The sequence below is a fragment of the Lujinxingia sediminis genome, from assembly GCF_004005565.1.
Taxonomy (GTDB): Bacteria; Myxococcota_A; Bradymonadia; order Bradymonadales; family Bradymonadaceae; genus Lujinxingia; species Lujinxingia sediminis.
This window is the reverse complement of sequence record NZ_SADD01000013.1, coordinates 1-174,457: the sequence shown is the minus strand read 5'-3', so window position 1 is coordinate 174,457 and position 174,457 is coordinate 1. Positions and strand designations below refer to the sequence as shown.

Sequence of the window (174,457 nt, the reverse complement as noted above, 5' to 3'; positions counted from 1 at the left end):
CCACGGTCAGTCACCGGAGTGACCCACGGTCATATTTTTACGATCATATTTTCAAGTTCTTAAAGTTGCCGGTGTGACGCGCCGTCGTTCTTGTCGCAAGCAATTTCACCGCGACCGCTTCGTTCAGGCGCGACTGCCACATAGGCGCCTCGGATCCGACTGTGACTTCATGCAGGACCTCTCATGGTGCACCGTCTGGCGACCCACGGTCATTTTTGAGGCGACCGACGGTCGCCCAATGACGGGCGCACGATGTGCATACGCGTAGGTTTTTAGCGCCTGTCTTGCCGCGCAGTCAGAGATCTGATCTTCACGTCGCTTCAAGCTCAGCCTGCGCCTCCGTTCTCGTCCAGAACGAACGTCACTGGAGTTCTCCAGGCCCCCCGTCAGTCACACTCCCGCCTACGGTCAACGTGATCCCCCCATCCCCTCCGTGGTTCATTCACTAGCGCCAGGAGCCCCCCGGCTCCCCAGCCAGCCTCGAGGCAATGTATAGCCAGGCTATGCATGCGTATGGCGAACGAGCCGCGGTCGCGGACGAGCGCTATTGAACACTGCGCAATCGCCCACACGCTCAGCGACACCGCGGTGAGGTTGCCAGTCCCCCCCCTGCTCATTATAGTGCGCGCCATCGACGCCCCCCCCAAATCCCGGGTGTCTCCCACCTTACGCCCTCCCTCCTCCTCTCCCCTCGAAGTGAGTCGTAATTATGACCAGGCAGCGCACCACGAAGTTTGTCTTTATCACCGGCGGCGTGCTCTCCAGCCTCGGCAAAGGAATCACCGCCGCAGGCCTGGGCGCGCTGATGGAGAACCGCGGCCTGCGGGTAAGTTTCATTAAGCTCGACCCCTACATCAACGTCGACCCCGGGACGATGAACCCCTTCCAACACGGAGAGGTCTTTGTCACCGACGATGGCGCGGAGACCGACCTGGATCTGGGGCATTACGAGCGTTTTACATCCACGCGCATGACCCGGCGTAACAACTTCACCACCGGACAGGTCTACGATTCGGTCATCGCCAAAGAGCGACGCGGCGAGTATCTGGGGGCGACTGTACAGGTGATCCCGCACATCACCGATGAGATCAAAGCCCGGGTACTCGACGCCTCCGAAGACTGCGATCTGATGTTTGTGGAGGTTGGCGGGACTGTCGGCGATATTGAATCGCTTCCCTTTTTGGAGGCGATTCGCCAGCTGGGCATTGAGCTCGGGCGAGAAAATGCGGTGTTTTTGCACGTGACGCTGGTCCCCTACATGCCGGCGGCCGACGAGGTCAAAACCAAACCGACCCAGCACTCGGTCAAACAGCTGCGCGAGATCGGCATCCAACCCGACTTTCTGGTCTGCCGCTCTGACCGCGATCTGCCGCGCGATATCAAGCGCAAGATCGCGCTCTTCTGCAATGTGCCGACCGAGCGCGTGGTCACCGCCCGCGACGCCAAGTCCATCTACGAGGTCCCGGTGCTCCTGGCCGAAGAAGGCATCGACCACGAGCTTGCCACCGCGCTCAACATTTGGTCGCGCGGCACCGACCTGACCGAATGGCGCAAAATCGTCGACCGTATCCACAACCCTCGCCAGGAAGTCACCGTGGGCATTGTGGGCAAGTATGTCGACCTGACCGACAGCTATAAGTCGCTCAACGAGGCGCTCTTTCACGCGGGCATCGCCAACGAAGTGCGCGTGAAACTCAAGTTCATCGACTCCGAAGATCTCGAGCAGCTCGAAGCCGAGCATTTGCTCGGCGAATGCGATGGTATCCTGGTGCCTGGCGGCTTTGGAAAGCGCGGCACCGAGGGCAAAATCCGCGCGGTGCGTTACGCACGTGAAAATGACATCCCGTTCTTCGGCATCTGCCTGGGCATGCAGCTGGCGGTAGTGGAGTTCGCACGCAACGTCGCCGGACTCAAAGATGCCAACAGCACCGAGTTCAACCCTCAGACGTCCGCCCCGGTGATCGCCCTGATGGCCGAGCAGGAACACGTCAAAGACAAGGGTGCCTCTATGCGCCTGGGTGCCTATGACTGCGTGCTTCAAGACGAAAGCCACTCGGCGCGGATCTACGGCAACACACTCATCAGCGAGCGTCACCGTCACCGCTACGAGGTCAACAACGCGCTTCGTCCCGCCCTTGAAGAAGCCGGACTGGTCTTCAGCGGCACCTCTCCCGACGGCGTGCTCGTGGAGATGATCGAACTTCCCGAGCAGCGCTGGTTCATTGGCTGTCAGGCCCACCCTGAATTTAAGAGCCGTCCGGGTCAGGCCCACCCGCTCTTCGCAAGCTACATCTCGGCCTGCCTCGCCAGCCAGCAGCAACATAGCGACGCGTCGAGCGAGAGTTGAGCTGATGGCTTAATCTTCGCGCTCGTCATCTGCATCGCCGGCTTCGATCCACACGAAGTCGGCGATGTTGTTTTCTTGAAGGAAGTTCAGGCGGCGGTACTCACCCATGCGCTCGCCATACTCGTCGACAGTGCTGACCGGCACGACGACGATCACCCCGCCGTCAGCAACCGCCTCGGCTTCTCCTCGCGCGACCAACCGACGCACGATGCGCGGAGAAATCCCGAAACCGCGCTCGGCGTGTCCGCGGCCGACCAGAAGCACCATCGCTTCGATGGCCGGATTCTCGACCAAGGCGAGAACAGCATTGTGCGCCATCGTCTCGTCCCAGAGCACCTGTGCTGCGAAGAAGCGATCAAGCGCTTCCTCGTCGTCACCCATACCGTGGGAGGCGAAGATCGAGCCCAGCCATGCTCGGTAGTTTGCGTCACTCAGATCCAATTCGGGGAGCTCGGCACGCTCTTCCTCCGCAAGCCCCTCAAGTCCTCCTCGCCCCATACGACGCACCTGCTCACGCGGGGCGTTGAGAGCGATAATGGGCTGCGCAAACTCCCGGGCCACTCGCCACATCGGGGCGTACATCGCCCAGTCCATGCCCCAGCGCGCCTCCCACTCCACACGTTGAAGCATCTGCGCCTCATCGATCTCCGCGGCGACGTAGGCATCGAGCGCCCGCTGAAAACGCGCCTCGACCATCTCCACCCCCAGCGCTACCGGGCCCTCGGCTCGCTGGCTTATTCCGCGATAAATCCGGCTCTGCACAACATGATGCCAGGGATCATCGTGAGACTCCGCCGCGATCACGTAGCGCGCGTCCATGAGCCGCGCCAGCAACTCCGCCTCTTCCAGGCGCTTGCCGGAGGCAACCTCCCAGATGCCCGGCGCAAGCTCGGCATAAGCGAGGTCAGCCGACGTCTGCGCCTGCAGATCCCCGGACGAAGATGCGCTCGGAGCGCCGGCGCACCCCATCGCCATCAATAGCCCGATCGTTACCCCAACCCTAACTCCCCGCACATCCAACTCCATACCGACCTCCCGGCACACTTCCGTCAACTCTCTACATGCTCAGCGCACCGACTTGCTCGAAGTACGCCCCCCGAACTATCGCTCAGGCTTTCTGCGCACGTTCTACGACCCGGGGTCATCTCGCCAACGACCCGGGGTCATTCCAAAATCGACCCGGGGTCATTCCACAATCGACCCGGGGTCATCACATTTGCCCGGGTACACTGCTATTTTTATCACGCTCTCTCGACCGCCCACGGTCATCTCGCCAACGACCCGGGGTCATTCCAAAAACGACCCGGGGTCATATCTGAAACGCCGATCACGGCGAAAGCTCAGGCGGATCATCGCCTGACCGAACAAAACTCTGCGCGTCAATCACTACCATGGGATTGCCGCGAAACATCTCCACTTTCCCCTCCACATAGACGAACTCCCGCGGCTCAAAATCCGACTTCGTCATATCAGCAAAACGCACCGGCCCCGGCGCCTGAACCATCAACTCCTCGCGATAGCGATGACGAAGGTAGAGCTTAGGCGGCCGCCCCCGAGGGGAATAACGATCGACCGACCCGAACACCACGACCCGTCCACCCACTTTCAGCCGAAGACGCGCCATCGCCGTATCCGTGCCCAGCTCAATGACCTCCGGATGATCGCCCAGGCGCTCTCGAAAAAGCCCAATCTGACGCGCACGCGGGGCCCATTCCTCAAAACGCTTCGGGTAGTCATCGTAACCACGTACTCCGTCACGCCAGATGCCGCGCGTGGCCTTCTGCGCCTCGCGCTGCGCCTGCTCAAAATGCCCGCGATAAGGCTCGCAATGGCCGTACTCAGTGGCGTACGGCGACCAGCCCGCGCGCACCGCCTCCACACCGAAGTTCAGCCACTCTCCGGACGCTTCTCTCACCCAGATATGTGCCAGATGCCTCCCGAAGAAGTCACGGGTATGGCGCTCCGAGGCGTATTCGACAAACACCTCCCTCCGCCCCCCAAAGAACTCGCGCGCCCAGGCCGTTGCTTCATTCCCCACAAAGGTGCCGTAGCTTCGAGTAAAGCGACCCTTACCTTTTCGCTCCTTTTGATACCCCTCCCAGTCCGCCTCGGCCCGCTCAAGCTCTTCGCCGCGAAGCGCCTCCTCACTGTCCAGACATAAAACCCGCACGCTCTTATCGAAGCCCACCAGACGAAGAGTGTCACCGTCGACCACCCCGCTCTTCCGCAACTCAGCTGGCTGAAGTTCGCCGAGCGGCTCGAGAGCCTCTGCCTGCTCTGAGACTTTCGCAGTCAACGAGTGCTGCCACGTCTCCACAGACTGGCGCGCCACCTCCACGGCGTCGCAGCCTCCCCCCACACAGAGAAGCCCCGCGAGTAACAAAACCATTGTTAACAACGCGGGGCGCTCTCGCATCATTACCTCGTGCGGATCTCCAAACCGTACGCTCCTGCTGCCAGGCGCAATCGGTCGGATGCCGATATCACTCGATCTCAGGCTGCGTCAGCTTCCCGAAGCGCCCGCCGATGGCCAGATAAAATCCACCATCACTGAGCCAGAAAGAGTCGAGCTCACCGCCATCAGCTGCCTCCAGATTGAGCGTATCGGAGGTCGGGTTGTAGATATGCCACTGGTTGAAGCCCGCGCGCAGATACACAGCACTGGAGGCGTCAGGGAAATGCCGGCTGACCTCAAAGAAGGGACGCAGCACGGTAAGCGAGGTGTTCATCTCATCCTCACCGACGGCAAGCTGCAACGAGCCGACCATTGCGCTCAAACCGACCGCCATCTCCCAGGTGTTGTCGCCCACCGCATAGGCCGGCTCCAGACCAATGTACCAGGCCCCCACCGAGGGCTCGCCACCCCAGTTGAAACTCGCCCCACCGGTCACCGAGAGTCGCAACCCGCGGATGAACATCGCCTCCACCGCAAGATCGATGTGGGTGGCGCCCCCGTCATCAAACGCCGCGCGGCCATTAGGCTCAAGCACATACTCGTTAAAGCGACCGAAGTCCGTAAAGAACCAGCCCGCCTCCACCCGGCCGCCCCACGTCATCTCAAAAGGCTCATCGAAGGGATCGTCATCTTCCTCCCCCTCGGAGCCCAACAGACGATCGGCCTCCGCGAAGGGATCTTCCCCTTCATCCTCACCGCTCTCGTCCTCTTCGCCCTCGTCGGTGGTCTCTTTCGAATCGGCGTCTTCGCCAACTTCCTCTTCGGAACCTTCCTCTTCAGCATCCTCTTGCGAAGCGTCCTCTTCGGAAGACGCCTCCTCGGAGCCTTCCTCCCCGCTCTGACTTTCGTCATCTTCGGTCGTCGTGCCTTCGCCCTCGGCATCGTCTTCCTCCGACGCCCCCTCCTCTTCGGACGCTTCGCCCTCGTCGCTTGACTCACCCTCGGCCTGAGCGACCTCCCCCTCTTCGCTCGCGTCTGACGACTCGGCGCTCTCCGAGGATGCCTCCGCCCCCGGTGTCTCCTCAGCCGCCGCGCTCTCCTGCGCCAAGGCCGGAGCCGCGCTCGCGACGAGCGCCGCCATCATTACCACCATCAGACCCGTTCGTTTTGAGTGTCGCGTCATCGTCGCTCTCCGATAATAATTCTGCCATACACCTTTCAAAGCCACTCACAACTACAGCGAAATTGCCCTGTTTCAAAACAGTTTCTCGATTCTCGCAGCCCCGCCCGGCGCGCATCCCCGCATTTGTGTGGAACTCAACCGGTTTCGGCCCCCTCCGACAACGTCCCAACCGACACACCTAGCCCGAAGTGCACTGCCGTGCCCCCCCGGCCCCGGCGCATCGCCCCCGGATTGCCAGACTCCGTTGAAAACGCCTCGGCCGAGGTCCTACTCCACAATCCTCGGCATCGGAACGTGCGCGGTATCTGAGACATCTCGTACATTTTCTGGCCTCGGGTCTCGGCGTGACTTCCTTTCCCCCTCTGGCAGATAGAGCCGCGCAACACGCCCGAGGCGCAGCCAGGTTCGCCTGCTTGTGAGGCTGCCGTCGATCCGCCATAATTTAGAAGAAATCCTCTGCCCCTCCGTTCAGCGTCCCAGAATCGAGTCCGTCTTGAGCCCTGTCCCAGCGCAACTCCCCGAAATCGGGGACCTTATCGCCGGTCGTTATCGTATCGTCAAGGAACTCGGGCGCGGTGGCTACGGCGTCGTCTACCAGGCGCGCCAGGAGGCCATCGCCCGCGACGTGGCGCTGAAGTTTCTCCATCCGGAGGTTGCCCATAACGAGCGTGAGGTGGAGCGCTTTCGCCGCGAGGTCTTTCACGCGAGCGGCCTGCACCATCGCCACACCATCACGCTCTTTGACTACGGTCAGACTCCGCGCGGCTTGCTCTACGTCGCCATGGAGTTGCTCATCGGGGAGAACCTGCGCGAGCGCGTGCTGCGCCGCGGGCCACTGAACCTTGAGCAGGGAAGCCAACTTCTCGAACAACTCCTGGGAAGCCTTGAAGAGGCCCACGAGCGCCAGCTGGTGCACCGCGATCTCAAACCCGAAAACATCTTCATGTGCGAGACCCCGCCCGAAGCTCCTCTGCACATCAAGGTGCTGGACTTCGGGTTGAGCAAATTCATCGGTGACCCGAGCGCAACCCTCTACCAGGGCCCCTCGCTGACCGCGGAGGGCGAGGTCTGTGGAACACCACAGTACATGTCTCCGGAGCATGCTTACGGCGAGCCTGTGGGCCCACCGGGTGATGTCTATGCGGTGGGCCTGGTGCTCTACGAGGCGCTTATCGGAAAGCCGGCCTTCGACGGCCCAAACCCGATGGACATCCTGCTCAAACAGGTGAAAGCCCCCCTGCCCGACCTCCCGGAGTCACTCGCTGCAACGACCCTGGGACGCTTCATTGTAAGGGCAACCCGCAAAGAGGTGCGCGGGCGTTTTGCCGACGCGCGCTCGGCGCTGAGCTGGTTTCTCGCCCGACAGAGCCCGGAAGATCGAGCCCCGGGCTCACAGCCTGCACTCGCTCGCCTGGCACGCAGCATCCCTACGACGGGACTTCAAAACTCCGACTCGATCCCCGGCACCGAGCCTACCAACCCCAGCCCGCCGGAGCTGCCACTCAACCCCTTCGCTCCCACCGAGCGGGATCTTGCAACCAGCGCGCGTGAAACCTTCTCCCCGGAGAGCGCTTCGGCCACATGTGTGGACGCGCCGAAACCTCCCTCCGCCCTCGCCGAGTTCGATCTTCGCGCCGCTCAACTCCCACTGCTGAGCCGTCACGCCGCGCTCGATGCGCTGGAGCGCTGGTATAAATCCGCAGCGATCAATGGCGGACTCTTCCTGATCAGCGGAGAGTCTGGCCAGGGAAAAAGCACCCTGGTGGAGACCTGGCAACTGCGCCAGCAGGCCACCCAACACGCGCACACCCTTTTCGGTCAGTGCCGTCGTCGCGGCGCCCCGCTGGAGGCCCTCCGCCGGGCACTCGAGCCCCTCACCGACGCACAGCGCAGCGCTGACCCCGCCCTGGGCCTGCGCCTGAAGGAGGCCCTCAACGCGCTCGCTGCTACCCCGCAAAACATCTCGTCGCACGCGGCCACAGCAGTCGTTCATCCGCTTCACCAGGTGATTCACGCCCTCTTTCGCTTCAGCGAGCGCAGCGCACTGCTGCTGATCCTGGAGGACATTCACTACGCCGATCCGCTCAGTCAACGTCTGATCGATCAGCTTTTGGAGAACCTCTCGCAAAAGCCCCGACCGCTCGCTCTTGTGTTCACCGCTCGATCGCAGCGCCATTTCGATCGCTGGCTTCATAGCGGCTCGGTCCCCATGGCGCACCATCATCTCGAACCGCTCTCCAAGAGCACAATGGGCGAGATCCTTCACCGCCTCACGCCGCTGGCCCGGGGCCTGGAACGCGAGCTGCTCGATCTGGCCGGAGGCAACCCCGCGCTGCTCATCCACATAGTGCGTCATCTTCTCGAAACCGAGCAGTTGCAGGCCTCGGAGCGCTCCGGGACCTTCGATCTACAAGACCCCTCGGTTGCACTCTCCTCTCTGGTGCCACCGGATCTTCAGCAACTGGTGATCACGCGTGCTGAGCGCTTGCTGCGCAATCATCCCCAGGAGCCCTGGCTTCGCGCGCTACTGCATCGCGTTGTGCTCATTGGCGATCGTTTTAAAGCGGCTACGCTCGCGCGCGCCATTCACGCCGACGGCCAGCCCAGGCTCGCACAACAGATCGGAGCGTTGCTCGAGCTCTTCCACGAGGTGGGACTGCTCCGACGCGAGGGTGATGAGGATGACTCCCGACATTACGCCTTTGTTCATCCCCTCCACCGAGCCTCGCTGCTTCGCATGGTGGAGAGCATCGACGACTGGCGCGCATTTCACAGCCACGCGGCCCGCGCGCTGATCGAGGAAGAGGACTCGCCCGACGCCGCTCAATGCGAGGCGATCGCCGATCACCTGGAACGAAGCGCGCAGCGCGAACGCGCCCTGCCCTGGTGGCTACGCGCCGCCGCCGAGGCCGAGCGCGAACATCGAGTGCACGAGGCGCTTCGCCTGCTGCGCCGGGCTGAGCCGCAGATCCTCGGCGCACGACACATCGATCATGCCTCCCTCAGCGCGCTACGCCTGCAGCAGGGACGTCTCTACCACCACGCCGGCGAATTTGGCCCGGCCGAAGATGCCCTGCGCGAGGCGATCGCACACGCCGAAAGCGCCCATCACGTCGCCAACGAGGCTCAGGCCCGTGAGCACCTCGCCGACATCGTTCGTCTCCAGGGCCATCTCGACGAGGCCGAGGCGCTCCTCAAACGAACCTCCGAGCTCTGCGTCGTCCTCGACGATCGCGCCGGGCTGCGCCGAGTGCTTCTGGGTCAGGCCGACCTCGCCCGCTTTCGCGGGCGCTACAGCCGCGCTCGGCACGACCTGGAAATGGTGCGCCAGGCCGCGCACCGGGAGGGCGATCCGCGCGCCGAGGTCGACGCCACGCTCGCGCTCTCGCGCTGCGCCTACGCCAGCGGTGAGCTGCGCCAGGCCTGGAGCCTGGTCGGAGAGGCGCTCGATCATGCCCGACACATCGGTGACCACCGCGCTCATGCGCTGGCCCTGATCGAAGCCTCCCAGATCTGCATGATCGTCGACGGCCTGGAGCGCAGCGAAGCGCTGGCACGCCAGGCCATGAACGCCGCGCGACACTACGGCGACGTGCTCGCCATGGCCAACGCCAACCTGGCGCTAGCCCTGTGTTTCCGGCGCTCCACCCACCTCGACCGAAGCGCAGATCACCTGCGCCGCGCCCGTGAGTTGCACGAACGCCTGGGACATCTCTACGGCGTGGCCAAAGATCTTCTCTTGGAGGCTGAACTCCACTGGCTTCGCGGCGACATCACGGGCGCGCGCAAGCTGGCAGACGATGCCGTCAGACTCCACGAAGACCTTGACGACCGCCACGGCTGGGCACTCTCCACGATCTTCCGCGCGCTCTTTCGCATCGAGGGCGGCCAACCCGAACGCGCCATTGAATTCCTCAACGACGTCATCTCCCTTCAGGAGCACCTGGGGCTGGGACTCTATGCCCCTCAGCTCGACTTCTATATGGGCATGGCGCTGGAGGCTCAGACCAACATCGACGCCGCATTAACCCATTATCTCCGAGCCCAGCAGCAGGCCCGAGTGATGGGACATCGCGAGATGATCAGCCTGAGCACCATCAGCATCGTCAAACTCAATCTTATCCTGGGCGACTTTGACACCGCGCGCGAAGAACTCCTCGAAGCCACCCGCCACGCTCAGCGTACCGGGCACGCCTACGCCAATATGTTCGCCCTACTGGGCACAGCGCTGCTCGCCCACATCGATCAGGATAGCCCGCGGCTTCGCGATACCCTCGTGCTCCTTCGCCCTTATATCCACGTCCCTCACGCGCCCAACCTACGCCTGGACCAACGACTCGGCGGTATGCAGCGCCTGCTCGACACGCTCCCGGATGCTCCCCAGCGTCAGCAACTGCGCCGCGCGCTCAGCGACGTCATCGCCTCATTCAACTCGCGCTGATCCCGTCCCTCCCCTCACCACAACGACCCTCGGTCAGATTTCATACCCGCAAAAATCGACCCTCGGTCAGATTTTCACACCCGCAAAAATCGACCCTCGGTCAGATTTCACACCCGCAAAAATCGACCCTCGGTCAGATTTCACACCCGCAAAAATCGACCCTCGGTCAGATTTTCATACCCGCAAAAATCGACCCTCGGTCAGATTTCACACCCGCAAAAATCGACCCTCGGTCAGATTTCACACCCGCAAAAATCGACCCTCGGTCAGGGTTTCACCGGTCAGGGTTTCAGCCCATACCGTAGACGCCATCGTCATAAAGACGTCCCCGTACTTCCCACAAGATGGGATAGGCGCGCTTCTTCAGCGTCGAGCTCAAATACTCCACCCCGCTTGAACCTCCGGTACCCGGCTTCGTCCCGATCAGCCGCTCCACAACCCGCACGTGATGAAAGCGCCAGAGCAATATATTCTGGTCATGCTCCACCAGTGACTCGGCCAGGGTATACAGATGAAACCGTTCCTTAGGCTCTCGGTAGAGCGGCTCCAGCGCCGCCATCGTCTGCTCGCGGCGAGCCCCTTCCAACACCTCGCCCTCCTCGGGCACCACCACGTCAAAACCTTCCCGTTGCAGCAGCTTGTAGAAACGCGTGCGCAGCGAGGGTTCGGACAGTCGCGCGGTCAACCGACGATGATCGTGATCGGTCTGATCAATATGTTGCATCACCGAGGTGTCCCGGATCCCGGTCAAAAACTCAACTTCCCGAAACTGAATCGACTGAAACCCGCTGGCCGGATTTAGCGCCTGACGAAATTTCAGAAAATCGCTCGGCGTCATCGTCTCCAGCACATGGATCTGCTGCACGAGCAACGTCTCGATCTTCAGAACCCGCTGCAGCAGCCGCCAGGCCTCATGGACAGCGCCCTTCTCCATCTCCTCGGCGACCTGATCGAGCTCAAAAAGAATGAGCTTAAACCACAGCTCGTAGGCCTGGTGGATGATGATAAAGAGCAGCTCATCATGCGCCGGCGGGCTTGATTCAAAGTTCTGCAGCTCCAGAAGCTGCGGCACCTTAAGATAAGAATTATACGTCAGTCGTTCCCCGGCCGGGGCCAGATCTTCTCCGCCCAGGTCCCCCTGAGTAAAGGGGCAGCCGCTGCGGGTTTTCTCGTCGCTCATGGGGCCAGTCCGTCGCTGGGGGGTAACTCGCGCAGAGAGCGCAGGTGGGAGATGGAGTCCCCGGACTGACCGTCACGATCAGCCAACGGACTCCATGATGTCGCCGATCGGAGCAAGGAAGATCTGTGCCATACCTTCCAGAAGTCGACGAAGATCGGGATACGCCGAAAAAGCCGGACTGGCAAGCGCTTGTCCCCGAAGCTGATCGATCTCGGCCAGGCACGCGGAGAGTGCCCCCTGCTCCCGGAACGCCTCAATCGCCCAGCGCACATCTTCATCGCTGCTGGCATGTCGGTCGGCGCGCAAAAGCTGCATCAAACGACGACGATCCGCGTCATTTGCGCGCTGCCAGAACGCCACGACCAGCGCCGAGATCTTCCCTTCACGAAGATCGCTGCCCTCCTGAGCGCGCCCCTTCTCTCCGTAGAGGTCCAGGATGTCATCCTGGATCTGAAAAAGCACACCCAGATGCCCCGCGGCTTCCTCCAACGCCTCAACCACCTCAGCCGGTGCCTCGCAGAGCTCGGCGGCACCGGCCATCGGAAGCGCGAAAAGACCGCTGGTCTTGCCCCGCACCATAAGGCGGTAGGCCTCCTGATCGATGTGCTCGGTGGAACGCTGCTGGAGCGCAAACTCGCGCTCCTGCCCGTCGATCACTTTGAGCACATCCCGAAACACCCGGGCCTGCACGCGCTGACGGACGCCCGGCGATGCCTTGACCGACTCCAGACAAATCGGTGCCAGATAGAGCATCGCATCGCCCAGGTTAATCGCCTGCGCCTGACCGAACTTCTTCCAAACCGTGGGCTGGCCACGACGCACCTCATCACCATCCTGAAGGTCGTCATGCACCAACGTGGCGTTGTGGATCAATTCACACGCAGCCCCAAACCCCACCAGCGCGTTGGGCTCCCTGCCCAGCGCCCCGGCCACCGCCAGCGGTAGCATCGCGCGCAACCGTTTGCCACCGGTCTGCATGTGGTAATCGAGCATCTGCCCCAATGTTGACCCGGTCAACCCGGCCATCTCGACCGCGCCGGCGATGCAGCTCAACACCTGCCCCATATGAGCCTTCGTCAGCTCTCGAAATGCCTGCTCCGTCGTCGTCACGTGTCCTGCTCCTGTTGAGACCGCCAATAAGGGTAATAGCGCGAGCGGGTGGTCAGGCCGACCTGCTCTGAGAGCCAGTCGGTGACCTCACACAGTCCGTCCAGGGAGGTCTCAACCCGCGCGCCCATCGAGAGCATCAAGTTGACCAGATCCTCACTGGCCAGATTTCCCGCCGCACCCGGGGCGTAAGGGCAGCCGCCCATGCCGCCCACCGCGCCGTCAAAAAGTCGCACACCGGCCTGATACGCAAGCAGCGCGCTGGCAACCGCCAGCCCCTGGGTGTCATGCAGGTGCAACGCGACCCGGTCCACACCAAATCGCTCCACTGCCTGCCCACACCCGTCTGCAACCTGCAGCGGGGTGCCCGCACCGATCGTATCGCCCAGCGAGAGATGCTCGGCACCATTGGCCAGAAGTTCCTCGCCAATCTCGAGCACCCGCTCAAAGTCGACATCCCCTTCAAAAGGGCAACCAAAAACCGTCGAAATATACGCCCGCACGACCATCCCCTGCGCCACAGCTGCCTCGGTGGTGCGTTTAAGCGCGGCCAGGCTCTCGTCGAGCGAGCGGTTGAGGTTCGACTGGTTATGCGCCTCCGTCGCCGACATGAACACCGCCACGTGGCGGACATCAGCCGCCGCCGCCCGCTCCAGCCCCTTCAGGTTGGGAACCAGCGCCCAGTAACGCACCCCCTCCTCTCGCCGGATCTGTCGGGCAACCTCATCGGTCTGCGCCATCTGCGGCACCCAGCGCGGATGCACAAAGCTGCCGATCTCCACATCGCGCACCCCGGCTTTGACCAGTCCCTCGATCATGGCCACGCGCTCATCACACGAGAGCACCCGCGACTCATTCTGCAGCCCGTCGCGCGGGCCCACTTCAAAAAATCGAATATCTGCGTCCATCAAGGTCCTCAAGCCCGCGTCAATTCGGGCACTCTGGGGCTTACTTTGCGGTCAGGGCCAACTTATCCCTCGCCACAAAAGAGTGTCAACGTAGCCCGCCCAGCCACGTTGACACGCCTTCGGCCCTGCTCCTATTCTTGGACGAATGGTCCACGGAGCCCCGCACCGTCGCGAGCGCTCCGCCCCCGACCCCAGCCTGAGGTATGCGAAGTTGGCTCAAGACCTGCTTGTTGTGAATCATGGTCTCGCGCTCATGCTCTGCGAGGATGCAGCGATCCTCGAGGAGACTCTGCGGGCGATTGAGCCCCTGGATCTGCATATTCGCCGCATCGGCGATCTGGCGCTGCTTGTGCCCGCCGATGAGATCGAAGGTGTGCTTGAGACCCTCCACGCCCAGGGGACCTTCCCCCGCGTGCTCGGCCCGCAGCTTATCCCCGACACGCAGGAGGCTCTGTGAGCATGCGACCTGACCGGCCATCAACCTCCGGCCCGCTGGCCGCCGATGAGTTTCGGAGCCTGCTGGAGCGAGGCTACGCCGATGCCAGCGTGCGTTTTCTGGCCCGCGCCTGGCGTTGCGAACCCCGCGTCGAGACGCTGATCGCTGCGATCGACGACGCCGACCAACGACCTCTCGATCCCGCTTCGCTCACCGAGCTTGAACGCGCAGTCTTCTTGCTGCTCCAGGAGCGCGGCGGCCGCGGCCGCGGCGAAAACCTCCGCCGCGACCTGCTCCTGAGGGGGTTTGGGGAATCCGAGCCCACCCTGGCCTCGCTTATCGCCGCCGGCCTGCTTATCCCTATTCCGGCCGCCGCCGACCACGACTGCGACATCGAGGTGCTGCTCGAGCGCGGATCCTTTTTGCAACACGACCTGGCGCTGACCCCGGCCACCCTGGCCAACCTCGAAGCCGCGCCGGACGCGCTCAACATCGACGTCCCCACCTTCAACGATGTGACCATCGAGCCCACGATCAGCTCCGTCGACGATCTGGAGCTCAACCTCCTGCACCTCGCCTCGCTGATCCGCCGCGACCCGCTCAAACTTAATAAAGACGGCACGCCCAACCGTCGATCTCTGGCGCGCGCCGCCCGCGGCATCAGCATGCCCGGCCAACTCGGCGAGGTCGCAGGCGATCTCGACCTTCACGATCCTCACCAGCTCGACTACCTGACCTTTTTGGCTGCCCTGGGGCGTGAGCTCGGCATTCTGGGGCCCGACGGCGATCGTTACCGCACCGGCGACGCTGCCCTCGCGGAGTATTTTCATGCGCCCGGCCCCGAGCGCGATCGCCGCCTGGGCGAGGCGCTTCAGCGCCTGCGCTACTGGAACGAAGTGGAGAGCGTGCGCCTGGCCGAGATGACCTTGCGTGGCGCCGACGATCAGCATTTCTCCCAGCGAGAGTCCACCGGAGAACCCCTGATCGGCGCGCGCGGCTTTGTCCTCTCCGTGCTGCGCCGCGCCTCGGTTCGCGAGTGGGCCTCGGTGGCTGCGATCACCGAACTCTGCACCCAGATCGACCGCCAGTACCTCGATCGCACCCTCTCGAAGATGGCCGGCCAGTGCGAACCCACGCAGTTTATCGACGCGATGCTCGAGCGCACCTTGAGCTGGTCGGGCCTCTTGCAATTTGGACGCACCGACGACAACCAGCGGGTGGCCCGCCTCTCGCCACGCGGTGCCCGCGCGCTCGGACTGGAAGGCTCGGAGCTCCCCAACCCGCAAGGCGGCTGCCTGATTGTGCAGCCTAACTTCGAGGTGATGGTCTTTCTCGACAACGCCCCGGTCTCGGTTCTGCACGAACTCTACCGCGTCGGAGAACGCCGCAAACTCTCCGATCGCGTCGCCACCTTCCAGCTCGCAGCAGAGTCCGTGCAGCGCGGATATTCGCTGGGCGCGAGTGCAAAAGCACTCGTCGAGTTGCTCAACACCTTCGGACACACGCCGGTGCCTGAGGCGGTCGCCTTCCAACTCAACGACTGGGAGCGCGTCCACCAGCGCCTGACGATCCATCGCCAGGGCGTGCTCCTTCGCCACCCCGATCCCGAACGCTTCGATATGATCATCGGGCAGCTCGAACATGATCTTCGAGAGAGCTCCCACCGCGCCATTCGTCTCGGCGCACGGGACGCCTTTGTCACCACCGCCGAGCACGACGCCATCCGCCGCGCCGCCGAGGCTCACCCCTCGCTCACACTGAGTTCGACAGGCGCACCGGCCCGCACCCTCTACTTTGTCGACCCTCTGGTGGTCATGGCCGACCCGTATGAGCTCGACGTCGTCACCCAGGTCGAGCTCGGATACCTGACCGACGTCGTAGAAGACGAATCATCGCCGCGCTCACGCTTCTTCGCACTCAACATGGAAAAGATCCGCGCGCGCTTCTCCCAAGACCCTTTAGCTCAGATCGTCGCCTTCCTCGACGCGCGCTGCCCCGGCGGACTGCCCACCGGCCAGGCGATGCGCCTGCAAGCCGAGCTCGACCGCCCCGCCAGAGCTCACCTTGCCGAAGAACTCATCGTCTTGAGTTTCGAGGATCGCCTCAGTGCGGACCGCTTCGCAGGCCTTGAAGAAGCCCCCGACCTCATCGAGCGCCGCCTGGGGCACCTGCATTTCGTCATCGCTGCTGACGCCCGCGATCTCCTCGATGAGATCCTCGAAGAAACCGGTCTGACCCTCCACAAGAGCCCGTTTGACCGCGACGAATAAGGCCGACCGGCCTCTTTCGCACCGCGCACCTTTGCTTGCCACGACCGGGGTCGCGCGATACATTGAGGCCAGACTCTCCGGTCGCCAACATAGTCTGCGCAGCGACTTCGCGCCGCGGGCCTTTATCGGCCTGCCGCCGCTACTACTCTCCTCAGACGCCCCGAGCTGTGCGCCCATCCAGCCGGCGATCCCACATGGACGCCTCCCCCGCGAGGCCGCATCCCCGACACGCGATGGAACGCTACTACGTCAAACGCCCCACCGGTAAGGTCTTCGGCCCCTTTGACCAGAACGCCATCCGGCTGATGCTCAAGGGCAACAAGCTCGGCACCGATGCGCAGGTTTCGACCGACAAAGAGAGTTGGACGCCGATCTCGGAGGTCGCCGCCTTCGCCGATGACGCCGGCAACACCACCCGTGCTGGCCTCGGCGTCCAAGATCTTCCGACCTCTGCCGGCGGACCCGCGCTCCCCACCCCTCGCAGCGTGCCTGATCTTCCTAGGCCCAAACTCAGCGATCTACCCCGCCCCAAACTCGGCGACCTTCCCAAACCCAAGAGCGACGCCGCCGATCTCCCCCGGCCCAAACTCAGCGACCTGCCCCGCGTGGCGGCCGCCAACCTGCCGAGGCCCGCTGGCTCGAACCTCCCCGCACCGGCCGGAGCCAACCTTCCGAGCCCCGCGGGCAGCAACCTGCCCACCTCCGCCCACGCAAACCTTCCGACACCGGCCGACGACGACCTCTTCGCCGCTCCGATCACCGACGACGATCTCTTCGCCGCTCCGATCACCGACGACGATGACCTCTTCGCCGCTCCGATGGGTGCGGACGCCGACGATGATGACGATCTCTTCGCCGCTCCGATGGGTGCGGACGCCGACGATGACGACGATCTCTTCGCCGCTCCGAACAACTCCAAACCCAGGGCCAGCGACGACCTCTTCGCCGCTCCCGTGAGTCCGGACACCTATCAGGACGACAGCGACGACCTCTTCGCTGCCCCGATGGGTGCCGAGCCCAGCGATGATCTCTTCGGCCCCGTTCCGGGCATGGACGAAGATAGCGACGACCTCTTCGCCGCTCCGGCTGCCCGAGACGAAGACCCCTTCGCCGCTCCGGCCAACCACGATCCCTTCGCCGCCCCCGTCAGCGCAAACGCCCCCGATCCCTTCGACCAGGGCGACGACCTTTTTGAAGCCCCCAGGCTCGACGACGACGCCCTCTTCTCCGACGCTCCCGCCGACGAAGACGACTTCCTGGGCGGCGATCAGGGCTTCTCCTTCCTCGACGAAGAACCCGAGGGCGACGACTGGGACAGCCAACTTGTAGGGAACGACTCCTTCGACGCCGAGGACCTCGGTGTCAACGAGGCCGACTGGGGCGACGATATGATGGGCGGCCCGGCTCCGGCTGCTTCGGCCCCACCGCCCCGCCAACCCGCAGCTCCCAGCTCCCGACCGCAGCCCCAGGCCGCGGCAGGTCACGACCCCTTTCGCCCGGCTTCCACCGGCATCAAAGACGACCGCCCGGCCAGCGCCGGCGCCCCGGCCGGTGCCAACGTCGCCAAAACCGTCGACGCCGATAAAAAACGCGGCGCAATGGCTGCCATCGGTGTCCCCGTCCTCGCGGTCCTCGTGCTCGGCGCGGCTGGCTTTGGCATCTACACCTCCTTCTTCGCTCAGGAGGACGTGGTTCAACAGGCTCCGGCGCCGGTTGCTCCCACGATCACCTCGCTCAATCCGGAACTTGTCCTCCAGGATAACTACGCCGCCTACCAGGAGCTCTTCGCCGACGCTCAAAAAGGCGAGCTCGCCCCGCCGAGCTCCGCCCTGCTCTTGCTGGGACGCTCGCTCTATCTGACCCGTTACGAGGACGACGCGGTTGCCGCCGCCGCCGAAACCCTGGCCGAATCGCTCGCCGCAGAAAGCGCCGACCCGATGGTTGCCGCAGCCCTGGCCGCCAACGAGGCTCGCCTGGCCCAGGCTGACGCTGCCGCGGCCCTCGCCGAACCCGCATTTTCCAACCCCGAGTCCGCCTACTGGGCTCACCTGAGCGCCGGCGTCGCCTACGCGCTCGCCAGCCTGGACGGCCAGTACGAGGCCGCTCCTACCGACGCCAGCGCAGAAGAAGGCGAAGCCTCCCCTGCCCGAGATGACGCTGCACCCGCCGCGGTAGAGGCTGGCGACGCCATCGTCGCCGAGGCCCAAGAAGAAGGTGCCGAAACCTCCGACACGACCGCCAACACCTCGCTCTTCGAGCACGCGGAACGTCATCTCAACGAGGCCAGCAAAGCCAATGAAGCCGCCGCCACGCCTCATTACTGGCATGCGCGGGTTCTGGCAGCAAAAGACGATAACGCAGCGGCCCTCGAAGCGCTTGAGCGCGCCAGCAACGCCGATCCCAATCACGTAGCCACCCGGCTGCTCGCCGGCAAACTCTACTACGAGGGCGGCGACCTCAACGATGCCACCGAACACCTCGACAAGATCATCAGCGAACTCAGCGCATCGGCTTCACCGGCGGAGCGCGGCGAGTCCTACCACGTTATGGGTATGGTCCACATGGCGCGCCAGCAGAGCGAGGAGTCGATCGCCATGTTTACCGAAGCCCTCAACATCGACAGCTCCCGCGTCGACAGCCTGCGTGCGCTCGCCGAGCAGTACGAGCGCGCGGAGATGTACCAGGAAGCGCTCAACTTCTTTACGACCAACAAGAATCTTGGCCAGCAAGACCCCGAGGTGATGCTCGGCATCGTGCGCTCACACATGGGCCTGGAGCAGTACAACGAGGCCATCCTCAAACTCGAAGACGGCGAAAAAGAGTTCCCCGAAGACGCCCGCTTCCCCTTCTACCTGGGCCGCCTCAACATGCAGCGCGGCACCTTCTACGAAGCCCGCCGCGCCTTTGAGCGCGCCGTCGAGATCGACCCCAGCCTGCTGACGGCCCACGCTGCTCTGGCCCAGCTGGCCTGGCGCATCGACAACGACGTAGCCCGAGGCGAAGGGCATGTCCGCGCCATCACCGAGCGCCCCGAAGGCATCGACGCGGCCATCGCCTCCCAGGTTGCCGACTACTACCGCCTCTCCGAGCGCCGAGCGCTCGCCCGCCAGTGGAATGAAGAGGCCCTTCGCCTTGACCCGAACTTCTGGAATGCACGCCTCAACCTCTCGCGACTGCTTCTCGAAGACGCACAGAGCGAGCGCGCCCTGGAACTGCTGGAGCGCGCCCGCGCGGAGGGCATCGAAGACATTCGTCTCTCAGCCTATCTGGCGGATGCCTACCGTCAGGCCGGCCAATTCGATCGCGCGATCGACGAGATCAACAAAGTCATCGAATCCGAGCCTTCCAATGAGGAGTACATCTTCATCCGCGGGCGCATCTACTTCGACCGCGGCAACTACGAGACGGCACGCGAAGACTTCAACAAAGCCTACGAACTCAACCCGCGCTATCATGAAGCCTACTTCTATGTGGGCCGCACCGCGCTGGCCGAGAAAGACTTCAACACCGCCAAACGCATCTTCGGTCACGTGCTCGACTACCAGCCCAACAATGGCGAGTTCCACTACTTCATGGGACGCACCTTCGAGGATGAAGAGAGCGAAGCGCAGGCCCTGACCCAGTACCAGCGTGCGACCACCGTCGATCCGACCTACGGCGTGAAAAACCCCGAGATCTACGTGCGGCGCGGACTTCTTCTGGCCCGCACCGGTGCCACCCGTGCGGGCAAAGTCGACATCATGCGCGCCCTGGAGCTCAAGCCCGATATGGTCGAGGCGCAGTTTGCCCTGGGCGAAGCCAACTTCCGTGAACAGAATTACCCGGGCGCCATCGAGCACTACAGCGCCGCGCTCGAAAAGGCTCCAGAGCGTCCCCTGGCCCAGTACCAGTACGGCATGGCCCTGATTTACGAAGGGAAACGCGAGCAAGGCGCCCGCCACCTTCAGCAGGCCATCCGTTTTGGCTACAATAACCCCGAGATCTACCGCCGCCTGGGCTATCTCTACCGTGAGCTCAACCAGCGCGCGCAGGCTATCGAGTCCTTCAAGACCTACCTGCGTGAAACCGCTAGCCTGACCGTGCCCGACGCCACCCGCCGTGAAATGCTTCAGCAGATCGAAGAGCTCGGCGGCTGATTCCACCCTCTGCATGTACTTACGCATCCCCCCGGCGCTGACGCAGCGCAGGTCTCTCTGGCGCAGTTGAACACCCCTATGGAGAACCTCCTCATCATTAGCGCTGAGGCCTCGGTGGTCTCGAGGCTCACGCAGGCGCTCTCGCCACAGGCCCGTATCAGCCAGGCCAGAGGCTGGGATGACGCCCGCCGCCAGCTGATACAAGAGCCGGCTCAGGTCGTTGTTATCGGCCCCGATCTGGCCGATCCCGCCCAGAGCGCCCATTTCGTGGCGCTGGACAGCGTCTTAAGTCAGGACGGCACCCCTGCTTTCGTGCTCGCTGAGCGCCTCACGCCGGCCCTCTCGCAGATGGGCGCAGCCTTCGTAAGTGTGGCCGGGGTCGTACCGCTGCCTCGCAACCCCGGTGACTGGGACGAACTTTTTGACGCGCTCCAAAAAGCGCTCAACGCTCGTCAGCGCACGCTGCAAAAGCAGGCGCGCGAGAGCGGAGGGTCCGCCACCGAACTCTCGGTGCGCCTTCCCAGGGTCTCCGAAGGACGGCTCAGCTCCATCCCTTTTGCGCGCCTTCTGTACAGCATCTCCATGCATCAGGACTCCGGACGGCTCACGCTGCGCTCGGGAAAAATAACGCGCGAGTTCGGCTTTAAGGGAGGTCATTTTCTGGAGCCGGCCCATCACGCGTTGGCCGATAGTACCGCGCTGACCAGCGTCTTTGCCTGGCCCGATGGCGACTTCACCTTCACACCAGACACCAACCTCGAAGGCAGCCGCACCTCCCTGGTCCCCCTGATGATTCAGGGTGTCACCACGCATCTTCCCCAACGTCAGGTCATGGAGAGCCTGATGCCGATGATGGCATCCTACCCGGTGCTCACGCAGTTCTGGGAGAAACGTCGCGCCTCGTTACGCTGGAAAGTCCTGGCGAAGTTGATGGGAGGCTGCGACGGCCAGAAGTCGCTTGAGAAGCTGCTCAGCCTGATGGGCAGCGATGTGACCGAGGGCTTCCGAGCAGCTCTCTTTGCGCGCGACATCGACCTCTGGGTCTTTCGAAGCGAGCCCACGCCACGCCCGGTGCGCATCCAGTATGCGCATCTCAACGCCTCACCCGGCGCGTCATCGGCCGGCTCGTCACGCCCGGTGTCCTCACGTCCGAAGCGAACCTCCTCCTCGCCATCCGCGCACGCACCGGACTTAAGAGGCATTCGTCCGGCGACCGGCCGCACGCAGAGCCTGGATGTGCAGTTGCGCGAGAAGCTCACGACCATGGAGCGCATGAGCCCTCATGAGGTCTTCGGCCTGTGGAAGGGCTGTGGACGCGAGGCGGTCAAAGAGCGCTTCTACGTGCTGGTTAAGGAGCATCATCCCGACGTCTACGGTGGCAACCTCTCCACCGAGATCAAAGAGACCGCCCAGCGCATCTTCATCGGCGTGCGCAATGCCTACACCGAATTGATGAAGCTCGAGCACAAGCAGACGGTGCCCCCCCCGAGCCAGTCCGTCGTCACTGCTCCAGCCCCGGGCAGCGAGGCCTCGGCCCAAAACGCCCAGTCCCTTCGAGCGGGTCGAAAGCGCCTGAGCACCCTGCATCCCGGACAACTCAACCCCGGTGGCGAAGGTTTGGCCGAAGACTCCCAGGCCCGCTTCACCCCCCGCACGCAGACCCCCGGTCGCTTGCGACGCCACTCCACGCCCATCGGCATGGGACGCAGGCCAACCACGCAACACCCCGATCTGAAGTCTCAGCTGGGCGATGCTGCGACAACGCCCTCCCAACCCACGCCCCCTGCGCGCACCACTCCAGGGGCGGGCACCCCACAGCGCGATCGCACCGCGTCGCTCTCCGGGGCGCGCCGCAAGCGAACTTCCTCGCTCTCCGGCGCCGGCCTGGATCATGAATCCTCCGATGTCGACTGGCGACGCGAACAACTGGAGCGCCTGGGCCGAAGCCCCACCCGCAGCAGGCGCCCCACGCCGGCGCCGCTTAACAACGCCGGTATCCCCACCGCGGCCGATCCAGCCCGCGACGCCTTCAACGCCGGCTACCCCCTCGTTAAGCAGCTCGCCTACAACGAGGCGCTTCCCTACCTCCAGCGTGCGCTGAAGGGTGAGCCCGACAACGGCCTCTACATGACCTTTGAGGCCTACGCTCGCTTCCAGCTCGACGCCTCCCAGGCCGACAGCGCTCTGGAACAGCTCCAGAAAGCCATCGCCACCGGCCACCGCCAGGCCATGCCTGATGCCTACCTCTTCGCCGGCATCATCCTCAAAGCCCGTGGCAAAGAGCGTCGCGCCTACGAGCACTTCAAGCAGGCCTACAAGCTCAACCCGGCAAGCCTGGAAGCCGAGCGCGAGATCCGCCTCTATGAGCGACGTCACCCCCAGAGTGAGAGCGAAGCAGGCGGCTTCTTCAAAAACCTGTTTAAAAAATAGCGCGCCACGCCTACGATGCTATCGTCTCATCCACGTATGCGAGCGGGGGCTTTAAGGCTCCTGCCCACCGCGCTCGCCAGCTCATCACGGCGCAGCTCGGCTCCCCATCGCTCTCATTGCCTTGCCAACACGTCTAGCCGGGATTGTCGTTCATGGGAAAAATCATTGGCATCGACCTGGGAACCACCAACTCCTGCGTAGCGGTCATCGACGGTGGAGAGCCGCTGGTGCTGCCCAACAGTGAGGGCTCGCGCACGACCCCCTCCATGGTCGGGTTTACCGAAGACAACGAACAATTCGTCGGTCAGCAGGCCAAGCGCCAGGCCATCATCAACCCTGAGCGCACCATCTACGACATCAAGCGCCTCCTCGGTCACAAAAACAACTCACCGATGGTCAAGCGCTACGCCAGGACGCTGCCTTACTCCATCGTCGAGAACACCAACGGCGACGCCTGGGTCGAGGTCAACGGTCAGGCGTACAGCCCGCAGGAGATCTCCTCGATGATCCTGCGCAAGATGAAGCAGACCGCCGAGGACTACTTTGGCGAAGAGATCACCGAGGCGGTGATCACGGTGCCGGCCTACTTCAACGACGCCCAGCGCAGCGCCACCAAAGACGCCGGTAAGATCGCCGGGCTGACCGTGCGGCGCATCATCAACGAGCCCACAGCTGCCGCGCTGGCCTACGGATTTGCGCGCAGCGACGACGCCAACATCGTCGTCTTCGACCTGGGCGGAGGCACCTTCGATGTGTCCGTCGTACAGCTTCGCGGAGGTGTCTTCGAGGTCGTCTCCACCAGCGGCGACAACCACCTGGGCGGTGAGGACTTCGATCGCGCCGTGCTCGAGTTCTTGATGCAGCGCTTCGAGGACGAGACGGGCATCGATGTCAGCGAAGACAATATGGCCTTGCAGCGCCTTAAAGAGGCCGCCGAAAACGCCAAGTGCGAGCTCTCCACGCTGAGTGAAACCAACATCAACCTGCCCTTTTTGGCGGTCGACGAATCCGGCCCGCGACACCTCTCCCTGAGCCTGTCGCGCTCCCAGCTCAACGACCTCTGCTACGACCTGGTCGAGCGCCTGGAGTCCCCGTGTATGACCGCGCTCAAAGACGGTGGCGTCGATCGCAATGAGATCGACGACATCCTGCTCGTCGGCGGCATGACGCGCATGCCCCTTGTCCAGGAGAAGGTCGAAGAGATCTTTGGCAAAAAGCCCAATAAAGGCGTGAACCCGGATGAGGTCGTCGCCACCGGCGCGGCCATCCAATCGGGCATCCTCGGCGGCGAGGTCCGCGAGGTGATCCTGCTCGACATCACCCCCTTCAGCCTGGGGATTCGGGTCACCGGCGACCGCTTCAGCCCCATCATCCAGAAAAACACGCCGATCCCCACCATGGAGACCAAGGTCTTCACCACCACCGAGGCCAACCAGGACATGGTCACCGTCACCGTGCTCCAGGGCGAGCACCAGGTGGCCAGCCGCAATAAGCTTCTGGGCATGTTCAACCTCACGGGCATCAACCCCGCCGCCGCCGGAAGCCCGCGCATCGAGGTGACCTTCGAGATCGACACCGACGGCATCGTCAACGTCTCGGCCCGCGATCTACGCACCAACGTCAGCCAATCCATCACCGTTGAGGGCCACTCCGGCCTCTCCGATGAGGAGCTTCAGCGCGCGATCCAGCGAAGCAAGAAGCGCTAACCCCCTGACATCATTTAAGAATCACACATGACGCCAGTTCAGGCCCCCATGCGGGCCGGACTGGCGTCAGCGTTTTCCTGGTAGAGGTGCATGCGCCAATCCACCCCGAAGATCTGACCGGGCTCCATCGCCTTCCACACATTATCGCCCTGAAGAGGCTCACTGGAGACGATGAAGTGGTTCACAAAGCCCGAGCGCGAGCGCGCCTCACAGCAGGGCGCAAAGCTCGGACAGTCATCGCGATCGGGGCATAAGGTCTTGTGCGTGCTGTAGAAGAGCTCCTTGCCCCCCTGGTGGGCAACCATCACCTGACCGTTGGTGAGAAGGATGCTCAAGTAGAACTCGTCGTCTGCGGCGCGGGTGTAGCAGTCGTAGCCTGTGGCCTCGTGAATCGCGGCGACGGTCTCTCGGAGCGCGGCGCTGAGCTCACCAATCGGGGCGCCCCTGCGATGGATGTCGAAGCGCTGCGCCATCTTCGAGAGCAGCAGATAAAAGATCACCTCGCTATCGGTATCCCCCAGCACAAAACGACGAAAGATCGGCGAGATCCGGGCGACCACCGCCTCGCGATGTTCGCCAAAGTTGGGAATCTGACCGTTATGCGCAAAGACCCAGCTGCCGTACTGAAAGGGGTGTGAGTTAAGGATGGAGAGCTGACCCACGGTCGCCTTGCGAAGGTGCGCCACAACCGTCTCGGAGGCCACCACACCGCTGACGCGTTGAAAGAGGCTATCGGAGACGGCCGAGGAGACGCTCTTGACCACGTGCGGCACGCCCTCCACGTAATACGCCACCCCCCAACCATCGGGGTGGCGCTCACTCTGGCGCATCAGGGCGTTATCGGCGCTGATCAGGCTGCGGTGAACCTGGCTTGTGATCACCGAACGAAAGCCAAAGAGCCGGCACATAACTTACTCGTCGAAGTTGGCGATCGCCTGAGCGATCTGGTCCTGGTGCGGGCGATAGATCCAGGCGCGTCGCGGCGGGTCATTGATGAGGATCGAAAACGCCAGCTGCCGTCCCGACCTGCTCTGCACGTAACCACTGAGCGCTGTCACATTATTAAGCGTACCGGTCTTTGCCCTCAGGTTTCCAGCCACGTGCGGCTCACGCAGCCGGTTGCGCAGCGAGCCGTCCACTCCGGCAATCGGCAAGGATGCGATGAACTCCGGCCCAAACGCATGCCCGCGCATATAACGCAGCAGTGCCACAAACTGGCGCGCACTCACCGCGTTGCCCTCGTAGAGCCCGCTGCCGTTGTGCAGACTGAACGCCTCGGCGTCAAAACCGGCGCGCACCATAAATTCGCGCGCCTTGCCGATGGCCTGCGGCCAGGTTGCCGGCTGCCCCTGCCCGCGGGCAGTTGCCAGCAGCACCTGCTCCGCCATGAAGTTATTGCTCCACTTGTTCATCGCCGCGATCGTATCGATCAAGGGCGAGGAGCTATGCACATGCAAACGCTCGCGCCCCTCCGGTGCGGGAGCCTCCCCGGGGCGAACCTCTCCGTCAAACGTAATGCCCACCATTTCGATGGCGCGGGCTACCACCGCACCGGCAAACTCAGCCGGATTATCCACCCGCTTTCGCACCGCAACCGGCTGTGCTCCCTGCCCGATGGTGCCTCCCACCTCAATGCGTGTGCCCTCCGCCGTCGGCACCGCGCTGACCTGCACACGGGCCAGGGAGCCGCCCACGGTGCGCGTGCGGTTGACCACCTCGATATGCTCCTGAGGCGGATCCAGCCGCACCACTCCAGGCTCACCCATTGCCCCCGGAGTCACGGTGGTCGTGACCGTGTTAAAGTTCACGGACAACGCCCCGATCGACGATCGGTACGAGGCGTCGGTGTCGCGTGTCTCATAGCCGGGTGGCAGATAGCCCTCCGCAAAAGCGGACTCGTCGATGATGATGTCGCCGGTGATCGTATCGATCCCCTGCAGCCGCAGCTCACCGGCCCAGGCCAACACATCCTTGAAGAGCAAAAAGGCCTCCCCCGAACCGATCACGAAGAGATCGTCGATGGAGCGCTCGCTGCGCCTGTTGGTGGCCAGCTCAGTACTGAAGGTATAATGCGGTCCCAGCACATCAAGCGCTGTGGCTGCGGTGATCAGCTTGATGTTGCTCGCCGGATTCAATGCTTCGTCGGCCAGATGCGAGTAGAGCACCTCCCCGGTGCGGGCATCTTCGACATGCACTCCCACCTTCGCCCGTTGCAGTTCAGGATCGGAGAGCACGCGATCGATGGCCTGCTCCAGCTCCGGGTAGTCGCGGCGCTCGACCTCTTCGAGCGCCGGCACCTCCGGTACCTCCTGGATCTCCAGCGCGGAGCTCTCCTGCCCCTCCTGGGCGACAACGCCATTGGCGCTCAGCCCGATCCCGAGGAGCACAAGAAGATAGCTCGCCGGACGTAACGCGCGGCGGTACATCCGATGCGACAAGTGGTGCAGTTGACGATCCCTCATATCCCTGTAAACTCCCGCTATTGTTAAACTTTTCCACCGCGACTAAAACGCGACGCACAGGTAGCGCTTGAAGTTCGGGGTGTTATTCCTGGTCGTCGCTCGGCGAGTCCGACGCTACCTCCAAGACTTCGCCTGAGGAGGCTTTCAACTCGCGCGCGGCGTCGTCGAGCCAGCGCGTGCTCTGACCGCGCAAAAGCTTTCGCTCCCGCCAGATGTTGACGGCAAGCCCTGCCCCCAGTGCCACGCCGATCACCAACGAAACAATCCCCCATCCCAACGATTGCGCCACGATCATCAGCTCGCCCGAATCGACCACTCGACCTTCACACGAGCCGTTTCCACGCCATCGGCGCGCCGGCCGACGACCTCCAGCACGCGGTTCACCCGTTCGCCGGTGCGCGCGGCCTGCTCAAACGCCGCGGCCACGTCTTCGCCCTGCACGCACTCAAATCGCACCGCGCTTTTTGCCGGTTTGACAAAGTCCGCGCTGATATGGCGCACGATGTACGAAAACTTTTCGGGCCGCAGCGCGTTATGAAAAAGAACCAATCCCCCGGTGGTCATCTCTGCGGCCATCATGGTGGCGGCAAAATACATCGTCCCGAAGATGTTTCGATTTCGCCATCCGAAGGGAATCGCCACCTCGCAACGCGACGCATCGAGCACGTCGACCGAAGGTGAAACCACCGCCAGAAGCGGCATCCGCGCCCAGAGCAACGCCTGAGATACGGGACGAGTGGTCAGCGCGCCCGCCACCAGGCGGGCGGTCCAGGGAGCGCGCTCTTTTTGATTCATGGTATCTTGAAACAGCATCCTGTCCTCGTTGATGTTCTGATCCCGCCCCGGTTGAAAGCACGTCGACCTTCGACGCTGCATCGACTATACACGAAGCAACGCTTCGGGAGCAGTCCCCCGACCTGACATGGTCGTCTTTTGCTATGAGCGCAACGCTTCGAAAACTCGGTCGCTACGAGCTTACCCGCCGCCTGGCCAAAGGCGGCATGGGTGAGATCTATCTGGCGCGCGCCCGCGGCGCCGGCGGCTTTGAGAAGCGCGTCATCATCAAGACCATCCTCCCCCATCTTGCCGAAGAAGAGGAATTTGTCACCAAATTCCTCGATGAAGGTCGCATCGTCGTCCAGCTGACCCACGGCAATATCGTCCCCGTCTTCGATATGGGCGAGCAGGACGGCGAATATTTTATTGCTATGGAGTACGTCGAGGGCCTCGATCTGCGCGAGGTTCTAAAGCGGCTGGAGGCCCGTGGGGAACACCTTCCGGTGGAGCACGCGCTGCACATCGCCGCCGAGATCTGCAAGGGGCTGGGCTACGCCCACCGCAAGACCGACGAGCAGGGCCGCCCGCTCGCGATCGTGCACCGCGACGTGAGCCCCTCCAACGTGCTCATCTCGCGCGAGGGCGAGATCAAGATCATTGACTTTGGCATCGCGCGGGCTGCCGGACGGCTCTCTCAGACGGCCAACGGACGCATCCAGGGCAAATGCTGCTATATGAGTCCGGAGCAGACCCGGGGTCAGTCCCTCGACCACCGCAGCGACATCTTCGCCTGCGGGGTGGTGCTCTACGAGATGCTCACCGGGCGACGTCCCTTTGAGGGCCGCACCGATCTGGAGAGCCTGGAACTTGTGCGGCGCTGCGAGTTTGATCCGCCCGGAGTGCTGCGCCCCGAGGTGCCCGGGGAGGTCGATCAGATCATTGAGCGCGCGCTGGCAGTCGACCCGCAGGCGCGTTACCAGAACATCGAAGATCTTTATGTGGATCTTCAGCATGCGATCTATGCCGTGGGCCAGGCCGTCACCAGCCAGGGGCTGGCTCAGGCGCTTCAGACGATCTTCGCCGAGGAGGCCGCCCCGCCGGTGCGCAAAGCGCGCAACCTGGATGAAGCCCTGGAGCTGGAGCTCGGCCTGCTGGGCTCGGATGCGTCCGATGCTGCGCTACGCACCGGCACCGGCACTCCGGCTGCCGATCTTCTGCCGGTGCCACATCAAGGCGGCTCACCCACCTCCGAGCCCGCCGCTGAGCGTGACGACGTCTCAAAGCGGGGGCTCACCGAGCTCTCGGAGCAGGAAGCCGCCGAGATTGCCCACGCCCCCACCGCCTCGCGGCTGCTTACGCCCGAACCGGTCGCATCTTCGGCGACACGTGCGCCCTTCGCCACGCCCACGACCTTACCTGAGCCTCACGTCCTCAGCGGTGAGGGCCCCGCCGACGCTCTGCCCCAACCAGCCCCGCGGCGGCGGGTTGGCGTGTGGGTGGGACTGGCGCTCGCGGCGCTGACTGCCCTGGTGGCCGCCTTTATCCTTCCGGCTCTAAGTGAGGCCGAACTTACCCTGGAGAGCGACCCACCCGGCGCGACCATTCAACTCGATGGTGAGGAACTCGCCGGACGCCGCACCCCCCAGACGCTCAAGCTCGCGCCGGGCGACTACCGCGTTGAGCTCTCGCTCGACGGCCACCTGTCTCGAAACCTGCGCGTGGAACTCGCCCCTGGCGAGCATATCGTCCTGGGCGCCCGCGACCTGCGCCTGGAACCCGACGCCGCACCACCCCGCACCTTCCGCGTGGAAACCTCCCCTGAGGCCGCCAGGGTCAGCGCTAATGGCGAAGATCTCGGCGAAGCCCCGGTGACCCTCACCCTGGGCGAAGGCGAAGTGGCGGCCCTCTCAGCGGCCTACGAAGGCTGCTCGACCGCCTATTACACCTTGAGTTACGGCCACCAGCGCGAGATCGTCTCGCTCAACCTCTCCTGCCTGCAGAATCGCGCCCTGGCGGAGCTCGCCGCCCGCCCTGGCACCCAGACGAAGAACGTGGCCGACGACCGCAACCGCCCCGCCCTCATCAACGCCGCGCTGCGCAAAGGCGTCCGCGTGCGCCTGGTCCCCTCACCACCGCAGGCCGACCTCGTACTCAACGGGCGCGCGCTGGGCCCGGGCCCCCGTCAGGTGCAGCTGCCCCACGGCCGTACCGCCATCATCGAGGCTCGCGCGCCGGGCTACACTCCTCTTCGCCTGGAGCTCAATCCCGCCTCCATCCAGGGCGATGAGCTCGCGCTGAACCTCGAAGAGAGCCCCCGCGGATGCCTCAACTTCCGGGCGATCTATCCGGCTCATAACGAGATCGCCATCGACGGCGCCTGGCTCTCCGGGCGTCATATGACCCTTCGCAACCATCCTTTGAGCGCCGGCCCGCACACCATCACCGTGCGCAACCCGGAGGCCGGTCGTGAAGAGCGCTTTGAGGTCACCATCGCCCCCGGCGAGGACTGCGCCCACCTGGTCGTCTGGGATGAAGAACGCTGAGTTCCCCACGCCCGAAAGAAGAGCCGACGCTGGCTTGTGACGCGACGCCCCCCTCGCTATGGTAGCGGCCCTCTGGAACCGATTTTCGATACCACGTCTCCCGGATCTATTGCTATGAGCGACGCAACACGCACCATCTTTCTGGACGACGGCGCCGAGCAGCTTGAGCTGCAGCGCTTCCGCGTTGAAGTGATCGAAGGCCCCGACAAGGGCCTCTCTCGTGCCTTTGAACGCGCCGAACTTTTGCTCGGAAGCTCGCCGGACTGCGATATCTCGCTCAACGACCCGGCTGTGAGCCGCGTGCATGCAGCGATCGTCGTCGATGAGAACGGCTACCGCCTGGTCGACCGCGGCTCCAAAAACGGCACCTTTGTCGAGGGGTTACGCACCGTCGACATCTTTCTGGCCGACCGGGTGCGTTTTCAACTCGGCGACACGACCCTGCAGTTCTATCTGACCGACGAAAAGGTAGAGGTGCGCTTCTCCGGCAGCGACCGCTTCGGAAATATGCTGGGCAAGAGCCGCGCGATGCGCGAGATCTTCTCGATCCTTGAGCGCGTCTCCCCCACCGACGCCACCGTGCTCATCGAAGGGGAGTCGGGCACCGGCAAGGAGCTCGTCGCTGAGGCGATTCATCTGAACAGCCCGCGCAAAGACGGCCCCTTTATCGTGCTCGACTGCTCGGCAATCGCCCGAGAACTGATTGAGTCGGAGCTTTTCGGCCACGTTAAAGGCGCGTTCACCGGTGCCACCGGCTCGCGCAAAGGCGCCTTTGAGGCCGCCCGCGGTGGCACCCTCTTCCTCGATGAGCTCGGGGAGCTCGCCGTCGACCTGCAACCCAAACTTTTGCGCGCGCTGGAAAAACGCGAGATCAAACCGGTCGGCAGCAACCAGAGCGTCAAAACCGACGTGCGCATCGTCGCCGCCACCAATCGCAACCTCTTAAGCGAGGTCAAAGAGGGCAACTTCCGCGAAGACCTCTACTACCGCTTCGCGGTGATTCGGGTGAACCTGCCGCCTCTGCGCGATCGCCCCGATGATATCCCCCTGCTGGTGGAGCATTTTTTGCGTCAGGCCAACGAGATGACCGGCCGCGACGACGTCGACATCGCCTACAAGACGATGGAAAAACTCAAGCGCCACCGCTGGCCGGGCAACGTCCGCGAGCTCAAAAACTTCATTGAGCGCGCCGTACTCCTGACCCAGGGCGATGCCATCGAGACCCGCTACCTCAACGCCGGCGAACCTTCGGCCACCGACGTCCCGGAGGCCATCGAAGAGTCCAGCCTGCCCATGGTGGAAACCGCGCTCCAGGAGAACCTTCCTTTTAAAGACGCCAAAAACCGGCTGATCGAACATTTTGAGAAGGAGTACTGGGGCCGACTTCTCGAGCGCACCGGTGGCAACGTCTCCAAGGCGGCGCGCATCGCCGGGGTGCACCGCAAGAGCGTCGAGTACATCCTCAAGAAGTTGGATCTGACCCGCGAAGATCTCGGCATCTCCTGAGCATCGCCCCCTGTGCCTGGCCCCGCTTTCTCCCTTATGCTTTGAGCTGGTTGATGTCTGAAGCCTCACCGACGCCCGCGCGCGACACCCTGATCTGCATCCCCACTTACAACGAGGCCGGCAATATCGGGCCTATCACCGAGGCCATCTTAAGCCGCTGCCCCGAGGTGCACATCCTGGTCATCGATGATGGCTCCCCGGATGGCACCGGGGAGCTGGCCGAGGAGCTGGCGGCGGCCGATGGACGCATTCATGTGATGCACCGCACCGCCAAGGAGGGGCTGGGACGCGCCTATATCGCCGGCTTTAAGTGGGCGCTGGACGAGGGCTTTGAGAAGATCGTCGAGATGGACGCCGACTTCAGCCACCGCCCCGAAGATCTGCCGGAGCTGCTCAAACAGCTCGACCTTTTTGATGTTGCCATCGGCTCGCGCTATGTCGCCGGTGGTGCCACACAGGACTGGGGCCTCTTTCGGCGGCTGCTCTCACGCGGCGGCGGCTTCTATGCTCGCCTGGTGCTCGGTGTGGACATCCGCGACCTGACCGCCGGCTTTGTGGGCTGGCGGCGCAAGGTGCTCGAAACCATCGATCTCGACCGCATTGAGGCCTCGGGCTACGTCTTCCAGATCGAACTCAAATACCGCGCGCACCAGAAGGGCTTTCGCATCGTCGAGGTCCCCATCATCTTCCCCGATCGCCAGGTGGGCGACTCCAAGATGACGCCGGATATCGCGGCCGAGGCGCTCACCCGGGTGTGGAAGATCCGTCTCAAGCGCTGAGCATGGCATAAAAAAAAGACCTGCCCCCGGCAGGTCTTTTTTGCGTTTACCACCGTCGCTGCTCTAGCCGCGGCGTTTGGTGATTTTATGCATGTCATAGAAGTAGGTCAGCGCGCCCACCATCTTGCCCCCCATCAGGTTGCGGAAGGTGCCCAGCATCGCCTCGTATTTAGGCGCGTAGGGGTACCAGAAGGGCTCCACATCGAGCAGGCCGCGGTCGACCATAATCGCCTTCTGGTTCATGAAGGCATAGAGGCCTTCGGGACCGTGATAACGCCCAAAACCGCTGCGCTTGACCCCACCGAAGGGGAGCGCCGGGTTGCCCACCGACTGCACAAGATCATTGACCGAGCATTGCCCCGACTCCATGCGGCTGGCGAGCTCCAGCCCGCGCGACACGTCGCGCGTCCACACGCTGCCGGTCAGGCCGTACTGGTGGTCGTTGGCCATGCGCAGGGCTTCTTCTTCGTCCGCCACGCGAATCACCGGGAGCACCGGGCCGAAGGTCTCCTCGCGATAGATCTCCATCTCTTCGGTGACGTCGAGCACAAGCGTAGGCTCAAAGAACTGCCCGGGGCCCTCCATAGGGCGCCCACCCATGGCGATGGTGGCACCGCGCTCCCGGGCATCGTTGAGGTGGCGCACAACCGTCCCCATCTGCGCGCTGAAGGTCAGCGGCCCCATATCCGAGCCCTCATCGGGGCCGCCCACGCGCATCCGCTCAATCTCGGCGCGCACAAGCTCCAGGAACGCATCATAGACCGCGTCGACCACAAAGAGTCGCTCCACCGAGATGCACATCTGGCCGCAGTTCAAAAAACCGCCCCAGACCGCCGCGCGCGCCGCGCGCTCTAAGTTGGCGTCGTGGCAGACGATCATGGCGTCTTTGCCGCCGAGCTCAAGCTCCACCGGGATCGGCTTTTCGGCGGCCGCGGCCATGACCTTTCGGCCGGTGGCCACCGAGCCCGTAAAGAAGATCTTATCGATATCCGCTTTGCATAACGCCGCCCCGGTCGAGCCGTCGCCCTGCACCACCGAGACCACCCCTTTGGGAAAGCCCGCGCGCTCAAAGATCTCACGCATCAGCTCTCCCGTCAGCGGGGTGACCTCCGAGGGTTTGAGCACCACCGTGTTTCCGGCAATCAGCGCAGAGAGCACCGGGATCATCGAGAGCTGAAAGGGAAAGTTCCACGGAGCGATCACTCCGATGACGCCCATCGGAGCGTGTTCGACGTAGCTGGTTTTGGTGGGGAAGAAGAGCTGGCGAGAGAGCTTCCGACGCTTGAGCGCCCTGGGTGCTTCTTTTTTGTAATAATCAATGAAAAGCGGGATCGCCATCAGCTCGGTGAGCAACGAGTCGAGCAGGGGCTTGCCCGTATCATCGCTGATCACCTTCGCAAACGTCTCGCCATCCGCGCTGACGATATCACGCAGGCGCTCGAGGTAGCCAAAGCGCTGGTCGAGCGAGAGATCACGCCAGGCAGCAAACGCCTCGCGCGCGGCCTTCACCGCTTGATTCACTTCGGCCGGCGAGCTGATGGGAAAGGTGCCCAGGTGCGCGCCGTCGACCGGGCTGAACTTCTCGATCATATCGGCGGAGATTTCGGCGCTGGAGGCTTGAGCAGACATAGGCGGATCCTGAGGGCGACATCGAAAACGAAGGAAGTGGAGGCGAACTCCCCCCTCGCAGGGGGAAGCGACCGCGCAGAGTTCTTAAGCACCAAGGCCACGTCGTCCAGCACGTTGGGGTGGCCTCTGCGCTCAGGGCAAGAGCATCGCCGGCCGGCTGTCGGCGCTCACGCGCGACTGCAACGCCGGGCGAAGGCGATCGCCAAGATGTGCCGGCCCCACACGAGCTGAGAACGACCCGCTGAGGCGACCAAAGCCCGGCCCCTGCAGCGCGTCGAGTTCGGGGAGGGTTCCCTCCACCGACCAGGTCGACTGCAAGGCCGGCGCAAGCACGTTCCAGGCTGCCACCATATCGTCGACGTCGGCGGCATACACATAATGGCCGCCGCTGGCGCAGGTCAGCTCCGCGTACTCCTGCACCGGTCCCACCCGGCCCTCGGCGTCGCGCGCGGGCAAACAATAGGATTCGGCCGTCTGTTCCACCGTCCCGCCGGCTTCTTCGGCATAGATCGTGGCCGGGCGGCAGCGCTCATGCGGCTGACAGCTCGCGTCATCCTCACAGGTGGGTGCAGCGCAGCTCGCATCCTCGCGACAGGCCTGGTTGCCGCCCCACTGGCTGGGAAGATCGCGCAGCAAAGAGGCGTCGAGCTCCGGGTCCAGGTGCACGATCATCAGACGCACGCCGGTGGCCTCCAGGCGCGCGCGCACCGCCTCGGCGTCGGCCTGGGCATCGTAAACCTGGTTGGGGCTGTCGGTGAAGACGACGAGCACCTTCTCGGCCTCCTCATAGGCTTCAAGCCCCAGATCGCGGTCGAGCACCCGCAGAATCGCCTGATAGACATTGGCCTCCCGCGGAATCAACGTGGGCAGCTCAGCCAGGCGCTCCGTGAGGCTGTCGAGATCGCGGGTCAAATAGTTGGTGAGTTCGCCCCCCTCACTCGGTGTCAGCGGACGGGTCTGCGCGCCGACATCGCCGCCGTAGAACCACAGGCTTACCGCGGCAGTTTCACCGGTGAAACGCCCGCCCAGCGAGATCAGGAAATCCTGAATCATCTGGCGGTGACGGAGTTCCGCGTCGGTGGCTCGCTCCGGGTTTGAACTGATCGCCTGCGCGCCGCTCTCGTCGTAGAGTGAGCCCACCGCCACGGGCAGGCGCCCATCGAGGCTGGCGGTGTTCTGGATAAGCACGCTCAGCGCAAGTTCTCTGGACCCCTCCCGTCCCAGGCTCCACTCCTGCCGCACGCTCCCGGGAGCAAAGCTCACGGTGGCGGGAAGTGCGCAGTAGCGCTTGCCCTCACCCACCTCGACCGCGGTGCAGCGGAGCCCCTCCGGGCACTCCTGCGAGGTCTCACAGACCGGGCCGGACCTGGCCATATACGCGGCATCCAGGCCCAGCTGCCCGGCGCGCAGCGTCTCATTGGGCCAGATCATCTGACCGTCGAGCACATCGCCGGCGGCGACCGCGGGTCCCTCCTGGCTGAAGATCACAAAGGGAAAGCGCGCCTGCCTGCTCCCCTCACACGCCAGCGGCCGCGGGGGCAGAAGACGCAGCGAGCCGGGGCGCAGCTCCAGCCCGGGCTCACGCGCCACATCGGCCCCATCGCCGCTGACATCGCTGACGCCCACGTCGTCCTGCGGTGCCGGGTCTCCGTCATGATCGCCGCAGCCGGCGATCATCCAGGCCGCGCCCATCACAAGGGCGCTGCGTATCCATCGGTCGAAACGTCGAGTCATGGCCGCACCTTAAGGTTTTGACGAACTTCCCCGGAGGCGACGCACGATGACGCCTCACAACCTGAGGAAGATGATGACAATCAGAAGAATCGTGGCGAAGAGGGCCACAAAGATCCACATCGAGAGGCGCGACTGCGGTGCCGCCTCCAGGCTCTCCAGGAGCGCCATATTGCGCTGAAAACGCCGGCGAGAGTAGTCCAGCCGCGGAAAGGTATAATAGAGCGCGTCAGCGTCTTCATCGACGGTGACCTCGATATAACCTTCGGCCCCGAAGTCATTGAGCAAGCTCTGAACTTTGGCCGAGGGCAGATCGGTGCGACTGGTCAGATACCCCAGCTCGACGCGCGGCTCGCGCGCGGCCGACGCGATGCGCAAAAGCTCATGCTGCTCGCGGACCTTTTTGACCCAGTCGGCATCCTGCTTCAGGCTTGCGACTGCGCGCATAAACGCCGGCGCTTTCTCAAGGTGGGCCTGCTCCTCGATATCCAGCGGCCCGGGCAGAAAACGCTCCGGTCGGGCGATCTCGTAGGCCGCAAGTTTGTCGAGTTGGATGCGCTCGACCCCGTCGAGCTCTTCGAGACCTTCGAGCACCCGGGCGATGCTGTCGACGTCCATCGGGAAATAGGTCGTCACGCCCAGCACGGTCACCGGGGCCTCGTCGCGCCTGGCGAGCTCGGCGGCCACCTCCGAGATCAGCTGAATGCCTTCGGGCACCGAGCGCAAGCGTTGACTGTCAGCCATAAACGAGATCCATCGGGGGAAATCCATTGCCCGCGCCCACGGGGGGCGGGGGCCAGAGGCGGCGCAATCTAACGATCTCTTATCGAGTCGACAACCACCGTTGTCCTCCGGCACACCGAGGCCCGAAGAAGCCCGAATGATACGCCAGCACCCCGGCCCTGTCATCCAACCCGAAGGGGTGGCCCCGCAACGCGCCCGAACCCCTGCAACACGCCAGCCCCCGCCCCACCCTTCGATGGATCGGTGAGGCCGACACCTGCCCCGGCTTAGTGATTCACGTGGGCGGAATGAGCGGGTATAGTTACACGTCTTTTAGCGCGGCGTTGCGCCCGCGCATCGCACCACGCGCTTTGCCGCCTCATCCAATCCCCCAAGAGTTTTCATGAGCTTACGCATCGTCATCGCAGAAGACAGCGCGATCTTCGCCGAGGTCCTGGTCGACGCGCTCCGGGCCGAGCCGGGCATCGAGATCGTGGCCATGACCGATAACGGCGTCGATGTGGTCAACCTCTGCGAGGAGCATCGTCCCGATCTTGTGCTGATGGACATCCACATGCCGCGCCAGGACGGGCTGGCGGCCACCGAGGCGATCATGGCGCGCTGCCCGACGCCGATCCTCGTGGTCACCGCCGATCCTCACCGCGGCGGGGTCGACCTCTCCTTTAAAGCGCTCTCAGCCGGGGCGCTCGACCTGATGCCCAAGCCGCAGCGCCTGCCCTTTCCGGAAGAGGAGCGCGAGGCCCTTCTGCGCAAGATTCGGCTGCTCTCCCAGATTCCGGTGGTCCGCCATGTGCGCGGTCGAAAGCGCCAGCGTGTCGAGGGGCCTCGGCGCGTGACAAAAGGCCCCGATACTGCCGCTGCCAACCGACCGGTGGCGGTGGTCGGGGTGGTGGCCTCCACCGGGGGGCCCAAGGCGCTGGCCCGCATCGTGGGCCAACTTCCCGCCGATTTTCCGGCTGCCGTTGTGGTCGTTCAGCACATCACCCACGGCTTCTCCACCCACCTGGCGCACTGGCTCGACAACCACAGCCCGCTCAAGGTGATGGAAGCCTTCGATGGCACGGAACTTAAACGCGGCCATCTCTACATCGCGCCGACCGAGCGCCATTTGATGCTGGAGCCCGACCTCAAGCTCAGCGTTACAGAAGGGCCCCCCGTCGGTGGCCACTGCCCCAGTGGCGATCGCCTGCTCACAAGCCTGGCGCGTCATGCCGCCCCCCGGGCCATCGGCGTGATTTTAAGCGGCATGGGTGACGACGGCACCGTCGGTCTCACCGCCCTGCACCACACCGGCTGCACCACGCTGGCCCAGGACGAGGCCAGCTCGGTGGTCTACGGAATGCCCCGCTCCGCCATCGCCCACGGGGTTGTCGACAAAGTCGTGGAGCTCGATCAGATCGCCGACGCGCTCATCCGCGAAGTCGACGCCATCGAACATCGGGAGTCACGATGAACCAGGGTCGCTACCAACGGCGCCAGGTCATCACGCAGGCCTGCGTGCTCTTTGAGCGCTGGACCGGCTTTGCCCTGCGCGGAGCTGCGCCCACGCGCATCGCCGACACCTTTGCGCGGCGCGCCGAGGCGCTCGGCTACGACGATCCACTCACCTACGTCGAGGCCCTCCAGGACCTCTCCTCAACGGCGGCCGAACCCCAGCGCCTGGTCAATCTGATCACCAACGGGCTGACGGCCTTCTGGCGCGATGAGCCCCAGCTCCTCGCCCTGCGCTCGATCCTGCGCAACCTCGGCGCATCGGCCACCCTGGAGCGCCCCCTTCAGATCTGGTGTGCCGGCGTCTCCACCGGCGAGGAGGCCTACACCGTGGCCATGATCGCCAGCGAAGAGAACATCCCGGCCGACGTCCTCGGTACCGACGTCAACACCGAGTTCTTGAGCGTGGCGCGCCGTGGCCACTATGGCACCTGGAGTCTGCGCCGGCTCGATGAGGCGCGCCGCGACACCTTCCTGCGGCCGATCGATGAGCATACCTACGCCATCAATCATCCCGAGCTTGAACGCGTCCGCTTCGATCACCACAACCTCCTGCACACCGCGCCGCGCTCGCGTCGCGCGGACATGCGCTGGGATGTGATCTTATGCCGCAACGTCCTGATCTATTTCACCCCCAGGGCCTCCGCCACCGTGGTGGGACATCTGGCCGACGCGCTGGCCTGTGACGGCTACCTGATGCTCGGCTCCTCCGAGCAGATCCACGTGGAGCAGCTCAACACCGAGGGGCCGCGCCTGCGCGCGACCCGCCACGGCGAAGGCTTTTTGTATCGCCGCTACGAGACCAAACCGGGCCAGACCATTGAGCCGGGGGCATGGACGTTCAGCGAGAGCACGCTCGACGAGCTCCTCGATCCTCCCGCCCCCGAATACAGCGGGCTTGATGAGACGACCAGCGACGTCGGGCTCAACGACACCGTCGTCAGGCTTCTCGAGACCGCCGGCGACCACATACGCCAGCGGGAGCTTCGCCTGGCGATGGCCTGCCTGGAGGCCGCCACCAGCTACGATCCCTTTGTGGTCGAGGGTCACTGCCTGCTCGGTCAGGTGCTCGCTCAGCTCGACGCCGGACACTCCGCGCTTAAAGCCTACCAGAAGGCCCTCTTTCTAGAGCCCTTTCACTGGGTGGCCGCCTGGGGCGCGGCCCGCATCTACGAAAACTTTGGCGAACACGACGCCGCACGCCGCGCCTGGCGCCAGACGCTCGAAGGCCTGGCCGCAAGCCCTGACCCCCTTCGCTACTCTCGCGTTATCCCCCGGCTGGCCGGCCCCCTGGAAGACACCCGCCAGCAAGCCCACCAGGAGGCCCACCGTGCCCTCTCGGTGGTCAGCGAGTTGTAACTTTTCTCACCTATGTTGGAATGACTTCGTCACCTGAGCAGTTACTTAATTACCTCGGCAACGAGGTCGGAGCTGGCACAGCCTGTCCGCGATCTCAGGCGATGCGGCTCTAACGCATGGCACCTCCTTTCGGTCAAAGCGCCCTGTCGGGATGACAGGGCGCTTTGGCTTTTCTTGACGCGTGTCACCTGCTCCCGCCCTCCTGACTGCCGCCGCCCTTTGACAAGCCTCGGCGCGAAAGGCAGAGAAAGCGCGTGGCGAGCGCGGCGCTCGCCACTTACCTCTCCTTATTTTATGACCTGCGGAGGCTCCATGTCGGACGCCCTTTCCCCGATCTTCTCCCGGCTAATCCAGGGCCACACGCCACAACTCTCCTCCGAGGAGCTCACCGCGCTCCTTGAGAGCCCGCAGGACGGCCCGGTGCTCGCCGCGCTGCTTCTGACCCACACGCCACTGCGCGACGCCTGCGGCAAAGCCCTGACGGCCCTCAAGGCCCATTCCTCCGACACCCCGGCCTGGATCTGGGCGGTCGTTGCCTCCATCGAAGATCCTGCCCACGAAGACGCCATCGACGCCGCGCTGGCCGATGAATCCCTGGCCCCCGGAGTCGCCCGCGCTCTCTTTCTGGCCGGTGCGGACTGGTACCACGATTCACTCGTCGAGCTCATCGACGAGAGTGATACCGGCCTGGCCGCGGCCTCCCTGCTCGCGGCCGTCGACCCCGAAGAGCTCATGGAAGCCCTCGAAGAGATCGCCTCCGCCGAGGAGCTCATCACCGTGGCCCGAGCCTGCGCGCTCGCCCACGCCCCGGAGCTCTTCGACGCCATCGCCGAATGGCGCCAGGAGCTCCATGACGAGCTCAGCCTGGAGCAGCGCGCCGCCATCGACGGCGCGCTCGCTTCGCTCGCCCCTCATCGCTTCGCTCGCCAGCTGATGCTCGGCGAGCTGGAGCGCACCTGGCTGGGCGACGACCGCGCCGTGGCAGACTTCTTAAGCTGCTACGGCCTGACCTCCTGGGTTCACACCCTGGCGGTGATGCGCACGGTGCGTGATCGCGATGGCTTCGATATGGCCGCGGCCCTGGCCACCAGCGCTGCGCTGCTGGCCTGGGAGAGCGAAGAGCTCGAAGACGACGAACTTCTCCTCGACTCCGCCACGCTCATCGATCGCTACCCCGCCGAGCTCGCCTTCCAGCTCGCCCTGGGCGAAGACGACAACCTCCCCGACCTCCTCGTCGAAGTCGGCCAGCATGAATCGCTCCTCGATCGCGGCCTGGCCTCCCCCGGCATCAGCGGACTTCCGCTGAGCGCCGCGGTCGAAGACCGCTTAAGCCCCGAGCATATCGCCCGCGGTCTGGAGCGTTTCGCCCCGGACCACGCCGCCTCCATCGAAGAGCGCGTGGCCCTTGTGCACACGCTCATTGAGATTCGCCAGGCCACCGAACTCGGCGAGCTTGAGCCACGAACAGCCCGCGAGCTCATCGCCCCCTTCGCCTCTCATCCCGACGATGCGGTGCGCCAGCTCATCGCCAGCTTCGACGACCCCGCGGCCTTCGCCTCCGCCGACGACTGGGGCTGTCGTGGACTCGCACACCTGCTCCAGCAATTCGCCCCCGGCGATGACGAAGCCCATCTCCGAGCGCTGGCGCAGGCCTGGTTCACCGGCCCCATCGCCCGAGCCACCATCGCACGCGATGCCTTCGCCAGCGCCCTCTTTAACGCCGCGGACATCATCCCCCCGGATGCCGAGATCTGAGGCGAACGCGCAACGCATGTCCCACCAAAAAAGCGGCCCCGAAATCGGGGCCGCTTTTTTGGTGCTTCAACTGAAGTTCAACGCATCACTGCGCGCCGGCGCTCCCGGGCTTGGTGTTCACCTGGAAGTGACGGTAGGAGACCGACACGTAGTTGATCGGCGCATCCTCCGGATCATCATCGCTGGGACGGAAGTCGCCAAAGAAGGCGATGGAGTTGGTCGCTGCGAAATAATCAAACCCGTTAATACGGCTGCGCGGCACCCACTGCCCGTCCTTAAAGACGCGCAACGAGCTTGAGAGCGGCACATCCGAGAGCACGTAGTTCGCTGCCTGCCCCGTCGCGGCGATGATGATGTCGTTGATCGACTCCTCGATATTCGGTGACTCCAGCGAATAGTAGTTGCCACCGGTAGCGGTCGCCACCTGGCGGTAGGCCTCGCCAGCATTGGTCACAATCGAGAAGATCGTGGTGCGCCCGGTGAAGTAACCAATGAAGTCACTCAAAAGCGCCTGGCCCTGCGGCGAGCCCAGGCTGGTACGCTGGAAGGTCTCCGCCTCCTCATCGCTCATCAATACGGTGACCACCTCGGCATTGGGGCGAATGCGTTCCTCCGCCGGCGCCAGGTTGCTGCTCATATACTCCAGCGCGCCGCGCGCGTTCTGAATGCCGTACTCCGAGCCGCCGAAACTCCCGGAGCAGCCCTGACAGTCCACAACCCACTCCTCGATCTCATTGAGGAAACTGGCCTGGTCGCGGTGCCATGCCGGAGGGCTGCGCAACTTGCCTTCGCCACCATCCCACATGTTGGTCACACCCAGGCGGTAATCGAGCGGCGTGTTGCGAAGCTCCGCAAAGAAGCCCTCGGCCACGTCCCGCACGCGATCGAAGTCATCACTCATCGAGCCCGACTGGTCGAGCACCCACAGAAACTCCACCTGCGGGATTTCGTCAGCTGGCGGAAAACGCGTGCAACGCAGCACATCGGCCGCCGTCGCCGTGGCCAACGCGGTGGTATTGGTCAAGTCATCCATGCGGAACTTCGTCTTATCCTGCGTCTCGTATTTCTCGGCCGGCGCCAGCGCCACCAGCGTGATGAGCTGGCCATCGCGAAGCACCGTCGTCAGATAGACGCGGTAGTCGGTGTAGGTATTACCGCTGGTCGCCGGAAGGCCGCTGATGTCCGCGCTGCCAAAGGGCGCTGCCGCCACCAGGAGCGCGTCGCGCATCGCCCGCGCCGAGCGCAGTTGAGGCGAACGGATCAGATAACGGCTCACCGCTGCGCGGTGATAATCATGGGTATCAAACTCCCCGCCGATCACCTCCTGAACGAGGTTCCCCACCCCGCTCAAGAGCTGACGCTTGGACTGTACCGCCTGCACCGCCGAGCTGATGCCATCGGGGGCCTGCGCCAGCACAAAGCCGGCAATCTCATTGGCCGGGTCATCGTACACCGCAGCGGCATGGCGGTTTTCCACGCTGGCACCGGCGATCGTCAGATTGGTGTAGTTCGAGTAGGCCGGCGGAAGCCCAAGCCCCCAGTTCCCCACCCCGTTGACAAAGAACTCAGTCGGCTCGCTGGCCGGCTCATCGCAGGCACTGACCACCCAGAGATCACCGTCGGAGCACGCTGTCGGCTCGGGATAATACTGCGGCAGGAAGGTGCACGCGTTAAGAGGATCGAGCTCCAGCAACTCCTCCTCATCATCGCTGACCCCATCGCCGTCACTGTCGCCCGAGCAGGGATCGGTTCCCAGCTGCAGCTCCTCCAGGTCGCTGAGCGTGTCGCCGTCGCTGTCGTGATCGAACTCATCGGTGCACAGCTCCCGCTCCTCACAGTCGGAAAGCCCGTCCTGGTCGGAATCGCGCTCCCAGCCCTCTCCCTGCGGGTCGCAATAACCAACCTCACCGGTATCCGGCTCCACATCGGGCTCTACGTCTGAATCGTCCACGTCCGGCTCTTCGACATCGGGCTCATCCGCATCGACATCGCCCGCATCACCTGCGTCGGGAAGCTCCACATCGCTATCGGGAAGCAGGCCTTCGCCATCGGGATCGGAGCAGGCCGGTGAGAGCGCCACAAGCGCCAGCGCAATCGTCAGGTACGTCAATCGCTTCGAGATCGTGATCATAGAACTTCCGCGTGCAGGGGGGCTGCGAAGAGGAGTGCAGCAGGAGGGAGAATGCAGGAGGGAGCCCGTTACAGGCCAGAAGAGTGCTATCAGAAACCCTCAATCTTTTCAAAAGGATCGAGCGCACTGAAAGCGCCGCATCGGCTGCGGCGTACCGGCGGAGAAAGCCAGTGAGAAGAGTTAGAGCGGAAAATTAACCGAAGGCTCCGGCGTAAACGCTGCACGCGCCGGCGCTTCGATCGGGCTAAGCCGTACCACCACGTCTGAGGGATAACGACCAAAAAAGACCAGCGGCCACATCATCCCCAGGGTGCATACACACGTCACCCAGCTCTTGGCGTTGGCCGTCGCCTTCAACTCCACCACCCGCGGGTGATACCCCTCCATCGAGAGCTGATGGGTTCGTGAGCTGAATACCCAGGGCAGATCGCGAATCTGTACCGGCGTCTGACCGGCGTAGCGCTCTTCATCAAGGATCAGCGTGGCCCCGGCCGGCTGCGACTCCACCAGCGTCGTCGACGCGCAGGCGCCGCTCATCATCACCAACGCAACCAGTCCTATCTGTAGCACACGCATCGGCATGCCAGCCCTCATCGAAATCAGGTTCATCGCGGGACAACCGAGCAGACGGCAGCCCTCAAACGCGGGCATCGTGGCATGATTCGACGCCGGCTTCAACTTCCTCCCTCGGCCACACCCGTCGCTGGGCTCCGAAGCATCTTTGCAGTACGCTCGCAAGGTCTGCTGCCTATATTCGGCCTGAGCTGGACGGCCGTCACACATCGCGCCGCCCCAACGACGTAACGACGAGGTCACCATGAGCCAGAACGACGACTACTCCGACGAGTTCCTCGAAGAGATGCGCCTTGCGCTCCAGGCCCAACGCCAGGACCTGGTACGCAGCAACAACCTCACCCGCAACGAGCTGCGCGACAACGACCGCGAGCCTCGCGACTCCATCGACGAGTCTACCGACGAGCAGGGAAACGCCACCGAGCTCCGCCTCCAGGACCGCGAGCGCATCCTCCTCACCAAGGTCAACGACGCCATCTTCCGCCTGGACACCGGCGAGTATGGCTACTGCGATGAATGTGGCGACCCCATCGGCAAGCCTCGCCTGCGGGCGCGTCCGATGGCCGAGCTCTGCATCGAATGCAAAGAAGATCAGGAGCGCGAAGAGCGACGCCAGCATGCCTCACGCCCCGGCATGTTTTCGGCCCTCGAATAGACCGCCGGCTCGAAAGCGCGTTGTTCACAAAAAAAGCCACCTCTCACATTACGAGAGGTGGCTTTTTACATGAACCAGACCGCGGTGTTCCGGACGCCTCTTACGCGCCGGCTCGCTCCGCCGCTTTCGACCACCGCCCCTCATAGAAGCGGTTATTGGCCCGAAACCCGAAGTTCTCATACATGCGAATCGCCGGGGCGTTCTCCACCTGCACGTTGAGCGCCACCAGGGAGACCCGTTCAAAGAGTTCCTCCAGCAATCGCGCGGTGCACGCCGTCGCCAACCCCTGACCGCGCCGTCCGGAGTGCGTCACCAGGTTACCGATCACCGCGATATCATGCGCCTCACTGACCACATGCACCCCGGCAATACTCACCAGATCCCCCTCTTCATCGCGAATCCCGAAATAAAGCCCTGTCTCCAGCTGGTAGGGCTCAAAAAAGTTGTCCGGATAGTGCTCATAAAGCGCCATGATCTGGGCAGTATCGCGATGCCCGAGCCGCTCCACACGCTCATCGCGGACCCCCGGCTCAAAATGCCGACGCTCAAGCCCCATGCGAATCATCGCCTCGGCCTGTCCCACCTCGAAGGTCGAATTCAGATCGGCCATCTGCGTCTCAAGCACATGAAAATGAAAGCGCTCCGGCACCACCTCATAGCAGGCTTTGAGAAAGTCCGGCAGATCCTCGCCACGCCCGCTGGTAAAGACCACCGGAAGACTCAAGCCCCGGTAGACCAGCATGAGATTGGCGATCTCGCCACGCTCATCGCGCGAGCCGTACCAGCGGCAGAACTGAAAATAAGAAGGATCGAGGTTTCCCAGAAGGTAGGCATTCGCCAGTCGATCCTGGACCAGAAACTCTCGCAGCTCGTCGCGCTCAGTCAGCTCTTCGACAGCCATGGGGGGCACCTCGGTTGCACGCCCGCCCCGCCGCACTCCATCGGGGAGCGGGCCGGGGTTGCGGGCGAAAAAAATCGCGGCACGTGTCGCCTCAAAGGCGCTCGCCGCGTCCGTGGTCGTGAGCACACCGCCCGCCACGAAGGCAGGTGATTGTCGACGACCAGACTCAAGTTTACGTGGGGCGTCCGCCGACGACAACTCGCCGCGAGCGCTGCAGTGGGGAGCTTTCCCCCGGGTAAACATAAGCGCCGCGGCGTTGCATTCCCGCGCGCCTTGCCAATCCTCAGACCAGAGGTCATAACACCAACGGAACAAATTTGCAGCTCCGAAGTTCTTTTGCATGTGATGACAATGACTCAGGACTGGCTCCAACACCTCAATTCCGATCAGCGCCAGGCCGTCACCCACCCGGCCGGGCCCCTCCTGGTGCTCGCCGGCGCCGGCAGCGGCAAGACCCGCGTGCTCACCCACCGCATCGCCTTTTTGATCGCTGAGCAGGGCGTCGCCCCTCATCAGATCGTGGCGATGACCTTTACCAACAAGGCCGCCCAGGAGATGCGCGAGCGCGTCGACCAGCTCCTCGACGGCCACGGTCAGGCAGGCCAGGTCACCATCAGCACCTTCCACAGCCTGGGCGCACGCATCCTGCGTCGCCATGCGCCGGCCGCAGGCCTGGAGTGGAACTTCTCGATCTACGACGACGCCGACCAGCGCCGGCTGATCACCCGCATCCTCGATGAGGCCGGCGATGAGCGAGCCCGCGCCGATGTGCGCCGCCTCCAGAGCTACATCGACGCCTGCAAAAACCGCGGCTGGACGCCCTCCCAGGCTCACGAGAACGCCCACGACGCCCGCGCCGAGGCCGACGCCGAGCTCTATGCCAACTACCAGCGCGCCCTCACACAGGCCGGCGCCGTTGATTTTGGAGATCTTATCCTGGGTGTGCTCGTGCTCTTTCGCGAACATCCCGATCTCGCAAAGCAGTACAGCCAACGCTGGCAACACGTGCTCGTCGACGAATTCCAGGATACCAACCCCGCTCAGTACGAGCTGCTCGATCACCTGACCCTGGCCCACAACAACCTCACGGTGGTCGGCGACGACGATCAGGCCATCTACCGCTGGCGCGGTGCCACCGTGGCCAACATCTTAGGCTTTGAAGACGCCAACGAGGCCGCTGCCCGCGTCAAACTTGAGCAGAACTACCGCTCCACATCTGTGATCCTGGAGGCCGCCAACGACGTCATCGCCCGCAACGATCGCCGTCACGCCAAAAAGCTCTGGACGGAGCGCCAGGGCGGCGAACCCATCGTGGCATTTACCGGCGCCGACGATCGTGAGGAGGCCGCCTATGTGGCCGAGACGATCTTCGATATGGCCCGCCAGGGCGGCAACTTCGACGACGTCGCAATCTTCTATCGCACCAACGCCCAGGGGCGCCTCTTTGAAGAACAGCTCCGCCAGTGGGGCGTGCCCTACCGCATCATCGGGGGCTTAAGTTTTTACGCCCGCGAGGAGATCAAAGATCTGCTGGCGTATTTGCGCTGCGCGCTCAACCCGCGTGACGATGTGGCCACCGCGCGTGTGATCAACACCCCCCGCCGCGGCATCGGAAAGACCACGCTGGAGAAGTTGACCGCGGCCACATCGGTGCCCGGCGTCGAGAGCCTGCAGGGCGCACTTCTCCTCACGCTCGAAGATCGCCCTGCCCAGAACGACCTCTTCGCCGCGCGCCGCCCTCGCCCCTCCAACCCCACCGAGCGCCTGCTCATTGAGACCGTCGAGGAGCTCAGCGGCGTCTCGCGCCGGGGCATCGACGAGTTCTGGAAGATCCTGGAGGCCACCCGCGACGATCTTCTGCACTACGAGGAGCTCACCCCGGTACTCGAGCGCCTCATTGAGCGCATCTCCTACTTCGAGCACCTCGAGCGCACCGACTCCGAGAGCGCCGAAGATCGCACCCGAAACGTCGGCGAGCTCCTGAGCGCGATTGAGGAGTTCGAGCAGGACCCGAACAGCGAGGCGCTCATCGCCTCGGTGCAGGAAGCGATGCCCGACGATCTCGATGATCTGCTGACCACCGCCCCGGCCTCCCTGCGCCTGCGCGCCTTCTTAGACCGCTCCGCGCTGGTCCAATCCACCGATGGCGACAACGGCCCCGGTCAGGCGGTCACCATGATGACCATCCACGGCTCCAAGGGCCTGGAGTTCCCCACGGTCTTTGTCGCCGGCCTCGAAGAAGAGACCTTCCCCAGCCTGCGCGATCCCGGCGACTCCGAAGAGCTCGCCGAAGAACGGCGCCTGGCCTACGTCGCCATCACCCGCGCCGAAGATCGCCTGTATATGACCAACGCGCGCCGACGACGGGTCTACGGGCAGTTCAAAGACACCGAACCCAGCCGCTTTTTGCTCGATATCGATCCGAGTCGGCTGATCATCGATCCGCGCAGCGCGGCAAAAGAACTCGACTACGCCCGCGATCGCCGAAAGCGCCTGGGAGCCCCTCACGGCGAGTTCCCCGAGCCTCAGATGCCCTCCCAGGGTGGGGCGCTCTACGACTTCAACCAGGCCCCGAGCTCCGACGAGCATTTGGCCCAGGATACTCCGGACTGGGAGTCGAACTTCTCGCAGAGCCCGCAGGAGTGGGACGTCACTCACACTCCGGCTGGCGACGACCAGCTCATCGGCGTCACCGTCAGCCACTCCCGCTTTGGCATTGGCGAGGTCGTGAGCGTCTCAGGCTCCGGCGATAAGGCGCGCCTGACCGTCGACTTCCCTGCTGTAGGCCAGCAGACTGTGATCCGCAAGTTCTTGAAAGTGTTGGGATAAGATTGACCCACGGTCACCTCTGCGACTGACCCACGGTCACTTTCTAAATGACCCACGGTCACCTCTGCGACCGACCCACGGTCATCTTTTCGACCGACCTACGGTCACCTCTGCAACCGACCCACGGTCACTTTCTAAATGACCCACGGTCACTTTTTCGACCGACCCACGGTCACCTCTGCTACCGACCCACGGTCACCTCTGCTACCGACCCACGGTCACCTCTGCTACCGACCCACGGTCATCTTTTCGACCGACCCACGGTCATCTTTTCGACCGACCCACGGTCACCTCTGCGACTGACCCACGGTCACCTCTGCGACTGACCCACGGTCACTTTTTCGACCGACCTACGGTCACCTCTGCTACCGACCCACGGTCACTTTCTAAATGACCCACGGTCACCGTACGATGAGAATTGGCGCCATAAAAAACGCCCACCCGGAGCTCCGGGTGGGCGTTTTTTACAACCTTCAAAAGCCGCGTCACAGATGCGACCTTCATACTCAGCGCCGCATCACTGACGCGACCTTAACGGGCGGCATCGCATCATCGACGCCGTCCGGCGAAAGGCCTTAGCCTTCCTGAATCGCCGAGATCAGCGCCTGGGTGTAGGTCTTGGTGTTCGCCGTTCCGCCCAGGTCGCCGGTGCGCGTGGAGGGGCTGGCCAGGGCCTTGGTGATCGCTTTCTCAAGCAACTTCCCTTCCGAGACGTAGCCCAGGTGGCCGAGCATCATGCCCGCCGAACGCATCAGCGCGGTCGGGTTGGCAATCCCCTTGCCCGCGATATCGGGCGCGGTACCGTGAACCGCTTCAAACATCGCGGCGCCTTCGCCAATATTGGCCCCCGGCGTCAGACCCAGACCGCCGATAAGCCCGGCTGCCAGATCCGAGAGGATGTCGCCGAAAAGGTTCTCGGTGACGATCACATCGAACTGCTCCGGCCGCACCACCATCTGCATGCAGCAGTTATCGACGATCATGTCTTCAAACTGAATGTCGTCGTACTCACGCGCGATGGTCTGACCGACCTCCAGCAAAAGCCCGTTGGACTCCTTGAGGATGTTGGCCTTGTGCACCAGCGTGACCTTGGAGCGACCTTCGCGACGCGCGTACTCAAACGCGTAGCGCACGATCCGCTCACAGGCCCAGCGCGTGATCAGAATGATCGTCTCGGCCGCGGCACGGTTCGGCGGGATCACGTGCTCGATGCCCGCATAGGCACCCTCGGTGTTCTCACGCACGATCACCATGTCGACCTTGGTGTCCGAGAAGCGCGTGGTCATCGCCGGCGAGATCTTCGCCGGGCGCACGTTGGCGTACATGTCGAAATGCTTGCGGATCGCCACGTTGATGCTTCGAAAACCGGTGCCGATCGGCGTCTCCAGCGGCCCCTTAAGAACGCACTGGTTGCGGGCGATGCTCAAAAGCGTCTCTTCGGGAAGAGGAGTGCCCAGATCCTTATAGGCCCCGGAGCCGGCGCGCACCTCTTCCCACTCCAGATTGACCCCCAGGGCCTCGATCACCGAAACCGTCGCGTCGACGATCTCCGGTCCAATCCCGTCACCGCGAATCAGGGACACTTTACGGCTCATGACAACTCCCTTGACGTGATCGCCGCGCTCATTACGCGGCGTCATTGACCTTATTCGATAGCTTCACCGCATGCGCCTGATGCGCGGATAGCGCCTTTTGCAGGGCGCGCGGCGGCGACACCATAGAAGAGCCCTACCATCGGGGTCAATAGCCCCGAAAAATCGGGCCCTGCGGGAGCTTACCCCGGACTCCCGCCCCCCTCAGAAACAGGGTCCGAACGGCCAGAGACTGGGAGAGTTTTTGGTGTCAGGCACCTCGGAATTACATTTATAGTGTGAATAATGATCTCGGCTCAACTCGGGGGGACCGGTTCGCGGTACGCCCCGTGCGCCGACTTCTCACGCAGCAAAGGAGGTCCACCATGGCATGGTCCTGGGCACCCCGATGGCTGGTGATGCTGAGCCTGGTAGCGCTGGCCATCACCGCGTTCTCCGCACATGCACGCGCCGCCGAGCCGGCCAAAACCGATACAACCTCTGAAGCACAGATCCAGCCGGTCGAAGATCGCGTCATCGAAGAACGCGAAAGCCAGACCACGCCTGACGAGGGAACTCAGCAGAGCACACAAAAGACCATCATTACCGAGCCGGAATCGCCCAACTACATGGGCGTGCTCGCCAGAAACGCCTTCCTGGGCGGCGTCACCGGGGGGCTGGTCGGCACCGGCGTCTACCTGCTCTCAGGCCGGGAGTATTCGCCCTGGACCATCGCGTACTTTGCAGGAGGCGGCATCCTGGTCGGTACGGCGGCAGGCGCCGTGGAGTTGATCGTACGTGAAGAGCGCAATTCCGACGCTCTGGCTGCACGCCGCTACATGCTGGAGCGAGAACTTCCCCGAACGGTGCGCGTGCCCCTCTTGCGCATCCACTTCTAAGAGCCATCTGGACGACGCCTCATGCCACTCTACTCGCCGGGCCTCGCCACACCCTGTCCCCATCGTGGTGAAACCCGCCCGGCGCGTCGCCCCTGTTGACGTTGGAGGTCCCCATGGCAACAACTTCTCTGGTTCGCCTGCTCATCTCGCTGGTCTTGCTGCTGACCCTCGCCCTGACCTCGATCTGGACCTGGGCGCTGCCCTCTTGAAAGGCCATCGTCTGCCTCACCACTGCAGCGATGGTTGTTTTGAGCCTCACATCGGGTTAGATCCGCGCAAAGATACGCCGACGCGCCCCTTCAGGGGCACTTACCGCGCCTGATTCCCGAGCTCTGTGATGACCACGCTTCCCATTGACGCCATCGCCCACCTTATTGAGACCGCCCAGCAAGAGCACGCGCTCAGCGATCGCGCCCTGGTCGCCGCCATCCAGCTCTTCTCGCGCACCGGCGACCTTCCTGCCGCAGCCCGCGAAAACGACGACGTTGCCCGCGCTGTCCTCGCAGCCTCCTGGTTGCTCTTTGTCGCCGCGCCTCGCCGCGCACCACGCGCCTTTGTGACCGCTTCGATGCACCTGGAGCTGGTCAGCGCCGATGAACGCGACTTCGACGCGATCTTCCCCGAGCTGCAGGCGCTGATCGCCGAAGACACCCCGCAGCTTGATGAAGCATCCGATGCGGCCTGGCTGAACTCCTTCCTTGAGGCGGCTGACACCGAGCTCGACCTCCAGGCCGATCTCGACACGCTGCAGTCCCGGGTCGATGCGCCGCTGGCCGTACTCCGAGAGCACCACGAGGCATTTACCGCCTTTGTCAGCACCCAGATGGACGCCATCGTCGCCGGCTTCGATGAGGGCGTGCGCCGCGGCGAGCTCAGCGCGCTTGACGCCATTGACCTCCCCGAAGACTTCGATCGCAACGACCCTGCTGCGCTGCGAGCCCTGGCCGACGAGCGCATGCAACTCGGTGATGTGCAGTCCGCCGAAGCTCTGCTCGCCCGCTTCGTCGAGCTCAACCCCGATGACATCGACGCGCTCGTCGAGCGCGGCATCGCCCGCGGTGCCCTCGAAGATCTTCGCGGCGCTCAGGACGACTTCGATCGCGCCCTGAAACGCGATCCCTCATCCATTGCCGCGCGCATCAACCGCGCGCTCACCCACCACGCCCTGGGCCAGATCGAAGCCGCCATCGCTGACTACGACGCCGCGCTCGAGCAGGTCGACGAAGATGCCGACCTCTGGACCAACCGCGCCGTCGCCCGCTTCGCCATCAACAACTTCTCGGGTGCCATGGCCGACCTCAACCGCGCGCTCGAGCTCAACGACCGCCACCTCATCGCCCTCTTCCAGCGCGGCAACGTGCGCCGGGTGCTCGGCGAACTGGGCTACGCGCTCCAGGACTACGAGAAAGCCATTCAGATCAAACCCGACTTCGTCGACGTCTACGCTGCGCGAGGCTACCTCTACCTCCAACTCGAAGAGCCGAAGAAAGCCGCCGCCGACTTCGGCCTGGCCATCGGCTTTGAGCCTTCCGAGCCGATGCACTACTACAACCGCGCCCACGCCCGCCTGCTCGACCAGGACTTCAAAGGCGCCATCGCCGACTACGACGCCGCGCTGGAGCTCGCCCCCGACGATGTGGAGGCCCTGGCCAACCGCGGCGGTGCCCGCATGATCGACGGCGACCTGGAAGGTGCCGTGGAAGATTGGGAACGCGCTATCGAAGTCGATCCCTACTACCCCACGCCCTACCTCAAGCGCGCGGCGATGTGGATCGCCGCCGAGGAAAACGAGCAGGCCGCAAGCGATCTGGCCGCCGCGCTGGAGTGCGCCCCCGAAGACTGGGAGCACCGAAAGGACGTCCAGGAAACCCTCGATGAGATCCTCAACGAGCTGGGCTTCAACGCCCCGAACTGACGCGACGCAGGTCCTGACGCACACCCTGCCCCCCACCAAAAAAGCCGCCCTTTCGGGCGGCTTTTTTGTGGCCGTCTTCAGCCCTCTCAGCCATGCAGCATCAGAACTTCGGCTTCATCGCCTGGAAGGCCTCTCGCCCATCCCGGGTCGGCGTCTGCGGGAGCTGATCGATGAGCGCCTCGATGCGCTCAATACGATCTTCAGCGTGCGGGTGCGTCAGCAAAAACTCGGGGAGCTGCGGACCGTCGCCGGCAAGTTTATGAAAGAAGCTCACAAAACCGTGCGGATCGTAGTCCATACGCACCATGTAGCGCAGGCCCCACTCATCAGCATCGCGCTCATGATCGCGGCTGTATTTGAGCATGAACCCCTGAGCGGCCACGCTCCCCACCAACTGCCCGAGCAGCCCGGGGTTCTGCCCCAGCGCCAGCTGAGCGATCGCGTCGATGCCATACGCCGTCACCAGACGCTGGGCGATATGGCGACGCGTCACGTGAGCCACCTCGTGGGAGAGCACAGCCACGAGCTCCGACTCGGTCTCCATCGCCCTCAACAGACCGGAGTAAACGTAGATGCCCCCGCCCGGAATCGCGAAGGCGTTGATCTGAGAGGGATCGTCGACCACCTGGAACCGGAACGCCAGCCCCTTGGGTCGGTTGGGCACTGAACGCACCACCTGCTCACCGAGCTGTTGCACATAGCGTTGAACCTCGGCGTCCGGGTGCATGGTGAGCTCTTTCTCAAGCTCTTCGGCCATCTGACGCCCCATGGCCACCTCATCGCTGATCGGCACCAGCGCATCGGCCGCCGCCCGACCCGGGGTGGTCGCACATCCCATCGCGTTCACGCCCGCCCCCAGCGTCAGCACCATCAACACCATCATCGTCCATCGTCGCATAACTTCCTCTTCAGCTTTATCGAGGCCACATGTGCCTCGCCATCATTTAAGACGCACGGATCGCGTCTAGATTTAATCAAGGTGCGCGCACCGACAACTCCTTATGGCGCCTGGTCGTGGAATGCGTCCGCCGCTACGATGCGTTTTTCAATCGCACGGAGAGGCGCATCATCCCTGAAGCCTCAACGCCCAACCTCGGAGAGAGCTATGTGCCTGATCTGCGTAGAGTTCGCCAGAGATCGCATGACCCCTTTTGAAGCCCGCCGCGCCCTTGGCGAGATGATCGAGGGCATGGAGCCCGAGCACGTCGCCGAGGTCGAGGCGATGCTCACCGAGGCCGAAGAGGCTCAAGAGGATGAGGACTGACGCGGTCTTCTTCTGGATGCGACGCTGAAAAAACATGCTGTAAAAACACACAAAAGGCACCGTTTTCGCGGTGCCTTTTGTGCTGCACGTGGATCCCGAACCTACATCAGTCGCGCTTGAGCCGCTTGTACTTGATACGGCTCGGACGAAGCGCTTCCGCTCCCAAACGCTTGCGACGGTCGGCCTCGTACTCGGAGTAGTTGCCGTTGAACCACACCACTTCGCTGTCACCCTCAAAGGCCAGAATATGAGTGGCGATGCGGTCGAGGAACCAGCGATCGTGGCTGATCACCACCGCGCACCCGGCGAAGTCCAGCAGCGCCTCCTCCAGCGCACGCAGCGTGTTCACATCGAGGTCGTTGGAAGGCTCATCGAGCAGCAGCACGTTGGAGCCCTCTTTAAGCACCTTGGCCAGGTACACGCGGTTGCGCTCCCCACCGCTGAGCACGCCGGTCTTCTTCTGCTGATCGCTGCCCCCGAAGTTAAACCAGGAGACGTACTGGCGAGAGTTCACCGTGCGGTTGCCCAGCTCAATGACATCCTGACCATCGCTGACCTCCTCCCACACCGACTTCTCCGGATCCAGCGGGCGGTTCTGGTCGATATAACCCAGCTTGACCGTCTCACCGATGGCGATCGTGCCCTCATCGGGCGTCTCCTGACCGGTGATCATCCGAAAGAGCGTCGACTTACCGGCGCCGTTGGGCCCGATGATGCCCACGATGCCCCCCGGCGGCAGGTTGAAGCTCAACTCTTCGTAGAGCAACCGGTCGCCAAAGCCCTTCATGATTCCCTCGGCTCGAATCACCGTATCGCCCAGGCGAGGACCGGGCGGAATGGAGATCTCCAGCTCCCGCTCTTTGGTCTGCTGCTGTTCGGCAACCATCTTCTCGTAGGCGCTGATACGCGCTTTTGACTTCGCCTGGCGAGCCTTCGGTGAGGAACGAATCCACTCGAGTTCGGCGGCCAGCGCCTTCTGACGCTTCGACTCGCTCTTCTCTTCCTGAGCCAGACGCTTCTGCTTCTGCTCCAACCACGAGGAGTAGTTGCCCTCAAAGGGAATGCCCTGGCCGCGATCCAGCTCAAGGATCCAGCCGGCGACGTTGTCCAGGAAGTAACGATCGTGGGTTACGGCAATGACCGTGCCCTCATACTGCGCCAGGTGCTGCTCCAGCCAGCCCACCGACTCGGCGTCGAGGTGGTTGGTCGGCTCGTCGAGCAGCAGCACGTCAGGCTCCTGCAAAAGCAGGCGGCAGAGCGCCACGCGGCGGCGTTCCCCTCCTGAGAGCACCTCGATCTTGGTGTCGCCCGGCGGGCAGCGCAGCGCGTCCATCGCCATCTGCAGCTTGCTGTCGAGATCCCAGGCGTTGAGATGCTCGATCTTATCTTGAAGTTTGGCCTGCTGCGCCATCAACGCATCGAAGTCCGCGTCCGGATCGGCGAACTGCGTGCTGATGGCCTCATAGGCTTTGAGCAGGTCGACCGTCTCCTGGACGCCCTCCTCCACAACCTGGCGTACCGTGAGGTTCGGATCGAGCTCCGGCTCCTGATGCAAATACCCAAAGCTCACGCCCTTATCGCGGTGAATCTCACCGACGTAATTGGGATCTTCGCCGGCGATGATCTTCAAAAGCGTACTTTTACCGGAACCGTTGAGGCCCAGCACACCGATCTTCGCCCCGTAGAAAAACGAGAGGTAAATATCTTTGAGAACCTGATGATTCGGCGGATGAATCTTGCCAACACCGACCATCGAAAAAATGATCTTATTATCACTCACCGGTCCAACCCTGGGTTGAAGAGATATGACGTAAACATTCGACTCGCCTGCTCGCAGCGAGCCCTCGAAGTTGGGCGGATTATGGGCTCGCTTCTCCGGGGTAGCAAGCCCCCAACGTCGTGTGCCTGACGGCCCCTTACTTTTTGAGCCGCGCGGCGATCTCGGCGGCGCTCATCACCCCCTCACTCTTGACCACCCGCACCCGATTGAGCTCCGAGGGGGAGATGTCCCAGTTCTGCAACGTGGTCTGCAGATAGGCCGCCGCGATGGCCTCCACATCGTCGGCCTCCTCAAGGGTCTCGGCGACCTCTTTGCGCACGATGCGCCGGGCAATATCAGGGATCTCTCGCCTGGTCTCGCGCCCATCCAGATAGCCGACCAGAGCGTTGGCCATCCGAAGTTGCTGAATGCCGGCGATGGTCACGATCTCCTGAAACGCGATCGCCAGCGGGCTCTGCGCAGCCAGCAGCGCGTCAAAACGATCGCGCGCAAGCCCCAGAACCACCACATCATCGACCGCCCTCAAGCTCGCTGAGCGCCTCGTATCACGCAAAAGCGCGAGCTGCCCCAGAAGGCTTCCCGCCTCCACCCGCGCCAGCTGATAGATCTTCTGATTCACCGCCCGCAACACATCCACCCGTCCCGACACCACCACAAACGCCGCGCGCGCCGGCTCTCCCTGCAAACAGATGCTCTCCCCCGGCGCAAACGCCCGCGCCACACTCACCGTTTTGAGCACTTCCAGATCCCGCGCGGAGAAGGGCTTAAGCGCACCCACCGCCTGTAACGTCACCTCGCCCGGGTGCGGTCGCCCCCGGCTCATGTCGCTCTGCAACTGCGCGAGGCTGGGCTGGCGGGGCTGAGTCGGTGATCGCTTTGTCACCAGAAGTCCCTCAATGCTCGCATTGGTTTGCTCCAGCCGCTCCGCCACCCGCTCCGCCACCCCACGCACCACCCCGGAGAAGAGCGCCGGTGCGTTAGTGTGCAGTGCGTTGAGCATCGTTCGCGAAAGCACTCGCACCTGGGAGTCGACCCGCGCCACCACACTCGCCGAACGCGGTGCCGGATCCAGACAACTCATCTCCCCGAACACCTCATACAACCCCAGCACCCTGACCTCGGTCTCGTGACCGCCACGGACCACGCGTACGCTGAGTTCACCGGCGCTCACCACCGCCAGATAGTCGCCGGCGTCCCCCTGCTTGCAGACCACATCGCCAGCCTTCACATCGCGGGTGCGGAAGACCGGGGCCAGCATCGCGCGTTGCTCCTCGGTGAGCCGGGAGAAGACATCCACCCGAGCCAACCACGATGTCTCTTGCGCCGTACCTGCCATGACTTCTCCTGCGCGTGCCGGTCTGTGTTACGCTTCACTGCCATCGTAGAGCGTGCACGCCCCAACATAAACAAGTGTAACCCAGTGAGCCCGAACCATGTCCGACTCTCCGATTTTGCTCCTCGATGTGATGAGCACGCTTGTCTACGACCCCATCGCCCGCGAGATTCCGAACTTCTTCGACCTACCCCTTCCCAAACTCTTCGAGGTCAAGCACCCCTCCGCCTGGGTGGACTTCGAGCATGGTACACTCGCTGAAGACGACTTCTACGGCATCTTTTTACCGCCCCCTTACGGCCCGGTCGATGGCGAGCGCCTTAAAGCCGTGCTGCACGACGCCTACCGCTGGCTCGATGGCATTGAAGCGCTGCTCACCGACCTGCACGCGGCCGGGATTCCCATGCACACCCTTTCGAACTATCCGGTCTGGTACGAGATCATTGAGTCCAGCCTCAACCTCTCGCGCTTTCTGCCCTGGACCTTCGTGTCCTGCCATACCGGTGTTCGAAAACCCAACCCCGAAGCCTACCTGGGCGCAGCGTCCACCCTGGGAGTCGACCCGGCACGCTGCATCTTCGTCGATGATCGCCTCAAAAACTGCGAGGCTGCACGCCACACCGGCATGCGCGCCATCGTCTTTGAGAGCGCTGCGCAGTTGCGCGAGGAACTCGTCTTCCACGGGGTGCTTCAGCGCTGATCGCCGACGTGCAACACCTGCTCATTGAGCTCCTCATCATCGCGGGCCATCAATACCGCTGACTCCATAAAACTCTGCAGCTGGCGCACGTTCCCCGGCCACCGGTACGTCTCCATCCAACGCGCCAGGCTCGACCCGATGCTGCGGCAGGCCGCACTGTGGCGGTGCGTAAACTTCGCGAGGAAGATGCGCGCCAGGGGCAGAATATCCTCACGACGCTCGCGCAGCGGCGGCACCTCCAGCACCCCGGGCTTTAGCAGCTGATAAAGATCTTCGCGCAGCACACCGCGATCACGCAGTTTTTCAAGGTCATGGTGGGTGCTGGCGATCACGCGTGTCTCAATGCGTCGCCCCACGCCCTCGCCAATGCGTCGAACCTCTCGCTCCTGAATCACCCGCACGATCTTGCCCTGCATCATCGGCGAGAGACGGTCGATCTCGTCGAGGAAGACGGTACCGTCGCGGGCCAGCTCGAAGATGCCCTCGCGCGGGGCCACCGCTCCGATAAGTTCGCTGGCCACACAGCCAAAAAGTTCAATATCCACAAGCTCACGCGGCACCTCTGCGCAGTTCATACGGATGAGCATCCCGCCCTGCCGACCACCCAGATGATGCAACGCCCTCGCCAGCAGCTCTTTGCCCGTGCCGGCCTCCCCGGTCATGAGAACCGGCTCACAGTCATCGCCGCGCGCGTTCACCTGCTCGTAGACCTCACGCATCGCGGCGCTCTCACACACCAGATCTTTGAAGAGATAGTGGCGCCGCTCCCGCTCTCGAAAGTAGCGGTTTTCCTCGATGGCCTCGGCCAGCTCCTGACGTAGTCGGCGCCGCTCCGCCAGCACAAGTGCAGGCGCTCCAAAGCGAGCCGCGTGCGGGTTCAACGATTCCCGAAGTTTCTCAATCGACGCCCCGACCTGCCCGGAAGCAAAGAGCACGCCGCAGCTCTGCTGACCGTGCCCGAAGGGCAAAAAGAGCTCCGCGCCCTCATCGTGATGATGGCGCCAGACCGCATCACCGCGCGCAATGAGATGCTCGCGTAGCTGCGGATCCCGTGCCAGCAGGCTGGATAGCGGCGCAGCTTGAGGCCCGCCCGGTGCGCTTGCCTCAACGTCTTCGGCACCGTCGCACCAGATCACCTCGTGGAAAAACGTGTCCTCACCGGCCCATAATATCGCAGCGGACGCATCCACTCGCACAAAGGTATTCTGCTGGACCAGCGCCTCCTCAAACGCACGCAGCACAATGGCCCAGCCCGCGCCTTCGGCGATCTGGCGATGAAGCGCCAGCGACGCACGCGCGTCTGACTCCCCCAGGGGCTCCCCGCGACTCAAACTGACAACCTCAAGCTCACTCTGCCCCCCAAAGGAGGTCGCAACGATCTCCAGGGTGACCCCTGCGCTCTGAAACACCAGGCGATCGCCGGCCTGCACCTCCCACGGCACGACCTCGTCTTCAGGCATCTCCGGGGTCACCTGCTGCTCATCGCGGTACAGCGCGACCGCATCGGGAGCGTGCCGCCAGAGCAGCCGTGGTCCCCCGGTTCCATCATCGACCAACGCCCCCCACTCCCAGCCCTCGGGACCGCGCTCCATCGACACCCCACCGGAGGCGTCGGTCCACAGCGATACCCGCTCGCCCATCATCGCGTAGCGCTCCTCCTGCCCTTCGCCTACCCATCGCAGTCGCCAGGCCATCGCATCCACCTCATGCCGGGTTCACCGGGCGTGCGCCCGGTCTTCATCATAAATCGTCAGGGTGCCGGGGACCGGGACCGGCGCTCAACTCGAACTCTTCCAGGGTCGGCACCGGCGCGACCTCAGGCATCGGTGCCTCCGGATCGTTGCGCCGCGCCTGCACGCTGGCCCAGGCCTGCAACCGAAACGCGTCTCGGCTCTCGGCGCGCAACGTAGTCACCCGTCGCATCGTCGCCTCACAGGCCTCATAATCGCGCTGCTCACAGCTCTGGTAGCCGATGATATAGAGGCGCTGCGCGCGCTCTTCCTGGCTCATCGTAAACGCGGCTTGCTTCTCGGCGAGCTCCTCGTGAGCGCGCGTGGCGGCCAGAAGGGCCGGCTCAATCGCCTCGTCGACCTCCACGGCCGCGACATCGATCATCGCCGCAACAAGCTCGCGCTCGGCGTGCTGTCGAGTCTGCTCGCGCTGCGCTTCGATCAGGCCATAGGTGTACACCGAGAGCGAGGCGACCAACCCCACGGCCAACCACCACCTCAGCGCAAACAACGCGGCGCGACGCGTCTCTCCAGGCTCGGGACGCGGCGCGTAATAGCGGCGCACCTGCTCACCATAACTCCAGGCATCGCGCACCGCGCGGTACCACGGGACGAACAGAAAGAAGGTCAGCGCGAAGCGCTGGGCCTTCTCCGGCTGACCGTTGAAGATCTGGCCAGCCCCGGGGGCCAGCGCGCTGAAAAGCGCCGCCAGGAGCGGCACATGATCCGGGCGCGGGTCATAACCGCGGGGAGCATAAGGCGGCCGCTCCTCATAAAACTGCATCGCCTCGGCCAGACGTGCCCGGTCGGGCCTGGCGGCACGCGCTTCGCGCTCAGCCTCCCCGGGCGACTCGACCTGACGCCCCGGCGACGAGGCCCCCTCCGCAGGCGCTGAGGCGCGCTCACCGATGACCACACGCGCCGACGGCACCTCTGCTACCACGCGCGGCGATGGATCGCGCCCTGCGCCCTGGCCGGCGTGCAGATCCGGGAAAAACTCCGCCCAGGGGTTCTCTTCGCCCGAGCCATACGAGACAGGTATCTCGGTGCTATCGGAGCTCGGTGGCTTTATGCTCCCCCCCTCGCTCACCTGCGTTCCCTCCGACATCTCATTCTCGGCCTCTCTCTCCCGCGAGGGGGACGCATCGCTCCTGCCGCGCTGCAAGAGCGCCGCCCCCTTGCCCCCGCCGCTCTCCGAGACCACCTTCGAGGGTATCTTCAATCGCATAAGCTCCCGCTGCAGCTCCAACGACTCGCTGTAGCTGAGCGCCTCGGCAATCGCCACATCCCCCGACTTCAACATGCCCTCGATCTCAGCCGCACCTCGGCCCGAAAGACGAGCCACCCGTGCAGCCAAATCACCCACCTCCACCGAGGCCTCCCCGGCGGATACTTTGACGCAGTACTGTGCTGCCATCGCGCTCGTCGCTCCCAAGAATGTTCCGCAGGGTCTCTCGCTCCCAGCTTAACCCAGCTGCCCGGCTGTGGCCAACCCTACCCACCCGCGCTTGGACCGCCCCCCCAAAGCGTGATACGACTTCCGGGCCTCGTTCTGACCACCTGATACTCGCCAGACCACTGTGTTGAGGCACCTGCGCTGGAGACGACTATGCTGCGATCTGTGCTTACCCGAGCTTCTGCTCTGCTTCTCGTGCTTACCCTTGTGACACTCTCAGGCTGTCTGCTCGATCCAACCGAGCCGGGCATCGTCTCGATGACCATCACCCCCGACGCCATCTCGACGTCGGACACTGGTATGACCGACGAGTTCTTCACCGTCGAGATCACCGTCACTAACTTCACCGATGAAATCGACCAGGTCACCGTTTTCACTCAGGATCCACGCGTCGAAGCCGAGCCACAAAACGTCGTCGTCGAAGGTAACGTTGTCGTGCTCAGCGGTATCGCCAAGAGCTGGTTCAGGGACTTCGAACCGGGCGTGCACAACATCGGAGCGACCGTCGAATCTGCGACCGCCTCGATCACCGAAAACAACCTGGCAACCGTTACCATCGAATAAGCATCACGCGCAGCGGGACGACCACTCGCTTCGCCCCGCCCTCGCGCGCACATCTGCTCGCCAGACACCGCCATCTTTGGGGGGAGCGGGTAGACCTGACGCGCTTCGCGCTTAGAGTTTGCCACACAAACCCGCCTGTCAGAGACGCTCGAAACCCAGAGCGCTCCGGCGCTGTCTTTCCCACCGGAGGTTCCGTGCAACGCCAACCCGACTCCCCATCGGTGGCCGGATTCAACGCGGCGATCCAGGGCCTCTCCGAGGGGGTCTCCAACCTGGTTCGACAACACGTGGAACTCGCCCGCCACGAGGCTAAAGACGAGCTCAAACAGGCCGCCACCCAGGTGATCGGTCTGGTCATCTTCGGTGCAATCGCCCTGGTGGGCTACCTCCTTCTTCTGGCCACCATTGTGCTGCTCGCGCTCTGGCTGGGCGGTGTCGGGCCGATGTTCATCGCCTGTGCCATCCTGGCTGGCCTACATCTGGCCGTCTCGGGAGTGGCCATCGCACGACTCTCCAGCCAGCTCAATGACAGCGGCGTGAGTCTGCCCCAGATTTCGGAAGAGCTTGAGAGGAACAAGCAATGGATAAAGCAACTTCGCAAGAGCTCATCCCCGCAACTACCGGCGGAGCCCTCGTAAGCGCTCGCCGTCCGGCGAGCACCCCCGAAGAGATCCGGCAAGAGATCGAGGCCTCTCGGCGCCAGATCGCCTCCAGCCTGGACATGCTTCAACATGAGGTCCGCTCCACCATGGACCGCGCGCTTGACTGGCGTCAGTGGGTCCACGATCATCCCCAAAAAGCCGTTGGGATCGCCTTCGGGGTAGGCCTCTACTTTGCACTCCGCTGAGCTACGTTGAAATTGGGGCATACGTGCGCACGTTGGTGCTCACTTCTATTTCTACGAACCGATGTCGCGCCAGCCGGCGCATTGATCGCGATGAGGACTTTCTGTCATGACTGAGGCAAAAACCACCACCTCTACCTCGCCACAACAGCCCCAGACCGAGCCCGGTGTCAGCGAGCGCGCTGCTGAGGCCCGCGCCCGCATCGAAGCGCAGTATCACGACATGGAGCAGAGCTACGATCAGACCCGCCAGCGCCTCCAGGAGTTCAACGATCAGGCCGTCGACTTCATCCGTACCAACCCCGGTCTTGCAATCGCCGGCGCGGTTGCCGCCGGCTATCTGATCGGCCGACTCGCCAGCCGCCGCTGGCTGGCATAATGCCCTGCATTCCCCACTGAACTTGCGCTGACCTCGCTGCTGAGAGCTTTGTTATGTCGGAATTCAAGCAAGACCTGGAACAAACCCGAGACTACCTCGATGAGTCGCGCCGCATCGTCAACGATGCCCGACACCTCTACGATGACTTTCGTCGCGACAATCCCCTGGGCCACATCTATGAGCGCAACCCCTACGCCGTGCTGGCCGCTGCGGCCGGCGTCGGCTACGTGCTCGGCGGAGGGCTACTTACCCCCTTTACTCGCCGCCTGATGCGGGTCGGAATCAAAGCGATGGTCTTGCCTGTCGCAGCCTCACACTTACGTTCACTCACCAACACCGAGAGCGATCCCTCAACGCACTGAGCCTATGACGCTCGGTCTTCCGGCGCTCTCGCGCCCGAACTCTACGCCCTAAGGAGAGCCATATGGACTGGAAAAAGGTACTTAACGACGTCAATCGCAATGTCAGCACCACCTACGACGCTTCCATCGAGAATGTGCTCGACCGCCTTGGCCTCGAACATCGCAAGAGCACGATGGATGTCGTCCTGCCGATGCTGGGCGTGTTTGGTGCCGGAATCGCCGTAGGCGCCTCTCTGGGACTGCTCTTTGCGCCCAAGCGAGGCAACGAACTACGCAACGAGCTCCGCCACTCCATCGAAGATCTGCGCGAACGCAGCACCGAAAAATTCAACGAAGTCAGCCGTAAGACGCGCGAGGGCAACGAGACCGCGCTGGCTCAAGAAACGGACTCCTCGGCCGCTCGTAGCTGATCCGAACACCTCACAGCCCCGCACCAGAGAAAAGCGCCTTCGTCATGATGACGAAGGCGCTTCTTTCATTCCTACCTGTGAGCGTGTCCTGCTAGTCAGCCTTCCACCGCCAGTCGCCGATGGGAGTTCTCCTGGCGCTTCGACCACGTCGAGGGCACCGCGTACATCACATGCTCCTCGGGTTTCTCTGGCAGATAGATCACCCCGAGAGGATCTCCTGGCTTAAGATCGAGAAAGGCCCGATCGTCCGTGGCCAGGCTGCCGTACACATAGCTCCCCGGAGCCGGATAGCGGTAAGTAAGATGCACACCGGCGCCACGTTCTCCGCCAATATCCGAAAGGCAAGCGGTCACCTCACCCAGCGTATAAGTCCCGGCCCGATACACCGAGATGTCGTGAAAGGCCCGAGCACACGCTGCCAACGCCATTCCCAGCGTACACACGAACACGAAGCTCCCCAGCACAGCAAAGCCCACCATTCCCGCCATCCAGACCGCGATCGGAAAACTCAACGTCGCCAGGCATGCGATGATGTTCACCATCACAACACCCAGGTGACTGCGCCCCAGATAGGCGTCCCGCAAAAAAAAGCCCGGGAAAGGGCGAGGGGCCGGCAATATCTCATGCGGCACCGGAAGACGTCCGACGACCGTCTGCCGCGGGATCATCAAGAACTCATCCTTCAACGCCTCAAGCGCCTCCGCGGCGCTTTGCATCCGACGGTCCACTTCTGGCTCCGTCATCGCCAGGAGGACCCGCTCCAACCCGATTGTGACCGGCAGATCCTCGGGCAGCCGAAACGTATGCAGCCCATCGAAGAGCTCCCCGGGCGGAGTGCCACTCAAAAGCTGAACAGCGCTGGCCCCAAGGGCAAAGACATCCGTCGCCGCACGCGCAGCGCCGGCGTACTGCTCGGGAGGCATATAACCGAAGGTCCCCACAATCGTTGAGCCCAGCCCCTCGGCGGTTACCGACTCACGAACCGCGCCAAAGTCGATCACTACCAATGAGCCATCCTCGCGCATCATCAAGTTCGCCGGCTTGATGTCACGGTGAATGACCGGCGGATTGAGCTGGTGCAGATAATCCAGCACCTCGAGCGTCTGGCTCAGAATATCGCGAACTTCCTGCTCAACGAAGCGATACCCCTTATCAAGCATATCCTGAAGATTTCTTCCCTCGATGTAGCTCTGGACGAGAAAGAGGCGATCAGGCGCGTCACCGTCCTCGTCCTCGATCGTAAAATGCTCGTAGTAGCGCGGAATCCCGGGATGATCGAGGCTGCGTAGCATCTCGCACTCACGATGAAAGAGCTCGTAGTCCTTCCAGCGCTTCATACGGCTTGGCAAGAGTTCCTTAACCGCAACACGCCGCTCTCCGGCATCCAGATCCCGGGCCAGGTAGGTTCGCCCCAGAGCCCCTTCACCCAGCGCTCGAATCAGCGCGTATCGCCCGCGAATCACTTCGAGAAAACTTTCCTCAACGGTGATCCCACGCTGCGAGACGTCCTCTAGCTCTTCACCCATGGCTCGACTCTCAAGACCGACACCCTACGCTCGAAATCGTTCGGCCCAGACTAGTGCAGCCGACGAAGCGCAGCAACGCCAACCCGGCATCACCACGAAGAACGCTCACACTCAAAGCCCTCGCGGTCCCACAGGTAAGCTCCCACGGAGTCTTAGCGATACTACCGATGCGTTGCCGGGCAACGGGACGCACAGAACGCACGCCTATCCCCCCCTTCCGACCGGCTCATACTCTGCCCAACAAGGACGGTCCCCCCCCCCGCGCCGGGCACAAGCTCCCCGATTTGTGCCACACACATGAGCAACCGTCAGGATGCCGGTGAAACTCAGGCACCAAACCCTTACGCTACGCCCCGCCCCTCAATATGCGGACTCAGGCACGAAGATGATGTCCCCGGGAAGAAGCCTGAGGTTTCGCTGGCGCCCCTCAACAATCTCCTGGAGAGGCACACGGACCTGAATCTCAACACCATCGACCACACGCGTCAGTTTGGTGTTGTTGGTGCTCGCGCGCTCGTTAAATCCCCCTGCGAGAGCAAAGGCTTCAATGATGCTGATGTTGTTTTTATAAGGAAACGTCCCGGGCTCCCGCACTTCACCGAAAATGAAAATACGTTTGGAGTTGTACTCGACGATGGTGCACTGCACGTTCGGTTCTTTCAGAAACTTCTGGCCGAGCCCCAGGGTTAGCTCGACTTCAACGTCGGTGCACGTCAACCCATCAGCCCTGAACCGCCCCACATGCGGATAATTGATGGTCCCATCCGCGCCAACTGTAAACTCGCCGCTCAGGGCCTCCTCACCATAGACGCGCAGCAAAAATCGATCGCCAGGACCGAGCTCGCCGGTCGGAGGAAGTTCGGCCTGCTGTTCCACGAGGGCCAGATAAGCCGGGTCCACCCGCTCGTGAGCACATCCACTCAGAAGCCCGACCAGCAGGAGACACACCGCCAGAAAGGGCAGACACCCCTTTACCTTTCTCACAGGACACTCTCCCGGGTTTCGAGACTCAGGGGCAAGGCTTCACACACCAGAACGCCCCGATCAATACGTCAGCGTCGTCGTCAACACCACATGATGGCGCTGATAATCCCTTACCGAGCTCTCTCCAGGCCCCTCCACCTGCACCACATCCTTTGTGAAGTTGGAGACAAAGCGATAGGACAGCCCCAGATCCCAACCCCGACGAAGCTCCACAGAAGCCTCTCCCTCCACACCAACCAGCAGGTCGGAGAGGTTCTCGGGAATGATGATAACATTGTCCTGGGTCTGTACCCGGCTCACGCCGAGATCGGCGTAATCGCGCATCTGGGCGTCGGCTTCCACACCCAACTTCAATCGACCACCCACCAGCCCCTGCTGAAAACCGACGAGTGCACGGTGGTACGTGTAGAAGTTACCGATCGTCGAGTCGGCAAAGTCGCGTTGGTAGCCGGCCCTGATACGGCTATCCAGATCAACCGGTCCAAACTGATAACTGGCCTCCGCCTTCACCAGAAGCCCTCGGAAATCAGGCCCGTTCGGGTCTTGATAGAAACCCCAGCCATAACCCGCCTGCAGTCCCAGAGTGACGCGCTGAGTAATCAAGCCACGAAGCCCACCCAGAAGTCGCAACGGATTACTATTGGTGTTCAGCAGTCGCCCATCCGCACTGATAACCTCCCCGGAAGGCCCGCCCTGTACCGGACTTTCGTAACCAATCCGCCGATAATCCGCCGAGGCCACAAATGCAGTCTTGGGAAGGAACGACCAATGCCCATTCCACCCGATATGATGGGTATGACGGTCGAGCTCCTTGTAAATATTATGACGGTAGAGCGAAAAATCGTAGCTCAGATAGGTCTCAAGTACCCGCCCACCTGGATGAAACCCCAGCATCGCGCCAGCGCGGTTAAAGATACGATTAACCGACTCGGCCGACTCGTAGCTCGGAGCTTCATTGGTTCGCACGAAGGTCTCGGAGAGCCGAAAACTGACCGCGCCTCGAGGATTCCAGGTGAGATTGGCCCCAAGATTGGCTGACAGACCGCTCTGGGCGGCCACCGTCTCCTCTGAACTCAAATACTGACGCCAGCCCACCGAGGCATCGCCATTGAGATCCCACATGCCCGGGTCAGGCGTCTCCAGCCTCAACCCGGGCTGAACGAAACCCTCAGGCGCCTGGCGAATGCTTGAGCTCTCTCGACTCGACGAATAGTAGAGGTTGGAGTCAAACCCTGCTCCCAGCGTCACCCCCGGGTGAAGACGCAGGTTTCCTCCCCCGACACCATCGCCCCACTCCGCCGAGGCGGAGGCCGAAGTCAAAAGAACTGCACTAGCCACTGCGCAGAGCGCGGCCGTTTTCATCCATCGTCCCGTCATGGGCACACTCATCTATCGGGAAGTGGGGCGTCACTCGCGATGCGCCCCCACTGGCTTATTGATAGGGCGTCAGCTCCGGCAGGCGATCGAGCACATCACGCTCATCACCGAGGAACTCCTCGTCGGGAGAACCAATGCCAGGGTCAACCGAGACCTCCAGCACCGCGTCATCCGCATACCGAAGCTCCTGACCTGCACACACCCGCGCCTCCTCCCCAAGGCCGGAGACACGCTGACCGGCAATACTGATCAGCGTGTAATGGTGCTTGGACGCCTCCAGGTCGTTGGCCGCTACGCTATCCGAAAGGCTGACGTAGCTCTGCTCACTGACCTTCACAAAGCCCCTGATCGAAGCCAACTTCTCATTCACACAGTTAATCTTCAAAATATCGCGCTCTTCATCGCGAGCGCTCTCAAGGAGCTGGTTGGTGCTTTCCAGGGTGACCCGCATCGCATCAATTTTGTTGGCAGCGCGGTCGCCCATCTGGCCGGGTGAAAGCGAATCGAGATCCTCGTCAATCACCCCCCCGCCGTTGCGATCGTTGAAATCGGTCAACAGACGCTCACCGTTGCCGTTTTGCTGAGCCAGCGCACTCGGCCCGGCCAGCAGCAACGTGAGCCCTACCATCGTCGCCCATCGCATCGTGGTGTTCATGCCAAATCCTGGGATCAAGGGTCGGGAGACACATCACTGCACACCAACGTTGCGCTGCCCGACCGGTTGCGACGGCTCCCAACTCTCTGCTTGAGCAAAGCGGGTTTCCCCCGTCGTCGTGATCGTCTCCACTTAATTATAAGATCGCCGGTGCCCCCATCAAGAATGAGCGCTCCCCCCCCAACCCGGGCCGGCGATCAGCCTCCGGGCGAAAATACGAAGGGCAACGTAAACATCGAATCGCCACCTTCAGGAGCCGGCACACGAAGGCGGCGCTGAATCTCCTGGGCCACGCACTGGCCCACGCCGCCGCCAACACCGTCAGCCGCTACTTTAGTGTCGCTGACCCGTCCGCGAGAACCTGCAGCCGAGACCGTGACCAGAATACGCACGGTCCCCTGCGCGCTGTTGTTGCGCCGAAGCTCTCGCTCGTAGCAATCCTGAATATTGCGTTGAATCTGGCGCAGAGCCCGGGAAACTGCCGCCTGGTCAAGGGTGCCGCCGATCGCATCATCGGGATTTTGGATCTGCACCGGGCGTGCACGCACGGTCGTTTCTTCGCGCTTGCCGGTGTCCACACCGCCTTTGGCCTTGGATGCGCCCTTCGTCGAGCCGATCTCGCCGATATCGGCACGCGTCCCAACGCCGTCAGCCGCGCTGTCTCCCCGACCCAGCGCGAGACGATCTCCGCCCCCGGCCTGGTATTCCACTCGAGAAGACCCGGCGAACGCCTCATCCGCGCCCAGATTTCGCAGGCTGTCCGTTACGCGGGCAATCGCCGACTCCCCACCTTCACCATCGGCTTGAAGCACGCGCAGTACGGTAGCATCACGGACGTCTTCGGTCAGACGTAGACGCTCCTCCTGACGCGCGTCTGCGACCTCTTCAGGCGTGCGGCTCGGAGCAGGTTCAGCCGGCTGAGGAGCCGCTTCACCTTCCTCCTTCCCTTCGCCTTCCTCCGTCTCGTTCAGTTCGATCTCTTCGGGCTCCGGCTCGTCTTGCTTCTCCTCGACCATGATTCGAGCAATGCGATCCGGAATACGGAACTCCGTCTCTTCGGGAACCGGCCAATCCTGGTTTTCCACGAAGACGACGAAGCCGACCTGAATCAGCGCCGAGAGAAGAAGTAGCATCGCCAGGGGGCGATCGATGCTGGACATAAATCCGCCACGCATCGATGCCGGCAGGACGGGTGCCGGACGTACCGGCGGAGGCGTTACAAACTGGAAGAGAACCGTCGCCTCTCCGATCACCACGCGTCCACGCATCGTGACGTCGAGCTTGACCTGGTAGACGTCGCCCTTCTTCTTGGCCACACCGCTGGCGCGCAGTTCCTCAAACGACTGAACCGATCCGCCGCGGGAGACCCGCCCCTCCATCTTGTCGGTGAATTGAAGCGTGTAGCTGCCACCGCTCGGCTCAAAAAGCGCAAACGTCTTTGGCAGATTTGAAGCCGGAAGCACCAGCAAGTTGCGTTTGTAGTCGGATCCGATCGAAACCGTCTCTTCCTTTCGGAGGAGACGTTCTTCCAGAACTTTCTCGTTCTGGATCAATCCAACCCGCAATATTTTTCGACCGGATGCTTTTGCCATGGTGCGTTTCCTCGGAGCCTGACACTTCGGTGGGCTTTCAGAGCCCCCCGTCAAAGCCACCAATTTTCATACGCCAAGTCTCGCGAACCTGAACAACGAGGTCCATCCGATCTATCTCCTGCCCCCCGGAATACTCGCGGCGATGCCCCGATAGAGAGGGGCAGGAGATTAAATCTGGCCTCATTCGGCGGGTTGACCACCCAGCGACGAGAAAGTCGACTTGATGACCGCGAAGCGGAACTGGTTGAGCTGGGCCTGCGATGCGGTAAAGAGCACCTCCAGCATAAGTCGATGCGGCGTAGTCTGGTCGGCGATGATAGTCGCCTCCGGGACATAATCCTCTTGAAGGAGACGCTGCTCGTTCTTCTTCTGCTCGACCGCCCTGTTCAGCTCATCGAGCAGCGGTGTGATGCTCATACCCGACTCGCCCCCGCCACTCTTCTGGCTGGGATCGACCGCACCGTCTTTGACGTCAACGGCAAGGCTGTCATTCACCAGGATCGCAGTGCGCGTTACGGTAACGGTCGTGGCATCTTCCGGCGCGAGCTGAGAGGCACTCTGCGGAACCTTGAGGTCCTCGTCGATCGCCTTAAGCGGCTCTTCGCCGTAACTCTTGAGCAGGAAGACGAGCATGATAACCAGGATGTCCATCAACGAGTTGATGTTCAGTCCGGGTCCATCGTCATCCCCACGACGAGCCGCGCTCTTGGCGCGTTTAGCTTCGCGGGCACGTTGCGCCTTGATCCACTCTTCGTCGTCGTGACCGAAGCCACCTTGTTGATTTTCTGCCATGGATCACACTCGTAAGATGAGTTCTTCTTTTGCGAGTTTTCGAGTCAACGCTCTTTTAGAGGACACCGAAAGCGGGGTCACCAAAGAGAATCGAATAGGTATCGCCTTCCGTACGCGGCTTGGCGGCCCAGAAGTCCTCGTTGTTATCATACGAGTCTTCTTCCAGGCGGAAGCGCACCACGTCCATCACACGAGTCGTCAGCGCGAAGGGAAGCTCCGCGTCGGCGGTCAGTGTGACGGTCGTCTCCTCCGGAAATTCATTCTTAATGGTGGAGAGACGGTTGTAGAGTTCGCGGTAGTTGTAGGCGCCGAGCCCTTCCAGCAGCACTTCTTCACCACGAATCTTGTCGCTCGACGCGTAGAGTCGACGTGACTCCTCAAATCGTGCGCCGGGATCGACGGAGTCGTCTTCGAGACAAATCGAAGGTCCTCCCGTCGGACAGCCAGGCATCGGCTGCATCTTCGTGCCAGCGGCAGTGATGTAGAAGCCCTGAGCCGTCATACTGATCGCCAGATTGAGCGGCTGTTTGTCGTCTTCGGGCTCCGTGCGATGCGAAGTGGTCGCACCGCCCAGAGGCATCGTCACGTTAATGACGCTGACCTCCATAAAGACGACGGAGAGCAAGAGCATGGGAATCAAGATGATGACCAGGTTCATCATCGGCGCCAGGTCGATATCTTGAGGTAGCTTGACTTCCTCACGCTTTCGACGAGCCATCTGGCCTCCTTAACGAAATCGTAGACGTGCTTACTGATGCGAGCTATCTGCCGCAGACCGGGAAAGCACGGGGCGCCAGCTGCGGGCGCCCCGTCACTCTACCGAACACGGAGGTTACTCACTCGACCGGACCGCCTTTACCGCGGGTCACAAGGAGGTTCTCAAGCTTGACGCTGTACATATCGACGTCGTCGAGAATCTTCTTGGTCACCCCGGAGAGAAGCAGGTGCGAGATCATCGTGGGAATCGCGACGATAAGACCGAAGGCGGTGGTGTTCATCGCCATAGCAATACCGCGCGAGAGCATGCGCTGGCGGTTCTCGGGGGTGGCGGTCTCAAGAGCTTCGAACGCCCCGATAAGACCGACAATCGTACCGAGAAGCCCCAGAAGCGTGGCGACGTTGGCGATGGTCAGCAGCGCGTTGGTACGCTTCTGAACCTTGGGCACGATCTCAAGGGCGGCCTCTTCCATCGCGTTCTGAATCTCGACCTCGCCCTTGTTGGCACGGGTAAGACCAGCCTTGATGACGTAGGGGACCACGCGAGAGGGCGCGGCGTTGCACAACTTGATCGCGCGGTCGACGTTATCGGCCATCACCAGCTTCTGGATCTGAGCCATAAACGCCTGCGCATTCATGTTGTATTTGAAGAAAAGGAAGAAAAAACGCTCCAGAGTCACGCCCAGCGCGACGACACTGACAGCAAGGATGGAGTACATCCAGATCCCACCGTCGCGAAAGGCTTCAGCGATCCCAGCCATGTCCGATTACCTCCGTACGTGTTGTGATTGTAGCTTGCTCGGCAATACTTTTAACGAGTGACCTACGTGCGAACTTTGGTCTCGGAAACCCTGTTGGCTTGCCGAGCCTTGACGCCCCATGGCGCCGGTGGACCTGCCTAAAAGCGCCCACTGAGGGAAGAAGGTATAACACAAAGAATTTGGGCCAGCAAAGCGCTTTTTTGCGCCTCGACAACGCCAGAATTCCGCGAGAACTCGCCACTTAACGGGATGTTACGATCCCTTAAAATGGCTCCTCCTCTACCGATTCCAGAAGCTCCGGAAGGAAACTTGGTTTGGGATCGACTGGCTCATAGCTGAGGTTGGCTGCCTGGATGATGTAGAAGGCCTCAGGCTTCTGGATGCGGCCTTCCACCACGATCTCATCAAACTCAAAGATCGCCTGTTGCGCAGAGGCTTTTCCGGGCGTCGCGATCGTCACTATGACACCGGCCAACACCATGCTGCCTATCAGAATGAGCCTGTTACGCATCATCGCCTCCTTCCTCACTGGTATCGGTACCGTCCTGCGGCTCTGACTGTTGTTGTTGGAGCATCTGCTGGCGGCGCAACATCTCCTCGCGTGCCCGCGCCTGCTCGATCGCGCCGTTGGCTTCGTTAATATAGGCGTTGACGGGATCGCTCTCACTTAACCGATCTCGAGATGCAGTCCGGTAGGCGTTAAATGACTCGATGGCCTTCGTATAACGTTCGATCTCTTCATAACCTGGCACTTCGCTCTCCAGGTAAAGGATCCCCAGGTTAAAATGCGCGTCGGCGAATCCGCCATCGATTGCGATAGCCCTGTTAAACGCGGCTTCAGCCTCGCCATACTTCGCTGCACCTTTCAGCGCGTTGCCGAGATTGACGTAGGCCTCTTTGAACTCAGGGAAGTCTTCAACTGCTTTCTGCAAATGGGAGATCGCTCCCGGAAAATCGCCGGCTTCGTGCAGCAAAACCGCCAGGTTGTTGCGGGCCTCCGGAAAGAAGGGCTGCAAGTCGACGGCCTTCTCAAAGTTTGCAATCGCCCCATCGGTGTTCTCGAGTTCCCATTCAATGACACCAAAAAGATAGAATAGGTCGGCGCGTTCCGGCGCGAGTTTCAGCGCACTTGTGAGGATCGATCGTCCGAGTTCGTAGCGCTCCAGGCGGAAATTGGCACGGGCCATCTGAAACATCGCCTCCACGTGCCGTTCATCTTTACGCAGAATATCCCGGGCGCCACGCACTGCATCTTCGAAGCGTCCCTGCGCGATCGTGACCTCAAGCTGTGCCGCACGGTGGTCAAGGTTGTCGGGGCGAGCGTCTATCATGCGCCGCGCAACGGCATCGGCCTCCGAGATCTGCCCGGCCCGTATGTAGAGGCGGCTCAAATTGACCAATGCGGGGGAGAAGTCCGGCTCCAGCTGTAGGGCCTGGACGTAGCGACGTACGGCGTTCTCTCCGTCACCCTGGCGATCGTAGAGAACACCGAGGTTGAAAGCGGCGAGGTATCCCCCCTCGGGCTCCTCGACGAGTCCGCTGAGGATATCGATCGCTGTAGCATGATCCCCCTCTTCGACGCGTGAGATCGCCGCGTCGATGCGGGCCTGCACGTGTCCGGCGACTGCTGCCGGCTCAGGCTGCCGTCGGCGAGTCTGCGATGCCTGCTCGGAGCGTGATGGCGTATCGGGCTGAGCCCCGGAGGGTCCGGGAAGCTCATGTTCTACAGGCGCCGCATCGGGTTGAGACGTGCTCGTCGAGCAGCCGCTCATGGCGATCAGACAGATCCCGGCGACGCTGAGAGCACGGCGAGTGGTGCGAGGCAGGTTGATCATGGTGCGTCCTCCTCAGCGGCAGGTTGCTCATTGGCGGGACTCGCCTCTTCGCTACCGGGCTCTTCGCGCTTCTGGCGTGCCTGATACGAGTCTTCGTTAAGATAAGGGATTCCCTGTTGGGCGATCCCTTCGCGCAGGCGACGTTCTTCCTTAAAGAGCGGGTAGTCCGCCGGGCGATATCGGTTGAGCTGCTCGAGTGTGCGCTTGGTCCACTCATTGACCACCCGGGCACTTCGCGCCTCGGCGATGGTTCGTTCGTAGCGCTCAATCGCCTGCTCCTCCAGCGGATACGCCACGTTCTCCAACTCGCCCTGATAGATGTAGTACTCGTCGGAGTCTTCATCAAAGGGGATCGGGACCTCATAGAGGGATTCGGCGAGGCTCTGCGCCAGGTAGCCGATGCGGTAGTTGGCGGCCAGGGTCCACTCAAAACTTCGGTAGCCAAAGACCTTGCCGTACTCGGCAGCCAACTCCTGGAGCTCTTCGATCTTACGGGTAAGGATGCGCCCCTGCTGGGCCACGGATCCCTCAATTTTGACTTGTTCCCACTCTCGGAATTCATGCTCGACAAGCATAAATTGGGCCTGAGCCGCAAAGTAATTGGGGGCCTCCAGCCCGAGGCGCTCGAAGGTCTGAAGCGCATCATTATACCAGCGCGCGGAGCGGCGAGTATCGCCACGGTCTTCATAGACCTGGGCGATGCGAAGGCGAGCCTCCATGGCGCGGTCTTCCTGGCCATCGGCGCCACCGTAGGTCTGAATGTAGCGCTCCAGGGTGCTGACCATGCGGTCGAGCTGGTTGTGTTTCTCCCAGACCTCGGCCGCTTTCCAGAGTGCGTCGGCGGCGTTCTCATCGTTTGAGTAGACGCGAGCATATTCTGAGTAGGTCTGAGCTGCCGCTTCGTAATTCTGAAGGCTTTCGTTGAGCACCGCGATGCTCATCAGCGAGGTCTTGCGACGATCCTCAATATCGAACCCCATGCCGGCGAGCTCCGGCGGGCTCTCGCCGCGGTAGCGATCGTAGAAGAGTTGGTAGTGCTGGATGGCCTTTTCATATTCGAAGAACTGTTCGGAGTTCACCGCGACACGATAGATGGCGTAGCCGGCCAGGTTGTCCTCGGGATACTCACGGTACACACGCTCATAGAGCCGCAGCGCAGAGTCGAACTTGCGGATCACCTCGTAGGCGACCGCCGCGTTATTAAGAGCCTTTGGAGCGTACTGGTGATCGGGGGCATCGTTGACCAGGCGAAGGTACTCCTCGGCAGCCTCTTCGTACTTTTCCGCTGCATAAAGATCTTCGGCTGACTTAAAGAGCGCGCCCAGACGGAATTCGCGCACCTCGGCGCGCACCGCCTCGGCCTGATCGCCACGAATGACCTCCGCCAGGCGATCGGCCCACTCGGCCATCGCCGCGTAGTTGTTCTCATCGCGGAAGCTCTCAAGAATCAGGCTTCCGGCGAGGTAAGCCACCTCGTGCTCCGGGTAGCTCTCCACGACCCAGGCGAAGCGCCGGCGTGCCTCCTCATAATTCCTGAAGTCGTAATAGACCTTGGCCGCCTGGAACGCGAACTTCGCCCCCAGGAAGGCATCCTCGCTGTTCTCCAGGCGCAGCACCACGTAGCGATCCATCGCCGTGACAAAACGCTCGACCAGCGGCGGCACGGGCTCACCCTCAACGGTGATCGCCTGTTCGCCCCGCGACTCATCATACTGCCGCTGTTCTTCGAGGTCCTGCGCAGCCTGGCGGGCCTGATCGATGTTGGCACCGGCCATCGCAGTAGGCGTCAGCTCACCGCGCTCGACCTGATCGCGGATCATAAACTCCAGGGACTTGATCGCGTTGAACGCGCTGACCTCCTGGTACTCATTGTCTGCAATGTCGAGCTCGCGAACCACCTGATACTGCTGGAATGCCTCTTCGTACTGGGCCGAGTAGTAAAGACACTCGGCGTAGAAGAAGTTCCACTGGAAGACTTCGCGATCATTAGGATAGCGGCGAAGAAACTGCTCGTAGGCGTCGGCCGCCATCGCGTAGCGCTCTTCAGTGAGTGCGAGCAGAGCCGGATCGCGGCGCACCAACGCCTCGTTACGTAGATTCTGAGCCTGCTCGTGGTACCAGGTTGCCGCAGTGAGCAGGTTGTCGCGCACCAGGGCGTCGGCTCCTCGCAGCGCCTCCTCGTTGCCCAGGCGCTCGTGGTAGGCAAACCAGGCGCTCTCCGGACCGTAATAGTCCAACATCTGTCGACGCACCGCGAAGGCCGCCTCCGGCTGACCATCGCGGTGCAGGGCGACGATGATGCGTTCGTGGATCTTGGGATTGTCGCGATGCTGCGGGTACTGCTCGAGCATGTATTCGTAGAGTTCAACGACCTGGGCGAAGTTCGAGCGCTCGAAGACATAGTCGGCAAGCTGCTCCATGACCTCGCGCTCATAGGGCTGCCCGCTGGCGATGTACTGGCGCACGCGATCCATCATCGGATCGGCGTCCGGATCGAACTCCTGGGTGTCATCCTCTTCCCCGAGATCCCAATCCTCTTCGGCCAGGCTGATGGCGATGTACTGCACGGCCTCCTCGCGTAGCGCAGCGCCGGAGCGCCCGGTACGACGCTGGACCTCATCGCTATACTCGACAAGCTCTTTGAAGTTGGTGATCGCCTGGTGGTAGTCGCCCAGTCGGTAATAGGTCCAGGCCAGCTTGTAGAGCGCCTCGGAGTAGAAGGCACTACCCTCCGTGTCCATGGCGTTTTCATAGGCCTGGCGAGCCAGGTTGAGGTTCTCCAGGATCTGGTCGGGACCTTCCGCCTCGGCGTACTCAAAGTGGTACTCACCGATACGCAGCCAGGACTCATTGACAAAGCGACTCTCCGGGTACTGCACGATAAGCTCCGCCCAGAGATCGCGCGCCACATCCGGTCGGCCCATCTGAAGCTCAACATAGGCCAGCAGGTAGTACGCCCCGTCGGCCGACCGGTAGCCGGGCCAGTCGGAGATCAAACGGCGAAAGAGCGCGGCGCTGGTCTGAAAGTCCCTCTGCGGCGGGGCGGGCTCATCGGCGATCTCACCGCGATCGTAGCGCTCCAGCTCCGCCTGATAGGCCTCATCCGCCATCAGATAGTCGTCGTTGGCCTTTTCAAATTGGAGCTCGGCCAGCCGAAAGAGCGCGTCAGGAGTGTACTCCGGATCGTTGGGGACATCGGCCAAGAACTGCTCAAAGGACGCGATCGCCTCGATGCGTCGCTCCCGCTCAATAACCTCGCCGGCACGGATTTTGGAGTCGTAGGCACGGTTGATCTCGGCCAGCCGACGATTGAACTCCGCCTCCACGATACCGTTGATGGTGTCCTGATAGTCCTGGATGGCGGTGGCGTAGCGCTCGTATGCTTCGCTGTAGTCACTCAGCGCCTGACGGAACGCCGGGTCTGAGGAACGCGGGGCCTCAAGCTCACTCAAGACCTCCCGAGCTTCGGTGTCGTCCACCGAGTTCTCCGGGGGACTTTCCGCGGGAGCAGCCTCCGCCTGGCCATCGGTCAAGCCGACGGGAGCCTCAGCCGACTCCTGATCCGCACCGCTCTCAGGCGCCTCAACCTCGACGTCGGCCTCGCGCGGCTCCTCGTCGATCGCCTCCTGGGCGCGCGCCTCCCCGGCGGAAATCAGCGCAACGCAGAGCAGCGCCAATACGCTTGAGGTGCGCCCCCGGCGTCTCTGGTGTGACGATTCAGCCATCTTTTGCCTCACTGCTCTCAGGCCCATAGTCACCGGACCTCGCGAAATGCTTCGCGCAACACATTGATCTCGGTGGAGCGATCCTCGAAGAGCTGGTTGATGTCACGCGTGGCGTCTTCCTTTCGCTGCCAGCCCACATCGAGCAGCCCCACATGACCGCGTCGAATCAGCGCGTCGAACTCGTCATCAACACGAGTGAAGTTCCACAGCGCGATCGACGAAACGGCGCGCTCGGTTTCCGAGCGCCACGCGTCGAGTTCCTGCTGGTAGGAGGCCAGCTCCTGACGCTCCACTGCAACCGTGGCGCGGATATCGACGACGCGCTCCTCGATGACCTGATCGATGCCCTGAAAGTACGTATTAAGTCGCTCTTTAAGCTCGGGAAGCCGTCGACGCTGCTCGGCGAGGGCAAGCGCCTCGCCGCGACCGGAGCTGCCAGACCGGGCGCGCTGCTCATCGATCAATTCACCGATCTCCATCAGACGGAGGTGGTAGGTCTCACGCGCCTCACGTTGTTGCACCAGCGTCGCATCGCGTGCACCAAACTGGCGCTGAACCGCGGCGATCTCCTGGCCAAGTCGAGTGTACTCCTCTTCCAGGCTACGCACCTCGTCACGCAGGTCCTGACGAATTTGACGTACCTTCTCGCGATCTTCGGCGCTGAAACCTTCTACCGGGTTCTGACGCAGGTAGGTATCGATCCCGTCGAGGTTGATTTCCAGGCTCTCAATGTCGAAGGCAACGCGTTCAAGTTCACGGTTGAGCCGACCAAAATCTTCACGGATGGCGGTGTTGCGACTCTGCAATTCATCCAGCGTCTGCGGACCGCTGCGGTGCTGGGTGCGCAGGTTATCTACTTCGGACTCCAGCATCGCCAGACGCTGGCGCTCCGAGGGGCTCATGGCCTCCCGGGCTCCCTTAAGTTCGGCAGCGACCAGACGCTCCTCCAGCGAGATCAGCTCGGCCTCAAGCGCGATGCCCCGCTTCCAGCCTTCGGAGAGCACCGGAAATGCCTCGATATTCGAACCATACGAGAGCATCTGCTCGACTTCGGCCAGCGCCTTTTGCGCCTCGTCAATGTCGGCCTGCGTCAACGATCCGTCGGAGACCAACTGGCGGGCGTCCGCCATCAGGGGTTCTCCATCGACCCATTCCGAGACCATCGCCGGCATATAATCAGGGCGAAGCCCCTCAAGATCCTGGCGGACCAACTCCACGAAGAAGCTCTGCAGATCGGGCTGCGATTCGATGAAACTCACCAACTCGGTACGCACCGGGGTAAAGGTAGCGATGATATCGTTAAACCACAGCCGGGCCTGATCATACTGACGCAGGCGCATCGAGAGATCGGCCATAAGCAACTTTGCCTCAGGCACAAAGCGCGGGTCAGGATCGGAGATCAGCAGGATATCCAGATTACGAAGCGCCGCCTGATAGCTCTCTTTGGACACCAGAGACCAGGTCAGCTCATAGAGCGACCGCTCGAAATAGGGACTCGTTCGAGGGAGCTGCAGGTAGTGATCAATGGCCAGATCGAACTGCTGCTCTTCGTAGGCCAGACGCCCCAGTGCCAGATGCCCCAGGTCGACCACACGGCTATCTTCCGGGGTCGAAGGGCTTTGAGAGACGAGCGTCGTGAAGACCCCTCGAGCTTCTGCGATATCGCCATCGGCAGCCAGAGTGACCCCCTCAAAGTAACGCGCGACCAGCGCGTACTCAGCATTTCGAGCGGCCCGCTGAAACCAGGGCCGGGCCGCACGATAACGCCCCTCCTGATAGAGCGTCTTGCCGCGGGTATAGTGCAGCGCCGGGGTCACATCCTCAAGGTTATCGAGCCGAGCGTAGAGCGCGTCGACTCCGCTGTAGTCATCGATTTCTCCGGCGATTTCCAGCAGGCGAACAATCGCCGGTTGGTAGAAGCCTCCCGGCCCCAGCTCGACAACGCGGCGAAAAAAGGTGCGCGCGGCACGAAAACTGCGCATCTGGTAAAGGCTGTCTCCAAGCAGGTAGAGCGCCTCGCCATAGCTATCGAACTGACGAACCTGCCTGTTATCCACCACAGCCACAAAGAGGATACTGGCGCGGGGATAGTCACCCAGGAGGTAGGCAACCTTGGCATCATTAAATCGAGACTCCAGCCGGAACCGACTCTCGACGACCGCGGGTACGAGGTAGCGCTCTTCCAACTCGCCTACCTGCGCGGCGAGCTGCTCGACGCGCGATCGGGCCGTCGAGGCACCGATCCCCTCCTGAGCATGCGCCTGCGCAGCGCTAAACCAGAGCGCCCCCAGCAGCATCATCGCCACCATCCCCCGGGCTTTCATGACAGGATGAACCATCGCTTGCCAACACCTTAATCGCATCGCGCGACCTCGAATCGAGCACCACTGCATTGGAGTGCGAGCAGCGCTCGCGCTCCCACTTCCCCGGCTTATTCGCCGGCCGCCTCGGCCTGGTCTTCTTCCAGGTCTTCGAGGTTCAGCTCGACCATCGTCACCTGACAGACCCCGTCGGGACGATCTTCGTGGGCGGTAAACGCGTTTCCACCCTTGTAGGCGCGCACAGTGACGATGGTGGTGCGGCCTTCCTCGGCGGTGAAGTTACACGAGAAGCGAAGATCGAACTCATAGCCACGTGCGTAAGAGAAGACGCCGTAGCCGCTGCCCTGAAGCTCGAGATTCACCGAGACAGTACGGGTTCCGGGGTTAACCGGTCCGCTGAAGACTTCCAATTCGTTGGCGCGGCTGAGGTTACCGTCGCGGTCCAACTCATTGAAGACCCGCGCGCCGTCGACGCTAAAGAGGGCGCGACGAATGTTGTAGGCCGAGCCCAGATCGTTCTCGAAGCGAATGACCGCACGGCTGCCGGCGAGGTTCCCGCTGAGGATGGTCTCTTTCAGCAGGACAATGCGGCTCTTGGAGCGAAAGACGCGCTCTTTCAGGTCATCGATCTTGGTCTCCAGATCGCGCACGCGCAGGTCATAGACCTCTTCGGGACTCTCGCCGTCGGGGATCTCGATGCCTTCGATGCGATCGGTGGCCATGCGCGCCTGCAGTGACTCTTCGGTGCCGGGATAGTCGGTGCGAAGTTCGCGCCCACCGGGTCCGATAACCGGCTCCGCCGCCTCCTCGCTCTCAACGGCAGCTTGCTCATCGGACTCGCCAGCTGCGCCCTGCTCCTCGCCCTGCACGTCCCCCGACTCCTCATCGGCCGGCTCACTCGTCTGAGCGCCTGCATCTGCTGGAGCCGCATCTTGCGGCGTAGACTCCGTCGGCTGCGTCTCTTCCACCGGCGCCTGCTCACTATCCTGCTGCGCCATCGCGCTGAGCGGTGCCATGCACCAGAGCAACGCAAAAAGGATCGCGCCAGGCCACATTCGTCGTTGCATAAACGGCTTCCTCACGTCGAATTTATCTCGGTCACGCATGCACGTCCCCGCCACGCGTCCACGCAAGCGTGGTTTCTCACCATCAAATCGGCAGCAGACTACTTGACCTACCGGGCGATCTCAAGAGCCCCGCCCCCACCTTTGACGCCCGAATTGCAGGCGACATTCACAGCAGTCTTCGGCCCCCTGTCCTTCTCGAGCCTGTTGCGTCGCACAGGCCGCGTCAAGAAAAGAGCCGGCCCGGAGTGCTACGCACACCGGGCCGAACAACCTACGCCTGCATCCCCCTCGCTTCAACCGCGAAGCTGGTCGCGCAAATACTTCGGCAATGCAAACGCCGCTCGGTGCAGGTCTTCGTGGTAGTATGAGAGCTGCGCATCAAGCGAAGATATCCGTTCTGAATCAAGCCCTTCCACCGGGTGCGGGCCCTTTGACGCGAAGGCAAACGCCCAGAGCGAGCCGGGGTAGGTTGGCACGATCGAGGTATAGAAATCCACCCGCTCAAACTGCTCACGCAACATCTTCCCAACCCCGGCCACACGCGCGGGCTGGTAGACGATCGAGTCGCTCTGCGGCACGAGAATTCCGTCGGCGCGAAGAACTCGATGGCACGCCGCATAAAACTCAGGCGTAAAAAGAACCACGCCTGCATCCACCGGGTCGGTGGAGTCGACCAGGATCACGTCAAACGAGGCGTCGGGCGCGTCATTCACATACGCCAGGCCGTCGCCAATAATGAGCTCCGCTTTGGGATGGTCAAACGCGCTGGCCACCTGCGGCAGATGTTTCTTGCACTGCTCAACGACGACCTCATCGATCTCCACCATCACCGCTTCTTCAACCTGCGGATGCTTGACCACCTCGCGAAGCGTTCCACCATCACCGCCGCCGATAATAAGCACGCGCCGAGGGTTGGGGTGGGCGAAAAGCGGCACGTGCGCGAGCATCTCATGATAACCGATCTCATCGCGCTCCGAGACGTTGATCACGCCTCCGAGCGCCAGCACCGTGCCAAACTCCGGGGTGCGGAACACGTCAACCTGCTGATAGGGCGTTTCCTGGCTAAAAAGCCACTCGCTGACCGTGTGCTCGGTGACGGTGTTGCGATTAAGGGGATCGCGAAAAACGATCTTGGCCATGGTCTTCTCCTTCGAGGGGCTGGAGCTGAGCATAAATTCGCCCACACCCCGGGTGCACCCGGGGCATGAGCGCTTGCTGGCACTGCCCGAACCTCAAGCGCCCTGCGAATCGCTCCCTGATTCAGGTGGCGACGCCGCCAGAAGCGCTGCTGATTGTGATGACTTAAGTGTCGAGATCTTCGCGGGTCACGCCGTAAGCCGAGGGCAACGTGCCCGGAGCCACATCGAAGCAACCGCGACGAAACTCCACGGTGCTCTCACGGGTCGCCCCGAAACGCTCTTTGAGGAAGGCGTGCGCTTCCCACGGATCGATAACCGTTCCGCAGGTAAACACATCGACCGCGGCGTAACCGTATTCAGGCCAGGTGTGAATGGTCAGATGACTTTCACTGATCACAACCGCCCCGCTGACACCGTGGGGGTTGAACTGGTGAAAGTTCACACAGACGATATGGGCACCCATACTTTCAGCCGCAGCCACCATGACCTCCTCCACAAAGGAGGCGTCATTAAGTCGTTCTGCAGGGCACCCGTAGTACTCGAGGATCAGTTGACGTCCGAGAGCTTCCAATTCGTGTTACCTCGTGGAAGGTCGCTCAGAATCCACGTTCCGTGTTGGTCCCTTCTCGGCATCTTTGGAGTGGATGAGCTAGCCATCCCACTCGCCTCGAAGCGACCTCGCCAACGGAGCCTGGTCCAGAGCGAAGTTCGCTACCATCGTGCGCATAAATCACCGTGGTGTGAGTTCACTCGCGTCTCCAGCCGTAGCCTGGCGAGGGCATACCCTGAAGACTGGCTTCGCCCCCTGATCAGCTTGTCGTACGTCTCCCGACGTCGAGCATCTGCCACGCCCGCTTTCGTGAGGCGTGCGGCTCCGGGACTGGCTGACAGAGTTTGGGTGTCGCTACCGAAAAATTCACCGCCCGAAAGCGGGCCGCAATAACTAACATCTTTGCTTGGAAAATCAAGCCCGAAGCATCTATCTTGCCCGAAATTTTGCTCGCCCGGCGGCCCCCCCACGCCCCGGCGCAATCCATGACTGTATGGAGTTCCCCGATGAACAACCGTGATTACGCCCGCGTCCTTCAGGAGATCGCCCAGCTGATGGAAATCAGCGGCGAAAACCGCTTTAAGGTTCGTGCCTTCGAGAACGCCACTCGTACCGTTGAGACCCTGAGCGAAGACCTCGATCAGATCATCGATCGCGGTGATCTCCAGGGGCTCAAAGGCATCGGCGCAAGCATCGCCAACGATCTTCGCCAGATCCGCGAGCGAGGCACCTGCGACATCCACCAGATGCTTTTGGAGCGCCTGGATCCGGGACTTCTCGACATGCTCAAAGTTCAGGGATTGGGGCCCAAACGCATCAAACTCGTCTACAACGAGCTGGGCGTCTCGAACCTCAACGCCCTCAAAGAGGCCGCCGAAGCCGGACGCCTCCGAGAGCTTAAGGGCCTGGGTGCAAAAACCGAGGAAAAAGTGCTCGCCGAAATCGCTCGCCTGGCCCAGGGAGCCGATCGCGCTCCCTTGCCGCAAGCCCGACGTGTGGCCGAGTCCCTTCGCGATCAACTCGACGCCCTGCCCCAGTCCATTCGCGTGGCGATCGCCGGATCATTGCGTCGGGGACGAGAGACCATCGGGGATATCGATCTGCTGGTGGCCACGGACGAGCCGGGGCCCATTCATCAGGCTTTTGTCGCGTTGCCCGAGGTCAAAGAGACCCTGGCCAGCGGCGATACCAAAACGTCGGTGCGCCTCCATAACGGCATCCAGGTCGATCTTCGCACGGTTAAAAACGAGGTCTTCGGAAGCGCCCTGCACTACTTCACGGGAAGTAAAGAGCATCATATTGAGCTTCGCACCCGCGCCAAACGTCAGGGCCTTCGGGTCAGCGAGTACGGCGTTTTTAAAGAGAACGAAGACACGCCCATCGCCTCGCGCACCGAAGAAGAGCTCTACGAAGCCCTCGGCCTGTCTTTTATAGCTCCCGAGCTCCGAGAGGGCCGCGGCGAAATCTCCGCCGCCGAGAAGAGCGACCTCCCCACGCTGGTGGAGCCCGAGCAGATTCGCGGCGATGTGCACATGCACACCACCGAGACCGACGGTCGCCACTCCATCGAAGAGATGGCCGACGCCGCAAAAGCACTGGGCTACGACTACATTGTCATCACCGACCACTCCCAGGCGGTGCGCGTGGCCAATGGCATGACGCCGGAGCGATTTGGCGACCATATCGCGCGCATCCGCGAGGCCGATGGCCGCATCCAGGGGATCCGCATCCTGGCTGGCATTGAGGTCGACATCCTCAAAGACGGCAGCCTGGACATGGATCACGATCTTCTGGCGGAGGCCGACTGGGTGGTGGGCAGCGTGCACAGCCACTTCAACCTCGATCCCGACACGATGACCGAACGCCTGCTCACGGGCATGCGCACCGGCCTGCTCTCGTGCCTGGGTCACCCCACGGGACGTATTCTGGGCGGCCGAAACGGTTACCGCTACGACTTCGACGCGGTGGTAGAGGCCTGCGTGGAGCTCGGTGTCGCTCTGGAGCTCAACGGCAGCAGCGGGCGGCTCGATCTCAACGCCGAACTTGCTGAAAAGGCCCATCGTAAGGGCGCGATGCTCGTCCTCGGCTCCGATGCTCACTCCACCACCGGGCTTAAGGATCTTCGATTCGCCGTACAGCAGGCCCGCCGCGCCTGGCTTGGCCCCGATGCGATCTTGAATACGCTGACCGTCGACGAGCTGCTCAAGGCCACACGCCCAGCACTTCGCTGACCCAGGGCATGTGACAACCCGGTTGTCAGACGCCACTTCGTGCACACGTTGGCCGCGCGTCTCGCAGCTCCGCTGGACGATCTCCCTAACCCCCTCATGACTGAATGGAGTGTCAGATGACGAAAATCACCTTTAAAGGAAGCCCGGTCACCCTCAGCGGCACCCCGCCCTCCGTGGGCGAAAACGCGCCAGAGTTTCATGTTCATAAAAACCCGGGTGAGGCTATGGCGCTGAGCAGCGCCGCGGGCAAACGCATCCTGCTGACGACTGCCCCCTCGGTCGATACCGGCGTGTGCGCCGCCCAGCTTCGCACCTTTGAAGCCCGTCTGGCCGAGGCCGGAAATGACGCTGACTTCGAGCTGTGGTTCGTCACCCGCGATCTTCCCTTCGCGCTGGACCGCTTCGCCGAGCAGGCAGGCATCAGCCACGTCAAAACCCTCTCCGATTACAAAGATCGTTCGCTTGGCGACGCTTTCGGGCTGGTCATCGACGAACTCGGATTGCTCGCCCGCACCGTCTTCGTCATCGACAAGGATGGCACGGTGCTCTACCGCGAGCTGGTCCCCGAAATCGCCACCGAGCCCGATTACGACGACGCCTGGGCGATCGTCACCGGCGATTGAGTGTTTTCGCCACATTGACACTCCCGAGAGGCCGCGCTAGCACCAGCGCGGCCTCTCGGCGTCATTGCCCCCCGAGTCTGCGCAGGACCTCCTTATGCCTTATCGCCACGCCGACCCCGTGCTCGCCACTCTGATGTTTGCCGCACTCGTTTTCCTGACGGGCTGTGAAGGTGCGTCCGACAAGAGCGCAGACCAGACCATTCGCGAGCTTGAAGCTCGGGCCCGTCAACGCGCGCCGCAGGTCGAAGTCTCCATGGGCTATCTGCACCATCACGGCGATGACTGGCCCGAGGGAGACGTTCTCATCGAGGGGCCCGAGGGTCAGCAAGCCCTTCTCACTCGCCTGCTGGTGGTGACCTCCGCTGTTGAACTGCACCTCTGCGCTCCGACCAATACTCTGGGAGCATCCCTCTACGATCTTCTTTTACCCACCGCCCACGCCCACGTTCCCAGCTCGGCGACGCGTCAGGGCACCCCCTACGTCGAAGATCTTCTGGGACCGCCCCGCGCCACCCGCATGGTCGGCGGCATCGCTCCGCCTCCCGGTGACTACTGTGAGATGCACGTCCTGCTGACCCCGGCCGATGATGACATCATCAACCTCACCGGCGTTCCGACCTCCGAACTCGAAGGCCTCACCGCGCTGGTCGACGGCCGCTGGCGCCCAACCGAAGATGCTCCCTGGCAGGATTTCCGCTGGAAGCACCAGGACGTGCATCTGGCACGCACACCGCTTCTCAACCCCAAAGATGGCAGCACACCGCTGGCGCTCAATACTCCCGACGACACCGCGCTGCTGCTCCTCGACAAGACTCTCTCCCTGGCCGACCTCCAACGCACCCGCTGGAGCGCCAACGGCCCCGACTTTACTCCCGTACTGCGCGACCTCCCCGACCGGATCGAACTCTATCGCTTCGATCGCCCCCCTTCCCCCTGAAGATACCTATGAGTTCACAAGCCCACCGCGCTGACGCCGCCGATATGCACTCCCTTGTCGCTCTTCTCCCGGTCCCCTGGGGTGAGGACGGCCTGGAGCTTTTGCGAGAAGTTCATCAGGAGACCTGGGTCGAAGATCTCGACGTCGCCTGGGACACCCCCGGCGTGCGTGGCACGCTCACTCTGCGCAACGGTCACACCGTTACGCTCATGGTCGACGAGCCCATCCCGGAGCTGGCCGATCTGGCCCCGACCTCCAAACATCCCTTCGCCGCCGCCGAAATCCATCAGATCGACAACCAGCAGGCCATCTGGCGTCTGGTGCTCGAGGGTGTCGACAAAGATCCGCGTCGCCTGGCGGCATCCTTCGCTCGCCTGCTTACCACGGCCGTCGAAGCCGGTGCGCCGGCCGTCTTCTTGCCCGCATGCGTTCAGCTTCACCCCCCGGCGCTCCTGCGCCACCTCTCCATGGACTTCAATCAGCCCGATGCTGTGATCAATCTCTTCGTCAGCGCATGGAACGACGACGAATGGATGATCACCCGCGGGCTGACCCTCTTCGGCCTTCCCGAACTGGAGACGCGGCATAACAACGGCCTCAACGCCGCCTACTTTCGCCTGATGGACATCGCCTCAACCATGTTCCTTCAGCAGTCTCCCTTCCCCGAAGGCGCTCAGCTGCAGATCGGCCCACAACTCTTCGAGGCACGCACCGGCCCCTCCGGCCCCTCCGATCCTCAGGTGCCTTTCTGCGGCCATCACGGCACGTTAACCATTGGCCCGGTGCGCTTTGACGCCTGAGCCTCATCGTGCTGGATTGACACCGCCAGCGCCCACGGGGTACTCTCCCGCCTCATCGGGTTTGTATGCGGCAGTTAGAGCAACACATTGCCACTCTTGGAATGACTTGCATGCTTTTGAGGGCTGTAATGACGCCAATGTCTCGCGTAGCCAGACGCCTCGCCACGTTCATGTTGACGATCTTCGCTCTGCAGCTTGGCTGCGGCGATGGAGAGGTGGGCGACGACGTTGTCTATTTCCATATCTACAACGGCTACGCGGGCAGCGCCCAGATGAGCCTCTATGGCCCCACCGGCGCGCTGGTCAACTCGCTGCCCTTCGGTCAGTCGACCCTCGATGTGGGCAACGGCGAGCCTGTCGCCTTTGACCGAAGCATCCCGGGGAACTTCACCCTGCTGCTCGATGGCTCTCCCAAGCCGATCAGCCTGCCGTCCGAAGCCTGGTCGCTCTACCCCCATGAGACCGCCACGCTCTTTCTGATCCGCCGCCAGGGAGAGAATGCGCTGTTGCAGATGTACCGCCACGTGCGCTCAATCTCCGAGGGCTGCCGCATCGTCTTCGGTAACGCGCTCTCCACCCCCTCGGCCAACCTGGGTGAGTATAACTTCATGGCGGGCTTTACCTTCGATGACATCGCGACCGCGGGCTACCTCGCCAGCGATCCCCGTGGCGGTACTTTTCTGACTGAAGTTCGCGACAACCCTTACTTCTTCCTCGTTCAATCTGAAGAAGAAGAAACCGAAGGCGTGCTTATCCCTGTCTGGGTAGGCCCTAAAGGCGCTGTCGACTTCCCTCGCGTTGACTTCAAGTCGGGCACGGTCACCACTGCCCCGCCCACCAGCGACGTGGTCACATGCATCGCCGATGCCGCTGGCGACCCGACTGCCGAAGCCGAGTGCGAGCTTCCCAAGTCCTACCAGGGCATCGTGTTTACGCCGGAGGTAGAACATACCTTCATTCACTACTTCCCCGAAAACTTCGGAAACTCTGGCGGAGACTGTTCCGCCCGCTTCCGAATCTTTTCCGACTTCAGCAACATCTTCACCGGCGAGCACGCCAACGGCAGCTTCATCGACGGTGAAGTCAGTGGCAACGCCGGCGACCACCTCTTCTGGGTTCTCTACGGCTTCCCGGCCGGCAATCCTGGCCCGCGGATCGCCCAGTGGTCGACAAGTGACGATGTCAGCGCAGGCGGCTTCCAGCCCCTCCCCGACTACCCCTCGACCCCCTGATCACCGCTAATGTAGGACACAAGCCCCCTGACCTTGCGGTCAGGGGGCTTTTTTGTTTATATCTGCCCATCATCGTTTCTGAGAGTTTCCCCCCTCCAAACCTGGCACCAGGGGAGTGAGGGATGAACGCCTCACATGTGTCACTGTGGCACACCTTGATACCTTGCTGATGCCCCTTCCTAACCGATCAGTCTAATTGGCATGCTGATTGCAGTTCATGGTAATGTAACGAAACACAAATCACTCCGGGATCATGCCATGTCTACTAGTTTAACACCTGCGGCTTCGGGCCAGGCGCGTCTGCTTCTCAACGCTACGCGCATATTGGTTCATCTTGGCGGCGTGGTTGGAGTGGCGCTGCTTATGGCCCTGCCCTTTGTCAGCCAACGCACTCTCTCACTGGCCAGCCAGGCCAATGCATCCGGGCTGCACGAGGCAGTCTTCAGCATTGAGGCACTCATTCACGTGGGCCTTGCTGCCTGTTTCTGGGCGATACTCGCTCTGAGCTTTGCATGGCTTCGTGAGACGCATCGGCAACGTTCCGAGCAACGCCCAACGCTTACCCGAAAGGTCGTGCGCGCCCGCGGGAGCGTGATTCTCGAAACCCTGATCGTCTTCCCGGTCTTTTTGCTTCTGATCTTTGGACTGGCGCAGTTTGCGGTGCTCAACATCGCCAGCATGCTCACTACAGTTGCCGCGTTTCAGGCCACGCGCACCGTCTGGATCTGGGAGCGCGAGCCCATTGGTACGGACGATGTTGAGCGCAAAGCCACGATTCAGGCCGCCACCGTCGTGGCGCCGGTCGTGCCGGGCGAATACGCCGCGCAGCCCTCCACTTCTTCCAGCGAGTACAGCCAGAACCGGGGAATCTTCGTTGCCTCGCAGTTCCCCTGGCCCGTGGCCGACTCCGGCTATCAAGGGCGAAACATCGGCGATCGACTCGCGGATGAGATGGCCGGGCTCAACCCGCCAATCGACTTTGTCTCGGCGGTCGACTCGTCGTCCTTTTCGCACCGTACCGTGCGAAAACTGACAAGCGCATATGGCTCGATCGATGTGAGCTTTGAGCCCGACGCTGCCTCCAGTTCCCTGCTCAAAGTCACGACCACCTACCACCACCTCAACGCGTTTCCACTGGTGGCGGGCCTTTTTGGTGAGAACTACGAACGCGCAGGACGTGAGGGCTACCACGTCCCCATTAAGCGCGTGCTCTCGATCGAGCGTCAGCGGCCCTCACCAAACCGCGCACAGTTTCCCCGGATCGTCCCGGGCAATAACCCGGGGCCCTACATCTTCTAAGCCCCCCTGGGACCTCCCGAACCGTGTCGCCAATGACCTTTTGCTTCACCTGTATGAGCTGATCATGATCAAACTCCCCTCCAGACCTCCCCACCTGCTCACTGGCGCCCGACGCCTGCATGAGCACCAACGGGGCGCGATCGCCATTCTCGCTATGGCCGGAGCTCTGATCCTTCTTCTGGCAAGCTGGATCGTTTACGACGCCGGGGCTTCCGCTCAGAAAAAGATGGATGCGCAGATCGCCGCAGATACAGCCGCGCTCAGCCAGGCCACGGTCAAAGCACGTTCGATGAACCTGCTGGCTTACGCCAACGTCACCAAACGCTCGGTCTGGGGGATTCACAGCCTCTACCCCTCCTACATGTATGCTGTCGCCCAGTGGATTCACGGCAACTACACCATCGCTGGCGTCAGTCTCAGTGGAATCTCTTCCATGAATGCGGTGTGCGAGGATTGTTATGAAGACTCCGACAACGAAGACTGCAACCTCTGCAACTTCATGAACAACAACCGTCAGACGTGGAAAGCCGCTGCTTGCAAGTACTCTGAATCCGACACTGCCTGCGACGCTGACGATCCCGACACCTGGGGTGACTTCTACCGATTTACGGGGCACGACCACAATATCTACCCTCACGAGCTCATGAAGACCGACGCGGGGGCGGACTACCCTAAACTCGCCGAAGACGACCTCGCCTTCAAAATGATCATCGGCGACACCCTCGGCAGCCCGCAAAGATACACCTTTCGTGTCGGAGAAGATCCCTCATGGTCGACCCGTTTCTTCGGCAAAGACCTGATGGCGATGGATAATTACCAGCGCTACATCTTCGCCATCACGCCCTGGTGGGGTTGGACGGAGCAGGCCATGCGGGCGATGCGAAATGGCGCCACGTTATCCGGAAGTTTCCCGGCACCGCCCGGCGTGATCCCCGAATCCAGCCGATCGATCACCAATCTGATCATCAACCACTACCTCGACGCCTCCCCGGTCACCACCGATTCGTCCATCCACAACCATAGCAGCTACATGGACTCACTCCCGGTACGTCCGGGGAATATTGGCTCAATGCGCACTCACCTCGAGTCTGCACTCAGCGCCAGCAATCTGATCAATCTCCTCAAGAACTGCATCACAGGTTCGACCTGTGCCTCCGAGAACCCCTTCTTGTTGGAGCACCTGATCAACATCGCGACCGTGATCTTTGCGTCTCCCGAGACGGTCGTCGGGTTCGGGGGGGATGGCCTCAGGGAGCACTTGTCCAGCATCGCTGTAAACCTGCTGGCGGCCACCTCGTCCTTCAAGGAGCAGGGTGTGACCTTTACGGAAAACGCAGCTACACGTGCCCTGCCGGGCAATCGAATCTCCGCTGAGCCCTGGGAGCTGCGCCCCTTTGCCACCGCCGGCGAATGGCAGGTCAACACCTCAAACATCGTGCTGACGCTGCTCGCTGACTTCACAGCTTTCAACATCGCCCAGGGTCGCAAGAAGTATCAGATCCTCCAGGAGAGCGACTACTACCGGCGTGACGCCCGTTCGGTCACTTACCAGAACCATTTCTATGGCGAGAGCTTCGCCGATCGCCCCGCCCCAATCTCCGCGGACTCGATCGCTGAGAAGAACACCTACCGAGCCGGCTCAACCTGGGGCATGGCCCGCGCCGAGATTTTTCACACCGGCGAATTCGGCCCGGATCTCTGGACCCCCTCCTGGACTTCACGCATGCGCCCGATCGCTCTGGGCAACGAATGGAATGAAGCCCACTACAACATGAATGAAGTCTTTCACGATACGCTCCCCTACATGGTCCTCTCACGAACCATGGGATCGACCGGCTACTGGCCCCTTGATCGCATCGGAGTTGACTTCGCACGCATGGAAGCCGCCAGCCACGCTATGGGCAATTCCACGATCGGAGGCATCGTCAAATGAGTGCAAACATTCCACACATGACCAACAAAAGACTGCGCCATGCCGCGCGCAGGCTGCACTCAAACCAGCGTGCTACGAGCATGACGGAGTTTGTCATGTTCCTGCCTGTCTTTGTTCTCATCTTTGTAGGTATCTTCGAGCTGGGTCGACTCTACGACTCATCTCTACGCGCCCGCGGAATGGCGTTCACCGACACCATCAGCCGCTTTAGGCAGGTCCAGGACACCTCATTTCGAGACGCGCTTACCTCTAACGGGGTGGCGAGAAAAGCTATCTCGCCTGTGCTAGCCTCAGCGGACGCGACATCTCAGCTCTTTCGCTCCCCTCCCAACCAGCGCGCCGGGGTGCGCGAAGTTCTGGCCCAACGTGAGCTCAACGCATTCTCGCAGACCTCTGGCCTGGGGCAGCACGGAAGCCTGGGTGAAGCGCTCGGTCGTATCAACCTGGCGCGTCAGACCGGCGTGGAGCTCACCGCTGTCGATCACATAATCACGCACGACTTAACGCGCTTCGTAGGGCCGTCTGCCCTGGCCGACGAGCTCTTCGATGACCGTCCCCACAACGCGTTCAGCACGTCCATGAGCGGCCAGGGCAATTCGCTACTTCAGACACTCGCGAACAAATTAAACGAAACCATTACCTCGGCCGGAGCCCGAAGCGCGCTGGCAGCGAATATTCGATACGGAACGCTTACCGGAAGTTTTGAGAACGAAGTCCATATTGCCTCGCTCGGAGATGTCGAAGTGAGCGCCTGGTACAGCGTGCTGGCTCCCACTTACACGCATAGCGACGATCGTAAGAATGGACAATTGGCCACCTTCGCAAGCCGACTGACGTTCGAGGCCAATAACCAGGAGCCCTACCGCGACATTCTTGCCTTTGGCAGGACACCAGGCCTTCCCATTCTTCCCGACGAGTACGAAGTACCCAACCCGGCCGATGAAGATTTGCAAGGCTTCTTTGAACTTCCGTTGAACTACGGTGACAGCTTCTACAACCCTTAATGAGGGTTTCTATGAACTTAAGCTCTCATTCCATCAACCTTTACACGCTCTTTGTCACGGGTTGAAAACTGCACCCTCACGGCACCAACGGGACGTACCGCATCCCGTCAAAAAAGGCAGCGCTGCCATGAACGCGACCCCTCTAACATCCATACTCATCAACCTCTTGAAAACCGGACTTGCCGGTGGACTTATCGCGATCATCGCATGGAGCGTCGGGGTCTTTGATCTCGACGGCGATGTCCAGGAGAGCCACGCTGACATCTTCGATCTGCGCTTTTCAGCCCGTGCCAACCCGGTTGAAGAGTTCGCCAACACCCTGAAACAGCTGGGTCACCCGGAGCCGAGAACGTACGCGATCAACAACAATCGCATCTACTTCTCTGTCCGGCACACCGACGACTCCCCCCGACAGGTCCTCAACGCCTACCAGCAACGCTTTGCGGCCAACGGCCTTAACGACCGTGTCTATTCAACGATCGACGCCGAGGAGGGAGAGGCCCGAATGATCACAGGGCTGACCGGCGGCATCGTCCCGCACAGCGTCGACGCAGAACACGTCACCATGGGAGGCATCATTACGCGGAGCCAAGCTCGAAACGCTGAAGAGCTGCGTCGCGACTATCTCGAATCGCCCAGCCCCTCCTCGCTCTTTCGTGGACATCGGTGGATCGAAGCGTTCCGCTCTCCTGAACATAACCAGACGACGGTTATCGCAAGCTGGAGTGATGAGAGCTTTGTTTACAGTCGTATGCTTCCTGAAAAGCTCCGTGTGGGTTACGGCGCCGGTGCCGACCATATGATCCCCTCATGCCCCGGCTGCGTGCGCATCAACCGCCTCGAAGACCTCACCGATGAGAGCTCTTTCATCTTTGAGAGCAACATCTACGTGACCAACCACAGCCCGGCGCAAATCGTCGATTTCTACGACAAAGCGATGACTTCTCGCGGTTGGGAAGCACTCCCTCAAAACAAGGCGTTCTATGAACTCCAGACCAACGTTGATTTCGAGGGCAGGCATGTAGACATCCATGCATTCACCCGCGAAGACCGGCTGACAAAACTTGTCATCTACAGCGACGAGGGAAGCACTTATGTGCATACATCCATGCAACCCAACACCAGCTTAAACTAGCCCCAAGCACCATCCTGATCGCCACGACACGCCTCTTTTTAATGAGGATCAATTAAAATGAAAATGAATAACGGAGATCCTATGTGCCGGCCCCCTTTAATCGAGTTACCTGTCCGCTCGTGGACCACATCGCTGGCGAGGCTGGGCTTTATGCTGATGCTGCTCGTGGCGAGTGCCTGTGGCCAGGCTGCCGCTCCTCTCGAGGCTTCCGAAGATCCAGACACGATCCACCGGGGCTTTGAAGCTCTTAACCACGGCCCCCGCTACTTTGAGGCACCTGAAGATCAGTTCTTTGACGACCCGGGCCTGATTGTCGTCAATCCGGACCTCATCGAGCGTGAACCCCTGATTCTCTCGGCTGAGAGCTACTGGCTGGCCGATGAAGATGTGGCCGCCTCCACTGTTGATGAGACGACCGTACGCTTCCCCCGAAACGGCTACGAGCATATGAGGGGATACCGTGCTGGCCACGTGGTGCTCTCGCGCACCGCGGTTCTGCGCCGCCACATCACCCGCGTGGAGATGACCGAGAAAGAAATCATCTGGCACACCCGCGAAGCGGAGCTGGAGGAAGTCGTCATCCACGGTGAGTTCCACATGGACGTGTTGCCGGGAAGTACGATCCCGGAGGACTTCGATGTCGTGGATACCTACCTCTACCCGACGATCGAGGCGCAGCGACACGATCTCTACGAGCGTCGTCTGGTGATGTACGACATCAACCGCCGAGTGCTCAAGCAGCAGAGCGGAGAGAGCGAAGAGCGCGATTCCTGCGAAATCGACACCTGCGACATTCCCTGCTCAGAATGGGAAGAGGGTGCCGCCCAGGAGGCGGAGTTCGACCCAGACACGGGTGAGGTCATCGAAGAAGGCCCCGTCGACCCGGCCACCGCATGCATGGACTGGGTTCGGGAAAACCGCCCTGTTTACGCCGACGACCTCTCCGGTCCTCTGCTCTGCCCCGAGGGACTCTCCGATGAACAGTGCGCGGACATCATCTGCTCAGACATCTGCGAGCTCGACGACGGGTTTGACGAACCCTTTGACCCTGAGAACGAACCCGAAGCAGGTCCTACCGGCGGCGTCGGCGTGGGCTTCACCTTCTGCCTCAACCCTTTCACCGACGAGGATCGCGAAGATATCTCCGTGGATTTCGAACAGAGTTGTGACCTCTCCGTCGGAAACCTCGCCCTGACCTTTACTGCAGAAGTAGGTGGTGAGTTCGGCGAGGGCAACGGCAGCTACTCGGCCAGCTTCGAATTCAAACTGATCCCCCGCGTCCAGGTCGCTCTGGGCTTTAAAGCGGGCATGAAAATCAAGATCTGGAAGCCACAGGTCCGCGCTTATGCCGGGGTCTATGCCGGCTTTGGCTTTGGCGCGACTCTTAGTCTTCACGCTGAAGCGGCCCTGCAATACAACTGGAGCAAGCACTACGAATTCCTGATCTTCAGCTTCAACATCTTCTTCGTAAACCTCTCCGCCTACGTCTATGCTGGCCTCAACGTGAACTTCCGGCTCAGCATCGAAGGAACGATTGAATACGACTACTGGCGTAGCACCATTAACTACCTCTGCCTCAAGATCTGCGTCGGTGGCTGTCCCTTTATCAAACTCTACCGCTCCCGTTGGGGCACCAATAAGGAGACGAACGAGGGCGAGTGGAAGACCGATGACCGGGCCAAAGGCCAGACAGAGTGCGGCTTACCCGGTCCCGGTGAGCTCGGTGTTCCCGGCAACTTCGACGGCTTCCGCGATATCGAGTTTAGTGCGGAGGCCTCCGCCAGCGTCGGGCTTGATATCGGCGTCGGCGCGCGCATCGGCGTGGGCGCCCCCGGCGCGGCGCTCCAGCTGGCGGGCCCCGGAGAGTACAATCTCTACGTCGAGCCTTTGCAGCTCTCCCTTCAGGCCGGCATTCGCATCGCCCCGCCGCTCTGTAACTACCACTACGGCCTCTATCTCTCGGGCGCCGCCGGAATCGGCATCGGCCTTCCTATTGTCGGCCATGTCAAGAAGGAGTGGCGCCTCTATGGTCCGATCAAACTCTTTGGTGATGACGGTACCCTCAGCGGATTCCTGGGCTGTGGCGACTTCGAGCCCTCGGAGCCCTACATCGTTGAGCGCCACGGCTGCAGCAACGATCAGCAGTGTATGGCGGATGCCGAGCCCGGCACCATGGCCCGATGCTTCCAGCGCCAGTGCGTCAAGCACGACAACGTGCGTGTAAGCCTGGGCTGGGTCGCCAACCAGGACCTCGACCTTTACATCAACCAGCCCTCCGAAGGGTCGGTCTACAACCGCGCCACTCAACCTGCCCTCTTCAGCCGCCAGGACTGCGGTGGAACCTGTACCTCCGAGGAGGTCGGTCCCTTCATCGAGAACTTCACCTTCCCCTACAACGACGAAGGGGAATGGCTTGCATGGGTCGTGCTCAACCAGGCCGCCGACAACGACACCACCGAGACCGACATCGTCTACACCCTCGAGGTTGAGTTCGGTAATGGCGAGATGAGGCAGACCGTTGAAGGCCGAATTGATTCGCAAACCAGCAATCAATCCGTGGTTCGATTCGCGATCTGTAGCCCCAATGCAACAAGCCCCAGCTGCCAGACACAGGCCGGGATCATCGCCGATCACGGTCTGCCCAGCGACGATGACGACGTGTTTGAGTCTCCGGACGAGTTCTAGGTCTTTGACCTCCGGCTTCTCCCCGAGCGTTGAAACGCACCACGCAACGCTCGGGGAGCACCGGAAGTGACACTTCGAGTGCTCAAAAACCAGACCCGATTTGGAGATTTTATAATGGATTTCATGATGACTACGACATCCCCACCCCGCCGCTTAAATCCCCCTTCGCTTGTCAGCGCGCTTGCTCTCAGCCTGACACTCGCCGGATCTTTCATGGCCGGCTGTGGCCAGGAGGGTCAGCCCTCGACGCCAGCTGAAGGCACGAGCGTCATGGCAGTCTCCCCCAACGGCTCCTACCTCATCCTGCGCTCCCACGTGCGGCTGATGCCCGCGGAGATCGCTCAAGCTGCCAGCTTCACGTCCGACACCATCGCCCTGCCCGATGAACTCGCCAGCCAGGCCTCCGCATGGACCGCCGGCACCATCCTTGTTGCGCAAATTGACAAGGGATACTGGCGCCACGTGGAACGAATTGAGCGCCGCGACGGTCAGCTGATCATCCACACCCGCGACGCCGAGTTTCTCGAGCTGATTGAAGAGGGCGACCTCCTCATCGAGATGGGAGCTTCCGACGACATCGGCCAGCACCGTGCCGCTCTGGAGCAGAACCTCCTAGAGGACTCCGAGGGAGGCAGTGGCCATGTCTACACGCCAGGCCCCACCCCGCCTCCCCTGCTCACGGGCGCTACGATCATCGACCTAGACAACCTCAGCGGCACCCGGGGGCCGCGCTACTCCTACGACCTGGAGAGCACCCACGCCGGGGAGGTTTCCACCCCCGGTTACACCCTGGAGGTAACCCAGGGCCAGCTTGATATTGATGTAACCTTCATCTCGCGAATGAGGATCGCCGCCGGTCAGATCGTGGAGGAAGAGACCTCGGCGTTGGCCCACCTTGACACCGATCCGCAGTGGCTGATCACATCGACGGGCGCTCACGCCGACCGCCACGTCTTCAGGCTTCACAGCGAACACAACGCCCAGCCGCTCTTCTCTTTTCTTCAGCGCAGCTTCTACTTCACCGGCGATCTGACGGTGGCCTACGATGTGCGCACCGATGGCGACGCCGAGTTGACCGCCGGATTTGTCGCCGAGGGTCATGCCTTCGCCGGAGTTCAGTGCACGCAGCAGGCCGGCGGCGCCCAGGATTGCCGCGCCATGCAACGAGAGCCCCGTTTTCAGGGCGTGTACGCCGAGGAACGGGGGTATCAAACCCGGGGAGAGGGATCGATCGCATTTGACGCGCTCTTCGGGGTACGCGCAGCGCTGGTGGATACTCCCAACGCCGCCACCGCCTCGCCAATCACCTCGCTTGAGCCCCTGCGCGTGAACTACAAGAGCTCGATGACCCTGCGCGCTCCCTACTGCCCGCGCTACGGTCGCCTGACTGTCAACGCCGGCGCGTCCAAGCCCGCGGTCTCCTCCCCGATTCGCTACACCAGCGAATCGAGACTGCTCTTTGAGCATAACGAGATCGTCTCGGATGCCCCGGGGTGCAGCCTCGAAGAAGGAGACGAGCCGCTCTACTGCGAGCGCAACAGCGACTGCAACGGCGACGATATGGTCTGCTTCCGCGGGATCTGCGATGTTGCCGCCCCCATGCGCATTGTTGCCGACTGGAGCGCCACCGCCGACCTCAATCTCTTCGTCGAGCTTCCCAGCCAGGAAATCCTCTCGGTAGCGAACCGACGAGGGGCCGGAGGCAGCGTTACGCTGGTCTCCAACGGGGGCGGAGAATGCGAGAACTGCGGTATGTGTATCGGTGATATGCGCGTGGACTGCGCTGCCGAGCAACCCACCAACGGCCAGTGCCCGCAGGGCTGCTCACTGTCGGCCAGTGGCCAGAGCTGCACCGGCGGGGTCGTCCGCTGCGGCGTCTTTAGCAAAGATGCCTGCACCGAGGCTGACGCCTGCCAGTGGAGCCCCCTTGGTGGCAGTCTTGCTCCCTACCTTGAAATCGCCACGGTCGATCACCCGGTCATCGACGGCGTCTACCGCATCTGGGTGGAGAACACCTCCGGCCGTTACAACGGCAGCTCGGAGCCGGTGCAGTACGAGATCTCGATCTACGGGCGAAGCAACCAATCCGCCGCCCTCACCGGCCACGTCTCCGGTGTGGCTGGCTCGCGCTCACTGACCACCCTCTATCGCTACGGCGTCATCGAGCAGAACGAGGAGTGCATCCCCGTCTACGACAGCCAGCTCTGCGAAGAGGCCGGAAACGCCTGCGGCGAATTCTCCGCGGTGGATAACTGTGGTGTCACCCGCGAGTCGGTCCACTGCGGCTCATGCGACGTCGACATCCCCTGCCAGAACAACCAGTGTGTGTGCACCGAGCAGACCGATGCGCAAATCTGCGCCTCCAGGGGCTACCAGTGCGGCACCCGGGAGGTGGTCGACAGCTGCAACACCACCCGTACGATCGACTGCGGAGGATGCGAGGGCGGTCTGGACTGCTCCGATCAGAATGTCTGCTGCGGCGGTGACTCCATCAACACTCAGCGGATCTGTAACGAGCCAGAAGGCTTTGAGCGCACCGGCTGCACCTCCAGCTCCTGCGAAGAGCCCCCGGTCGACCTGGGCTGCGGTACGATTCGTCGTCGCGACAGCTGCGGCGTGATGCAAGACATCGAGTGTGGAGGCTGCTCCATGTTCAATGGCTGGTACTTCGCAGGTGCCGATGAGAACGACGTTCTTCAGGACTGCGGCAACCGCAGCGTCTGCAGCTACCATCTCTACGAGTACCGCGAATACTCTTGCGGCAGCGAGAAGTGCCGCTACCGCGTCACCAACCACGAAACCCGTCTGGTGGGATGTGAAGCCTGTCCCGATCCTTTTATCGGCCCCTGGGCAGCCTGTAGTGGCTTTGGCGACACCTGTGATCAGACCGGCTCACGCGATCGCAATCACTACGACTTTCAGTGCACGCTTCCGCCCAACACAAGCATGGCAGCCTACGTAAGCTCGCTGACGGCCAACGCGCTCGACCCTGACGTCGATCTGGCTAACTATCCGGTAGCCGTCTGCGAAGGCTTTGTCACCCAGACCGAGGAAGGCGTCTGCTCGCGAAACACCCAGGGAGCCACGTGTACAGCGGGAGGCGTGTGCAACTTCGGGGAGTGCCTGACAAACTCCTGTAGCACGGTCAACGCGAGTTGCCCGGGCAGCAGTGCGCGGTGCCGACTGCTCGAAGTAGGCTCCGTCTCTCGAAGGGTGTGTGTTGAGGTAAACTCCTGCTACATCGACAGTGACTGCAACGTGGGCCGCCAAGACCCGGATCCGGTGCGCGTATGTAGTGTCTCGGGCAACTCCAACCCGCAGCGCGTCTGCGTGGAGCCGAACAGTGGCGGCGCTGCTGTCGGTCAGAGCTGCTCAGCGCACTCACACTGCGCGCAGAACCATTGCCGAAACGGGGTCTGCACCATGCCCTGTCGCTCCCAGTACGACTGCTCCGCTTACGGGATGAACTGTGAGGCGGAGGTCTACGGCAATAGTGCTTTCAACATCTGCGTGCCTAACGGCTAATCCCACTCGGGGTAGACCGGGGGCATCCGTCTCCGCCCCATATCGCAGCGTCGCCCCGCTTTCGGGGCGGCGCTGCTCGGACTCAATCCCCCCTCCAGCCCCCCAGGGTTATGTGTAAGGATCGAACCCCATGATTCAGAAGATGTTTCAAAATCAACTCGTAATGAGCCTTGTGGTACTCACCGTTGCGCTGAGTTGGGCGTGTGGCGGCTCTACCGTCGAGATCGACAACCGCCCGGAAGACGAAACACAGGACTACGACGAGATCGACCCCCAACTTCGGGCCTTTGCCGAAGAGGTACGCCGCGCCGAGTGTCAGGTGCTCTTTGGTTGCTGTGACGCTCAGGAGCGCATCGAGCGGCTGGGCATTTCCTACAGTGAGGACGAGTGCCTTACCAACGCCGGTTTGCTGCCTTCCGGACTCGGACTGGCGATGCTCAACGAGGCCATCGTCTCGGAGCGCATCGTCGTCGACTGGGATGCTGCCGATATGTGTATCAACGCATTCACCACCCAGTCCTGTGGGGAGTTCACCGAGCGGGAGGCCATCCGCACGACGCTTCCGGGTTGTCGCCAGATGCTGATTCCTCAGAGTGAGAACGGAGAGGAGTGCATTCTTGATGAAGAGTGCATCAGCGGCTACTGCCACCGCAATGTCTTCGACGAGGATGCCGTCGACCTCTGCGCTGATATGAGCGGTGTGGGTGACGACTGCTCGGCAAGCACGTGTCCCTCGGGCACCTTCTGCGACAGCATCGATTACACCTGCCGACAGACGCTTCGCGCCGGTTCCAGCTGCTACCGTGCCCAGGATTGTCGCTCCAACCGATGTGAACCCAACGACCAGGGCGAGCTTCGCTGCACCGAAATCGCCCCGATCTGCGTGAACGGCTAAAGGCTAGAGCGACGACACGCTCAACTCAGAACAACCTCGGCGCGTGCCATCTCGCCCGACGAAAACGCCCCCGACGCGCTGCGCGCGTCGGGGGCGTTTTCGCTCCGGCCACCCTTCGAATTGACCGGTTTCCCGGTCGCCTTACGTTCTAGGCGTGAGAAGTCAACTTCGCCGCAGGCAAGGCAGCGAACGCCGAGCTGCCGACCCCTGCCTCCGCCCCCCTTAGCCCGGAGGTACGCATGTTGTGGTGGGCACTCGCGTTCTTTGTCGTCGCGATCATCGCCGCTGTCCTCGGATTCGGCACGCTTGCAACGGCCGCGGCCACCATCGCCCAGATCGTCTTTTACGTGGCGCTGGCGATGCTGGTCATCTCCCTCTTCGTCTATCTCTTTCGCGGCGCGCAGGGCAACGCCCTCACGTAGCGCTGCACCTCTACGCACACCCGATACGAAACCAATAGATAAGGCGACGCCCCCGGGGGGACGTCGCCTTAATCATCTGCCGACTACGCACGCCTGAAGACACGGCCTGCCCGCGCCGGCCTCACACTCAATGGCCAGATGCCCAACGCGTCAGCCACTGCCCAAGCTGGGGTTGATCGCGAATCCGACCAAGCTCGCCGGCCCGGGGACCGCTGGCAAAGAGGGGCACCATATTCGCGGAATGCGGCCCCCCCATCTGCACGCGTCGGGCGACCTCCTGGACGATCCAGTCGTACTGCAATGTCATGGTCGGCGCCCCGAAATCCCCCTGCAGCTCGCTGGCAGTGAAGCCCTGAGCGTTCACCAGGCCCTCGGCGGCTACCGGCAGCGTGATTCCCTCGAAGGTACCACCGCAAGCCTTCATCACGCCGCAATGGCCACTGTGATAGCCATAGTGGTTATCCAGCACCGAGAGCGTGTGATCATGGTCGGAGGTCGCGATCACAAGCGTATCGCCTGATTCGCTTGCGAAGGTCAGCGCAAGGGCAACGGCCGCATCGAAATCGGCGATCTCTGCCAGCAGCCCCTCCCCGCGGTCCAGACCATGCAAGGCCCAGTCAATCTGCCCCCCCTCCACAACGAGGAAAAAGCCCCGCTCGTCTTCGCGGAGATAATTAAGCGCACGGTCGGTCATCGCGGCCAGCGTTGGTGCGCCGGGCGCCTCAGCCGAGCGCTTCGCTGCCGGAGGAAGTCCCTCATCACCCAGCAAAACCAGATGAGGTTGCCCCGACGCCAACACCTCGGGAAGCTCTGTGCTGACGGCGTACTCCTGCGCGCGAAGCGCGTCGAGATGCGAGGTGCGGAAGTAGCGCGCCCCGCCCCCGATGGCCACATCGACGCCGTGGCTTCGCCCCAGGCGCTGGCCAAAGGTGAGGAAGTCTCCGGCGATCGCCGCCTCCTGGGAGCGGGAGGCCCTGTGCGCAAAGAACGCCGCCGGCGTCGCATGCGTCAGAGAGGTCGTGGTGACGATGCCGGTGCGCTTTCCCTTGAGGGCGGCTTCAGCCAGAGCGGAGCGCACCGGTAAAAGGTCACCGCCCACAGTCGCCGGAGCCATGCCCACAACACCGACTCGACTGCGGCGGCCCGTGGCGATGGCCGTGGCGCTTCCGGCCGAATCATTGACCAACCGATCAAGGGCATGTGTCGCCATTAACGCTCGCGTCTCCATCGAAAGCGTCGCAAGAGCGCCTCGGCTGTAGAGCCCTGCGCTAAGTGATGCCAGCCCCAGCCCGTCGCCCACCATCAGGATAACGTTCTTCGGGCGAGGCTCAGGCCCAGCACTTCCCGGCCGCCGTGCGGCCTCGTCATCCGGCGCCGAAGCCAGGCGCTTCAACGTCTCGCCAAGCTGCGCGTTATCCCTCGCGGCAACGACATCGGCGGCTGCGGGTCCCTCGGCAAAAATCGGGACCATCACCGCGGTATGGGAGGCTGAGTAGCGCCGTGAGCCATCCCAAAACGCCCGGCTCCCCACCGACATAAAACCAAACGAGGTGGTCATCCGCGGGTCTTCCGCCTCCACCGGACCGAAACGGCCGACCTTCGGCAAGGCCTGATGAACGACCGACGGGGGCAGCGGGTCCTCGTGCGCCGCGACATCATAGCCCTCAGGCAACGTCATCCGATAGGCGCGCTCTTCACCCCCCAACAACATCATGTAGCGCGACGCATAGGGCGGATCGAGCACGCTCATCCCGCCCGTCTCATGGTCGGCAGTTACCACGACCAGCGTATCCGTTCGCTCACGCGCGTAGCCGAGCGCATACGCCACAGCGCGGTCCATATCCAGGGTTTCCGAGACGACCCCAGGACCATCCAGGTCATGACCGGCCCAGTCGATCTGAGAGCCTTCCACCATCAGCACATACCCCTGAGGCGACTCCCGCTCGAGCACGTCAACGGCAACCTTCACCATCTCTTCAAGCGACATCGCCCGCTCGCCAGAACTCGCCGAGGGCATATCCGAGCGATGCATCAACCCGATCAGCGGGCCCTCGCCAGGCACTGCCGCGCGAACCTCTTCAGCGCTCGTTGCGACCGTGTAACCCTCCGACTCGAATTCAGCGAAGAGATCGCGCATATCACTGCGTTCGGCAAAAAAGCGCGTTCCGGCACCGAGCATCACCGCTGGCTTGTAGCTCAAATAGTCCAGCGCGATATCTTCGTACTGCCCGCGATTGCTACGGTGGGCCGCGAATGCCGCTGGTGTTGCATGGGTAATGCGACTGGTTGCGACCAGACCGGTAGCGCGGCCTGCGGAGGCGGCCGCACCGAAGAGTGTCGAGAGCTGATGCTCCGGGTCACGCTCCAGCTCTGGCCCGGTACCGGGGCGGACCGATACCCCTTCAAAATGCGTCTTATGCCCGGTGGCGATCGCGGTGGCGCCGGCGGCGGAATCGGTGGTGAGAAACTCATGCTCGTGCGTGGTCATAAACCCCACGTGCGGCATGCTCAACATCGCCAGCGGCTCGCTCTGTGCGTACGACGCGGCCGTCACCGCAGCGTGCCCCATCCCGTCGCCAATAAATACGATCATTCGGGATGGACGCGCCTGATAGTCCACCCGTCCCGACACCGGAAAATCTACGGGACTAATTGGCGCAGGCCCGGCTTCCATGACCCGTTCCGAGACGCGCTCGCCAGCTCTCGACGCCTGTTCGGCCGAACTGTTCGGCGTCGACTGACACGCCACAAGCGCTGCTGACGCCCACACGAGCACCCTGATATCGAACTTCATTGCTGACCTCATTCGCCGCATTGTGTGCTGGCGTCGTCGCGAGTCGACGCGCCCATACCTCTATGGGATCTCCTAGGCCAAATCCCCCTCAGGCACAATTGCACACAGGTGACGAGAGCGTAACAGCTCTATTCGCGCATGCTCACTCTGGGCCCAGGCGACGCCACCAGGCGCGTCAACACCACCTCCGGCGCGGGTATCCCGCTGAGCCGGGCAAGCTCACTCGAAAGGGAGGCGTCTACCCGTTGGGGAGAGAGAAGAATGTACGTCGCGAGCGCTTCTACCCGCTCCACGGCCGAGCCCTGACGACTCGCCCACTGACGACGGTAGCCATCAAACCCTGAAAGCACCTCAGCTCCCACCTCTTCGGCCAGGGATGCCTCAAAGCGATCTCCGAGTACCGACTCCCGCGGCAGCGGATCCCGACGCGCACCAAGATCGAGCTCGCGCTGGGCACGGTGGCGGAAGCTGACGTCGCGCTCAGCGACCTCCACGCTCCCGGTATGCTCAAACGCCACCCCGGGCACATCGACCACCACATCGTACGTTGCCGAAAGCTCGGCCCATTGCGCAATCACCTCATAACTATGCATCGAATACACCGGCTCAAGCAGCGTCGGCGGGATACGTTGCAACTCCAGATACTCCCGTTCGACCCGATAACGCGCATCGATCATATCCTCCCGAAGCTCGCTTAGACGTTCCTCCTCACGCTCGATCCTCGTCGAAGACAACGACGTGGGCAGCCCTTTGCGCTCATCCTCCCGGTACTCACGACGATGCTCATGCAGCGCATGTTCTGACTTCGCGATATCCCGCTCAAGGCGCACCACCGACTCCTCGGCCCGGAGGAGTTCATCGCGTTGATCCACATACGCAGGGTTAGAAACCTCACGGGTCCCCGACTGATACTCTTCGCTGCGCTGCTCGGCCTCCTCCCACCGTTCCAGACGCGGCTCACTCCCGTCCAGGTTCAGGTCCGCCTCATACTGAAACTCGCGAACATCCACACCGAATCCGATTGCGGCGAAGGGCGCCCGGGCACGAACTGCCGCCTCAATCCCCTTCACTCTTGACGGGTTCACATACTCCGCAACGATCGACCAGCCATGACGCTGACGCACTTCACGGGCGAACCTATCCGCTACCCCGACCGACAACACAGTCGCATCGAGCGACTGAGCCATCGCGCCGTAAAGCGCAGCGCTGGCAGGCCTTCCCCCCTCCATGGCTGCGTGCGCACGGCCGACAAGCTCCTCCGACCAGACCCGTTCCAACTCCGAGACGCGATGCGAAAACTCCTGAAATCCATCACCGAAGGCGCTCGGATGGGATTCCACTACGCTCTGCGCCTGATCGAGGACCGAGAGCGCGGTAGCGATCCGTCCCTCACCACGAAAACGATCGGCGAGCGTAAGCACCGCCGAACCAAAGCGCGTCGTCAGCCGCTCACGCAAATCATCGGAGCGGACAATCTCAAGCACCTCATCAGCTCGCCCCAGCGCAACCTCAACGCGCTGCTGACCGTCGACCGCTTTATCCAGCGCAACGAGCGCATCATCCACAAGCAGGCGCTCAGCACGTCTGGCTCTCTGCAGCGCCTCCTGGGAACCCGGACGGGCGATCTGCGCATCGCGATACGAGCGCAGGGCAGCCTCATAGTTCCCCCGCTCGAAATGCTCATCGCCATGCTTCAGCGAGCGCCCATGGGCGCAGCCCACCCCGACGACCAGCATTGAGAGTACTGTGATATGAATTAGACCCCGCAACCACGCCATAACACCCTCATCGCTCAGACCAGGCCGAAACGCGCGACGCGCTCCGGCCACCGTCCCTGTGACGTGCCCCCTCCCCCGAATCTTCAAAAGAGACCGGAAAAACGACCACAAAAAAGCCGGCCCCCGAAATGCGGGGGCCGGCTTTAGGCCGTACGCAAGCAAGAGCTCGAATCAGGCTTCGAGTTCTTCGCCTTCGTCCGTCACGAACTGATTGCGGATATGGGCCGGGTAACGCAGAGCCTCAGTGTTCTCAAGGGTGGAGCCCACCCAGGAGATCCGCGAAATCGGAGCGTTGTCGCCCTGGCGGTTCCCGATCTTAACGATGCGGGTGTAGCCGCCCTGACGGCCCGAGATATCGTCACGCTGGGCAAGGTCGTCGATCAACTTGGAGACGAGCTCCTTATCGCCGAGACGCGCCAGAAGCTGGCGGCGAGCATGAAGATCGCCGCGCTTGCCCAGGGTGATCATCCGGTCGGCGACACGACGAAGCTCTTTGGCCTTCGTATCGGTCGTCTGGATCATCTCGTAGCGGATGAGGCTCTTGGCCAGGTTGTTGAAGAGCGCCTTACGGTGGGAGGTTTCCCGGCCGAAGCGCCGTGCATTTACTTTATGTCGCATCTCATTCCTCTCGCGCTTGCGGCATCTCGCCGCGCTTCGCCCGATTCAGCTCTCAGCTGCCTTCGGCCGTCTTCTTATCCAACTCTTTCGGAGGCCAGTTATCGAGCTTGGTACCAAGCTCCAGGCTCATCCGGTCGAGGATCTCTTTGATCTCTTTGAGCGACTTACGCCCAAAGTTCTTCGTCTTAAGCAGCTCGGCCTCGGTCTTCTGGACCAGGTCGCCGACGAACTTGATACCGGCGGTCTGAAGGCAGTTAAAGCTGCGAACCGAGAGCTCCAGGTCTTCGATGGGCTTGAGGAGGTTCTCGTTAAACTCGGGAGTCTCCTCTTCGACCACCTCCGGCGGCTCGACGGTCTCATCGAAATTGATGAAGATCGCCACTTGCTCTTTGAGGATCTTGGAGGCGTAAGCCACCGCGTCTTCGGGAAGCACGCTCCCGTCAGTCCATACCTCAAGGGTGAGCTTGTCGTAGTCGGTACGCTGACCGACACGCGCGTTGGTGATCTGGTAGTTCACCTTGCGGATCGGGCTGAACAGACTGTCGATAGCGATATCGCCCAGGCTGTCATCTTCCGCCTTGTTCTCGTCGGCGGGAACGTAGCCGCGGCCGGAACCGACGGTAAGCTCCATACGAAGCCTCCCGTTCTCACCCACCGTGGCGATGTGGTGAGCCGGGTTAAGGACCTCAACGTTATGTCCGGTCTGGATGTCAGCGCCGGTCACTTTGGCCGGTCCTTCCACATCGATCGTCACCACCTGCGACTCATCGCCGTGCAACTTCAGGCGAAGCTCTTTGAGGTTGAGGACGATATCGGTGACATCCTCCTTGACCTCGGGCAGGCTGGTAAACTCGTGCAACGCTCCGTCGATCTTGATCTTGGTCACCGCCGCGCCAACGATGCTGCTCAGGAGAATCCTCCGCAGCGCGTTGCCGATGGTGATGCCGTAGCCACGCTCAAAAGGCTCACACACGAACTTGGCGTACGTGTCGGTCTTCGAGCGCTGATCGATCTCAACTTCGCGAGGTTTAATCAGGTCGCGCCAGTTTCGATACATTTCCATTGCCTCCGCACCACAGAATCATCAACCAGCGGGCCCCAACGCCAGGGCGTGGGGCCCGAGTGCATCCACCTTGCTCCGAGTCGTCGATCAGACGCGGCGACGCTTGGGCGGACGGCACCCGTTATGCGGCAAGGGGGTGACATCACGGATCACGGTGACCTTGAGGCCAGCCGACTGCAGCGAGCGCAGTGCGGACTCGCGTCCGGGGCCCGGACCCTTGAGGTAGACGGCGACCGACTTAAGGCCATGCTCCTGCGCTTTACGCGCAGCGTCTTCCGCGGCGATACCGGCGGCGTAGGGCGTCGACTTACGCGAGCCTTTGAAGCTACGCGAACCCGCACTCGACCACGACAGGGCGTTGCCCGAGGTGTCGGTCAGGGTGACGATGGTGTTGTTGAAGGTCGCGTGGATGTGCGCGATGCCGTTCTGGACATTCTTGCGTACGCGACGCTTGGTTCGTTGTTTCGGCTTTGCCATGATCTCATTCTCCTTCGCCCGCCGGTCCGCTCAACGCCACAAAGGGCCGCTCGCGCGGCCATCTTTACGACGCGACGCTCACCTGAATCGGTGCGATCGTCGTTTCTTTTATCGCTCTAAGATTTAGCGCTTCTTGCGAACCATCGCGCGGCGCGGGCCACGGCGAGTACGGGCATTGGTGCGCGTGCGCTGCCCGCGAACCGGAAGGCCGCGGCGGTGACGCAGACCGCGGTAGCAGCCCAGATCTTTGAGGCGCTTGATGTTCATCTGAACTTCACGGCGCAGGTCACCTTCGACCTGGTAGCCACGCTCGAGCACTTCGCGGATACGCCGTACTTCCAGCTCGTCGAGCACGTCGGTGCTCGTAGAGGGATCGACCTCAGCTTTCTCCAGGATCTCTTTGGCCAGCGTGTGGCCGATCCCGTAGATGTAGGTCAGGGCGATATCGACGCGCTTTCGGCGCGGCAGGTCAACACCAGCAATACGTGCCACGTTTTTCTCCTATCGAACTCTTTTAAATCCGCCGCCTCAAAAGCGCCTCACTTCCATTCGAGGGCCAGGCGTCGCGAATGTTGATTAGCCTTGCCGTTGCTTATGGCGAGGGTTCTCGCAGATCACGCGAACCACGCCCTTGCGGCGGATGATTTTGCACTTGTCACACATGGGTTTGACCGAGGGACGTACCTTCATCGTCGACTCCTTTCATGGCCTGCTGTGGGCCTTCAATCCCAGCAACGCGCATTCCCTGGAATGGGAGATGCACGGCTGCGTAATTATTTCTCGCGGTAAACGATCCGGCCGCGGGTAAGATCGTAGGGAGAGAGCTCCACGGTCACCGTGTCGCCGGGCAAAATCTTGATAAAGTGCATACGCATTTTACCGGAGATATGCGCCAGAACCTGGTGGCCGTTTTCCAGCTCAACGCGAAACATCGCGTTGGGGAGTGGCTCGATGACTTTACCCTGTACCTCAATGGCTTCTTCTTTCGCCATAGAATCGCTTCCTCGATGATGAACTTATGATCTCAACATGCCCGCAACGGGCGCACTTCACCCTCGCAACCGGGGCATGGCAAGGGGGCGTTTCATACACAGTGCCCTGTGGAAAGTCAAGCGTCACACAGTGCACGACCATCACCCCGACACTCCTGCGATCCTCACGTCCCGATCTAACGTAATGTGAGGACAGAAATCCGGGTTGATGATCTTTATCCGATCACCTCGGCGATCGCGTCGTGGACATCTTCCGGAGATTGCTCTCCGTCGATCGCCACCAACACGCCGATCTCCTGGTAGAACGCGATCAGAGGAGCTGTCTGAGCGTGGTAACCCTCAAGACGACTCTTAATTGCCTCGGGCTGATCATCATCACGCTTGATCAAGCCCTGATGGCCGCAGGCATCACAGACGTCTGATGACGCCGGCGGATTGAACTTCTCGTGATACACCGCACCACACGAGGGGCAGCTGATACGCCCGCCGAGACGACCGATCACGGTCTCATCATTGACCACGACGTTAAGAACTGCATCGAGCTCAATGCCCATCTGCAGCAGGGCCTCAGCCTGAGCGCGGGTGCGAGGGAAGCCGTCGAGGACAAATCCCCGACTTGCGTCATCCTCGTCGAGGCGATCGCGAACGATGCCGATCACCACTTCATCGGGTACAAGCTGGCCGGCATCCATGTAGCGCACGGCCTCCTTGCCCATTTCCGTTCCCTTTCGCCGTGCCTCTCGCAGCATATCTCCGGTGGAGATATGCGGGATGCTCATCTCGCTAGCAATTCGCTTGGCCTGGGTGCCTTTGCCGGCCCCGGGGGGCCCCAGCATCATAAGTCGTCTCTTCGACATGCGTTCCTCGTAGGGCTCAATATGAGCGCGCTTAAACGGGGCGCAAGCGAACAAACCCACCGCATGCGGTGGGTTTGTTCGTTTAGCGCGAGGCCCCGAAAGGCGCTCAGATATTTTCGGGCTCATCCAGGGTGCGGCCCTTGATGCGGGAGCTCCCCTCGGCCGAACCGGGCCGCGCGCCGAAACCTTCGTAGTGGCGCGTGATGAGATGGTTCTCAATCTGTCCGACCGTATCCAGACCAACGACCACGAGAATCAGCAGGCTGGTTCCACCGAAGTAGAAGTTCACGCCGAGCTCATCGATGAGGAAGTAAGGCAGGACACAAACCGCAGCCACGTAAATGGCACCGGCAGTGGTCAGTCGGGTCAGAAGCTGATCGATATACTCCGCGGTCTTCTTGCCGGGACGGATGCCCGGAACGAAGGCGTTGGACTTCTTCAGGTTATCGGCGATGTCCATCGGGTTCACCTGGACGGCCGTGTAGAAGTAACAGAAGAAGACGATCAGCACGACGTAGATCAGATTATAGCGCCAGTCGCCGGGTACCAGGACGGTCTGAATGAACTGACCGACCGGGTGATCCTGGAAGTAGCTGGCGATCGTCGTCGGGAAGATCAGAAGCGACATGGCGAAAATCGGCGGAATGACGCCAGCCATATTCACTTTTAGCGGCAGGTGATGGGCCTGTCCGCCATAGATCTTACGCCCGACCATACGCTTGGCGTACTGAAGCGGGATACGTCGCTGTGCCGTCTCCATCAACACGATGAAGGCCGTCACACCAATCGCCACCACCAGCAGAATGCCCACCGTGAAGGTGCTCATGGCACCGGTGGTGTACTGCGTGTAGGTCTGAAAGAGCGCGGTGGGGAACGAAGCGATAATCGCGCCGGTGATGATAAGCGAGATCCCGTTGCCGATCCCACGCTCGGTGATCTGCTCACCAAGCCACATCACGAACACCGTACCTGCCGTCAGAGTCAACACAGTCAACAGACGGAAGGGCCAGCCCGGAGAGACCAGAAGGCCCAGCTCCGGGTTGGAGTTGTGCATGTTCTCCAGGTAGAGCGAGATGCCGAAACCCTGGATGATCCCGAGTACAACGGTGCCGTAGCGCGTGTACTGCGTGATCTTCTTACGCCCCGACTCCCCTTCTTTCTTGAGACGCTCGATGGCCGGAACGACCACCTGCATCAGCTGAAAGATAATGGAAGACGAGATGTAGGGCATGATCCCCAGCGCGAAGATGCTCATCATCTCCAGCGCACCGCCGGTAAAGAGGTTTACAAGGCCCAGAAGCCCACCACCGTCGCCCGACATCATCTCGGACATCGACCCTCGGTCGACACCGGGGACGGTGATGAACACGCCGATCCGATAGATCGCCAGGAGCCCCGCCGTAAAGAGCAGTCGCCGACGCAGCTCAGGGATCTTCGGTATATCTCGAAACTTACCTGCCACGTCAGATAACCTCTACGCTGCCCCCGACGCCTTCGATCGCCGCTTTCGCGGACTTGCTGAACTTGGTGGCTTTGACCGAAAGCTTCTTGGTCAGCTCACCGTTGCCCAGGATCTTAACGCCGTCGAGGTTTCGCTTGACCAGGCCCTTGGAACGCAACGAGTCGAGATCGACGGTTTCGCCGTCCTCAAAAACGCGCTCAAGGTCCTGAAGATTGATGATGGTGTAGTGCTTCTCAAAGGGATTGGAGAACCCGACCTTCGGCAGGCGCCGATGGAGCGGAGTCTGACCACCCTCGAAGCGAGCGTGCACCGAACCACCGCTGCGGGCCTTCTGGCCTTTCTGGCCCTTACCGGCGGTTTTGCCGAGGGTGGAGCCATGACCGCGACCGACGCGCTTGCGCTTTCGGTTCGCCCCTTTGGGGGCTTTAAGGTTGGTAAGATCAGTCATGATTATTCCTCAATCGTTTCCACGGTCACCAGGTGCTGGACCTTGGCGATCTGGCCACGGGTGGTGGGATGATCGGTAACGACCACGCTATCGCGGATCTTGCGCAGTCCCAGGCTATGTACGTTGGCGCGCTGACGCTCGGTCTTGCCGGCGAGGCCACGCACCAGGGTGACTTTAAGCTGAGCCATGGTGTGCTCCTATATCGAACGCACAGTGCAAATCAAGCGCACCGGCGATCGGCTCATGGGTGGGGGTGAGCGAGAGTGTGGCCCGATGAGACGCATCGAACCACACGACCCACTCGACCCGAATCAGGCGCTGGCTTCTTCGCTGACGTCCTGACCAAGGCGGCGGCGGTACTCATCCGGATCGCTGAGCTGCTTGAGGGCGTCCATGGTAGCCCGCACAACGTTGTGCGGGTTGTTGGAGCCCAGGCTCTTGGAGAGGATGTTGCCCACGCCGGCCAGTTCCAGGATGTAACGCACCGCCCCACCGGCGATGATGCCGGTACCGGCGCTGGCCGGACGAAGAAGCACGCGACCGGAGTTAAACCGGCCCAGCGCTTCGTGGGGAATGGTGCCATCGCGAAGCGGCACGGTGATCATGGATTTACGGGCCTGCTCGTTCGCCTTGCGGATCGCCTCGGGGACCTCATTGGCCTTACCGTGTCCAACCCCAACGCGTCCGTCGCCGTCACCGACGACCACGATCGCGCCAAAGCTGAATCGACGGCCGCCTTTGACGACTTTCGAGACTCGGCTGATGGCGACGACCTGATCACGGAGATCCGAATCGGCGCTTCTTCTACGTCGTCCTTGTGCCACAGTGCCTCCCTATCAGAACTGGAGGCCCGCTTCGCGGGCCCCCTCGGCCACAGCCGCGACGCGACCATGGTAGATGAATCCGTTGCGATCGAAGACCACCTGATCGATGCCCTTTTCCAGGGCACGCGCGGCGAGAAGTTTACCCACTTCTTTGGCCTGGGCGGTCTTGTCGAGCTCGGCCAACTCCGAGCGCTTCTCTTTATCGTTGCTGCCAGCCGCGGCCAGGGTGCGCCCGTCGATATCATCGACAAGCTGCGCGTAGATGCCGGAGTTGGAGCGGAACACCGTCAAGCGCGGACGCTCGGCGGTACCCGTAATTTTCTTGCGAATGCGACGCTTGCGGCGAAGCCGGTTGCTCGCTTTATCGCTCTTGCTAAGCATGATGAGACCTCTTCAGTGAACCCGTCGCCCGGGGGCGAGGGGGTGCGATTAGGCGCCGGACTTGCCAGCCTTACGACGGATGACTTCGTCGCTGTACTTGATGCCCTTGCCCTTGTAGGGCTCCGGCTTACGCAGGCCACGGATCTTGGCGGCAACCTGACCGAGCAGCTCTTTGTCAACGCTCTCAAGGGTCAGTTGAGTCTGACGCTCGATGGTCGCGCTGACCGAGGCGGGCAGCTCAAACATGATCGGGTGGCTGTAGCCCAGGTCAAAGCGAATGAATTGACCGCGCTGTTCGGCACGGTAACCAACGCCGTTGATCTCCAGCGAGCGCTTGTAGCCCACGGAGACACCTTCAACCATGTTGGCCACCAAGCTACGCACAAGGCCCTGGAAGCTACGGGCGGTGCGGCCGTCATCGGGACGGGCGATGATGATCTCGCCGTCTTCGATCGTCACTTCAACTTCCTGGCTGAGCTCACGGCTCAACTCGCCCTTGGGGCCTTTGACCAGGATGGTGTGACCGTCGAGTTTGACGTCGACTTTTTCCGGGATGGATACCGGCTGTTTACCAATTCGACTCATTTTATTCTCCCGAGGTCAAAGGCTCAGTAAACGGTGCAGAGCAGCTCACCGCCGACCTTAGCCGCGCGGGCGTCGGCATCGGAGAGCACGCCACGCGAGGTGGAGAGCACCGCCAGGCCGAGACCATTGAGCACGCTGGGGATTTCACCGACACCGACGTAGACGCGGCGAGAGGGCTTGCTCACTCGCTTAAGCGAGCGAATCATGCCGACTTCATCCTTGTCGTAGCGAAGCGAGACGACGAGCTTGCCCTGGGGGCCCTCATCGAGGCGCTCCACGCCGCCGACGTAGCCGCGATCGGCCAGAATCTGGATGATCGCGTACTTCAAGTTGCTGGCGGGCATCTCCACCGTGGCGTGACCGGCCTGCTGGCCGTTACGAATACGGGTGAGCATATCCGCTACCGGATCTTGCACCACTCCCATGATCACTCCTTGTTCGGTCCGGTTCCTCTCGCTCACAGGGTTGCAGGCTTAGTGGAAGCCCGCAGACGCGGTGAGGATGAGAGGCCTTTACCGAAGTGTGCGCCGAGGCAGGACCGACCACCTATGGCCGAACCCCTCGTCGCGTGTTCTGGTTAACTTACCAACTGGCCTTCGTCACACCCGGGAGCTCACCGCGCAGGGCAAGTTCACGGAAGCAAATCCGGCACATGTCGAACTTACGAAGGTACGCCCGTGAGCGACCGCAGCGGGGGCAGCGGTTGTACTCGCGAACGGCGAACTTCGCCTTCTTTTTCGATTTTTCTACAAGAGCTTTGCGTGCCACACGTATCTCCGCGTGTCGGGCCGAACCAAACGATTGGGAGCGCGCAGCCTCGGCCGGCCAACGCGCTCACAGTGCTTACTTGCGGAAGGGCATGCCCAGCTTGCGCAGCAGAGCCAGGCCCACTTCATCGTTCTCCGCGCTGGTGACGATGGTGATGTTCATCCCGCGGATCTTGTCGACCTTATCGTAGTCGATTTCCGGGAAGATGATCTGCTCACGCACACCGAGCGAGTAGTTACCGTGGCCGTCGAAGGACTTCGGGCTGATGCCCTTGAAGTCACGAACACGGGGAAGCGCAACGTAGATCAGGCGCTCAAGAAATTCCCACATCCGATCACCGCGCAGGGTGACCTTGACGCCGATCGGCATACCTTCACGAAGTTTGAAGGTGGCGATCGAACGGCGGGCGCGTGCAATCACGGGCTTCTGGCCGGTGATGATGGCCATCTCGGCGGCGGCGCCTTCGATGATCTTGGAGTTCTGGACGGCTTCGCCCAGGCCCATGTTCACGGACACTTTCTTGATGCGCGGAACCCGCATCGGGTTGGAGAAGGCATGCTCCTCCATCAACGCGGGGACGATCTCGTTACGGTACTTCTGTTCCAAAAACGCCATTTTGGGTTCTCCATCGCTGGCAGGTTTCTGTACCACCAGCCTAAATCGGTTTTCTCACCCGGGAAAAAGCGCACAGGCGCTCATTAACGCCCCGGAAGTTGGCGCCTCACACAAAAAAGACGATGAAGACGATCTTCATCGCCGTACAGAGGGCGCCCTACTTAACGAACGCGCCCGTATGTGTCAAGCGCAACGAGCGCCCCCGGATCCCGGGGGCGCTCGCTGTGAACGATCTTAGTCGAAGACTTCTTCGGTCTTGGTGCTGTAGCGCACCTTTTTGACCTGGGCGCCTTCATCACCACCGAAGCTGGCGACGGCGTCGCGCTTGCTGGTGAAAAGCTCGCCGTCCTTGCCACGCCAGCGAGCGCTGGTGCGAACCGCACCGCCCTTCTTCTCGCTGTAGAGCGCGACGTTGGAGGCGTCGATCCAGTTCTCGATGTCAATGCGCGCGCCGGCTTCCCCGGTGATGGGGTTGGGCTTGCGGTGCTTGACCATCATGTTGCGGCGAGCCACCTTCACCTTGCCGTTCTTGCGATCGACAGCGATCACTTCGCCGGTCAGCGAGCGATCCTTTCCGGTGAGGATGATCACCTTATCATTTTTCTTTACCTGCATCTCAATCTCCCTCTTCCCGCGCCGGGACGCCGGCTGGCAACCCTTCAGAGGACTTCGGGCGCCAGGCTGACGATGCGCATGTATTCGCGGGCGCGCAACTCGCGGGCCACCGGCCCAAAGATACGAGTGCCCACCGGCTGATTCTGGTTATCAATGATCACCGCCGCGTTATCGTCGAAGCGGATGTAAGTGCCGTCGGGACGTGCGATCTCTTTCTTGGTACGCACGACGACAGCGCGCTTGACGTCGCCCTTCTTCACTTTGGAGTTGGGCAGCGCTTCTTTAACCGACACGATGATGGTGTCGCCGATCGAAGCGTAGCGGCGCTTGGAGCCGCCCAGCACTTTGATGCACTGGACTTCACGCGCGCCGGAGTTGTCCGCGACGCCGAGTCGGGTTTGCATTTGAATCATGACCTACCTCGTCCGTCGAGGCCGCGCCTGGCCCTCGCACAACGTGTGAGAGGGCCGGGTTGGCGGCGCTCAAAAGAGTACTCCCTGGGGGGATCAGACCGCCGGGGCGCGCTCGATGATTTGCTTAACTCGCCAGCGCTTGTGGCGCGACATGGGACGAGTCTCTTCAATGAGGACCTTGTCGCCGATGCCACAGTCATTGGTCTCATCATGCACTTTGTACTTGAGACGCTCTTTGACGTACTTCTTGTACTTGGGGTGCATGTAGCGACGAATGACGGCGACGACGACCGTCTTCTCCATCTGGTTGCTCACGACGTGACCGACGCGCGTTTTGCGCTGGCCGCGTTCGGTTGCCTGCTGTTCCGCTTCCATATCTTGCTCCTAAACTTGGTACGCGTCGGCGACGCGATCAGCCCTGACGCTCACGCAGGAGAGTCTCAACCCGGGCGATGTCGCGACGCGTCTGGCGCAGCTGGCTGGTCTGCTGGAGCTGACCGGTATAGTGCTTCAGACGCATACGGAAGAGGTCATCGCGAAGCTGACCGGCCAATTCACGCAGTTCCTGTTCGTTCTTTTCACGCAGCTCTGCGGATTTCATAGCACTTCTCCTCGCACGACGAACTTGGTCTTGATCGGGAGCTTGTGACCGGCCAGGCGGAACGCCTCTTTGGCCATGTCAGCAGGCACACCGTCCATCTCGTAGAGGACTCGACCCGCTTTAACGAGCGAGACCCACATCTCTGGCGAGCCTTTACCTTTACCCATTCGGGTCTCGGCGGGCTTGCGGGTGATGGAGCGGTCGGGGAAGACACGGATCCAGATTTTTCCACCACGGCGAATGTGGCGGGTCATGGCGATACGCGCCGCCTCAATCTGACGGGCGGTCAAGCGACCAGGCTCAACTGCGATCATGCCGTACTCACCAAACGAGACGGTGCTGCCGCGGTAGGCCTTGCCTTTGGTACGCCCTTTGTGTGGCTTACGCCACCGGACGCGCTTGGGACTAAGCATTGTAGGACTCCTTGATATCCATCTATGGCGTCGGACCGTCCCTGGTTAAGGACGGTCCCGTGACGCATCAGCGTTCGAGAACTTCGCCTTTGTAGATCCACACTTTGATACCGATGATACCGTAGGTGGTCTTGGCTTCGGCGGTGCCGTAATCGATATCGGCGCGCAGGGTGTGAAGCGGGACCTGACCTTCGAGGTACCACTCACGGCGCCCCATTTCCGCACCGCCCAGGCGACCGGCGGCGTTGACGCGGATGCCCTTGGCACCGAATTTCATCGTCGTCTGCACGGCCTTCTTCATCGCGCGGCGGAAGCTGACACGACGCTCCAGCTGCTGGGCGATGGACTCGGCGACAAGTTTGGAATCGAGCTCGGCCTTACGGACTTCCTGAATGTTGACGAAGACTTCGCCTTCGGTCTTCTTCTGGAGTTCGTTTTTGAGGCCGTCAATACCGGCGCCACGCTTGCCGATAAGGATGCCGGGCTTGGCGGAGTGGATGGTCACCTTGACCTTGTTGGCCAGGCGCTCAATGTCCACCGAGCTGATGCCGGTCGAGCCGAGGTTTTTGTTGATATAATTCTTGATCGCGAGATCTTCGTGGAGCCACTTGGCGTAGTTCTTCTCCTCGTACCACTTGGAGCTCCAGGGGCGGATGATCCCCAACCGAAATCCCGTAGGATGTACTTTTTGACCCAAAATCGACCTCCTAAGACCGTGTGGGACCTGGCGACACGTTAGACGCGAGGCTGCAGGACCACGGTGATTTGACTGGTTCGCTTGTTGATCCGGGTCGCTCGACCCTGGGCGCGCGGCATAAAGCGGCGCAGCGTGGGGCCTTCGTTGACGTAGGCCTGAGCGACGTAGAGATCGTCGGTGTCCCAGTCGAGCTGTTCGCTGTTCATCACGTTGTGAATCGCCGACTCGATGAGGTTGGCGACCAGCGGGGCGGCCTTCTTGGGCGTGAATTGCAAGATCTGCAGCGCCTCTTCGACCGGTCGGTTACGGACCAGGTCGACGACGATGCGCGCCTTGCGCGGCGCGATGCGAATGTTCTGTGCGGACGCCTGGTTCGCACGATGTGTCTTTTGTTTTTCTTTGCTCATGGCAAAAACTCAACTCGATGAGCCGCCGCCCTTGCCCTGGAGAGCGGGCAGCGGTCGACGGGAAACTTTGATCTCGTGACGGGGAAGCGCGTCTTAGAGAGCGGCCGAGGCGGAGAAACTCCGCCGCGGCGACCCGCCTTAGCGACGACCCTTGGCTTTGCGATCGGCGGCGTGCCCGTAGAACGTACGGGTAGGCGCGAACTCACCGAGCTTATGCCCGACCATATTCTCGGTCACGAACACGGGGACAAACTCTTTGCCGTTGTGGACGGCAAAAGTCAAGCCGATGAACTCAGGCACGATCATGGAGCGGCGGCTCCAGGTCTTGATCGCACGGCGATCGCTGGTTTCACGAGCGCGGGTGACTTTACGCTGAAGGCCGCTATCGACGAAGGGCCCTTTTTTGACTGAACGTGGCACGATCTATCTCCTTGGCGCAGTGTATGCCCGACCGGCCGGCGAGAGGCTCGCCGGCGTAGGGGCGAGCGGTTTACTTGCGCGACTTACGACGCTTGACGATGAACTTGTCGGTGCGCTTGTTGCTGCGCGTCTTCTTGCCCTTGGTCTTCTGGCCCCAGGGGGTCACCGGATGGCGACCACCGGAGGTGCGACCTTCACCACCACCGTGGGGGTGGTCGACGGGGTTCATGGCGACACCACGAACCGCCGGGCGGTTGCCCTTCCAACGGGCGCGACCGGCTTTACCAAGCGAGGTGTTCTCGTGCTCGCGGTTCGACACCGCGCCCACGGTCGCCCGGCAGGTCATAAGGACCTGGCGGATCTCGCCGGAGGGAAGACGCAGAAGCGCATACTTGCCTTCTTTGGCCATCAGCTGAGCCCAGGTGCCCGCGGAGCGAGCCATCTGGCCACCCTTGCCCGGGCGCAGTTCCACGTTGTGGATGACCGTACCGGTGGGGATGTAGCGCAGACGCAGGGAGTTGCCGGGCTTGATGTCGGCATGCGCGCTGGAGATGACCGTGTCACCGACCGCAAGCTTCTGCGGGGCGATGATGTAGGCCTTCTCACCGTCAGCGTAGTGGAGCAGCGCCAGGTAGGCGGTGCGGTTGGGATCGTACTCGATCGCGGCGACTTTCGCCGGCACACCAGTCTTGGTGCGCTTGAAGTCAACCTGACGGTAGCGACGCTTGTGGCCGCCGCCGCGGTGACGGACCGTCATATGACCGGACTGATTACGGCCGCCGGAGCGGGTAATCTTTTCGGTGAGCGCCTTCTCAGGCTTGCTCTTGGTGATCACTTCTTTGGAATCCGGAAGACGCAGGAAGCGCCGTCCCGGAGACGTGGGGTTAAACTCTTTCATGGCCATCGTTATACCTGCCTTCTAAAACGCGATTGCGATATCCTGGCAATTGAACACAAAGCAAGGGGTGGGGGTCGATTAGACCTCGCCACCAGCTTCGGTCCCCTCGAGCGCGTACAGGTCGATGGTCTGACCGTCGGCCACCGTCACAATCGCCTTCTTAAAGGCGGCGCGGCGTCCGAGGCTTCGTCCCACACGCTTGGGCTTGCTGGGCATCACCAGAGTGTTGACCTTAACAACGTCGACGCCGAAGATTTTCTCAACGGCCTGGCGAATCTGGTACTTGTTCGCTTTGCGGTCGACGCGGAACACGTACTGGTTGTGCTCAGCCAGCTGGGTGGTCTTCTCGGTGAGCGCCGGGCGAATGATGATGTCGTAGAGGTTGGTCATGACTGCAATGCCTCCTGGAGTTGCTCGACGGCGCTGCGCGAGAGAATCACGTAGTCATAACGCAGGATATCCTCAACGTTGAGGCCCTCAACAGCCAGGTACTTGGCTTCTTTGAGGTTGCGCACCGACAGGCGAAGATTTTCGTTGTGGGTGACCGAGTTATCGCCTTCGTTGCGCGAGGTCACATCGACAACCAGGGCGCGGGGCGCTTCCAGGTTGCTCAACGTATCGATGGCGAGTTTGGTCTTGATCTGGGGAAGTTCCCAGTTGTCCACGACTTTGAGCTGACCCTTACCCAGCTTCATGCTGAGCGCGGAGCAGAGAGCGGCGCGACGCTTCTTCTTGGGCATCGCGTAGCCGTAGTCACGGGGCTGGGGTCCGAAGACGGTGCCACCGCCGACCCAGTGAGGGGCGCGGGTGGTACCCTGGCGGGCGCGGCCGGTGCCTTTCTGGCGCCAGGGCTTGCGACCACCGCCGCGGACCTGGCCGCGGGTCTTGGTCTGGTGGGTGCCGGCGCGACGCTTGGCGCGCTGCCAGTTAACCACTTCCCAGAACAAATGCTCACGAACCGGAACACCGAACACGCTCTCAGCGAGCTCGATTTCTCCGGTCGCCTTGTTCTTCAAATCGACGACTTCAATTTTCATAACGTCTCCTGCGCCGCCCTGACTTAGGCTCGGACGGGCGAAAGAGTGGGTTCATGGCCGCCTGCCCTACCCTGCTCACATTGAGCAAAAGGACGTGCAGGAGACCGGCTTTAGTACAAGATTGCGTTAAGGCGGGCCTGCCGAGGACCACCCAAAGGCGCAATCAGGTCTTGATTTCGACGTCCACGCCCGCGGCGAGATCCAGGCGCATCAGAGCGTCGAGCGTCTGCTGCGTCGGATCGAGGATGTCGAGAAGGCGCTTGTGAGTGCGCATCTCGAACTGCTCGCGAGACTTTTTGTCGATGAAGGGGCTACGCAGGACCGTCCAGCGGTTGATGCGCGTGGGAAGGGGGATCGGCCCCGCAACGCGTGCACCGGTACGCTTAGCCGTCTCTACGATGTCGGCAGCCGACGCGTCGAGCAGCTTGTGGTCGTACGCCTTCAGCTTAATTCGAATCTTCTCATTCGCCATGTCACAAACCTCGTCGACTGACCTGAGTTCTTCAGGTCAGAAAGTGCGAAACCCAGCGGTTAGCGCTAAATTCAAGGATCCCTCACCGGCTGCATGTGCCGTGGGTCAAGCGGGCCTGACCTGAGGGAACCAAAAATCCCGTAACACCGCGTCATTGGCGGCGTTTCGGGCCGTCGTAAGCGGTAGTAATCCCCGGCGCCCAGGCTCAGGGAGTGCGGACCATACAGTAGGGGTGTCAACAGATCAAGGTGGAAATCGCCTTTTGTCCGCTCCCCTTGCGGCCCATCGAAGGGTCAGTCCGGATAGATGCCCATCATGCGATTGATCAACGCTTCACTGATCGCTTTGGGCACAATATCGTAATTCGCGAAGTGCATGGAGTAGCTGGCGCGGCCCTGGCTGCGGCTGCGAAGATCGGTGGAATAGCCGAACATCGCCGAGAGAGGTACCTGGGCGCTGATCACCTGTGAGCCTCCGCGAGGCTCCATACCGCCAACCGAACCACGGCGCGCGTTGATGTCGCCGATCACATCGCCCATGAACTCTTCAGGGGTGACGACCTCGACGCTCATCATCGGCTCGAGAAGCTGCGGATCGGCATCACGGATGGCAGATTTGACGGCCAGTAGCGCACAGATCTTAAAGGCCATCTCGCTGGAGTCGACCTCATGGAAGGATCCGTCGACGAGCTCGACGTGGATGTCGACAACCGGGTAACCGGCGATCGCGCCTGCCTCGGTGGCTTCGCGCACGCCACGCTCGATCGCACCAAAGAACTCTTTGGGGATCGCCCCGCCCTTAATGGACTCTTCGAAGGTGATGCCCTTGCCACGCTCGTTGGGCGAGATCTTGATCTCGACCTCGGCAAACATGCCCTTTCCTCCGGTTTGTCGTTCGAGCTTCTCGCGGTGGATGTGCGAGATTCCGACGGTCTCGCGGTAGGCGACCTGGGGCTTGCCCACGCTTGCGCCGACTTTGAACTCCCGCAACAGGCGATCAACGATGATCTCCAGATGCAGCTCGCCCTGGCCAGCGATGATGGTCTGACCGGTTTCTTCGTCGACCTTGACCTGGAAACTGGGATCTTCGACGGCGAGCTTCTGAAGGCTCTCGGCGAGTTTGCCCTGGTCGGCGACGGTCTTGGGCTCGATGGCGATCTCGATGACCGGCTCAGGGAAGTCGATCGCTTCGAGCACCACCGGGTGGTGCTCATCACTCAAGGTGTCGCCGGTGGTGGTGTTGCGCATACCGACGACCGCGGCGATGTCGCCAGCGCGGACCTCCTCGATCTCTTCGCGGCGATTGGCGTGCATCAGGAGGATGCGACCGATGCGCTCCCGCTTTCCTTTCGTGGCGTTGTAGGTGTAGCTGCCGCTGGAGAGCACGCCGGAGTAGACGCGGAAATAGGTGAGGTGACCGACATAGGGGTCACTCATGATCTTGAACGCCAGGGCGCTGAAGGGCTCATCGTCGGAGGCCTTGCGACGCACGATGTCCGCATCACCCGGCTCTCCCTGCCCTTCTGTCACGCGCTTGTAGGCTTCAGGGGTGACACCATCGATCGCCGGGACATCGACCGGTGCCGGGAGGTATCGGATCACGGCGTCGAGCAGAGGCTGAACACCTTTGTTTTTGTACGCCGATCCGCAGAAAACCGGCACAATCTCCAGCGCGAGGGTGCCCTTTCGCACCGCGCGACGGATCTCATCTTCGGTGAGGGTTTCGCCTTCGAGGTACTTGTCCATGAGGTCTTCGTCGAGTTCCGCGCAGATCTCGAGAAGTTCCTCGCGTGCAAGTTGCGCCTCGTCTTTGAGCTCTTCGGGGATCTCCAGGAGGTCGTACTCCGCTCCGAGCGACTCATCCTGCCAGACGATGGCGCTCATGGTCACCAGATCGATGACGCCGCGGAAGCCGTCTTCGGCGCCGATGGCGAGCTGCATGCGCACAGGGCGAGCTTTGAGGCGATCGACCATCATCTGCACGACACGATCGAGGTCGGCACCGACACGGTCGAGTTTATTCACGAAGGCGATACGGGGGACCTGGTAGCGATCGGCCTGGCGCCAGACCGTTTCGGACTGGGGCTCGACGCCACTTACACCGCAGAAGACGGCGATCGCACCGTCGAGCACACGCAGGGAGCGTTCGACTTCCATGGTGAAGTCGACGTGGCCGGGGGTGTCGATGATGTTGATCCGGTGTTTAACGTCGTTGGTCGTCCAGTAACAGGTGGTGGCTGCGCTGGTGATCGTAATGCCGCGCTCGCGCTCCTGCTCCATCCAGTCCATTTCGGCGGCGCCGTCATGGACCTCGCCCATCTTATGCGACTTCCCTGTGTAAAAGAGGATGCGCTCGGTGGTCGTGGTCTTACCGGCGTCGATATGCGCCATGATGCCGATGTTGCGGGTCATTTCGAGAGATAGACTTCGTGCCACGGTCACCCTGCCTGTGTGAAGGTCGCAGTTGGGATCGCTGTCTCCCCGGTCTGGGGGGTAGCGAGAGCAGATGGGTTGGGTCGGAAAGGTGGGGCATTCCCGCCCGAAGGAAAGCTAAACGCGAAGACCCGGTCAGGCCTTATCGTCTCGGAAGGGAGCGATAAGGACCTCACCGGGTCTTCGGAGGGCACCGTCCGATGCGCCTGATGGAACATGTGCGCGTCGGGGGAGCCCGGCGCGAGTGTTACCAGCGGTAGTGCGCGAACGCGCGGTTGGCCTCGGCCATACGGTGCACGTTCTCTTTGTTGCGCACGGCGGTGCCGCGGTTGTTCGACGCGTCGAGAATCTCGTTGGTGAGCTTGTCGACCATCGTCTTTTCGTTGCGGGCACGCGCGGCCTGGATCAGCCAGCGAATGGCCAGGGCGGTGCGGCGCTCCGGGCGGACTTCGACGGGCACCTGGTAGGTGGAACCACCGACGCGGCGCGAGCGAACTTCGACCATCGGACGCAAGTTGTCGATGCTGCGCTTGAAGACGCGAAGGGGATCTTCGCCGCCGGTCTTCGACTCGATGACGTCGAGGGTATCGTACATAATGCGTTCGGCGGTGGACTTCTTGCCGTCGCGCATCATGACGTTGACAAACTGGGTGATCAGCTTGTCGTTAAACTTGGGATCCGGGAGGATCGGGCGCTTCTGGACCACTCTTCTTCTTGGCATGACTGAGCTCTCAATTCGTAGGTGCGAAGGCCCGACACAGGTCGCCAAAGCGAGCCACCGGGCAAAATCTCGCGAGAAATCCGGGGCGTTTTAGCGCGGCTTCTTGGTGCCGTACTTGCTGCGGCCCTGACGGCGGGACTGGACGCCGACGGCGTCGAGGGTGCCGCGAACGATGTGGTAGCGCACACCGGGCAAGTCTTTGACACGACCGCCGCGGATGAGCACGACGCTGTGCTCCTGGAGGTTGTGTCCCTCACCGGGAATGTAGCTGGTAACTTCCATCCCGTTGGTCAGGCGAACACGAGCGACCTTACGAAGCGCGGAGTTCGGCTTCTTGGGGGTCGTGGTGTAGACGCGGGTGCAAACACCACGCTTCTGCGGGCAGCTCTTCAGAGCCGGCGCCGTCGTCTTGGAGACAATCTTTTTGCGACCTTTGCGAACCAGTTGGTTAATCGTGGGCATACATGTACCTGTTTGTCGCACCTTGGAGAGGCGCGTTGCACCATATCGGAGACATCACCGTCTGTGGGGCTGCTTACCCCATCAGATGATGACGGGCAACTTAGAGCGGCGAATTTCGTTTGCGGAAGCCACCGAGGAGCATGTGGCCGGGCATGACAAAGGCCAGACCGGGGGGCTTCGGACGGCGGATTATAGAAAGGCGGGTTGCGATGTCAAGCGTGGATCGTTCTCAGGTTATGTTCGAGGATCGTGGACATCGGACCTGGCTATGCAGAAGACGGCGTGGGCGCTGGGGATCGGGGCGATACGGCCCTCGTCTGGCAGAGAGCGTCCAGGGGGGTGTAGGCGGAAGGATCGCGGGCAAAGAGGCGCAGTGGGTCAGAAGATGAGCCGATCTCCAACCAGGCGTGGCCTTCGGGGCGAGGCGCAAGGCGCAGCCCCACGACCAGACGCGAGGTGATACCGCGTCTGGCCAGCATATGCCGGGCGGCCAGAGCACGCGGGGCGCAGCGTGCCCCCGGGATAAAGCGACTTATGCGCAGGACGCTTCGTTCGATCTCGCCGGCAAGTCGGCGATGATCGCCCGTTGAGACGTTCCCATCGATGTGTCGGGGGAGGAGGCGATCGCTGATGCGGCGGGCGCGATCCCAGCCGGTGGTTTTAATCAGGAGGTGCGCGGCAGTGATCACGACAAGGGCTTCGCCGTAGCGAACACCCAGCTGAACAAGCGGATGTTGAGGCATCAGGGTGCCTCGGCGTTGGCGGCCAGCGCCCGTTGGATGGCGTCGATCTGGGCCAGCGAGCTTTCGCCCCGGCGAAACTCAATGCGCGTCAGCGGCGTGGTGCGCAACAGGCGCATCGCGCGACGAAAACGCGCCTCGCCATCCTCCGGGGCGCTCTGCGAGAAGGCGAAGCACTGGGAGAGGAGAAGCGCAGCGGCCCGACCCCCCCGGGCCTGGCTTAACTCGAAGTCACGCTCGGACTCAGGCTCGCCGCCCAGGCTGAAGATATGTGTCAGGGGTAGCTCGCGGCCTGAAGCCTGGGCTTCGGGGAGCACAAAGATGCGCTTGGGATCGGGAGACGGTGTCGGGAGGCTGACGCGGGCCTCGGGGATGGCGCTGTGCGGAAGGGCCAGTCGGAGTGAGGAGGCACCGGCAAGAAGAAGGCGGCGCTCCACATCGATGAGAACCAGGTCGTCGGCAAGCAAGGTAGCGCCTCGGCGTACCAGGCCGAGCGCGGTGGTGCTTTTGCCGGCGCCGGAGTCGCCGATGATGGCAATCGTGTCCCCGCCGGGACATCGCAGCGCGCTTCCGTGGAGGGCCACCAGGGGACGATCGGTGGTGAGCAGAGCGATGGGGAGAACGATGCGTTCCAACAAGGTGTCGAGCGCCCAGTCGGAGCTCTCGGGGGGCTCGTAGGCGATATGCCGGTCAGGAAGATCGAAAGAAAAGCGCCAGCCTGCATAGGCGATGGCGCCCTGCCCTTCGCCGCTTTTGAAGACTTCGAGGCGATCGCCGCCGGGGTGATCTTCGAGATCATGGATGCGATCGCCTTGTATCGGTGCGCCCTGGAGATGATCGACTGTCCAGATGCCCGAAACGTCCGCGAGCTCCGAGGGAGGGATCGGCACGAAGTTCAGGGGGCGGTCGCAGGCGATGGCTTGACCGTAGATGCGGTAGACATTCGAGGCGCTCATAAGGTCTGGTTATGCTCCAGCAGAAGGCCGGCACTCTGGAGGGCGCTCAAGAAGGCGAGGAGGTCAGTGCGGGCGCGTTCGGCATCGATGGCGTAGGTTTGTTCGAGCAGTTCAATGAGCTCGGCGACCGAGGGGGCATCCTGGCGGATGCGTTGCCAGAGGAGCACCCCCTGAGCGTTGAGACCAAAGCAACGATCGCCGTGCAGATCGAGGATCACGATCTGGTCATCGATGGCCTCCACGACGAGATCATCGCGGGCGGTGAAACGCTGGGAGTCGGAGAAGGTCATGGGCGCAAGGCTCCGCGAAACTTAAGGTTGGTGACGATCGGGAGGTCCGGGATGCAGGCAGCCGCCTTCCATCCAGAAGACATGTTCGGGGTCGAGACCTGCGGGCACGCGGTGGCCCAGGTAGATCAGAGTGAGCTTTCTGAGACGCAGCGCACTGAAGATGCGCGCATTAAGCGACTCCTCAAGGTCGGTGGCCATCTGATCGATGATGACGAGGTCGGGGTTTCGCAGGAGCGCGCGGGCCAGCGCCACCCTCTTCTTCTGGCCACCGGAGAGGCGTGCGCCGCGTTCGCCCATCGGCGCGTCGAGGCCTTCGGGGTGATCGTGCACGAAGTCATGGAGTCCGGCGAGCTTGAGGATGGCGTCGAGGTCAGGCTCGGCCTGCTGGCGCTCTTCGGGGCTCATGGCGATGAAGAGGTTATCTCGCAGCGAGCCGTCAAACAAAAAGATCTCCTGACCGACATAGCCCACCCGACGGCGGAGCTCGGAGAGGGGCCAGTCCCGAGCATCAAGCCCCTGGAGGATGACCCGGCCCTCTTCCGGATCGAAGAGGTTGAGGAGAAGCCGACCTGTGGTGCTCTTGCCGGCACCGGAGGGGCCCAGGATGGCCACCGCCTCGGAGGGGGCGAGTTCCAGGGTGAGGCCATCGATGACACCGCGCGCGGTGGCAGACGTGAAGGTGTTGGAGGGGGGGTAGGCAAAGGAGAGTGATTCGACGCGCACACGGAGCGGACCCGGCGGCGGGCGGAGCTCAGAGGGCGCGGCCGGCGGGCGGGGCGCAACCGCCAGGAGAGCGTCGATGCGTTCGGCGGCAGCGCGAGCGCCGTGCCAACCGTAGAGAATGCCCGGCACCCCGCGAAGAGGTCCTAAACAACGGCCCACATAGAAGTAGAAGACCACAAGCGTGCCCACGCTCAGACTTCCCTCGATGACGTACTGTCCGCCGATGACCAGCGTGGCCAGGAGCACCAGCGAGAGGGCCAGGTCGACTGCGGGCCCCAGGCGCGCGCGATGGCTGGCCAGGGCGAGCTCGGCAGCTTTGAGAGAGCGGCCGGCGTCCCGAACGCGGCGAGCAAAGATCTGGCGGGCCCCCAGGGCCTGAATGTCGGCGATCCCTGCCAGACCCTCGTGAAGCGAACTGTGCAGGGCGGCCATTGTCTCCAGACGCGCCCGACTCATCGGTCGAACGCGTCGGCGGAAGATGTGCAAAAGAAGCCAGCCTACAGGCAAGGGGATGGCGGCCAGGAGCGCCAGGCGAGGATCGAGCCAGATGAGGATCGCAGCGGTGCCTCCCACCCCGACCAGAAGCGACGTGAGAGCAGGAAGCACCGATGTGGCGAGCTGCTTGATATGAAACGTGTCGCTGTAGATGCGACTGACGAGCTCCCCGGTTCGCTGCGTGGCGAGCGTGGCCAGAGAGAGCTGTTGGACGTGCTGGAAGACTTCATCGCGAGCGCTCTCCCAGATGTCTTCGCCGGCCAGCGTGGCGTACCATTGGCCGCCAAAGCGAGCGATCGCCCCCAGGCTGTAGAGAATGAGGCCGGCAATGCCCAGACCCCAGAGCAGATCTGCGTCGGCGCGGGAGATGCCCTCATCGATCGCCAGCTTGAGCAGATAAGGAGTAGCCAGGCCGATGAGTTGGGAGAAGATCAGCGAAGCAGTCGCAAGGATCAGCCAGCGAGGCCGAACATGTCGGAGCAGTGCTGAGGGCAATACACCCTCCGGTGTGGGGCAAGCGGGTCAACGTCGCAGACCCTGATGAGGCGATCTCAGGGATCACCAAATCCGGTGCCTTCTCCGCCGCCGTCGTTTCCGGGGCCGCTGAACCCACGAATAAGTGAGCGCAGCTGCCCGAGTTCTTGCAACTGCGGCGGCTGATACGTCGCACGAGGAGCATCGGAGGGCGGACGTGTGTCGGACACCTGGTCAGAAGGCCTGGCTTCGGAGCAGGACGTCGATGTATTGCGGGACATAAGCGTTTTCTCTCAACGGCTACCGGCACCGGGCTACACTGCGCCAGCCGAGTGCCGGCAAAGTGAGTGGGCAAGATAAACGTACACATTTGCATCGGGGAGGATGGCCCAAACACAAAGTCGTGTCAAACCGTCAGCGCTTTACTGCACGGTCAGAAGCCAGGATTCGAACGAGGTGAGGTAGCGTGTGACCGCCGCCTCATAGCGTTTTTCGGGGGGCGCTCCCTGGCGAAGCCAGTCCAGAGCGACACGTCGTTGCTCGGCGGTGAATGGCGAGTGCGAGGGTGGCTGTTGAGACAGTGAGCAGGCCGAGCTCGGTGCAAAGAGGCGATGGAGTCCGCAGGCGACGACCTCGTCGAAGAGTCCACCTTTGGGGGCAAAGGTCAGCGCGTCGGGAGCGCGGTGGTGAAGGATCTTACGCAAATGCGCTTTGGGAAGCCCTCCGTGGCGCAGCTCGCCGGGGGAACTTGCGAGCATCGTCTCCCAGAGCTCACGCTGCAGGAAAGGAAAGGCCAGACGCACCCCCTGATCCCGGCGGTAGCGCTCGAAGGCGCGCATCGACGCCTCCCACTTCCACCCCTCCAGCAGACCCTGGCGTGGGTCGCTGTCGGGACGAAAGCGAGCCCGCCAACGCGTGAGAAGTCCCGTTCTTGCGGCGAGTACGCGAGCGGCCCGACGCCATCGCCGGCGCGTTGCGGCCTGGAGGAGAAGGGAGCGGAGAAGTTCCGGAGTGGCGTGAGCTGCGATCTGCTCCAGGTAATGAAGTTCGTTGGCGAAGAGGAGTTGATCGGCCCCGAACCCGAAGACGAGGGTGCAGGTGTCGGGGGCCATCCCCTTGCGCAGGGTAGCGAAAAAGTAGCGCATATAGGGAGCTTCCCAGACGACCACCGGTCCCCAGTCTTCAACGCCCGGGTTAGCGCGTTGCGGCGACCAGAGTTCGGGAGCTCCGATATCGACGAAGCGATGCGACGTGCGCCACCGATGAACCAAGGTCTCAATGGTAGGGCGTTCATCAAAGCCGGGATGGCGTGATGACACCATCGAGGCCGTGGCGAGGTTGCGATGGCCCTTCTGCTCACGAGCCAGCGCGACCAGTGAGGTGGAGTCGAGGCCACCGCTCAGCGTAAAGACAGGCCCCGGCTCCCGGATTGCGGCGCGGGTGGCGTGTGCGAGCAGCTGGGCGAAGCGCTCATCCGCGTGGTCGTCGTGCGGGCGCCCCGACCTCGGGTGCCGATTGCGGCTCCACAGCCTGTGCGTCGTCTCCCAGGTTCCCGCGACAAAGCGTCGCTCCTCGCCGGGGAAAAAACGTTGAACTCCGGGCCAGAAGTCGTCTCGGAGAGGCGCGTCTTGAGCGCGGGAGAAGTAGTGCCAGGCGTCTGGTGGCCGAAGAGGTGCTGAGAAGGGAGCCAGTAAGACCGGGCGAGTACTGACAAGGCCCCCCTCAGCCACCTGCTCCGGGTGCTTCGAGTGCACCAGGGGAACGCGCCCGAAGGCATCTCTGCGCACGCTGAGTTCGCGACGCCGTGCGTCCCATCGCAGGGCCACTGCCACTCCCAGGTCGGGAAGTTGAGCCAGCCCCCGGGCATGATGGCTACGCGACGTCAGATGGTGCAGTCGGGCGATGCGCTCATGCATCGGTAACGTCGGGTCCAGCAGGGGGTCACCCGCAGATGGAGGCCCCAGAATGCAGAGCCAGCCGGAGTTGTCCTGCGCGATCAGCGCGAGCTGATAGACGGCCGGCCCGCTGACGAGGATCTCCGGGGTGCCACAATGCCCCTGAATGAGGAGATCGCCGACGGGCAGGATAGCGCCTGGAAGCGTCGCCTTCAGCGGAACTTTCTCTTGCGCACTCATGCGTTTGGCCTACTCTACCCGCAAATGGTGGCGAACTGCGCTTATTTGAAGCGCGGATCAAGTCTACGTAGTCTCGGCGAAGCTCGGCAAGTGCGCACGTGCAGGATGTGTACTCAGCTCATGCCAGCCGGAGCCCCATAGAGCGTTCTCAAGGTACTGTCGACACGCGATGATCTGAAGCAGGCCCACAAACATATGGAAAACACAATGACGGAATCTGTACATGCATGTCGGAGACTCGCCCCCAGGCGAGCTCCTATGATTGCGATGGCGTTGCTTATGGCCGTGAGCGCCTGCAGCGGTGATGAAGGAGATGCAATCACCACGCGCGTTCAAGCGCAGAATGAGTATGGGACGCCGGGGGAGACATACCGCCCCGAGATGAGCAGCCATTTCAAAGCGATGGCCCCGCCCGAGGAGCTGGCAGCGGCCTGGCCTCAGGGTTTCGATGCGACTGCCGAAGGCCTGGAGGCGACGGTACTGGCCCTTGGCGATGTCACCATCGGGTCAGACGGCGAGATCACGATCGAGCCGACGCCGGGGCTCTATGCCAGCGGGAAGCCGATGGTCCAGAACTGGGACTATCATTTCGCACTGGCGGGGGTGGGCCGAGGTGACACGACCGTTGATGTGGGCAAGGTGGAGGGACGCCTTCAAGATAGCTCCGAGGCCCATCTGGAGTACGCCGGGGGCGTGCGCGTGAGCCTGGAGCATCGCGCCACCGGGCTCAAACTTTTTACCACACTCTCGGAGCCTCCCCGCGGCAAGGGGCCGGTGCGCGTGGATTTCGCTCACCATGGGCGGATGAAGACCTACCAGAGCGATAAGGGCGACCTGGAAGTTCTGCATGACGGGGAGGTGGTCTTTCGTTGGTCGGGAGTCATCGCCTACGATGCACGCCATAACGAGGTGCCGGTCCGTCTTGCGAGCGATGATTCCCGCTTCTGGTTTGAGGTCGATGATCGCGACGCGGTTTACCCGCTGACGATCGACCCTCTGGCGAGCCAGCCGATCTGGGAGGGCTCCTCCACACAGCCCGGCTCCAAGTTTGCCGACAGCATCAGCCACCCCGGTGATGTCAACGGCGACGGCGTGGCCGACATTGCCATCAGCCAGCACGACTACTCGGTGAGTCACAACCTGCAGGGGCGTGCGCTGGTCTATCTGGGCAACGCCAACGGCTTTGGAAACACCGCCGGGTTTGTGGTCGTCGGAGACGAGCCCAACGAGCAGCTCAGCATCGGACTCTCGATCAGCGGCGATGCCAACGAGGACGGCTGCGACGAACTCGTGGTCGGCTCGCCGGGTTACAACGGCGGCTTCGGACGCGTGCTGATGTTCCGGCCCTTTGAGTGCGCCTCGGGTGCGCTTAACCCCTCGCCACTGGTCTGGTCTCGAGAGTCGCCGACTCTGGCAGGCCTTGGGCGTTCGATCAGCGTAGGCGACTACGACTGCAACGGTCAGGATGATTTGCTGGTGGGCGCTCCCAGCCAGGCCGCTACCGTTGGCGGGACCACGCACCAGGTGGCCGGCGAGGTTCAGATCTACCACCACGATGCCGCCAGCGGCACCTACGAGTCGGCACCGGGCTTTCGCTACCAGGAAAACACTCAGGGGCTCGCGCTGGGGTGGACCGTTCAGACCCTTCCCGACACCCGCGGCTCCTCCTCGACCTGCGACAGCTTCGCGGTGGGTACGCCCTACCCCTCGGGCTTCACCGGCGCCGTGTTCATCTTTGACCATGACGCCAGCAACGCGATCGCCCTGCCCCCCACTCGCATCAACGGCCCTAACAGCGGCAGCAGCTTCGGGGTCAGCCTGGATACCATGCCCAGCCCCACCGGTACCCGAATCAACGGACGTCGCATCGACGCCCTGGTCGTCGGTGCCGGTGGAGGCGGAGGCGGCTTCGGCTCGGTCTCGATCTATGAGTGGGACACCGCAAGCAGCGCCTACCAGCAGGTCTGGACGGTCGACGCTCCGCACGCCGGCGCACGTTTTGGTCAGCGCATCGCTGCCAACGGTGACTTCAATAACGATGGCCACCGCGACCTGGCCGTGGGCGCCTACAACCTGCGAAACGAAGCCGGGGTCGCCGAGGGCGGCGTGCTGGTCTATCTGGGCTCGCCATCCGGCCTGATGAACACGCCCGACTGGACGCTCCTCTCGGGCCAGGCGGGCTCCGAATTTGGCATCTCGGTGCGCGCGATCCCCGACCTTACTGGCGATGGCAGCGACGAGCTCCTGGTGGGTGCCCGCTCCTACGACGGTCTGATCACCAACGGTGGACAGATCTTTTTGTACCCCGGCCGCGTCAACTGCTTCATCGGCGGAACCTATTACACCGCCGGTGACTTCAACCCGAATAATACCTGTGAGGTCTGCGCCCCCGGCCAGTCCACCACGGACTGGTCCCCGGCCCCCGACGGGATGGTGTGTGGCGATGACTCCGACTCCTGCACCATCGCCACCTGCCAGGCCGGTCAGTGCACCGGCTCGCAGGTCGACTGCAACGACGGCAACCCCTGCACCCAGGACAGCTGCGATCCGACCAACGGCTGCGTCAACGAGACCTCGCCCATGGACGGAACGACCTGTGAAGACGACGGCCTGAGCTGCACCGGCGACGTCTGCGAGGATGGTGCCTGTACCCATCCGGTGACCCGGGGCTGCCTGATTCAGGAAAGCTGCTACCCGGCCGGCACCACCAACCCCTCGGCGGAGTGCTTTGTCTGCGACCCTGCCCAGTCGACCACCGACTGGAGCCCGAAGGCCGCCGGCACCGCCTGCGACAACGATCTCTTCTGCACGATCAACGACACCTGCAACGCCGTCGGTCAGTGCCAGGCTGGTGAGGCGCGGGTGTGCGAAACCTCGCAGTGCTACGGTGGTGTGGTCTGCTCCAACGCGGCGCGCGCCTGTGTGCCGACCCAGCCGCAGACCGGGACGTCCTGCGACGACAATAACCTCTGCACCACCGGCGACATCTGCCAGGCGGGCAGCTGTGTGCCGGGCGCGGTGGTGGACTGCAGCGCCGAAGGCAGCGCCTGCGCGACGGGCGTATGCAACCCGCAAACGGGAGCCTGTGAGACCGCGCCCCTGGCCGATGGAAGCAGCTGTGACACCGGTACCGTGTGCACCAGCGGCGTCTGTGAGAGCGGTGTCTGCCAGGCCAGCGCCCCGGTGACCTGTGATGACAGTAACCCCTGCACGGTAGGAAGTTGCGACGCGGAGGATGGCTGTACCTATGCCGACGTGCCCGACGGGCTGAACTGCCAGGCCCCCTTCTGCCAGAGCGAAACGGAGCTGGTGGGTGCGGGGCAGTGTGTGAGCGGCGCGTGTGCGGCCGGTACCGTTATCGACTGCGCGCCCTTCCGCTGCGACACCGGCTCCTGCCAGACCAGCTGTGATAGCGATGAAGCGTGCGCAGACGGCGCCTACTGCAATGAGATTGGCGAGTGCTCCACCGAAAACCGCGCCCCGGAGGCTGACGCCGGAAGCGACCAGATGGTGGGCAGTGAGGCTGATGTCACCCTCGACGGCACCGCCAGTAGCGACCCGGACGAGGATGAGCTGAGCTTTGCCTGGACCCAGATCGAGGGTCCGACGGTGGAGCTTGACGACGCCAGCTCGGCCGCCCCGATGTTTGTGGCACCGGTGCTGGAGGCTGGCGAAGAGCTGGTCCTGATCTTTGAGCTGGTGGTCAGCGATGGCGAGTTCGATAGCGAGCCGGACACCACCGAGGTGCGCGTGACCAACGATGAGAACCGCCCGCCGGTGGCGCTGATTGAAGGCCCTGGCGAAGCGAACGCCGGAGCGACGATCCTGCTCGACGGGGTTGGCTCCAGCGATCCGGACGGCGATGCGATCGCCTCGTACCAGTGGAGCCTGGTCGATGGTCAGCCCTTCCCGACCATCTCGCAGACCGATCGGGAGAGCGCGGTCAACGTGACCTTCCCCGAGACGCTCACGGAGACGACGATCTACCGCTTCGGGCTGATTGTCAGCGACGGCATGGCCAACAGCCCCCGCGAGGTGCATGAGGTGGTTGTGGAGCCTGTGGACATTCCGGTGGAGCCTGGGCCTGACGCCGGCGACGACGCCGGTGATGATGTGGGCGTGGACGCCGGTGACGACGCCGGTCTTGATGATGCCGGCGATGCCGATGACCTCTCGGCACTTCGCGGCAGCCTCGCCGGGTCGGGCTGCGCATGCAGCTCCAGCTCACAGCAGGGCGATGCGGGCTTCTTCCTCTTCGCTGCGGCGATGGGGCTGATGTGGTGGCGTCGACGTGAGGCCGGGCTGTGAGCGCCCCTCAGACTCAAAAGCAACTCGTGGCGGCGCTGATCTGGGGGGGCGCGCTGCTGACGTCTGGATGTGGACAGGAGCCCCGAGGCGTTGAGGGGCTCGGTGAGCCGGAGGAGACTCAGGTCTCCGTTTACAACCGCACGCACGATGTTGTGCCGCTCCATGTTCAGCCGCTGCGCAGTGAGCTTGTCGTGGACTGCGAGCTTGTCTCGGGTCGCATCTCCGAGTTTCTGCGCAACGAACACCTGATGAGCAGCATCTCGATTGAGCGGCTCTATTCCGGCCAGGAGACCCGTCTCTATAGCTGGAGTTCCTCGCAGGGCTCGGCCGGGTGCCGTCTCAGCGTGGTACGGACTTCCGATGGTCGCGTCGCCGATGTGGCGGTGTCCTGGCCCTTCGGGCTTGCCACCAAGTCGTTCTATCGGGATGTGGACGCCCCCGCCGATATTCCAACCGGAGAGAACACGGTGGTACTCACCGCGGACTACTCCGAGACGCCGCTCTCCGAGCGGCGCACCTGGCGCAGCCGCCCGTGCAGCGGAGAGTTGAGCACGTGCACTGAGGCCGAGCAGGCCGAGGCGCTCTCGGCTCCTGCCGGGGCGGTCTATGCCTGGGAGGTGGTTGGAGACGAGGTCGAATTAAGCTCCTGGGAGGGCACGTCGATCCTTGAGACCCCCCTGAGCGAAGCGGTTGATCAGGGGAGTTGTTCCACGGGGATCGCCGGCTCGTCGCTGCGTTGGAGTTACCCCCCGAGTGAGCGTGAATGGCAGGTGCTCTCGGTCCATCCCTCGGACGAGGCTGGCTGTTATGATGTGGCGCTCCAGAGTCCCGCCGAAGATCGCAACTGGCAGATCTGCGGCAGCGAGCGTCTGGCCAGCCGGCTGGCACCCAACAGTGACTTGAACCCGCTCTTTGTGCAGTTTTTTGTCGACATCGCCGCGCCCAACGGCGATGGCGAAGTCACGTATGCGAATATCTCCATCGATCTGCGTCGCGAGAATCAGAACGGGGACATTTTGGAGGTGGAGACGATCGATGTGGTGCGCGGCTACAGCTTACCCTCCCATCTGGCGCTGGACTACAGCACACGACTGAGCGAGGGCTGCGAGGTGACGCGTGAGAGCAGCGCATGCCTTCAGATCAGCGCGCCCTTGACCCTGGCCCTGGCGACCTCAACCGGGACACTGGATGTGGTCGCCGGGGAGACGGTCGCGCTGGGCAGCGAGTCGAGTCGAAGGCTGGAGCTTGTGCGCGGGATGCATCGGGCGGTGGTCGACCAGGGTTGCAGCGACGATCTCACCGGGCTCCCGGGCATCGATCGGGTCGGTCCCTACCTTGAGATCGTATACTACTCGGGCGTAAGCACCTTCGACGAATAGGGAAAAACGCCAAAACAAACACCACCTTAGACGGCACCACACCTCAGTGGTGCCGTCTTTTTTTATCCCCACATCAGCGTGGTGCCCCAGGTCAGACCGCTGCCAAAGGCGGCCATGATCACGGGGTCGCCCGAAGCCATCCGCCCCTCGCGACGCGCCAGGTCCAGGGCCATCGGGATGCTGCCAGCGGTGGTGTTTCCCCACTGCTCGATGGTGTGCAGGACGCGATCCTCGGGGATGCCGGTGCGCTCGGCAACGAGCTCATTGATCCGACGGTTGGACTGGTGGGCCACCAGCACGGCGCGTTGCGGGTCGAGGCGGTGCCGGGCGATGAGCGCGCCGATCTCCTGGCTGAGCAGTTCTACGGCACGGCGAAAGACCTGACGGCCTTCCATCTGCGCGTAGTGGCGGCCGGCCTCAAGATCTTCGCTGGTGATACTGGGGTGGTGAGCGGCACCGGGGCGATCGCAGAAAAGCAATCGAGCCCCGCTGCCATCGGCGCCCAGGCGCACTGCCTCAAGCGCCCCGCCCTCTTGAACCCGGGTGTCAGCGGCCTCAACCACCACCGCGCCCGCTCCGTCGCCAAAGAGAATCGACACCGCGCGCCCCTGCGGACTCAAGTCGAGACCGGTGGAATGAACCTCGCTGCCCACGACGAGCACCCGGCGATACATGCCACTTCGAATCCAGGCGCCGGCCACCGAGAGCGCGTAGAGAAAGCCCGAACACTGATTGCGGACATCGAGCGCGGGAATGGGGGCGACGCCCAGGGCCTCCTGCAAAAGCACGCCGTTCCCCGGGAAGACCATGTCTGGCGAGAGGGTGGCAAAGACGATCGCGTCGAGCTCCGATGCGTTGAGCGCCGCGTTATCGAGGGCGGCGCGGGAGGCTTCGAGTGCCAGTGAGGTGTTGGACTGGCCGGGCTCAATAAAGTAGCGGGTGCGGATGCCCGTGCGCTGGACGATCCAGTCGTCGGAGGACTCCAGTACGGCGGCCAACTCGGCGTTGGTGATGCAGCGCGCGCCCAGGGCGCGGCCACTGCCACTGATCCGTGCGCCTGAAGGTTGCGTACTCATCGCGTCGATCATCGTTGAGAAGGTCAAGAGGCTTGCCCCGTGAGGCGCGCGGTGCAAGGTTCATCTGCGCGCGATCCGGCGAGTTGGACTCGCCGCGAGGTCGGGCATCACAGTGTGAGAATAACCGCGTTGACGACGGGCTTCCACCTCCCGTTGAAGGGATCGACGCAACGCTTTGGCCGGCCAGCCTCTCATCGAGCTGCCGGCACGACCGAGAGTTTCTATGAGCAACGAGCCCGTCAATCTTGTGTACCACGTGGCCGTGGAGCGCCCGCGCGAAGGGGTGATCGGCAGCGTGCTGGCCTTTGCCGGACGCCACCCGGTGATCGCCGGGTTGTCCTGCGGGGTCATGGTGGTGCTGATCGCCGCGCTGCGCGCATATCGCGGGGTCGCCAACGAGCCAGTAGCTGCGATGTGGCTCTCGCTCAGCGTGATCGCGACCTGGACGGTGCTCTTTGTCGTGATGCGCAACTTCTTTACGACGCAGTCCATGCGGGTGGTCAACGTAGCCCGCCGCATTCAATGGGATGATGAGGCGCTGATCTGGAGCGAGCAGGGCCACGAACGTCTGCGCCTGACTCGCCCCACCGCCCGGATTGTGACCACGGAGCTTCCCCCCCAGAGCGACGCCCGGCAGACGATTCCCTGGCCGGTGTGGCTGGTGTTACGCGACGCCGAGGATTCGGAGCGCCGTCTGGTCCTGCAGTCGAAGATCGATGCTTCGCAGCTTCGGGGGGCGCCGAAGGCCACCGCCGAGCTGCTCGCGCAGACCGATGAGACGTTGCCCACGCTGGTGATCTCCCCCCTTCTAGAGCGGGCCCGCGCACAGGCTGAGGCCTCCTGAGGCTTGTGTTACCCTTGAGGCGCTCTCAACCCTCAGCTCTTGGAGACATGCTCCAGCGCCTCTTCCAGCACCTCGAAGAGCCCGTCCCACTGCGCATCGGTGACCACAAAGGGCGGAGAAAGGGCGAGCACATGACCGTGCTGGCCGGAGGGAAGCACCAGGTAGCCGCGATCGCGGCAATAACCCATGATTTCTAGCCCCAGCGCGCCGTCGGGGGTGCGCGTGGTGGGATCTTTGATGAGCTCCAGGCCCAGCATCAGCCCGCGGCCGCGCACAAGCCCGATGCGCTCGGGAAAACGCTCCTGCAACGCTTCGAGGCGCGCGCGCACCTCCCTGCCCTTCTGCGCCACACGCCGGGGCCAGTCTTCGTCGAGGAGCACATCAAGGACGGCCTCAGCCATTGCGCAGCCCAGCGGGTTCCCCAGAAAGGTCGACGTGTGCACCGACTCGCCGGAGGAGTTTCCCCAGGAGTCCATGACCTCACGACGGCCGATCGCCGCCGAGAGAGGAAAGCCCCCGCCGAGCGCTTTGCCCACACACAGGATATCGGGAGTGACCCCCTCATGTTCGCACGCGAACATCGTGCCGGTGCGACCAAAACCGGTGTAGATCTCATCGAAGATGAGCACGAGCCCGAACTCCTCACAGACCTCCTTCAGCGCTCCCAGAAACCCCGGGGGGGGCTCGATCTCACCGCCGCGTCCCTGAATCGGCTCGATGAGCACCGCGCCGATCATCTCGGCGCCGCTGGCCGGGCCGCGGAGCATCGCGCGCAGATGTGCGATCGTCGCCTCGCTGATCGTCTGCGGATCGGTGCCGGGGGCCAGCCCGAAGGGCGGGCGGTAAGTGTCGGGGTAAGGAAGATGCGTCACCCAGGGGTTGAGCTGTGACATAAAGGGGCGGCGGAAGTTATCGCGATAGGCCGTGGCCCCGAGCGCCCCATAGCTCAAGCCGTGGTAGCCGCCCCAGAACGCGATGACGCCGGGGCGGCCGCTGTGCACCGCGGCCGTTTTGAGCGCGGCTTCCACCGCGCTGGCCCCGGAAAGCCCCAGAATGGCGTGGGTGAGCTCGGCCGGAGCGACCTCGGCGAGCCGACGCGTAAAGCGGATCTTGGCCTCACTGGGGTAGACATCGCCCATGGCATGGATGAGCTCTTCGGACTGGCGCCGGGCGGCCTCCACCACCCGCGGGTGAGTGTGACCGATGCCGGCGACAGCAAAGGCGCCGGTGAAGTCAACGTAGATATTACCGTCGACATCTTCGATGTTGGCACCCTTTGCGCGCTTCCAGACGATGGGATCCTGCCCCACACCGGTTTCGGCGGCGCGGCGAGCGCGGCGGGCGGTGATGGCCGGGCACTCCGAGCGCGCGAGCTCATCGACCATCGCGATCGACTGCGGCCCGGGGATGGCACTTACGATCTTCGGAAGACTCTCTCCGCTTAGCATTATTGGCCTCCCAGGTAGGCGATGGCGAGGAAGGGGACGAGTTGGGTACGCCCCATAAAACGGGTGAACATCAAGGAGGTCTGGGTGGCGAAGTCCCCAAAGATCCAGGTCGTTCCCACTCCCAAGGTCAACGGTCCGAGGATCTCCAGCCCCGCGCGTAGCTCGCCCTCGCTAAAACCACCGAGCTCGTCGGTGTAGGTGGGGCCCCGCTCAAAAAAGTCGTTGAGTTCCATGAAACTTCCGGACCCTGCGCCGGTGAAGACCTCCAGATTAAAGACCAGGTAGTCGGTGGCGTGGGTGTTGGTCCCCACGAAGAGCGAGCCCCAGTGCCCTCCGGAGGGAAACTCCCAGGTGTAGTCGGTGTTTTCGAAGTAGCACTCGCCACGACCGAAGTCGTAGCGCGTCTCGCAGGTGCTGGCATCGAAGGGACGGTAGCCGAAGGCCGCAACCACATTGAGCACGCCGCCCACGCTCAAGACGCTGCGATCGCTTAAGGGGACATCGGCCACAAGCTCCAGGCCCAGGCTCAGGTCCTGAGTTCCCGGATCAAAGCCGCTACGGCGGTAGCGCGCAGACGGCCCCCAGGTCAGCGCAGCACGCGCGGTGTTGAGGAGGTTAAAGCGCGCGCCCACTCCCAGATAATACTGGCTCATACCGGGCCAGGTGGAGCTTACGCGCAGTTCTGTGCCCTGACTCGGGCTGTAGCTGAGGCGGTGCTCGACAAACGCGACAGTACGGTACGACCAGTCCCCCTCGTTGAGGATTGTGGCCGTGGGCCACACGATGAGGCGACCGGCCAGCGGGTTGCTCTGAGCGCGGGCATCGACCGGACCGACGTGCTGCTTCAGCGGCTGAAAGTGCGCATCGGCCGGCACCGGTTGCTCGCCATAGCCCAGATCTTCGGGGTACGTCTTCAGACGCGGGGCTTCCTCAGCCTGCGCAGCGGCCTGCGCAGGTACCAGCGCGATCAGCACGAGGCTGACCAGCAGGAGCGACGTCAACGTGGGGTTAAGGCAAGGCCTGAAGGAGATCATCATCAGCAGGTCGGCGGTGGACCGGAACAAGCGGTCGGTTCGGAAGGGCTTGGGGAGGGGAGCCAGCTGGCCTATACTTGCGCCAATTGCCACTGGAGGCAACGCCCCGAACCCCGTGCGGAGTAGAAGCGATGTATCAGATCGTCATCATGGATAAAAATGCCGAGATTAGCGTCGAGCGGGCGCGCTCCAACCACACGCTGCGCGTGCCATGCAAAGGGGAACATGTGCTGGTGAAGTGGTCTGGCGAGACGCGCATCTGCGAGGTGGAGGATGTGTGGACGCACCTGAACCTCGATCAGGACTCGCCCTACCAGGGGGCGGTGCAGGTTCTCGTACGCTGGGCCCGGGGTATGGAGCCGGGGCTCTACGTGCAGAGCATGGCGCGACGCTGAAGGTGGCCGGGGAGCGATCCACGTGAAGTCCGCTCAGGGTTGCAAGGACTCAGACGCTCCAAAGGCATGGCGGTGGCGACGCAGAAGATCGCTGCGGAAATGGTCCACGAGCTCATCGGAGGCCACCTTTGCCCGCACCCTGATACGAAGGGGCTCTCCTGGCTCAGCCTGGGCTACCAGGAAGGCCTCCGGGCGATGGCGAGGCGCGATGTAAGGGATACGTGAAGCAAGCCTGCGTACGCGCTCCAGAGCGACGTCTACGGGGAGCGAGGTGTAGACGTGGAGGTCCAGCTCACAATGGGCCTCCCCGCCATGAGGCACATAGGTCAGGGGGTGATCGACCAGCTCGGTGTAGGGGATCTCGTGGCGCTCGCCACGGGCGTCACGCAGGCGCAGGGTGCGGGCTCCCAGGTGCTCAATGACACCCCGGTGGGGGCCGACCTCCAGGGTGTCGCCGACCTGGTGGCGAGCCTCCCCCAGGAGCACCAGGCCGGCAACGACGCTGCGCAGCAGAGGTGCGGCGGCAACGATGAGCGCAGCCAGGCCGGCCAACGCCAGGAGCAGGCCGGCGGTGATGCCCTGGCGGGCGATGCTGCCTAAGATCACGATCAGGGCCAGCGCCCAGACGCCCACCTGAGCCAGGGGCAGCCAGCGAAGAAGGCGTCGATCGGCCCCGGAGGTCGAGAGCCGACGCAGCCCCACGCTGACCAGGATCGCCGCCAGGACGACCAGCACCAGGGCAAACCAGGATGGCGAGGTCGCAGCGAGCTCGGCGGCAGGAAGTTCGGTGGGTTCCATCAGGGGCTCCTCAGATCAGGTTTTGGTGGCGAAGTGCCCGCGCGATCGCGGCGTCGGCGCCGGGGCGAAGAGCGAGCTCGTCGGCGGTATCGCCCGGCGCCTCCAGCAGGCCACGACGACGGAGTGCGGCGAGTTCCGCGCGGGTCTGCTCCAGGCTCAACCCGACGATGGCATGGGCCTGAAGAGGGCTGAGGCTTCCGTGCACCACCAGCGCAGCCAGGAGCAGGCGTTGCTCCAGGCTCAGACCATCGAGCACAGGATGGGGAGCGCCGCGAAGCGGCGCGACCAGGATGCGGGAGTCATCCGCGGGGTCGGGGTGCACCGCGCGCAGCCACCACAGCAGTGCGGCCCGCGGGTTATGACGACTGTGCGCTGCCAGAGCGTCAAAGAACTCCCGCTGCACCACCTCCGGGGCGGGCGCGCGAAGTTGCAGGCGTGCCAGGCGCTCAAGCCGACCGCGAGGCTGCGGCTCAAAGCTCAACCCGAATCCGCTGACCCGGTGGCGCGCCAGGATCATGGCTTCGAGCCAGGCTCCATCGCCATCGGGCACGCTCAACGTGGTGGTGACCACGCGTTTCAGGTTGAGGTGGGTGAGAGCAAAGTCGGCACCAGCCTCGTCCATGAGCAGGACCCAGAAGATCGACGGGGCGCTCTCAGCGACCAGCTCAAAGAAGCGCTCGGAAAGCGCCATGCCCTCCTCGGTGCGCAAAAGCACGCGATGCGCCTCCTCGATCACGACGATGCGGCGGGCCTCCTCGCGATGCTGCAGGTGGTGAACAAGCTCCTCAAAGCGCTTCGGGGCGTCACCTCGCCCGCCAAGAGCCTCGTAGAGCGCACGGGTCAGCGCGGACTCCTCGCGGGCGACCGGAGCGAGGCTCAGGATGCTCAAGCTGTCATCTCGAAGCCCGGGGATAACGCCAAAGACGCGGGCCGGAAAAAGATGGCGGGCCAGCGTGCGTTTACCGCTGCCGCGTGGACCGCGAATCAAGGCGACCTCTTCGGCACCGGCGGCCCAGCGACGCGCGCTCTCCAGAAGAGGCTCCTCGACCCCGCGCTCGCGATAGAAGTCCGGGATATCAAGGGGGTTGGGCACGAAGAGACGCCTGTAAACCGACGGCGCTCGCGAGAAGGCCACCGGCTCATCAGCGAGGATGGCGCGGCGTCGTGCGCTCTCATCGGCGGGCAGGGGCGCGGCGCCGAGCAGCGTGCGAAGCTCCTCACCCAGCTCCCGGGACCAGCGGCCGGCGCGGGCGCGGCCCGCTCGAAGATGACGCGCCACCGGCTCCAAAAGCTCCCCGGCCCAGGACTCGCCGCGCGCCACAAAGGACACGGCTCCCTGGCGGGCAAGCTCGCGCTGAAGCTCGCCCAGGCGTCGCTCCTCGATCGGCTCGAAGGCTCGGGCTATGAGGCGGTCCCACTCGGTGAGCAGCCAGGCGACGAGCTCTTCTTCGTCGCTGCTGACGCGCTCGCGCAGGCTGGACAGCGCGCGCAGCGCGCGCTCAATGCCCTGGGCACCCACACTTTCATCCGGGCTTCGTGCCGGGCCGGCACCGACCGCCGCGTCTTGAGCCCCCGGATCATACGCGCCCGACTCCCGGGCGCGTTCGCTTCGAGAGGTGAGCAAATGAAACTCCAGGAGCTGCTCAATGGCCGCCAGAAGAGCGTGGCGCTCCTCCTGGCGGGTGGCGGCGCGCTCGTTGAAGTCGACCACGCGCAGAGCGAGTTCCCGGCTGACCTGGGAGCTGACCCAGCGGCGCAGCGGCAACTCGTAATGCTGCGTGGTGGAGACGATGGCGCGCTGGGGATCGGCGCTGAGCACGGCGATGGTGGCAGGCAGCCGCTCGACGCGGGCCTCCACAAGTTCGAGAAGTTGGCGTGTGTAGCGGCCCTGACGCACTCGGGCCAGCCGGAGTTCCTGGGCTCGGCGCGCACGTAGAAGGAGCGGTCGGAGCTCGGAGGTGTAAATCAGCTCCCAGTCAGGCGCCCCGGTACGGGCGCGATCGTGGAGCTCTTCGAGCGCATGCTCCAGGTCCTCCAGAGGTTCGATGCTGGCCTCAAGCGCCTGGCGGGCGGCGCGATCGGCGGCGTGGCGCGTGCCCTGCGACCACTGCACAAACTCCGAGACCTGATGATCGAGGCGCAACCACCCGCGGTACCCCTCAATGACCTGCTGCTGACGGACCAGGCGATCTCCGAGTCGGCTCGAAGCGCGGCGCGCCGATGCAAAACGCGATGAGGGGCGGTAAGCGAACGCCGGGAGCTGACTTGTGCCCGCCAGCGCCACGCCCCGCACAAAGGCCTGGTAGCAGCGCTCCAGACTCTGGCCGTAGCCCTTCAGGCCAACCTCGGCGCTGCGCCGGGTGTCGCCAACACGTTCAGCGTGACGCTCGACAAATTCCACATGAAACGCGGCGATCTGCGCCTTGATGGAAGCCCCGGCCGTCGCATTCTCCTCCTTCTGCGCACCGCCCTCCCCTGCCCTATCGGGAGGGACATGTGGCGAGGCGGCCGCCAGCGACTCCAGAAAGCGATCCACGCCACGAAGATGCTGCCAGAGCCTGCGCCAGAGCTCTTCGTAGTGCGAGGCCACCGGCGGGGTGACTCGAAGCAGCTGCACCGGCAGGGAGAGTGCAAGGTGGTAGCGCCAGAGCCTGCCCACCGGCACGTTGCGATAGCCTTTACCCAGCACCCGACGACGCAGGCGGCGGCCCCACTTCAACGCTCTGAGCCAGGGGGCATCGTCGGCCTCGGGCTGCTCAAGCGACGGCTCGCGCTCAATGCGGTAGAGGGTCTGCTTGTCTTCCATGGCGCCGAGCGCGCTCAAAAACGCCTCCACCGATGCCGGCGTCAGCGGAGCCCCCTCAAGGCGGAGCAGGCCCTCGTAGACCGGCCCGATATGCGTCATGTAGACGCGCTGCAGCTGGCGCAGCGCCTGAAGATGATCGTCGTTGGCAGGGTCTCCTGCGCGCTGCGGCGCGCGCGCGTCCCACTCGCGCAGTCCCTCGACGAGATCGTCAACGACGGCTTCCAACTCGATGAGCGCGTCCATGATCCCATCTCGGCGCTCGCGGATGGGCTGCTGAAAGGTCTCTTCGGCCTGATCGATGAGCGCACAGCGAAGATCATCGATATGGCCGCGCAACCAGGCGTCTTCGAAGTGCGGAGCTTCAAGGCGCTGCCCGGGGTCGATAGGTTCGAAACGCTCAAACTCCTCCAGCCCCAGGACGCGCTCATCGCTGCGCTCATGCGAGGCGCGGCGGGCCTCACCGGAGCGCTCCAGGCCGCTCTTGAACACGATCGGTCCCAGGCTCAGATAGACAATCACCGTGGCCATCACCACGCTCTGAAACGCCGGACCCCACACCGGGAAGTTCACCGCGACGACCCCGGCCAACACCAACACGACGGCGTCCTGAGCGATGAACGCGCCCGGCAGGTACTGAAGGCTCTGGCGCGTGTCGACTGCCCGCGCGCAGGCTCGTCGGGTGGCGAGGTAGAGCGCGCCCAGACGCACGACAACCAACACCAGGCTCAGAGGCAGGTAGCCCGGTGCCGCCCGAAGATCGAGGCCGGCGGCCACCGTGGCGAAGTAGATCACAAAAACTGGCAGCGCCACCTGCTCCAGAGCCCGCACCAACTCGCGTCCTCGTGCCGTGGCGTTTTGCACAAAAAAGCCGGCGACCAGAAAGACCAACGTCGGCTCCGCGAGCACCCGCAGCGAAGCGAGGTAGGCGAGCACCCCGCCGCCCAGCACCATCAGGAGCAGATAGGAACGCACCCACCGGGCGTAGGCCGCGATCGCCACCCCCAGCCCCAGACCAAGGGCCAGCGAGAGCGCCAGTTCGGTGAGCAGCGCTGGCACCATCCCGGCCAGAGACCCGCCGGTGAGAGGCGCGGGGCCAAGCACCCAGGTAGCCCCGGCCATCAAGGCTGCAAAGAAGCCGAAGATCAAAAACTCGCCGGCGATCACCACACTCAATGCCGCACTGGCCAGCGGACCTCGAGCCCGCAGTTCCTGAATCAACGCTACGGTGATCGTGGGGCTCAACCCGAAGGCCAGCACGCCAAAAAAGAGGGCGATGGTGAGCTGCTCAACGATCGCTTCGGACGCGAAGATCGCCAGCTGCTGCGGGAAGAGCTGCGTGACCAACACCACCGCCATCACCGTGGCCGGAATCACAGCCAGCGCGATCGCCAGGGTGACGCGGGCCACAAGTCTGCCCTGCTCTCGAAGCTCGGCCAGACGCAACTTCGCGCCAGCCAACATGCCAATCAGAGCGACGACCAGCAGCTGCACCACCGCCAGGTCATCAATGAGACGCGATGAGATGATGGCAAAGGGATAAGCCTCGGGCATCACACTGGCAAAGCTCGGCCCCAGGACGACGCCGGTACCGATGTAGCCCAGAAGGGAAGGAAGCCCTACCCGGCGAAACGCTTCGCCGGCAGCAAAGGCCAGGAGCACCATCAGCCCTACGGCGACGAGCTCGGCGCCAAAGAGGGCATCGGCCACCGCCGGCATGGTCAGGTGGGTCAGGGTCACCAGCGCGATGACGATGAAAAGGGTCAGAAACTCCCGCATCAGCGCTCCTCCTGCCAGCTGCCCCAGGGCGAGTGGGTGCGGCGCTCGGCGTCGACCTCGGAGATGTCGATGAGCCAGCCCCGCAAGAGCACCCAGGCCAGCAGATCGGCCAGAAAGAGCGCGAGGATCAACGCCGAAACCATCGGGGCGGCATGGGGCTCGGACTGCAACGCGTGGACCAGGTCAATGACGATGGCCGCGCCCAATGCGCCGGGAGCCCAGAGCGCGCGGTGGGTGCCCGGCTCCAGGCGAAGCCCCCGCAACCTGGGACGGTAGGCCGCAACCCCCAACACCCGGCCCGCATAACGCGCAAGCACAAAGAGCAGCGCGGCGCCCCATAGGATCGCGGCGCTTCCGCCGGCCCACATGGTCCCGGCGAAGAAGAGGGCGAGCACGTAGAGGGGGGCGCTGAGCGCATCGAACACCTTTGCCAGGCGGATGGACTCCGAGCTCATGGATGCCATGATGAGGCCGGCCACCGCATTGACCGCGACCACCGAGAGGTTGGCCTCCCAGGCCACCGCGCTGAGGGTGACCCCGACGCCGAGCACGATCGTGAGCATGCGATCATCGTCGGGACGGCCCTGCAAAAGCGCGCCGGCCAGCCCCCCTGCCAGCGCTCCCAGGCCCAGGTGAAGGCCCAGGCCCGCCAGGGGTGAAAGGCTCTCGACAACTCCCGGGATGGCGGCATGACGCCAGGAAAAAAACGCCAGCACTCCGAGCAGAGCTGCCAGCGCACACCCCCGGCTCACCCGGGCGGCGCGCCTCGCCGCCGCGGTGCTCACGCCCAGGGTTGCGCTAAGGCGCTGGAGTTGATCATCGTCAGCACAGAGCGCCAGCACGCCCAGAGCAGCCAACGCCGGCCACCAGCCCTCCCATACCTCGCCGGGGCCTCCCCAATGAAGCAGGGCCAGCGGAAGCGCCACCATAACCAGCGCGCCGACCACCGAGATGATCACGCCCGGCTTGAGGTCCACCGCGCCGATCTCGCGTAGCTCTGCCGGGCTCAAGCGCAACCCGGCCGCCAGCGCGATGGCTCCCACGGTAAGCGCCATCATCGGTTCCAGCACCGGGCCTAACGCGACGCTGAGCGGCCCCCCTGCGGGCACCACGAGCACACCAAGCGCCACGTAATGGGCTCCGGTTACAACTCCGGTACGTCGTCCCAGCACTCCTGGTGAGAGGTAGGCAAAGAGCGTCGCGCAGGCCACAAGCCCCAGGCCCACCAGCACCTGAAGCGTGGACCCCCGGGCCAGCAGCATGGCCTGGCCGGCGTCGGCGGCGTGCGCCGCCCTGACCCACATCAGCATCCCGAACGCACTCACCACGGCGGCCGGGCGTATCCATCGCTTCGACATAGCATCCTTTAGAGGCGGGCTCGGTGCCGCAGAGCCATACGATCCACGCCAGCCCCCTTCATCATCGTCGCCGGGTGGGCCTGCGGAACTAAAAGACTCGCCAGTGCAGCTTATCTTCCTGATCGCCAGAATCTCCCGGCGATGACCTTCGTGACCCCGTCGTGGCGGCTACGTTCAACCTCCTATGCCTGTCTGTTGCCCGGAGGCCTCGCGCCCGGACGCCGGGAGCAACGATGACCCGGGATGCCCCTTAAGGATGCGTTTATGGAAGCGCTGCTCCACCACTTTGAGACCCCTTTTACCGACCCGGTCCTGATCTTTGCGGTGGTCATGCTGATGTTGCTGGTGGCGCCGCTGGCCGTACGCAAGATGCGTCTTCCCGAGATCATCGGGCTCTTGCTCGCCGGGGTGATCGCCGGGCCCAACGCCCTGGGGCTTTTAGAGCGCGACGCGACCTTCCAGCTGCTGGGCACGGTGGGGCTTCTCTACATTATGTTCACCGCCGGGCTGGAGATCGATCTTAATCGCTTCGCGAAGTATCGAAACCACAGCCTGGTCTTCGGGGTGTTGACTTTCATCGTACCGCAGACCATCGGGACGCTGGCCGGGATGTACATTCTGGGGCTGGACTTCATGGTGGCGATCTTGCTGGCGAGCATGTTCGCCTCGCACACGCTTCTGGCCTACCCGGTGACAAGCCGGCTGGGGGTGAGCAAATCCAATGCGGTCACCGCCACGGTGGGAGGCACTGTGATCACCGACACCGCCGCGCTTTTGGTGCTGGCGGTGGTGATGGGCTCAACCCGCGGCTCGCTGGATATGAACTTCTGGCTGACTCTGGTGATCGGGCTGAGCATCTACGTGGCGCTGGTCTTCTGGAGCATTCCGCGGGTGGGGCGCTGGTTCTTACGCAAGGTGGGGAGCGAGGGGGTGGTCGAGTACGTCTTTGTGCTGGCGGTCGTCTTTCTGGCCGCATTTATGGCCGAGCTTGCCGGGGTGGAGGCGATCATCGGTGCGTTTATGGCCGGACTTGCGCTCAACCGCCTCATCCCCGAATCCAGCACGCTGATGAACCGCATTGAGTTTGTGGGAAACGCCCTCTTCATTCCCTTCTTTTTGATCTCGGTGGGGATGCTGGTGGACGTGCGGGTGCTCTTCAGCGGGGCCGCCGCGCTGATTGTGGCGGCCACGATGGTCGCCGCCGCTCTCTTCTCCAAATGGCTCGCAGCGCTGCTCACCCAGAAGGTGCTCGGCTACAGCCGCGATGAGCAGATGGTGATCTTCGGGCTCTCCGCCGCCCAGGCCGCGGCCACACTTGCGGTGGTGCTGGTGGCCTTCGATGTGGGGCTCTTTGATGAGACGGTGCTCAACGGCACGATCGTGATGATCGCGGTGACCTGCTTTGTCTCCCCGATCGTTACCGAACGTTTCGGGCGCAGGATGGCGCTGGCTCAGGAGGCGCAAGGCGGCAGCACTGAGGATGAGGCGCCGCAACGCTTTCTGGTGCCTCTGGCCAACGCCGCCCACGCTCGGGCCCTTCTCGACTTTACCTTTCTGGTGCGCGAGCACGGCTCGGAGGAGCCGGTCTTCCCGCTCTCGGTGGTGCCCGAGGAGGGGGACACCGCCCAGGCGGTGGCCAGCGCCGAACGCATGCTCTCGGCGGCGGTGGTCCACGGTGCGTCGGCAGAGGTGCCGGTGGTGCCGGTGACGCGCATGGCCCATAACCTGGCCTCGGGGATGGCGCGGGCGGTGCTGGAGCGACGCGTCTCCGACCTGGTCGTGGGCTGGAGCGGCCCGGCACCGCCCTCTCCCTCGGCCCGGCGTGCGAACTTCGGTGTGATCACCGACCAACTTCTTCAGCAGACCGAACAGCAGGTCTTCATCAACCACCTCACCCAGCCGATCAACACCGTCCGGCGGGTCATTGTGGTATTTCCTCCGCTGATCGAATACCACCCCGGCTACACCCGTGCGCTGCGCGACGTTAAGCGGTTGACCAACGCGATGGGCGCGCTCCTGACCGGGCTCTGTCTCAAAGATGAGATCCGCCGGATTCGGGGCCGCTTTGATACCATCAAACCCGAGATCGCCTCGTCCTTTGTAGGCTTTAACACCATGGAAGATCTGGTGGTGACGCTACAGCGACGGGTCGAAGAGCATGATTTGCTGATCTTCTTAAGCGCGCGTCAGGGCACGCTTCCCTGGTCCCCGGAGCTCGACGCCCTGCCCACTCGCCTTCAGGCGCTTGCGGCCTATTCGATGAGCTTTCTCTTTCTCTCGGACATCGACGAAGCAAAACTTCCCGCTGCCGATGAGGAGCAGGGATTGGCCGAGGCGTTCAAACCGCGACGCGTCCGCGTGGCGATGGAGGAGACGGACGAGCGAGAGGCCCTGTACACCCTGCTATCGAGCTACTTCGAGGAGGACGCCTCCCAGACCCATCTTCAGGAGGTGGTCGAGGCGCTGCTTCGCGATGATCCGGGCTTCTCGCGGGAGCTTGTCGACGGGGTGACGCTGGTGAACGCCCGCAGCGAATATGTGCACCACCCGCTGGTCTTTGCAGCGACACGCCCCGAGGGCTTCCAGACCGAGGCCAGGACCGAATCACCGGTTTTTTTGATGCTCGTGGCGCTCAGCCCCCTGGAGAGCCCCCTGCAGGAGCATCTGGAGCTCTTCTCCGAGCTGGGAGCGCTGGCGACCCGGGTGCTTGATGCCCGATCTCTGGCACAGCTGGAGACCCCCACCGAACTTGTGGAAGAGTTGAAGCGACTGGCCCGCGACACTCAGGCGCTCTTTCCCGATGCCCGCGACGAGGCGCTGGATATGAGCCTGACGCGCACCGACCTCCCCGGGTAACCCGCCACGCTCTACGCATCGCCTGCCGCTCTGGCGGGGGGGGATTTGCCTCTCAGTACTCAATGCGCTCCCGGGAACGCCGCGCCCCTTGTAAAACCCGACACGCTCTCAAGCATCGCGCTGAGTTCGGGCACCTCTCAAAAACGCCCTCGCAGCGCGATCGAGCCCGGCCCGACGCCCAGGGCCAGCTCGGGCGCATCGTCGCCGCGCGCCGAGGAGACCACAAGCCAGCCCACACCCAGCGCACTGGCCCCTACCCCCACCCCCAGCAGCACCCACTGCGCCATTTCATAGCTTTCGCCGCGCCCCACAAGTTCCTCGTAGCGCGAGGGCGTCATGGTGCCGGCGGCGTTCTCAGTGGCGATGTCATCTTCGATCCCACGCATCAAAACCGCCATCGCCGCCGCGCCCCCCAGAGCCACAACGCCCACACCCAGCGAGGAGTACGCCCCCAGGCGAGAGCGCTTACGAGGAGCGATCGGCGGAGCCAGACTCGCCACACCGCGCTCCGAGCGCGCCTCCTCCTGGTGGGGTGGTTCATCGCGCTGCGAGAGGACCAGGGTCGATGACGCTCCCGGCGTCTGCTCCTCCGGCACGATCTGCGGCGAGGGCGCGCTCACCTCGATGACCACCGGCTCGCCCACGCCCAGCACAACCTCTTCGAGATACGGCCGTGCGCCGGACCGCTCCACTTCCACCTGGTAGCGCCCCTCGGGCAGCCCCTGACGGGTGACCTGACCATGGCCCACCACCACCCCGTCGATTCGGATCGCGTCGCCGGAATGCGGCGCGCTCACCTCCAGCCAGGTCGTCATGCGAGTGGCGAGTTCGCCGAAAATACTCTCGACTTCCCGTCGAAACTCCAGCACCGGATCGCTCCCCTGGAGCTCGCGCTGAATCTCAGTGGCCGGAGCGTCACGGAGCCGATCAAAAAGAACCACACTCACCACCAGCACATCATCGCGGCGGCGAACATCGCCCGAGATAAGCACCTGCGCGTTGTTAAGCTCCGCCATCTGCTCCAGGCAAGCGCGCTCGGCCGAATCACACCCCAGAACCACGGCGGTCTCCTCACGCTGCAGCGGGGTGGCGTTTACCACGCGAAACGACCCCACCTGCAACGCTTGATTGCGGAGCACCGCGCTGAGGTTGCTCAAAAGAAGGGGTTCCACCCCGGCGCCTTCAAGCTCGAAGACCACCGCGTCAACCACCTCGTCAGGCTGCGCAGCAGCCTGCCCCATGCCCACCATCATCGCCATCAGGAGCGCGAACGCCCCGAGCGCACCACATCGCATTGAGTCACTCCCCTGCCGCATCCCGCACGGCCACCGAACCTGGCCGCAGCGCTGGTTCTGCCGCAGCCGTCAAGACCATTCACGTGAAGGGAGTATAAAGGGAGCCTGCGCTCAGTGCATGCGCCAATCGCCAAAGGGGCGGCCGAAATTCTCCCGGTTCTGCTCCCCATAAAGTGGCGAGCCCGGCGGCGGGGTGTAGGGCTCACCCCAGACCGCGCCCGGAGCCAGCAACTCGCCATCGGACGTACGAAGCTCCACGGGCTTGCCGCGCATCGCGCTCAGCCAGGGGGCGCGCTCGCCACGGTTGGTGGTGGGATTGTTACGCGCGTGCTCCAGAGCACGCGCCAGATCTCCGTCTTTCTCAGCTATCGCTTCCAGAGACTGCGACCGGGCGAGCTCACGGGCCGCCACATCCGGGGCGGCATGGTAATCAATCACAAGCTGCCCATGACGCCCGGCGAGCGTGTAGAACTCCAGCGATGGCGAGTGCGGGCGAAGTGGTAAGACGCGCACCCGGCCCGACATCTCCACGTACTCGTAGTCGACCAGGCGCGAGCGAAAAAACGCGCTGAGCTCCGCAACGGTCATGCTCGTGTGCACGGTGACAAGCGTCTCGGAGATCTCCAGACGGTCGCTGTAGTCCGGAGGCAACGGAAGCCCGAAAACCTCCCGAGGCTCAGGCTCGGAGTCAGGCGTCCGGGCGCTCTTCTCCTTGCGCTGGCCCTCGTCTCCGGGAGTCTTCGCATCCTCGCCGCGGCAGGCCGCCGCGACGAGGATAAGGAGAAGTGCGATGAGAAGACCTCTCAGGTGCACTCGCATCAGTTCCCCACAATCGTCCAGCTCAAGGGCACCGAGCGCGTCGCCGGCGGCTCAAGCTCAATATTAAATCCGCCAATGCCTCCGGTACCGTTGGCGCCAGCACCCGACGAGGGGTTGCCGTTGCTGTCGTTGCCCACCGAGGTAAAGGTGAGCTGCGGCTTTTTGGCCTGCGACTCACGGACGGTCTGCCCCAGCGCCTGATCGTCGATGACATCGTTGCAGACCGGGCCCAACGTAATGGAAAGACCGCGGATGAGCGTCGGCCTCGCCGGACCAAACCAGCGGGGCACTCCGTCACTATCGCCGCTATCGACCAGGAAGAGCGAGGGGTCGAGCGAGCCCGTACCACCACTGACATACTCATCCCAGGCCCCCTTGGCCTCCACCTCGGTTGACCCGGACTCATAATCGTAGGGCGTCCCCTGCAGGCGGTAGATACGCGATGTGCCCGCGATGCACGCCGATTCCTCCTCAACATAGGTCGTAAAGAAGACGTCCCCATCAAAAACCACCGGTTCGCCTGTGAGGCGCTCACGCGGCTCCAGGAAGTAGCGCCACAACGCCCTGGGCACGATCTGGTCGACGGTCTGTTGCACGCCACCGTTGGTAACCTCCGCGACGTTGAAGTCTTCTTCAACCGCGATGACCGCCTGCACGGTCTGGGTCTCACTGGTCTCACCGGGAGTTCCCAACCCGTAAACGACCACCAGATTACGGTTTTCGTTCATGTAGAGCGCCGGACGGTAGGCCGCCGGTCCGAAGACGTCGGTGCCGTACTGCCCGCTGAGGTCTTCCATCCAGGGAGAGACTTGCTCGGCCGGATCAAAGAAGAGTTGCACTTCCCACTCTCGCGGGTCGGGGCGCGTCATATCGATGCGGAACATTCGCCCTCTGGCATCGCCGATGAAGCCGCGAGTCGCCACATCACCGGGCGAGTCGCTGTAGAGCGCCGGCGAGCCGATCATCTGGCTGGGGAAACGCTGAAGATGACCATCTTCATCGCGGTACTCAACAAAGCGGCGGATGATCATACCCGTCTGCAGATCCACAATGTAAATGGCCCGACCGGTGATATTTTCGATGCAAGAGAGCGGTGCCTCGTTGCGCTCAGGAGCCAGTCCGGCACCGAAGACAGCAATGGGGCGCTGAAGCGCTGCAGTAGCGCTATCCCCCAGACGCATCGCCGCCATGCCCATGGCCGGGTTGCTCACCGAAGTGCCCAGGAATCCAAGCTCCCAGGGGCTGGGCGTGTCAGCAGCATCGTCGCACCCGAAGAGCCCGCAGAGCGCCGAGCCCACAGCTGTATTTTCGAGCGCGGTGCGACAGGTGTCGAGTTCAGTATCGTAGGCCGAGACATCCTCCGGCGCGTAGCGCCAGGTATCGAGTTCGGCGAGCTGATGCTCTTCCCACTCCCGGCTGAACTCCCAGAGCACGATGGGGTCGGGTGTCTCCGTGGCCGTACCGGTGCGGGTAACATCGAGTGCGAAATAACCTTCGCCGACCCCGCCGATGCCCTGCAAGAGCACGGTGCGCCACTGCGCAGCTTTGGGCACCTGCCCGGTCCATGCGCCGCAGGCCTGCCGATTGGAGTTGAGCGCGGGGTTGGCGTGGCAGAGGCGAATATCACCGACGACCGGACTTCCGTCCATAAGTTGAGCGGCGCGCTGGCGGTTAGGCTGCAGCTTGCGGTGCAGGCTAAAGGGCACATAGGCCCAGGCCTCTCGTTGCTCACTGGCCGGTACGTTGTCTCGCTCGATGATCGTGGCGATCAACGAGTCGGGAAGATCGCGGCCTTTGACCTTATCTTCCCCCGTGTAGAGCGCGTGCAGCTGGCCGTCGAGCGTGCTCACGTAGAGCACCGTACGGCGATTGGCGTACTCCTGGCGGAAGGCACGGTACCCGTCATTGGGAAGATCCAGATCGGGGGGGCCCACCGTGACCGGGTTGGAGTTGTAAATCGCTCCGAGGATGCGGTCGGCCTTCGGCCCGATGCGACCGCGGTACTCATCGACCAGACCTCCCATGCTCTCCGCGCGATCCTCACCGGTCTGCGGGTCATCTCGCACACCCCAGTACGTATAGAATGTGTCGTCGCTCAGCGTGGCATCCGCAAACACCTGGCGCATGTTTTCGTGCTCGAAACGCACGCGTGTCCCCAGCACTCGCCCGGTGTTGGAGGCAGCCAGAAGACCGGTTTCCCCGAACTCATCCTGGTTGGTAGGCGCCTGACTCAGCGCGTAGGTCAGCGGGAAGAAGCCCGGCACCGGACCGGTGCCGCCGACCTCCTCATCGCCCGGGTTCAACAGAAAGGATGGGAAGGAGGTAAAGACACGGCGGCGATCGGTATCCACATCGCTGCGGTCGATCGGATCATCGAGAGGATCACCGATGTCATTGCGCAGCCGGTTCACATCCTCGTGCAGACCATCCAGCGTGTCGGCTTCGGTGACCAACGAGTCGCCGCCAGAGCAGGCGTAGAGTTTGCGATTGAGGACGCCCTTCCAGAAGACGTTATCCCCCTGAATCTGCATCCCGGAGAAGAAGCGGTACTGACCCCGCTCGCCCTCGGTGTCCAGGTAGCTGGTGATGGAGGGACGGGTGCGTGCGGCCAGCCCCGAGGAGCCGGCGATCTCGTTGAAGATCAGCTGGAAGGCGCTCACCAGGGAGGCTTTGCTGTTGTTATTCAGGAGCAACGCAGGGTGATCGCAGGTAAAGGGATCGCTGCCGTCGGGGGGCTGGAAGGTAAAACTGACATTCTGAGGCACCAGGCAGGGCTGGCTCAGATCATCCGGGTCGCAGGTCCCCTGGGGGCGGTTGCCGTCGCTATCGCGCACACCACTCTGCGAGCCGAGCGGGATCATCTCCGCGGGCAGGTAATACTGCGCGCAGGTGCCTCCGCGCATGGCCATCGTGGCCAGCTTTGCGATGGCATCGGTACGCCGCTGGCTGTCTTCTTCCAGATTCACCGCGAGCACGTGCACCCTGGGGGCGTAACGCTCATCGATCTGCTGACCGTCGTTGGCCGCCTGCATCTCGCTCTCCGACTGAGAGAGCATATCCAGAATGGCCGTCTCGGTGATGTCATAGCGGTATTTGCCCGGATCGTAGCCAAAGGCCGGGTTGAGGCTCTCGCTGCCGATACCATTCCCCGCACCTCCGGGGGCTTCCGGTTCGGGGAAGCCATCGGTGAAAAAGACCACGTGGCGCGGACGACACGCTGCGTAGCGATCTTCACCGAAAGGATGGACCACATCGGGCTGGGTCGAGCCGTCGTCGGCGCTGTGGCTGTACTGCCCGTAACTATAAAAGTTCTTCAGATCGTGAAAGACCGCGGCAAAAGGGCTGGCCATGCTGATGGGCTGCTTGTTCATCGGGTAGTCAAAGATCGGAATCTCCCAGTCACCCTGTGCCCCGCGCGGACGCTTTCGCTCCTTCTTCTCCTTACGATTGCCGGTGAGATAAGCGTCGCGATCGTTGATATAACCCGCGTTCAGCATCGCCTCCTGGACGTAGGCCGAGACGTTGCCCATATCGTCGGCCCCCAGAGCCAGACGCGTCGGTCCGATGAAGCGAAAGAGCCCCAGATTATAGCAGGGCGGGCTCGAACACCCGCTCCCCTCAATGCCGTCTCCCGCATTACTTCCTTCGTTGGTGACGATGTCGTTCATCCCATAGCCCCAGCCATCCGCATCCGTCCCGTCGAAGCGGTAGCCATCGAACATCGCCACCGAGAAGATGGTGGTGCGCCCCATCGCATCGAGCAGACCGTTGGAATCCTGCTCGTTGTAGACCTCCTGATAATGCGGACGCGGGTCATCATGATCGATCAACCCGTCAAACTTTTTCGCGCTGTCATCGCAGGACCAGCTGTTCTGATCGAAGTTCTCGCAGCAGACCTGCTCCTCGCGGGAGGCTCCTCGGAAGCGCGGCACAAACCAGCAACCCGGCCCCACGCGATCATGCTCGTCCTTGCTCAGGTACATATCGCCGGTGAGAATTTCTTTGAGCTGAATGTGACGGGGCTTGTTGCTATCGATCAGGCGCATATCGGTGTTGGCTACCATGTCTTCGAGCGCCTCTTCCTGCTCATCGGTGGCTTTACCCTCATCAAACCACTGACAGTCGGAGAAGTCGGTACAGGAAGGCGGGCGCACATAATCTTTGCACTTGTGGCCGCTGGTCCCATCAAAGGGGTGCCAGACCATGCACGGCCCCATCGTGGTGACCGGGGTACCGCTGACCGGCGACCCATCCACTCGGGAAGAGCCCGGAAGGTTGAGTGCAGTGCCCGGCACCCAGGTCGAATGGTGCACTCCAAAACCAGCAGGAGGCGAAGACACATCCAAGTCCGGGTAGCGCCCCTCGCCCTCCTCGGTCCACTGCATACTGGCCGAGGTGTCCAACACGATGGTGACCACCGGAGACTGGGCGATGCCAAGCTCCACCGGGCTCTGGCTATGGACCGCTCGCGGCGCGCTGGAGAGCAGCAGGCCCGCGCCGGCGACCATCACCAGCCCCAGCCCGCCGACCAGAAGTTGTCGTTTCGTGTTCATTGTCATCACCTCAGCCTGTGGGGCCTTCAAAGCCCCGAACAGCTTGCATTATCGAATCGACTCGCCAGGTGCTCCCGGGCGCAGGAGCAAAACCCTTCAGCGCGAACCACAATCAATCGGACCAATCATCGCCTCGGCGCTGTGCCTCCCGAGCGCGCGCTGACGCCGGCGGTCGGTGTCCGCCTCGGGCACATCACCCAGGATCGCCTCGGAGGCCACCGTCACCTTCTTGAAGCAAAACTCCCCGGAGTAGCCCGGTGCCGGCGGTCCATCGAGGGGGTCGCGCACGATAAAGCGAAAGCGCACCGGGTTGGTGCTGTCATTCTCCAGAGAGCCCGCCGCGGTGGTGTCGATGAGCTTCCCGTCAGGAAGCACCTGCCGCAGGGTGGCCTGGCCACCGCCGGGATTCTCCTCGGGGCTGAAGATCTGGTAGCCCCCCCGGCGGATTGCACCAACTCGCTCCGATTCAGAGCTCAGGCTGCTCAGGTCGGCCTCGGCACGCGCCTTGAGCATCTCGGAGTACGAGGGCGCGCGGGCGCCGGCGCGATAAAGACCAAACTGCACCACCGCGTCACTGAAAACGGTGGCCTGGGCGCGGCTGCGGTGACTGGCCGAGAGCCAGACCCCTTCGGTGGTCGAATCCAACGCGACCATCCCCAGGCCGGTGAGCACCAGGATCACCAGGAGCACCACCACCAGGGCAGCACCGCGTTGATTGTTGGCTTGAAGTCGCATCAGAGCCCTCGCATACGGAAGTTGGCAAGATCGACGCTGGACTGCACCGTGACCACCGAGGCCGCCCCGGGGTTTCGCGGATCGACATCATAGGTCTGCATGGTGCCCTCCACCCCCTGGAAGCCCAGCCAGTCGGCGTCTCCGCTGACCTCGAAATGGGGGCGGTTGGTGCGCTCATTCTCCGAGCGCATCGAGAGACGAAGATGCGCCACACGCGCCAGATGGGGCTCTGAAGCGGAAGCCGGCGGCGTCAGGCAGGCCCCGGTGGCGGGCTCCCACTGCGTCGCCAGCGGCGAGGGCTGCATCGCACCGAAGGTATCGGCGCAATCAAACCACACCCGAAAGTCGACCACGTGGTTGGCGATCACCAGCGTGTTGGCTTCCTTCGCTTCGGCGTCCACACCCACAATCGCCCCTTCGAGCTGGTTAAGCGTCGGGGAGTTCAGGGCCATCAACGTTTCGAAGTCAAGCCTGTGGCGGACCAGCTGCAGGTTCGTTGGATCGTAGGGATCAACGCGCACCCGGAACCAGAAGGCGTCAAGAAAGGCCGCGTCGTAATCGTTGTCTTGACCGTCGATGCTCTCCAACCCCGACATGCGCCCTTCGCCGCGGAAGGCGATCGCGGCAGTGGTCAGTTCCAGAGCCCCGGCGGCGATGCTGGCCTGGCGCACCGGCACAAACTGCATGTAGCCCTGGCGGTCGCTGATGCGCAGCCCGCGGGCTGCGGCCTGCTCGGTCAACGCCACGGCGCGGGGGTCGGTATCATCGGCGATCACCGCGCTGTCGGCCGAGATATCAAAAGGATCGATGCGGGTCAGCCGCCCCATCCCCCGCTCGACATTCTCCACGCGCGCTCCGTTGGGGCTCACTTCGCTGATCAAAAAGCTCTGAGGAAAGTCATACGCGCCGACCATCACCACCCCGCTAAACGCCGAGCGGGGGTTGCGCGCCCCGATCGCCTGGAGCGTGGCGTTGCCCTGATAGACCTCGCGGCTGTTCTGCCAGCCCTCATAGGGGATCAGGCCAAACATCGGGTTATCTTTGGGTCGCACCCAGGGATCCACCGCAGCGTTGGGTGAGGCCTGGCTGCCGGCCGACTGCAGCTCGTTGCGCACCATCTCCAGGGCAAAGCGCGCCTCATCGGTGGCACCGGCCATCGCATCGACGTCGATCAGCGCGTCGGAAGTGCGGGCAAACATCCCGTAAATCATCGCCACCAAACCGCCCACAAGCGTCATGGCGATCATCAGCTCCACGAGCGTGAAGCCGCGAGCGGCAAGCCGACTTCGGGTCAGGCGATGGGGTTGGGAGTGTCTCATCATCGTATCCTTACATCGCAGTCATCGATGCGACGTTAGCATCGGGTTCAACGCGGGCGGATGGCGCTGGCGAAGTAGCTCGCGCGCAGCCCTTCGCGCTCCAGCCCAAGGTTTACATCGCCCGGAATCAGCAGGCCGACGCCAAACGCATCGCAGCGCCCGTTGAGGTTGCCGCCATCCTGACCCGGGAAGGTGCCGTTGGCCCCCGGATACACCACCGCCAGACGAATCTGCATGTAGGGCTGCGCGATGCCTTCTTCTTGAAGTTGCTCGGCAGAGCCAAAAACACAGAAACGGGCCGCGCCATCATCGGCGCGCATCCGCTGGTTGACCGGTACGTCATACAGAGGCACCCAGGCACCGCCGGCGGTGGCGAGGTCGGCCAGAAACGCCGAGCCTCGTCCGTCGTTGTAGATTTCATCGACGGTCGAGGGAGCCATCACCCCGTTCCATCCCATCGCCTCGGCCCGAAGTCGCGCCTCAACCTGACGGGCCATCTCGGTGGCACCGGTGACATCGCGTGAGACCGTGTAGCCCCCCAGCGAGGTGAACTGCATGGCGATCGTCGCCATCACCCCCACCGACATCAGCATCATCGCGATCAGAAGCTCGATCAGTGAGAAGCCTCGCGGCGATGCGCTCGTTTGATCTGGCTTCATCATTGGATCACCCGCGCCTGACCGTTGAAAGGAATGTGAATCATATAAAAGCTCGACAGCTGCCGCTGCACGCTCAGCTCGAAGAGTTCGTCTTCACCGGCTCCCATCGAAGGACAGTCGCTCACGCCGGCGTCCAGCGGCTGCTCCGGGTTGGCCATCCAGAAGCGGAAGTTGTAGCCCGGGCAGGCGCCGTCGCTGCTCAGCGTGGCACCGTCGCTATTGAGCACGCGCCCCTCCGGAGAGATGCAAAGCGGCCTGGCCAGCGTGCCCTCGGCGGCCGGGTCGGCACCGAGGATGGCGTGCTCCAGACCGGTGGCGTTCATATCGATCTCAATCAGCGCCTCACCCGGACCGGGCGCAACGACCACACCATCGGCGCAGGTCAGCGAGCGATTCTGCGAACGAAAGAACTGCACCGCCCCCGGGTCCCCACCTCCGCGCTGCACGGCCACGAAGACCACCTCGCCACGACCCATGGCATAGGCCCGGGCCTCCTGAAACGCCTGCACGATCTGGCGGTTGAGCCCGCGGGTGCTGTTTTCTTTGATGGTTCGCGAGACCGTCGGTGTCACCAGCCCGGCGAGCAACCCGACGATCACCACCACGATCATGAGCTCCACCAGCGTAAAGCCCTGCGGGGAGCGCGGGCATCTGGTGTGTGTTCGCTTTGGCATGGCCTCTCTCATCGTTGCATCACGTCAATCATCGCGGTGGCAGCTCTAACACAGCCAGCAGTTCCCGCAAGATTCATACCACTCGTCCTTGCCGCCCCCACCTCCGGCGCCCTCATGACGATCGGCGGCTTTCGCAGGCGGTGATCCCGCTCCCCGGCCTCTCACACGACGCCTCCGGCACGCCGACCGCCCTATGAAAAAATTTCATACCCTTGAAGTAATTGCACAGCGCGCCTCGATTCACTACTACGCTGGGAGCAGACGTTGACGTCGATGGCTGCGAAGCCGAGAGCTTCTCGGGCAAGGCGCAAAACGCAGGCGATGCTTTCGCATCGTCGAGGCTTTGCCAGACGGCCCGAGGTGCTCCCAACGCGGCAGACACGGCGTCAACGCTAGCTTACGGCGTCATACATCCGATAGTGATGTTTGCCCTCCCCTGCCCTCGAGAGCCCGCTGTGGTGTCAGGTCGACAACTTCCAGGACGCTGGCCCGGCCTCGCCACACTCCGGGCGCCCCACGCGCTGCTCCGAATCGCGTTGACGCTGGCGACCGTCGGCACACTGCTGCTGTCGATGCCAGCCCACGCCACCACCTACCAGGTGCGCACCCAGTCGCGCGCTCGCGCCACCCAGCACCTTCGCGCCGACCGCCGCTGGGAGGCCTCCCGCACCTGGACCCAGGCCCTGCACTTAAACGCTCACGACCTCCTGGGCGATCGCACAGGCAGACTCAACGCCCGGTTGAGCTTTCGCTATTTTAGCGACGCTGCGCTCTCGCCGGAGCTTCGCGAGGATCCACGCGCGCAGGACCGCTTCAACGATCTGACCCTGGATCTGGCCTACGTCGACTGGCACCCTTTTGAGGCGCTGCATCTTCGCGCGGGTCGCCACTGGGCAAGCTCGGTGCTGGGGGTGGTCGACCTCGATGGGCTGAGCGCCGAGCTGGAGCTCGGGGATGGACCCACACGCCAGCGCGTGCAGGCCTGGGCCGGTCGCCAGGTCGATCATCGCCTGGGCCCCTTCGACCCGGCCACCTGGGATGTGCAGGGGGTGCCGCTCAACGATCCTTACGCCTCGCCAGAGCAGGCCACGCTACTGGGTGCCTCACTGGGCGTGCACCACCGTCGCCTTCACAGCGTGGAGATCGCCGCCTCCCGAGCAACGCGCGGCATCGCGCCGCCCCAGGGGTGGGGAAGCCCCGGGGCTCGCCAGATCGAACATCGCTTCGGGATGAGCGCACGCATCAAACCCGTGCGCGCGCTCCAGCTCAGCACCCTTCTGACCTTTCACGGACCGGCGCAGACCTTCGATCGTGCGCTTGTGCAGGGCGCGATCGCTGCGGGCAAAAACACCGCGGTGTCCGTTGGCCTTGATCATCGCCTCCCCATCTTCGACGCCGCATCGATCTTCAACCTCTTCGGCGCCTCACCGCGCCAGAGCGCGTACATGAGCGTGCAACGCGCGCTCCCGGAGGTACAGACCTCCCTGGAGGCGCGCGCCTGGGCGCGGGCCTACCCCGACACCGGCGCACGTTTCGGGCTCCCCGACCATCTGGCTCCGGGCGCGGCGCTGGGGGCCCACACCCGCCTGCGCCTCTTCGAGCGCGACGCTCGGCTGAGCGCGCAGATCAGCTACCAGACCCACACCGAAGGCGCGCCCACCGGCGATCAGCTCCTCGTCGACGCCTCGTTGCGTGTGGCGGCCACCCCGCGCCGCCTCTGGCTTACCGCTCGCCATCTCACGCTCTACACCACCGGCGCCTCGGGGAGCGCGGTCGGCCATGGCGAGGAGCGCAGGATGGCGTTGAGCACCAGCCTGGGCGCGGAGGTGGGGCTGGGGGCGATCGCGCGCCTCGCGCTGCTGGCTGAACACCGCCAGGGTAGCGCCCTTCCCTCCCACGCCTTGCTCTACGCCAACCTCACCCTGGAGCTCTGGCCATGACCGTCGCTCGCCACCACCGGAGCCTCAATGGCTCAAAAGCCCCCCGGCGCCTCGCCTTGATCCGCGTGGCTCTGGCGTCCTTCGGGCTGGCGAGCATCCTCGCTGCGAGTGCCTGCCAGGGACCGACCTCCCCATCGGGGACGCTGCCCCCCTTGCAAAATCCGCCGAGCTACCGCTCCACGCTTCCCGCCGACCACCCGCCGGGCTTAAGCCTCCGGAGCGGCACCCTGCTCCCCGCGGACCACACCGCCGACTGGCTCGCCCGGCATGGCCCACGGGCGCTGACGCAGAGCGCCGAATGCATGAGCTGCCACCTGGAGGCCGATTGCATCACCTGCCACGTCGACACGCTCGCCGAAAGTTCTCTGATCCATCCGCCCAACTACGTCGCGCTTCATCGTCTGGAGGCGCGTCAGGGCATTGAGGATTGCGCCTCCTGCCACCAGGCCCAGACCTTCTGCACGAGCTGCCACCTGGAGTCACGGGTCAGCCCGGACGCCCCCTTCGAGCTTGCGCCCCCGGCGAATTTCGCCATGCATCCCCCCGGATGGCTCGATGCGGCCACTCCCAATAACCACGGGGTGATGGCCCGGCGAGATATCTTTGAGTGCGCTTCCTGCCACAGCGAGCAGGACTGCGTGAGCTGTCATACGGGAATCTCTCCCCACCCTCCCGAGTTTCGATTCGAGTGCCGCGCCTGGCTTCAAGCCAACCCGACCCCCTGTGCGCGCTGCCATCTGGAGCTTGCCCCATTGCAGGCCGGCTGCCTCTAGGCGAGCCCCCTGTCGGCTGGCGACGCAACCATCCTTTCGAATTGACACCCCGCGGCGATGCTGCGATGGCCTCCTATGGCCCCCGACCCGCCCCCCCTCTTCGGGTCACTCCCTCCTCTGAGCGCTTGATCATGGCCCACCATCCTCCCCACGCGCCACGCGACGCCGAACCCACGCCCCCCTCCACCCCGAATCACTATGCCGACGCCCGCACCGCCTCGGTGGTGCTCGCGCTCTTGAGTTCGGTGGTCTTTTTTGCGGTGGTTAACGGCAACATGGTCAACGTCGCTCTGCCTTTTATCGGCCGAGACTTTGGCGTCTCCGAAGGGGTGTACGGCTGGGTGGTCACCGGGTTCTCGCTGACCTTTGGTATTTTCAGCGCGATCCACGGTCGCCTGGCCGATCTGGTGGGGTTGAGGCGACTCTACTGCGCGGGCATCCTGGCGCTGGGTGCCACCTCCTTGATGCTGGCGGCCTCGCCATCGATCGAAGTCATGATCGTGCTGCGCTTTCTGCAGGGCGCCGGCAGCGCTGCGCTCCCGGCGCTGGGCACCATGATCATCGCCCGGGTCTTTGCCCCCCACCGCCGCGGCGCGGCCATGGGACTTGTGCTCGGCGCGGTGGGCCTGGCCGCCTCGGTCGGCCCCTTTCTGGGAGGCATCCTGGTCGAACTGGGCGGCTGGCGGCTGGTCTACGGTGCCACGGGCCTTGTGACCCTTGCCGCCCCGGTGGCCTTTCGCCTCTTGCCGGAATCGCTCGACGCCCGATTTGGCGACACCTTCGACACCCTCGGAGCCCTCCTTCTGGGCCTTGGTGTGAGCGCCTGGCTCTACGCCTTTACCATCATTGAGCAGCGAGGTTTTGGCCCATTCTTCTTCGGTCTTCTGGGCCTGGGGCTGGTGCTTCTCCTGGTCTTCTGGCGACGCATTCACCGCATTGATGAGCCCTTCGCACAGCCGGAGGTCTTCCGAGATCGGCGCTACCTGACCAACAGCGCGGTGGCCTTTCTGACCAACGCCTCCCGCTTTGGCACGATCGTGCTCGTCCCGATCTTCCTGATCGAGGTGAACCAGGTGGCCCCCCTGGTGGTGGGGCTGGTGCTCTTGCCCGGCGCGCTTCTCATCGCAGTGATCTCGCCATGGACCGGGCGTTATGCCGATCGCGTCGGCGCGCGCCAGCCCATCGTCATCGGCATGGTGCTCATCATCGCCGGTAACCTTATCACCGCCTACTACGCCGGCGGCTCGGAGGTGGGTGTGGGGCTGGGCATGGGGCTTTACGGCCTGGGCTTTGCGCTCTTCCAGAGCCCGGTCGTCAGCGCCACAAGCCAGATTCTGCCACCGAGCCTCACCGGCAGCGGCATGGGCATCTTCATGATGATCTTCTTCCTGGGCGGAGCCTTCGGCGTGGCGCTCAGCGTGACCGCGGTAGAGCTGCAGGCCGAAGGCGCCACAAGCTGGCTGGGACTTGACCTGGGGGCAGGCGCCACCTACTCCAACGCGATCCTCACGCTGACCGTGCTATCCGTGCTCGCGCTCATTCTCACCCGCGGGGTCCCCGGACTACACCCCAAACCGATGGAGCTGACCCCATGAGCTTTACCCCCCTGCAGGCGCGCCTCTACGCCGCCACCCACACCGGCACTCCGGGCGACCTTGCGTACTACGCCACCTGCACCGCCGGCGCCTCATCGGTCCTGGAGCTGGGCTGCGGCCATGGCCGCCTGCTCGACGCCTTAAGCCCCGGCGTCCAGCGTCTGGTCGGCCTCGATCAAGATCCCGAGCTTCTCAAGCTCGCCAGCGCCCGCAACCTCCCCCACACCGAGCTCATCGAGCGCGACCTCCGAGACCTCCCGGCCGATGGCGAGTTTGAGCACGTCATCCTGGCCTACAACGGGCTCTACTGCCTGCCCGACACCCCCGCGCTCCGAGACACCTTTGAAGCTGTGGCCCGCGCCCTGCGCCCCGGCGGCCTCTTTCACCTCGACATCTACCCCACCGAAGGCCTCGACGAAGACGCCGCCGAGATGGATATCCCCGAAAACGTCATCGTCGACGACCCCAGCGCTCCCACCACCGAGCTCGATGTGGACGGCGTGATTTACACGATCTGGGAGGGCTCCTTATGGGACGCCCACGAGCGCACCTTCGAGGTCACCTTCCGCTACGTGCGCGAGGACGAAGATGGCGAGGACCCCGAGGCCGGCGTGCCCATCACCATCGCGCACCGCTACTGGCCCCTCGACACCATCGTCGACGCCGCGCAAAAGGCCGGCCTCGACTTCGTCGGCCAACGCGAGGGCTTCGATGAGGCCCTCGACGACGAGCTCGAAGCCCCGCCCCAGCACGTGCTCACCTTCGCGAAGGTCGGCTGAACACCTTCGATAGTCAGGGGGAATTCCGGTGCCAGCGCTGGTCCATCGGGCCAGGGTCTGGTAGCTCTCTGCCCGCTTTTTACCTCGGTGCTTACCGGCGTCCGCCGGGAATCTTTGAACGTCACTACCCCCTGTGATGCAGGATGTTGCTCATGAACTCCCCCTCCCTCCTTATCCGCCAGACCCTCATCCCACTACTCCTGGCCATCGCGATCAGCCCGGCGCTGCTCGCCTGCAAATCCACCTCCACCGCCGAGCGCGAGGTCGAGGTCGAGGCGCAGCCGCAACCCATCACCGTCACCGGCCCCGAAGATCTTCTGCAGACCGAAGACACCCTCGTCTCGATGCGGGTGCGTTTTGGCGGCGAGTTGCCCGCGCTTCTGCGAAGCCTGAGCGACGATCCGACTCTGGAGACCGTAGCCGCCGGGCTCGAAGATCCCGTCAGCCTCTTCGTCGACCACCCGCACGTTGATGTTGATCTGAGCCTCCTCAACACCGATCGCCCCATCTACTTGAGCTTCTCCAGCCTTGGGAACGAGGACTTTCTGCAGGCCGCGTCGCTCGGGCTCCCCACCCGCGAAGAAGAGTGGCCCACCTTCATGCTCAACCGCCTGCTTCTTCCCACCGACGACCCGGCACAGCTGGCCATCGAGCTTGAAAAGCTCTTCGCCTACTACTCCGCCGAGAATCCCGACGATCCGATGGTGACCCGCTCCTACGAGGGGCCGGGCTTTCTGCGCGTGGAAGTCGCCACGCCAGTCAATCTGGCGCTCAGCCAGGGCGAAAACCTCCATAAACAGGCACATGCCTGGCTCGACAGCCTGGATCTGGAAATCCTCCCGATAGCCTCCGACGCCTACCGCCCCACTGCCGCCTTCAACGCATACGCGAACTCCGAGAGCGAGCTGGCGTTGTGGACCCGCCACGACAGGCTGGCGCGCTTTGGCACACTGCAGCGTGCTATGGATGAGGAGTATCCGCTCTTCCCTCATGGCGACGAGGCCGACGACGCCCGCACCCGCTTTGAAGCCATCAGCACACTGGCCGTGAACTCGATGGTCAACGACCCGATGGCAGCCGAATTTGAAGACCTCTCGCTGCACATAGACGCCACCAAAGCCGGCGGCATGACGCTCGACGCGGTGCTCACCCGCACCGCCCGGGGCGCGCGCATCGCCGAGGCATCGCGCTCTACGGTCATGCTCCCTCAGATCCCCGGCTCGCACGCCCTGAGCCTGGACTGGTCGCTCGATCTGCAGGCACTCGCCAGAGAGGTTGATGTGCCATTCTGGCTCGAAGCGTTCGACACCCCCGCGGCCGGTGGGAGCATGGGCTTCGATGAGAGGTTGGCCCGGCTGGCATCCTCAGAATCAGGCATCGCCATCGTGGTGACGGCCCTGCAGTCCCCCTTTGCGCTTATGAACTCCGAAGCGCTCGATGACACCACGGTGCCCCTGGCGCGTGCAGGAACGGTGCGTGCCTTCACGCTGCCGGCCGGAAGCCCGTTCCCGGTGGGACTGGCCGCGACCCTGCTCTTCGACCCGGCCCCCGGGCGGCAATCCCAGCTTCAGACGCTGCTGAAAGGGATCGAGTCAAACCTTCCCTTCGCCTTTGAGTTTGAGCTCCGCCCGGTAGACGACAGCCGCATTGAGCTTCAGCTTGTGATGGGCGCCTCCCTTTTTGAGGTCTTTCATAACGCGGACACCTTCGAGCTAAGTGAGGCCTCCGCCGAGGCGAACCTCGACAAGCTGGGTCCGCTTCGCGCGTTGATTTCGGCGCAACAGGGGCTGGATCAGCTCGATCACCTCACGCTGCGCTTCCACGACGATGACGCCTACCAGTCGATCCGCCTGGGCATCGACGCCGATGACCAGACCGCCGCGCTCACGCCCGAACATGACGTGCCGCTCATCCCCACCCCCTCCTCGCGCTGCCGCACCGAGCTTGCGGCCGCGGCCTTCACCCACCTCCATGACTTGAGCGTCGACGGAGCGGCAAAGGTCGAGCGCTACCTGGAGACCTTCAACGAGCGCGCCGAGCGCTGCCTGGGCCCCGATCACCCCTACGCCGCCGAAGCCGAGACGCGGCTGAATCGGGTGCGTCAGTGGGCGGTCGAGCTCGGCGAAGATCCTTCGCTCTCGGCATCAGCGCGCTGAGCGCTCCCCGCGCAGCCCCGGGGGGCCTTGCCCCCCCGCCGCTGGCCCTTTTCACCCCGCTATGCTAGCTGTGCGCCTGCTTTTTGACCGCTGAATGCACCGCTGGATCGGCGCCTTCGTGTCGCTAACAGATGCCCCACGGCGCTCTCGCACAGGCTCTCGACCTCTGCCCAAAGGATGATGATGAGACTCTCCACTTCCCACCGCACCACTCGCCAGCTCGGCACAGCGCTCCTCGTCTCCATGACGCTGGGCCTCGGGCTGACAGCCTGCAAATCCTCGCCCGAAGCTCAGGATGAGGCCGCTCAGAACCAGCCCATCACCCTCTCCGGTCCCGAGGATCTCCTGCAGACCGAAGACACGCTGCTGGCAGTGCGCGTGAACTTTGGCGGCGAGCTCCCCGATGCCATCCGCAGCCTCGAAGGAGCCACCGAGACGAAGATCGTTGCGGACCTGCTCGAAAATCCCGTCACGTTTTTTATGAATGAGCCCAACGTGCAGGTCGATCTGAGCGCACTCGACACCGAGCGGCCCGTCTACGTGACCCTCTCGAACATGGGCAACGAGGACTTCCTCGATGCGGCCGCCCTGGGCCTTCCCACCCTGGAGGAGGAGTGGCCGACCTTCGCGCTCTACCGCGCGCTGATTCCCACCGACGATCCGGCGCTGATGACCACCCAGTTCGACGCGCTGGTCGCCAACTACAACGCCGACCAGCCCCGCCAGCCCCTGGCCACCCGCAGCTTTGAGGGACCGGGCTTTTTGCGCGTGGAGATCGCCGCGCTGATGAACGCCTCCCGTCTTCCCGATGGCGATCGCCTGGAGCACGCCCGGACCTGGCTCAACGCCCTGGATCTGGAAACCCTCGCGCTCCCCACCGCCGGTGCCTTCCGCCCCACCACCGCCTACAACGCCTTTCTGAAAGCGGAGAGCGAGCTCGCGGTGTGGACCCGTTTTGAGGCGATGGCCTACCTGGGCATTTTGGAGGCCTCGATGAGCGCGCAGGCCAACACCCATCAGAGCGCCGGCGAGTCGGGACTGGCCCGTTTCCGCCTGGAGAACATCAGCCGCCTGGCCACGGCCTCGGTGGTGGCCGACCCGGTCGCCGCTGAAAATGAAGACATCTCACTGCACCTCGACGCCGACGAGACCCGGGCCATCACCCTCGACGTGGTGATGACCCGCACCTCTCAGGGCTCCCGCGTCCAGCAGAACATCAACCCGGCGGTGAGCCTGCCGGCGATCGAGGCCGTCCATTTCCTGGCGCTGGACTGGTCGCTCAACCTGGCCAATCTGGCCGACACCACCATCGCGCCCTTCTGGGAGCTCGATTATCAGGGCGGCACCTCCAGCGGCTTCGACTCCCTGGACGGAAACGAGCTGCGCAGCCGGCTGAGCTCCTACCAACTCGCCACGCCCGTGCTGATCGCCGCCGGTCAGTACCCGATGGCATGGCTGCAGACCTCCTTGCAGGCCCTCGGCCAGAACATCCCGCTGCCGGTGGCCGGTTCGGTGCGTGCCTACGTCATGCCCAAGGGCGGATCCCTGCCGGTGGGTGGGGCCTCCACCCTGCTCTTCCGCAACGATCCGGGCGTGCGTGACCAGCTCCAGCAGCTGCTCGCCCTCGGGCAGAGCGCCATCCCCACCTCCTTCGACGCCGCGCTGATCGAGCGCGACGACAATCACATCGAGCTGCGCCTGAACCTGGGCGGCGCGATCAACGAGAGCTTCGCCGACGCCGAGATGGTCGACGTCCAGGAGACCCTGGTGGACTTCAACGTCGCGAACCTCGGCCCCCTCGCCGGCTTCCTTCCCGGCGACACCACCCAGAATCTGCGCCGCTTCGCCCTGATCACCCGCAGCAGCGACGAGGCCCAGATCATCCGCGTGGGCATCAACACCACCGGGGAGCTTGAGGCCCCGACCTTTGCCGGCGACGCCCCCCTGCTCACCGCGCCGACCTTCCGCTGCCGCACCGAGCTTGCCTCCGCGGCCTTCGCCCACCTGGAGGACCTCGGCACCAACGCCGGCGAAAAGGCCGACACCTACCTGAGCACCTTTAGCGAGCGCGCCGACCGCTGCATCGAGCCCACCCACCCCTACGCCGCCCAGGCCAAAGCTCGCCTGGACATGGCCCGCCAGTGGGCCGCCCAGCTTGAAGCCAGCTCCCCGTCGGCGGAGAGCGTCGACTAAATCTGCTGTTGATTCTTTCGAAGGGGGGCGCTCACAGCGCCCCCCTTCGCGCTCTGCGCCAACCCTATGATCGAGAGTCCGCCGATGATTGCCCCCCTTCGCTACGCCTTTCTTCCCGCCCTGCTGCTCGGCCTGAGCGCCTGCGCCTCGCCGGCCGCCACCTCCGATGAGGCCCCGAGCGACGCGCCGGTCGATAGCGCCGAACACAGCGCCGACGCCGCCTCCGGGAGCGGCGACCCCACCGACTACGCCGTCACCTTCAACGGCCGCCAGATCGACCTTCGCCCCTACGTCCAGGGGTTTCCCTACTCCCGCATCACCCCGGATCTGGAGCAGGGACACCTCCTCTACTTCGAGACGACCCCCGAGGGCACCTGGATGCGCACGATCGACCGGCTCCCGGAGCAGGGCCAGGTCGACTTAAGCGCCGGTGTGAAGCTCAACGACATCGACTGGTCCACCCGCAACTACTGGGGCGGAGAGTACAACCGCACCCTGGAAGGCCTGATCTTTCGCGGCGATGAGCGCAACGACGAGCGCATCAACCTCTACCACCTCGATCTGGAAACCGGGCAGGTGCGCGCGCTCACCGACGTCGACTACATCTACGCGGTGGGCTTCTCCGAGGACGAGCGCCTGATGGCCTACGTGGTCCGCCAGGGCAGCGAAGAGCCCTTCAACAGCTGCCTGCGCGTCCGCGACTTGAGCACCGACCAGGAGCAGCAGATCTGGTGCGACGAAGGGGGCGACGACCGCCTGACCTGGTCGGCCATTGAGTTCGATCCGGCCAACCGCCACGTCGTGCTCACCATGCAGCACGACGGCGACCGCCGCACCACCAACCTGGCCCTCTTTGAGCTCCCCCGGCCGGCCGAGCACGACGACCAGGCCGTCGTCGCCCCGCGCCTTCTTCTTGAGCGCGGCACCCGCCATATGCGCCTGGGCGCCATCGCCGACACCTTCGACGGGGAGCGCCTCCTCTACATCAGCGCCGAAAGCGGCCAGGACGCCCTCTACACGCTCGACGTGGCCACGGCCGAGTCCACCCTCTTCACCCGGCTCGACCACGAGATCAGCGGGCTCGAAATTGTGCAAACCTCCGAGGCCCCCCTGCTCTTTTTGCTGCTGGAGCACCCCACCGGCTCGATCCTCGAGCTGCGGGACCTGGCGAGCGGCGAGTTGCTGCAGAGCGAGAAATTCGAGGAATCGGTGTACGTTGGTGATGCTTTTGAGGGGCGCCTGGCCCTCTCCAAGAGCTCGGTGCGCACCCCTTTTGAGCTCGATCTCATCACCCTGGAGCGCAGCGGCCCGGTCGGCCGCCCCATCGAGCTCAAGGCCCGGCGGCTGGCCGAGCTCCCCGCCGACCTTTTTGAAAAGCTCGTGCACTGCAAGGTCGAGCAGGTCAGCATCGAGACCTTCGACAACGTCGAGAGCCCCGACGGTCCTCAGCTGCGCACCCTGCACGCCTACTACTTCGAGCCGGTCCATCCCCCGGCCGACGCCGACCGTCTGGTCCGCATGACGGCCTTCTACGGCGGCGGCAACTACTTCAGCAGCGCCAACCAGATCATGTGCGAGGCCGGCGTGGCCACGTTGAGCCCGGCGGTGCGCGGCTCCTCCGGCTTCGGCGCCGACTTCGCCGCGCTCAACGACGGGGATCTGGGCGGCGACGAGATCGTCGACCTCTTCTTTGCCGCCCGCTGGCTGGAGGCCAACAAGGGCTATCAGCCCCATCAGATCGGCGTCTACGGCTCCAGCCACGGCGGCTACGCCACCATGCGCGCCCTGACCTTCCCCCCCGAGACCAACGATCATAACGATCACTACCCCTTCGGCTTCGGCTTAAGCCACGCCGGCTTCAGCGACATCATCACCTTCTTCACCACCAGCAACATCCCCGACTGGGTGATCCTGGAGGCCGGCGACCCCACCACCGACGCCGAAAAACTCCGCGAGCGCTCCCCCCTGACCCACGTCGAACGCCTCAAAGCCCCGCTGCTCCTGACCCACGGCGCCAACGACAGCCGCGTCCCCGTCGCGGAGAGCCGCCAGTTCGCCGAGGCCGCCAGCACCACCGGTGCCCCGCTCACCTACGTCGAGTTCGAAGGCCAGGGCCACGGCATCAGCGGCCTGCAAAACACCCTGCGCTACTACCGCGCTGTGTTTTCATTTCTGGAGGGTGAGGTGTTGGGGGGCGGAGATTCGCGGGGTGGGGAGAAGTGAGGGGTTGGGGGGTTCGCGGGTTGTGGTTAGGTGGTTGCGCGGCTCGGGGGGGACGCTTGAGTTGGTCGATTTGTGGTTAGGTGGTTGCGGGGGTTGGGGGGTTCGCGGGGTTGGGGAGGTTCGTGTGGGCGTTGGGCACGAAAACCTCGGTGTTCAGGCGACCCACGGTCACCTCACGGCCGCATATACGCTGGCGATCAGGCGACCCACGGTCACATGCGCTCAACGACCCTCGGTCACCTCACGGCCGCATAGGCGCTGGCGATCAGGCGACCCACGGTCACCTCGCGTCCCCGAGTTCGAGTTCGTGTTCGTGTTCGAGTTCGTGTTCGTGTTCGTGTTCGAGTTCGTGTTCGTGTTCGCTGGCGATCAGGCGACCTACGGTCACATGCGCTCAACGACCCACGGTCACCTCCCGGCCGCATATACGCTGGCGATCAGGCGACCCACGGCGATCAGGCGACCCTCGGTCACATGCGCTCAACGACCCTCGGTCACCTCCCGGCCGCATAGGCGCTGGCGATCAGGCGACCCACGGTCACCTCCCGGCCGCATAGGCGCTGACGATCAGGCGACCCACAGTCACCTCCCGACCATCGCCATCGCCGAACTCGCACCTCGCCCAACGCACTCACGAACCTCCCCACATCGCGCGCCACCAGAGCCCCGCAACCACCTGACCACAAACCTCCCAACGTCGCGCACCACCAGAGCACCGCAACCACACAACCACAACACGCACCCCACCTAACCCACGCAGCAATTCCCCACATCGCGCACCACCAGAGCCCCCACGCCCTTGCCCCCCACCCCATCCCGAACTAGCATCGCCTCATTCCAAAATTCCGCAGTCGCCCCCGGGGAGGGGGTGGGAATGGTCGGTTCGCCGCCCAACGCACCGTCGTGGCGCGTGGGGTCTGATGGCGAGCCACCTTCAACGTTTCGGGCCTCCCCATGCGCCCGAGGTCCCACAGGAGTGAGCGATGCAGAACACGATCACCGAGTTTTTCAGCCTTCGCCGGATGCCCTCGAGCCGCTGCGCTTACGCGCTGAGCCAGATGCGCGAGGCTGGCGAGCGACACAGCGTGGCGGCCCCGCTTGCCGAGCGCATTGAGGGTGCCTGCCAGGTGGCCAACCACACGCTCGAACTGGAGCTGGACTGGGAGCAGGCCCGCACCCAGACGAGCACCGCCCGCGGCAACGCCGCCCAGATCGACGTGGAGCTCGACCAGGCCATCGCTGCGATCGCCCGCATCCTCGACGGGGAGCTGCTCGGCCCGGCTGAGAGCCCGCATACGCAGGCGGCAAAGCAGATCCACAACGTGATCTTTCCCGGAGGCGTCGTTGCGGTGATTCACGCGCCCTTTGAGCACCAGCACATCATGATCGACACCCTGGTCCGGCGGCTGCGTGGCGAGCTGGCGCAGCAGGTCGCGCTGCTGGGCCTGGAGCGCCACGTGGAGCGCGTGAACACGCTCAACCAGTCCTTCGGCAAGGAGCTGCAGAAAACCGAGCGACCGAAGGTCTCCTACGATCAGGTCACCGCCAGCCGCGACGCCCTGCATGTGGCGCTCTGCCAGGTGATCGCGGCGGCCTTCGAGCACCTGCGCGCCGACGCCGACGTGCCCGGCTTAAGTGCGCTGCTTTCGCCGCTGGTTGAGCAGCAGCAACGCACCCATGACTACCTGAGCCGTCGCCGCGCCGTGCCGGCCGTCGATCCCGGCACCGGCGCGGAGCTTCCCGCCGACCCCATCACGGACACCGAGCCCCAACTCGACGCCGCCGGCGAGTAGTACCAACCGGCCTTTTTTGCCCCCTCGACGCCCCGGGACGCCTCCCGGGGCGTTTTTGGGTCAGCCAGGCCCGCCAAAACATACCCCTTTAGGGGGTTGAACCTCCTCCATCTCCGTCTCCGAACGCAAGAGGCCAGGTCCCACCCCCTGCCCTCCCGTCTGCGAACACGGTCGGTTCATTCTCCTTCGCCAAACGAGACGTCCGCCGACGCCCACCTGCCAGGTCCCACCCCCTGCCCTCCCGTCTGCGAACACGGTCGGTTCATTCTCCTTCGCCAAACGAGACGTCCGCGAACGCCCACCTCCCAGATCCAACCCCCTGCCCTCCCGTCCGCGAACACGGTCGGTTCATCCTCCTTCGCCAAACGAGACGTCCGCCGACGCCCACCTGCCAGGTCCCACCCCCTGCCCTCCCGTCTGCCAACACAGTCGGTTCA

General features: G+C 63.1%; 138 protein-coding genes and 2 pseudogenes. 52 read left to right on the top strand and 88 right to left on the bottom strand.

Annotation, left to right across the window (positions count from 1 at the left end):
- The first annotated feature begins 706 nt into the window (after positions 1-706).
- A complete protein-coding gene (gene pyrG, locus EA187_RS17340; protein ID WP_347343340.1) occupies positions 707-2,347 on the top strand; it encodes a CTP synthase in 1,641 nt (546 codons plus the stop codon).
- 9 nt (positions 2,348-2,356) lie between these two features.
- Here pyrG and EA187_RS17335 read toward each other — a convergent pair whose 3' ends face one another.
- The 3 genes from EA187_RS17335 to EA187_RS17325 all read right to left on the bottom strand — a co-directional run bounded on the left by EA187_RS17335 (position 2,357) and on the right by EA187_RS17325 (position 5,895).
- Positions 2,357-3,373, bottom strand: a complete 1,017-nt coding sequence (locus EA187_RS17335; protein ID WP_127781063.1) for a ChaN family lipoprotein — start codon at positions 3,371-3,373, stop codon at positions 2,357-2,359.
- Positions 3,374-3,674: 301 nt separating this feature from the next.
- On the bottom strand, positions 3,675-4,763 hold the full coding sequence (locus EA187_RS17330) for a thermonuclease family protein (RefSeq protein WP_164856365.1): 1,089 nt from the start codon (positions 4,761-4,763) through the stop codon (positions 3,675-3,677).
- Positions 4,764-4,830: 67 nt separating this feature from the next.
- Positions 4,831-5,895, bottom strand: a complete 1,065-nt coding sequence (locus tag EA187_RS17325) for a hypothetical protein (protein ID WP_115604544.1) — start codon at positions 5,893-5,895, stop codon at positions 4,831-4,833.
- A 523-nt stretch (positions 5,896-6,418) separates the two neighbouring features.
- Between EA187_RS17325 and EA187_RS17320 the strand changes: the two genes are divergently transcribed.
- Positions 6,419-10,366, top strand: a complete 3,948-nt coding sequence (locus EA187_RS17320) for a serine/threonine-protein kinase (protein ID WP_127781061.1) — start codon at positions 6,419-6,421, stop codon at positions 10,364-10,366.
- Between the two features lie 289 nt (positions 10,367-10,655).
- On the opposite strand, the gene EA187_RS17310 is transcribed toward EA187_RS17320, so the two are convergent.
- The 3 genes from EA187_RS17310 to EA187_RS17300 all read right to left on the bottom strand — a co-directional run bounded on the left by EA187_RS17310 (position 10,656) and on the right by EA187_RS17300 (position 13,561).
- A complete protein-coding gene (locus tag EA187_RS17310; RefSeq protein ID WP_115604548.1) occupies positions 10,656-11,546 on the bottom strand; it encodes a tryptophan 2,3-dioxygenase in 891 nt (296 codons plus the stop codon).
- 78 nt (positions 11,547-11,624) lie between these two features.
- Positions 11,625-12,656, bottom strand: coding sequence for a polyprenyl synthetase family protein (locus EA187_RS17305; protein WP_115604549.1), 1,032 nt, complete (start codon positions 12,654-12,656; stop codon positions 11,625-11,627).
- Complete coding sequence (locus EA187_RS17300) at positions 12,653-13,561, bottom strand: hydroxymethylglutaryl-CoA lyase (protein ID WP_115604551.1); 909 nt, start codon at positions 13,559-13,561, stop codon at positions 12,653-12,655. The genes EA187_RS17305 and EA187_RS17300 overlap by 4 nt, the downstream gene beginning before the upstream one ends.
- Before the next feature lie 232 nt (positions 13,562-13,793).
- Between EA187_RS17300 and EA187_RS17295 the strand changes: the two genes are divergently transcribed.
- The 6 genes and pseudogenes from EA187_RS17295 to dnaK form a co-directional block, all read left to right on the top strand.
- Positions 13,794-14,018: a hypothetical protein gene (locus EA187_RS17295; RefSeq protein WP_127781059.1), complete on the top strand. Its 225-nt coding sequence runs from the start codon at positions 13,794-13,796 to the stop codon at positions 14,016-14,018.
- 2 nt (positions 14,019-14,020) lie between these two features.
- Positions 14,021-16,267, top strand: coding sequence for a helicase-associated domain-containing protein (locus EA187_RS17290; RefSeq protein ID WP_115604555.1), 2,247 nt, complete (start codon positions 14,021-14,023; stop codon positions 16,265-16,267).
- Positions 16,268-16,461: 194 nt separating this feature from the next.
- Positions 16,462-20,130 (top strand): annotated as a pseudogene (locus EA187_RS17285) (tetratricopeptide repeat protein); the annotation flags it as partial.
- A gap of 33 nt (positions 20,131-20,163) precedes the next feature.
- Positions 20,164-20,403 (top strand): hypothetical protein, encoded by a 240-nt coding sequence (locus tag EA187_RS21170; RefSeq protein WP_430687900.1) that lies wholly within the window; start codon positions 20,164-20,166, stop codon positions 20,401-20,403.
- Positions 20,404-20,481: 78 nt separating this feature from the next.
- A complete protein-coding gene (locus tag EA187_RS17280) occupies positions 20,482-22,833 on the top strand; it encodes a DUF4388 domain-containing protein (protein WP_127781056.1) in 2,352 nt (783 codons plus the stop codon).
- A 152-nt stretch (positions 22,834-22,985) separates the two neighbouring features.
- A pseudogene (gene dnaK, locus EA187_RS17275) lies at positions 22,986-24,530 on the top strand (molecular chaperone DnaK); the annotation flags it as partial.
- A 47-nt stretch (positions 24,531-24,577) separates the two neighbouring features.
- Here dnaK and EA187_RS17270 read toward each other — a convergent pair.
- From EA187_RS17270 to EA187_RS17255, 4 genes are all read right to left on the bottom strand, one after another.
- The gene (locus EA187_RS17270; RefSeq protein WP_127781055.1) at positions 24,578-25,447 is read right to left on the bottom strand and encodes a class II glutamine amidotransferase; all 870 of its coding nucleotides are present in this window, start codon (positions 25,445-25,447) and stop codon (positions 24,578-24,580) included.
- A 3-nt stretch (positions 25,448-25,450) separates the two neighbouring features.
- On the bottom strand, positions 25,451-27,001 hold the full coding sequence (dacB, locus tag EA187_RS17265) for a D-alanyl-D-alanine carboxypeptidase/D-alanyl-D-alanine endopeptidase (RefSeq protein ID WP_115604565.1): 1,551 nt from the start codon (positions 26,999-27,001) through the stop codon (positions 25,451-25,453).
- An 82-nt stretch (positions 27,002-27,083) separates the two neighbouring features.
- On the bottom strand, positions 27,084-27,296 hold the full coding sequence (locus EA187_RS17260; RefSeq protein WP_127781054.1) for a hypothetical protein: 213 nt from the start codon (positions 27,294-27,296) through the stop codon (positions 27,084-27,086).
- Positions 27,296-27,814, bottom strand: coding sequence for a DUF4442 domain-containing protein (locus EA187_RS17255; protein WP_164856364.1), 519 nt, complete (start codon positions 27,812-27,814; stop codon positions 27,296-27,298). The genes EA187_RS17260 and EA187_RS17255 overlap by 1 nt, the downstream gene beginning before the upstream one ends.
- Before the next feature lie 125 nt (positions 27,815-27,939).
- Between EA187_RS17255 and EA187_RS17250 the strand changes: the two genes are divergently transcribed.
- From EA187_RS17250 to EA187_RS17240, 3 genes are all read left to right on the top strand, one after another.
- Positions 27,940-30,321: a serine/threonine-protein kinase gene (locus EA187_RS17250; protein WP_127781052.1), complete on the top strand. Its 2,382-nt coding sequence runs from the start codon at positions 27,940-27,942 to the stop codon at positions 30,319-30,321.
- A 114-nt stretch (positions 30,322-30,435) separates the two neighbouring features.
- Complete coding sequence (locus EA187_RS17245) at positions 30,436-31,827, top strand: sigma 54-interacting transcriptional regulator (protein ID WP_115604573.1); 1,392 nt, start codon at positions 30,436-30,438, stop codon at positions 31,825-31,827.
- A gap of 53 nt (positions 31,828-31,880) precedes the next feature.
- Positions 31,881-32,606, top strand: a complete 726-nt coding sequence (locus tag EA187_RS17240; protein WP_127781051.1) for a polyprenol monophosphomannose synthase — start codon at positions 31,881-31,883, stop codon at positions 32,604-32,606.
- 63 nt (positions 32,607-32,669) lie between these two features.
- Here EA187_RS17240 and EA187_RS17235 read toward each other — a convergent pair whose 3' ends face one another.
- The 3 genes from EA187_RS17235 to EA187_RS17225 form a co-directional block, all read right to left on the bottom strand.
- Positions 32,670-34,235 carry an aldehyde dehydrogenase family protein gene (locus tag EA187_RS17235; protein WP_127781050.1) on the bottom strand — a complete coding sequence of 522 codons (1,566 nt, stop codon included), beginning with the start codon at positions 34,233-34,235 and terminating at the stop codon, positions 32,670-32,672.
- Between the two features lie 132 nt (positions 34,236-34,367).
- On the bottom strand, positions 34,368-35,969 hold the full coding sequence (locus EA187_RS17230; protein WP_127781049.1) for a vWA domain-containing protein: 1,602 nt from the start codon (positions 35,967-35,969) through the stop codon (positions 34,368-34,370).
- A 54-nt stretch (positions 35,970-36,023) separates the two neighbouring features.
- On the bottom strand, positions 36,024-36,710 hold the full coding sequence (locus EA187_RS17225; RefSeq protein ID WP_115604580.1) for a hypothetical protein: 687 nt from the start codon (positions 36,708-36,710) through the stop codon (positions 36,024-36,026).
- Positions 36,711-37,092: 382 nt separating this feature from the next.
- Between EA187_RS17225 and cheB the strand changes: the two genes are divergently transcribed.
- From cheB to EA187_RS17210, 3 genes are all read left to right on the top strand, one after another.
- A complete protein-coding gene (cheB, locus tag EA187_RS17220; RefSeq protein ID WP_115604582.1) occupies positions 37,093-38,163 on the top strand; it encodes a chemotaxis-specific protein-glutamate methyltransferase CheB in 1,071 nt (356 codons plus the stop codon).
- Positions 38,160-39,560 (top strand): CheR family methyltransferase, encoded by a 1,401-nt coding sequence (locus EA187_RS17215; RefSeq protein ID WP_127781048.1) that lies wholly within the window; start codon positions 38,160-38,162, stop codon positions 39,558-39,560. The genes cheB and EA187_RS17215 overlap by 4 nt, the downstream gene beginning before the upstream one ends.
- A 312-nt stretch (positions 39,561-39,872) precedes the next feature.
- A complete protein-coding gene (locus tag EA187_RS17210) occupies positions 39,873-41,315 on the top strand; it encodes a hypothetical protein (protein WP_127781047.1) in 1,443 nt (480 codons plus the stop codon).
- An 85-nt stretch (positions 41,316-41,400) separates the two neighbouring features.
- Here EA187_RS17210 and EA187_RS17205 read toward each other — a convergent pair whose 3' ends face one another.
- Complete coding sequence (locus EA187_RS17205) at positions 41,401-43,446, bottom strand: VWA domain-containing protein (RefSeq protein ID WP_115604588.1); 2,046 nt, start codon at positions 43,444-43,446, stop codon at positions 41,401-41,403.
- Between the two features lie 180 nt (positions 43,447-43,626).
- Entirely contained in the window at positions 43,627-44,028 is a 402-nt protein-coding gene (locus tag EA187_RS20475; protein ID WP_164856363.1) for a PEGA domain-containing protein, read from the bottom strand.
- 235 nt (positions 44,029-44,263) lie between these two features.
- Between EA187_RS20475 and EA187_RS17195 the strand changes: the two genes are divergently transcribed.
- A complete protein-coding gene (locus EA187_RS17195; RefSeq protein WP_115604592.1) occupies positions 44,264-44,674 on the top strand; it encodes a TraR/DksA family transcriptional regulator in 411 nt (136 codons plus the stop codon).
- Between the two features lie 100 nt (positions 44,675-44,774).
- Here the strand turns inward: EA187_RS17195 and EA187_RS17190 are convergent, their stop codons facing one another.
- Positions 44,775-45,575, bottom strand: a complete 801-nt coding sequence (locus EA187_RS17190; protein WP_164856362.1) for a GNAT family N-acetyltransferase — start codon at positions 45,573-45,575, stop codon at positions 44,775-44,777.
- A gap of 351 nt (positions 45,576-45,926) precedes the next feature.
- Between EA187_RS17190 and EA187_RS17185 the strand changes: the two genes are divergently transcribed.
- Positions 45,927-48,404 carry an ATP-dependent helicase gene (locus EA187_RS17185; RefSeq protein ID WP_164856361.1) on the top strand — a complete coding sequence of 826 codons (2,478 nt, stop codon included), beginning with the start codon at positions 45,927-45,929 and terminating at the stop codon, positions 48,402-48,404.
- 575 nt (positions 48,405-48,979) lie between these two features.
- Here EA187_RS17185 and EA187_RS17180 read toward each other — a convergent pair.
- On the bottom strand, positions 48,980-49,999 hold the full coding sequence (locus tag EA187_RS17180) for an isocitrate/isopropylmalate dehydrogenase family protein (protein ID WP_127781043.1): 1,020 nt from the start codon (positions 49,997-49,999) through the stop codon (positions 48,980-48,982).
- Between the two features lie 362 nt (positions 50,000-50,361).
- Here EA187_RS17180 and EA187_RS17175 point away from each other — a divergent pair, with 362 nt between their 5' ends.
- Both EA187_RS17175 and EA187_RS17170 read left to right on the top strand, forming a co-directional pair.
- Positions 50,362-50,874, top strand: coding sequence for a hypothetical protein (locus tag EA187_RS17175; RefSeq protein ID WP_115604598.1), 513 nt, complete (start codon positions 50,362-50,364; stop codon positions 50,872-50,874).
- 337 nt (positions 50,875-51,211) lie between these two features.
- Positions 51,212-52,789, top strand: a complete 1,578-nt coding sequence (locus EA187_RS17170) for a tetratricopeptide repeat protein (RefSeq protein WP_127781042.1) — start codon at positions 51,212-51,214, stop codon at positions 52,787-52,789.
- A gap of 100 nt (positions 52,790-52,889) precedes the next feature.
- On the opposite strand, the gene EA187_RS17165 is transcribed toward EA187_RS17170, so the two are convergent.
- Positions 52,890-53,687, bottom strand: a complete 798-nt coding sequence (locus EA187_RS17165; RefSeq protein ID WP_115604603.1) for a M48 family metallopeptidase — start codon at positions 53,685-53,687, stop codon at positions 52,890-52,892.
- A gap of 243 nt (positions 53,688-53,930) precedes the next feature.
- Between EA187_RS17165 and EA187_RS21005 the strand changes: the two genes are divergently transcribed.
- Positions 53,931-54,053 carry a hypothetical protein gene (locus EA187_RS21005; RefSeq protein ID WP_283808561.1) on the top strand — a complete coding sequence of 41 codons (123 nt, stop codon included), beginning with the start codon at positions 53,931-53,933 and terminating at the stop codon, positions 54,051-54,053.
- Positions 54,054-54,159: 106 nt separating this feature from the next.
- On the opposite strand, the gene ettA is transcribed toward EA187_RS21005, so the two are convergent.
- Positions 54,160-55,833, bottom strand: a complete 1,674-nt coding sequence (gene ettA, locus EA187_RS17160) for an energy-dependent translational throttle protein EttA (protein WP_115604605.1) — start codon at positions 55,831-55,833, stop codon at positions 54,160-54,162.
- 136 nt (positions 55,834-55,969) lie between these two features.
- Entirely contained in the window at positions 55,970-57,169 is a 1,200-nt protein-coding gene (locus EA187_RS17155; RefSeq protein WP_127781041.1) for a cyclic nucleotide-binding domain-containing protein, read from the bottom strand.
- Positions 57,170-57,266: 97 nt separating this feature from the next.
- On the opposite strand from EA187_RS17155, the gene EA187_RS17150 reads away from it, so the two are divergent.
- On the top strand, positions 57,267-57,866 hold the full coding sequence (locus EA187_RS17150) for an HAD family hydrolase (protein ID WP_127781040.1): 600 nt from the start codon (positions 57,267-57,269) through the stop codon (positions 57,864-57,866).
- Here the strand turns inward: EA187_RS17150 and EA187_RS17145 are convergent.
- Positions 57,857-59,560, bottom strand: a complete 1,704-nt coding sequence (locus EA187_RS17145; RefSeq protein WP_127781039.1) for a sigma 54-interacting transcriptional regulator — start codon at positions 59,558-59,560, stop codon at positions 57,857-57,859. The two genes, EA187_RS17150 and EA187_RS17145, sit on opposite strands and share 10 nt — an antisense overlap.
- A 46-nt stretch (positions 59,561-59,606) precedes the next feature.
- Entirely contained in the window at positions 59,607-61,013 is a 1,407-nt protein-coding gene (locus EA187_RS17140) for a hypothetical protein (protein WP_127781038.1), read from the bottom strand.
- Positions 61,014-61,205: 192 nt separating this feature from the next.
- On the opposite strand from EA187_RS17140, the gene EA187_RS17135 reads away from it, so the two are divergent.
- The 6 genes from EA187_RS17135 (at position 61,206) to EA187_RS17110 (ending at position 63,611) form a co-directional block, all read left to right on the top strand.
- Complete coding sequence (locus tag EA187_RS17135) at positions 61,206-61,616, top strand: hypothetical protein (RefSeq protein WP_115604615.1); 411 nt, start codon at positions 61,206-61,208, stop codon at positions 61,614-61,616.
- 194 nt (positions 61,617-61,810) lie between these two features.
- Positions 61,811-62,254, top strand: coding sequence for a phage holin family protein (locus tag EA187_RS20470; protein ID WP_164856360.1), 444 nt, complete (start codon positions 61,811-61,813; stop codon positions 62,252-62,254).
- Positions 62,197-62,463, top strand: coding sequence for a DUF883 C-terminal domain-containing protein (locus tag EA187_RS17125; RefSeq protein ID WP_115604619.1), 267 nt, complete (start codon positions 62,197-62,199; stop codon positions 62,461-62,463). The genes EA187_RS20470 and EA187_RS17125 overlap by 58 nt, the downstream gene beginning before the upstream one ends.
- Positions 62,464-62,569: 106 nt before the next feature.
- Positions 62,570-62,839 carry a hypothetical protein gene (locus EA187_RS17120; protein ID WP_127781036.1) on the top strand — a complete coding sequence of 90 codons (270 nt, stop codon included), beginning with the start codon at positions 62,570-62,572 and terminating at the stop codon, positions 62,837-62,839.
- Positions 62,840-62,892: 53 nt separating this feature from the next.
- The gene (locus tag EA187_RS17115; protein ID WP_115604623.1) at positions 62,893-63,201 is read left to right on the top strand and encodes a hypothetical protein; all 309 of its coding nucleotides are present in this window, start codon (positions 62,893-62,895) and stop codon (positions 63,199-63,201) included.
- A 62-nt stretch (positions 63,202-63,263) separates the two neighbouring features.
- Positions 63,264-63,611 carry a YtxH domain-containing protein gene (locus EA187_RS17110; RefSeq protein ID WP_115604625.1) on the top strand — a complete coding sequence of 116 codons (348 nt, stop codon included), beginning with the start codon at positions 63,264-63,266 and terminating at the stop codon, positions 63,609-63,611.
- Between the two features lie 95 nt (positions 63,612-63,706).
- On the opposite strand, the gene EA187_RS17105 is transcribed toward EA187_RS17110, so the two are convergent.
- The 15 genes from EA187_RS17105 to speD all read right to left on the bottom strand — a co-directional run bounded on the left by EA187_RS17105 (position 63,707) and on the right by speD (position 82,673).
- Positions 63,707-65,137: a serine/threonine protein kinase gene (locus EA187_RS17105; protein WP_127781035.1), complete on the bottom strand. Its 1,431-nt coding sequence runs from the start codon at positions 65,135-65,137 to the stop codon at positions 63,707-63,709.
- 360 nt (positions 65,138-65,497) lie between these two features.
- Positions 65,498-66,121, bottom strand: a complete 624-nt coding sequence (locus EA187_RS17100) for a polysaccharide biosynthesis/export family protein (protein WP_115604629.1) — start codon at positions 66,119-66,121, stop codon at positions 65,498-65,500.
- A gap of 60 nt (positions 66,122-66,181) precedes the next feature.
- A complete protein-coding gene (locus EA187_RS17095; RefSeq protein WP_164856359.1) occupies positions 66,182-67,441 on the bottom strand; it encodes a hypothetical protein in 1,260 nt (419 codons plus the stop codon).
- Between the two features lie 112 nt (positions 67,442-67,553).
- Complete coding sequence (locus EA187_RS17090) at positions 67,554-68,153, bottom strand: hypothetical protein (protein WP_115604633.1); 600 nt, start codon at positions 68,151-68,153, stop codon at positions 67,554-67,556.
- 197 nt (positions 68,154-68,350) lie between these two features.
- Positions 68,351-69,745 carry an AgmX/PglI C-terminal domain-containing protein gene (locus EA187_RS17085; RefSeq protein ID WP_127781033.1) on the bottom strand — a complete coding sequence of 465 codons (1,395 nt, stop codon included), beginning with the start codon at positions 69,743-69,745 and terminating at the stop codon, positions 68,351-68,353.
- A gap of 180 nt (positions 69,746-69,925) precedes the next feature.
- Positions 69,926-70,537, bottom strand: a complete 612-nt coding sequence (locus tag EA187_RS17080) for an ExbD/TolR family protein (RefSeq protein WP_115604637.1) — start codon at positions 70,535-70,537, stop codon at positions 69,926-69,928.
- Positions 70,538-70,592: 55 nt separating this feature from the next.
- Entirely contained in the window at positions 70,593-71,255 is a 663-nt protein-coding gene (locus tag EA187_RS17075; protein WP_127781032.1) for an ExbD/TolR family protein, read from the bottom strand.
- A gap of 118 nt (positions 71,256-71,373) precedes the next feature.
- Entirely contained in the window at positions 71,374-72,015 is a 642-nt protein-coding gene (locus EA187_RS17070; protein ID WP_115604641.1) for a MotA/TolQ/ExbB proton channel family protein, read from the bottom strand.
- 262 nt (positions 72,016-72,277) lie between these two features.
- Positions 72,278-72,526 carry a hypothetical protein gene (locus tag EA187_RS17065; protein ID WP_115604643.1) on the bottom strand — a complete coding sequence of 83 codons (249 nt, stop codon included), beginning with the start codon at positions 72,524-72,526 and terminating at the stop codon, positions 72,278-72,280.
- Complete coding sequence (locus EA187_RS17060; protein WP_127781031.1) at positions 72,519-73,850, bottom strand: tetratricopeptide repeat protein; 1,332 nt, start codon at positions 73,848-73,850, stop codon at positions 72,519-72,521. Before EA187_RS17060 ends, EA187_RS17065 begins: the two co-directional genes overlap by 8 nt.
- Positions 73,847-77,575: a tetratricopeptide repeat protein gene (locus tag EA187_RS17055; RefSeq protein WP_164856358.1), complete on the bottom strand. Its 3,729-nt coding sequence runs from the start codon at positions 77,573-77,575 to the stop codon at positions 73,847-73,849. The genes EA187_RS17060 and EA187_RS17055 overlap by 4 nt, the downstream gene beginning before the upstream one ends.
- 29 nt (positions 77,576-77,604) lie before the next feature.
- Positions 77,605-79,914, bottom strand: a complete 2,310-nt coding sequence (locus tag EA187_RS17050; protein ID WP_127781029.1) for a tetratricopeptide repeat protein — start codon at positions 79,912-79,914, stop codon at positions 77,605-77,607.
- Between the two features lie 92 nt (positions 79,915-80,006).
- Positions 80,007-80,963 carry a hypothetical protein gene (locus EA187_RS17045; protein WP_127781028.1) on the bottom strand — a complete coding sequence of 319 codons (957 nt, stop codon included), beginning with the start codon at positions 80,961-80,963 and terminating at the stop codon, positions 80,007-80,009.
- Between the two features lie 293 nt (positions 80,964-81,256).
- The gene (gene speE / locus EA187_RS17040; protein ID WP_164856357.1) at positions 81,257-82,102 is read right to left on the bottom strand and encodes a polyamine aminopropyltransferase; all 846 of its coding nucleotides are present in this window, start codon (positions 82,100-82,102) and stop codon (positions 81,257-81,259) included.
- A gap of 163 nt (positions 82,103-82,265) precedes the next feature.
- Positions 82,266-82,673, bottom strand: a complete 408-nt coding sequence (gene speD / locus EA187_RS17035) for an adenosylmethionine decarboxylase (protein WP_115604655.1) — start codon at positions 82,671-82,673, stop codon at positions 82,266-82,268.
- 485 nt (positions 82,674-83,158) lie between these two features.
- On the opposite strand from speD, the gene polX reads away from it, so the two are divergent.
- The 13 genes from polX to EA187_RS16970 all read left to right on the top strand — a co-directional run bounded on the left by polX (position 83,159) and on the right by EA187_RS16970 (position 101,373).
- Entirely contained in the window at positions 83,159-84,883 is a 1,725-nt protein-coding gene (gene polX, locus EA187_RS17030) for a DNA polymerase/3'-5' exonuclease PolX (protein WP_164856356.1), read from the top strand.
- 116 nt (positions 84,884-84,999) lie between these two features.
- Positions 85,000-85,506: a thiol peroxidase gene (gene tpx, locus EA187_RS17025; RefSeq protein WP_206524410.1), complete on the top strand. Its 507-nt coding sequence runs from the start codon at positions 85,000-85,002 to the stop codon at positions 85,504-85,506.
- Between the two features lie 94 nt (positions 85,507-85,600).
- Positions 85,601-86,443: a hypothetical protein gene (locus EA187_RS17020; protein ID WP_115604661.1), complete on the top strand. Its 843-nt coding sequence runs from the start codon at positions 85,601-85,603 to the stop codon at positions 86,441-86,443.
- Between the two features lie 8 nt (positions 86,444-86,451).
- Positions 86,452-87,243 carry a hypothetical protein gene (locus EA187_RS17015; protein WP_127781027.1) on the top strand — a complete coding sequence of 264 codons (792 nt, stop codon included), beginning with the start codon at positions 86,452-86,454 and terminating at the stop codon, positions 87,241-87,243.
- A gap of 128 nt (positions 87,244-87,371) precedes the next feature.
- Positions 87,372-88,475: a hypothetical protein gene (locus EA187_RS17010; RefSeq protein WP_127781026.1), complete on the top strand. Its 1,104-nt coding sequence runs from the start codon at positions 87,372-87,374 to the stop codon at positions 88,473-88,475.
- Positions 88,476-88,733: 258 nt separating this feature from the next.
- Positions 88,734-89,774, top strand: a complete 1,041-nt coding sequence (locus EA187_RS17005; RefSeq protein WP_164856355.1) for a TadE/TadG family type IV pilus assembly protein — start codon at positions 88,734-88,736, stop codon at positions 89,772-89,774.
- Between the two features lie 64 nt (positions 89,775-89,838).
- A complete protein-coding gene (locus tag EA187_RS17000; RefSeq protein ID WP_115604669.1) occupies positions 89,839-91,707 on the top strand; it encodes a Tad domain-containing protein in 1,869 nt (622 codons plus the stop codon).
- On the top strand, positions 91,704-92,711 hold the full coding sequence (locus EA187_RS16995) for a TadE/TadG family type IV pilus assembly protein (protein WP_127781025.1): 1,008 nt from the start codon (positions 91,704-91,706) through the stop codon (positions 92,709-92,711). Before EA187_RS17000 ends, EA187_RS16995 begins: the two co-directional genes overlap by 4 nt.
- On the top strand, positions 92,689-93,846 hold the full coding sequence (locus EA187_RS16990) for a hypothetical protein (RefSeq protein WP_127781024.1): 1,158 nt from the start codon (positions 92,689-92,691) through the stop codon (positions 93,844-93,846). Before EA187_RS16995 ends, EA187_RS16990 begins: the two co-directional genes overlap by 23 nt.
- A 150-nt stretch (positions 93,847-93,996) precedes the next feature.
- Positions 93,997-96,531 (top strand): hypothetical protein, encoded by a 2,535-nt coding sequence (locus tag EA187_RS16985; RefSeq protein WP_115604675.1) that lies wholly within the window; start codon positions 93,997-93,999, stop codon positions 96,529-96,531.
- A 270-nt stretch (positions 96,532-96,801) separates the two neighbouring features.
- The gene (locus EA187_RS16980; protein WP_115604677.1) at positions 96,802-100,056 is read left to right on the top strand and encodes a hypothetical protein; all 3,255 of its coding nucleotides are present in this window, start codon (positions 96,802-96,804) and stop codon (positions 100,054-100,056) included.
- Between the two features lie 130 nt (positions 100,057-100,186).
- Positions 100,187-100,951, top strand: a complete 765-nt coding sequence (locus tag EA187_RS16975) for a hypothetical protein (protein WP_115604679.1) — start codon at positions 100,187-100,189, stop codon at positions 100,949-100,951.
- A 239-nt stretch (positions 100,952-101,190) separates the two neighbouring features.
- Positions 101,191-101,373: a DUF1328 domain-containing protein gene (locus tag EA187_RS16970; protein ID WP_115604681.1), complete on the top strand. Its 183-nt coding sequence runs from the start codon at positions 101,191-101,193 to the stop codon at positions 101,371-101,373.
- A 127-nt stretch (positions 101,374-101,500) separates the two neighbouring features.
- Here the strand turns inward: EA187_RS16970 and EA187_RS16965 are convergent, their stop codons facing one another.
- The 38 genes from EA187_RS16965 to EA187_RS16780 form a co-directional block, all read right to left on the bottom strand.
- A complete protein-coding gene (locus EA187_RS16965; RefSeq protein WP_164856353.1) occupies positions 101,501-104,167 on the bottom strand; it encodes an alkaline phosphatase in 2,667 nt (888 codons plus the stop codon).
- 128 nt (positions 104,168-104,295) lie between these two features.
- Entirely contained in the window at positions 104,296-105,945 is a 1,650-nt protein-coding gene (locus tag EA187_RS16960) for a hypothetical protein (RefSeq protein WP_127781022.1), read from the bottom strand.
- A gap of 171 nt (positions 105,946-106,116) precedes the next feature.
- Positions 106,117-106,563, bottom strand: a complete 447-nt coding sequence (gene rplQ, locus EA187_RS16955) for a 50S ribosomal protein L17 (protein WP_115604687.1) — start codon at positions 106,561-106,563, stop codon at positions 106,117-106,119.
- 52 nt (positions 106,564-106,615) lie between these two features.
- On the bottom strand, positions 106,616-107,620 hold the full coding sequence (locus EA187_RS16950; RefSeq protein WP_115604689.1) for a DNA-directed RNA polymerase subunit alpha: 1,005 nt from the start codon (positions 107,618-107,620) through the stop codon (positions 106,616-106,618).
- Positions 107,621-107,713: 93 nt separating this feature from the next.
- Positions 107,714-108,103, bottom strand: coding sequence for a 30S ribosomal protein S11 (gene rpsK / locus EA187_RS16945; protein WP_115604691.1), 390 nt, complete (start codon positions 108,101-108,103; stop codon positions 107,714-107,716).
- Between the two features lie 123 nt (positions 108,104-108,226).
- On the bottom strand, positions 108,227-108,595 hold the full coding sequence (gene rpsM / locus EA187_RS16940) for a 30S ribosomal protein S13 (protein WP_115604693.1): 369 nt from the start codon (positions 108,593-108,595) through the stop codon (positions 108,227-108,229).
- Positions 108,596-108,679: 84 nt separating this feature from the next.
- Positions 108,680-108,793 carry a 50S ribosomal protein L36 gene (gene rpmJ / locus EA187_RS16935; protein ID WP_111728196.1) on the bottom strand — a complete coding sequence of 38 codons (114 nt, stop codon included), beginning with the start codon at positions 108,791-108,793 and terminating at the stop codon, positions 108,680-108,682.
- 83 nt (positions 108,794-108,876) lie between these two features.
- Entirely contained in the window at positions 108,877-109,095 is a 219-nt protein-coding gene (gene infA, locus EA187_RS16930; protein WP_111728197.1) for a translation initiation factor IF-1, read from the bottom strand.
- A gap of 215 nt (positions 109,096-109,310) precedes the next feature.
- The gene (locus EA187_RS16925; protein WP_127781021.1) at positions 109,311-109,952 is read right to left on the bottom strand and encodes an adenylate kinase; all 642 of its coding nucleotides are present in this window, start codon (positions 109,950-109,952) and stop codon (positions 109,311-109,313) included.
- A 106-nt stretch (positions 109,953-110,058) separates the two neighbouring features.
- Positions 110,059-111,414, bottom strand: coding sequence for a preprotein translocase subunit SecY (gene secY, locus EA187_RS16920; RefSeq protein ID WP_115604697.1), 1,356 nt, complete (start codon positions 111,412-111,414; stop codon positions 110,059-110,061).
- Position 111,415: 1 nt separating this feature from the next.
- A complete protein-coding gene (gene rplO, locus EA187_RS16915; RefSeq protein ID WP_115604699.1) occupies positions 111,416-111,862 on the bottom strand; it encodes a 50S ribosomal protein L15 in 447 nt (148 codons plus the stop codon).
- A 2-nt stretch (positions 111,863-111,864) separates the two neighbouring features.
- A complete protein-coding gene (gene rpmD, locus EA187_RS16910; RefSeq protein ID WP_115604701.1) occupies positions 111,865-112,050 on the bottom strand; it encodes a 50S ribosomal protein L30 in 186 nt (61 codons plus the stop codon).
- Positions 112,051-112,173: 123 nt separating this feature from the next.
- The gene (gene rpsE, locus EA187_RS16905; protein ID WP_115604703.1) at positions 112,174-112,686 is read right to left on the bottom strand and encodes a 30S ribosomal protein S5; all 513 of its coding nucleotides are present in this window, start codon (positions 112,684-112,686) and stop codon (positions 112,174-112,176) included.
- A 12-nt stretch (positions 112,687-112,698) separates the two neighbouring features.
- Positions 112,699-113,067, bottom strand: a complete 369-nt coding sequence (rplR, locus tag EA187_RS16900) for a 50S ribosomal protein L18 (RefSeq protein WP_115604705.1) — start codon at positions 113,065-113,067, stop codon at positions 112,699-112,701.
- 48 nt (positions 113,068-113,115) lie between these two features.
- Positions 113,116-113,652 (bottom strand): 50S ribosomal protein L6, encoded by a 537-nt coding sequence (gene rplF / locus EA187_RS16895; RefSeq protein WP_115604707.1) that lies wholly within the window; start codon positions 113,650-113,652, stop codon positions 113,116-113,118.
- A gap of 23 nt (positions 113,653-113,675) precedes the next feature.
- Positions 113,676-114,077 (bottom strand): 30S ribosomal protein S8, encoded by a 402-nt coding sequence (gene rpsH / locus EA187_RS16890; protein WP_241250212.1) that lies wholly within the window; start codon positions 114,075-114,077, stop codon positions 113,676-113,678.
- A gap of 157 nt (positions 114,078-114,234) precedes the next feature.
- Positions 114,235-114,420 carry a type Z 30S ribosomal protein S14 gene (locus EA187_RS16885; RefSeq protein WP_111728205.1) on the bottom strand — a complete coding sequence of 62 codons (186 nt, stop codon included), beginning with the start codon at positions 114,418-114,420 and terminating at the stop codon, positions 114,235-114,237.
- Positions 114,421-114,495: 75 nt separating this feature from the next.
- Positions 114,496-115,035: a 50S ribosomal protein L5 gene (gene rplE, locus EA187_RS16880; RefSeq protein WP_115604709.1), complete on the bottom strand. Its 540-nt coding sequence runs from the start codon at positions 115,033-115,035 to the stop codon at positions 114,496-114,498.
- A gap of 234 nt (positions 115,036-115,269) precedes the next feature.
- Positions 115,270-115,650: a 50S ribosomal protein L24 gene (gene rplX / locus EA187_RS16875; RefSeq protein WP_115604711.1), complete on the bottom strand. Its 381-nt coding sequence runs from the start codon at positions 115,648-115,650 to the stop codon at positions 115,270-115,272.
- A 44-nt stretch (positions 115,651-115,694) separates the two neighbouring features.
- Positions 115,695-116,063 (bottom strand): 50S ribosomal protein L14, encoded by a 369-nt coding sequence (gene rplN, locus EA187_RS16870; RefSeq protein ID WP_115604713.1) that lies wholly within the window; start codon positions 116,061-116,063, stop codon positions 115,695-115,697.
- A 93-nt stretch (positions 116,064-116,156) separates the two neighbouring features.
- On the bottom strand, positions 116,157-116,438 hold the full coding sequence (gene rpsQ / locus EA187_RS16865) for a 30S ribosomal protein S17 (RefSeq protein WP_115604715.1): 282 nt from the start codon (positions 116,436-116,438) through the stop codon (positions 116,157-116,159).
- Between the two features lie 37 nt (positions 116,439-116,475).
- Positions 116,476-116,664: a 50S ribosomal protein L29 gene (gene rpmC, locus EA187_RS16860; RefSeq protein ID WP_115604717.1), complete on the bottom strand. Its 189-nt coding sequence runs from the start codon at positions 116,662-116,664 to the stop codon at positions 116,476-116,478.
- Positions 116,661-117,077, bottom strand: a complete 417-nt coding sequence (gene rplP / locus EA187_RS16855) for a 50S ribosomal protein L16 (protein ID WP_115604719.1) — start codon at positions 117,075-117,077, stop codon at positions 116,661-116,663. Before rplP ends, rpmC begins: the two co-directional genes overlap by 4 nt.
- Before the next feature lie 67 nt (positions 117,078-117,144).
- The gene (gene rpsC / locus EA187_RS16850; RefSeq protein WP_115604721.1) at positions 117,145-117,774 is read right to left on the bottom strand and encodes a 30S ribosomal protein S3; all 630 of its coding nucleotides are present in this window, start codon (positions 117,772-117,774) and stop codon (positions 117,145-117,147) included.
- Between the two features lie 38 nt (positions 117,775-117,812).
- Positions 117,813-118,181, bottom strand: a complete 369-nt coding sequence (rplV, locus tag EA187_RS16845) for a 50S ribosomal protein L22 (protein ID WP_115604723.1) — start codon at positions 118,179-118,181, stop codon at positions 117,813-117,815.
- A 138-nt stretch (positions 118,182-118,319) separates the two neighbouring features.
- Positions 118,320-118,601 (bottom strand): 30S ribosomal protein S19, encoded by a 282-nt coding sequence (rpsS, locus tag EA187_RS16840; protein WP_115604725.1) that lies wholly within the window; start codon positions 118,599-118,601, stop codon positions 118,320-118,322.
- 70 nt (positions 118,602-118,671) lie between these two features.
- Positions 118,672-119,505: a 50S ribosomal protein L2 gene (rplB, locus tag EA187_RS16835; protein WP_115604727.1), complete on the bottom strand. Its 834-nt coding sequence runs from the start codon at positions 119,503-119,505 to the stop codon at positions 118,672-118,674.
- A gap of 72 nt (positions 119,506-119,577) precedes the next feature.
- Positions 119,578-119,889: a 50S ribosomal protein L23 gene (rplW, locus tag EA187_RS16830; protein ID WP_127781020.1), complete on the bottom strand. Its 312-nt coding sequence runs from the start codon at positions 119,887-119,889 to the stop codon at positions 119,578-119,580.
- A complete protein-coding gene (gene rplD / locus EA187_RS16825) occupies positions 119,886-120,536 on the bottom strand; it encodes a 50S ribosomal protein L4 (RefSeq protein WP_115604731.1) in 651 nt (216 codons plus the stop codon). The genes rplW and rplD overlap by 4 nt, the downstream gene beginning before the upstream one ends.
- Before the next feature lie 163 nt (positions 120,537-120,699).
- On the bottom strand, positions 120,700-121,008 hold the full coding sequence (rpsJ, locus tag EA187_RS16820) for a 30S ribosomal protein S10 (protein WP_115604733.1): 309 nt from the start codon (positions 121,006-121,008) through the stop codon (positions 120,700-120,702).
- A 293-nt stretch (positions 121,009-121,301) separates the two neighbouring features.
- Positions 121,302-123,443, bottom strand: coding sequence for an elongation factor G (fusA, locus tag EA187_RS16815; RefSeq protein ID WP_127781019.1), 2,142 nt, complete (start codon positions 123,441-123,443; stop codon positions 121,302-121,304).
- A gap of 244 nt (positions 123,444-123,687) precedes the next feature.
- Positions 123,688-124,161: a 30S ribosomal protein S7 gene (rpsG, locus tag EA187_RS16810; protein WP_115604735.1), complete on the bottom strand. Its 474-nt coding sequence runs from the start codon at positions 124,159-124,161 to the stop codon at positions 123,688-123,690.
- A 90-nt stretch (positions 124,162-124,251) separates the two neighbouring features.
- Positions 124,252-124,623 carry a 30S ribosomal protein S12 gene (gene rpsL / locus EA187_RS16805; protein WP_115604737.1) on the bottom strand — a complete coding sequence of 124 codons (372 nt, stop codon included), beginning with the start codon at positions 124,621-124,623 and terminating at the stop codon, positions 124,252-124,254.
- Between the two features lie 266 nt (positions 124,624-124,889).
- On the bottom strand, positions 124,890-125,366 hold the full coding sequence (locus EA187_RS16800; protein WP_127781018.1) for a lasso peptide biosynthesis B2 protein: 477 nt from the start codon (positions 125,364-125,366) through the stop codon (positions 124,890-124,892).
- A complete protein-coding gene (locus EA187_RS16795; protein ID WP_127781017.1) occupies positions 125,366-126,319 on the bottom strand; it encodes a hypothetical protein in 954 nt (317 codons plus the stop codon). The genes EA187_RS16800 and EA187_RS16795 overlap by 1 nt, the downstream gene beginning before the upstream one ends.
- Entirely contained in the window at positions 126,316-126,609 is a 294-nt protein-coding gene (locus tag EA187_RS16790; protein ID WP_115604743.1) for a PqqD family protein, read from the bottom strand. Before EA187_RS16790 ends, EA187_RS16795 begins: the two co-directional genes overlap by 4 nt.
- A 21-nt stretch (positions 126,610-126,630) precedes the next feature.
- Complete coding sequence (locus tag EA187_RS16785; protein ID WP_127781016.1) at positions 126,631-128,322, bottom strand: ABC transporter ATP-binding protein; 1,692 nt, start codon at positions 128,320-128,322, stop codon at positions 126,631-126,633.
- A 401-nt stretch (positions 128,323-128,723) separates the two neighbouring features.
- Positions 128,724-130,436, bottom strand: a complete 1,713-nt coding sequence (locus EA187_RS16780; protein WP_115604747.1) for an asparagine synthase-related protein — start codon at positions 130,434-130,436, stop codon at positions 128,724-128,726.
- A 258-nt stretch (positions 130,437-130,694) separates the two neighbouring features.
- Here EA187_RS16780 and EA187_RS16775 point away from each other — a divergent pair, with 258 nt between their 5' ends.
- On the top strand, positions 130,695-134,744 hold the full coding sequence (locus EA187_RS16775; protein ID WP_164856352.1) for a PKD domain-containing protein: 4,050 nt from the start codon (positions 130,695-130,697) through the stop codon (positions 134,742-134,744).
- The gene (locus EA187_RS16770; RefSeq protein ID WP_127781014.1) at positions 134,741-136,123 is read left to right on the top strand and encodes a hypothetical protein; all 1,383 of its coding nucleotides are present in this window, start codon (positions 134,741-134,743) and stop codon (positions 136,121-136,123) included. The genes EA187_RS16775 and EA187_RS16770 overlap by 4 nt, the downstream gene beginning before the upstream one ends.
- A 62-nt stretch (positions 136,124-136,185) precedes the next feature.
- On the opposite strand, the gene EA187_RS16765 is transcribed toward EA187_RS16770, so the two are convergent.
- The gene (locus EA187_RS16765; protein WP_164856351.1) at positions 136,186-137,199 is read right to left on the bottom strand and encodes a 3-oxoacyl-ACP synthase III family protein; all 1,014 of its coding nucleotides are present in this window, start codon (positions 137,197-137,199) and stop codon (positions 136,186-136,188) included.
- 223 nt (positions 137,200-137,422) lie between these two features.
- On the opposite strand from EA187_RS16765, the gene EA187_RS16760 reads away from it, so the two are divergent.
- The gene (locus tag EA187_RS16760; RefSeq protein WP_115604755.1) at positions 137,423-138,043 is read left to right on the top strand and encodes a hypothetical protein; all 621 of its coding nucleotides are present in this window, start codon (positions 137,423-137,425) and stop codon (positions 138,041-138,043) included.
- A gap of 32 nt (positions 138,044-138,075) precedes the next feature.
- On the opposite strand, the gene EA187_RS16755 is transcribed toward EA187_RS16760, so the two are convergent.
- A complete protein-coding gene (locus EA187_RS16755; protein WP_115604757.1) occupies positions 138,076-139,491 on the bottom strand; it encodes an aspartate aminotransferase family protein in 1,416 nt (471 codons plus the stop codon).
- Positions 139,491-140,528 (bottom strand): hypothetical protein, encoded by a 1,038-nt coding sequence (locus EA187_RS16750; protein ID WP_115604759.1) that lies wholly within the window; start codon positions 140,526-140,528, stop codon positions 139,491-139,493. Before EA187_RS16750 ends, EA187_RS16755 begins: the two co-directional genes overlap by 1 nt.
- Before the next feature lie 128 nt (positions 140,529-140,656).
- Between EA187_RS16750 and EA187_RS16745 the strand changes: the two genes are divergently transcribed.
- Entirely contained in the window at positions 140,657-140,920 is a 264-nt protein-coding gene (locus EA187_RS16745) for a hypothetical protein (protein ID WP_127781012.1), read from the top strand.
- Positions 140,921-140,953: 33 nt separating this feature from the next.
- Here EA187_RS16745 and EA187_RS16740 read toward each other — a convergent pair whose 3' ends face one another.
- Genes EA187_RS16740 through EA187_RS16730 form a run of 3 tightly spaced genes read right to left on the bottom strand, consistent with a single transcriptional unit; the run spans position 140,954 to position 147,658 of the window.
- A complete protein-coding gene (locus EA187_RS16740) occupies positions 140,954-141,718 on the bottom strand; it encodes a mechanosensitive ion channel domain-containing protein (protein ID WP_127781011.1) in 765 nt (254 codons plus the stop codon).
- A 10-nt stretch (positions 141,719-141,728) separates the two neighbouring features.
- A complete protein-coding gene (locus EA187_RS16735; RefSeq protein WP_127781010.1) occupies positions 141,729-146,300 on the bottom strand; it encodes a hypothetical protein in 4,572 nt (1,523 codons plus the stop codon).
- Positions 146,300-147,658, bottom strand: coding sequence for a hypothetical protein (locus tag EA187_RS16730; RefSeq protein WP_127781009.1), 1,359 nt, complete (start codon positions 147,656-147,658; stop codon positions 146,300-146,302). Before EA187_RS16730 ends, EA187_RS16735 begins: the two co-directional genes overlap by 1 nt.
- Before the next feature lie 243 nt (positions 147,659-147,901).
- Here EA187_RS16730 and EA187_RS16725 point away from each other — a divergent pair, with 243 nt between their 5' ends.
- Complete coding sequence (locus EA187_RS16725) at positions 147,902-150,514, top strand: cation:proton antiporter (protein ID WP_127781008.1); 2,613 nt, start codon at positions 147,902-147,904, stop codon at positions 150,512-150,514.
- 137 nt (positions 150,515-150,651) lie between these two features.
- Here EA187_RS16725 and EA187_RS16720 read toward each other — a convergent pair whose 3' ends face one another.
- From EA187_RS16720 to EA187_RS16690, 7 genes are all read right to left on the bottom strand, one after another.
- The gene (locus tag EA187_RS16720) at positions 150,652-151,809 is read right to left on the bottom strand and encodes a PEGA domain-containing protein (RefSeq protein ID WP_164856350.1); all 1,158 of its coding nucleotides are present in this window, start codon (positions 151,807-151,809) and stop codon (positions 150,652-150,654) included.
- A 111-nt stretch (positions 151,810-151,920) separates the two neighbouring features.
- The gene (locus tag EA187_RS16715; protein WP_115604773.1) at positions 151,921-152,628 is read right to left on the bottom strand and encodes a hypothetical protein; all 708 of its coding nucleotides are present in this window, start codon (positions 152,626-152,628) and stop codon (positions 151,921-151,923) included.
- Positions 152,628-157,181 carry a hypothetical protein gene (locus EA187_RS16710; RefSeq protein ID WP_115604775.1) on the bottom strand — a complete coding sequence of 1,518 codons (4,554 nt, stop codon included), beginning with the start codon at positions 157,179-157,181 and terminating at the stop codon, positions 152,628-152,630. Before EA187_RS16710 ends, EA187_RS16715 begins: the two co-directional genes overlap by 1 nt.
- Before the next feature lie 96 nt (positions 157,182-157,277).
- The gene (locus tag EA187_RS16705) at positions 157,278-157,916 is read right to left on the bottom strand and encodes a hypothetical protein (protein WP_115604777.1); all 639 of its coding nucleotides are present in this window, start codon (positions 157,914-157,916) and stop codon (positions 157,278-157,280) included.
- Entirely contained in the window at positions 157,916-159,235 is a 1,320-nt protein-coding gene (locus EA187_RS16700) for a PilW family protein (protein WP_164856349.1), read from the bottom strand. The genes EA187_RS16705 and EA187_RS16700 overlap by 1 nt, the downstream gene beginning before the upstream one ends.
- Before the next feature lie 47 nt (positions 159,236-159,282).
- The gene (locus tag EA187_RS16695) at positions 159,283-159,894 is read right to left on the bottom strand and encodes a type IV pilus modification PilV family protein (RefSeq protein WP_164856348.1); all 612 of its coding nucleotides are present in this window, start codon (positions 159,892-159,894) and stop codon (positions 159,283-159,285) included.
- Positions 159,894-160,568 carry a prepilin-type N-terminal cleavage/methylation domain-containing protein gene (locus EA187_RS16690; RefSeq protein WP_115604783.1) on the bottom strand — a complete coding sequence of 225 codons (675 nt, stop codon included), beginning with the start codon at positions 160,566-160,568 and terminating at the stop codon, positions 159,894-159,896. Before EA187_RS16690 ends, EA187_RS16695 begins: the two co-directional genes overlap by 1 nt.
- Positions 160,569-161,023: 455 nt before the next feature.
- Between EA187_RS16690 and EA187_RS16685 the strand changes: the two genes are divergently transcribed.
- The 8 genes from EA187_RS16685 to EA187_RS16650 all read left to right on the top strand — a co-directional run bounded on the left by EA187_RS16685 (position 161,024) and on the right by EA187_RS16650 (position 174,020).
- Positions 161,024-162,508 (top strand): hypothetical protein, encoded by a 1,485-nt coding sequence (locus tag EA187_RS16685; protein WP_127781007.1) that lies wholly within the window; start codon positions 161,024-161,026, stop codon positions 162,506-162,508.
- Positions 162,505-163,281 carry a hypothetical protein gene (locus EA187_RS16680; RefSeq protein ID WP_127781006.1) on the top strand — a complete coding sequence of 259 codons (777 nt, stop codon included), beginning with the start codon at positions 162,505-162,507 and terminating at the stop codon, positions 163,279-163,281. The genes EA187_RS16685 and EA187_RS16680 overlap by 4 nt, the downstream gene beginning before the upstream one ends.
- Positions 163,282-163,412: 131 nt before the next feature.
- Complete coding sequence (locus EA187_RS16675) at positions 163,413-164,876, top strand: MFS transporter (RefSeq protein WP_164856347.1); 1,464 nt, start codon at positions 163,413-163,415, stop codon at positions 164,874-164,876.
- The gene (locus tag EA187_RS16670; protein WP_127781004.1) at positions 164,873-165,655 is read left to right on the top strand and encodes a class I SAM-dependent methyltransferase; all 783 of its coding nucleotides are present in this window, start codon (positions 164,873-164,875) and stop codon (positions 165,653-165,655) included. The genes EA187_RS16675 and EA187_RS16670 overlap by 4 nt, the downstream gene beginning before the upstream one ends.
- Before the next feature lie 152 nt (positions 165,656-165,807).
- Entirely contained in the window at positions 165,808-167,811 is a 2,004-nt protein-coding gene (locus EA187_RS16665) for a hypothetical protein (RefSeq protein ID WP_127781003.1), read from the top strand.
- 183 nt (positions 167,812-167,994) lie between these two features.
- Positions 167,995-170,004 (top strand): hypothetical protein, encoded by a 2,010-nt coding sequence (locus EA187_RS16660; RefSeq protein ID WP_115604795.1) that lies wholly within the window; start codon positions 167,995-167,997, stop codon positions 170,002-170,004.
- 84 nt (positions 170,005-170,088) lie between these two features.
- Positions 170,089-172,227, top strand: coding sequence for a S9 family peptidase (locus tag EA187_RS16655; RefSeq protein WP_115604797.1), 2,139 nt, complete (start codon positions 170,089-170,091; stop codon positions 172,225-172,227).
- 983 nt (positions 172,228-173,210) lie between these two features.
- Positions 173,211-174,020 carry a DUF6261 family protein gene (locus tag EA187_RS16650; RefSeq protein WP_115604799.1) on the top strand — a complete coding sequence of 270 codons (810 nt, stop codon included), beginning with the start codon at positions 173,211-173,213 and terminating at the stop codon, positions 174,018-174,020.
- The last annotated feature ends 437 nt before the right edge of the window (positions 174,021-174,457 follow it).

What these genes read in the sequence shown, in the direction of transcription:
- EA187_RS17190 (WP_164856362.1), bottom strand. Translation starts at nt 45,575, where the DNA reads ATGGCTGTCGAAGAGCTGACTGAGCGCGACGAGCTGCGAGAGTTTCTG.
- rpmJ (WP_111728196.1), bottom strand. Translation starts at nt 108,793, where the DNA reads ATGAAGGTACGTCCCTCGGTCAAACCCATGTGTGACAAGTGCAAAATC.
- EA187_RS16775 (WP_164856352.1), top strand. Translation starts at nt 130,695, where the DNA reads ATGATTGCGATGGCGTTGCTTATGGCCGTGAGCGCCTGCAGCGGTGAT.
- EA187_RS17105 (WP_127781035.1), bottom strand. Translation starts at nt 65,137, where the DNA reads ATGGGTGAAGAGCTAGAGGACGTCTCGCAGCGTGGGATCACCGTTGAG.
- polX (WP_164856356.1), top strand. Translation starts at nt 83,159, where the DNA reads ATGAACAACCGTGATTACGCCCGCGTCCTTCAGGAGATCGCCCAGCTG.
- rplB (WP_115604727.1), bottom strand. Translation starts at nt 119,505, where the DNA reads ATGGCCATGAAAGAGTTTAACCCCACGTCTCCGGGACGGCGCTTCCTG.
- EA187_RS17055 (WP_164856358.1), bottom strand. Translation starts at nt 77,575, where the DNA reads ATGGCTGAATCGTCACACCAGAGACGCCGGGGGCGCACCTCAAGCGTA.
- rpmD (WP_115604701.1), bottom strand. Translation starts at nt 112,050, where the DNA reads ATGGCTCAGCTTAAAGTCACCCTGGTGCGTGGCCTCGCCGGCAAGACC.
- EA187_RS17255 (WP_164856364.1), bottom strand. Translation starts at nt 27,814, where the DNA reads ATGCTGTTTCAAGATACCATGAATCAAAAAGAGCGCGCTCCCTGGACC.
- EA187_RS17070 (WP_115604641.1), bottom strand. Translation starts at nt 72,015, where the DNA reads ATGGCTGGGATCGCTGAAGCCTTTCGCGACGGTGGGATCTGGATGTAC.
- rpsG (WP_115604735.1), bottom strand. Translation starts at nt 124,161, where the DNA reads ATGCCAAGAAGAAGAGTGGTCCAGAAGCGCCCGATCCTCCCGGATCCC.
- EA187_RS21005 (WP_283808561.1), top strand. Translation starts at nt 53,931, where the DNA reads ATGACCCCTTTTGAAGCCCGCCGCGCCCTTGGCGAGATGATCGAGGGC.
- EA187_RS17140 (WP_127781038.1), bottom strand. Translation starts at nt 61,013, where the DNA reads ATGGCAGCACAGTACTGCGTCAAAGTATCCGCCGGGGAGGCCTCGGTG.
- EA187_RS17045 (WP_127781028.1), bottom strand. Translation starts at nt 80,963, where the DNA reads ATGCAACGACGAATGTGGCCTGGCGCGATCCTTTTTGCGTTGCTCTGG.
- EA187_RS16695 (WP_164856348.1), bottom strand. Translation starts at nt 159,894, where the DNA reads ATGAAGCCAGATCAAACGAGCGCATCGCCGCGAGGCTTCTCACTGATC.
- EA187_RS17135 (WP_115604615.1), top strand. Translation starts at nt 61,206, where the DNA reads ATGCTGCGATCTGTGCTTACCCGAGCTTCTGCTCTGCTTCTCGTGCTT.
- EA187_RS17235 (WP_127781050.1), bottom strand. Translation starts at nt 34,235, where the DNA reads ATGTCTGCTCAAGCCTCCAGCGCCGAAATCTCCGCCGATATGATCGAG.
- EA187_RS17005 (WP_164856355.1), top strand. Translation starts at nt 88,734, where the DNA reads ATGTCTACTAGTTTAACACCTGCGGCTTCGGGCCAGGCGCGTCTGCTT.
- EA187_RS17075 (WP_127781032.1), bottom strand. Translation starts at nt 71,255, where the DNA reads ATGGCTCGTCGAAAGCGTGAGGAAGTCAAGCTACCTCAAGATATCGAC.
- rplN (WP_115604713.1), bottom strand. Translation starts at nt 116,063, where the DNA reads ATGATTCAAATGCAAACCCGACTCGGCGTCGCGGACAACTCCGGCGCG.
- EA187_RS17245 (WP_115604573.1), top strand. Translation starts at nt 30,436, where the DNA reads ATGAGCGACGCAACACGCACCATCTTTCTGGACGACGGCGCCGAGCAG.
- EA187_RS16665 (WP_127781003.1), top strand. Translation starts at nt 165,808, where the DNA reads ATGAACTCCCCCTCCCTCCTTATCCGCCAGACCCTCATCCCACTACTC.
- EA187_RS17145 (WP_127781039.1), bottom strand. Translation starts at nt 59,560, where the DNA reads ATGGCCTGGCGACTGCGATGGGTAGGCGAAGGGCAGGAGGAGCGCTAC.
- EA187_RS16765 (WP_164856351.1), bottom strand. Translation starts at nt 137,199, where the DNA reads ATGAGTACGCAACCTTCAGGCGCACGGATCAGTGGCAGTGGCCGCGCC.
- EA187_RS17330 (WP_164856365.1), bottom strand. Translation starts at nt 4,763, where the DNA reads ATGCGAGAGCGCCCCGCGTTGTTAACAATGGTTTTGTTACTCGCGGGG.
- rplD (WP_115604731.1), bottom strand. Translation starts at nt 120,536, where the DNA reads ATGAAAATTGAAGTCGTCGATTTGAAGAACAAGGCGACCGGAGAAATC.
- EA187_RS16965 (WP_164856353.1), bottom strand. Translation starts at nt 104,167, where the DNA reads ATGAAGTTCGATATCAGGGTGCTCGTGTGGGCGTCAGCAGCGCTTGTG.
- EA187_RS20475 (WP_164856363.1), bottom strand. Translation starts at nt 44,028, where the DNA reads ATGCCGATGCGTGTGCTACAGATAGGACTGGTTGCGTTGGTGATGATG.
- EA187_RS16710 (WP_115604775.1), bottom strand. Translation starts at nt 157,181, where the DNA reads ATGAACACGAAACGACAACTTCTGGTCGGCGGGCTGGGGCTGGTGATG.
- EA187_RS17010 (WP_127781026.1), top strand. Translation starts at nt 87,372, where the DNA reads ATGACGCCAATGTCTCGCGTAGCCAGACGCCTCGCCACGTTCATGTTG.
- EA187_RS17090 (WP_115604633.1), bottom strand. Translation starts at nt 68,153, where the DNA reads ATGAACACCACGATGCGATGGGCGACGATGGTAGGGCTCACGTTGCTG.
- EA187_RS16995 (WP_127781025.1), top strand. Translation starts at nt 91,704, where the DNA reads ATGAGTGCAAACATTCCACACATGACCAACAAAAGACTGCGCCATGCC.
- EA187_RS17080 (WP_115604637.1), bottom strand. Translation starts at nt 70,537, where the DNA reads ATGGCAGAAAATCAACAAGGTGGCTTCGGTCACGACGACGAAGAGTGG.
- rpsJ (WP_115604733.1), bottom strand. Translation starts at nt 121,008, where the DNA reads ATGGCGAATGAGAAGATTCGAATTAAGCTGAAGGCGTACGACCACAAG.
- EA187_RS17290 (WP_115604555.1), top strand. Translation starts at nt 14,021, where the DNA reads ATGCGACCTGACCGGCCATCAACCTCCGGCCCGCTGGCCGCCGATGAG.
- EA187_RS17015 (WP_127781027.1), top strand. Translation starts at nt 86,452, where the DNA reads ATGAGTTCACAAGCCCACCGCGCTGACGCCGCCGATATGCACTCCCTT.
- EA187_RS17205 (WP_115604588.1), bottom strand. Translation starts at nt 43,446, where the DNA reads ATGATCACGATCTCGAAGCGATTGACGTACCTGACGATTGCGCTGGCG.
- EA187_RS16705 (WP_115604777.1), bottom strand. Translation starts at nt 157,916, where the DNA reads ATGCGACTTCAAGCCAACAATCAACGCGGTGCTGCCCTGGTGGTGGTG.
- rplE (WP_115604709.1), bottom strand. Translation starts at nt 115,035, where the DNA reads ATGGCGTTTTTGGAACAGAAGTACCGTAACGAGATCGTCCCCGCGTTG.
- EA187_RS17280 (WP_127781056.1), top strand. Translation starts at nt 20,482, where the DNA reads ATGGAGAACCTCCTCATCATTAGCGCTGAGGCCTCGGTGGTCTCGAGG.
- EA187_RS16760 (WP_115604755.1), top strand. Translation starts at nt 137,423, where the DNA reads ATGAGCAACGAGCCCGTCAATCTTGTGTACCACGTGGCCGTGGAGCGC.
- EA187_RS17110 (WP_115604625.1), top strand. Translation starts at nt 63,264, where the DNA reads ATGGACTGGAAAAAGGTACTTAACGACGTCAATCGCAATGTCAGCACC.
- EA187_RS17335 (WP_127781063.1), bottom strand. Translation starts at nt 3,373, where the DNA reads ATGGAGTTGGATGTGCGGGGAGTTAGGGTTGGGGTAACGATCGGGCTA.
- EA187_RS16780 (WP_115604747.1), bottom strand. Translation starts at nt 130,436, where the DNA reads ATGAGTGCGCAAGAGAAAGTTCCGCTGAAGGCGACGCTTCCAGGCGCT.
- EA187_RS17300 (WP_115604551.1), bottom strand. Translation starts at nt 13,561, where the DNA reads ATGGACGCAGATATTCGATTTTTTGAAGTGGGCCCGCGCGACGGGCTG.
- EA187_RS16975 (WP_115604679.1), top strand. Translation starts at nt 100,187, where the DNA reads ATGATTCAGAAGATGTTTCAAAATCAACTCGTAATGAGCCTTGTGGTA.
- EA187_RS16700 (WP_164856349.1), bottom strand. Translation starts at nt 159,235, where the DNA reads ATGAGACACTCCCAACCCCATCGCCTGACCCGAAGTCGGCTTGCCGCT.
- EA187_RS16985 (WP_115604675.1), top strand. Translation starts at nt 93,997, where the DNA reads ATGCTGATGCTGCTCGTGGCGAGTGCCTGTGGCCAGGCTGCCGCTCCT.
- EA187_RS17085 (WP_127781033.1), bottom strand. Translation starts at nt 69,745, where the DNA reads ATGGCAAAAGCATCCGGTCGAAAAATATTGCGGGTTGGATTGATCCAG.
- EA187_RS17125 (WP_115604619.1), top strand. Translation starts at nt 62,197, where the DNA reads ATGGATAAAGCAACTTCGCAAGAGCTCATCCCCGCAACTACCGGCGGA.
- EA187_RS17225 (WP_115604580.1), bottom strand. Translation starts at nt 36,710, where the DNA reads ATGGCTGACAGTCAACGCTTGCGCTCGGTGCCCGAAGGCATTCAGCTG.
- tpx (WP_206524410.1), top strand. Translation starts at nt 85,000, where the DNA reads ATGACGAAAATCACCTTTAAAGGAAGCCCGGTCACCCTCAGCGGCACC.
- EA187_RS16795 (WP_127781017.1), bottom strand. Translation starts at nt 126,319, where the DNA reads ATGAGCGCCTCGAATGTCTACCGCATCTACGGTCAAGCCATCGCCTGC.
- EA187_RS17175 (WP_115604598.1), top strand. Translation starts at nt 50,362, where the DNA reads ATGGCATGGTCCTGGGCACCCCGATGGCTGGTGATGCTGAGCCTGGTA.
- EA187_RS16755 (WP_115604757.1), bottom strand. Translation starts at nt 139,491, where the DNA reads ATGCTAAGCGGAGAGAGTCTTCCGAAGATCGTAAGTGCCATCCCCGGG.
- infA (WP_111728197.1), bottom strand. Translation starts at nt 109,095, where the DNA reads ATGGCGAAAGAAGAAGCCATTGAGGTACAGGGTAAAGTCATCGAGCCA.
- EA187_RS17065 (WP_115604643.1), bottom strand. Translation starts at nt 72,526, where the DNA reads ATGCGTAACAGGCTCATTCTGATAGGCAGCATGGTGTTGGCCGGTGTC.
- EA187_RS17230 (WP_127781049.1), bottom strand. Translation starts at nt 35,969, where the DNA reads ATGACTCGACGTTTCGACCGATGGATACGCAGCGCCCTTGTGATGGGC.
- EA187_RS17000 (WP_115604669.1), top strand. Translation starts at nt 89,839, where the DNA reads ATGATCAAACTCCCCTCCAGACCTCCCCACCTGCTCACTGGCGCCCGA.
- EA187_RS16800 (WP_127781018.1), bottom strand. Translation starts at nt 125,366, where the DNA reads ATGCCTCAACATCCGCTTGTTCAGCTGGGTGTTCGCTACGGCGAAGCC.
- EA187_RS16720 (WP_164856350.1), bottom strand. Translation starts at nt 151,809, where the DNA reads ATGCGATGTGGTGCGCTCGGGGCGTTCGCGCTCCTGATGGCGATGATG.
- rpsH (WP_241250212.1), bottom strand. Translation starts at nt 114,077, where the DNA reads ATGGGAGTGGTGCAAGATCCGGTAGCGGATATGCTCACCCGTATTCGT.
- EA187_RS17270 (WP_127781055.1), bottom strand. Translation starts at nt 25,447, where the DNA reads ATGTGCCGGCTCTTTGGCTTTCGTTCGGTGATCACAAGCCAGGTTCAC.
- rpsQ (WP_115604715.1), bottom strand. Translation starts at nt 116,438, where the DNA reads ATGGAAGCGGAACAGCAGGCAACCGAACGCGGCCAGCGCAAAACGCGC.
- EA187_RS21170 (WP_430687900.1), top strand. Translation starts at nt 20,164, where the DNA reads ATGGCCCTGATTTACGAAGGGAAACGCGAGCAAGGCGCCCGCCACCTT.
- EA187_RS17155 (WP_127781041.1), bottom strand. Translation starts at nt 57,169, where the DNA reads ATGGCAGGTACGGCGCAAGAGACATCGTGGTTGGCTCGGGTGGATGTC.
- rplR (WP_115604705.1), bottom strand. Translation starts at nt 113,067, where the DNA reads ATGCTTAGCAAGAGCGATAAAGCGAGCAACCGGCTTCGCCGCAAGCGT.
- rplQ (WP_115604687.1), bottom strand. Translation starts at nt 106,563, where the DNA reads ATGCGACATAAAGTAAATGCACGGCGCTTCGGCCGGGAAACCTCCCAC.
- EA187_RS16650 (WP_115604799.1), top strand. Translation starts at nt 173,211, where the DNA reads ATGCAGAACACGATCACCGAGTTTTTCAGCCTTCGCCGGATGCCCTCG.
- EA187_RS17325 (WP_115604544.1), bottom strand. Translation starts at nt 5,895, where the DNA reads ATGGTGGTAATGATGGCGGCGCTCGTCGCGAGCGCGGCTCCGGCCTTG.
- EA187_RS16925 (WP_127781021.1), bottom strand. Translation starts at nt 109,952, where the DNA reads ATGTCGAAGAGACGACTTATGATGCTGGGGCCCCCCGGGGCCGGCAAA.
- EA187_RS16690 (WP_115604783.1), bottom strand. Translation starts at nt 160,568, where the DNA reads ATGCCAAAGCGAACACACACCAGATGCCCGCGCTCCCCGCAGGGCTTT.
- EA187_RS16790 (WP_115604743.1), bottom strand. Translation starts at nt 126,609, where the DNA reads ATGACCTTCTCCGACTCCCAGCGTTTCACCGCCCGCGATGATCTCGTC.
- rplO (WP_115604699.1), bottom strand. Translation starts at nt 111,862, where the DNA reads ATGACTGATCTTACCAACCTTAAAGCCCCCAAAGGGGCGAACCGAAAG.
- EA187_RS16655 (WP_115604797.1), top strand. Translation starts at nt 170,089, where the DNA reads ATGATTGCCCCCCTTCGCTACGCCTTTCTTCCCGCCCTGCTGCTCGGC.
- rplX (WP_115604711.1), bottom strand. Translation starts at nt 115,650, where the DNA reads ATGCAGGTAAAGAAAAATGATAAGGTGATCATCCTCACCGGAAAGGAT.
- EA187_RS17195 (WP_115604592.1), top strand. Translation starts at nt 44,264, where the DNA reads ATGAGCCAGAACGACGACTACTCCGACGAGTTCCTCGAAGAGATGCGC.
- EA187_RS17150 (WP_127781040.1), top strand. Translation starts at nt 57,267, where the DNA reads ATGTCCGACTCTCCGATTTTGCTCCTCGATGTGATGAGCACGCTTGTC.
- EA187_RS17165 (WP_115604603.1), bottom strand. Translation starts at nt 53,687, where the DNA reads ATGCGACGATGGACGATGATGGTGTTGATGGTGCTGACGCTGGGGGCG.
- rpsK (WP_115604691.1), bottom strand. Translation starts at nt 108,103, where the DNA reads ATGGCAAAGCCGAAACAACGAACCAAGCGTCGCGTACGCAAGAATGTC.
- EA187_RS16740 (WP_127781011.1), bottom strand. Translation starts at nt 141,718, where the DNA reads ATGGAACCCACCGAACTTCCTGCCGCCGAGCTCGCTGCGACCTCGCCA.
- EA187_RS17250 (WP_127781052.1), top strand. Translation starts at nt 27,940, where the DNA reads ATGAGCGCAACGCTTCGAAAACTCGGTCGCTACGAGCTTACCCGCCGC.
- rplW (WP_127781020.1), bottom strand. Translation starts at nt 119,889, where the DNA reads ATGACCAACCTCTACGACATCATCATTCGCCCGGCGCTCACCGAGAAG.
- EA187_RS17060 (WP_127781031.1), bottom strand. Translation starts at nt 73,850, where the DNA reads ATGATCAACCTGCCTCGCACCACTCGCCGTGCTCTCAGCGTCGCCGGG.
- EA187_RS16750 (WP_115604759.1), bottom strand. Translation starts at nt 140,528, where the DNA reads ATGATGATCTCCTTCAGGCCTTGCCTTAACCCCACGTTGACGTCGCTC.
- EA187_RS16980 (WP_115604677.1), top strand. Translation starts at nt 96,802, where the DNA reads ATGGCAGTCTCCCCCAACGGCTCCTACCTCATCCTGCGCTCCCACGTG.
- EA187_RS16745 (WP_127781012.1), top strand. Translation starts at nt 140,657, where the DNA reads ATGTATCAGATCGTCATCATGGATAAAAATGCCGAGATTAGCGTCGAG.
- EA187_RS17170 (WP_127781042.1), top strand. Translation starts at nt 51,212, where the DNA reads ATGACCACGCTTCCCATTGACGCCATCGCCCACCTTATTGAGACCGCC.
- EA187_RS17240 (WP_127781051.1), top strand. Translation starts at nt 31,881, where the DNA reads ATGTCTGAAGCCTCACCGACGCCCGCGCGCGACACCCTGATCTGCATC.
- EA187_RS16950 (WP_115604689.1), bottom strand. Translation starts at nt 107,620, where the DNA reads ATGTATCGAAACTGGCGCGACCTGATTAAACCTCGCGAAGTTGAGATC.
- speE (WP_164856357.1), bottom strand. Translation starts at nt 82,102, where the DNA reads ATGGCCAAGATCGTTTTTCGCGATCCCCTTAATCGCAACACCGTCACC.
- EA187_RS16970 (WP_115604681.1), top strand. Translation starts at nt 101,191, where the DNA reads ATGTTGTGGTGGGCACTCGCGTTCTTTGTCGTCGCGATCATCGCCGCT.
- EA187_RS17180 (WP_127781043.1), bottom strand. Translation starts at nt 49,999, where the DNA reads ATGAGCCGTAAAGTGTCCCTGATTCGCGGTGACGGGATTGGACCGGAG.
- EA187_RS17050 (WP_127781029.1), bottom strand. Translation starts at nt 79,914, where the DNA reads ATGGTTCATCCTGTCATGAAAGCCCGGGGGATGGTGGCGATGATGCTG.
- rplP (WP_115604719.1), bottom strand. Translation starts at nt 117,077, where the DNA reads ATGCTTAGTCCCAAGCGCGTCCGGTGGCGTAAGCCACACAAAGGGCGT.
- EA187_RS17210 (WP_127781047.1), top strand. Translation starts at nt 39,873, where the DNA reads ATGTCGGACGCCCTTTCCCCGATCTTCTCCCGGCTAATCCAGGGCCAC.
- rpsL (WP_115604737.1), bottom strand. Translation starts at nt 124,623, where the DNA reads ATGCCCACGATTAACCAACTGGTTCGCAAAGGTCGCAAAAAGATTGTC.
- EA187_RS17215 (WP_127781048.1), top strand. Translation starts at nt 38,160, where the DNA reads ATGAACCAGGGTCGCTACCAACGGCGCCAGGTCATCACGCAGGCCTGC.
- EA187_RS16725 (WP_127781008.1), top strand. Translation starts at nt 147,902, where the DNA reads ATGCCCCTTAAGGATGCGTTTATGGAAGCGCTGCTCCACCACTTTGAG.
- EA187_RS17120 (WP_127781036.1), top strand. Translation starts at nt 62,570, where the DNA reads ATGACTGAGGCAAAAACCACCACCTCTACCTCGCCACAACAGCCCCAG.
- EA187_RS17020 (WP_115604661.1), top strand. Translation starts at nt 85,601, where the DNA reads ATGCCTTATCGCCACGCCGACCCCGTGCTCGCCACTCTGATGTTTGCC.
- EA187_RS17310 (WP_115604548.1), bottom strand. Translation starts at nt 11,546, where the DNA reads ATGAGCGACGAGAAAACCCGCAGCGGCTGCCCCTTTACTCAGGGGGAC.
- EA187_RS16735 (WP_127781010.1), bottom strand. Translation starts at nt 146,300, where the DNA reads ATGCGGGAGTTTCTGACCCTTTTCATCGTCATCGCGCTGGTGACCCTG.
- rpmC (WP_115604717.1), bottom strand. Translation starts at nt 116,664, where the DNA reads ATGAAATCCGCAGAGCTGCGTGAAAAGAACGAACAGGAACTGCGTGAA.
- EA187_RS17185 (WP_164856361.1), top strand. Translation starts at nt 45,927, where the DNA reads ATGACTCAGGACTGGCTCCAACACCTCAATTCCGATCAGCGCCAGGCC.
- cheB (WP_115604582.1), top strand. Translation starts at nt 37,093, where the DNA reads ATGAGCTTACGCATCGTCATCGCAGAAGACAGCGCGATCTTCGCCGAG.
- EA187_RS17115 (WP_115604623.1), top strand. Translation starts at nt 62,893, where the DNA reads ATGTCGGAATTCAAGCAAGACCTGGAACAAACCCGAGACTACCTCGAT.
- EA187_RS16675 (WP_164856347.1), top strand. Translation starts at nt 163,413, where the DNA reads ATGGCCCACCATCCTCCCCACGCGCCACGCGACGCCGAACCCACGCCC.
- rplV (WP_115604723.1), bottom strand. Translation starts at nt 118,181, where the DNA reads ATGAGCAAAGAAAAACAAAAGACACATCGTGCGAACCAGGCGTCCGCA.
- EA187_RS16960 (WP_127781022.1), bottom strand. Translation starts at nt 105,945, where the DNA reads ATGGCGTGGTTGCGGGGTCTAATTCATATCACAGTACTCTCAATGCTG.
- dacB (WP_115604565.1), bottom strand. Translation starts at nt 27,001, where the DNA reads ATGAGGGATCGTCAACTGCACCACTTGTCGCATCGGATGTACCGCCGC.
- EA187_RS17260 (WP_127781054.1), bottom strand. Translation starts at nt 27,296, where the DNA reads ATGATCGTGGCGCAATCGTTGGGATGGGGGATTGTTTCGTTGGTGATC.
- EA187_RS16715 (WP_115604773.1), bottom strand. Translation starts at nt 152,628, where the DNA reads ATGCGAGTGCACCTGAGAGGTCTTCTCATCGCACTTCTCCTTATCCTC.
- EA187_RS16660 (WP_115604795.1), top strand. Translation starts at nt 167,995, where the DNA reads ATGAGACTCTCCACTTCCCACCGCACCACTCGCCAGCTCGGCACAGCG.
- EA187_RS16670 (WP_127781004.1), top strand. Translation starts at nt 164,873, where the DNA reads ATGAGCTTTACCCCCCTGCAGGCGCGCCTCTACGCCGCCACCCACACC.
- EA187_RS16680 (WP_127781006.1), top strand. Translation starts at nt 162,505, where the DNA reads ATGACCGTCGCTCGCCACCACCGGAGCCTCAATGGCTCAAAAGCCCCC.
- EA187_RS16730 (WP_127781009.1), bottom strand. Translation starts at nt 147,658, where the DNA reads ATGTCGAAGCGATGGATACGCCCGGCCGCCGTGGTGAGTGCGTTCGGG.
- rplF (WP_115604707.1), bottom strand. Translation starts at nt 113,652, where the DNA reads ATGAGTCGAATTGGTAAACAGCCGGTATCCATCCCGGAAAAAGTCGAC.